General features: G+C 71.2%; 169 protein-coding genes, 4 tRNA genes and 4 pseudogenes. 129 read left to right on the plus strand and 48 right to left on the minus strand.

Going from position 1 to position 169,015, the window contains the following annotated elements; all coding sequences use genetic code 11:
• The 17 genes and pseudogenes from ACFV3E_RS08245 to ACFV3E_RS08325 all read left to right on the plus strand — a co-directional run.
• Positions 1 to 156 (plus strand): annotated as a pseudogene (locus ACFV3E_RS08245) (NADH-quinone oxidoreductase subunit B); the annotation flags it as partial.
• Positions 153 to 890, plus strand: coding sequence for an NADH-quinone oxidoreductase subunit C (locus ACFV3E_RS08250; RefSeq protein WP_500534025.1), 738 nt, complete (start codon positions 153 to 155; stop codon positions 888 to 890). The pseudogene ACFV3E_RS08245 and the gene ACFV3E_RS08250, both read left to right, overlap by 4 nt.
• Positions 887 to 2,221 (plus strand): NADH-quinone oxidoreductase subunit D, encoded by a 1,335-nt coding sequence (locus ACFV3E_RS08255; RefSeq protein WP_500367309.1) that lies wholly within the window; start codon positions 887 to 889, stop codon positions 2,219 to 2,221. The genes ACFV3E_RS08250 and ACFV3E_RS08255 overlap by 4 nt, the downstream gene beginning before the upstream one ends.
• A gap of 26 nt (positions 2,222 to 2,247) precedes the next feature.
• A complete protein-coding gene (nuoE, locus tag ACFV3E_RS08260; RefSeq protein ID WP_500534117.1) occupies positions 2,248 to 3,075 on the plus strand; it encodes an NADH-quinone oxidoreductase subunit NuoE in 828 nt (275 codons plus the stop codon).
• A 2-nt stretch (positions 3,076 to 3,077) separates the two neighbouring features.
• On the plus strand, positions 3,078 to 4,409 hold the full coding sequence (nuoF, locus tag ACFV3E_RS08265; RefSeq protein WP_500534118.1) for an NADH-quinone oxidoreductase subunit NuoF: 1,332 nt from the start codon (positions 3,078 to 3,080) through the stop codon (positions 4,407 to 4,409).
• Positions 4,406 to 6,907 carry an NADH-quinone oxidoreductase subunit G gene (locus ACFV3E_RS08270; RefSeq protein WP_500534026.1) on the plus strand — a complete coding sequence of 834 codons (2,502 nt, stop codon included), beginning with the start codon at positions 4,406 to 4,408 and terminating at the stop codon, positions 6,905 to 6,907. The genes nuoF and ACFV3E_RS08270 overlap by 4 nt, the downstream gene beginning before the upstream one ends.
• A gap of 35 nt (positions 6,908 to 6,942) precedes the next feature.
• Complete coding sequence (gene nuoH / locus ACFV3E_RS08275; RefSeq protein ID WP_499516911.1) at positions 6,943 to 8,241, plus strand: NADH-quinone oxidoreductase subunit NuoH; 1,299 nt, start codon at positions 6,943 to 6,945, stop codon at positions 8,239 to 8,241.
• Complete coding sequence (gene nuoI, locus ACFV3E_RS08280) at positions 8,234 to 8,890, plus strand: NADH-quinone oxidoreductase subunit NuoI (RefSeq protein ID WP_500534027.1); 657 nt, start codon at positions 8,234 to 8,236, stop codon at positions 8,888 to 8,890. Before nuoH (ACFV3E_RS08275) ends, nuoI begins: the two co-directional genes overlap by 8 nt.
• Positions 8,887 to 9,684: an NADH-quinone oxidoreductase subunit J gene (locus ACFV3E_RS08285; protein WP_500534028.1), complete on the plus strand. Its 798-nt coding sequence runs from the start codon at positions 8,887 to 8,889 to the stop codon at positions 9,682 to 9,684. The genes nuoI and ACFV3E_RS08285 overlap by 4 nt, the downstream gene beginning before the upstream one ends.
• Entirely contained in the window at positions 9,681 to 9,980 is a 300-nt protein-coding gene (gene nuoK, locus ACFV3E_RS08290; protein WP_499513341.1) for an NADH-quinone/ubiquinone oxidoreductase subunit 4L family protein, read from the plus strand. The genes ACFV3E_RS08285 and nuoK (ACFV3E_RS08290) overlap by 4 nt, the downstream gene beginning before the upstream one ends.
• 12 nt (positions 9,981 to 9,992) lie before the next feature.
• Positions 9,993 to 11,891: an NADH-quinone oxidoreductase subunit L gene (gene nuoL / locus ACFV3E_RS08295; protein WP_500329510.1), complete on the plus strand. Its 1,899-nt coding sequence runs from the start codon at positions 9,993 to 9,995 to the stop codon at positions 11,889 to 11,891.
• Entirely contained in the window at positions 11,891 to 13,486 is a 1,596-nt protein-coding gene (locus ACFV3E_RS08300; RefSeq protein WP_500534029.1) for an NADH-quinone oxidoreductase subunit M, read from the plus strand. The genes nuoL and ACFV3E_RS08300 overlap by 1 nt, the downstream gene beginning before the upstream one ends.
• Positions 13,483 to 15,135, plus strand: coding sequence for an NADH-quinone oxidoreductase subunit NuoN (nuoN, locus tag ACFV3E_RS08305; protein ID WP_500534030.1), 1,653 nt, complete (start codon positions 13,483 to 13,485; stop codon positions 15,133 to 15,135). Before ACFV3E_RS08300 ends, nuoN begins: the two co-directional genes overlap by 4 nt.
• Positions 15,136 to 15,444: 309 nt before the next feature.
• Positions 15,445 to 16,512, plus strand: coding sequence for a polyprenyl synthetase family protein (locus ACFV3E_RS08310; protein WP_500534031.1), 1,068 nt, complete (start codon positions 15,445 to 15,447; stop codon positions 16,510 to 16,512).
• A gap of 264 nt (positions 16,513 to 16,776) precedes the next feature.
• On the plus strand, positions 16,777 to 18,045 hold the full coding sequence (locus ACFV3E_RS08315) for a LolA family protein (protein WP_500534032.1): 1,269 nt from the start codon (positions 16,777 to 16,779) through the stop codon (positions 18,043 to 18,045).
• Between the two features lie 40 nt (positions 18,046 to 18,085).
• Positions 18,086 to 19,051, plus strand: coding sequence for an ABC transporter ATP-binding protein (locus tag ACFV3E_RS08320; protein ID WP_500534033.1), 966 nt, complete (start codon positions 18,086 to 18,088; stop codon positions 19,049 to 19,051).
• Positions 19,038 to 19,910 (plus strand): ABC transporter permease, encoded by an 873-nt coding sequence (locus ACFV3E_RS08325; protein ID WP_500534034.1) that lies wholly within the window; start codon positions 19,038 to 19,040, stop codon positions 19,908 to 19,910. Before ACFV3E_RS08320 ends, ACFV3E_RS08325 begins: the two co-directional genes overlap by 14 nt.
• 10 nt (positions 19,911 to 19,920) lie before the next feature.
• On the opposite strand, the gene ACFV3E_RS08330 is transcribed toward ACFV3E_RS08325, so the two are convergent.
• Together ACFV3E_RS08330 and ACFV3E_RS08335 are read right to left on the minus strand one after the other, a co-directional pair.
• Complete coding sequence (locus tag ACFV3E_RS08330; RefSeq protein WP_500367291.1) at positions 19,921 to 20,478, minus strand: flavodoxin family protein; 558 nt, start codon at positions 20,476 to 20,478, stop codon at positions 19,921 to 19,923.
• 105 nt (positions 20,479 to 20,583) lie between these two features.
• A complete protein-coding gene (locus ACFV3E_RS08335) occupies positions 20,584 to 21,033 on the minus strand; it encodes a VOC family protein (RefSeq protein WP_500534035.1) in 450 nt (149 codons plus the stop codon).
• Positions 21,034 to 21,098: 65 nt separating this feature from the next.
• Here ACFV3E_RS08335 and ACFV3E_RS08340 point away from each other — a divergent pair, with 65 nt between their 5' ends.
• Positions 21,099 to 21,707, plus strand: a complete 609-nt coding sequence (locus ACFV3E_RS08340; RefSeq protein WP_500534036.1) for a CGNR zinc finger domain-containing protein — start codon at positions 21,099 to 21,101, stop codon at positions 21,705 to 21,707.
• A gap of 61 nt (positions 21,708 to 21,768) precedes the next feature.
• Here the strand turns inward: ACFV3E_RS08340 and rarD are convergent, their stop codons facing one another.
• Both rarD and ACFV3E_RS08350 read right to left on the minus strand, forming a co-directional pair.
• The gene (gene rarD, locus ACFV3E_RS08345; protein WP_500534037.1) at positions 21,769 to 22,713 is read right to left on the minus strand and encodes an EamA family transporter RarD; all 945 of its coding nucleotides are present in this window, start codon (positions 22,711 to 22,713) and stop codon (positions 21,769 to 21,771) included.
• 196 nt (positions 22,714 to 22,909) lie between these two features.
• The gene (locus tag ACFV3E_RS08350) at positions 22,910 to 23,767 is read right to left on the minus strand and encodes an SDR family oxidoreductase (protein WP_500367283.1); all 858 of its coding nucleotides are present in this window, start codon (positions 23,765 to 23,767) and stop codon (positions 22,910 to 22,912) included.
• Positions 23,768 to 23,872: 105 nt separating this feature from the next.
• On the opposite strand from ACFV3E_RS08350, the gene ACFV3E_RS08355 reads away from it, so the two are divergent.
• Positions 23,873 to 24,268, plus strand: a complete 396-nt coding sequence (locus tag ACFV3E_RS08355; protein WP_500367281.1) for a winged helix-turn-helix transcriptional regulator — start codon at positions 23,873 to 23,875, stop codon at positions 24,266 to 24,268.
• 54 nt (positions 24,269 to 24,322) lie between these two features.
• Here ACFV3E_RS08355 and ACFV3E_RS08360 read toward each other — a convergent pair whose 3' ends face one another.
• The 5 genes from ACFV3E_RS08360 to ACFV3E_RS08380 form a co-directional block, all read right to left on the minus strand.
• On the minus strand, positions 24,323 to 25,408 hold the full coding sequence (locus ACFV3E_RS08360) for a 2-oxoacid:ferredoxin oxidoreductase subunit beta (RefSeq protein WP_500534038.1): 1,086 nt from the start codon (positions 25,406 to 25,408) through the stop codon (positions 24,323 to 24,325).
• Positions 25,401 to 27,326 (minus strand): 2-oxoacid:acceptor oxidoreductase subunit alpha, encoded by a 1,926-nt coding sequence (locus ACFV3E_RS08365; RefSeq protein WP_500534039.1) that lies wholly within the window; start codon positions 27,324 to 27,326, stop codon positions 25,401 to 25,403. The genes ACFV3E_RS08360 and ACFV3E_RS08365 overlap by 8 nt, the downstream gene beginning before the upstream one ends.
• Before the next feature lie 258 nt (positions 27,327 to 27,584).
• On the minus strand, positions 27,585 to 28,244 hold the full coding sequence (locus ACFV3E_RS08370) for a LuxR C-terminal-related transcriptional regulator (protein WP_500372683.1): 660 nt from the start codon (positions 28,242 to 28,244) through the stop codon (positions 27,585 to 27,587).
• Between the two features lie 252 nt (positions 28,245 to 28,496).
• Positions 28,497 to 29,810 (minus strand): sensor histidine kinase, encoded by a 1,314-nt coding sequence (locus ACFV3E_RS08375; RefSeq protein WP_500534119.1) that lies wholly within the window; start codon positions 29,808 to 29,810, stop codon positions 28,497 to 28,499.
• A gap of 152 nt (positions 29,811 to 29,962) precedes the next feature.
• On the minus strand, positions 29,963 to 30,694 hold the full coding sequence (locus tag ACFV3E_RS08380) for a TetR/AcrR family transcriptional regulator (protein ID WP_500534040.1): 732 nt from the start codon (positions 30,692 to 30,694) through the stop codon (positions 29,963 to 29,965).
• 157 nt (positions 30,695 to 30,851) lie between these two features.
• On the opposite strand from ACFV3E_RS08380, the gene ACFV3E_RS08385 reads away from it, so the two are divergent.
• Entirely contained in the window at positions 30,852 to 32,351 is a 1,500-nt protein-coding gene (locus ACFV3E_RS08385) for an MFS transporter (protein WP_500534041.1), read from the plus strand.
• 57 nt (positions 32,352 to 32,408) lie between these two features.
• On the opposite strand, the gene ACFV3E_RS08390 is transcribed toward ACFV3E_RS08385, so the two are convergent.
• Positions 32,409 to 33,572 (minus strand): sensor histidine kinase, encoded by a 1,164-nt coding sequence (locus ACFV3E_RS08390; protein ID WP_500367274.1) that lies wholly within the window; start codon positions 33,570 to 33,572, stop codon positions 32,409 to 32,411.
• Between the two features lie 202 nt (positions 33,573 to 33,774).
• Between ACFV3E_RS08390 and ACFV3E_RS08395 the strand changes: the two genes are divergently transcribed.
• The 12 genes from ACFV3E_RS08395 to ACFV3E_RS08450 all read left to right on the plus strand — a co-directional run bounded on the left by ACFV3E_RS08395 (position 33,775) and on the right by ACFV3E_RS08450 (position 44,919).
• A complete protein-coding gene (locus ACFV3E_RS08395) occupies positions 33,775 to 34,143 on the plus strand; it encodes an NADH-quinone oxidoreductase subunit A (protein ID WP_326572910.1) in 369 nt (122 codons plus the stop codon).
• Positions 34,134 to 34,751, plus strand: coding sequence for an NADH-quinone oxidoreductase subunit B (locus tag ACFV3E_RS08400; protein WP_499513360.1), 618 nt, complete (start codon positions 34,134 to 34,136; stop codon positions 34,749 to 34,751). Before ACFV3E_RS08395 ends, ACFV3E_RS08400 begins: the two co-directional genes overlap by 10 nt.
• Positions 34,748 to 35,878, plus strand: coding sequence for an NADH-quinone oxidoreductase subunit C (locus tag ACFV3E_RS08405; protein ID WP_500534042.1), 1,131 nt, complete (start codon positions 34,748 to 34,750; stop codon positions 35,876 to 35,878). The genes ACFV3E_RS08400 and ACFV3E_RS08405 overlap by 4 nt, the downstream gene beginning before the upstream one ends.
• Positions 35,875 to 36,837 (plus strand): NADH-quinone oxidoreductase subunit NuoH, encoded by a 963-nt coding sequence (nuoH, locus tag ACFV3E_RS08410; protein WP_500367271.1) that lies wholly within the window; start codon positions 35,875 to 35,877, stop codon positions 36,835 to 36,837. The genes ACFV3E_RS08405 and nuoH (ACFV3E_RS08410) overlap by 4 nt, the downstream gene beginning before the upstream one ends.
• The gene (locus ACFV3E_RS08415) at positions 36,837 to 37,409 is read left to right on the plus strand and encodes a NuoI/complex I 23 kDa subunit family protein (protein WP_500534043.1); all 573 of its coding nucleotides are present in this window, start codon (positions 36,837 to 36,839) and stop codon (positions 37,407 to 37,409) included. The genes nuoH (ACFV3E_RS08410) and ACFV3E_RS08415 overlap by 1 nt, the downstream gene beginning before the upstream one ends.
• Positions 37,406 to 37,963 (plus strand): NADH-quinone oxidoreductase subunit J family protein, encoded by a 558-nt coding sequence (locus ACFV3E_RS08420; protein WP_500534044.1) that lies wholly within the window; start codon positions 37,406 to 37,408, stop codon positions 37,961 to 37,963. The genes ACFV3E_RS08415 and ACFV3E_RS08420 overlap by 4 nt, the downstream gene beginning before the upstream one ends.
• On the plus strand, positions 37,963 to 38,340 hold the full coding sequence (gene nuoK, locus ACFV3E_RS08425; protein WP_499513365.1) for an NADH-quinone oxidoreductase subunit NuoK: 378 nt from the start codon (positions 37,963 to 37,965) through the stop codon (positions 38,338 to 38,340). Before ACFV3E_RS08420 ends, nuoK (ACFV3E_RS08425) begins: the two co-directional genes overlap by 1 nt.
• Positions 38,337 to 40,337, plus strand: a complete 2,001-nt coding sequence (locus ACFV3E_RS08430) for an NADH-quinone oxidoreductase subunit 5 family protein (RefSeq protein ID WP_500534045.1) — start codon at positions 38,337 to 38,339, stop codon at positions 40,335 to 40,337. The genes nuoK (ACFV3E_RS08425) and ACFV3E_RS08430 overlap by 4 nt, the downstream gene beginning before the upstream one ends.
• A 3-nt stretch (positions 40,338 to 40,340) precedes the next feature.
• Positions 40,341 to 41,912, plus strand: a complete 1,572-nt coding sequence (locus ACFV3E_RS08435) for a complex I subunit 4 family protein (protein WP_500534046.1) — start codon at positions 40,341 to 40,343, stop codon at positions 41,910 to 41,912.
• The gene (locus ACFV3E_RS08440; protein WP_500534047.1) at positions 41,912 to 43,420 is read left to right on the plus strand and encodes an NADH-quinone oxidoreductase subunit N; all 1,509 of its coding nucleotides are present in this window, start codon (positions 41,912 to 41,914) and stop codon (positions 43,418 to 43,420) included. The genes ACFV3E_RS08435 and ACFV3E_RS08440 overlap by 1 nt, the downstream gene beginning before the upstream one ends.
• A gap of 119 nt (positions 43,421 to 43,539) precedes the next feature.
• Positions 43,540 to 44,400: a zinc metalloprotease HtpX gene (gene htpX, locus ACFV3E_RS08445; protein ID WP_500534048.1), complete on the plus strand. Its 861-nt coding sequence runs from the start codon at positions 43,540 to 43,542 to the stop codon at positions 44,398 to 44,400.
• Between the two features lie 117 nt (positions 44,401 to 44,517).
• Positions 44,518 to 44,919 carry a YccF domain-containing protein gene (locus ACFV3E_RS08450; RefSeq protein ID WP_500338470.1) on the plus strand — a complete coding sequence of 134 codons (402 nt, stop codon included), beginning with the start codon at positions 44,518 to 44,520 and terminating at the stop codon, positions 44,917 to 44,919.
• Between the two features lie 20 nt (positions 44,920 to 44,939).
• On the opposite strand, the gene ACFV3E_RS08455 is transcribed toward ACFV3E_RS08450, so the two are convergent.
• The 4 genes from ACFV3E_RS08455 to ACFV3E_RS08470 form a co-directional block, all read right to left on the minus strand.
• Complete coding sequence (locus ACFV3E_RS08455) at positions 44,940 to 46,322, minus strand: FAD-binding oxidoreductase (RefSeq protein WP_500534049.1); 1,383 nt, start codon at positions 46,320 to 46,322, stop codon at positions 44,940 to 44,942.
• A 76-nt stretch (positions 46,323 to 46,398) separates the two neighbouring features.
• Positions 46,399 to 46,851 carry a flavodoxin family protein gene (locus ACFV3E_RS08460; RefSeq protein WP_499513371.1) on the minus strand — a complete coding sequence of 151 codons (453 nt, stop codon included), beginning with the start codon at positions 46,849 to 46,851 and terminating at the stop codon, positions 46,399 to 46,401.
• The gene (locus ACFV3E_RS08465) at positions 46,852 to 48,174 is read right to left on the minus strand and encodes a radical SAM protein (protein WP_499513372.1); all 1,323 of its coding nucleotides are present in this window, start codon (positions 48,172 to 48,174) and stop codon (positions 46,852 to 46,854) included.
• A 191-nt stretch (positions 48,175 to 48,365) separates the two neighbouring features.
• Positions 48,366 to 48,854 (minus strand): YajQ family cyclic di-GMP-binding protein, encoded by a 489-nt coding sequence (locus ACFV3E_RS08470; protein WP_018558836.1) that lies wholly within the window; start codon positions 48,852 to 48,854, stop codon positions 48,366 to 48,368.
• Positions 48,855 to 49,042: 188 nt separating this feature from the next.
• Between ACFV3E_RS08470 and ACFV3E_RS08475 the strand changes: the two genes are divergently transcribed.
• The 3 genes from ACFV3E_RS08475 to ACFV3E_RS08485 all read left to right on the plus strand — a co-directional run bounded on the left by ACFV3E_RS08475 (position 49,043) and on the right by ACFV3E_RS08485 (position 50,166).
• Positions 49,043 to 49,124, plus strand: a tRNA-Tyr gene (locus tag ACFV3E_RS08475).
• A gap of 228 nt (positions 49,125 to 49,352) precedes the next feature.
• Complete coding sequence (locus tag ACFV3E_RS08480; protein WP_500534050.1) at positions 49,353 to 49,760, plus strand: hypothetical protein; 408 nt, start codon at positions 49,353 to 49,355, stop codon at positions 49,758 to 49,760.
• Positions 49,761 to 49,896: 136 nt separating this feature from the next.
• Positions 49,897 to 50,166: a hypothetical protein gene (locus ACFV3E_RS08485; RefSeq protein ID WP_500534051.1), complete on the plus strand. Its 270-nt coding sequence runs from the start codon at positions 49,897 to 49,899 to the stop codon at positions 50,164 to 50,166.
• A 482-nt stretch (positions 50,167 to 50,648) separates the two neighbouring features.
• Here the strand turns inward: ACFV3E_RS08485 and ACFV3E_RS08490 are convergent, their stop codons facing one another.
• The 5 genes from ACFV3E_RS08490 to ACFV3E_RS08510 all read right to left on the minus strand — a co-directional run bounded on the left by ACFV3E_RS08490 (position 50,649) and on the right by ACFV3E_RS08510 (position 55,208).
• On the minus strand, positions 50,649 to 52,697 hold the full coding sequence (locus tag ACFV3E_RS08490; RefSeq protein WP_500534052.1) for a PA14 domain-containing protein: 2,049 nt from the start codon (positions 52,695 to 52,697) through the stop codon (positions 50,649 to 50,651).
• Positions 52,698 to 52,745: 48 nt separating this feature from the next.
• Entirely contained in the window at positions 52,746 to 53,087 is a 342-nt protein-coding gene (locus ACFV3E_RS08495) for a hypothetical protein (protein ID WP_500534053.1), read from the minus strand.
• Between the two features lie 61 nt (positions 53,088 to 53,148).
• Positions 53,149 to 53,937, minus strand: a complete 789-nt coding sequence (locus tag ACFV3E_RS08500; protein ID WP_500534054.1) for a hypothetical protein — start codon at positions 53,935 to 53,937, stop codon at positions 53,149 to 53,151.
• Positions 53,934 to 54,491, minus strand: a complete 558-nt coding sequence (locus ACFV3E_RS08505) for a SigE family RNA polymerase sigma factor (protein ID WP_500534055.1) — start codon at positions 54,489 to 54,491, stop codon at positions 53,934 to 53,936. Before ACFV3E_RS08505 ends, ACFV3E_RS08500 begins: the two co-directional genes overlap by 4 nt.
• 30 nt (positions 54,492 to 54,521) lie before the next feature.
• A complete protein-coding gene (locus ACFV3E_RS08510) occupies positions 54,522 to 55,208 on the minus strand; it encodes a hypothetical protein (protein ID WP_500534056.1) in 687 nt (228 codons plus the stop codon).
• 261 nt (positions 55,209 to 55,469) lie between these two features.
• Between ACFV3E_RS08510 and ACFV3E_RS08515 the strand changes: the two genes are divergently transcribed.
• The 3 genes from ACFV3E_RS08515 (at position 55,470) to ACFV3E_RS08525 (ending at position 57,220) form a co-directional block, all read left to right on the plus strand.
• Entirely contained in the window at positions 55,470 to 56,018 is a 549-nt protein-coding gene (locus tag ACFV3E_RS08515; RefSeq protein ID WP_500534057.1) for a hypothetical protein, read from the plus strand.
• A gap of 244 nt (positions 56,019 to 56,262) precedes the next feature.
• The gene (locus tag ACFV3E_RS08520; RefSeq protein ID WP_500534058.1) at positions 56,263 to 56,814 is read left to right on the plus strand and encodes a DoxX family protein; all 552 of its coding nucleotides are present in this window, start codon (positions 56,263 to 56,265) and stop codon (positions 56,812 to 56,814) included.
• A 160-nt stretch (positions 56,815 to 56,974) separates the two neighbouring features.
• Positions 56,975 to 57,220: a DUF8825 domain-containing protein gene (locus ACFV3E_RS08525; RefSeq protein WP_500534059.1), complete on the plus strand. Its 246-nt coding sequence runs from the start codon at positions 56,975 to 56,977 to the stop codon at positions 57,218 to 57,220.
• Here ACFV3E_RS08525 and ACFV3E_RS08530 read toward each other — a convergent pair.
• From ACFV3E_RS08530 to ACFV3E_RS08540, 3 genes are all read right to left on the minus strand, one after another.
• Positions 57,190 to 57,657, minus strand: a complete 468-nt coding sequence (locus ACFV3E_RS08530) for a nuclear transport factor 2 family protein (protein ID WP_500367204.1) — start codon at positions 57,655 to 57,657, stop codon at positions 57,190 to 57,192. The two genes, ACFV3E_RS08525 and ACFV3E_RS08530, sit on opposite strands and share 31 nt — an antisense overlap.
• A 235-nt stretch (positions 57,658 to 57,892) precedes the next feature.
• Positions 57,893 to 58,555, minus strand: coding sequence for an NAD(P)H-binding protein (locus tag ACFV3E_RS08535; RefSeq protein WP_500534060.1), 663 nt, complete (start codon positions 58,553 to 58,555; stop codon positions 57,893 to 57,895).
• A 28-nt stretch (positions 58,556 to 58,583) separates the two neighbouring features.
• Positions 58,584 to 59,828, minus strand: coding sequence for an amidohydrolase family protein (locus tag ACFV3E_RS08540; protein WP_500534061.1), 1,245 nt, complete (start codon positions 59,826 to 59,828; stop codon positions 58,584 to 58,586).
• A 213-nt stretch (positions 59,829 to 60,041) separates the two neighbouring features.
• Here ACFV3E_RS08540 and ACFV3E_RS08545 point away from each other — a divergent pair.
• The 7 genes from ACFV3E_RS08545 (at position 60,042) to ACFV3E_RS08575 (ending at position 63,641) form a co-directional block, all read left to right on the plus strand.
• A tRNA-Thr gene (locus tag ACFV3E_RS08545) sits at positions 60,042 to 60,114 on the plus strand.
• Between the two features lie 46 nt (positions 60,115 to 60,160).
• Positions 60,161 to 60,233 (plus strand) — tRNA-Met (locus ACFV3E_RS08550).
• Positions 60,234 to 60,321: 88 nt separating this feature from the next.
• The gene (gene rpmG / locus ACFV3E_RS08555; protein WP_004571794.1) at positions 60,322 to 60,486 is read left to right on the plus strand and encodes a 50S ribosomal protein L33; all 165 of its coding nucleotides are present in this window, start codon (positions 60,322 to 60,324) and stop codon (positions 60,484 to 60,486) included.
• A 99-nt stretch (positions 60,487 to 60,585) separates the two neighbouring features.
• Entirely contained in the window at positions 60,586 to 61,038 is a 453-nt protein-coding gene (locus ACFV3E_RS08560; RefSeq protein ID WP_500328171.1) for an FAS1-like dehydratase domain-containing protein, read from the plus strand.
• Between the two features lie 4 nt (positions 61,039 to 61,042).
• Positions 61,043 to 61,477, plus strand: a complete 435-nt coding sequence (locus ACFV3E_RS08565) for a MaoC family dehydratase (protein ID WP_500534062.1) — start codon at positions 61,043 to 61,045, stop codon at positions 61,475 to 61,477.
• 77 nt (positions 61,478 to 61,554) lie between these two features.
• Entirely contained in the window at positions 61,555 to 62,118 is a 564-nt protein-coding gene (locus ACFV3E_RS08570; RefSeq protein WP_500534063.1) for a TetR/AcrR family transcriptional regulator, read from the plus strand.
• Positions 62,119 to 62,198: 80 nt separating this feature from the next.
• Positions 62,199 to 63,641, plus strand: a complete 1,443-nt coding sequence (locus ACFV3E_RS08575; RefSeq protein WP_500534064.1) for a DHA2 family efflux MFS transporter permease subunit — start codon at positions 62,199 to 62,201, stop codon at positions 63,639 to 63,641.
• Between the two features lie 56 nt (positions 63,642 to 63,697).
• Here the strand turns inward: ACFV3E_RS08575 and ACFV3E_RS08580 are convergent, their stop codons facing one another.
• Positions 63,698 to 64,180: a winged helix-turn-helix transcriptional regulator gene (locus tag ACFV3E_RS08580; protein WP_500534065.1), complete on the minus strand. Its 483-nt coding sequence runs from the start codon at positions 64,178 to 64,180 to the stop codon at positions 63,698 to 63,700.
• Positions 64,181 to 64,298: 118 nt separating this feature from the next.
• On the opposite strand from ACFV3E_RS08580, the gene ACFV3E_RS08585 reads away from it, so the two are divergent.
• Positions 64,299 to 65,468: a thiolase family protein gene (locus ACFV3E_RS08585; RefSeq protein WP_500328166.1), complete on the plus strand. Its 1,170-nt coding sequence runs from the start codon at positions 64,299 to 64,301 to the stop codon at positions 65,466 to 65,468.
• A gap of 57 nt (positions 65,469 to 65,525) precedes the next feature.
• On the plus strand, positions 65,526 to 66,581 hold the full coding sequence (locus ACFV3E_RS08590; RefSeq protein WP_500534066.1) for a UDP-N-acetylmuramate dehydrogenase: 1,056 nt from the start codon (positions 65,526 to 65,528) through the stop codon (positions 66,579 to 66,581).
• A gap of 53 nt (positions 66,582 to 66,634) precedes the next feature.
• Here ACFV3E_RS08590 and ACFV3E_RS08595 read toward each other — a convergent pair whose 3' ends face one another.
• Complete coding sequence (locus ACFV3E_RS08595) at positions 66,635 to 67,267, minus strand: NAD(P)-dependent oxidoreductase (protein ID WP_500534067.1); 633 nt, start codon at positions 67,265 to 67,267, stop codon at positions 66,635 to 66,637.
• Between the two features lie 48 nt (positions 67,268 to 67,315).
• Between ACFV3E_RS08595 and ACFV3E_RS08600 the strand changes: the two genes are divergently transcribed.
• Positions 67,316 to 67,924 carry a TetR/AcrR family transcriptional regulator gene (locus tag ACFV3E_RS08600; RefSeq protein WP_500534068.1) on the plus strand — a complete coding sequence of 203 codons (609 nt, stop codon included), beginning with the start codon at positions 67,316 to 67,318 and terminating at the stop codon, positions 67,922 to 67,924.
• Here ACFV3E_RS08600 and ACFV3E_RS08605 read toward each other — a convergent pair.
• Both ACFV3E_RS08605 and ACFV3E_RS08610 read right to left on the minus strand, forming a co-directional pair.
• Positions 67,914 to 68,927, minus strand: a complete 1,014-nt coding sequence (locus ACFV3E_RS08605; protein WP_500534069.1) for an adenosine deaminase — start codon at positions 68,925 to 68,927, stop codon at positions 67,914 to 67,916. The genes ACFV3E_RS08600 and ACFV3E_RS08605 overlap by 11 nt on opposite strands.
• Before the next feature lie 129 nt (positions 68,928 to 69,056).
• Positions 69,057 to 70,274, minus strand: a complete 1,218-nt coding sequence (locus ACFV3E_RS08610) for a pyridoxal phosphate-dependent aminotransferase (protein ID WP_500534070.1) — start codon at positions 70,272 to 70,274, stop codon at positions 69,057 to 69,059.
• A gap of 214 nt (positions 70,275 to 70,488) precedes the next feature.
• Here ACFV3E_RS08610 and ACFV3E_RS08615 point away from each other — a divergent pair.
• The 15 genes from ACFV3E_RS08615 (at position 70,489) to tuf (ending at position 89,087) form a co-directional block, all read left to right on the plus strand.
• Positions 70,489 to 70,561 (plus strand) — tRNA-Trp (locus ACFV3E_RS08615).
• A 63-nt stretch (positions 70,562 to 70,624) separates the two neighbouring features.
• Positions 70,625 to 70,924, plus strand: a complete 300-nt coding sequence (gene secE, locus ACFV3E_RS08620) for a preprotein translocase subunit SecE (RefSeq protein ID WP_499513412.1) — start codon at positions 70,625 to 70,627, stop codon at positions 70,922 to 70,924.
• A gap of 69 nt (positions 70,925 to 70,993) precedes the next feature.
• Positions 70,994 to 71,818, plus strand: coding sequence for a transcription termination/antitermination protein NusG (nusG, locus tag ACFV3E_RS08625; RefSeq protein ID WP_500534071.1), 825 nt, complete (start codon positions 70,994 to 70,996; stop codon positions 71,816 to 71,818).
• Positions 71,819 to 72,109: 291 nt separating this feature from the next.
• Positions 72,110 to 72,544 (plus strand): 50S ribosomal protein L11, encoded by a 435-nt coding sequence (rplK, locus tag ACFV3E_RS08630; protein WP_319135229.1) that lies wholly within the window; start codon positions 72,110 to 72,112, stop codon positions 72,542 to 72,544.
• 74 nt (positions 72,545 to 72,618) lie between these two features.
• Positions 72,619 to 73,344, plus strand: coding sequence for a 50S ribosomal protein L1 (gene rplA / locus ACFV3E_RS08635; RefSeq protein ID WP_500367180.1), 726 nt, complete (start codon positions 72,619 to 72,621; stop codon positions 73,342 to 73,344).
• A 162-nt stretch (positions 73,345 to 73,506) separates the two neighbouring features.
• Positions 73,507 to 74,460 (plus strand): SCO4651 family lipoprotein, encoded by a 954-nt coding sequence (locus ACFV3E_RS08640; RefSeq protein WP_500534072.1) that lies wholly within the window; start codon positions 73,507 to 73,509, stop codon positions 74,458 to 74,460.
• Between the two features lie 271 nt (positions 74,461 to 74,731).
• On the plus strand, positions 74,732 to 75,286 hold the full coding sequence (gene rplJ, locus ACFV3E_RS08645; RefSeq protein ID WP_319135235.1) for a 50S ribosomal protein L10: 555 nt from the start codon (positions 74,732 to 74,734) through the stop codon (positions 75,284 to 75,286).
• Positions 75,287 to 75,367: 81 nt separating this feature from the next.
• Entirely contained in the window at positions 75,368 to 75,751 is a 384-nt protein-coding gene (rplL, locus tag ACFV3E_RS08650) for a 50S ribosomal protein L7/L12 (protein ID WP_499513416.1), read from the plus strand.
• Between the two features lie 566 nt (positions 75,752 to 76,317).
• Positions 76,318 to 79,806, plus strand: coding sequence for a DNA-directed RNA polymerase subunit beta (rpoB, locus tag ACFV3E_RS08655; protein WP_500534073.1), 3,489 nt, complete (start codon positions 76,318 to 76,320; stop codon positions 79,804 to 79,806).
• A gap of 97 nt (positions 79,807 to 79,903) precedes the next feature.
• Entirely contained in the window at positions 79,904 to 83,803 is a 3,900-nt protein-coding gene (locus ACFV3E_RS08660) for a DNA-directed RNA polymerase subunit beta' (protein WP_500367174.1), read from the plus strand.
• Positions 83,804 to 83,984: 181 nt separating this feature from the next.
• On the plus strand, positions 83,985 to 84,416 hold the full coding sequence (locus tag ACFV3E_RS08665; protein ID WP_500328153.1) for a DUF1707 and DUF4190 domain-containing protein: 432 nt from the start codon (positions 83,985 to 83,987) through the stop codon (positions 84,414 to 84,416).
• A 300-nt stretch (positions 84,417 to 84,716) separates the two neighbouring features.
• The gene (gene rpsL, locus ACFV3E_RS08670; protein ID WP_014144289.1) at positions 84,717 to 85,088 is read left to right on the plus strand and encodes a 30S ribosomal protein S12; all 372 of its coding nucleotides are present in this window, start codon (positions 84,717 to 84,719) and stop codon (positions 85,086 to 85,088) included.
• A gap of 2 nt (positions 85,089 to 85,090) precedes the next feature.
• A complete protein-coding gene (gene rpsG / locus ACFV3E_RS08675; RefSeq protein WP_018558864.1) occupies positions 85,091 to 85,561 on the plus strand; it encodes a 30S ribosomal protein S7 in 471 nt (156 codons plus the stop codon).
• Between the two features lie 42 nt (positions 85,562 to 85,603).
• Positions 85,604 to 87,733 carry an elongation factor G gene (fusA, locus tag ACFV3E_RS08680; protein ID WP_500534074.1) on the plus strand — a complete coding sequence of 710 codons (2,130 nt, stop codon included), beginning with the start codon at positions 85,604 to 85,606 and terminating at the stop codon, positions 87,731 to 87,733.
• A gap of 160 nt (positions 87,734 to 87,893) precedes the next feature.
• On the plus strand, positions 87,894 to 89,087 hold the full coding sequence (tuf, locus tag ACFV3E_RS08685) for an elongation factor Tu (RefSeq protein WP_089226439.1): 1,194 nt from the start codon (positions 87,894 to 87,896) through the stop codon (positions 89,085 to 89,087).
• Between the two features lie 116 nt (positions 89,088 to 89,203).
• Here the strand turns inward: tuf and ACFV3E_RS08690 are convergent, their stop codons facing one another.
• Complete coding sequence (locus tag ACFV3E_RS08690; protein WP_500534075.1) at positions 89,204 to 91,243, minus strand: PIG-L family deacetylase; 2,040 nt, start codon at positions 91,241 to 91,243, stop codon at positions 89,204 to 89,206.
• Positions 91,244 to 91,444: 201 nt separating this feature from the next.
• Between ACFV3E_RS08690 and ACFV3E_RS08695 the strand changes: the two genes are divergently transcribed.
• The 33 genes from ACFV3E_RS08695 to truA all read left to right on the plus strand — a co-directional run bounded on the left by ACFV3E_RS08695 (position 91,445) and on the right by truA (position 110,726).
• Complete coding sequence (locus ACFV3E_RS08695; protein ID WP_500534076.1) at positions 91,445 to 92,626, plus strand: S8 family peptidase; 1,182 nt, start codon at positions 91,445 to 91,447, stop codon at positions 92,624 to 92,626.
• Between the two features lie 391 nt (positions 92,627 to 93,017).
• Positions 93,018 to 93,326: a 30S ribosomal protein S10 gene (rpsJ, locus tag ACFV3E_RS08700; RefSeq protein ID WP_014144312.1), complete on the plus strand. Its 309-nt coding sequence runs from the start codon at positions 93,018 to 93,020 to the stop codon at positions 93,324 to 93,326.
• A 14-nt stretch (positions 93,327 to 93,340) separates the two neighbouring features.
• Complete coding sequence (gene rplC, locus ACFV3E_RS08705; RefSeq protein WP_431944486.1) at positions 93,341 to 93,985, plus strand: 50S ribosomal protein L3; 645 nt, start codon at positions 93,341 to 93,343, stop codon at positions 93,983 to 93,985.
• Positions 93,986 to 93,989: 4 nt separating this feature from the next.
• A complete protein-coding gene (gene rplD / locus ACFV3E_RS08710) occupies positions 93,990 to 94,640 on the plus strand; it encodes a 50S ribosomal protein L4 (protein ID WP_499513423.1) in 651 nt (216 codons plus the stop codon).
• A complete protein-coding gene (gene rplW, locus ACFV3E_RS08715) occupies positions 94,640 to 94,966 on the plus strand; it encodes an uL23 family ribosomal protein (protein ID WP_499513424.1) in 327 nt (108 codons plus the stop codon). Before rplD ends, rplW begins: the two co-directional genes overlap by 1 nt.
• A 47-nt stretch (positions 94,967 to 95,013) precedes the next feature.
• A complete protein-coding gene (rplB, locus tag ACFV3E_RS08720) occupies positions 95,014 to 95,850 on the plus strand; it encodes a large ribosomal subunit protein uL2 (RefSeq protein ID WP_499513425.1) in 837 nt (278 codons plus the stop codon).
• A 12-nt stretch (positions 95,851 to 95,862) separates the two neighbouring features.
• Positions 95,863 to 96,144, plus strand: a complete 282-nt coding sequence (gene rpsS, locus ACFV3E_RS08725; protein ID WP_018558873.1) for a 30S ribosomal protein S19 — start codon at positions 95,863 to 95,865, stop codon at positions 96,142 to 96,144.
• Positions 96,145 to 96,187: 43 nt separating this feature from the next.
• Positions 96,188 to 96,535: a 50S ribosomal protein L22 gene (rplV, locus tag ACFV3E_RS08730; protein WP_361800744.1), complete on the plus strand. Its 348-nt coding sequence runs from the start codon at positions 96,188 to 96,190 to the stop codon at positions 96,533 to 96,535.
• On the plus strand, positions 96,535 to 97,359 hold the full coding sequence (rpsC, locus tag ACFV3E_RS08735; RefSeq protein ID WP_361800646.1) for a 30S ribosomal protein S3: 825 nt from the start codon (positions 96,535 to 96,537) through the stop codon (positions 97,357 to 97,359). The genes rplV and rpsC overlap by 1 nt, the downstream gene beginning before the upstream one ends.
• A gap of 5 nt (positions 97,360 to 97,364) precedes the next feature.
• Positions 97,365 to 97,784 carry a 50S ribosomal protein L16 gene (gene rplP, locus ACFV3E_RS08740; protein WP_018558876.1) on the plus strand — a complete coding sequence of 140 codons (420 nt, stop codon included), beginning with the start codon at positions 97,365 to 97,367 and terminating at the stop codon, positions 97,782 to 97,784.
• Positions 97,784 to 98,008 (plus strand): 50S ribosomal protein L29, encoded by a 225-nt coding sequence (gene rpmC, locus ACFV3E_RS08745; RefSeq protein WP_319139014.1) that lies wholly within the window; start codon positions 97,784 to 97,786, stop codon positions 98,006 to 98,008. The genes rplP and rpmC overlap by 1 nt, the downstream gene beginning before the upstream one ends.
• Positions 98,008 to 98,292 carry a 30S ribosomal protein S17 gene (gene rpsQ / locus ACFV3E_RS08750; protein WP_018558878.1) on the plus strand — a complete coding sequence of 95 codons (285 nt, stop codon included), beginning with the start codon at positions 98,008 to 98,010 and terminating at the stop codon, positions 98,290 to 98,292. Before rpmC ends, rpsQ begins: the two co-directional genes overlap by 1 nt.
• A gap of 149 nt (positions 98,293 to 98,441) precedes the next feature.
• Entirely contained in the window at positions 98,442 to 98,810 is a 369-nt protein-coding gene (gene rplN / locus ACFV3E_RS08755) for a 50S ribosomal protein L14 (protein ID WP_055718836.1), read from the plus strand.
• Positions 98,811 to 98,813: 3 nt separating this feature from the next.
• On the plus strand, positions 98,814 to 99,137 hold the full coding sequence (rplX, locus tag ACFV3E_RS08760; RefSeq protein ID WP_431944472.1) for a 50S ribosomal protein L24: 324 nt from the start codon (positions 98,814 to 98,816) through the stop codon (positions 99,135 to 99,137).
• Entirely contained in the window at positions 99,137 to 99,694 is a 558-nt protein-coding gene (rplE, locus tag ACFV3E_RS08765; protein WP_018558880.1) for a 50S ribosomal protein L5, read from the plus strand. Before rplX ends, rplE begins: the two co-directional genes overlap by 1 nt.
• 3 nt (positions 99,695 to 99,697) lie before the next feature.
• The gene (locus ACFV3E_RS08770; protein ID WP_059127180.1) at positions 99,698 to 99,883 is read left to right on the plus strand and encodes a type Z 30S ribosomal protein S14; all 186 of its coding nucleotides are present in this window, start codon (positions 99,698 to 99,700) and stop codon (positions 99,881 to 99,883) included.
• Positions 99,884 to 100,079: 196 nt separating this feature from the next.
• On the plus strand, positions 100,080 to 100,478 hold the full coding sequence (gene rpsH, locus ACFV3E_RS08775; RefSeq protein ID WP_326572868.1) for a 30S ribosomal protein S8: 399 nt from the start codon (positions 100,080 to 100,082) through the stop codon (positions 100,476 to 100,478).
• Between the two features lie 21 nt (positions 100,479 to 100,499).
• The gene (gene rplF / locus ACFV3E_RS08780) at positions 100,500 to 101,039 is read left to right on the plus strand and encodes a 50S ribosomal protein L6 (protein WP_500367166.1); all 540 of its coding nucleotides are present in this window, start codon (positions 100,500 to 100,502) and stop codon (positions 101,037 to 101,039) included.
• Positions 101,040 to 101,042: 3 nt separating this feature from the next.
• Complete coding sequence (gene rplR / locus ACFV3E_RS08785; RefSeq protein ID WP_499513428.1) at positions 101,043 to 101,426, plus strand: 50S ribosomal protein L18; 384 nt, start codon at positions 101,043 to 101,045, stop codon at positions 101,424 to 101,426.
• Positions 101,427 to 101,466: 40 nt separating this feature from the next.
• On the plus strand, positions 101,467 to 102,072 hold the full coding sequence (gene rpsE, locus ACFV3E_RS08790) for a 30S ribosomal protein S5 (RefSeq protein ID WP_319658494.1): 606 nt from the start codon (positions 101,467 to 101,469) through the stop codon (positions 102,070 to 102,072).
• Entirely contained in the window at positions 102,072 to 102,254 is a 183-nt protein-coding gene (gene rpmD / locus ACFV3E_RS08795) for a 50S ribosomal protein L30 (RefSeq protein WP_087927574.1), read from the plus strand. The genes rpsE and rpmD overlap by 1 nt, the downstream gene beginning before the upstream one ends.
• 1 nt (position 102,255) lies before the next feature.
• A complete protein-coding gene (gene rplO / locus ACFV3E_RS08800; protein WP_499513429.1) occupies positions 102,256 to 102,720 on the plus strand; it encodes a large ribosomal subunit protein uL15 in 465 nt (154 codons plus the stop codon).
• 223 nt (positions 102,721 to 102,943) lie between these two features.
• The gene (secY, locus tag ACFV3E_RS08805; protein ID WP_499513430.1) at positions 102,944 to 104,257 is read left to right on the plus strand and encodes a preprotein translocase subunit SecY; all 1,314 of its coding nucleotides are present in this window, start codon (positions 102,944 to 102,946) and stop codon (positions 104,255 to 104,257) included.
• Complete coding sequence (locus tag ACFV3E_RS08810; RefSeq protein WP_500367164.1) at positions 104,257 to 104,931, plus strand: adenylate kinase; 675 nt, start codon at positions 104,257 to 104,259, stop codon at positions 104,929 to 104,931. The genes secY and ACFV3E_RS08810 overlap by 1 nt, the downstream gene beginning before the upstream one ends.
• A gap of 92 nt (positions 104,932 to 105,023) precedes the next feature.
• The gene (gene map / locus ACFV3E_RS08815; protein WP_500534077.1) at positions 105,024 to 105,860 is read left to right on the plus strand and encodes a type I methionyl aminopeptidase; all 837 of its coding nucleotides are present in this window, start codon (positions 105,024 to 105,026) and stop codon (positions 105,858 to 105,860) included.
• A 154-nt stretch (positions 105,861 to 106,014) separates the two neighbouring features.
• Positions 106,015 to 106,236, plus strand: a complete 222-nt coding sequence (gene infA / locus ACFV3E_RS08820) for a translation initiation factor IF-1 (RefSeq protein WP_003956442.1) — start codon at positions 106,015 to 106,017, stop codon at positions 106,234 to 106,236.
• 29 nt (positions 106,237 to 106,265) lie between these two features.
• The gene (gene rpmJ / locus ACFV3E_RS08825; RefSeq protein WP_003956441.1) at positions 106,266 to 106,379 is read left to right on the plus strand and encodes a 50S ribosomal protein L36; all 114 of its coding nucleotides are present in this window, start codon (positions 106,266 to 106,268) and stop codon (positions 106,377 to 106,379) included.
• A gap of 187 nt (positions 106,380 to 106,566) precedes the next feature.
• On the plus strand, positions 106,567 to 106,947 hold the full coding sequence (rpsM, locus tag ACFV3E_RS08830; RefSeq protein ID WP_500367162.1) for a 30S ribosomal protein S13: 381 nt from the start codon (positions 106,567 to 106,569) through the stop codon (positions 106,945 to 106,947).
• Positions 106,948 to 107,014: 67 nt separating this feature from the next.
• Complete coding sequence (rpsK, locus tag ACFV3E_RS08835) at positions 107,015 to 107,419, plus strand: 30S ribosomal protein S11 (RefSeq protein WP_018558890.1); 405 nt, start codon at positions 107,015 to 107,017, stop codon at positions 107,417 to 107,419.
• A gap of 36 nt (positions 107,420 to 107,455) precedes the next feature.
• Entirely contained in the window at positions 107,456 to 108,082 is a 627-nt protein-coding gene (rpsD, locus tag ACFV3E_RS08840; RefSeq protein WP_499513434.1) for a 30S ribosomal protein S4, read from the plus strand.
• Between the two features lie 106 nt (positions 108,083 to 108,188).
• Positions 108,189 to 109,211: a DNA-directed RNA polymerase subunit alpha gene (locus ACFV3E_RS08845; RefSeq protein ID WP_499513435.1), complete on the plus strand. Its 1,023-nt coding sequence runs from the start codon at positions 108,189 to 108,191 to the stop codon at positions 109,209 to 109,211.
• 81 nt (positions 109,212 to 109,292) lie between these two features.
• The gene (gene rplQ / locus ACFV3E_RS08850) at positions 109,293 to 109,796 is read left to right on the plus strand and encodes a bL17 family ribosomal protein (RefSeq protein ID WP_499513436.1); all 504 of its coding nucleotides are present in this window, start codon (positions 109,293 to 109,295) and stop codon (positions 109,794 to 109,796) included.
• Positions 109,797 to 109,877: 81 nt separating this feature from the next.
• A complete protein-coding gene (gene truA, locus ACFV3E_RS08855) occupies positions 109,878 to 110,726 on the plus strand; it encodes a tRNA pseudouridine(38-40) synthase TruA (RefSeq protein WP_500534078.1) in 849 nt (282 codons plus the stop codon).
• 43 nt (positions 110,727 to 110,769) lie between these two features.
• Here truA and ACFV3E_RS08860 read toward each other — a convergent pair whose 3' ends face one another.
• Positions 110,770 to 112,620 (minus strand): hypothetical protein, encoded by a 1,851-nt coding sequence (locus ACFV3E_RS08860; protein WP_500534079.1) that lies wholly within the window; start codon positions 112,618 to 112,620, stop codon positions 110,770 to 110,772.
• 8 nt (positions 112,621 to 112,628) lie between these two features.
• Positions 112,629 to 112,799 (minus strand): hypothetical protein, encoded by a 171-nt coding sequence (locus tag ACFV3E_RS08865; RefSeq protein ID WP_500534080.1) that lies wholly within the window; start codon positions 112,797 to 112,799, stop codon positions 112,629 to 112,631.
• Between the two features lie 66 nt (positions 112,800 to 112,865).
• Between ACFV3E_RS08865 and ACFV3E_RS08870 the strand changes: the two genes are divergently transcribed.
• From ACFV3E_RS08870 to glmM, 4 genes are all read left to right on the plus strand, one after another.
• Positions 112,866 to 114,488: an ATP-binding cassette domain-containing protein gene (locus ACFV3E_RS08870; protein WP_500367155.1), complete on the plus strand. Its 1,623-nt coding sequence runs from the start codon at positions 112,866 to 112,868 to the stop codon at positions 114,486 to 114,488.
• 302 nt (positions 114,489 to 114,790) lie between these two features.
• On the plus strand, positions 114,791 to 115,237 hold the full coding sequence (gene rplM / locus ACFV3E_RS08875; RefSeq protein ID WP_089229083.1) for a 50S ribosomal protein L13: 447 nt from the start codon (positions 114,791 to 114,793) through the stop codon (positions 115,235 to 115,237).
• A gap of 40 nt (positions 115,238 to 115,277) precedes the next feature.
• Positions 115,278 to 115,778, plus strand: a complete 501-nt coding sequence (gene rpsI, locus ACFV3E_RS08880) for a 30S ribosomal protein S9 (protein ID WP_319140461.1) — start codon at positions 115,278 to 115,280, stop codon at positions 115,776 to 115,778.
• 148 nt (positions 115,779 to 115,926) lie between these two features.
• Complete coding sequence (glmM, locus tag ACFV3E_RS08885) at positions 115,927 to 117,285, plus strand: phosphoglucosamine mutase (protein WP_500367152.1); 1,359 nt, start codon at positions 115,927 to 115,929, stop codon at positions 117,283 to 117,285.
• A 73-nt stretch (positions 117,286 to 117,358) separates the two neighbouring features.
• On the opposite strand, the gene coaA is transcribed toward glmM, so the two are convergent.
• Entirely contained in the window at positions 117,359 to 118,360 is a 1,002-nt protein-coding gene (coaA, locus tag ACFV3E_RS08890; RefSeq protein WP_500534081.1) for a type I pantothenate kinase, read from the minus strand.
• A 265-nt stretch (positions 118,361 to 118,625) separates the two neighbouring features.
• Positions 118,626 to 121,187 carry a YfhO family protein gene (locus tag ACFV3E_RS08895; protein WP_500534082.1) on the minus strand — a complete coding sequence of 854 codons (2,562 nt, stop codon included), beginning with the start codon at positions 121,185 to 121,187 and terminating at the stop codon, positions 118,626 to 118,628.
• Between the two features lie 370 nt (positions 121,188 to 121,557).
• Here ACFV3E_RS08895 and ACFV3E_RS08900 point away from each other — a divergent pair, with 370 nt between their 5' ends.
• The 10 genes from ACFV3E_RS08900 (at position 121,558) to ACFV3E_RS08945 (ending at position 131,891) form a co-directional block, all read left to right on the plus strand.
• Positions 121,558 to 122,532 carry a glycosyltransferase family 2 protein gene (locus tag ACFV3E_RS08900; protein WP_500534083.1) on the plus strand — a complete coding sequence of 325 codons (975 nt, stop codon included), beginning with the start codon at positions 121,558 to 121,560 and terminating at the stop codon, positions 122,530 to 122,532.
• On the plus strand, positions 122,532 to 122,924 hold the full coding sequence (locus tag ACFV3E_RS08905) for a GtrA family protein (protein ID WP_500534084.1): 393 nt from the start codon (positions 122,532 to 122,534) through the stop codon (positions 122,922 to 122,924). The genes ACFV3E_RS08900 and ACFV3E_RS08905 overlap by 1 nt, the downstream gene beginning before the upstream one ends.
• A 204-nt stretch (positions 122,925 to 123,128) precedes the next feature.
• Positions 123,129 to 124,976: a glutamine--fructose-6-phosphate transaminase (isomerizing) gene (gene glmS / locus ACFV3E_RS08910; RefSeq protein WP_500367142.1), complete on the plus strand. Its 1,848-nt coding sequence runs from the start codon at positions 123,129 to 123,131 to the stop codon at positions 124,974 to 124,976.
• 7 nt (positions 124,977 to 124,983) lie between these two features.
• Positions 124,984 to 125,352 carry a holo-ACP synthase gene (locus ACFV3E_RS08915; RefSeq protein WP_500328127.1) on the plus strand — a complete coding sequence of 123 codons (369 nt, stop codon included), beginning with the start codon at positions 124,984 to 124,986 and terminating at the stop codon, positions 125,350 to 125,352.
• Between the two features lie 648 nt (positions 125,353 to 126,000).
• Complete coding sequence (locus ACFV3E_RS08920) at positions 126,001 to 127,473, plus strand: NAD(P)H-hydrate dehydratase (protein ID WP_500534085.1); 1,473 nt, start codon at positions 126,001 to 126,003, stop codon at positions 127,471 to 127,473.
• An 84-nt stretch (positions 127,474 to 127,557) separates the two neighbouring features.
• Complete coding sequence (locus tag ACFV3E_RS08925) at positions 127,558 to 128,565, plus strand: L,D-transpeptidase (protein ID WP_500534086.1); 1,008 nt, start codon at positions 127,558 to 127,560, stop codon at positions 128,563 to 128,565.
• Positions 128,566 to 128,600: 35 nt separating this feature from the next.
• Positions 128,601 to 129,737 (plus strand): alanine racemase, encoded by a 1,137-nt coding sequence (alr, locus tag ACFV3E_RS08930; RefSeq protein ID WP_500534087.1) that lies wholly within the window; start codon positions 128,601 to 128,603, stop codon positions 129,735 to 129,737.
• Positions 129,738 to 129,769: 32 nt separating this feature from the next.
• Positions 129,770 to 131,053: an alpha/beta fold hydrolase gene (locus tag ACFV3E_RS08935; RefSeq protein ID WP_500367135.1), complete on the plus strand. Its 1,284-nt coding sequence runs from the start codon at positions 129,770 to 129,772 to the stop codon at positions 131,051 to 131,053.
• An 11-nt stretch (positions 131,054 to 131,064) separates the two neighbouring features.
• Positions 131,065 to 131,589 (plus strand): tRNA (adenosine(37)-N6)-threonylcarbamoyltransferase complex ATPase subunit type 1 TsaE, encoded by a 525-nt coding sequence (gene tsaE / locus ACFV3E_RS08940; protein WP_500534088.1) that lies wholly within the window; start codon positions 131,065 to 131,067, stop codon positions 131,587 to 131,589.
• Between the two features lie 125 nt (positions 131,590 to 131,714).
• Positions 131,715 to 131,891 carry a hypothetical protein gene (locus ACFV3E_RS08945; RefSeq protein WP_500534089.1) on the plus strand — a complete coding sequence of 59 codons (177 nt, stop codon included), beginning with the start codon at positions 131,715 to 131,717 and terminating at the stop codon, positions 131,889 to 131,891.
• 116 nt (positions 131,892 to 132,007) lie between these two features.
• Here the strand turns inward: ACFV3E_RS08945 and ACFV3E_RS08950 are convergent, their stop codons facing one another.
• Positions 132,008 to 132,550: a hypothetical protein gene (locus tag ACFV3E_RS08950; RefSeq protein WP_500534090.1), complete on the minus strand. Its 543-nt coding sequence runs from the start codon at positions 132,548 to 132,550 to the stop codon at positions 132,008 to 132,010.
• A gap of 164 nt (positions 132,551 to 132,714) precedes the next feature.
• On the opposite strand from ACFV3E_RS08950, the gene tsaB reads away from it, so the two are divergent.
• The 5 genes from tsaB (at position 132,715) to ACFV3E_RS08975 (ending at position 136,020) form a co-directional block, all read left to right on the plus strand.
• On the plus strand, positions 132,715 to 133,368 hold the full coding sequence (gene tsaB / locus ACFV3E_RS08955) for a tRNA (adenosine(37)-N6)-threonylcarbamoyltransferase complex dimerization subunit type 1 TsaB (RefSeq protein ID WP_500534091.1): 654 nt from the start codon (positions 132,715 to 132,717) through the stop codon (positions 133,366 to 133,368).
• Between the two features lie 8 nt (positions 133,369 to 133,376).
• Positions 133,377 to 133,880, plus strand: coding sequence for a ribosomal protein S18-alanine N-acetyltransferase (gene rimI, locus ACFV3E_RS08960; protein WP_500534120.1), 504 nt, complete (start codon positions 133,377 to 133,379; stop codon positions 133,878 to 133,880).
• A complete protein-coding gene (tsaD, locus tag ACFV3E_RS08965) occupies positions 133,873 to 134,970 on the plus strand; it encodes a tRNA (adenosine(37)-N6)-threonylcarbamoyltransferase complex transferase subunit TsaD (RefSeq protein WP_500534092.1) in 1,098 nt (365 codons plus the stop codon). Before rimI ends, tsaD begins: the two co-directional genes overlap by 8 nt.
• Complete coding sequence (locus ACFV3E_RS08970) at positions 134,967 to 135,227, plus strand: hypothetical protein (protein ID WP_500534093.1); 261 nt, start codon at positions 134,967 to 134,969, stop codon at positions 135,225 to 135,227. Before tsaD ends, ACFV3E_RS08970 begins: the two co-directional genes overlap by 4 nt.
• Positions 135,228 to 135,366: 139 nt before the next feature.
• Positions 135,367 to 136,020, plus strand: coding sequence for an HAD family hydrolase (locus ACFV3E_RS08975; RefSeq protein ID WP_500534094.1), 654 nt, complete (start codon positions 135,367 to 135,369; stop codon positions 136,018 to 136,020).
• 5 nt (positions 136,021 to 136,025) lie between these two features.
• On the opposite strand, the gene ACFV3E_RS08980 is transcribed toward ACFV3E_RS08975, so the two are convergent.
• Positions 136,026 to 137,204, minus strand: coding sequence for a THUMP-like domain-containing protein (locus ACFV3E_RS08980; protein ID WP_500534095.1), 1,179 nt, complete (start codon positions 137,202 to 137,204; stop codon positions 136,026 to 136,028).
• 59 nt (positions 137,205 to 137,263) lie between these two features.
• Between ACFV3E_RS08980 and ACFV3E_RS08985 the strand changes: the two genes are divergently transcribed.
• The 4 genes from ACFV3E_RS08985 (at position 137,264) to groL (ending at position 141,492) form a co-directional block, all read left to right on the plus strand.
• Positions 137,264 to 138,625: a hypothetical protein gene (locus tag ACFV3E_RS08985; protein ID WP_500534096.1), complete on the plus strand. Its 1,362-nt coding sequence runs from the start codon at positions 137,264 to 137,266 to the stop codon at positions 138,623 to 138,625.
• Entirely contained in the window at positions 138,625 to 139,179 is a 555-nt protein-coding gene (locus tag ACFV3E_RS08990) for an NUDIX hydrolase (RefSeq protein ID WP_500534097.1), read from the plus strand. The genes ACFV3E_RS08985 and ACFV3E_RS08990 overlap by 1 nt, the downstream gene beginning before the upstream one ends.
• A 257-nt stretch (positions 139,180 to 139,436) precedes the next feature.
• Positions 139,437 to 139,745 (plus strand): co-chaperone GroES, encoded by a 309-nt coding sequence (gene groES / locus ACFV3E_RS08995; protein WP_319158003.1) that lies wholly within the window; start codon positions 139,437 to 139,439, stop codon positions 139,743 to 139,745.
• A gap of 124 nt (positions 139,746 to 139,869) precedes the next feature.
• Complete coding sequence (gene groL / locus ACFV3E_RS09000; protein ID WP_500534098.1) at positions 139,870 to 141,492, plus strand: chaperonin GroEL; 1,623 nt, start codon at positions 139,870 to 139,872, stop codon at positions 141,490 to 141,492.
• A gap of 92 nt (positions 141,493 to 141,584) precedes the next feature.
• Here the strand turns inward: groL and ACFV3E_RS09005 are convergent, their stop codons facing one another.
• The 3 genes from ACFV3E_RS09005 to ACFV3E_RS09015 form a co-directional block, all read right to left on the minus strand.
• Positions 141,585 to 142,370 carry an SDR family NAD(P)-dependent oxidoreductase gene (locus ACFV3E_RS09005; RefSeq protein WP_500328107.1) on the minus strand — a complete coding sequence of 262 codons (786 nt, stop codon included), beginning with the start codon at positions 142,368 to 142,370 and terminating at the stop codon, positions 141,585 to 141,587.
• Positions 142,371 to 142,380: 10 nt separating this feature from the next.
• Positions 142,381 to 143,040 (minus strand): MOSC domain-containing protein, encoded by a 660-nt coding sequence (locus ACFV3E_RS09010; RefSeq protein ID WP_500534099.1) that lies wholly within the window; start codon positions 143,038 to 143,040, stop codon positions 142,381 to 142,383.
• Between the two features lie 71 nt (positions 143,041 to 143,111).
• Entirely contained in the window at positions 143,112 to 144,167 is a 1,056-nt protein-coding gene (locus tag ACFV3E_RS09015) for an aminotransferase class V-fold PLP-dependent enzyme (protein WP_500534100.1), read from the minus strand.
• On the opposite strand from ACFV3E_RS09015, the pseudogene ACFV3E_RS09020 reads away from it, so the two are divergent.
• Positions 144,166 to 144,309 (plus strand): annotated as a pseudogene (locus tag ACFV3E_RS09020) (hypothetical protein); the annotation flags it as partial. The gene ACFV3E_RS09015 and the pseudogene ACFV3E_RS09020 sit on opposite strands and share 2 nt — an antisense overlap.
• A 102-nt stretch (positions 144,310 to 144,411) precedes the next feature.
• On the opposite strand, the pseudogene ACFV3E_RS09025 reads toward ACFV3E_RS09020, so the two are convergent.
• Positions 144,412 to 144,504, minus strand: a pseudogene (locus ACFV3E_RS09025) (hypothetical protein); the annotation flags it as partial.
• Positions 144,505 to 144,535: 31 nt separating this feature from the next.
• Between ACFV3E_RS09025 and ACFV3E_RS09030 the strand changes: the two are divergent.
• A pseudogene (locus ACFV3E_RS09030) lies at positions 144,536 to 145,078 on the plus strand (LysR substrate-binding domain-containing protein); the annotation flags it as partial.
• A 159-nt stretch (positions 145,079 to 145,237) separates the two neighbouring features.
• On the opposite strand, the gene ACFV3E_RS09035 reads toward ACFV3E_RS09030, so the two are convergent.
• Positions 145,238 to 145,552 carry a WhiB family transcriptional regulator gene (locus ACFV3E_RS09035; protein ID WP_319138961.1) on the minus strand — a complete coding sequence of 105 codons (315 nt, stop codon included), beginning with the start codon at positions 145,550 to 145,552 and terminating at the stop codon, positions 145,238 to 145,240.
• A 470-nt stretch (positions 145,553 to 146,022) separates the two neighbouring features.
• Between ACFV3E_RS09035 and ACFV3E_RS09040 the strand changes: the two genes are divergently transcribed.
• The 6 genes from ACFV3E_RS09040 to ACFV3E_RS09065 all read left to right on the plus strand — a co-directional run bounded on the left by ACFV3E_RS09040 (position 146,023) and on the right by ACFV3E_RS09065 (position 152,911).
• On the plus strand, positions 146,023 to 146,634 hold the full coding sequence (locus ACFV3E_RS09040; RefSeq protein WP_003948568.1) for a response regulator transcription factor: 612 nt from the start codon (positions 146,023 to 146,025) through the stop codon (positions 146,632 to 146,634).
• A 262-nt stretch (positions 146,635 to 146,896) separates the two neighbouring features.
• Entirely contained in the window at positions 146,897 to 147,511 is a 615-nt protein-coding gene (locus tag ACFV3E_RS09045; RefSeq protein ID WP_499513466.1) for a sigma-70 family RNA polymerase sigma factor, read from the plus strand.
• Positions 147,512 to 147,611: 100 nt separating this feature from the next.
• Entirely contained in the window at positions 147,612 to 149,114 is a 1,503-nt protein-coding gene (gene guaB, locus ACFV3E_RS09050) for an IMP dehydrogenase (RefSeq protein WP_500328102.1), read from the plus strand.
• Between the two features lie 109 nt (positions 149,115 to 149,223).
• Positions 149,224 to 150,345: a GuaB3 family IMP dehydrogenase-related protein gene (locus tag ACFV3E_RS09055; RefSeq protein WP_326572831.1), complete on the plus strand. Its 1,122-nt coding sequence runs from the start codon at positions 149,224 to 149,226 to the stop codon at positions 150,343 to 150,345.
• 371 nt (positions 150,346 to 150,716) lie between these two features.
• Entirely contained in the window at positions 150,717 to 151,550 is an 834-nt protein-coding gene (locus ACFV3E_RS09060; RefSeq protein ID WP_500367115.1) for a glycosyltransferase family 2 protein, read from the plus strand.
• A gap of 146 nt (positions 151,551 to 151,696) precedes the next feature.
• Positions 151,697 to 152,911: a cellulase family glycosylhydrolase gene (locus ACFV3E_RS09065; protein ID WP_500534101.1), complete on the plus strand. Its 1,215-nt coding sequence runs from the start codon at positions 151,697 to 151,699 to the stop codon at positions 152,909 to 152,911.
• A gap of 25 nt (positions 152,912 to 152,936) precedes the next feature.
• Here ACFV3E_RS09065 and ACFV3E_RS09070 read toward each other — a convergent pair whose 3' ends face one another.
• The 10 genes from ACFV3E_RS09070 to ACFV3E_RS09115 form a co-directional block, all read right to left on the minus strand.
• Positions 152,937 to 154,073 carry a glycosyltransferase family 4 protein gene (locus ACFV3E_RS09070; protein ID WP_500534102.1) on the minus strand — a complete coding sequence of 379 codons (1,137 nt, stop codon included), beginning with the start codon at positions 154,071 to 154,073 and terminating at the stop codon, positions 152,937 to 152,939.
• Positions 154,070 to 155,341 carry a polysaccharide pyruvyl transferase family protein gene (locus tag ACFV3E_RS09075; protein ID WP_500534103.1) on the minus strand — a complete coding sequence of 424 codons (1,272 nt, stop codon included), beginning with the start codon at positions 155,339 to 155,341 and terminating at the stop codon, positions 154,070 to 154,072. The genes ACFV3E_RS09070 and ACFV3E_RS09075 overlap by 4 nt, the downstream gene beginning before the upstream one ends.
• Positions 155,338 to 156,507, minus strand: coding sequence for a glycosyltransferase family 4 protein (locus ACFV3E_RS09080; protein ID WP_500534104.1), 1,170 nt, complete (start codon positions 156,505 to 156,507; stop codon positions 155,338 to 155,340). Before ACFV3E_RS09080 ends, ACFV3E_RS09075 begins: the two co-directional genes overlap by 4 nt.
• Positions 156,504 to 157,826: a lipopolysaccharide biosynthesis protein gene (locus tag ACFV3E_RS09085; protein ID WP_500534105.1), complete on the minus strand. Its 1,323-nt coding sequence runs from the start codon at positions 157,824 to 157,826 to the stop codon at positions 156,504 to 156,506. Before ACFV3E_RS09085 ends, ACFV3E_RS09080 begins: the two co-directional genes overlap by 4 nt.
• Entirely contained in the window at positions 157,819 to 158,958 is a 1,140-nt protein-coding gene (locus ACFV3E_RS09090) for a glycosyltransferase family 4 protein (protein WP_500534106.1), read from the minus strand. Before ACFV3E_RS09090 ends, ACFV3E_RS09085 begins: the two co-directional genes overlap by 8 nt.
• Positions 158,955 to 161,306, minus strand: coding sequence for a hypothetical protein (locus ACFV3E_RS09095; protein WP_500534107.1), 2,352 nt, complete (start codon positions 161,304 to 161,306; stop codon positions 158,955 to 158,957). Before ACFV3E_RS09095 ends, ACFV3E_RS09090 begins: the two co-directional genes overlap by 4 nt.
• A gap of 149 nt (positions 161,307 to 161,455) precedes the next feature.
• Positions 161,456 to 162,565: a glycosyltransferase family 4 protein gene (locus ACFV3E_RS09100; RefSeq protein ID WP_500534108.1), complete on the minus strand. Its 1,110-nt coding sequence runs from the start codon at positions 162,563 to 162,565 to the stop codon at positions 161,456 to 161,458.
• A 6-nt stretch (positions 162,566 to 162,571) separates the two neighbouring features.
• Positions 162,572 to 163,171, minus strand: coding sequence for a hypothetical protein (locus ACFV3E_RS09105; RefSeq protein WP_500534109.1), 600 nt, complete (start codon positions 163,169 to 163,171; stop codon positions 162,572 to 162,574).
• 326 nt (positions 163,172 to 163,497) lie between these two features.
• Positions 163,498 to 164,571, minus strand: coding sequence for a LamG domain-containing protein (locus tag ACFV3E_RS09110; protein WP_500534110.1), 1,074 nt, complete (start codon positions 164,569 to 164,571; stop codon positions 163,498 to 163,500).
• A gap of 53 nt (positions 164,572 to 164,624) precedes the next feature.
• Positions 164,625 to 165,860, minus strand: coding sequence for a nucleotide sugar dehydrogenase (locus ACFV3E_RS09115; RefSeq protein ID WP_500534111.1), 1,236 nt, complete (start codon positions 165,858 to 165,860; stop codon positions 164,625 to 164,627).
• An 885-nt stretch (positions 165,861 to 166,745) separates the two neighbouring features.
• Between ACFV3E_RS09115 and ACFV3E_RS09120 the strand changes: the two genes are divergently transcribed.
• Together ACFV3E_RS09120 and ACFV3E_RS09125 are read left to right on the plus strand one after the other, a co-directional pair.
• On the plus strand, positions 166,746 to 168,452 hold the full coding sequence (locus ACFV3E_RS09120; RefSeq protein WP_500534112.1) for a glycerol-3-phosphate dehydrogenase/oxidase: 1,707 nt from the start codon (positions 166,746 to 166,748) through the stop codon (positions 168,450 to 168,452).
• A gap of 102 nt (positions 168,453 to 168,554) precedes the next feature.
• The coding region (locus tag ACFV3E_RS09125; protein ID WP_500534113.1) for a serine/threonine-protein kinase at positions 168,555 to 169,015 on the plus strand (461 nt) is incomplete at its 3' end.

The raw sequence follows: 169,015 nt of genomic DNA on the forward strand, positions 1-169,015 counted from the left end.
CCCCGTCCCGAAATGCTGATGGACGCGATTCTCAAGCTCCACCAGAAGATCCAGCACAGCAAGCTCGGCGTGAACCGCGAAGAGGCCGCGCGCGAGGCGGAGGAAGCGGCGCTGAAGGCGCTGCCGACGATTGAGATGAAGGGGCTCCTCCGATGACGGATTCCCCGGACACCCCGAACCCGGACAAGGACGTCAACGCGGCCGGGCTGCCCGGCCAGCGCGGCGACCACGGGGAGGCGATCCGCGTCCAGCGCGGCATGTTCGGTGCCCGCAACGGCGGCGACACCTCCGGGTACGGCGGCCTGGTGCGCACCGTGCGGCTGCCCGGGGCGGCGAGCAGGCCGTACGGCGGCTGGTTCGACGACGTCGCCGACGAACTCGAGGGTGCCCTCGAGGAGCAGGGCCTCGTCCCGGACAACGCGATCGAGAAGGTCGTCGTGGACCGCGACGAGATCACCTTCCACGTCGCGCGCGAGCACCTCCCGCTGGTGGCCAGGACCCTGCGCGACGACCCCGCGCTGCGCTTCGAGCTCTGTACGGGCGTGAGCGGCGTCCACTTCCCCGAGGACAAGGGCCGCGAGCTGCACGCCGTGTACCACCTGCGCTCGATCACCCACAACCGGCTGATCCGGGTGGAGGTGAGCGTCTCCGACGAGGACCGGCACCTCCCGTCGCTCGTCGAGGTCTACCCGACCAACGACTGGCACGAGCGCGAGACCTACGACTTCTTCGGGATCGTCTTCGACGGCCATCCCGCATTGATGCGGATCATGATGCCGGACGACTGGCAGGGCCACCCGCAGCGCAAGGACTACCCCCTCGGCGGCATCCCCGTCGAGTACAAGGGCGCCCAGATCCCTGCTCCGGACCAGCGGAGGTCGTACTCGTGAGCACTCACCACGCACCCCGGCAGGCATCGGAGCGGGAGACCACCGAGGGCCGGGTCTTCACGGTCACCGGCGGCGACTGGGACGAGCTGTCCGAGACCGTCGGCAAGGCCGACGACGAGCGCATCGTCGTCAACATGGGACCGCAGCACCCGTCGACCCACGGCGTGCTCCGGCTGATCCTCGAGATCGACGGCGAGACGGTCACCGAGGCCCGCTGCGGCATCGGCTACCTCCACACCGGCATCGAGAAGAACATGGAGTTCCGGACCTGGACCCAGGGGTCCACGTTCGTGACGCGCATGGACTACCTCACGCCGTTCTTCAACGAGACGGCGTACTGCCTGGCGGTGGAGAAGCTGCTCGGCATCACCGACGCGGTCCCGGACCGCGCCTCGGTCATCCGCGTGATGCTGATGGAGCTCAACCGCATCTCCTCGCACCTGGTGGCCATCGCCACCGGCGGCATGGAGCTCGGCGCCACCACGATCATGATCTACGGGTTCCGCGACCGCGAGATGATCCTGGACGTCTTCGAGCTGATCACCGGCCTGCGGATGAACCACGCGTTCATCCGCCCCGGCGGCCTCGCCCAGGACCTGCCGCCCGGCGCCGTGGACCAGGTCCGCGAGGTCGTGAAGAAGTTCCGCAAGAACCTCCCCGAGTACGACAAGCTCGCCACCGGCAACCCGATCTTCAAGGCCCGCATGCAGGACGTGGGTTACCTGGACCTGGCCGGCTGCATGGCGCTCGGCGCCACCGGCCCGATCCTGCGCTCCACGGGCCTGCCGCACGACCTGCGCAAGTCCCAGCCGTACTGCGGTTACGAGACCTACGAGTTCGAGGTCCCGACCGTCGACACCTGCGACTCCTACGGGCGGTTCCTGCTCCGCCTGGAGGAGATGCGGCAGTCGCTGGACATCGTCGAGCAGTGCCTGGACCGGCTGGAGCCCGGCCCGGTCATGGTCGCCGACAAGAAGATCGCCTGGCCCGCGCAGCTCGCGCTCGGCCCGGACGGGCTCGGCAACTCGCTCGACCACATCAAGAAGATCATGGGCACCTCCATGGAGGCCCTGATCCACCACTTCAAGCTGGTGACCGAGGGCTTCCGGGTCCCCGCCGGCCAGGCGTACGTCGCCGTCGAGTCGTCCAAGGGCGAACTCGGCGTCCACGTGGTCAGCGACGGGGGCACCCGCCCCTTCCGCGTCCACTTCCGCGACCCGTCCTTCACCAACCTGCAGACCATGGCGGCGATGTGCGAGGGCGGCCAGGTCGCCGACGTCATCGTCGCGGTGGCGTCCATCGACCCCGTGATGGGAGGCGTCGACCGGTGACTGAGGTATCACTCGGCATCCCCGCGATGCCCGCGCCGGACTACCCGGCCGACGTACGGCAACAACTGGACGCGGACGCGGCGAAGATCATCGCGCGCTACCCCGGCAGCCGCAGCGCCCTGCTGCCGCTGCTGCACCTGGTGCAGGCGGAGGAGGGCTACGTCTCCCGCACCGGGGTGCGCTTCTGCGCCGAGCAGCTGGGGCTGACCACGGCCGAGGTCACCGCGGTGGCCACCTTCTACTCGATGTACCGGCGGGGGCCCTCCGGCGAGTACCAGGTCGGGGTCTGCACCAACACCCTGTGCGCGGTCATGGGCGGCGACGCGATCTTCGACGAGCTCAAGCAGCACCTCGGCGTCGGGAACGGCGAGACCACCGACGACGGCAAGATCACGCTGGAGCACATCGAGTGCAACGCGGCGTGCGACTTCGCCCCCGTGGTGATGGTCAACTGGGAGTTCTTCGACAACCAGGACCCCGCGTCGGCCAGGCGGCTCGTCGACGACCTCCGCGCCGGCCGCACCGTCGAACCCACCCGCGGCGCTCCGCTGTGCACGTACAAGGAGACGTCCCGGATCCTCGCCGGGTTCCCCGACGAGCGCCCCGGCGCCGTCGAGGCGAGCGGCGGCGCCGGCCCCGCCTCGCTGGCGGGCCTGCGGCTCGCCCGCGGCGAATCGCTGCCGGGCACCGGGGCCGGCGTGCCCCGGCAGACCTCCGCCCCGCCGCAGGACGAGACGCCCCCGGCCCACCCCAGCTCCCACGACGCTCCGTTGGACTCCGCGGTCTCCGACCCGGAGCACCCGGCGGGACCGGTCACGCAGGAGCGTCCGACCGAAGGTGAGGAGGACCGGTGACCATGGTCGACTCGGCGGAGAAGGTGCTGTCACCCGTTCTCTCGGCCTTCTGGGACGATCCGCAGTCCTGGACCCTCAACACGTACCGCCGCCACGAGGGCTACGAGGGCCTGCGCAAGGCGCTGGCCCTGCCCCCGGACGACGTGATCGCCCTCGTCAAGGAGTCCGGTCTGCGCGGCCGTGGCGGCGCGGGCTTCCCCACCGGGATGAAGTGGCAGTTCATCCCGCAGGGCGACGGCAAGCCGCACTACCTCGTCGTCAACGCGGACGAGTCGGAGCCCGGCACCTGCAAGGACATCCCGCTGCTCTTCGCCAACCCGCACTCGCTCATCGAGGGCATGGTGATCGCCTGCCACGCGATCCGCTCGAACCACGCCTTCATCTACCTGCGCGGCGAGGTCGTCCCCGTGCTGCGGCGGCTGCACCACGCGGTGGCCGAGGCGTACGAGGCCGGACTCCTCGGCAAGGACATCCTCGGCAGCGGCTTCGACCTGGAGCTGACCGTGCACGCCGGTGCCGGCGCGTACATCTGCGGTGAGGAGACCGCGCTGCTGGACTCCCTGGAGGGACGCCGCGGCCAGCCCCGGCTGCGTCCGCCCTTCCCGGCGGTCGAGGGCCTGTACGCCTGCCCGACGGTGGTCAACAACGTCGAGTCCATCGCCTCGGTGCCGTCGATCCTGCTCAAGGGCAAGGACTGGTTCCGCTCGATGGGCAGCGAGAAGTCCCCGGGCTTCACGCTGTACTCGCTCAGCGGCCACGTCGCCAACCCCGGCCAGTACGAGGCCCCCCTCGGCGTCACACTGCGCCAGCTGCTCAGCCTGAGCGGCGGGATGCGTCCCGGCCACAAGCTGAAGTTCTGGACCCCGGGCGGCTCCTCGACGCCGATGTTCACCGACGAGCACCTCGACGTCCCGCTGGACTACGAGGGCGTCGGCGCCGCCGGCTCCATGCTCGGCACCAAGGCGCTGCAGTGCTTCGACGAGACGACCTGCGTGGTGCGGGCCGTCACGCGCTGGACCGAGTTCTACGCCCACGAGTCCTGCGGCAAGTGCACCCCCTGCCGCGAGGGCACCTACTGGCTCGTCCAGTTGCTGCGCGACATCGAGGCCGGCAAGGGGACCCTGGCGGACCTCGACAAGCTCGCCGACATCGCCGACAACATCAACGGCAAGTCCTTCTGCGCCCTCGGCGACGGAGCGGCCAGCCCGATCTTCTCCTCCCTTCAGTACTTCCGCGACGAGTACGTGGAGCACCTGGAGGGCCGCGGCTGCCCCTTCGACCCGTCCAAGTCCACGGTCTGGGCCGACAAGTCTCACCTGGAGGTGAACGCGTGACCGTCACGACCAACGCCGCCTCCGGTGAGGCGGCGGTGCCGCCCGAGGACCTGGTGTCCGTCAGCATCGACGGTGTCGAGATCTCCGTGCCGAAGGGCACCCTGGTGATCCGTGCCGCCGAACTGATCGGCATCGAGATCCCGCGCTTCTGCGACCACCCCCTCCTCGACCCCGCGGGCGCCTGCCGCCAGTGCATCGTCGAGGTCGAGGGCCAGCGCAAGCCGATGGCGTCCTGCACCATCACCTGCACCGACGGGATGGTCGTCAGGACCCAGCTCACCTCCGACGTCGCGGACAAGGCCCAGCGCGGGGTGATGGAGCTGCTGCTCATCAACCACCCGCTGGACTGCCCCGTCTGCGACAAGGGCGGCGAGTGCCCGCTGCAGAACCAGGCGATGTCCGCCGGGCAGGCCGACACCCGCTTCGAGGGCCGCAAGCGGACCTACGAGAAGCCGGTCCCGATCTCCACCCAGGTGCTGCTGGACCGCGAGCGCTGCGTGCTGTGCGCGCGCTGCACCCGCTTCTCGCAGCAGATCGCCGGAGACCCGATGATCGAGCTGGTGGAGCGCGGCGCGCTGCAGCAGGTCGGCATCGGTGAGGGCGACCCCTTCCAGTCGTACTTCTCCGGCAACACCATCCAGATCTGCCCGGTCGGCGCCCTGACCTCGGCGGCCTACCGCTTCCGGTCCCGGCCCTTCGACCTGGTCTCCTCGCCGAGCGTGTGCGAGCACTGCGCGGGCGGCTGCGCCACGCGCACCGACCACCGGCGCGGCAAGGTCATGCGCCGGCTCGCGCAGGACGACCCCGAGGTCAACGAGGAGTGGATCTGCGACAAGGGCCGCTTCGCGTTCCGCTACGCGCAGCGCCCTGAGCGGCTCACCACCCCGCTGGTCCGCAACGCCGACAGCGGTGAACTGGAGCCCGCGAGCTGGCCCGAGGCGCTGGAGGCCGCGGCCCGCGGACTCGCGGCGGCCCGCGGCCGCACCGGTGTGCTGACCGGTGGCCGGCTCACCGTCGAGGACGCGTACGCCTACGCCAAGTTCGCCCGTGTCGCCCTCGACACCAACGACGTCGACTTCCGGGCCCGCGCCCACTCCGCGGAGGAGGCCGACTTCCTGGCGGCCGTCGTGGCGGGCCGCGGCCGGGACCTGTCCGGCGACGGCGTCACCTACACCCTGCTGGAGAAGGCCCCCGCCGTCCTGCTGGCCGGACTGGAGGCCGAGGAGGAGGCGCCCGGCGTCTTCCTGCGGCTGCGCAAGGCCTGGCGGGGGCACAAGCAGCGCACCTTCGCGCTGGCGCCGTTCGCCACGCGCGGTCTGGAGAAGGCGGGCGGCACCCTGCTGCCCGCCGCGCCCGGCACCGAGACCGAGTGGCTGGACGCCCTGGCCAGCGGCGTCGGCCTGGACGGCAACGGCCTGACCGCCCACGAGGCGCTGCGCGCCGAGGGCGCGGTCGTCCTGGTCGGCGAGCGGCTGGCGGCCGTCCCCGGCGCGCTGACCGCGGTCGTGCGGTTCGCCCAGGCGTCCGGCGCCCGGCTGGCGTGGATCCCGCGCCGCGCGGGTGAGCGCGGTGCCGTCGAGGCGGGCGCCCTGCCCGGGCTGCTGCCCGGCGGCCGCCCGGTCACCGACCCGCGGGCCCGCGACGAGGTCGCCGAGGTCTGGGGCGTGACCACGCTCCCGTCCCGCCACGGCCGCGACACCGGCCGGATCCTGGAGGCGGCGGCGAGCGGCGAGCTCGGTGCGCTGCTGGTCGGCGGCGTCGAGCCGGCCGACCTGCCCGACCCGGCCCGGGCCCGCGCGGCCCTGGACGCGGCGGGCTTCGTGGTCAGCCTGGAGCAGCGACCCGGCGAGGTCACCGACCGCGCCGACGTCGTCCTGCCGGTCGCCGCGGTCGCCGAGAAGGCCGGCACCTTCCTCAACTGGGAAGGCCGGGTACGGCTCTTCGAGGCCGCGATCAAGCCGGCCCAGCAGGTCCAGCGGCACCAGTACCCGGACGCCCGGGTGCTGACCATGCTGGCCGACGCGATGGACGTCTCCCTGGGCCTCGCCGACGTCCGCTCGGCCCGCGCCGAGCTGTCCCGGCTCGCCCCGTACGAGGGCCCGCGCGCCGAGGCTCCGCAGGAGACCGGCCACCAGCTGCCGAAGCCCGGCAGCGGCGAGGCGGTCCTCGCGGGCCACCGGCTGCTGCTCGACCGGGGCCTGCTGCAACAGGGTGACGACGCCCTCGCCGGCACCCGCCACCCGGCGGTCGCGCGCCTGTCGGCGACGACCGCTCAGGAGATCGGCGTCGCCGAGGGCGAGCTGATGGAGGTGACCGGCCCGCTGGGCTCGGTCCGGCTGCCGCTGCAGGTGACGGCGATGGCCGACCGGGTCGTGTGGGTGCCCCTCAACTCGGCCGGCGGGGGTGTCGCCTCGGACACCGGCGCCCTGCCGGGCCAGGTCGTCCGGATCGCCCCGGCCGCCGTGGACGCCGCTGCCGCACCGGAGGTGACCCCGTGACGGGACTGACGACCCTCGCCGCCGAGGACCTGTCCATGTTCGGGCGGGACCCGTGGTGGCTGATCGCCATCAAGGCGGTCTTCTGCTTCGCGTTCCTGATGGTGACCGTGCTCTTCTCCATCGTGTGGGAGCGCAAGGTCGTCGCGTGGATGCAGCTGCGCATCGGCCCCAACCGGCACGGCCCCTGGGGCATGCTCCAGTCGCTCGCCGACGGCATCAAGCTGATGCTCAAGGAAGACCTCATCGTCAAGAAGGCCGACAAGGTCGTCTACGTGCTGGCCCCGATCGTGGCGGCCATCCCGGCCTTCATGGCGGTCGCGGTGATCCCCTTCGGCCCGGCGGGCAACGAGATCTCGATCTTCGGTCACCGTACGCCGATGCAGCTCACCGACCTGCCGATCGGCGTCCTCTACATCCTGGCCACCGCCTCCGTCGGCATCTACGGCATCGTGCTGGCCGGCTGGTCGTCCGGCTCGACGTACCCGCTGCTCGGGGGCTTGCGCTCCTGCGCGCAGATGATCTCGTACGAGATCGCGATGGGCGTCGCCTTCGCGTCGGTCTTCCTCTACTCCGGCTCGATGTCGACCTCGCAGATCGTCGCCCAGCAGGAGGACCGCTGGTACGTCCTGCTGCTGCCGGTCTCCTTCATCATCTACATCGGCACGATGGTCGGCGAGACCAACCGCGCCCCCTTCGACATGCCCGAGTCCGAGGGCGACCTGGTCGGCGGCTTCAACACCGAGTACTCGTCGATCAAGTTCGCGCTCTTCATGCTTGCCGAGTACGTGAACATGGTGACCGTCTCCGCGGTGGCGACCACCCTCTTCCTGGGCGGCTGGCGGGCCCCGTGGCCCATCAGCACCTTCTGGGAGGGCGCCAACCACGGCTGGTGGCCGCTGCTGTGGTTCGTGGTGAAGGTGCAGTTGCTGCTCTTCTTCTTCATCTGGCTGCGCGGCACGCTGCCCCGCGTCCGCTACGACCAGCTGATGAAGCTGGGCTGGAAGGTCCTGATCCCGGTCTCGATGGTGTGGCTGATGCTGGTCGCCACCGTCCGGGCGCTGCGCAACGAGAACTACGACTTCCAGTCGATCGTGCTCTACGTCGGCGGAGGAATCGTCCTCCTGCTCCTGGTCTCGCTGGTCTTCGACGTCTTCCGCGACCGCGGCGAGAAGGCGAAGGAGGCGGCCGAACAGGCCGGGCCGCAGGAGCCGTTCGATCCCATGGCGGGCGGGTACCCCGTGCCGCCGCTGCCCGGCCAGGAGCTGCCGCCCGTCCCGCGGCGGCCGTCCCGCGCGGAGCGTCAACTCGTAGGCAAGGAGGCCGACGATGCCTGAGTTCCTGGGCCCGGTCGCGGGCTTCGGCGTGACCTTCAAGGCCATGTTCAAGAAGCGCCTGACCGAGCAGTACCCCGAGGAGAAGAAGCCGACCGCGCCGCGGTTCCACGGCCGCCACCAGCTCAACCGTCACCCGGACGGGCTGGAGAAGTGCGTGGGCTGCGAGCTGTGCGCCTGGGCCTGCCCGGCGGACGCGATCTACGTCGAGGGCGCCGACAACACCGACGAGGAGCGCTACTCGCCGGGCGAGCGCTACGGCCGCGTCTACCAGATCAACTACGCCCGCTGCATCCTGTGCGGGCTGTGCATCGAGGCCTGCCCGACGCGCGCGCTGACCATGACCAACGAGTACGAGCTCGCCGACAGCAGCCGCGAGTCGCTGATCTTCACCAAGGAGCAGCTGCTCGCGGGCCTGGAGGAGGGCATGGTCGACAGCCCCCACGCGATCTTCCCCGGCATGGACGAGGGCGACTACTACCGCGGCGCGGTGACGCACGCGGCCCCCGGGACCGAGCGCCAGGTCGCGGTCTCCAAGGGCGAGAAGCCGGACGAGACGGTGGAGGGCGAGCGGGTCGGCGACGGCACGGCGGGCACCGAGGTCCCCGCGACGGGCGGCGCCGCTCCGGCCGGGACGGGAGGCGAGGCATGAACGGCGTGACCACGCTGGCCGCGTACACCACCTCCACCGGCGAGGCGGTCCAGTTCTGGGTGCTCGGCACCGTCGCGGTGCTCGGCGCGCTCTCGACCGTGCTGATGAAGAAGGCCGTGCACAGCGCACTGTCGCTCGCCGGGACGATGATCGTCCTGGCGGTCTTCTACCTGGCCCAGGGCGCGTACTTCCTCGGCGTCGTCCAGATCGTCGTCTACACCGGCGCGATCATGATGCTCTTCCTCTTCGTCGTCATGCTGGTCGGCATCACCGCCGCCGACTCGCTCAAGGAGACGCTGAAGGGGCAGCGCTGGCTGGCCGCCGGAGCCGGCATCGGCTTCGGCGTGCTGCTGATCGCCGGCATCGCCAACGCCTCGATCAAGAACTTCCAGGGGCTCGGCCAGGCCAACGCCGGCGGCAACGTCGAGGGACTCGCCTCACTGATCTTCACCAAGTACGTGTGGGCCTTCGAGATCACCGGCGCGCTGCTCATCACCGCCGCGATCGGCGCGATGGTCCTCACCCACCGCGAGCGCACCGAGGCCCGCGCCACCCAGCGCGAACTCGCCGAGCGGCGCGTGCGCGAGGGCAAGCAGATCACCCCGCTCCCCGCGCCCGGCGTCTACGCCCGCAACAACGCGGTCGACGTCCCCGGCCTGCTGCCGGACGGCACGGTCTCGGAGCTCAGCGTCAGCCCGACGCTGCGCGGCCGCGGCCAGTACCGGGACGTGTCCGCGGAGGCGGTCGCCAAGGTCGCCGAGCTGGAACAGCGCTCCGAGGAGGCGTCGAAGTGAATCCGGTCAACTACCTGTACCTGTCGGCGCTGCTGTTCACCATCGGCGCGGCCGGGGTGCTGATCCGGCGCAACGCGATCGTCGTCTTCATGTGCGTCGAGCTGATGCTGAACGCCGCCAACCTGGCGTTCGTCACCTTCTCCCGCATGCACGGCAACCTCGACGGCCAGATCATCGCCTTCTTCACGATGGTCGTCGCCGCCGCCGAGGTGGTCGTGGGCCTGGCGATCATCGTGACGATCTTCCGCTCCCGCCACTCGGCCTCGGTCGACGACGCCAGCCTGATGAAGCTCTAAGGGGTAGCGAAAGTGGACTACTTGATCGGATGGCTCGTCCTCCTGCCGCTGCTGGGCGCCGGCGTGCTGCTCACCGGCGGACGGAGGCTGGACCGCACGGGCCACTGGATCGGCACCACGCTCGCGGGGGCGTCCTTCGTCGGCGCGGCGGTGCTCTTCTTCGACATGCTGGGCCGCGGCGGCGAGGACCGCGCGCTGCACTCGACCGCCTTCACCTGGATCTCCGTCGGCGGCTTCCACGCGGACGTGGCCTTCCAGCTCGACCAGCTGTCGATGACCTTCGCCCTGCTGATCACCGGTGTGGGCACGCTCATCCACATCTACTCGATCGGCTACATGGAGCACGACGAGCGGCGCCGCCGCTTCTTCGGCTACCTCAACCTCTTCCTCGCGGCGATGCTCCTGCTGGTCCTCGCCGACAACTACCTGCTGCTGTACGTCGGCTGGGAGGGCGTGGGCCTGGCCTCGTACCTGCTGATCGGCTTCTGGCAGCACAAGCCCAGCGCGGCGACCGCGGCCAAGAAGGCCTTCATCGTCAACCGCGTCGGTGACGTCGGCCTGTCGATCGCGATCATGCTGCTGTTCACCACCTTCGGCACCTTCACCTTCGAGCCGCTCTTCGGCCAGGTGGACAAGGCGGGCGAGGGCGTCCTGACCGGCATCGGCCTGATGCTGCTGCTCGCCGCCTGCGGCAAGTCGGCCCAGGTCCCGCTGCAGTCCTGGCTCGGCGACGCGATGGAGGGCCCGACCCCGGTCTCGGCCCTGATCCACGCGGCGACGATGGTGACCGCCGGCGTCTACCTGATCACCCGCTCCGGCGTGATCTTCAACGCCGCGCCCACCGCGCAGGTGGCCGTGGTGACGGTCGGCGCGGTCACGCTGCTCTTCGGTGCGATCGTCGGTTGCGCCAAGGACGACATCAAGAAGGCGCTGGCCGGCTCGACGATGTCGCAGATCGGCTACATGGTGATGGCCGCGGGCCTCGGCCCGATCGGCTACGTCTTCGCGATCATGCACCTGGTCACCCACGGCTTCTTCAAGGCCGGGCTCTTCCTCGGCGCCGGATCGGTCATGCACGGCATGAACGACGAGGTGGACATGCGCAAGTACGGGGCCCTGCGGAAGTACATGCCGGTCACCTTCGTCACCTTCGGCCTCGGCTACCTGGCGATCATCGGCTTCCCCGGACTGTCCGGCTTCTTCTCCAAGGACAAGATCATCGAGGCCGCCTTCGCCAAGGGCGGCACCGAGGGCTGGATCCTCGGCGGCGCGGCCCTGCTGGGCGCGGCGATCACCGCGTTCTACATGACCCGCGTGATGCTGATGACCTTCTTCGGCGAGAAGCGCTGGCAGCCCGACGCGGACGGCCACGAGCCGCACCCGCACGAGTCGCCGAAGTCGATGACGATCCCCATGGTCGTCCTGGCCTTCGGCTCGGTCTTCGCGGGCTTCCTGTTCAGCTGGAACGAGGCCTTCGTGAAGTGGCTGGAGCCGGTCACCGGTCACGAGGAGGGCCACCCGCCGATCGGCGCGGCCGCCGTCACCGGCGCCACGATGGTGGTGATGGTGCTCGGCGTCGCCCTGGCCTGGGCCGTGTACGGACGCCGCCCGGTGCCGTCCGTCGCCCCGCGCGGCAGCTGGCTCACCCGCGCCGCCCGGCGCGACCTGCTCCAGGACGACTTCAACCACGTCGCCCTGGTGCTGCCCGGCGAGTACCTCACCCGCGGTCTGGTCTACGTGGACCACAAGGGTGTGGACGGCGTCGTCAACGGCACCGCGGCCGCCGTCGGCGGCCTCTCCGGCCGGATGCGCCGCCTCCAGAACGGTTATGTGCGCAGCTACGCCGTGTCGATGCTGGCGGGCACCGCGGTGCTGGTCGCCGCGACGCTGCTGATGAGGGGTGTTGCCTGATGTCCTTCCCCCTGCTCACCCTGACCGCCGGCCTGCCGGCGCTCGGCGCGATCGCCACCGCCGCCGTGCCGGCGGCGCGGCGCGAGGCCGCCAAGTGGCTGGCGCTGGCCGTCTCACTGGCGACGCTCGTGCTGGCCGCGATCGTGTTCGTCCGCTTCGACCCGGGCGGGGCCCGGTACCAGCTCAGCGAGTCCCACGCGTGGATCGCCGACTTCGGGGTCCGCTACGAACTCGGCGTGGACGGCATCGCCGTCGCGCTCATCGGGCTGACCGCGCTGCTCGTCCCGTTCGTCATCGCCGCGGGCTGGCACGACGCCGACCCTCTGGAGGAGAAGAACCCCAACCGCCGCTGGCGGCCCACCCAGGGCTTCTTCGCGTTGATCCTGCTGGTCGAGGCGATGGTGATCATCTCCTTCGAGGCCACGGACGTCTTCCTCTTCTACATCTTCTTCGAGGCCATGCTCATCCCGATGTACTTCCTCATCGGCGGCTTCGGGGACCGTGCCCACGAGCACGGCGAGGAGGAGGCGGCCCGTCAGCGCTCCTACGCGGCGGTGAAGTTCCTGCTCTACAACCTGGCCGGCGGGCTCATCATGCTGGCCGCGGTCATCGGGCTCTACGCCGTCACCGCCGACCAGCTCGGCCAGGGCACCTTCTCCCTCCAGGAGATCCTGCAGGCCCGGGCGGCCGGCAAGCTCGACATGTCCACCACCGCGGAACGCGCCCTGTTCCTCGGCTTCTTCTTCGCGTTCGCGGTCAAGGCCCCGCTGTTCCCGCTGCACACCTGGCTGCCCAACGCCATGGGCGAGGCCACGGCGCCGGTCGCGGTGCTCATCACCGCGGTCGTCGACAAGGTCGGCACCTTCGCGATGCTCCGCTTCTGCCTCCAGCTCTTCCCCGAGGCCAGCAAGTGGGCGACGCCGGTGATCCTGGTGCTGGCGCTGATCAGCATCGTCTACGGCGCCCTGGTCGCCGTCGGCCAGCGCGACATCAAACGGCTGGTCGCGTACGCGTCGATCTCCCACTTCGGCTTCATCATCCTGGGCATCTTCGCGATGACCTCCCAGGGCCAGGGCGGGGCGACGCTGTACATGGTCAACCACGGCATCTCCACCGCCGCGCTGATGCTGGTCGCGGGCTTCCTGATCTCCCGTCGCGGCTCCCGTCTCATCGCGTCCTACGGCGGGGTGCAGAAGGTGGCCCCGGTGCTGGCCGGCACCTTCCTGATCGGCGGTCTGGCCACCCTGTCGCTGCCGGGGCTCGCCCCCTTCGTCAGTGAGTTCCTCGTCCTCGTCGGGACGTTCAGCCGCTACCCGGCCGTCGGGATCGTCGCCACCACCGGCATCGTCCTCGCCGCGCTGTACGTCCTCGTCCTGTACCAGCGGACGATGACCGGCCCGGTGAAGGCCGAGGTGCAGGGGATGCCCGACCTGAAGGTCCGGGAACTCGCCGTCGTGGCGCCGCTGATCGCGCTGCTGATCGTGCTCGGCGTGTATCCGAAGCCGCTGACCGACGTCGTCAACCCGGCGGTGCAGCAGACGCTCTCCGACGTGCACAAGACCGACCCCAAGCCGGCGCTGGAGGCATCCAAGTGAGCAGCACAGTTGCTGTCCACAGCCTGTGGACAACGGCGGCACCGCTCGCCGCCGACAAGATCAACGCGCCGAAGATCGAGTACGCCCAGCTGGCTCCGGTCCTGATCGTCTTCGGTGTGGCCATCCTCGGCATCCTCATCGAGGCGTTCCTGCCGCGGCGCCTGCGCTACACCGGGCAGGTCGGCCTCGCGGTCGTCGGCATGGCCGCCGCCTTCGCCGCGGTCGTGGCGCTCGCGGCGGGCGGCTACGCCACGACGAAGGCCCACATCGCCGCCATGGGCGCGGTCGCCGTCGACGGCCCGGCCCTCTTCCTGCAGGGCACGATCCTGCTGGTGGGCCTGGTCGGGGTGTTCACCTTCGCCGAGCGCCGGCTCGACCCCAAGGCGCACGGCCGGCACGTCGACTCCTTCGCCGCACAGGGCTCCGCGGTGCCGGGCAGCGACCAGGAGAAGGACGCCGTCCGGGCCGGTTTCACCACCACCGAGGTCTTCCCGCTGCTGATGTTCGCCGTCGGCGGCATGCTGATCTTCCCGGCGGCCAACGACCTGCTGACGCTCTTCGTGGCCCTGGAGGTCTTCTCCCTCCCGCTCTACCTGCTCTGCGCCCTCGCCCGGCGGCGGCGTGTGATGTCGCAGGAGGCGGCGGTCAAGTACTTCCTGCTGGGCGCCTTCTCCTCCGCCTTCCTGCTGTTCGGCATCGCCCTGCTGTACGGCTACGCGGGCACCGTCTCCTACTCCGGCATCGCGTCGGTCGTGGACGGCACCGCCAAGCTCAACCCGGCGCTGGCCGACTCCGCGGGCAACGACGCGCTGCTGCTGATCGGTGCCGCGCTGGTCGGCATGGGCCTGCTGTTCAAGGTGGGCGCCGTGCCGTTCCACATGTGGACGCCGGACGTCTACGAGGGCGCTCCGACCCCGGTCACCGGCTTCATGGCCGCGGCCACCAAGGTCGCCGCCTTCGGCGCGCTGCTGCGACTGCTCTACGTGGTCCTGCCGGAGCTGCGCTGGGACTGGCGGCCGGTGCTGTGGGGCGTCGCGATCCTCACGATGCTGGTCGGCGCGATCGTCGCGGTCACCCAGACCGACGTGAAGCGCCTGCTCGCGTACTCCTCGATCGCGCACGCCGGCTTCATCCTGGCCGGTGTCATCGCTACCACGCCGGAGGGCATCTCCTCGGTGCTCTTCTACCTGGCGGCGTACTCCTTCGTGACGCTGGGCGCCTTCGCCGTCGTCACGCTGGTGCGCGACGCCGGCGGGGAGGCCACGCACCTGTCGCGCTGGGCGGGCCTGGGACGGCGCTCCCCGCTGGTGGCCGCGGTCTTCGCGGTCTTCCTGCTCGCCTTCGCCGGCATCCCGCTGACGTCCGGCTTCGCCGGGAAGTTCGCGGTCTTCAGCGCCGCCGCGCAGGGCGGGGCGGTGCCGCTGGTGATCGTGGGTGTGATCTCGTCCGCCATCGCGGCGTTCTTCTACATCCGGGTCATCGTGCTCATGTTCTTCAGCGAGCCCAAGGCCGACGGCCCCACGGTCGCCGTGCCCTCGCCGCTGACGTCCACGGCCATCGCAGTGGGCGTGGCGGTCACCCTCGTGCTGGGTGTCGCGCCCCAGTACTTCCTGGACCTCGCGAGCCAGGCGGGCGTCTTCGTCCGCTGACCCCACCACACGGCCCGGCCCGTGCGGCCATCAACGGCGCGGCTCCCCGCACTTGGCGGGGGCCGCGCCGTTCGGCATGGCGGGCGGCTCGCGGGGAAGGCGGGAGAGCGACGGAGGCCCCCTCGCGGAGCCCGCTCCGGGTGCCGTGCGGGGGGTGTGCGAGGCGGTGGTGAGGCCCCGCGGCCGGGCGTGTTACCGGAAAGGACCGGCCGTACACGCGGGCAAAACCGGGCGTAGTGGCCCGCGGGGGCCATGCCCTCGCAGTGATCGAGAGGCGACCGGTTACTCTGCCAGGTGTAGTGCAGCGCCATGCCGCAAGCCGCAGAAGTGATCTCAGCGACAGGAGAATCCCAGGTGACGACCGTCGTCGGGCCCTTCGGGCTGAGCGTAATGGACGAGGACCTCGAGTCCGCCGTCCGGGCCGGGCTGTCCGCCGTCGAGGCAGGCCTCCTGGAGGCCACCAAGAGCGATGTGCCGTTCATCACGGAGGCGGCCCGCCACCTCGTGCACGCGGGCGGGAAGCGGTTCCGTCCGCTGCTGTCGCTGCTGGCCGCCCAGTTCGGCGACCCGCACGCGCCCGGCATCGTGCCGTCGGCCGTGGTGGTGGAGCTGACGCACCTGGCGACGCTGTACCACGACGACGTCATGGACGAGGCCGCGGTGCGCCGCGGCGTGCCGAGCGCCAACGCCCGCTGGGACAACTCGGTCGCCGTGCTGACCGGCGACTTCCTGTTCTCCAAGGCCTCGCACATACTGGCCGACCTCGGGCCGGAGGCCGTACGCATCCAGGCCGAGGCCTTCGAGCGGCTGGTCACCGGTCAGATCCTGGAGACCGTCGGCCCGCGCGACGGACGCGACCCGATCGACCACTACCTCGAAGTGATCGCCGGCAAGACGAGTTCGCTGATCGCCGTCTCGTGCCGCTTCGGCGCCATGATGTCCGGCGCGGACGAGAGCGTCGTCGACATCCTCACCCAGTACGGGGAGCGCGTCGGCACGGCCTTCCAGCTCGCCGACGACGTGCTGGACATCGCCAGCGACTCGCACGAGTCCGGCAAGACCCCGGGCACGGACCTGCGCGAGGGCGTGCCGACCCTGCCGGTGCTGCACCTGCGTTCGGCCGTGGCCAAGGCCAACGGATTCGCCTCGGCGGACGACCTGCGGCTGTGCGAACTGCTGGACGGCGATCTGACGGACGACCGGCGGCACGCCGAGGCGCTGGAGCTGATGCGCGCCCATCCGGCGCTGGAGCAGGCCCGGCGCGACACCGTGCGCTACGCGGACGAGGCGCGGGCCCTGCTGGCACCGCTCCCCGGCTGTGCCGCCAAGCAGGCCCTGGAGGGGCTCTGCGAGGCCGTGGTGCACCGCGCGGGCTAGGCCGGCCCGGGAGGTGACCCGGACGGCCGTCCCCCGGCGCCCGAGCGGTCACCGGGGGCGAGGGGCGCCTTCCGCCCTGAGCCGTTGTCAGGGATCGTCATCCCACAGGTGTATGCCGAGTTGATCCCGGCGGGCGATGCGCCCGCGTGGCCGGATTGATGGGATAAGAGGCACCACCACACGGCGGATCGGGTGACAATGGCCCGAGGTGGACGAGTGCGACGATGACGGGAACCCGCCGTTGACAACGGAGGTAGGGACGTAATGGCACCCATCCAGCCCATGGACGACGACCGGGAGCCCCGGCGCCGGACCAAGGCGATACGTTACGCGGTCCCGGTGGCGGCGGCGGGAGTCGCCGCGGCGACCATCGGGCTCGTACCGGCGCTCGCGAACGCGGGCAGCCCGGATCTGCCCAAAATCACGGCCGAGGAGCTGATCGCGAAGGTCGCGGCCTCGGACACCCAGACGATCTCCGGCTCGGTCCGCATCAGCACGGACTTCGGCCTGCCGGCCCTGCTGACCGGCGCCACGGGCGCCGGCGGGCCGTTCGGCGGCGGCGGTGGCGGCCGCGGCGACTCCTCGGCCGACCCGAAGGAGCAGCTGACCCAGCTGCTGGCCGGCTCCCACACCCTGCGCGTCGCGGCCGACGGCCCGCAGAAGCAGAAGGTGTCGATCGTCCGGAACGCCGCGGAGTACAGCCTCATCCACAACGGTGACGAGGTCTGGGCCTACGACAGCGGCAGCAACCAGGCCTACCACCTCACCGGTCTCCCGCGGGAGGCGCAGGGTGAGGACCGGGCCAAGGGCGACCGAGAACTGCCCGAGGGCTGGCCGGCCACCCCGCAGGAAGCCGCGAAGAAGATCCTCGACGCGGCGGACGACAGCTCCACCGTCACGGTGGACGGCACCGCGCGCATCGCCGGGCGGGACGCCTACCAGCTGGTGGTCAGGCCCAAGGCCACCGACTCCACGGTCGGGTCGATCCGGATCGGCGTGGACGCCGGCACCGGTGTGCCGCTGAAGTTCACCCTCGCCCCGAGGGGTGGCGGCAAGGCCATCGTCGACGTCGCCTTCACCAAGGTCGACTTCTCCCGGCCCGCCGCCTCGGTCTTCGACTTCACCCCGCCGAAGGGCGCGAAGGTGACGACGGAGAAGGCCGGCGAGAAGGCGGACGGGGCGGCGGACGGGAAGGCCGGGCAGGACGCCCGCGGGGCGCACGAGGAGTTCGGCGGCCTGGACGGTCTGGAGGGCCTCGGCGTCCTCGGCAAGGGCTGGGACTCGATCGCCGAGCTGAAGCTGCCTGAGGAGGCGCTGAACGCCGGCCCGTCCGAGGGCGGGGACAAGGCCCCCGGCCTCGGCGGACAGGGGCTGCTCGGCACCTTCGGCAAGGAGGTCAAGGGCGAGTTCGGCACCGGCACGGTGGTCGGCACCCGTCTGGTGAACGCCCTGATCACCGACAGCGGCAAGGTCTACGTGGGCACCGTGACCCAGGACGCCCTGATCAAGGCCGCCGACGCGGCCGCCGAGTAGGGCCCGGAGCAAGGCACCGGCACGGAGCGAAGGAGCGCCGATGGGGGAGCCGTCCGCCGAGACCGGTGAGCACGCGATCTCCACGAGCGGACTCACCAAGAGGTACCGCGGCGGACAGCTCGCCGTCGACGGCCTCGACCTGGCCGTCCCCCGGGGCAGCGTCTTCGGCTTCCTGGGGCCCAACGGTTCCGGGAAGACGACGACGATCCGCATGCTCATGGGGCTCATTTCCCCGACCTCCGGCACGGCGCGGGTACTCGGCGAGCCCATGCCGCGCGCGGTGCGCAGCGTCCTGCCGCGCGTGGGCGCGCTGATCGAGGGCCCCGCCCTCTACGGCTTCCTCTCCGGCCGTGACAACCTGCTGCGCTTCGACGCGGCCGATCCGACCGCCGGTCCCCGCACCCGCGGGGACCGGGTCGACGCGGCCCTGGAGAGGGTCGGCCTGGCCGCCGCCGCGGGCAAGAAGGCGCGTGCCTACTCCCTCGGCATGAAGCAGCGGCTCGGCCTGGCCGCCGCCCTGCTGCGGCCCCGCGACCTGCTGGTGCTGGACGAGCCCACCAACGGCCTGGACCCGCAGGGCATGCGGGAGATCCGCTCGCTCGTCCGCGAGCTGGCGGCGGACGGCACCACGGTGTTCCTCTCCTCCCACCTCCTCGACGAGATCGAACAGGTCTGCACCCACGCCGCCGTGATGTCCCGCGGCCGGCTGATCACCCAGGGCCCGGTGGAGGCGCTCTCCTCCGCCGGACGCCTGGTGGTCACCACCCCCGACCCCGCCGAGGCGGTGCGGGTCCTGAAGGAGCAGGGGGTCACCGGCCTGGCCGCCGAGGGCGACCGGGTCACCGGGGAACTGCCGCAGGACCCCGCGGCACTCCCCGAACTGGCCGACCTCAACGCCGCACTGGTCGCCGCCGGGGTCCGCGTCCGCGGCTTCGGCGTCGAACGGGCTTCACTGGAGGACGCGTTCGTCGCGCTGACCGGAGAGGGCTTCGATGTCGCAGGCTGACACCCTGACCAGGTCGGTGTGGCCGATCCGCTCGCTCGGGCTGTTCCGCAGCGAACTGGTGACCGTGCTGCGCCGCTGGCGCACCCTGGCCCTGCTCGCCGTCCTGGCCGGGGTCCCGGTGCTCATCGGGATCGCGGTGCGGATCGAGACCGGTGACGGCGGCTCGACCGGCGGCGGGGGCGGCGACGGCCCGGCCTTCGTCGCGCTGATCACCAACAACGGCCTCTTCCTGGTCTTCGCCTCGCTCGCCGCGACGCTGCCCTTCTTCCTCCCCATGGCGATCGGTGTCGTGGCCGGAGACGCCGTCGCCGGCGAGGCCAACGCGGGCACCCTGCGCTATCTGCTGGTGGCCCCGGCCGGGCGCACCCGTCTGCTGGTCTCCAAATACGCCTCCGTCCTGGCCTTCTGCCTGATCGGCACCCTCGTCGTGGCCGTCTCGGCACTGGTGACCGGCGCCTTGCTCTTCCCGCTCGGCGACGTCACCCTGCTGTCGGGCACGACGGTCCCCTTCTCCGAGGGGCTGTTGCGCGCCCTGCTGGTAGCCCTGGTCGTGGCCGCCTCGCTCACCGGCATCGCCGCGCTGGGCCTGTTCATCTCCACGCTCACCGACAGCGGCATCGCCGCCATGGCCACCACCGTGGGCCTGCTGATCACCGTGCAGATCGTCGACACGATCCCCCAACTGCACGCCGTGCAGCCCTACCTCTTCCCCCACTACTGGCTGAGCTTCGCCGACCTGGTCCGCGACCCCGTCTACTGGGACGAGATGCGCAGCAACTTCCAGCTCCAGGCCCTCTACGTCGCCGTGTTCGGCTCCGCGGCCTGGGCCCGCTTCACCACCCGCGACATCACGGCCTGACCCCCGCCGGTCAGCTGAAGAAGGTCTTGGCCCGGCCCAGGGCCGCCGTGTCCCTCAGCACGTCACCCGGCCGGGTGCCGTAGCCCAGCAGCGCCCCGCCCCAGCGCATCCCGGCGTAGTCGGCCGTGTGGCGCAGCGTCCCCACCAGCGGGGCGGCCGTCGCCGGGTCCTGGCCGCCGTGCACGGTCACCGACCACAGGGTCTTGCCGCGCATCCGCTCCAGGAAGTCCAGCCCCGGCACCCGCATCCAGCCCGACCAGTGGTCCAGGTAGAGCTTGGTGCTGGTCGAGACGCTGTACCAGTACAGGGGGGAGACCACCACGATGTCGGTGGCCGCCAAAGTGGCCTCCAGGAGTGTCGCGGCGTGCCCCGACGGTGCGGGATAGCGGCCCTCGCCGTCGTGCCGGAGGTCCTCGAAGAGCGGCAGCGGCAGGTCCTTCAGCCGCAGCCAGCGCCGGTCCACCGCGGGCGGAAGCTGCTCGGCGGCGTGCCGCGCCAACATCTCCGTGTTGCCGTCGGCGCGGCTGCTTCCCACCAGGAACAGGAAGGTCCGCTCTGAGTCCGACACCCCGTCATCTCCTTGCGTATGCATTAGTTGCGTACGCATGGAGATGTTGTCACCGCGCCGCCCCCGCCGTCAAGGCGAGTGCCGCAGGCCCGCAGGGCCGGCGGGCTACTCGACGTCGAACTCGTTCCCCTCCGGGTCGGCCATGGTGACCCAGGTGCCGGAGGGCTCCGCTATCCGCCGCAGCACCGTCGCGCCGAGCCCTTCCAGCCGGGCCACCTCCGCCTCCAGCCGTCCGGTGCCCGGGTGGAGGTCGATGTGCAGCCGGTTCTTCACCGTCTTGGTCTCGGGCACCCGCTGGAAGAGGATGCGCCGCCCGAGGCCCGAGCCCTTCTCCTCGTCGTGGGGGTCGTCGGGGTGGCGCACGGCGGCCAGGTCCCGCCAGGCCTTGCGGCCGGCCGCCTCCGTCAGGACGTCCTCCGTCACGGCGCCGAACCCCAGCAACTTCCCGATCAGCACGCTGTGGTCCTCGAGCGTGTACTCCAGGGCCTCCGCCCAGAAAGCGGCCTGCCGGTGCGGATCCGCCGCGTCGATCACGAGCTTCCAGTGAACCGCCATGCCGAGCCCCCTCGTTCGCGTCTCCTCCGGCCCTCGGCCGGTGTGTAACCAGTTATATTGGTTACATGACGGAGCCCGCAATCGGTCTGGTCCTCCATTCATCCGAAGGAGTCGCCTACCGCTTCGATCCGGGCGCGCTCGGCCTGGAGCTGCTGCCCACGGGCGGCCCCGGCGCCTACGCGCGCCACGAGGTCCTCCACGAGCCCGGCGACCTGGTCCGCTGGGCGGTGGCGTCCCGGCTGCGCCCCGAGCCGGGCGGCCTCGCCGTCTCCCCGGAGGACGTCGCCGCGGCCCGCTACCTGCGCGACGCGCTCTGGCACATCGCCGTCGCCCGCGTGCACGGGGAACCCCTCCCCGCCCCGGACCTCGTCGTCCTCAACGAGGCCGCCGCCTGGCGTCCCCCCGCCCTGCGTCTCGCCCCCGACGGGGGCCGTACCTGGCGTACCCCGGTCACCGGCACCCAGGTGCTGGCGGCCGTCGCCCGGGACGCGGTGGAGCTCTTCTCCGGCCCCCACGCCGACCGCGTCCGCGAATGCTCCGCCCACGACTGCCGACTGGTCTTCGTGGACACCTCACGCCCCGGCCGGCGTCGCTGGTGCTCCATGGAGCACTGCGGCAACCGCCACAAGGTCCGTGCCCACCGCTCCCGCAGGGAGGCGTACGAGGCGCCGTAAGGCTAGTGCCCGTGTGCCCGTGTGCCCGTGTGCCCGTGCGCCCGTGCGTGAACGCCGCCGCTCAGCCCGTGACGGCCCCGCGCGGCGCCGCCTCGCCGGGCACCACCGCGGCGTCGCGCACCGCGACCCGGCCGCGCCGCGCGGCGCGCAGCGCGTCCCAGGTCAGCAGGGCCAGGGCGAGCCAGACGAGGGCGAAGCCGGCCCAGCGCTCGGCCGGCATCTCCTCGTGGAACCAGAGCAGTCCGAGCCCGAACTGGAAGACCGGCGCGAGGTACTGCAGCAGCCCCAGCATGCTCAGCGGGATGCGGATGGCCGCCGCGCCGAAGCAGATCAGCGGCACCGCGGTGACGACGCCGCACGCGGCGAGCAGGGCGGCGTGGCCGGCCCCGTGCGAGGCGAAGGTGGTGTCGCCGCGGGTGCCGAGGAAGGCCAGGTAGCCGAGCGCCGGCAGGAACTGGAGGGCCGTCTCGGCCGCCAGCGACTCCAGGCCGCCCATGCCGACCTTCTTCTTGATGAAGCCGTAGGTGGCGAAGGAGCAGGCCAGGGTCAGCGCGATCCAGGGCAGCCGCCCGTAGCCCAGGGTCAGCACCAGGACGGCGGCGGCGCCGACGCCCACGGCGGCCCACTGCGCGGGACGCAGCCGCTCGTGCAGGACGAGGACGCCGAGGCCGATGGTGACGAGGGGGTTGATGAAGTAGCCCAGTGAGGTCTCGACGACGTGGCCGCTGTTGACGCCCCAGATGTACAGGCCCCAGTTCACGGATATGACGGCCGCGGCCACGGCCAGCAGCGCCAGCCGCCGCGGCTGGCGCAGGAGTTCGGAGACCCACGCCCAGCGGCGCATCACCAGCAGTACGAGGGAGACGACGACCAGCGACCAGACCATGCGGTGGGCGAGGATCTCGCCGGCGCCGGAGGGTTCGAGGAGCGGCCAGTAGAGGGGGAAGAGCCCCCAGAGCCCGTAGGCGGCGAATCCGTACAGCAGACCGGCACGCTGCTCGTTCACTCGTTCCTCCCGGGGCGCTGGCCGACCGCTCGAAGGTAGCGTGCGGGGCCTTCTCCCGTCATCTGCGTATCGCATGACGGTCATGACACCCTCGTCGCGGGCCGGGAACGCACCGGGACCGGGCGGACACGGGGCGGGCCCCCGCGGCCGGAGGGGATCCGCCGCGGGGGCCCCGCCGTCCGGGCGGCGGCCGGGGTCAGCCCTTGAGCGCCGCCGCGATCGTGTCCGCGAGCGGGGTGGTGGGACGTCCGATCAGCCGGGCGAGGTCGCCGCTGCCGCCCTGGAGGAGGCCGCGGGAGACACCGGCGACGTCCACGTCGACGTAGATCCCGGCCACCGTCTCGGGCAGCCCGGCGCCGGTCAGGACCGCCAGGAAGGCGTCGGCGGGCAGGTCGGCGTAGGCGACCGGGCGGCCGGACTGCCGGGCCAGCTCGGCGGCGTACTCGGCCAGCGTCCAGGCCTCGTCCCCGCTGAGCTCGTACACCGCGTCCTCGTGCCCCTCGCCGGTCAGCACGGCGGCCGCGGCCGCCGCGTAGTCCTCGCGGGTGGCGGAGCCGATGCGGCCCTCGCCCGCGCTGCCCGCGACCCCGTGCTCCAGCTGGACGGCGATCTGCGCGGTGTAGTTCTCGGTGTACCAGCCGTTGCGCAGCAGCGTGTAGGTCAGCCCGGAGTCCAGCAGGGCCTGCTCGGTGGCCTGGTGCTCGGCGGCGAGCCGGAAGTCGGCGGCCGGCCCGCCGAGGACGCTGGTGTACGCGAGCCGGGCGACCCCCGCCTCCTTGGCGGCCTCGATCACGGCGGTGTGCTGCGCGACGCGCTGCCCGACCTCGCTGCCCGAGATCAGCAGCACCACGTCGCCCGCCCGGAAGGCGCCCTTGAGGGTCCCGGGCGCGTCGTAGTCGGCCACCCGGAGCTCCACGCCCCGCGCGGCGAGGTCCGCGGCCTTGTCCGCGTCGCGTACGACGGCCACGACCCGCTCGGCCGGGACGTCGGCCAGCAGCCGCTCCACGACCAGCCGGCCCAGCTGTCCGGTGGCTCCGGTGACGACGATGCTCATGACGGGTTCTCTCCAGTCCCTGGTGTCCTTGTGCGTGATGACGGGACTAACCCTAGGGCCGGTACTAACTTCCAGAAAGTACCCACTTCAAAGTAAGCTAGTGGTATGGACGTAAGGGACGAGCTCACCGCGGTGCTGCAGGCGCCCCCGGACGTGAACGCGCGCAACTGCCCCTCGCGGGTGATCCTCGAACACGTCACCAGCCGCTGGGGCGTGCTGGTGCTCGCCGCACTGACCGACGGCACCCTGCGCTTCAGCGAGCTGCGCCGCACGGTCGGCGGGGTCAGCGAGAAGATGCTCGCCCAGACCCTGCAGACCCTGGAGCGCGACGGCTTCGTGCATCGCGAGGCGCACCCCGTCATCCCGCCGCGCGTGGAGTACTCCCTCACCCCGCTCGGCAAGGAGGCCGCGGACCAGGTCTGGGCCCTGGCCCGCTGGACCGAGGGCCGCACGGAGCAGGTGATGGCGGCCCGCCGGGCATACGACGAGGCCCGGACCTGACCTCAGGTCCGGGCCCCGTACGACCGCTGCGGTCGATGTGAGGGACGCGGTGGGTCAGCCCACGACCGTCCACGTGTCGTTGCCGGCCAGCAGGGCGGCGATGTCGCCCTTGCCGTGCTGCTCGACGGCCTGCTCCAGCTGCTCGGACATCAGCACGTCGTAGACCGGCCGTTCGACGCTGCGGAACACGCCGATCGGTGTGTGGTGCAGCGTGTCGGGGTCGGCGAGTCTGGACAGGGCGAAGGCCGTCGTGGGCGACGCGGCGTGCGCGTCGTGCACCAGGACCTCGTCCTCGTTGGAGGCGTCGACGTCGACGACCTTCAGGTCGCCGGTGGCCCGGTCGCGTACGACCCCCTTGCCGTTGTCCGCGCCGAAGCGGATCTGCTCCCCGTGCTCCAGCCGGATCACCGCGTTCTCGGCGGTGGCCCGGTCCTTCAGCACCTCGAAGGCGTTGTCGTTGAAGATGTTGCAGTTCTGGTAGATCTCCACGAAGGCCGTGCCCGGGTGCGCGGCGGCCTCCCGCAGCACGCCCGTCAGGTGCTTGCGGTCGGAGTCGACGGTGCGCGCCACGAAGGAGGCCTCCGCGCCCAGCGCCAGCGAGACCGGGTTGAAGGGCGCGTCCAGCGAGCCCATCGGCGTCGACTTGGTGATCTTGCCGAGTTCGGAGGTCGGGCTGTACTGCCCCTTCGTCAGGCCGTAGATCCGGTTGTTGAAGAGCAGGATCTTGAGGTTCACGTTGCGCCGCAGCGCGTGGATCAGGTGGTTCCCGCCGATGGACAGCGCGTCGCCGTCACCCGTGACCACCCACACCGACAGGTCGCGCCGCGAGGCGGCGAGCCCGGTCGCGATGGCCGGGGCACGGCCGTGGATGGAGTGCATCCCGTAGGTGTTCATGTAGTACGGGAAGCGGGAGGAGCAGCCGATCCCGGAGACGAAGACGATGTTCTCCCGGGCCAGGCCCAGTTCGGGCATGAAGCCCTGCACCGCGGCGAGGATCGCGTAGTCACCGCAGCCGGGGCACCAGCGCACTTCCTGGTCCGACTTGAAGTCCTTCATGGACTGCTTGGCTTCGGCCTTGGGGACCAGGGACAGCGCCGGCAGCCCCGGCGTGCGGTGTTCGACGGCAGGCGCCTCAGACATCTGCGCTCTCCTCCTGGATGGCGGCAGCGAGTTGCTCGGCCTTGAAGGGCAGGCCGGTGACCTGGGTGTACGAGCGGGCGTCGACCAGGTACTTCGCCCTCAGCAGGTGGGCGAGCTGGCCGAGGTTCATCTCCGGGACCACTACCTTCTGGTAACGCCCGAGGACCTCCCCGAGATTCCTCGGGAAGGGGTTCAGATGGCGCAGATGGGCCTGCGCGACCGCGCCCCCTGCGCCCCTGATGCGCCGTACGGCCGCCGTGATCGGCCCGTACGTCGAGCCCCAGCCGATCACCAGCGTCCGTGCCCGGCCGTCCGGGTCGTCGACGACGACGTCGGGCACCTCGATGCCGTCGATCTTGGCCTGCCGGGTGCGCACCATCAGGTCGTGGTTGGCCGGGTCGTACGAGATGTGCCCCGTGCCGTCCTGCTTCTCGATGCCGCCGATCCGGTGCTCCAGACCGGGGGTGCCCGGCACCGCCCACGGGCGCGCCAGGGTCTCGGGGTCGCGCAGGTACGGCCAGAACTCCTCGGTGCCGTCCTCCGCGACGTGGTTGGGCGTCGTCGCGAACTGCACCCGCAGGTCGGGCAGCTCGTCCAGCTCGGGGACCCGCCACGGCTCGGAGCCGTTGGCCAGGTAGCCGTCGGAGAGCAGGAGGACCGGGGTGCGGTAGGTCAGCGCGATGCGGGCCGCCTCCAGCGCCGCGCCGAAGCAGTCGCCGGGGGTGCTCGGCGCCACGATCGGGACCGGCGCCTCGCCGTTGCGCCCGTACATCGCCTGCAGCAGATCGGCCTGCTCGGTCTTGGTCGGCAGGCCCGTCGAGGGCCCGCCACGCTGGATGTCGACGACCAGCAGCGGCAGCTCCAGCGAGACCGCGAGGCCGATGGTCTCCGACTTCAGCGCGACACCCGGGCCGGAGGTGGTCGTGACGGCCAGCGAGCCGCCGAAGGCCGCGCCGAGAGCGGCGCCGATGCCGGCGATCTCGTCCTCGGCCTGGAAGGTGCGCACGCCGAAGTTCTTGTGCTTGCTCAGCTCGTGCAGGATGTCCGAGGCCGGGGTGATCGGGTACGAGCCCAGGAAGAGCGGCAGGTCCGCCTGCCGGCTCGCGGTGACCAGTCCGTACGACAGCGCCAGGTTCCCCGAGATGTTGCGGTAGGTGCCCGCCGGGAAGGCCGCCTCGGCCGGGGCCACCTCGTAGCTGACCGCGAAGTCCTCGGTCGTCTCGCCGAAGTTCCAGCCCGCGCGGAAGGCCGCGACGTTCGCCTCGGCCAGCTCGGGCTTCTTCGCGAACTTCTTGCGCAGGAAGTCCTCGGTGCCCTCGGTGGGCCGGTGGTACATCCACGACAGCAGCCCGAGCGCGAACATGTTCTTGCTGCGCTCGGCCTCCTTGCGGGTCAGCGGGAAGTCCTTGAGAGCCTCGACCGTCAGGGTGGTCAGGGGCACCGGGTGCACCGCGTAGGCCGACAGCGAGCCGTCCTCCAGCGGCGAGGCCGCGTAGCCGACCTTGGCCATCGCGCGGGTGGTGAACTCGTCCGTGTTGACGATGACCTCCGCGCCGCGCGGCAGGTCCCCGATGTTCGCCTTCAGCGCCGCCGGGTTCATCGCGACCAGGACGTTCGGGGCGTCACCCGGGGTGAGGATGTCGTGGTCGGCGAAGTGCAGCTGGAAACTCGACACGCCCGGCAGGGTGCCTGCCGGAGCCCGGATCTCGGCCGGGAAGTTCGGCAGGGTGGACAGATCGTTGCCGAACGACGCCGTTTCCGAGGTGAACCGATCTCCCGTGAGCTGCATGCCGTCGCCGGAGTCCCCGGCGAAACGGATCACCACCCGATCGAGCTTCCTGGTCTCCTTGGCCGGTTTCCGCTGCTCTCCCAGAACGGGATGATCGGGGGTTGTCGGGCTGCTGACCTGGCTGGTCACTGAATCGGACCTCCTTCGAGGCGGCGGCTCACGACCGGGGCCGTGACCTTGTGTCCCACGCGCCATCGTACGTGGGTAAGGGTCGCCTTCCCGGGTCTTCCCGCATCGTGAACGCCGCGCTGGGCTCCCTTTGTGCCCTGATGGGTCACGGTCACCGCCCCCCGGAGCCCGTGCTGCCTGCTTCCTCCATATGGGACGCCTTCCGGCGCCGCTTCGGTTCTACGCCTCCGCGGGATCCTCTGACGATACGTCAGACGATCAGGAATTGAGGTACGTGAGCACGGCCAGGACGCGCCGGTGGTCGCCCTCGCTGGGGGCCAGCCCCAGTTTGAGGAAGATGTTGCTGACGTGCTTCTCCACCGCCCCGTCGCTCACCACCAGCTGCTTGGCGATCGCGGAGTTCGTCCGTCCCTCCGCCATCAGCCCCAGCACCTCGCGCTCCCGCGGGGTGAGGCCGGCCAGCACGTCCTGCTTGCGGCTGCGTCCCAGCAGCTGCGCGACCACCTCCGGGTCCAGGGCGGTACCGCCGCCGGCCACCCGTACGACCGCGTCGACGAACTCCCGCACATCGGCTACCCGGTCCTTGAGCAGATACCCGACCCCGCGGGAACTGGCGGCCAGCAGCTCGGTGGCGTACCGCTCCTCCACGTACTGCGACAGCACGAGCACGCCCAGCCGCGGGTGGTCGCGGCGCAGCCGCACCGCGGCGCGCACGCCCTCGTCGGTGTGGGTCGGCGGCATCCGCACGTCGGCCACGACCACGTCGGGCACCGCGTCCTCGGCGGCGAGCTCGCCGATCACCTTCAGCAGGGCCTCGGCGTCGCCGACCCCGGCGACGACCTCGTGCCCGCGGTCGGTCAGCAGGCGGGTCAGTCCCTCCCTCAGCAGCACCGAATCCTCGGCGATGACCACCCGCACCCTGTCCTCCACCGCTACCGGCTCCCCCGTGTCGACGTCGACGTGCTGTCCCTCCCCAGCATTCCAGCTTCCGGCGGCGGGCACACGGCCTTGCCGCCGGGGCGGAGTGCGGGGGAGGGACGGAGGGGGGCGCGGTCAGCGTCCTCTCGGTTCTTCCGGTCTTCCCGGTCCTACTTGGTCCTTGCGGTTCTTCTGGTTCTTCCCGCTCTTGCGGCTCCTGCGGCCGAGCTGCCCCGGCGGTCCCCCGCGGGGTCAGGTCCGCCAGGGCAGCTCGGCCGCGACGGTGGTCGGGCCGCCGGCGGGGGAGTCCACCGCGAGGACGCCGTCCACCGCCCCCAGCCGCTCGGCGAGCCCGGCCAGGCCGGAGCCGCGCCCCGTGGAGGCGCCGCCGCGCCCGTTGTCGACGACGTGGATCATCAGCCGGTCCCCGGAGCGCCACAGGTCGACCGTGGCGCGCGAGGCGCCGCTGTGCTTGCTGATGTTCTGCAGCAGCTCGGAGACGGTGAAGTACGCGATGCCCTCGATCGCCGGCACCGGCCGTCCCGGCAGGTCCACGCTCACCTGGACCGGCACGGTGCAGCGCGCCGCGAGGGAGGACAGGGCGGCGTCCAGGCCGCGGTCGGTGAGGACGGCCGGGTGGATGCCGCGGGCCAGGTCGCGCAGCTCCTGCAGCGCGAGCTTCACCTCGCCGTGCGCCTCCTCGACCATGGTGGCCGCCGCCTTCGGGTCCTCCTGCAGCTTCTCCTTGGCCAGGCCGAGGTCCATGGCGAGCGCCACGAGCCGGGCCTGGGCGCCGTCGTGCAGGTCGCGCTCGATGCGGCGCAGGTCGGCGGCGGCGGTGTCCACCACCGTGCCGCGGTCCGACTCCAGTTCCGTGACGCGGCTGGCCAGCCGCGAGGGCCCCAGCAGCCCGGCGACCAGGCCCCGGTCGACGTACGCCATGCCCCGGATCAGCCAGGGGGTGGCCAGGACCAGCAGCAGTCCCAGCACGGAGGTCATGGCCACCTCGAACGGCGAGTCCAGCCACCAGCCGTTGCCGTTGCCGTCCCCGTACAGCTGGAGCCCGGGCTGGTCGGTGTAGGCCGGGAACACCCACTGCCACAGCGGGTACGTGAGGAGCCCCCAGCCGTAGGTGAAGAAGGAGATGGCCACCGAGAAGGTGAACACGCCCCACGGGAAGTGCACGAAGAAGTACAGGATGTGCCGCCAGGAGGCGCCGCTGGTCAGCTGGCCGCCGAGCCACGACATGAAGCCCTGGCCCGGCCGCCGGCGCAGCGGTTCCGGCGCGGCCACGTCGATGCGCAGGCACTGGCGCGCCCGCTCGCGCTCCACGACGCCGAGCCCCCGGCACCCGGCCAGCATCACGGCGAGGACGGGCAGTCCGAGGAAGGTGACCAGCAGGCCCGCGCCCAGCGACAGCATCGTCACCGTGAAGACGAAGCCGATGACGCCCATCGGCAGGTTCAGCAGGAGATACAGGAACTCGCGCCAGGTGCGGGCCTCGATCGGCGCGCGCAGCGCCGCGGGCAGCCGGTGCTCGCGCGGCTCCGGGAAACCGTATGCCATGGTCACGTCCGTCCTCTTCGTCGTACCTCTGCGTCCGCTGGTGATGCCTCCAGCCTCGTCCTGCGGGGCCCTCGCGCCCATGGTGCGGATCGGCGTCTTGGACCTGGGGAAAACCCCACCCCCGCGGTGCGGCGGCCGGGACCGGGGCGGTGTCAGCGGGGGAGCCGCAGAGCCAGCCCGTCGAGGACGACGTCCAGGCCGTAGGCGAACTTGGCCTCGCGCAGCGCGACCGGGTCCTCGAGGGCGGCCGTGGGGTCGGCGTAGGAGCCGGACAGGTGGTCGTGGGGGGCCGCGGCGGCTTGGGCGGCGGGCATGAGACGGGCGATGAAGCCGGCCTCGGTCTCACCGGAGCGGGCGACCGTGGTGAGCCAGGCGGCCTCCGTGGTGCTCATGCCGATCACGTAGCTCAGGAGGGTGTCGATCGCCCGGCTCGGCTCGGGGAAGCCGGCGGCGGCGAACAGGGCGGCCAGCCGCTCGGAGTACGACATGAGGTTGGGGCCGAGGTAGGCGAGGCCCGCCTGGCCCAGGACAGAGGACAGCCACGGGTGGCGCAGCGCCGTCGCGCGGAAGGACCCGGCGGCCTCGGTGACCGCGGCGCGCCAGTCCGCGCCGCCGGGGGCGGGGACGGCGATCTCGGCGGCGACCTCGTCGACGGCCAGCTCCATCAGCTCGTCCTTGGTCGCGACGTGCCGGTAGAGGGAGGTCGCGCCGGCGTTCAGCCGGGCCCCCAGCTTGCGCATGCTGAGGGCCTCGACGCCCTCGGCGTCCAGCATGGCGATCGCCTCGCGGACGATCGCGCCGCGGCTGAGCGCGGGCTGGTCGGCCTCGCGCTGCTGCCGGGCCCACACGGACGGGATCGGGCTCGGCTTCGTCCTGGCGGCCATGGCGCTCCTTCGGGTACCGGCGTGCGGGCGGACTGCTGCGTACGGCGTTCGCATTCAGCGTACAGGAGCGAGTGTTGCGCACACCGTTCCGCTGTGCGTACAGTGTTCGCATTAAAGGAACGGTGTACGCACGAGCCGATGCCCGAAAGGACGCCCCATGGAGACCCGCAACCCCCGCCGCTGGTGGATCCTGATCGTGCTGTGCCTCAGCTCGCTGGTCCTGGTGGTCGACAGCATGGCGCTGACCGTGGCGGTGCCCGCGATGACCGCGGACATCGGTGCGAGCGCCCAGGACACGCAGTGGATCCTCGACTCCTACATCCTGGTCTTCGCCGGTCTGCTGCTGGCCTCGGGAAGCCTCGGGGACCGGTTCGGGCGCCGGAAGGTGATGCTCGCCGGCCTGCTGCTCTTCGGGGCGGCCTCCCTGGCGGCCACTTTCTGCACCAGCCCGGGTGAGGTCATCGCCGTACGGGTCGCGATGGGCGTCGGCGGCGCGCTGATCATGCCCTCGACGCTGTCGATCCTCATCACCGTCTTCGACGAGGCGGAGCGCGGCAGGGCCATGGCGGCGTGGAGCTCGGTGTCGATGCTCGGCCTGGTCGGCAGCCCGGTTCTCGGCGGCGTGCTGATCGACCACTTCTCCTGGCACGCGATCTTCCTGATCAACGTCCCGGTCGTCGCGCTTGCCGTCGCCGCCGGCCTCACCCTCATGCCGGAGTCCAAGGGCCCGTGGAGCAAGCCCGACCCGCTCGGCGCGGTGCTGTCCGCGGCCGGCATGACCGCCCTGGTCTGGTGGATCATCGAGCTCCCGCAGCACGGCGCCTTCGGCGGCCGCTCGGGGATCACCCTGGCCGTCGCCGTCGTCGCCCTGGGTGCCTTCGTGGTCTGGGAGAACGTCACCTCCGCACCGATGGTCCCGCTGGTCCTGTTCCGGCACCGCAACTTCAGCGGCGGCTCGCTCTCGCTGACCCTGGTCCAGATCGGCAACGGCGGCCTGCTGCTGGTGCTCACCCAGTACCTGCAGTTCGTGCTGGGCTACTCGCCGGTCAAGGCGGGTGTGGCCTTCGTGCCGCTGGCCGTCGCCGCGCTGGCCGGCAACGTCCTGGGCACCACGTTCGCCGCGCGGATCGGCAACCGCCTGCTGATCCTCGGCGGCATGCTCGTCATGGCCTCCTCCTTCGCGCTGCTGACCACCGTCTCGGCCGGCACCGGCTTCGCCGTCCCGGCGGCCGCCCTGGGCCTGCTCGGCCTCGGCGCGGGCCTGGCGATGCCGGCCGCCGTCGGCGCCCTCATGGCCACCATCCCCACGGAGAAGGCGGGTGTCGGTTCCGCCCTGAACGACACCATCCAGCAGGCCGGTACCGCGCTCGGCATCGCGATCCTCGGCTCGCTGCTGGCGAGCGGCTTCGCCCGCGAGATGCCCGCAGGCACCCCCGAGGAGGCGAGGCACTCCATCGCCGGCGCGCTGGCCGTCGCCCAGGGCGACAGCGGGATGGTCCGCGCGGCCCGGGAGGCGTTCACCGCCTCGATGTCGGCCACCTTCACCATCAGCGCCATCGGCGTCCTCGCCGCCGCCCTGCTGGCCGCCCTGGTCATGCGCGACAGCAGGCCCGAGCCCTCCGCCACCCCGGCGCAGGAGGCGGAACTCGCCGCCTGACGCGAGCACAGAAGGCCGGTGCCCTCGCTGGAGGGCACCGGCCTTCCCGTACGCGGCTCAGCCGCGGTCGCGCCAGGGCAGCTCGGCCGTCACCGTCGTCGGGCCGCCGGCCGGGGAGTCGATCACCAGCAGGCCGTCCACCGCGTCCAGCCGTTCGGCCAGCCCGCCCAGCCCGCTGCCGTCCGACGCGCTCGCCCCGCCCCGCCCGTCGTCACGGACCTGGATCATCAGCCGGCCGTCCGAGCGCCACAGCTCGACGACGGCCCGGCGCGCCCCGCTGTGCTTGCTGATGTTCTGCAGCAGCTCGGAGACGGTGAAGTACGCGATGCCCTCGATCGCCGCGGCCGGCCGGCCCGCCAGGTCCACCTGGACCTGCACCGGCACCGTGCACCGGGCGGCCACCGAGGACAGGGCGGCGTCCAGGCCGCGGTCGGTGAGGACGGCCGGGTGGATGCCGCGGGCCAGGTCGCGCAGCTCCTGGAGGGCCAGCTTCACCTCGCCGTGGGCGTCGCCGACCATCCTCGCCGCCGCCTCCGGGTCCTCCTGCAGCTTCTCCTTGGCAAGGCCCAGGTCCATGGCGAGCGCCACGAGCCGGGCCTGGGCGCCGTCGTGCAGGTCGCGCTCGATGCGGCGCAGGTCGGCGGCGGCGGTGTCCACCACCGTGCCGCGGTCCGACTCCAGTTCGGCGATCCGCCGCTCCAGCTCGTCGGAGGGCGACAGCAGGCCGCGGACCATCGCGCGGTCCGCGTTGGCCAGCCCCCGGGCGATGAACGGCAGCACGGGCCACGCCACGAAGAGCGAGGTCAAGGCGACGGTGAAGGTCGCGATCCCCCACGGCAGCCGGATGAAGAAGTACAGCGCGTGCCGCCACCCCACCGGGTCCTTCAGCGAGGTCCACAGCCAGGGGAAGAACCCCATCCGCCCGGGTCGCAGCGACCGGGGCTCGTCCACGGCCACCCCGAGCATGCCGCGCGCCCGTATCCGCTCCAGCCGTCCCAGCAGCCGGCACCCGGCCAGTCCCAGCGCCAGCAGCGGCAGGCCGACCACGGTCACCGACAGCCCGATGCCGAGGTAGAGCACGACGGCGACGTAGACGAAGCCCACGAGGTCCACGGGCAGGTTCGCCAGGAGATACGCGATCTCCTTCCACGTCACGGCGTCGAAGGCGAAGCGCGCCGGGGGCAGCGGGGCGGCTTCCCCGCGCTGGGAGTTGATGGTCATGACGCCAAGCCTGCCGGGGACCGGGCGGCCACCGCCATGGGGTGCGCCTGCCAGGACAAGGTGGGGTTATCCGTACCACCGGTCAGGACGGGTGGTTCCGCTCCGGGAGGCAGGGCCTAGACTCCGTTCGTACAGATCGTCTAAAGATCCACCGGGATCGCTGGACAACGCGCTTACGACGAGAAACGAGGGGCGGACGGACGTGGACTACTTCCACGGCTACTCGGTCGTCGGGCTGGTCGCGGTGCTCGGGGTGCTCTTCGTGACCGTGGCCTTCGGGGCCGGTCGCCTGCTGCGGCCCGTCGTGCCGACGCAGGAGAAGATGCTCACGTACGAGTGCGGCGTCGACCCCGTCGGCGAGGGCTGGGCGCACACCCAGATCCGCTACTACGTCTACTCCTTCCTGTACGTCGTCTTCGCGGTCGACGCGATCTTCCTCTTCCCCTGGGCGACGGTGTTCGCCGCCGAGGGGTACGGCGGCACCACGCTGGTCGAGATGTTCGTCTTCCTCGGCTTCCTCGCCGTCGGTCTGCTCTACGCCTGGAAGAAGGGCGTCCTGGAATGGACGTGACCGATGTGACCGATGTGAGCACTCCCGAGTACCTGCCGGAGCCGCGCCGCCTCGGTACGCTCGCGCGGCTGGCACCCGAGCCGATGAAGGTGGTCCTGAACTGGGGCCGCCGCTACAGCCTGTGGGTCTTCAACTTCGGGCTGGCCTGCTGCGCCATCGAGTTCATCGCCGCGTCCATGGCCCGGCACGACTTCATCCGGCTCGGCGTGATCCCCTTCGCGCCCGGCCCGCGCCAGGCCGACCTCATGATCGTCTCGGGCACCGTCACCGACAAGATGGCCCCGGCGGTGAAGCGCCTGTACGAGCAGATGCCCGAGCCGAAGTACGTCATCTCCTTCGGCGCCTGCTCCAACTGCGGCGGCCCCTACTGGGACTCGTACTCCGTGACCAAGGGCGTCGACCAGATCATCCCCGTCGACGTCTACGTGCCCGGCTGCCCGCCGCGGCCCGAGGCGCTGCTGCAGGGCATCCTCAAGCTCCAGGAGAAGATCGCCCGCGAGTCGCTCGGCGAGCGCTACGGCGACGGGGGCACCCCGCCCGCGTCCACCGCCGCGCTGCGCAGCGGCCTCGTCCAGGCCCCGCCGCCGCCCGGGGAGGCCGCGAAGTGACCACGCCCTTCGACCGGCTCCCCGAGCCGGACGCCGTCGCCGAGGTCTTCGGCGCCGAGGCCACGGCGGAGGAGGCGTACGGCCTGCTGACCGTCGACGTCCCCGCCGCCTCCTGGACCGACGCCCTGCGGGCCGCCCGGGACACCCTCGGCTGCACCTTCTTCGACTGGCTCAGCGCCGTCGACGAGGGCGGCACCGGGTTCCGGGTCTGCGCCCACGTGGTGGCCCCCGCGGTCGGCTCCGTGCGACGCCTGATGATCCGTACGACCGTCCCGCACGAGGCCCCGGCCCTGCCGACCGCCGTCGGCGTCTACGCGGGCGCCGCCTGGCACGAGCGCGAGACGCACGAGATGTTCGGCGTCGACTTCACCGGCCACCCGCACCTGGTGCCGCTGCTGCTGCCCGAGGGTTTCGAGGGGCACCCGCTGCGCAAGGACTTCGTGCTGGCGGCGCGTGTGGCGAAGGCGTGGCCGGGCGCCAAGGAGCCGGGGGAGTCCGAGCACGGCGGCCCCAAGCGCCGCCAGATGCTGCCGCCGGGCGTGCCCGACCCCAACGAGTGGGGCCCGCTGAAGGGGCAGTTGCCGCCCGCCCCGGCGAGGCCCGCCCGCACCCCGCGCGCGGCCGGAGCCGCCGGAGCCGCCGGTGCGGCGGGCGCCGCGGAGCGTCCCGCCCGGCGCACCCGCAGCGTCACCGAGGGCTCGGCGAGCCAGGCCGCCGCCGAGGCCCCCGCCGCCACCCCGCGCCGCACCCGCTCGGCGGGCGACGGCTCCGTCAGCCAGGCCGGGACCGCCGAGACCCCGGCGGCTCCCGGGACCCCCGCGGCTCCGGAGGAGCCCGCGACGCCCCGCAAGCGCACCCCGGACGCTCCCTGGGACGTCCCGCGCGACCCCGAACCGGCCGCCGCCCCGGCAGCGGAAGCGCAGCCCGACGCCAAGCCCGCGCCGGCCGCCCCGGCGCGCCCCGAAGGGCCCGCGCGGCCCGACGCGGCGAAACCCGCGACCGCACCGGACGAGGGCCGGGACGGCGAACCCGCGCGGCCCACCGCGGACGGCGACACCCCCGGCACCCCCGGCACCACCCCGGACACCCCCGGCAACGACGACGCAGAAGGAGGCAGCACACCGTGAGCGATGCCCTCGAAGTGATCCTCCGGCTGCTCGCCGTGCTCGTCGCCTTCCTCGTCCTGCCCCTCGTCGTCGGCCAGACCGAGCACAAGGTCATGGCCCACATGCAGGGCCGCCTCGGACCCATGTACGCCGGCGGCTTCCACGGCTGGGCCCAGCTCGTCGCCGACGGCGTGAAGTTCGCGCAGAAGGAGGACGTGGTCCCGGCCGACGCGGACCGGAAGATCTTCCAACTCGCGCCCGCCGTCGCGCTGCTGCCCTACCTCCTGGTCCTCATCGCGATCCCGGTCGGCCCCGACGGACTCGTCGGCCAGGACATCGACGCGGGCCTGTTCTTCGTGCTCGCCGTCATGGGCGTCGGTGTGCTCGGCTCCCTCATGGCCGGCTGGGCCTCCGCCAACAAGTTCTCCCTCCTCGGCGGTCTGCGCACCGCCGCGCAGCTGATGTCGTACGAGCTCCCGATGCTGCTCGCCGCCGCGTCCGTCGCCATGGCGGCCGGGACGCTCTCGCTGCCCGGCATCGTCGACGCGTACGCCTGGTGGTGGACGCCGTGGCAGCTGATCGGCGCCTTCGTGTTCTTCACCGCCGGCCTCGCCGAACTCCAGCGCCCGCCCTTCGACATGCCCGTCGCGGACTCGGAGATCATCTTCGGTGCCTACACCGAGTACACGGGCATGCGCTTCGCCCTGTTCCTGCTCGCCGAGTACGCCGGCATCGTCGTGCTGTGCGGCCTGACCACCGTCCTCTTCCTCGGCGGCTGGCACGGCCCCTGGTCCGGCAGCCTCGGCTGGCTGTGGACGCTGCTCAAGACCGCGGCCCTGGCCTTCGTCGTCATCTGGCTCCGGGTCACGTACCCCCGCCTGCGCGAGGACCAGCTGCAGAGGTTCGCCTGGACCGTCCTCATCCCGCTCGCCCTGGCCCAGATCGCGCTCACCGGCGTGGTGAAGGTGGTGATCTCCTGATGGGCATCCCCGGTTCCGGCCTGGCCAAGGGCCTCGCCGTCACCCTGCGCACGATGACCCGGCGCTCGCACACCGCGCAATACCCCGAGGTGCAGCCCGAACTGCCGCCCCGCAGCCGCGGCGTGATCGCGCTGTTCGAGGAGAACTGCACGGTCTGCATGCTGTGCGCCCGTGAGTGCCCCGACTGGTGCATCTACATCGACTCCCACAAGGAGACGGTGCCCGCCGTGACCCCCGGCGGTCGCGAGCGCAGCCGCAACGTGCTGGACCGCTTCGCCATCGACTTCTCGCTCTGCATGTACTGCGGCATCTGCATCGAGGTGTGCCCCTTCGACGCCCTGTTCTGGTCGCCGGAGTTCGAGTACGCGGAGACCGACATCCTCGACCTCACCCACGAGCGCGACAAGCTGCGCGAGTGGATGTGGACGGTGCCGGCCCCGCCGCCGCTCGACCCGGCCGCCGAGGAGCCCAAGGAGCTCGGTGCCGCCCGCAAGGCCGCGGAGAAGGCCGCCGCGGCCGCCGCCGAGGCTGAGCCCGAGCCCGAGGCCGAGCAGCCGGGGGGAGACGCGTGAACCTCTCCGCAGCCCACCCCGGTTTCCTGTCCCCGACCGGGGTCGAGATCGTCTTCGTCCTCGTCGGCGTCGCGACCCTCGCCGCCGCCGTCGTCAGCGTCACCACCAAGCAGCTGGTGCACGCCGCGCTGTGGCTGGTCGTCGCACTCGGCGGCGTCGCCGTCGAATACCTGCTGCTCACCGCCGAGTTCATCGCCTGGGTGCAGGTGCTGATCTACGTCGGGTCGGTCGTGGTGCTCGTCCTGTTCGGGCTGATGCTCACCAAGGCGCCCATCGGCCGCTCCCCGGACGCCGATTCGGGCAACCGGATCGCGGCGCTGGCCGTGGCCGTCGCCGCCGCGGGCACGCTGGTGTGGGTCGTGGTGGACGCCTTCCGGGCCACCTGGATCGACGTGGACGGCGCCGCGCAGGGCTCCACCAAGGTCACCGGCCAGATCCTCTTCCGGCACTGGGTGCTGCCGTTCGAGGCGCTGTCCGTGCTCCTGCTCGCCGCGCTCGTCGGTGCGATCGTCCTGTCCCGCAAGCAGTCCCGTCTGCAGCCGGGGGAGCGCTGATGCATCTCGCCTATCCCGCCGTCCTCGCCGTCCTCCTGTTCTCCGTCGGCCTGTACGGCGTCCTCGCCCGGCGCAACGCGATCCTCGTCCTGATGTCGGTCGAGCTGATGCTGAACGCGGTCAACCTCAACCTGGTCGCCTTCGACGTCTGGCTCCGCGACACCCTCCACGCCGGGCAGGCGCTGACGCTGTTCGTCATCGTCATCGCCGCCGCCGAGATCGGCATCGGCCTCGCCATCGTCCTGCTGGTGTACCGCAACCGGGGCAGCTCGGACGTCGACCGCCTCACCGACCTCGCCGAGCACGACCCGCACGACCCGCAGGGCGAAGGGGACGGGCCCTCCGCACCCGAAGAGAAGGCCGAGGCCGCAGCGTGACCCTGACGACCCTCGCCGTCCTCGTCCCCCTCCTCCCCTTCCTCGGCGCCGTCGGCGGGCTTCTGCTCGGCCGCACCGCCCCCGGCTTCGTCCGGCCGCTGGCCGTGCTGCCCACCGCGACCGCCTTCGTGCTGGCCGTCGTCGTCGCCGTACGTCAGGGCAGCGGCCCGGCCACCGACGCCGCGACCCGGCTCACGCCGACCGGCTCGGTGCCCGTCGACCTCGCCCTGCACCTCGACGGCTTCGCGGTCCTCATCGCCGTCCTCGTCGGCCTGGTCGCCACCTGCGTGCAGCTGTACTCCACGGCCTACCTGCGCCACGACCCGCGCTACGCCTCCTACTCGGCCCTGGTCTCCCTCTTCACCGCCGCCATGTTCCTGGTCGTCTACACCGGCGACCTGATGGTGCTGCTGGTCGGCTGGGAGGTCATGGGCATCTGCTCGTACTTCCTGGTCGGCCACTACTGGGAGACCGAGGTCGCCCGGGCCGCCTCGCTCAAGGCCTTCCTGGTCACCAAGCTCGGCGACGTCCCCTTCCTGATCGGCGTCTTCGCGCTCGCCGCCGACGCCGGGACGTTCCGGATCAACGGCATCCTCACCGCGGCCACCCACGGCGGGATCGCGCACCCGACCGTCGTCGGCCTGCTGCTGCTCGCCGGTGTCGCCGGCAAGTCGGCGCAGTTCCCGCTGCACACCTGGCTGCCCGACGCGATGGCCGGCCCCACCCCGGTGTCCGCGCTGATCCACGCCGCCACGATGGTCGCGGCCGGCATCTACCTCGTCGCCCGGCTGCTGCCGGTCTTCGAGGCCTCCACCGTCACCCTCGCGGTGCTCGGCGTGCTGGCCGCCGTCACCATGATCGGCTCCGGTCTGGCCGCGCTCGCCCAGGACGACATCAAACGCGTGCTCGCCTATTCGACGATCGGTCAGCTCGGCTACATGGCCGCCGCCCTCGCCGTCGGCGACCGCAGCGCCGCCGTGTTCCACCTGGTCTCGCACGGTGCCTTCAAGGCCCTCCTCTTCCTCGCCGCCGGCGTCGTCATCCACGCCGCCGGCACCAACTCGCTGGCCGCGATGTCCCGCATGGGCGACCTCGGCAAGCGCGTCCCCGACGCCATGTGGACCATGGGCATCGCGCTGGCCGCCCTGGCCGCGATCCCGCCCTTCTCCGGGTTCTTCTCCAAGGAGTCGGTGCTGCGGGCGGCCGAGCACGCCGCCTCCGGCCACGCCGAGGGCGTCCCCTCGGCCGTCGGCTGGCTCGTCCTGGTCGCCGCGCTGGTCACCGCCGTGCTCACCGCGGGCTACGCCACGCGCCTGTTCCTCCTCGCCTTCCGCGGCCAGGGCGCCGCGGCACCCCAGGCGCACGGCAAGGAACCGGCCGTCATGACCGCCGTGCTGTGGGTGCTGGCGATCCCCACGGTCGCCTTCGGTGCCGTCTCCCTCGTGCCGAAGTTCTTCGACCTCCCCGCCTGGCTCGACGGCAACGAGCTCGCCCCGACCCTGGTCACCTCGATCCTCGGTGTCGGCCTCGCCGTCGTCGGCATCCTGGCGACCTACGGCGCCTGGCAGGCCACCGCGACCCGCCGCGCTGCGCCCATGGGGGCTGTGGTCCCCGCGGCGGCCGACGAGGAGCCGGCGCTCACCGAGGCCGCAGCCTTGCAGACCCACGAACAGGTCTACGGTGACGTCGCCGCCGCCCGGGACCCAGGCGACCCCGGACGCCTGCTGCTCGGCCCGCTCTTCGAGCCCGCCTCGCACGGCTTCCGCCTCGACGCCCTGTACGCGGCGCTCTTCGTCCGCCCCGTGCTCGCCGCCTCCGGCCTCGTCCGCTTCCTCGACCGCGAGGTCGTCGAGACGTACGTCCGCGGCGCGGGCGGACTGCCCCGGCTGCTCGGCGCGCTCGTGCGCCGCACCCAGACGGGCAACGTGCAGACCTATATCAGCGTGCTGCTGGCCGGCTCCGTGATCCTCGCCGTCCTCGTCGCCGTCGGAGCGTGAGCCGTGAACGACACCGTCCTCCAGTACGTCCTCGCGGCCGCCGTCGTCCTGCCGCTGCTCGGCGCCGCGGCGGCCCTGCTGCCGCCCCCGCCCGGTCTGCGGGGGAAGGACCCCGACCAGGCCGTGCTGCGCCACGGCGTCACCGTCACCGGTCTCGTCCTCGCCCTGAGCATCGTCCTCGCCGTGGGCTTCGACCACGACCACCCCGCGACGATGCAGGCGAGCACCGACATCGGCTGGATCCCGGCCCTCGGCATCCGCATCCACCTCGGCATCGACGGCATCAGCCTCCCCCTCTTCGTCCTGAGCGCGCTGCTGACCTTCCTCTGCGCGCTCTACAGCTACTTCAAGATGCCCGCGGGCCCTTCCCCGAAGGCCTTCGTGGCGCTCCTGCTCCTCCTGGAGACGGGCACGCTCGCCACCTTCGCCGTGCTCGACCTGCTGCTCTTCTTCCTGGCCTTCGAGACGGTCCTCATCCCGATGTACTTCCTCATCGCCCGCTGGGGCGGCGAGAACCGGGAGAAGTCCGCCCTCCGTTTCATCCTCTACACACTGCTCGGCTCCGTGATCATGCTGCTCGGCCTGCTCCTCATCGGGCTGAAGGCGGGCACATTCGACATGGTGGCACTCGCCACTGACAGTGGCCCCGGAGCAGCTCTCAGTCACTCCACGCAACTGGTCGCCGTCCTCGCCATCGGCCTCGGTCTCGCCGTCAAGACCCCGATGTGGCCGCTGCACAGCTGGCTCCCCGACGCCCACACCGCCGCCCCCACGGTCGGCTCGGTGCTCCTGGCCGGCGTCCTGCTCAAGATGGGCACGTACGGCTTCGTGCGGATCCTGCTGCCGATCGCCCCCGAGGGCATGCAGACCTTCGCGCCCTACCTGGCCGCCTTCGGGGTCGTCGGCATCGTCTACGGGTCGCTGGCCTGCCTGGCCCTGGCCCGCCGCGGCGCCGGCGGCGACCTCAAGCGCCTCATCGCGTACAGCTCCGTCGGCCACATGGGCTTCGTGCTGCTCGGCATCGCCAGCCTGACCACCACCGGCGTCAACGGCGCGCTCTTCGCCAACATCGCCCACGGACTCATCACCGGCCTGCTCTTCTTCCTGGTCGGCGCCCTCAAGGACCGCTACGGCACCACCGACCTCGACGGCCTCGCCGGGCAGACCGGCGCCGCGCTGTACGGCAAGGCCCCCCGCATGGGCGGCCTGCTGGCCTTCGCGGCCGTCGCCTCCCTCGGCCTGCCGGGCCTGGCCGGCTTCTGGGGCGAGATGCTGGCGATGTTCGGCTCCTTCAAGCCCGCCCCGGGCCTGGACCGCGGCGCCTACCTCGTCTTCACCGCGGTCGCGGCCTTCGGCACCCTGCTCACCGCCGCGTACCTCCTCCTCGTCGTGCGCCGCGTCTGCATGGGCGAACGCGACACCGTCCACGCCGCGCCGGCCCTCGCCGACGTCCGGGGCTACGAGTTCGCGGCCTGGACCCCGCTGGTCGTCCTGACCGTCCTCGCGGGCCTCTGGCCCGCCGCCCTGCTCGGCCTCACCGACCCGGCCGTGCGCACCCTGCTCGGAGGCAGCTGATGAGCACCCTCGCCACCTCCGTCGTCCAGTCGGTCGACTGGGCCGCGATCGCCCCGCCCGGCATCGTGGCGGCGGCCGCGCTCATCGTGCTGGTCGCCGACCTCTTCCTGCCCGACGGCCGCAAGCAGCCGCTGGTGGGGATCACCCTCGCCGGCCTCGTGCTGGCCGGGCTGAGCCTGCTGCCGCTGCTCGACGGCGACCGCACCACCTTCTGCCTCGTCGGCAGCCCCGCCGACTGCTCCTACGTCGCCGACCACTTCACGCTCGTCGTGCAGCTGCTGGTCCTGGCCGGAGCGCTCGTCGCCGCCCTGCTGTCGGTGCACACCCTCGACGAGCTGCCGGCCGGCGAGTTCTGGTTCCTGCTGCTCTCCTCGGCCTCCGGCGCCGCGCTGCTGCCCGCCTCCCGCGACCTGGCGACCCTCGTGATCGCCCTGGAGGTGACCACACTCCCGTCGTTCGCCCTGGTCGGCCTGCGCCGCGGCGACCGGCTGTCGAGCGAGGCGGCCCTGAAGTTCTTCCTGTCCTCGGTCGCCGCGACCGCCGTCACCCTGCTGGGCGTCAGCTTCGTCTACGCCGCCACCGGCACGCTCCACCTGGAGGCCATGGCCAAGGGACTGCAGGGCGTCGACCCCCGCCTGGACACCCTCGCCGCGGCCGGCGCCGCCCTCACCGTCGTCGGCTTCGCCTTCAAGCTCGCCGTCGCACCCTTCCACTTCTGGGTGCCCGACACCTACACCGGCGCCCCGCTCCCGGTCGCCGGCTACCTGTCGGTCGTCGGCAAGGCCGCCGGGTTCGCCGGCCTCATCCTCATCACCGTCGTCGCCTTCCGGCCGTACGCGCACGTCTGGGGCCCCGCCGTCGCCGTCCTGGCCGCCCTCACCATGACCGTCGGCAACGTCGCCGCCCTGGTGCAGCGCCCCGACCGCCCGCGCAGCGCGGTCCGCCTGCTGGCCTGGTCGTCCATCGGCCAGGCGGGCTACCTGCTGGTCCCGATCGCCGCCGCGGCGTACACCGACCCCGACCGCCAGGTCGGCACCACCCTCGCGTACGCGCTGATGTACGGCGCGGTGAACCTCGGCGCCTTCGGCGTGGCCGCGCTCGTCGGCCGCACCGCGCCGCAGAACCGGCTCACCGACTACCGCGGCCTCCACAGCGGCCACCCGCTCGCCGCAATGGCCATGGCCTTCTTCCTGCTCTGCCTGGCCGGCCTGCCGCCCGGCGTCATCGGCCTGTTCGCCAAGGTCGCCGTCTTCTCCTCGGCCGTCGACGCGGACCTCGGCTGGCTGGCCGCCGTCATGGCCGTCAACGTCGTCATCGCACTCGTCTACTACCTTCGGTGGACGGTCCTGCTCTTCGCGAAGCCCGGGACGGAACCGGCCGCCACCGCCCGCCCGGCCGGCACGCCGCGCCCGCTCAGCGCGGCCATCGCGCTCACCGCCGTCGTCGGGATCGTCCTGTCCGGCGCACCCCAGCTCATCCTCCGCTTCGCCTCCGACACCCTGCTCTGAGCACCCGGAAGAAGGTGCACAAGGGAACTAACGCCCCTCCGGTGGCGTTGGCCCCTACGGGAGGTTCTCCTTGGACGAGGAGAGAAGGTCCTCCTGATGCACACCTTGGAGGGTGTACCGTGCACCGCCGGCACAACGGCCTGAAGACCGCCGCGCTCCTGGGCGGAATGTCGGCTCTCATCCTGGTCATCGGCAGTTTCTTCGGCCGTACGGGACTGATCGTCGCACTCGTCGTAGCCCTCGGGACCAACGCCTACGCCTACTGGAACAGCGACAAGATCGCACTGCGCTCCATGCGCGCCCGCCCCGTCAGCGAGTTCGAGGCGCCGGCGCTGTACCGCATGGTGCGCGAACTCTCCACCTCCGCCCGGCAGCCCATGCCGCGGCTCTACATCTCCCCGACCGAGGCCCCCAACGCCTTCGCCACCGGCCGCAACCCGCGCAACGCCGCCGTGTGCTGCACCGAGGGCATCCTGCGCCTCCTCGACGAGCGCGAGCTGCGCGGCGTCATCGGCCACGAGCTGAGCCACGTCTACAACCGCGACATCCTCATCTCGTCCGTCGCCGGTGCCCTGGCCTCCGTGGTGATGTTCCTCGTCAACTTCGCCTGGCTGATCCCCATCGGACGCTCCGACGACGACGAGGGCCCGGGCCTGTTCGGCCTGCTCCTGATGATGATCCTCGGTCCGGTCGCCGCCTCCCTCATCCAGCTCGCCGTCAGCCGCTCCCGCGAGTACGAGGCCGACGCCTCCGGCGCCCGCCTCACCGGCGACCCGCTCGCCCTCGCCTCGGCGTTGCGCAAGCTGGAGACGGGCACCAGGCGCGCCCCGCTGCCGCCCGAACCCCGGCTGGAGACCACCAGCCACCTCATGATCGCCAACCCGTTCCGCCCCGGCGACGTGTCCAAGCTCTTCTCGACCCACCCTCCGATGGGCGAGCGCATCGCCCGCCTCGAGGAGATGGCCGGCCACCGCCGCTGACGCCCACGTGCGGCCCGGCCCGCCCGCGGGTACGGGCCCTGTGGGGGACGGCTGACGGAGCGGCGGCTCCCGTCCTCCTGACGGGCGGGGCCCCCGGACGCATGGGAGGCTTGGGCAATGAAGGCGGTCAACATCGTCCTGAACGTCGTGTGGCTGATCATCTGGGGCCTGTGGATGGCCATCGGCTACGCCCTGCTGGGCCTGCTGATGTTCATCTTCATCATCACCATCCCCTGGGGGATCGCGTCCCTGAGGATCGCCAACTACGTGCTGTGGCCCTTCGGCCGCACCACGGTGGAACGCCGCGACGCGGGCGTCGGGTCGCTGCTCGGGAACATCATCTGGCTGATCTTCGCGGGGATCTGGCTCGCCATCGGGCACGTGCTCGCGGGCATCGGCTTCTGCCTGACGATCATCGGCATCCCGTTCGGCATCGCGAACTTCAAGATGGTGCCGATCTCCCTGGTGCCGCTCGGCCGCGAGATCGTCCCCGTCGACGCCCCGTACGCCACCCGCTGAGCCGCCGACCCCGGCCGGGGTCAGTCCGGCTCGATGTTGTGGTTGAGCCGGAAGACGTTCTGCGGGTCGTACTCCCTCTTCACCCGGGCCAGCCGCCCCAGGTTGTGCGCGCCGAACCCGGCGATCACGCGGCCCTCGCCCTCGTCGCCGATGAAGTTGAGGTAGACCGCCCCGGAGGACCACTGCCGCATGTCGGCGCGGATGCCGTGCGCCCACCGCCGGGCCCGCTCGTCGTCCGCCGGGTCCGCCCACAGGCCGAACGGGTGCACGACCCACGGCGCCCGGCGCCAGGGCAGCGGGTAGTCGGCGGAAGGGCGCGCCACGGCGCCGCCCACGGGGAACAGCACGTGCTGGGAGGGGGAGGGGACCACCATGTCCCGGGCCCGGGCGCAGAAGCGGTCCACGGCCTCGTCGGGGAAGTCGTCCAGGTACTCCGCCGACCAGTGGTTCCGGTAGCCCGGCGGGTCGTCGAACATGGACTGCAGGTCCGCGTACGGCAGCTCCGTCACCAGGCGGCCCTGGGGGCCGAGCGCGAGCAGCGGGTCCAGCACCTCGCGCGCCGCGTCCCCGGTGCCCGCGTACGTCACCAGGACGGCGCAGGTGAGCGCGCCCACCAGGTGCTCCGGCACGAACTCCTCCGCAGGCCCGGTCAGGAAGAGCAGACCCCCGCCCATCTCGTCCGGCGCCGACGCCAGCAGGGTGCGGTAGGCGCGCAGCACCTCGGGGCCGGCGTCCGGCGGCCACAGCAGCAGGGCCATGGTGACCGCGGGCAGCGGGTGCAGCCGCAGCGTGAGCGAGGTGGCGACGCCGAAGTTGCCGCCGCCCCCGTGCAGCGCCCAGAACAACTCCGGGTTCTCGTCCTCGGTGGCCCGCACCATGGTGCCGTCCGCCGTCATCAGCTCGACTTCCACCAGGTTGTCGCAGGCCAGCCCGAACGCGCGCTCCAGCCACCCCGATCCGCCCCCGAGGGTGAAGCCGCCCACGCCCGTGGTGGACACCCGCCCCCCGGTGGTGACCAGGTCGTACGGCTGCGTCGCCCGGTCCAGGTGGCTCATCGTGGCGCCCCCGCCGACCCGCGCCGTGCGCGCCTGCGGGTCGACGACGACCGCGTGCATGCGCCGCAGGTCGACGACGATGCCGCCGTCCGTCAGGGCATTCCCGGCGACACTGTGCCCGCCGCCCCGGACGGCGACCTCCAGCCCGCGCTCACGTCCGAAGCGGATCGCCGCGGCGACGTCCTCCACCGACTCGCACAGGGTGATCACGGACGGCCTGCGGTCGATCATGGCGTTGAAGAGCGTGCGGCTCTCGTCGTACGACGGGTCGCCCGGTGCGACGACCTCGCCCGCGAAGCCGGAGCGCAGGACGTCCAGGGTCGCGTCGTCCAGGACCCGGGGTGCCATCGGAGCTGCCCCCTCTCTCCACCTCCACGGTAGGACGGGGGCATGGGCCCGGCACGTCGGCGCCGGGCCCGCGCGGTCAGTCCGCCAACCCCGCGGCCAGGGTCGCGCCCAGCTCCCAGCAGGCCTGCAGATCGGCCTTGGAAGGCTCCCCGGTGACCGTCACCTCGGCCGCCGCCTGCTCCCAGCCCAGGCCCGTGGTGATCGACCGGATCCCCCGCACCGTCCCCGTCACGTCGTTGCCGCCGTGCACGTAGTAGCCGAACGGGCGGCCGCGCGTGCCGTCCAGGCACGGGTAGTAGACCTGGTCGAAGAAGTGCTTGAGCGCCCCCGACATGTAGCCGAGGTTCGCCGTCGTGCCCAGCAGGTAGCCGTCCGCCGCGAGCACGTCGGAGGCGGTCGCCGCGAGGGCGGCCCGCCGCACGACGTCCACGCCCTCGATCTCGTCGGTGGTCGCGCCGGCGACCACCGCCTCGAACATCGCCTGCAGGTTCGGCGACGGCGTGTGATGCACGATCAGCAGGGTCGGCACTCAGCTCACTCCGACGGGCGCCGACGCCGGCAGGCTGTCCATGAACGAGCTCACCGAGAACACCGCGTTGCCGGGGCCGGCCGGGCCGTACCCGGGCGGCGAGCTCAGCCCGTACTCCTCCAGCGTCGCGCGGTACACGTCCAGCAGGCGGATGTGGTACTCCAGCGGCGCGCCCTCCGGGTTCGCCTTGCCCAGCGGGGTCGTCGGCTCCGGGCACCAGGTGGTGAAGCGCGGTGTGATGCCGCGCGACATGAAGAAGCGCAGGCCCTCCGCCGTGGAGTCGATCGCCTCCCCGACGCTGCCGAAGCCGAACGGCTCGGCCATCTCCACGCCCGCCACGAAGTTGGGGATCACGTTGCGCGGGCCGAAGATCTCCGCCGAGTCCAGGATGCGGCGGTGCCACTCGTCCCGGCCGACGTAACGCTCCTTGCCGGGGCAGTACAGCTCGAACAGACGGCGGTCCCACACCTCGTAGTTGGGGTGGTAGATCTGCACGCCGTAGTCCTTGAAGCGCTGCACGTCCTCCTTGGGCAGCGCCTGCGCGACGACCTTGCCGATCCAGCGGCCGGGGAAGCGCTCCTCGATGGCCTTCGCGTAGTGGCCGTAGAAGTCCGCCTCGTCCCGCCCGGCGACCTTGGAGGTGATCGCCCCACCGGTGAGGGTGTACGCGGTGGAGGACTTCGTCTCGTCGTACTTGTCGATGATCTCCAGCGCCTCCAGCACCTCCTCGACCGGCTTCACACCCGTGTAGGGGCGCCCGGCCGCCTTGTGCTGGCGCCAGTTGTGGTTGATGTCGCAGTACTGGCACTCCTCCTTGGCGCCGAAGTACTGGCACACGCGGAAGACCGTCAGGTAGATCAGGTAGCCCCACTGGATCGTCGGCGCGACCTCCATCACCGACTTGCCGTTCTCCAGGGTGTGCCGGTAGTACGCCGGCATCGGCGGCAGTCCGACGTCCGCGATGCGCACCCCGTCGAGGTAGAGGCCGAGCACACCCCGCCCGCCCGCCCGCACGCGGTACGGCGAGGCCGGGTTCACCCGCACCGACACCACCGTGCGGCGCAGGTCGTACGGCCCGCCGGTGAGCACGATCTCCTCCGGCGGCCGCTTCAGCGCGGCGGCCCCCAGCTCGGGGAGGGTGCGGTGGTCGAAGGAGAAGATGAAGTACGACTTCGGCTTGACGTCGCCGTCCTCGTTGCCGCTGAGCGCGGATTCGTCGAACGCGATCCCGCCGCGCAGCAGGTCCTCCTTGATGACCGCCTCGCGGGGGACGTGCGGGAAGCGGCTCATCAGGTCCTCGACCAAAGCGGTGCGGCTTTGCATGCCCGGCTCCATCCTCGAGACGCTGCCCCAGGTCCGCCGTCGACGGGCGGGGCGGTCCCGGGGAGACCTAACAGGAAGACACTACGCACCTGCGGCGGCTTCCCGGGCGGCACCCTCCGAATGCGCCCCGTCGTGCGCGTGGCAAAGGCCCCGGCCGCCTGCTCCCGGCCGGGACCTCGGCAAGACCTCGCTCAGCGGTAGTTCACGAACTGCAGCGCGAAGTCGAGGTCCTTGCCCTTCAGCAGCGCGATGACGGCCTGCAGGTCGTCCCGGCTCTTGGAGGTGACGCGCAGCTCCTCGCCCTGGACCTGCGCCTTGATGCCCTTGGGCCCCTCATCACGGATGATCTTGGCGACCTTCTTGGCGTTCTCCTGCGAGATGCCTTCCTCGATGGTCGCGAAGATCTTGTACTCCTTGCCGGACAGCTGGGGCTCGCCCGCGTCCAGCGACTTCAGCGAGATCCCCCGCTTGACCAGCTTGGTCTCGAAGACGTCCAGGATGGCCTTGACCCGCTCCTCGGAGTTGGCCTGCATCAGGATCTTGTCCCCGGACCACGAGATCGACGCGCCGACGTTCTTGAAGTCGTAGCGCTGCGAGATCTCCTTGGCGGCCTGGTTGAGGGCGTTGTCGACCTCCTGCCGCTCGACCTTCGAGACGATGTCGAAACTGGAGTCGGCCATCTTCTGTTGGCTCCTTGGCTCTGATCCGTCAGGTCCGCGACCCGCCTGCGGGCCGCCCCCGCAAGCCTAGCCACCGGACCCGCCCGAAGCGCTGATCAATAGGGTGGCGAAGCACCCCCGCGCATCGGGTATTGTTTACGACGTCGCCACGGGGACCGCACACAAGCGGCCCGCGGAGACACTTCCCAGGCGGTGTGCCCGAGTGGCCAATGGGAGCGGACTGTAAATCCGTCGGCTTAGCCTACCCAGGTTCGAATCCTGGCGCCGCCACAGTGGAAACACAGCCCCTGAGCTGCGGAAACGCAGACCAGGGGCTGTTCTTTTTTACTTCGCCGATGGCGGGCCGCTGTCTCGCTCCGTCCCGTTCCTACACGCTCTCTACCAGCAGCTGTGGACGGGGCGTGGACGGGAATCCAGGCCCCGACCTGCGGGTGTGGGGCATCCATGGGACGGCGGGCGAAAGCACTGGGCAGCGCCGTGGGGGCTAGGCTCCGGCCAGTGGGCAGCCAACGACCTCAAGAGGGCCAGTTCCTGGGAGCGTTCCGTGAGCTCCAGCACGGCGCGGCGAACGGTGCTTCACTACACGATGCGGTGCGGGAACGGGGCGAGGAGTACGAGGACGATCTCGTGCGGTACCTCCGCAGTGGGGCGGTCCTGGCTGTCACCACGAGCGCTGTGTATGACGTTCTCAGTCCCGACCGCGCTTTCATCGACGGCCTGAGCCTGCTCACCGATGGGCAGCGGTTTTGGCATACGGACCTCGCCCACTACGTTGAGCGCTACCACGTTGCCCTGAGTGATGAGTTTGTCCGGCATGCGCGGCGCCTGCACTGGCGTCCGCCCCAGCTGACCGAAGAAGACTTGATCAGGATCGCGGATTCGTTCTTCGACGACGACGTCAGCTGACAGCGCGCTGGGCGGGTCTGACGGACACCGCGCGGGAGGCTGGGCTCCGGGGCTGCGTCAAGATGGGCGCGTGCTCCCCTCTCGATTGTTGTGGTGTGATCCTCGGCCGATTCCTCGGTTCAATCGACAGGAACCGGTGACCCAGGTAGTCCGTGATCCCGCCTTTTACGACCCCGCCGAGGAAGACGAGTGCTCACGCTTTCGGTACTTCTGCCAGGCTCACGACCAGGTCTACTGGCACGAGGCATGCGGGGAAGGTCCACACCTCATCGAACTGCGCTGCGAGCTGCACGGGGCTGAGAACATGTGGCCGCAGCCGCTCATGCTGATGTTCCCTGAGGGGTTCGTCCCTCTGCTGAGCGACGCCCAGTTGGCTTGGGTGCGCTCGGAAGACGACGCCGAGTAGGCGCGAATAGAGCCGCTTGGTCACGGGCAGCGCACGGGCAGCAGGGGCCGAGAGGCACCCGCCACCCGTGCGCATGGGCGGGCGTGCCCACACTTCACTGCCGAACCGGAACAGCCCGTGGCAAGGCCCCCCCGCCCCCGCTTCCCACTGCCGTGATGAGGGCGCGGTAAGAAGGAGGAAGGCTTGTCCCGTGCTCCCGCTCGAAGCGAGCCATTCGGGATGCCGTGACCGGCGGGTCGAGCAGGTAGCGGTGACGTGCCGCACCGAATCGCCGACGGCCGGGGCCGGCTTCGGCCGGCGCCTGGAGCCGCTCGTGCACCTCCGTGACGCTCCACATGCGCCGATCGTGGCACGAGATGAGCTCGCCGACGCCGGATTTTCGCAGCGCGGGCTCCCGTACCGGCGGACGACGACCCGGTGGAAGGGGACCGGAAACTCACTTCCGGCCCCCTTCCCGGCTGTCGCCGCCGGCGCGGGCGGGGTCAGTAGCTCAGGGCGGCGACCTCGGACGCGCCCGATTCCGTGCCGTCCGCGTAGAGGACCGTGACGCGGTAGTAGACCGTGGTGGCGGCCGGCTGGGTGCGGTCGGACCAGTGCCAGTCGGTCGAGTTGCCCTTGGGCTCCGTGGCGAGCACGTCGAAGCTCCCGCTCTGGCGGTTCCATCGGCTCACGGTGAAGGCCGTCACCGGGCTGCCGTTGGCGTTCCTGTCGTCGGTGAGGAACCAGTGGAGGGAGCCGGTCTCGTTGCTGTTCAAGTAGATCGGGGCGCCGGTCGCCGGTGGGGCGGTGGGGCGGAGGTCGAGTTCGGTGACCTCGGTGACGGTCGCGCCGGTGTCGGGGGTGAGCTGGTTGCCGTACTGGTCGACGGAGACGACCGCGTAGCGGATCCGTTGGCCGTCGGCCGCCGTCCGGTCGTGGAAGGTCGTCGCCTTGATCTCCCGCGGCCGCAGGGTCCAGGGGTCGATCAGCGGGGCGTACGTCCACCGCCCGTCGGCGAACGTGCCGCGCAGCACGCGGTAGTGGTCGAGGCCCGGTGCGGTGTCGGCGTCCCAGGAGAGGGTGACGCCGTTCTCCTTGGGGCCGGCGGTCAGGCCGGTGACCGGGGCCGGAGCCGTCGTGTTCCCGGAGACGGTGACGACGACCTCCTGGGACGGGGTACCCCCGTTGCCCGCGTGGTCGACCGCGACCACCCCGTAGTAGTAGGTGGCGCCGGGCGGCGGCGCCGGGTCCGTGAACGTGGTGCCCTCGACCCCCGTCCCGACCACCTCCCGCGGGCCCCCGGTACCGCGCGGATTGGCGTACCGGATGACGGTGTAGCCCGCGAAGTCGTCGCTGGTCCGCTCGGAGGGGTCCCAGGTCAGCGTGACGCCTGCCTCGTCCTCCCGGCCACGCGCGTTGAGTGCGGTGTCGACCGGACCCGTCAGGTCGCGGGTGTAGTACATCGCCGCCTTGGAGGCCGCCGACTCGTTGCCGTGCGTGTCGACGGCGGTGACCACGTAGTAGTGGATGTCGCCGGTCTGCGGCAGCGGCCCCGTGTAGCCGCCGTGCGACAAGGCGTCGCCGGTCACCCGGTTCTCCGGGGTGAGGGCGACCGGCAGGGACGTCGAGCGGTAGACGCGGTAGCCGGCCAGGTCGGGTTCGGAGTTGCTGTCCCAGTACAGGGTGATGGTGCTGGGGTAGCCCATGGCCCAGTTCTCCTCGACGCCCTTCGGGGCGGCGGGGGCGGCGCTGTCGACGGTCGTGATGCCGAGGTCGGCGGTGCCCGACGAGGTGTTCCCGACCTTGTCGTAGGCGCGGACCTCGTAGTAGTAGACGTTGCCGTCCTTCGGGACGGTCGTGTCGGTGTACGAGGTGGAGGTCGTCGTGGCGATCGGCTTCGAGGGGTAGGAGGCGCCCTTCAGACGGCGGTACACGCGGTACCCGGCGAGGTCCATCTCCTTGTTCCTGGCCCAGCCGACCTTCGTGGACGCGGTGTTCGCGCTGTAGGCGACGGTGGTCCCGGCCGGGACGAGGGGCTTGACCTTGTCGACCGTCGCCGACGTGCGGGGGGCGTAGCCGAACGTGACGTTGGCCGCGCCCGTCCAGTTGACGAAGTCGACGCGCAGGGTGTGCTTGCCGGAAGGGACGGTGACGTTGGCGGTCCTGCGCACGGTGGACGACACGTTCTTCCACAGGTCGACCTTGCGGACGCCGTCGAGGTACACGCGGATGCCGTCGCGGGAGGAAGCGGTGAATGTGAAGGGCCCACCGGAACCGAAGTCGCGCGTGGTGGACCAGCGGACGCCGAAGTTGTTGACCGGCAGCCCCTTGTAGGGCGCGCCGGTGCCCCAGTTCTGGTCGATCGCGGAGTCGCAGTCCGTGTGCCTGGGTGTCCCGGAAAATGTGGTGTTCGCGTAGAACGTCCGCTTGAAGACCGGCGACGTGCAGGTCACGGCGGCGGAAGCGGGCGTGGCCGCGGTGAGCAGGCCGCCCGCGGTGGCGAGCACGACGGTGGCGGCCGTGGCGACCGTCGCGCCTCTGGGTCGGTTCATGCGTTCCTTCGCTCCTGGTCCTCGGCGGCATGACGGCACCGCCGACGATCAGGACTGGTGAGGAACGCGCTTGGTTGTACGCCTCGGAGTTCGGTTTCCACGGTTTCTGCCGTGGCGTAGGAGCAGGAAGACGGCCTTGGCCAGGACGACGGCCACGAGGGCGCCGACGGCCCAGTGCTTCCAGGGTCCGGACGCCAGCAGCAGCCCGCCCAGGCCCAGGTGGGCGACGACGACCAGCACGACGACGGCTGCGACGCCGAGCTTCGTACGCCGACGTGCCAGGTGCCGGGCCGGGTGGTCGGTACGGAGGTGGCCTTCGGCCTGCTGCGACCGTTCGACGCCCATGATGAGGAACCCCCACCTTCCGTGGTCGGTGTGCTCTTCGTCCATGACGACAGGGCGGCGGGACGGTATGTGACACCGGCCGTGCGACGAGTCCCTCCTCCCGGGGTCAGCGCCAGTCGGTGTCGTGGGTGAGGCGGTGGTGGTGGGCGTCGTACTGGTCGACGGTGGCGACGGTCCTGCCGTCGGGGATCGCGACGGCCCAGGCGCGGTAGTCGGCGCCGGGGAGGGTGACGGTGGTGGCCTTGAGGTGGGTGCCGTCGGTGAGCTCGACGATGCCGTAGGCGACGGCGGCCTCGGGGTTGGAGACCATGAGGCGGGAGCCGGTGGTGCCCTTGTCGTGCAGGCCCCACAGGCCCATGCTGCCGCTGCCGGCGGGGTCGTGGGCGCCGGTGACGGGCTGGCAGTCGGACCAGGGGCCGCCCTGGTGGTCGATGCGGATGCCGCCGATGTACATGCGCTGGCACAGCAGCGCCGTGCCGGGGGCGGTGGTGCCGTCGGGGAGGGTGGGGAGGCGGTAGCCCCGCGGCAGCGTCCGGTGGAACTCCAGCGCCACCGACCAGGGGGCGCCGCCGGTCGTGCCGCCGGCCACCCGGACGGTGAGGGGGCCGGGCGTCGCGGTGGCGGTCGGGCTGGCCGCCGGGGAGGAACGGTCCGCGGGGCCGGCGGAGGGGCGGGCCCCCTGGATCGAGACCGCCACGGCGACGGCGAGGACGCAGGCGGCACCGGCCACGGCGCCGACGGCGACCGCCGCGCGGTGGCGCTTCCTGCGCGCCCGCGCGGTGGCCAGGATCCGGTCGACGGGGGCCTGGGAGGCGGGGTAGGCGTCGCGCGACCGGGCGAAGGCGTCGCGCAGCCAGTCCTCTTGGGCGGGGTGGCGGTCGTGGTCGGGAGTCATCGTGCCTCTGCGGGGCGGCTTGACGGGTGAAGACGGGCGAGGGTCGCCCGGTCGCGCAGTTTGTCCAGGGCCCGGGAGGCCTGGCTCTTCACGGTGCCGACCGAGCACCCGAGGACGTCCGCCACTTCCTCCGCGGACAGGTCCTCGCAGTAGCGCAGCACGACGACCGCCCGCTGCCGCTCGGGCAGTCCGGCGAGCAGGTGGGCCAGGGCGTCGTACCCGTCCACGCCGCCGACACCCGCCCCGTCCTCGGGGGCGGGGCGGGTGTCGGGCAGTGACGGGAGGAGGAGGTGGGCGATCCTGCGGCGGCGGTGCCGGCTGCGGTTGGTGTTGACCAGCGCCCGCCGCACGTAGTGCTCCGCGTGCTCGGGCCGCAACCGCCCCCAGTGCGGGTACACCTTGGCCAGCGTCGACTGCACCAGGTCTTCCGCTTCGTGGAAGTCCCCGGTGAGCAGGTACGCGGTGTGCGTCAGGGCGCGCCAGCGGGCGGCGACGAACCGGGTGAACTCCGCGTCCGGTTCGCTGCCCTCGGCTCGGTGGTCACGTGGCTGCACGGCAGGAGGTGCCCGTCCTTCTTCCCGGGATCAACGCCAGTAGGTGTCGTGGCTGAGGCGGTGGTGGTGGCTGTCGTACTGGTCGACGGCGGCGATGGTCCTGCCGTCGGGTATGGCGACGGCCCAGGCACGGTAGTCGGTGCCGGGGACGGTGACCGTGGCGGCCTTCAGACGGGTGCCGTCGGTGAGCTCGACGACGCCGTACGCGATGGCGGCCTCGGGGTTGGAGACCATGAGGCGGGAGCCGGTGGTGCCCTTGTCCTGGAAACCCCACAGGCCCATGCTGCCGCTGCCGGCGGGGTCGTGGGCGCCGGTCACGGGCTGGCAGTCGGACCAGGGGCCGCCCTGGTGGTCGATGCGGACCCCGTCGATGTACATGCGCTGGCACAGCAGCGCCGTGCCGGGGGCGGTGGTGCCGTCGGGGGACGTAGGAAGGTCGTAGCCCTCCGGCAGCGTCCGGTGGAACTCCAGCGCCACCGACCAGCGCTTGCCGTCCACCCGGCCCTTGCCGATCAGCTGCGTGACGACCTGGGGCGCCTGCTTCCCGGGCGCGGCGACCGCCTTCGCGGCCACGGCGGCGGGTGCGCCGGCGCGGTGCGCGGCCGGGGCGGACGGGGCCGACGGCGCCGCCATGGCGGAGGCGCCGAGCGACATCGCGCCGATCGCGACCGCCGCGGCGGCCGCCACGCCTGCCTTCCTGGCAAAACTGAGAGCCACGGAGCATTTCTCCTTCGAAGCCGCCACCCGGCACCGCGCCGGGCGGTCCTTGACGGCCGGCGCGTGGGCCCGCGCGCCGGCCTGCGGTGGCCACCGGATGCGGTGGCCGCCGCTTGGACGTCCATTCGTAGGTACTCCCGAATGCGCGCGGAGGGTTGCACGGCCGCGCAACTTCCCTCGGGAAGGGGCCGGTTGCGGTCGCACCGTACGGTGGCGTCCGGCAGGCCCCGTCGCGTGGGCCGCAGGTGAGAGGGGCCGGGAATGGCAGGCACGACCGCGTCCGAATGGTGGGAGATGCTGCCGGCCGGGGTCCGGGAACAGGTCGACGGGTATGTCCTGCAGGACAGCCTGCTCCGCGCGGTACGGGTCGTCTTCGAGGCCGGCCGGGCCCGTGGCCTCGGGCTCCGCGAGGCCCAGATCGTGGTGGGCGAACGCTACGACCACCACGGCGACCGGATCGCCCGCACCCCCGACAGCCCCCTCGACACGGAATCCCTCCACGCCCGCGCCGCCGGTCTCCCCGGCCGTGTCGTCGCGATCGAGGCGGTGTGGGACGGCGACACCGTGCACGACTGGTTCGTGGAGCTGCTGGCGATCACCGCGGATCCCGCCGGCGAGCACCATCTGGCCACGATCCATTGGGGCACCGCGGTGCGGTACCTGGGCGAGGAGAGGGACCCGGGTCGGCGCCACCCCTCGGCGGTCGCCGCCGACCGGGCAGGCCGGGCCCTGGCCTCCGTCCTCTCGGTCCGCTTCCACTTCGCGAGTCCGGACACCCCGGACGACGAGGCGCCGCGCCTGCGGCTCTGAGGGACGCGAGGCCACCGCCGGCCACTGGTGGGCATCGGTACCGCCCGGTACTTCCGGCATTTCGGGATGAGATGCGCGAAAGAGGGGAAAGTGGTTGAACGTGGCACAGAGCTGTCGCGTACCTCCTGCTGAGGGAGGAGGGATGGCTGTGTGATCCGCGGTGACTGCACCGACACGCTCTGCCGGAGTCCTACGGGCGGCCGACGCCGCCCGCCGGGGCCTCGGGGGCAGAAGAGGTTTGCCCATGAACTACATAGCCGAGCGATTGCGCGTTCAGCCGCAGGCAGAGGACGCCGTACCGGCGCACCCGCGGGTGAGCGCCGGTGACTGCGGCCTGCTGCTGATCCGGCTGACCTTCGGTGTCCTGATGGCGGGGCACGGGCTCCAGAAGCTCTTCGGATGGTTCGGCGGCCAGGGGCTCACCAGCACCGGCAAGGATTTCGAGATGATGGGCTACTCGCCGGGGAAGGTCTTCGCCGCCATCGGCGGTGCCTCGGAGTTCCTGGGCGGTGCGGGCCTGGCGCTGGGCCTGTTCACACCGCTCGCCGCGGCGGCGCTCATCGGCGTGATGATCAACGCCATGGTCACGGTGACCGGTGCCCGCGGGCTGTGGGACGAGCAGGGCGGCATCGAGTACAACCTGGCCATCACCGTCGTCGCCCTCGGGATCGCCGCCATCGGCCCCGGGCGGCTCGCGCTGGACCGGTACTTCCGCTGGGGGAGGGGCGGCTGGGCCGATGCCGCCGTCGCACTGGCCCTGGGCGGCGTGGGGGCCCTCGTCGTCCTGAACCTGTAGGCCGGGCCCCCGTACCGGGGGTGCACCTGCCCGGTGACCCCGGGGCGCAAGGGAGCCCCGGGGTCACCGGACGTCCGACGCGGGCGCCGCGGCAAGCTCACCCCTACGAGTGACGTGTGAGGCGTGCCGAGAAAATCGAACACATGATTGAATCCTGTGCATGGCCAACACCGTGTTCCCGCCCGATCTGGTGCAGGCGCAGCGCGAATGGCACCGCACCTACGCGCAACTCGCCGCGGAGCCCGCCCATGCGGCGATCCTGCGACGACGTCTGCTCTGGCTCTCCTGCCGGCTGTTCTGGCACCCGTACTGGCGCACTGGCCCCGGCCGGTCGCCCGCGGCCCGCGTGGAGCTGCGGCGGCAGGCGCGGGCCGCTCAGAATCCGAGGTCGGACAGACCGGGATGATCGTCGGGCCGCCGTCCGAGCGGCCAGTGGTACGCGCGCTCCGACTCGGCGATCGGGGTGTCGTTGATGCTGGCCAGCCGTACGCGCATCAGGCCCTCGTCGTCGAACTCCCAGTTCTCGTTGCCGTACGAGCGGTACCAGTTGCCGGAGTCGTCGTGGCACTCGTAGGCGAAGCGGACCGCGATGCGGTTGCCGTCGAAGGCCCAGAGCTCCTTGATGAGCCGGTACTCCTGCTCCCTGGTCCACTTGCGGGTGAGGAACGCGACGATCTCCTCCCGCCCGTGGACGAACTCGCCGCGGTTGCGCCACCGGCTGTCGGGTGTGTAGGCGAGGGACACCTTCTCGGGGTCGCGGCTGTTCCAGGCGTCCTCCGCGAGGCGGACCTTCTCGATCGCGGTCTCGCGGGTGAACGGGGGTGCCGGGGGCTTCATCGGCATGGTCTCTCCGTGACGTCAGGGGGATGGCGCTGGCCGTCCCGATGCGATCAAGTGCAGCCCAGAGCCGGACTGATCGCATCTCGGCCGTTCCCCCTCTACCCGTCCGCCCGCGCCCGCATCCCGCGCCCCGCGGAATCCGCCCGTCTCAGCCCGGAGGCGAACTCGGCGCCAGGGCCCACCAGGCCATGTCCTCCCGGACGTCCTCCACCGGCCTCCGCCCCGCCCGGGTTGCCGTTCAGTTGCCGGCGACGTCCTTCACCGCGACCGACACCGGGGTGTGACCCTCGATCAGTTCCAGGGTGAGCCCCGCCGTCGAGGGCGTGTCGAGCAACTCCGCCAGGACCGCCGCGACGTCGTCACGGGTCACGGAACCGCGCCCGGTGGAAGCGGCGAGCCGGACCCGCCCCGTGCCCGGGTCGTCGGTCAGCCGGCCGGGGCGGACGATCGTCCATTCCAGGGCGGTGCGGCGGCGCACCTCGGCGTCGGCGGCGCCCTTGGCGCGCAGGTAGGCGGTGAAGACCTCGTCGGTGCCTGGGCGGGACCCGGCGTCGGCCCCCATGGCGGAGACCATCAGGTAGCGGCGTACGCCCGCGCGTTCCGCCGCGTCGGCCAGCAGCACGGCGGCGTCCCGGTCGACGGTCTCCTTGCGGGCGGCGCCGCTGCCCGGCCCCGCGCCCGCCGCGAAGACGACCGCGCCGGCGCCGGCCAGCGCCTGGGCCACCTCGTCCACCGATGCCGACTCCAGGTCGAGCACGATCGGCTCGGCGCCGGCCTCGCGCAGGTCCTCGGCCTGTTCCGGCGCGCGGATGATGCCCGCCACCTCGTCCTCGCGCGCGGCGAGCAGCCGCTCCAGCCGCAGCGCGATCTGTCCATGTCCACCAGCGATCACAGTGCGCATGCCACCGACGCTACGCCCGGCGCGCCGTTCATGCCGGGTCACGGCGGCTCCTCGACTGACGCGGCAGGTCGAGCGCCAGGGTGTCGGTGTACTCGCGTACCGCGCTGGTCCGGGAGACGACCCGCCCCCGGTGGATGACGATCCGGCTGTACGCGAGCGAGAGCGCGCTCTCCAGCCGGTCGGCCCGTACCGCGAGCAACTCGGCGGGGAAGCCCGCCTCCACCCGCACCTCGGGCAGCCCCATGACGGCGCGGGCGTCCCGGCTCACCGTCTCGTAGGCCTCCCCGGGGGCGCACTCGCCGTGGGAGGCGAGCAGGAAGGCGGCCTCCAAGGGGTCGCCGCGGCCGACGGGGTTGGTCAGGTCGCGCAGCGCGCCGCTGCCCGCGGCGATCCGGACGCCGGCCGCCCGCAGGGTGCGCACCGGCGCGGTGCCGCCGCGGCGCAGCGACTCCAGGGCCCCGCAGCCGCCCTGCGGGAGGGCGGTCAGCGAGACCCCGGCGGCGGCGAGCTGCCCCGCCAGGCGGACGGTCGTGTCGTACGGGAGCCGGGTCAGGCCGCCGCAGGGGCCGAGGGCGACGCCGGGGCGCAGTCCTCCCGCCATCGCGGCGAGCCGGGAGAGCCGGGCCGGGTCGGCGGCGTCGGTGTGCAGGTCGACGGGGAGGCCGAACTCGGCGGCGACGGCGAGCACGGCCTCGGCGTACCCGCCCGGGTCGGGGTCGAGGTCGGGGCAGCCGCCCACCACGTCGGCGCCCATCTTGAGGGCGTCGCGGAGCACGGCGAGGCCGTCCGCGCCGGCGGGCCCGGTGAGCACCCGGGGCACGGCCACGGTCTGCACGTCGACCAGGCCGCGCAGGGCGCGCCGGGCCTGCAGCGCCGCCTCCAGGGCGCGCAGCCCCTGTACGTCGCCGATGCGGATGTGCGTGCGGACCGCGGTCGCGCCGTGGCCGAGCTGGTGGAGGGCGCCCTCGGTGACCCGCCGCTGCACGTCCTCGGCGTCGTACGAGGGCGGTCCGGCGGAGCCGGCGGTCAGGGCGGTGTCGAGGTGGGCGTGCGGTTCGGCGGGGGCGGGCAGCAGGAGGTAGCCACCGAGGTCGACACGGGTGCCCTCGTGGAGGCTGCCGGCGGTGCCGACGGCCTCGATGCGCGCTCCGGCCAGGCGCACGTCGACGGTGCGGCCGTCGGCGAGGCGGGCACCGCAGAGCAGGAGGGCGGGGGCTGGGGCGGTTTCGCCCAGCGGCGGGTCGGTGGGCTGCTGCGGCTGGCTGTCGGTCATCGCGCTCCTCGGGGCCGGAGGCAAGATCACGCGGTTCCGAGCCTAGGGCGCGGCGCCCGGTCCGTCCGGGAAGAGCGAATAGTCGTACTGGTGACGTCAAGTGACGTATGGGGCCGAGCGGCTGGGGCGGCGGAGGTGGGAGGTGGTCCGGCGACTGCCCGCAAGATACGGATTTCACCTTCGGCGGCGGACCGTGTAATGTCTTCCTCGCTCGCCCCAATAGCTCAGTCGGCAGAGCGTCTCCATGGTAAGGAGAAGGTCTACGGTTCGATTCCGTATTGGGGCTCTGGTGATCGGATGACCCGCCACCCGGCGGGTGATCTTTTCATCGAAGCGGCGTAGCTCAGTCGGTAGAGCAAGCGGCTCATAATCGCTGTGTCACCGGTTCAAGTCCGGTCGCCGCTACCCCGCGTAGCCGATTGTGGGATCGGTCCTTCAATCGGCTACTCTTTCCGTGTTCAAACCTTATTGCCGTTCGTCAAGGAGCACTCACGTGGCCGCCACCGACGTCCGCCCGAAGATCACGCTGGCCTGCGTGGAGTGCAAGGAGCGGAACTACATCACCAAGAAGAACCGGCGCAACGACCCGGACCGTCTTGAGATGAAGAAGCACTGCCCGCGCTGCAACGCGCACACCGCGCACCGCGAGACGCGCTGACCCAGGCCGTAAGACCAAAGAGGCCGCCCCTGCACCGGGGGCGGCCTCTTGGCGTTGGCGGACCCGCCGACGCGCAAACCACAGCTCCAGGAGGTGCCGATGGCGCTGGACCAGTCCTTCGTGGGGCGGACGTATCCGCCCACCGCTCCCTACGAGGTGGGCCGGGAGAAGATCCGCGAGTTCGCCGAGGCCGTCGGCGACCCGAACCCGGTCTACACCGACCCCGACGCGGCCAAGGCCCTGGGTCACCCGGACGTGATCGCGCCGCCGACCTTCCCGTTCGTGATCACGTACAAGGCCTCGGGGCAGGTCGTCCTCGACCCGGAGCTGGGACTGGACTACGGCCGGGTGGTGCACGGCGACCAGAGGTTCAGCTACACCCGCCCCGTGCGGGCCGGTGACCGCCTGTCGGTGACGGTCACCATCGAGGCCATCAAGTCGCTCGCGGGCAACGACGTCATCGACGTCCGCGGCGAGGTCCACGACGAGAGCGGCGAGCACGTGGTGACGGCGCTGATGAAACTGGTGGCGCGCGCGCCGGAGGGTGAGTGAACCGATGACGGCGAAGATCTCCTACGACGAGGTCGAGGTCGGCACCGAGCTGCCGGCGCGGTCCTTCCCCGTGAACCGCGCCACACTCGTGCAGTACGCGGGCGCCTCCGGTGACTTCAACCCGATCCACTGGAACGAGAGGTTCGCCACCGAGGTGGGCCTGCCGGACGTCATCGCGCACGGCATGTTCACCATGGCCTCGGCGATCCGCGTGGTGACGGACTGGGCGGGCGACCCGGGCGCGGTCGTGGAGTACGGGGTCCGCTTCACCAAGCCGGTCGTGGTGCCGAACGACGACACGGGCGCGCTGATCGAGGTCAGCGCCAAGGTCGCGGCCAAGCTGGACGACGACGAGCGCACGGTCCGGGTGGATGTGACGGCCCTCAGCGCCGGACAGAAGGTGCTGGGCATGTCGCGCGCGGTGGTCCGGCTGGCGTAGCCGTGAGGAGAGGGCGGCGGGGCGTCCCGCCGCCTTCCTCTTGCCCAGGCTTGTTATTGACTGATAACTTACTTGGCATGGCAGGTGACGGCATGCGGATGAGCGCGGAGGAGCGTCGCGAGGCGGCGATCCGCGCGGCGATGACGGAGTTCGGCACGGGTGGCTACAACGGCACCTCCACCAACGTCATCGCCAAGCGCATGGGTGTGTCGCAGCCGTACCTCTTCCGGCTCTTCCCGAACAAGAAGGCGCTGTTCATGGCCGTCGCGGCGAGGTGCGTCCAGACGATCGAGGCGCACTTCGAGAAGGCGGCCGAGGGGCTGGAGGGGGAGGAGGCGTTCGAGGCGATGTGCGGCTCGTACCAGGAGCTCATCGGGGACGGCGACGTCCTGCGGATGCAGTTGCAGATGTACGTGGCCGCCGTCGACGACGAGGAGATCCGCGAGGCCTGCCGGCGCGGCTGGCTGGGCCTGTGGGACTACGTCCGGGCACGCACGGGGGTGGGCGACCGCGATGCGGCGGAGTTCTTCGGCACGGGGATGCTCGTGAACGTACTGGTGGCGCTCGGTGTCCCACAGCACGAGCGCGGCTGGGCGGGGATCGAGGACCTCTACGCCGACCGCTTCCCGGGGAAGGGCTGACGGGTCGCGCCGGCCTGCCGTGGGGGCCCATCCATGTCCATGAAAGTTATTGATCAATTACTAATCAACTGGGGGAGTTCATGGCACAGCAACCGACGGAGGGCCGGCGCGGCAGCGTCGTGTGGGCACTCGTCATCACCAGCGTCGCCGGGTTCATGGCGGCGCTCGACAACCTGGTCGTCACCACGGCGCTGCCCTCCATCCGCGCGGACCTGGGCGGCGCCCTGGAGGACCTGGAGTGGACGGTGAGCGCCTACACGCTCACCTTCGCCGTCCTCCTGATGTTCGGCGCCGCCCTGGGCGACCGCTTCGGCCGCCGGCGCATGTTCCTGGTGGGCCTCGGCGTCTTCTCCGCGGCCTCCGCCGCCGCGGCCCTCGCCCCCGGCATGGGCGAACTCATCGCCGCCCGCGCCGTCCAGGGCGTCGGCGCCGCCATCCTCATGCCGCTGACCCTCACCCTGCTCTCGGCCACCGTGCCGCCCGAGCGACGCGGCATGGTGTTCGGCATCTGGGGCGCCGTGAACGGTCTCGCGGTCGCCGCCGGACCGCTCATCGGCGGCTCGCTCACCGAACACATCTCCTGGCAGTGGATCTTCTGGCTGAACGTCCCGATCGGCGTGCTCCTCCTGCCCCTCGCCCGGCTGCGGCTCGCCGAGAGCCGCGGCCCCGACCCCCGGCTCGACGTGACCGGCACGGTGCTCGCCAGCGCGGGTCTGTTCGGCATCGTCTACGCCCTCGTCCGCGGCAACGCCGACGGCTGGACCAGCGGTCCGGTCCTCGGCGGACTCGTCGGCGGCGGTGTGCTGATGGCCCTCTTCGTCCGGCACGGCATCCGCGCCCGCAACCCGATCCTGCCGATGCGGCTCTTCCGCAGCCGTGCCTTCGCCGCCGTCAACACGGCCAGCCTGCTGATGTTCCTCGGCATGTTCGGCTCGATCTTCCTGCTCAGCCAGTTCCTCCAGGGCGTCGCGGGCTACTCCCCGACCGAGGCGGGGCTGCGCATGCTGCCCTGGACGGGCATGCCGATGATCGTCGCGCCCATCGCGGGCTTCCTCTCCGACCGCATCGGCGGCCGCCCGGTCGTCGCCGCCGGACTCGCCCTGCAGGCGGTGGGCCTCGGCTGGTTCGCCGTGGTGATCGAGCCGGGCGTGTCGTACGCGGCACAGGTGCCGGCGCTGATCGTGAGCGGCATCGGGATGGCGATGTACTTCGCCCCGAGCGCCAACATCGTCATGGGCAGCGTCCTGCCGGAGGAGCAGGGCATCGCCTCGGGCGCCAACAACGCCCTCCGCGAGGTCGGCGGGGCCCTCGGCGTCGCGACCCTCGCGGCGGTCTTCTCCGCCCAGGGCGGCTACGAGTCGGCGACGCGGTTCGTCGACGGCCTCACCCCCGCCCTCTGGGTGGGCGCGGCCGCCGTCGCGGTCGGAGCGCTCGCGGCCCTGCTCATCCCGGGCCGACGCGCCGCGAAGGCCCCCGAGTCGGCCTCCGCCCCGCCCAAGTCCCTGGTCGACGCGACGCCCTGACGCCCCGTCCCGCGCGCGTCACCACCGGCCGGCCCGGTGGTGACGCGCGCTCCGCTCTACCCGGACCCCGTCCGCCCCGCGGGCGTCCACCCCTCGCTGCGGATGTCGAGCGCCAGGTCGCGGTCGTGGACCTCCTCGCCGCACGCGCGGCAGTACTCGACCGCGTCCACCGGATGGTCGTCCCGGTGCCGGAGCACGACCGGCGGCTCGTCCACCGCCCACTTGTCGCCCCACGCCACCAGGGCCCGGATGACCGGCGCGAGGTCACGCCCCGCCTCCGTCAGGTGGTACTCGTACCGCGGCGGCCGCTCGCTGTAGGCGCGCCGCTCCACGATGCCGGCCTCCTCCAGGGCGCGCAGCCGCGCGGTGAGGCGGTCGCGCGGTGCGCCGGTGTTGCGGGCGATGGCGTCGAAGCGCCGGTTGCCGTAGAGGATCTCGCGGACCGCGAGCAGCGCCCACTTCTCGCCGACGACGTACAACGCCGCGGCCGCCGAGCAGGGGCGCCCCGGGAGCGGGGGCACAGGTGTGGTCGGGCTCACCGGGCCAGTCTCACACGGAAGGTTGTGATGTCAAACCCTCTCGTCCTACCCTCGTCCTCACGCGATCGTTGGAAAATCAAACTAACTACGCACCGCACCCTCAGGAGGCGAGAACGTCATGCGCGACGCCGTCATCGTCGAAGCCGTCCGCACCCCCATCGGCAAGGGCAAGCCGGGCGGGGCGCTCGCCGGGACGCACCCGGTGGAACTGCTCGCCCACACCCTCAAGGAGCTCGTCGGCCGCAGCGGGATCGACCCGGCGCTGGTCGACGACGTCATCGGCGGCACCGTCGACCAGGTCGGCGAGCAGGCCATGAACACCACCCGCTGGGCCTGGCTGTCGGCGGGCTTCCCCGACTCCGTCCCGGCCACCACGGTCGACCGGCAGTGCGGCTCCTCCCAGCAGGCCGTGCACTTCGCCGCGCAGGGCGTCATCGCCGGCGCCTACGACGTCGTCGTGGCCTGCGGTGTGGAGTCGATGAGCCGGGTGCCCATGTGGTCCAACGTGCCGCCCGGCGCGGACCCGTTCGGCCCCGGCGTCGCCGAGCGCTTCCCGGGCGGACTCGTACCGCAGGGCGTCAGCGCGGAGCTGATCGCCGCCAAGTGGTCGCTGGGCCGGGAGGCGATGGACGCCTTCGCCGCCGAGTCGCACCGCAAGGCCGCCGCCGCCTGGTCGGCCGGCGCCTTCGACGCCGAGGTCGCGCCGCTCGCCGGGCTCACCACGGACGAGTCCGTCCGTCCCGCGACCACCCCGGAGATCCTCGCCGGGCTGCGCCCCGCCTTCGCCGACCCCGGCTACGCCGAGCGCTTCCCGCAGATCGACTGGTCGGTCACGGCCGGCAACAGCAGCCCGGTCAACGACGGGGCCTCCGCCGTGCTGATCACCAGCAGCGAGACCGCGGAGCGCCTGGGCCTGCGTCCGCTCGCCCGGCTGCACAGCTTCGCGGTCACCGGCTCCGACCCCCTGCTGATGCTGACCGGGGTCATCCCGGCCACCGAGCGGGTGCTGCGCCGCGCTGGGCTGGACCTGGCGGACGTCGACCTGTTCGAGGTCAACGAGGCCTTCGCCAGCGTCGTCCTCGCCTGGCTGCAGGAGACCGGCGCCGACCCGGCCAAGGTCAACGTCAACGGTGGCGCCATCGCGCTGGGCCACCCGCTCGGCGCCAGCGGCACCCGGCTGATGACCACCCTCGTCCACGCCATGCGGGCCCGTGGCGCGCGCTACGCGCTGCAGACCATGTGCGAGGCGGGCGGCCTCGCCAACGCGACGGTCCTCGAGGCGCTCTGATCCGTACGGGGCGGGCGGCATCCCTGGCGGGGCCGCCCGCCCCGTAACCTGAATGCCGTGCACGTACTCAACGACGCCCCGCTCGCACCCCTGACCACCTTCCGCCTCGGTGGCCCCGCCACCCGCCTGGTGACGGCGACCACGGACGCCGAGGTCGTCGAGGCCGTCCGGGAGGCGGACGCGGCCGGGACGCCGCTGCTGGTCATCGGCGGCGGCAGCAACCTGGTGATCGGCGACGAGGGCTTCGCGGGCACCGCGCTGCGCATCGCCACCAGCGGCTTCGAGCTCAGCGGCACCGAGCTGGAGCTCGCGGCGGGCGAGGTCTGGACGGACGCCGTCGCCCGCACCGTGGAGGCGGGCCTGGCGGGCGTCGAGTGCCTGGCCGGCATCCCGGGCTCCGCCGGGGCCACGCCCATCCAGAACGTGGGCGCGTACGGCCAGGAGGTCGCCAGCACGATCACCGAGGTGGTCGCGTACGACCGCACCACCGGCAAGACGGTCGTCCTCGACAACGCCGCGTGCGCCTTCTCCTACCGGCACAGCCGCTTCAAGGCGGACCCCGCGCGCCACGTCGTGCTGCGCGTGCGCTTCGCCCTGGAGGACGCCGGCGGCATGTCCGGCCCGCTGAAGTACGCGGAGACGGCCCGCGCCCTCGGCGTCGGGACGGGCGACCGGGTACCCCTGGCCACCGCCCGCGAGACGGTGCTGAAGCTGCGCTCGGGCAAGGGCATGGTGCTGGACCCGGAGGACCACGACACCTGGTCGGCGGGCTCCTTCTTCACCAACCCGGTCCTCACCGAGGCCGGTCACGCGGACTTCCTGGCCCGTGTCCACGACCGCCTCGGCCCGGACGTCACGCCCCCCGCCTACCCCGCGGGCGACGGCCGCATCAAGACCTCCGCCGCCTGGCTGATCGACAAGGCGGGCTTCGCCAAGGGCTACGGGACCGGCCCCGCGCGGATCTCCAGCAAGCACACCCTCGCCCTCACCAACCGGGGCGGGGCCACGACCGCCGACCTGCTCGCGCTGGCCCGCGAGGTCGTCGAGGGCGTCCGCGCGGCCTTCGGGATCACCCTGGTCAACGAGCCGGTGACGGTCGGCGTCAGCCTGTAGCCCGCCGCGGGGCGCCGTCCTCGTCGCACCGCTCCCGGTACGCCTCCCTCGTACTAGTACGCCACCCCGACCGCCTGCTTCAGCGTCGCCGCGTCGTCGACCACCGCGAGCATCGCGTGCGCCACGTCGGCGCGGCCGATGGTGAAGCCGCCGCGCAGATTGGCGTTGAGCGCGGTCCGGTAGACCCCGGTCAGCGGCTTGTCGCTGAGCTTCGGAGGGCGTACGGCGGTCCAGTCGGTGGCGCTGCGCCGCATCTCGTCCTCCATCGCCCGCAGGTCGTCGTAGACGGGCCGCAGCAGCCCCGAGACGACGGGTGCGGTGATCCGGCCGAGCAGCGTCTCGTCCTCCGGGACCGGGCCCAGCGGGGCCGCGCTGACCGCCACGAAGCGGCGCACGCCCTCCGCCTCCATGGCCCGCAGGACCGGACGGGTGACCTCGGTGGCGATCCCCGCGTCCTTGCGCCGGCGCGGCCCGAGACCGGAGAGCACCGCGTCCCGCCCGGCGACCGCCGCGCGCAGCGGCTCCGGGTCGGTCAGCGACGCCGTGACGACCTCCAGGCCGGATCCCGTCACGGGCAGCCGTGCCGGGTCGCGCACCACCGCGGTGACGCGGTGCCCCGCGGTCAGCGCCTGGCGCACGATCTGCCGGCCGATGCCCCCGGTCGCGCCGAACACCGTGATGTCCATCGTTCCCTCCCAGGTTGGTGAGTATTCACTCACCTTTAGGGTGAGTGCATGCTCACCCCCGAGTCAACACCCACCCGGACGCGGATCCTGGACGCCGCCGAGCGCCTGATGCGCACCATCGGCCTCGCCCGCACCACCACCAAGGAGATCGCGAAGGCGGCCGGCTGCTCGGAGGCCGCGCTCTACAAGCACTTCAGCAGCAAGGAGGAGCTGTTCGTCCAGGTGCTCAAGGAACGGGCGCCGCGGCTCGGGCCGCTCATGGCCGAGCTCACCGCCGACCCGGGCGACCGCAGCGTCGAGAGCTGCCTCACCGACATCGCGCGCACCGCGGTCCTCTTCTACGAGTCCAGCGTGCCGATCGCCGCCTCGCTCTTCGCGGAGCCCGCGCTGCTGGCACGGCACCGTGACGCACTGCGCCCCATGGGCTCCGGGCCGCACGTGCCGCTGCGGGAGCTCGCCCGCTACCTGCGCGCGGAGCGCGACAGCGGGCGCATCCGGGCCGACGCCGACCCCGAGGCGGCCGCCGCGCTGCTGCTCGGCGCGTGCTTCCAGCGCGGCTTCCTCAACTGCTACCTGGGCGAACCCGTCGACGACCGGCCGCTGGACGACTTCGCGCTCGCCGTGGCCCGCACGGTCCTGGCCGGGATCAGTCGCTGAGCCAGTCGTCGATCCCCGCCAGGAGCTTGGTCCGCACGCCCTCCGGCGCCGCGGAACCGCGTACCGACTGGCGGGCCAGTTCGGCCAGCTCCACGTCGGTGAAGCCGTGCGCGTCCCGGGCCAGTTCGTACTGCGCGGCGAGCCGGGAGCCGAACAGCAGCGGGTCGTCGGCGCCCAGCGCCATCGGCACCCCGGCGTCGAAGAGGGTGCGCAGCGGCACCTGCTCGGGCTGCTCGTAGACGCCCAGGGCGACGTTGGACGCGGGGCAGACCTCGCAGGTCACGCCGCGCTCGGCGAGCTTCGCCATCAGCCGCGGGTCCTCCGCCGCCCGCACGCCGTGCCCGATGCGGCTGGCGTGCAGGTCGTCCAGGCAGTCGCGGACGCTGCCCGCGCCCGCCAGCTCGCCGCCGTGCGGGGCCGCCAGCAGGCCGCCCTCCCGGGCGATGGCGAAGGCGCGGTCGAAGTCCCTGGCCAGACCCCGGCGCTCGTCGTTGGAGAGCCCGAAGCCGACCACCCCGCGGTCCGTGTAGCGCACGGCGAGCCGAGCCAGCGTACGGGCGTCCAGCGGGTGCTTGGTGCGGTTGGCGGCGACGAGGACGGCCATGCCCACGCCCGTGTCCCGGGAGGCGGTCTCCACCGCGTCCAGGATGATCTCCAGCGCCGGGATCAGCCCGCCCAGGCGCGGCGCGTACGAGGTGGGGTCGACCTGTATCTCCAGCCACCCCGATCCGTCGCGGGCGTCCTCCTCGGCGGCCTCGCGCACCAGACGGCGGATGTCGTCGGGGGAGCGGAGCACGGAACGCGCGATGTCGTACAGGCGCTGGAAGCGGAACCACCCGCGCTCGTCGGTCGCGCGCAGACTGGGCGGCTCGCCCGAGGTCAGTGCCTCGGGTAGGTGCACCCCGTACTTGTCGGCGAGCTCCAGCAGCGTCGCGGGCCGCATCGAGCCGGTGAAGTGCAGGTGGAGGTGCGCCTTGGGGAGGAGGGATACATCGCGTGCCATCCACAGATCCTGCCGCACCGGCGGGGGGTGCCGGTACCTCTTTCGGTCGCTTTCCCCGAACGAGCGCTTGCCCGCACACACACGCGGGCCCCCGGACCGGCCGGTCCGGGGGCCCGCGGGGCGGTCGGCTCAGGCCTTGGCCTCGCCCAGCAGCTTCTGCAGCCGGGAGACGCCCTCGACGAGGTCCTCGTCCCCGAGCGCGTACGACAGGCGCAGGTAGCCGGGGGTGCCGAAGGCCTCGCCCGGGACCACGGCGACCTCGGCCTCCTCCAGGATCAGCTCGGCCAGCTCCACCGAGCTCTGCGGCCGCTTGCCGCTGATCTCCTTGCCGAGCAGCGCCTTGACCGACGGGTACGCGTAGAACGCGCCCTCCGGCTCGGGGCAGACCACGCCGGGGATCTCGTTGAGCATCCGCACGATGGTCTGGCGGCGGCGGTCGAAGGCCTTCCGCATCTCGGCCACGGCCACCAGGTCACCGGAGACGGCGGCCAGGGCGGCGACCTGCGCGACGTTGCTCACGTTCGAGGTGGCGTGCGACTGCAGGTTGGTGGCGGCCTTGACGACGTCCTTGGGGCCGATGATCCACCCCACGCGCCAGCCGGTCATGGCGTAGGTCTTGGCCACGCCGTTGACGACCACGCACTTGTCGCGCAGCTCGGGGAAGAGCGCGGGCAGCGAGACCGCGGCGGCGCCCCCGTAGACCAGGTGCTCGTAGATCTCGTCGGTCAGCACCCACAGGCCGTGCTCGACGGCCCAGCGGCCGATCGCCTCGGTCTCGGCCTCGGTGTAGACGGCGCCGGTCGGGTTGGACGGCGACACGAAGAGCACGACCTTGGTCTTCTCCGTGCGGGCGGCCTCCAGCTGCGCGACGGAGACCCGGTAGCCGGTCGTCTCGTCGGCGACCACCTCCACCGGGACACCGCCGGCCAGCCGGATCGACTCGGGGTAGGTCGTCCAGTACGGCGCCGGGACGATGACCTCGTCACCCGGGTCGAGGATCGCGGCGAAGGCCTCGTAGATGGCCTGCTTGCCGCCGTTGGTGACCAGGATCTGGGAGGCGTCGACCTCGTAGCCGGAGTCGCGCAGCGTCTTGGCGGCGATCGCGGCCTTCAGCTCCGGCAGGCCGCCGGCCGGGGTGTAGCGGTGGTACTTCGGATTGCGGCACGCCTCCACGGCCGCCTCGACGATGTAGTCGGGCGTCGGGAAGTCGGGCTCGCCGGCTCCGAAGCCGATGACCGGTCGCCCGGCGGCCTTGAGGGCCTTGGCCTTCGCGTCCACGGCGAGCGTCGCGGACTCGGAGATCGACCCGATGCGGGCCGACACGCGTCGTTCAGTTGCAGCGGTCATGCCTGCATCGTCGCAGACCCGGGGGTACCGGAGCACACGAGTTCACGTTCCGGTCGGAACCGCGCGCAACCGCGCCGAACCGCGCCCGGACACGCGACGCATTCGACGCCCGGCCCGCGAACACGTACACTCATGCGTCGATGGCCCCCGCGATCTGATCTTGGCTGCACACATCGTGCAGCCGCTCGGATGCGGTACGTTGGGGGGCACTCAAAGGGTCGTAGCTCAATTGGTAGAGCACTGGTCTCCAAAACCAGCGGTTGGGGGTTCGAGTCCCTCCGGCCCTGCTACAAGCAGGCAGACGCTTTGAGGATTGTTTCGGCAAACGACCCGGATTCAGGTGAGGACGAGTGACGGAAGCCCTGGGCTCCACCGCGACGCCTGAAAGTGGTCGTCCCGACGGTGAATCCACGGACGCCGGCTCCAAGAAGCCCCGCCGCGGCGGCAAGCGCGGCAAGAAGGGGCCCCTCGCGCGCCTCGCGCTCTTCTACCGCCAGATCGTCGCGGAGCTCCGCAAGGTCGTCTGGCCCACGCGCAGCGAGCTCATCACCTACACCAGCGTGGTGATTGTCTTCGTTGTGGTCATCATCGCGCTCGTTACCGTGATTGACTGGGGATTCAACAAGGGCGTCTCGTACGTCTTCGGGTGATTCCTCCCGCGGAGGGCGCCCGCGGCGCCCGACCGCCTGTTCCACATCGTGAAGGAAGAAGCAGCGACCGTGTCTGACCCGAACCTGTACGACGCCGACGAGACCGTCGAGGGCGACGACACCGCGCTTGACATCGTCGAGGCAGCCGACGGCGACATCGACCAGGCGGAGGCTGCGGACGAGGCCGCCGGCGAGCCGGCCGAGCAGGCTGCCGTCCAGGTCGTCGACGAGGACGAGGACGAGGCCACGGAAGAGGAAGCCGCGGAGGAGCAGGCCCCGGCGGACCCGGTCGCCTCGTTCCGCGAGGAGCTGCGCGCCCTCCCCGGCGAGTGGTACGTCATCCACACCTACGCCGGCTACGAGAACCGCGTCAAGTCCAACCTGGAGCAGCGCGCCGTCTCGCTGAACGTCGAGGACTACATCTACCAGGCCGAGGTGCCCCAGGAAGAGGTCGTCCAGATCAAGAACGGCGACCGCCGCACCGTCCGCCAGAACAAGCTGCCCGGCTACGTGCTGGTGCGCATGGACCTGACGAACGAGTCCTGGGGCGTCGTCCGCAACACCCCCGGCGTCACCGGCTTCGTCGGCAACGCCTACGACCCGTACCCGCTGACGCTGGACGAGGTCACCAAGATGCTCGCCCCGGAGGTCGAGGAGCAGGCCGCCGCCGCCGAGGGCGGCGAGGGCGGTGCCGTCCCGAAGCGCAAGGTCGAGGTCCAGGTGCTGGACTTCGAGGTCGGCGACTCGGTCACGGTCACCGACGGCCCGTTCGCGACGCTGCAGGCCACGATCAACGAGATCAACCCGGACTCGAAGAAGGTCAAGGGCCTCGTCGAGATCTTCGGCCGCGAGACCCCGGTCGAGCTCAGCTTCGACCAGATCCAGAAGAACTAGCAGCCCGGAACACCGGAAGAGCCCCCGCCCGCGGTCACCCGCCGGGCGGGGGCTCTTCCGCGTACGTCGGGGACGGTCACCGCGGCGGCGGGCGAGCGTCCGGCCCGGCCACGAAGACCCCCTCGGCAGGCGGCGCGGACGGCCGCTCCAGGCGGTTTCCGGGGGTCCTCGGGTGTGCCGCCGGGTCGTCTCTGACCTGCTCGGTTTCAGAGCTCGGCACGATACCCGCTATCGTGGTGCGGTATGCCTGCTCGCAGGCAGGAAACTCTCACTAGGACCCGGAGAGAGCACATGCCTCCCAAGAAGAAGAAGGTCACGGGGCTTATCAAGCTCCAGATCAACGCTGGTGCGGCCAACCCGGCCCCGCCGGTGGGCCCGGCGCTGGGTCAGCACGGCGTCAACATCATGGAGTTCTGCAAGGCCTACAACGCGGCCACCGAGTCGCAGCGTGGCTGGGTGATCCCGGTGGAGATCACGGTCTACGAGGACCGTTCCTTCACCTTCATCACCAAGACCCCGCCGGCTTCCCGCATGATCCTCAAGGCCGCGGGTGTGGAGAAGGGCTCCGGCGAGCCGCACAAGACCAAGGTCGCGAAGCTTACGCGCGACCAGGTCCGCGAGATCGCCACGACCAAGCTGCCCGACCTCAACGCGAACGACCTGGACGCCGCCGAGAAGATCATCGCCGGCACCGCGCGTTCCATGGGCATCACGGTCGAGGGCTGACCACACCACCAGCAGTTCCGTGGCAGGGCCTGCTCGGCCCGCACCACGACTCCTCAGGACACACAGGAGCAGTAGTGAGCAAGCGCAGCAAGTCTCTCCGCGCTGCGGACGCCAAGATCGACCGGGAGCGTCTGTACGCGCCCCTCGAGGCCGTCCGTCTCGCCAAGGACACCTCCACCAGCAAGTACGACGGCACCGTCGAGGTGGCCTTCCGTCTGGGCGTCGACCCGCGCAAGGCCGACCAGATGGTCCGTGGCACCGTGAACCTTCCGCACGGCACCGGTAAGACCGCCCGGGTCCTGGTCTTCGCGACCGGTGACCGTGCCGAGGCCGCGCGTGCCGCGGGCGCCGACATCGTCGGCGCCGACGAGCTCATCGACGAGGTCGCCAAGGGCCGTCTGGACTTCGACGCCGTCGTCGCCACCCCGGACCTCATGGGCAAGGTCGGCCGCCTCGGCCGCGTCCTCGGTCCCCGTGGTCTGATGCCGAACCCGAAGACCGGCACCGTCACCCCCGACGTGGCCAAGGCCGTCACCGAGATCAAGGGCGGCAAGATCGAGTTCCGCGTCGACAAGCACTCGAACCTGCACTTCATCATCGGCAAGACCTCGTTCGGTGAGCAGCAGCTGGTCGAGAACTACGGCGCGGCCCTGGACGAGATCCTCCGTCTGAAGCCGTCCGCCGCCAAGGGTCGCTACATCAAGAAGGCCGCCATCAGCACCACGGTGGGCCCCGGCATCCCGGTCGACCCGAACCGCACCCGTAACCTCCTCGTCGAGGAGGACCCGGCCTCCGTCTGACCGGGTCGGGCCCCTGGGCCCGTGCAGTTGTGAACCGGCCCCGCGCCTCTCCGGAGGTGCGGGGCCGGTTTTTTTCGTACGACCGTGTCGGCGCGGTGCGTTACCGTGGCAAGCGGTTCCACGGGGACCCGGGGACGACGGACGGCATGGGGTGGGGATTTCATGAGCTTGTCGGCAGCGAAGCGTCTGGGCGTCGGTCTGGCGGCCGTGGCCGTCGTGGTCGGGCTCGCGGGCTGCGACGACGGCGACGGGGGCGGCAAGAAGCGCAAGAAGGCCGATGCGCCCCACGGGGCGGTCCAGGCGCAGGGCGAGGTCGCCAAGGCCATCCAGGCCGCCTTCGAGAAGACCTCGGAGGCGAAGTCCGCCAAGGTGCGCATGACGCTCACCCTGCCGGCCGGCGCACAGGGCGGCGGCACCCTGCGGATCGCCGGCGTGCAGGGGTGGGACCCGGCGGTCATGGACGTCACCATGGAGGGCTCCGCCTTCACCGCCACCGACCCGGACGCCCCCTCCCGGATCCGCATGATCATGCTGGACCAGGCCATGTACATGGACATGGGGGCGAAGCAGGCCGCCGAGATGGACGGCAAGCGCTGGATGAAGCTGGACCTGAAGGCCGCGGCCGAGGTGAGCGGCAGCGAAGAGCTGCAGAAGCAGATGACCGGCGGCCTGGACAACATGAACCAGGACCCGGCCGAGCAGCTCGCCCTGCTGCTCCAGTCGCCCAGCCTGAAGCACGTCGGCGCGGAGAAGGTCGGCGGCGTCCAGGCGGACCACTACAAGGGCACGCTGACCTTCGCGGAGATGGTGGACGCCAACAAGGCCACCGGCGTCCTGTCCGAGAAGGAGCGCAAGGCCCTGGTCGCCAACGCCGAGAAGGCGGGCATCAAGGGCTACGACACCGAGATCTGGGTCAACCAGGACCACTACCCGGTGAAGATGGCCGTGGGCGTGAAGACGCCGGAGGGCACGCTCCGCATGAACGCCTCCTACTCCGACTACGGCACCGCGGTGAGCGTCCAGGCGCCGCCGGCGAAGGACACCGTCGACCTCTTCGGGATGCTCGGGGACATGAAGGCGTCAGGCCTGACCGGGGGCTCCGGCCTCACGGGCTGACCTGCCCCGACACCGGATTTGCCTGGCGCGGATCCGTTCGCGTAGTCTTCAACGGAAGCCAAAGACCGCTGGTTGTTGGCGCGCCCGTGAGGGTGCGGCAGCCGAAGGATCCGCTGATGCGGACGGCCCGCGCAGGTGACTGTGGATGCACTCCCGGGAACGCTCATCGTGATTCCGGTCGAGTCACGCCCCGTGCGCCTGCGCCGGGGCGTTTGTTTTGCCCGGCCCCTTCCCGTGCGGTCCGAATCACCCGGAAGGAGGCCGAGGCTCTATGGCGAGGCCCGACAAGGCCGGTTCGGTTGCCGAGCTGACGGACAAGTTCCGCAGCTCCAACGCCGCCGTGCTGACCGAGTACCGCGGTCTCACCGTGGCGCAGCTCAAGACGCTGCGCCGTTCGCTCGGTGAGAACGCCCAGTACGCCGTGGTGAAGAACACGCTGACCAAGATCGCGGCCAACGAGGCCGGGATCACCGCTCTGGACGACCTGTTCGCGGGTCCGACGGCGGTCGCCTTCGTCACCGGTGACCCGGTGGAGTCGGCGAAGGGTCTCCGTGACTTCGCCAAGGAGAACCCGAACCTCATCATCAAGGGCGGTGTGCTTGACGGCAAGCCGCTGTCCGCCGATGAGATCAAGAAGCTCGCGGACCTCGAGTCCCGCGAGGTGCTGCTCGCCAAGCTGGCGGGTGCCATGAAGGCAAAGCAGGGCCAGGCCGCTGCTGTCTTCCAGGCCCTGCCTTCGAAGCTCGTCCGCACCGTGGAAGCGCTGCGCGAGAAGGTCGAGCAGGGCGGTGCCGGTACGCCGGCTCCCGCCGAGGACGCGGAGTAGTCACTCCCGTGCTCTAGCGGGCCCGTACGCCCGCCGACATGTACATCCGGCACCTGCCGAATTAGTGGAAGGACCGCCATCATGGCGAAGCTCAGCCAGGACGACCTGCTCGCGCAGTTCGAGGAGATGACCCTCATCGAGCTCTCCGAGTTCGTGAAGGCCTTCGAGGACAAGTTCGACGTCACCGCCGCCGCCCCGGTCGCCGCCGTGGCCGCCGGTGTCCCCGGTGCCCCCGCCGAGGCCGTCGAGGAGAAGGACGAGTTCGACGTCATCCTCACCGGCGCCGGCGAGAAGAAGATCCAGGTCATCAAGGTCGTGCGCGAGCTGACCTCCCTGGGTCTGAAGGAGGCCAAGGACCTCGTCGACGGCACCCCGAAGCCGGTCCTCGAGAAGGTCAACAAGGAGGCCGCCGAGAAGGCCGCCGAGTCCCTCAAGGCCGCGGGCGCGTCCGTCGAGGTCAAGTGATCCCTGCCCCTTCCGGGGGGCTGATCAGCCGCGGGGCGGCCACCCTTTCGGGTGGCCGCCCTCGGTCGTTTGCGTGGTGCGTCACCCGGTCCGGCGACCGACCCGGGTAGGGTGATCATCACTGTTCCGGGACCGTCGGCTTCCTCGAGCTGTGACGATCTCCGCGGGGCGGAGGCCTTGACGAACCGCACGCAGCGCGCGATTCTCAGGACGCGTCGTCACATCGGCCATGGACCGAGGCATGGAACGAAGGCGATGCGGGAATGCCTAGCGTGGCAAGCGTGAAAGAGGGCATGACGGCTCACAACAAGGGGCTCCAACCGACCCCTCCGGAGGACGAGATTGGTGCAGCACCGGTCTCCGAAACTCTGCACTGGACATCAGTGTGCCAAGTGGCTACACTGACCCTTTGCGCTGCCTGTTAGCTGCCGCCTGGCCCGTCACCAGGGGCAAGCCCAAGCCTGAGCACACGTGAGGAACCGTCCTGACCAGGGCCTCCTTGTCTGCGCCCGGGGGCGGAAGCCGGTACGCGCGTAGTGAGTCCGAGCCCTCGGAAGGACCCCCTCTTGGCCGCCTCGCGCAACGCCTCGACTGCCAATTCGAACAACGGCGCAAGCACCGCCCCGCTGCGCATCTCTTTCGCGAAGATCAAGGAGCCCCTCGAGGTCCCGAACCTCCTCGCGCTGCAGACCGAGAGCTTTGACTGGCTCCTCGGCAACGCCGCCTGGAAGGCTCGCGTCGAGGCGGCCCTGGACAGTGGCCAGGACGTCCCCACCAAGTCCGGTCTGGAGGAGATCTTCGAGGAGATCTCCCCGATCGAGGACTTCTCCGGGTCGATGTCGCTGACCTTCCGCGACCACCGTTTCGAGCCTCCGAAGAACTCGATCGACGAGTGCAAGGAGCGCGACTTCACGTACGCGGCCCCGCTCTTCGTCACGGCCGAGTTCACCAACAACGAGACCGGCGAGATCAAGTCCCAGACGGTCTTCATGGGCGACTTCCCGCTCATGACCAACAAGGGCACCTTCGTCATCAACGGCACCGAGCGTGTCGTGGTGTCCCAGCTGGTGCGCTCGCCGGGTGTCTACTTCGACAGCCAGATCGACAAGACGTCCGACAAGGACATCTACTCCGCCAAGGTCATCCCCTCCCGTGGTGCCTGGCTGGAGATGGAGATCGACAAGCGCGACATGGTCGGTGTCCGCATCGACCGCAAGCGCAAGCAGTCCGTGACCGTCCTCCTGAAGGCGCTCGGCTGGACCACCGAGCAGATCCTCGAGGAGTTCGGCGAGTACGAGTCCATGCGCGCCACCCTGGAGAAGGACCACACCCAGGGCCAGGACGACGCGCTGCTGGACATCTACCGCAAGCTGCGTCCGGGCGAGCCGCCGACCCGTGAGGCCGCGCAGACGCTGCTGGAGAACCTCTACTTCAACCCCAAGCGCTACGACCTGGCCAAGGTCGGCCGCTACAAGATCAACAAGAAGCTGGGTGCCGACGCGCCGCTCGACGCCGGCGTGCTGACCGTCGAGGACGTCATCTCGGCGATCAAGTACCTGGTCAAGCTGCACGCGGGCGAGACCGAGACCACCGGCGACAACGGTTCCTCCGTGGTCGTCGAGGTCGACGACATCGACCACTTCGGCAACCGTCGTCTGCGCAACGTCGGCGAGCTCATCCAGAACCAGGTCCGTACGGGTCTGGCCCGCATGGAGCGCGTCGTCCGCGAGCGGATGACCACCCAGGACGTCGAGGCGATCACGCCGCAGACCCTGATCAACATCCGGCCGGTCGTCGCCTCCATCAAGGAGTTCTTCGGCACCAGCCAGCTGTCCCAGTTCATGGACCAGACGAACCCGCTGTCGGGCCTGACCCACAAGCGCCGTCTGTCCGCGCTGGGCCCCGGTGGTCTGTCCCGTGAGCGGGCCGGCTTCGAGGTCCGTGACGTGCACCCGTCCCACTACGGACGCATGTGCCCGATCGAGACCCCCGAAGGCCCGAACATCGGTCTGATCGGCTCGCTGGCCTCCTACGGCCGGGTCAACGCGTTCGGTTTCGTGGAGACCCCGTACCGCAAGGTCGACGAGAACGGTGTCGTCACCGACGAGGTCAACTTCCTCACGGCCGACGAGGAGGACCGCTTCGTCATCGCCCAGGCGAACGCCCCGCTGACCGACGACAACCGCTTCGCGGAGTCGCGCGTCCTGGTGCGCCGCCGTGGTGGCGAGATCGACTACGTCCCCGGTGAGGACGTGGACTACATGGACGTCTCGCCGCGCCAGATGGTGTCGGTCGCGACCGCCATGATCCCCTTCCTCGAGCACGACGACGCCAACCGCGCGCTCATGGGATCGAACATGATGCGCCAGGCCGTGCCGCTGCTCAAGGCGCAGGCCCCGCTGGTCGGCACCGGCATGGAGTACCGCTGCGCGGTCGACGCCGGTGACGTCATCAAGGCCGACAAGGACGGTGTGGTCCAGGAGGTCTCCGCGGACTACGTCACCGTCGCCAACGACGACGGCACCTACAACACCTACCGGGTCGCCAAGTTCTCCCGCTCGAACCAGGGCACGTCCTTCAACCAGAAGGTCGTCGTGGACGAGGGCGCCCGCGTGATCGCCGGCCAGGTGCTCGCAGACGGCCCGTCCACCGAGCGCGGTGAGATGGCGCTGGGCAAGAACCTCCTGGTGGCGTTCATGCCGTGGGAGGGCCACAACTACGAGGACGCGATCATCCTCAGCCAGCGTCTGGTGCAGGACGACGTCCTCTCCTCGATCCACATCGAGGAGCACGAGGTCGACGCCCGTGACACCAAGCTCGGCCCCGAGGAGATCACCCGGGACATCCCGAACGTCTCCGAGGAGGTCCTGGCCGACCTCGACGAGCGCGGCATCATCCGCATCGGTGCCGAGGTCGTCGCCGGCGACATCCTGGTCGGCAAGGTCACCCCGAAGGGCGAGACCGAGCTGACCCCGGAGGAGCGCCTGCTGCGCGCGATCTTCGGCGAGAAGGCCCGTGAGGTCCGTGACACCTCGCTGAAGGTGCCGCACGGCGAGACCGGCAAGGTCATCGGCGTGCGCGTCTTCGACCGCGAGGAGGGCGACGAGCTGCCGCCCGGCGTGAACCAGCTGGTCCGCGTCTACGTGGCGCAGAAGCGCAAGATCACCGACGGTGACAAGCTCGCCGGGCGCCACGGCAACAAGGGCGTCATCTCCAAGATCCTGCCGATCGAGGACATGCCGTTCCTGGAGGACGGCACCGCGGTCGACATCATCCTCAACCCTCTGGGTGTCCCGTCCCGAATGAACCCGGGACAGGTCCTGGAGATCCACCTCGGCTGGCTCGCCGCCCAGGGCTGGGACGTCTCCGGCCTCGGCGAGGAGTGGGCGCAGCGCCTCACGGCGATCGGCGCCGACCAGGTGGAGGCCGGCACCAACGTCGCCACCCCGGTGTTCGACGGTGCCCGCGAGGACGAGATCGCCGGTCTCTTCGAGGCCACGATCCCGAACCGCGACGGCCAGCGCCTGGTGCTGCCCTCCGGTAAGGCCCGGCTCTTCGACGGCCGCTCCGGCGAGCCGTTCCCGGACCCGATCTCGGTCGGCTACATGTACATCCTCAAGCTGCACCACCTGGTGGACGACAAGCTGCACGCCCGTTCCACCGGTCCGTACTCGATGATCACCCAGCAGCCGCTGGGTGGTAAGGCGCAGTTCGGTGGTCAGCGCTTCGGTGAGATGGAGGTGTGGGCCCTTGAGGCGTACGGCGCGGCCTACGCGCTGCAGGAACTCCTCACCATCAAGTCCGACGACGTCCTGGGCCGCGTGAAGGTCTACGAGGCGATCGTCAAGGGCGAGAACATCCCCGAGCCGGGCATTCCCGAGTCCTTCAAGGTGCTCATCAAGGAAATGCAGTCGCTCTGCCTCAACGTGGAGGTGCTGTCCTCGGACGGCATGTCCATCGAGATGCGCGACACGGACGAGGACGTCTTCCGCGCGGCGGAGGAGCTCGGTATCGACCTGTCCCGGCGCGAGCCGAGCAGCGTCGAAGAGGTCTGACGGGCCGGCCGGGGAGCTGCCGTGAGCAGCTCCCCGCCTCCCCCGGACCGTTCAGACATGTTTGACTTTCGACCCCGAAAGAGGGATTGACGACAAAGTGCTCGACGTCAACTTCTTCGACGAGCTGCGGATCGGCCTTGCGACCGCGGACGACATCCGACAGTGGTCCCATGGCGAGGTCAAGAAGCCTGAGACCATCAACTACCGCACCCTGAAGCCCGAGAAGGACGGACTCTTCTGCGAGAAGATCTTCGGCCCCACCCGGGACTGGGAGTGCTACTGCGGCAAGTACAAGCGTGTCCGCTTCAAGGGCATCATCTGTGAGCGCTGCGGCGTCGAGGTCACTCGCGCCAAGGTGCGTCGTGAGCGGATGGGCCACATCGAGCTGGCCGCTCCCGTGACCCACATCTGGTACTTCAAGGGCGTTCCGTCGCGGCTGGGCTACCTGCTCGACCTCGCCCCGAAGGACCTCGAGAAGGTCATCTACTTCGCCGCCTACATGATCACGTGGGTGGACGACGAGCGTCGTACCCGCGACCTGCCCTCGCTGGAGGCCCAGGTCTCCGTGGAGCGTCAGCAGGTCGAGCAGCGGCGTGACTCCGACATCGAGTCCCGGCAGAAGAAGCTCGAGGCCGACCTCGGCGAGCTGGAGGCCGAGGGCGCCAAGTCCGACGTGCGCCGCAAGGTGCGCGAGGGCGCCGAGCGGGAGATGAAGCAGCTGCGCGACCGCGCCCAGCGCGAGCTGGACCGGCTCGACGAGGTGTGGTCCCGCTTCAAGAACCTCAAGGTCCAGGACCTGGAGGGTGACGAGCTGCTCTACCGCGAGCTGCGGGAGCGCTTCGGCACCTACTTCCAGGGTTCGATGGGTGCCGCGGCGCTGCAGAAGCGCCTGGAGTCCTTCGACCTCGACGAGGAGGCCGCCAAGCTCCGCGAGATCATCCGTACCGGCAAGGGCCAGAAGAAGACCCGTGCGCTCAAGCGCCTCAAGGTCGTCTCCGCCTTCCTGCAGACCACCAACAAGCCCCAGGGCATGGTGCTGGACTGCGTCCCGGTGATCCCGCCGGACCTGCGTCCGATGGTGCAGCTGGACGGTGGCCGCTTCGCGACCTCCGACCTGAACGACCTGTACCGCCGCGTCATCAACCGCAACAACCGCCTCAAGCGCCTCCTCGACCTCGGTGCCCCCGAGATCATCGTGAACAACGAGAAGCGCATGCTCCAGGAGGCCGTCGACGCGCTCTTCGACAACGGCCGTCGTGGTCGCCCGGTCACGGGCCCCGGCAACCGTCCGCTGAAGTCGCTGTCCGACATGCTCAAGGGCAAGCAGGGCCGGTTCCGTCAGAACCTGCTCGGCAAGCGCGTCGACTACTCGGCCCGTTCGGTCATCGTCGTCGGCCCGCAGCTCAAGCTGCACCAGTGCGGTCTGCCCAAGGCCATGGCGCTGGAGCTCTTCAAGCCGTTCGTGATGAAGCGCCTGGTGGACCTGAACCACGCGCAGAACATCAAGTCGGCCAAGCGCATGGTCGAGCGCGGCCGCACGGTCGTGTACGACGTGCTCGAAGAGGTCATCGCCGAGCACCCGGTGCTGCTGAACCGTGCGCCGACCCTGCACCGCCTCGGCATCCAGGCCTTCGAGCCGCAGCTGGTCGAGGGCAAGGCCATCCAGATCCACCCGCTCGTCTGCACCGCGTTCAACGCGGACTTCGACGGTGACCAGATGGCCGTGCACCTGCCGCTGTCCGCGGAGGCGCAGGCCGAGGCCCGCATCCTGATGCTGTCCTCGAACAACATCCTCAAGCCCGCTGACGGCCGTCCGGTGACGATGCCGACGCAGGACATGGTCCTGGGTCTGTTCTTCCTCACCACGGACGCGGAGGAGCGCGAGCTCCGGGGCGAGGGCCGGGCGTTCGGCTCGACCGCCGAGGCGATCATGGCCTTCGACGCGCGCGAGCTCTCGCTCCAGTCGCGGATCGACATCCGGTTCCCGATCGGCACCGTCCCGCCGCGTGGCTGGACCCCGCCGGCGGACGTCGAGGGCGAGGAGCCCTGGCAGCTGGGCGACTCCTTCCGGCTGAACACGACCCTGGGCCGTGCGCTCTTCAACGAGCTGCTGCCCGAGGACTACCCGTTCGTGGACTACCCGGTGGGCAAGAAGCAGCTCTCCGAGATCGTCAACGACCTCGCCGAGCGCTACCCGAAGGTCATCGTGGCGGCGACGCTCGACAACCTGAAGGCGTCCGGTTTCCACTGGGCGACCCGTTCCGGTGTCACCGTGGCCATCTCCGACGTCGTCGTGCCCGAGGCCAAGAAGGCCATCATCGCGGGCTACGAGGCACAGGACGAGAAGGTCCAGAAGCAGTACGAGCGCGGTCTGATCACCAAGGACGAGCGCACGCAGGAGCTCATCGCGATCTGGACCAAGGCGACCAACGAGGTCGCCGAGGCGATGAACGCGAACTTCCCGAAGACCAACCCGATCTTCATGATGGTCGACTCGGGTGCCCGCGGAAACATGATGCAGATGCGTCAGATCGCGGGTATGCGTGGCCTGGTGTCCAACGCGAAGAACGAGACCATCCCGCGGCCGATCAAGGCGTCGTTCCGCGAGGGTCTCACCGTGCTGGAGTACTTCATCTCCACCCACGGTGCCCGTAAGGGTCTCGCGGACACCGCTCTGCGTACCGCCGACTCCGGTTACCTGACGCGTCGTCTGGTCGACGTCTCCCAGGACGTCATCATCCGCGAGGAGGACTGCGGCACCGAGCGCGGCCTCAAGCTGGCGATCGCCGAGCGCTCCGAGGACGGTTCGCTGCGCAAGACGGACGACGTCGAGACCAGCGTGTACGCGCGCTGCCTCGCCGAGGACGTCGTGGTGGACGGCAAGGTGCTGGCCACCGCCGGCACCGACCTGGGCGACGTGCTCATCGAGCAGCTCATCCACAACGGCGTCGAGGAGGTCAAGACCCGCTCGGTCCTGACCTGCGAGTCCGCGGTGGGCACCTGCGCGATGTGCTACGGCCGTTCGCTCGCGACCGGCAAGCTGGTGGACATCGGTGAGGCGGTCGGCATCATCGCCGCCCAGTCCATCGGTGAGCCCGGCACCCAGCTGACGATGCGTACCTTCCACACCGGTGGTGTGGCCGGTGACGACATCACGCAGGGTCTGCCGCGTGTCGTCGAGCTCTTCGAGGCGCGTACCCCCAAGGGTGTTGCCCCGATCTCGGAGGCGGCGGGCCGCATCCGGATCGAGGAGACCGAGAAGACCAAGAAGATCGTCATCACCCCGGACGACGGTGCCGAGGAGATCGCCTACCCGATCTCCAAGCGTGCCCGGCTGCTGGTGGGCGAGGGCGACCACGTCGAGGTCGGCGAGAAGCTGACCGTGGGTGCCACCAACCCGCACGACGTGCTGCGCATCCTGGGTCAGCGGGCCGTCCAGGTCCACCTGGTCGGGGAAGTCCAGAAGGTCTACAACTCGCAGGGCGTGTCGATCCACGACAAGCACATCGAGATCATCATCCGGCAGATGCTCCGCCGGGTGACGATCATCGAGTCCGGCGACGCGGAGCTGCTGCCGGGCGAGCTGGTCGAGCGCGGCCGCTTCGAGACCGAGAACCGTCGGGTCGTGGCGGAGGGTGGCCACCCGGCCTCCGGCCGTCCGCAGCTGATGGGTATCACCAAGGCCTCGCTGGCCACCGAGTCCTGGCTGTCGGCCGCCTCCTTCCAGGAGACGACCCGAGTCCTCACCGACGCGGCGATCCACGCCAAGTCCGACTCGCTGCTGGGCCTCAAGGAGAACGTCATCATCGGCAAGCTCATCCCGGCCGGTACGGGTCTGTCCCGCTACCGCAACATCCGGGTCGAGCCGACCGAGGAGGCCAAGGCCGCGATGTACTCGGCCGTCGGCTACGACGACATCGACTACAGCCCGTTCGGCACCGGCTCCGGCCAGGCCGTCCCGCTGGAGGACTACGACTACGGCCCGTACAACGGCTGAGTCGTCCGCTCGAAGCCGCTGGGCGGCCATCCCTCGGGGTGGCCGCCCAGCGGCTTTGTGCCGCCCTGGACGGGCTTGTGGGGCCTTCCAGGGCGGTACGGCCGGGGGGCGGGGCGGCACGGACCGGCCGACCGTGTGACGGGGCGCCCTGGGAACGTGGTTTTCCGGGCATAATGGAGCGATGCGGGCTGCGAACGATGATCGCGAGCGTACGGTGGACGTGCTCAAGGCTGCGTTCACCGAAGGGCGGTTGACCCAGCCGGAGTTCGAGGACCGGGTCGGGCTGGCCTACCAGGCGGTGACGTACCAGGAGCTGTACGGACTCACCGCGGACATCCCGCGCCCACGCCGGCTCCCCGCGCCCCCGCCGCCGGTCAACGCCAAGGCGGTCGCCTCACTGGTCTGCGGGGCGGTGGGCATGTTCGGACTGGTGATCCCCGGGATACCGGCCGTGGTGCTGGGGCACATGGCGCGCCGGGAGATCCGGCGCACGGGCGAGCGGGGCGACGCGCTCGCGGTGTGCGGACTGGTGATGGGATACCTTCTGACCGCGTTCACGGTCGCGATCACGGCGATCGTCGTTATGGTGGTAGTGGCGGTCAGTCACGGCTGAGTGCGTTCTCGCGAGCCCCCCGCGGGGCCCGGCGGGAGGGTGCGGCATCGGCCGAGACCATATGTTTTGACCGAAGGCTGGGCGCTGGGTACGCTCTGACCTTGTGCCTGGGGTGTGCCCGGGTTCTCGTGCGTGCACTTGTCCGTACGGGACACCGAGGCCGATACACCGACAAATACGCAGTTTCGCTTCGACGGAAATCGTATGAGGTGCGCGACACACCCGACCGCGTGGGTCGGCGTGAGCCGCTGAAACCCCAGGTTAGAAGTATCGAGTCGGCACACAGAAACCGGAGAAACGGTGCCTACGATCCAGCAGCTGGTCCGAAAGGGCCGGCAGGACAAGGTCGAGAAGAACAAGACGCCCGCACTGAAGGGTTCCCCTCAGCGCCGCGGCGTCTGCACGCGCGTCTACACGACCACCCCGAAGAAGCCGAACTCTGCCCTGCGTAAGGTCGCGCGTGTGCGACTGACCAGCGGCATCGAGGTCACCGCTTACATCCCGGGTGAGGGTCACAACCTGCAGGAGCACTCCATCGTGCTCGTGCGTGGTGGCCGTGTGAAGGACCTGCCGGGTGTTCGCTACAAGATCATCCGCGGTTCGCTCGACACCCAGGGTGTCAAGAACCGCAAGCAGGCCCGCAGCCGCTACGGCGCCAAGAAGGAGAAGTAAGAATGCCTCGTAAGGGCCCCGCCCCGAAGCGCCCGGTCATCATCGACCCGGTCTACGGTTCTCCTCTGGTGACGTCGCTCGTCAACAAGATCCTGCTGCACGGCAAGCGCTCCACCGCCGAGCGCATCGTGTACGGCGCCCTCGAGGGCCTGCGCGAGAAGACCGGGCAGGACCCGGTCATCACGCTCAAGCGCGCCCTGGAGAACGTCAAGCCCTCCCTGGAGGTCAAGTCCCGCCGTGTCGGTGGCGCGACCTACCAGGTGCCGATCGAGGTCCGCCCCGGCCGTGCCAACACCCTGGCGCTGCGCTGGCTGGTGGGTTACTCCCGCGCCCGCCGCGAGAAGACCATGACCGAGCGTCTGATGAACGAGCTGATGGACGCCAGCAACGGTCTGGGCGCCGCGGTGAAGCGTCGCGAGGACACCCACAAGATGGCCGAGTCCAACAAGGCCTTCGCGCACTACCGCTGGTAGTCCGCGCCCCCATCGAGAGAACCGAGAGAAGACTGAAGCCTTATGGCTACCACTTCACTTGACCTGGCCAGGGTCCGCAACATCGGGATCATGGCCCACATCGACGCGGGCAAGACGACGACCACCGAGCGGATCCTGTTCTACACCGGTGTCTCGTACAAGATCGGCGAAGTCCACGACGGCGCTGCCACCATGGACTGGATGGAGCAGGAGCAGGAGCGCGGCATCACGATCACGTCGGCCGCGACGACCTGCCACTGGCCGCTGGAGAACGTCGACCACACCATCAACATCATCGACACCCCGGGTCACGTCGACTTCACCGTCGAGGTGGAGCGCTCGCTGCGCGTGCTCGACGGTGCCGTGACGGTGTTCGACGGTGTCGCCGGTGTCGAGCCGCAGTCCGAGACCGTCTGGCGTCAGGCGGACCGCTACGGTGTGCCGCGCATCTGCTTCGTCAACAAGCTCGACCGCACCGGTGCCGAGTTCCACCGCTGCGTCGACATGATCGTGGACCGCCTCGGTGCGGTTCCGCTGGTCATGCAGCTGCCGATCGGTGCCGAGGCCGACTTCAAGGGCGTGGTCGACCTCGTCCAGATGAAGGCCCTCGTGTGGTCCGCCGAGGCCACCAAGGGTGAGATGTACGACGTCGTCGACATCCCGGACACCCACACCGAGGCCGCCGACGAGTGGCGCGGCAAGCTGCTCGAGGCCGTCGCCGAGAACGACGAGGAGATGATGGAGCTGTACCTGGAGGGCACCGAGCCCACCCAGGAGCAGCTGATGGCGGCCATCCGCCGCATCACCCTCGCCTCCAAGGGCGGCGCGGGCTCCGTCACCGTCACCCCGGTGTTCTGCGGAACCGCGTTCAAGAACAAGGGCGTCCAGCCCCTGCTCGACGCGGTCGTGCGTTACCTGCCGTCGCCGCTGGACGTCGAGGCCATCGAGGGCCACGCCGTCGGCGACGCCGAGCAGATCATCAAGCGCAAGCCCTCGGACGACGAGCCCTTCTCCGGTCTCGCGTTCAAGATCATGAGCGACCCGCACCTCGGCAAGCTCACCTTCGTCCGGGTGTACTCGGGCCGCCTGGAGTCCGGCAGTTCCGTGCTGAACTCCGTCAAGGGCAAGAAGGAGCGCATCGGCAAGATCTACCGCATGCACGCGAACAAGCGTGAGGAGATCGACTCGGTGGGCGCCGGCGACATCGTCGCCGTCATGGGCCTGAAGCAGACCACCACCGGTGAGACGCTGTCCGACGACAAGAACCCGGTGATCCTGGAGTCCATGGACTTCCCGGCTCCGGTCATCCAGGTCGCGATCGAGCCCAAGTCCAAGGGTGACCAGGAGAAGCTGGGTGTCGCCATCCAGCGTCTCTCGGAGGAGGACCCCTCCTTCCAGGTCCACTCGGACGAGGAGACCGGCCAGACGATCATCGGCGGCATGGGCGAACTGCACCTCGAGGTGCTGGTCGACCGCATGAAGCGCGAGTTCAAGGTCGAGGCGAACGTGGGCAAGCCCCAGGTCGCCTACCGCGAGACCATCCGCAAGGCGGTCGAGCGGATCGACTACACGCACAAGAAGCAGACCGGCGGTACCGGCCAGTTCGCGAAGGTGCAGATCGCGCTGGAGCCGCTGGAGGGCGGAGACGCCTCCTACGAGTTCGTCAACAAGGTCACCGGTGGCCGCATCCCCCGCGAGTACATCCCGTCGGTGGACTCCGGTGCCCAGGAGGCCATGAAGTTCGGCATCCTGGCCGGCTACGAGATGGTCGGCGTCCGCGTCACCCTTCTCGACGGTGGCTACCACGAGGTCGACTCCTCCGAGCTGGCGTTCAAGATCGCCGGTTCGCAGGCCTTCAAGGAGGGCGCCCGCAAGGCGAGCCCCGTCCTCCTCGAGCCGATGATGGCCGTCGAGGTCACCACGCCCGAGGAGTCCATGGGCGACGTCATCGGCGACCTCAACTCCCGCCGTGGCCAGATCCAGGCCATGGAGGAGCGCAGTGGTGCCCGGGTCGTCAAGGGCCTGGTACCGCTGTCGGAGATGTTCGGCTACGTCGGCGACCTCCGCAGCAAGACGTCGGGTCGCGCGAGCTACTCGATGCAGTTCGACTCCTACGCCGAGGTTCCCAAGAACGTCGCCGAGGAGATCATCGCGAAGGCCAAGGGCGAGTAACCCAGCAGTTGTTCCCGCACTAGGCTTGACCGGGAGGCTTGGGGGCATTCCGCCGCGAACCGCGAGGGGAGCGTCGGATGCCCCGGCCGCCCGTAACCCAGCAAAGATCACCCTGGCGCCGATGAAGTAAGGCGTACAGCAACTCCACAGGAGGACCCCAGTGGCGAAGGCGAAGTTCGAGCGGACTAAGCCGCACGTCAACATCGGCACCATCGGTCACATCGACCACGGTAAGACCACTCTTACCGCTGCGATCACCAAGGTGCTGCACGACGCGTACCCGGACCTGAACCCCTTCACGCCGTTCGACCAGATCGACAAGGCGCCGGAGGAGCGGCAGCGCGGTATCACCATCTCCATCGCGCACGTCGAGTACCAGACGGACGCGCGTCACTACGCGCACGTCGACTGCCCGGGTCACGCGGACTACATCAAGAACATGATCACCGGTGCCGCGCAGATGGACGGCGCCATCCTCGTGGTCGCCGCCACCGACGGTCCGATGCCGCAGACCAAGGAGCACGTGCTCCTGGCCCGCCAGGTCGGCGTTCCCTACATCGTCGTCGCCCTGAACAAGGCCGACATGGTGGACGACGAGGAGATCCTGGAGCTCGTCGAGCTCGAGGTCCGTGAGCTGCTCTCCGAGTACGAGTTCCCGGGCGACGACCTGCCGGTCGTCCGCGTCTCCGCGCTGAAGGCGCTGGAGGGCGACAAGGAGTGGGGCGAGAAGCTCCTCGGCCTGATGAAGGCCGTGGACGAGGCCGTCCCCACCCCCGAGCGCGACGTCGACAAGCCGTTCCTGATGCCGATCGAGGACGTCTTCACGATCACCGGTCGTGGCACCGTCGTCACCGGTCGTATCGAGCGCGGCATCCTCAAGGTCAACGAGACCGTCGACATCATCGGCATCAAGACCGAGAAGACCACCACCACGGTCACCGGCATCGAGATGTTCCGCAAGCTGCTCGACGAGGGCCAGGCCGGTGAGAACGTCGGTCTGCTGCTCCGCGGCATCAAGCGCGAGGACGTCGAGCGCGGCCAGGTCATCATCAAGCCGGGTACGGTCACGCCGCACACCGACTTCGAGGCCCAGGCCTACATCCTGTCGAAGGACGAGGGTGGTCGTCACACCCCGTTCTTCAACAACTACCGCCCGCAGTTCTACTTCCGTACCACGGACGTGACCGGCGTCGTGACCCTCCCCGAGGGCACCGAGATGGTCATGCCGGGCGACAACACCGCCATGACGGTCGCGCTGATCCAGCCGATCGCCATGGAGGAGGGCCTGAAGTTCGCCATCCGCGAGGGTGGCCGGACCGTCGGCGCCGGCCAGGTCACCAAGATCCTGAAGTAAGGATCCCGGCGATCTGCCGCTTGCCGTAGGCGAGCTGTACGAGGGCCCCGGCCCACCGTTCACGCGGTGGGCCGGGGCCCTCGGCGTTTTCCGGGCCCGGGGCCCGAGGCCGGGGGCTAGACCGGGGTGCGCAGCTCCGGCCGCCAGATCCAGGGCGTGGCGTCCGTCCCGAACCCCACGACGGCCGGCCGGGCCCCGGGGCGGGTGTGCAGGGCCGGGAAGCCGTACCCGGGGGCGCCCCGGCGCAGCGCGCCGGCCGGGTGCACGAGGCCGGCGACGTGGACGGCACCGTCGGCGGCGCGTCCGGCGAGCAGCCCGTGGGCCTGGGAGAGGGGGCCGTAACCGTCGAAGAGCCGCGGCCGGTCCGGCCCGAGCGCCGCCCGGACCACGCCGAGCCGGTGGACGAGGAGTCCGTCGCTCGCGGGCAGGCGGTAGACCAGGGACAGGGAGCCGTCGGGCTCCGCCGCGGCCGCCGGGGGATCGGCGGGGACCGGCAGCGCGGTCAGCGCCCGGCAGAGGAGCGGCCGGCCCGGCGCGTCCTGGGACCAGTGGTGCACGGCGGTCCGCCCGGCGGCGAACACATGCACCCTCCCGTCGCGGTCCACGACCGCGCTCAGCCCGTCCTGCACCTCGCCGCCGCCCAGGTCCTGCCAGCCGGTCCACGTGCCGTCAGGCTCCCGTACGCGGGTGCTCAGGGCCTTGGCCGCGTTGCGCACGAACAGGTGCACCCGGCGGTCCGGCGCGGCCACCGCGACGGGTACGCCGATCCTGCGCCCCCGGTCCGGGTCGTCCTCGGGCGAGCCCAGCCCCTCCCAGTCACGGCCCTCCGCCAGCACCACGACGTCACGGGTGTTGGCCGCCCGGTCGCTCTCCAAGGCGGCGAACCGCAGCGCGAACAGCAGCGGCCCGCCGCCGGCCGGGTCGGTGACGACGCTCAGCGCGGGGGCGAGCGGTCCGCCGCCCAGGTCCCGCGGCGTGCCCCAGCGCCCGCTGCCGGGGGCGGTCTCCCGCCAGCGCACCGCGCGTGTGCCGAGCACGCCGTGGGCGACCAGCCGCCCCCGCGCGTCGGTCCCCGGTACCAGGCGGGCGCCGGGGTGGCGGTAGTGGGTGCTGCGCACCCAGCCCTTGCGGTTGGCGAGCGGCCTGCCCATGCCGACCTGGTAGTCGCCGCAGCCGGAGGGGTCGCCGCACGGCCAGTCGGGGGCGCCTCCGTACGGGGCGAGGTAGCCGGCCTTCCGGCGCAGCAACGCGGGCGGGAGGTTGTAGGGCCAGTGGTGGTTGTAGTAGCCGCGGTAGGCCGTCGTCAGGAAGGCGGGCGCGATGCCCTCGCCGCGGGCGACGCCCTCGGCGTAGCGGGCGATCGCCTTCCAGGCGAACAGCGCGGTCGCGGTGTGGTCCCAGTGGTCGCTGTAGCCGGGTTGCTCGACGTCCCGTCGCCGGGTGGCCGCGTTGGCCTCCACGTCAGGGTCGGGGTCGAGGGTGTGGACGAGGGTCGGCCGGTGGTGCCGCAGCAGTCCGGCGAGCACGTCCACCAGGACCTCGTGGGTGTACGTGTCCCTGGCGGCGTTCGGCGAGCCCGCCGAGGCGAAGGTCGGCAGCGTCATGCCGGGCAGCTGCCACAGCTGCGGCAGCCCGACCCTGTCGGTCGTGCCGTGCATGGCGAGGTTGAGGAAGACCAGCACCGCCTCCCGGTCGCCCACGCGCAGCGTGTCGACCTCGGCGGTCATGCCGTGAGCCAGCCGCGTGGTGCCGCGCCGCCAGGGCGTGAAGATGTCGGTGCCCAGCATCGCCGCGTACGCCTGCCGCAGGCCCTGGTGACGGGCGGCGGAGTAGGCGGCCTTGTCGGGGGCCGGACGCGGTTGTCCCGGTGGGCGGTTGACCCCGTGCGCCTCGCCCGCGGTGACGTACACCGACACCACGGGGACGCCCGCCTCCACGGCCTGCACGGTGTCGGGGTTCATGAAGTACAGCTCGTCGTCGGGGTGCGCCAGCACCTGGAACAGCCGCGCCCCGCCCGCCGGGGCGCGGAACACCAGGGGGGCGGGCGCCGGACCGGTGGCCGCGCCCCCGGACCGGGAGCAGCCGCCCAGGGCGACGGCCGCGGAGCCGGCGGCGAACGCGGCGAGGAAGCGCCGACGGGTGGGGACGATCTTCACGCCACGCTAGAGGGCCGTTCCGCCCGGGAGGTTGCCGGGCACCGCCGCGGCGTGCGCCACTCGGGCGACGCGTGTACGCCATCGGGGCGCCCGCTCACCCGCTCGCCCGATTGGCACACTGCGCGAGCAGCGTACGACCACTCGGTGTTACGACTTGTGACGTTCGGTGCACACCCGTACGAGTCCCCCGAGGAGCCCGCCATGCGGCTGTCCCAGCGCCGGGCAGTGGTCTTCGCCGCCGTCCTGACGGCCGTCCTGCCCGCCCTCGGCGGGGCCGCCGCGACGCCGGAGCCGCCCGGGGCCCCGCTGCGGATGGCGGCGCGCGGCGGCATCACCGGGCAGTACCTGGTGATGCTGCGGCCGGGTACGGACCCGGGCTCGGTGCTGCGCAGCGTCGAGGCGCAGCCGATGTTCACGTTCACCAGCGCGCTGGTGGGCTTCGCCGCCCGGCTGACCGACGGCCAGGTCTCCCGGCTGCGCGCGGTGCCCGGGGTGGAGGCCGTGGAGCAGGACGCCGAGGTCGCGGCACCGAAGCCGGCGACGCAGGTGGCCGCGGCCGCCGCCGAGACGTCCTGGGGCCTGGCCCGGATCGGCAACCGGGCCCACGACGGCGGCGCCTTCAGCGTGCGGGCGACGGGAGCCAAGGTCACCTCGTACGTCATCGACACCGGCATCGACTTCGGGCACGCCGAGTTCGGGGGACGGGCGGTGCCCGGCTTCGACGCGGTGGGGGACGGCCGGGACGGCACCGACTGCAACGGTCACGGCACGCACGTCGCCGGGACGGTCGGCGGTGCCACCACCGGGGTCGCCCGGGCGACGAAGCTGGTCTCGGTACGGGTGCTGGGGTGCGACGGCCGCGGCTCGGTGGCCACGGTGGTCGCCGGGATGAACTGGGTGGCCGCCCACGCGGTGAAGCCCGCGGTCGCCAACCTGTCGACCGGTGGCGCCCGCAGCGAGACGGCCGACCGCGCGGTGGAGGGCCTGGCGGCCGCGGGGGTCTTCCCGGTCGTCGCCGCCGGCAACTCCGACGGGGACGCCTGCCAGGTCTCCCCGGCCGCGGCGCCCGGCGCGTTCACCGTCGCCGCGATCGACGAGTCGGACCGCAAGGCGTCCTTCAGCAACTGGGGTGGTTGCGTGGACATCAGTGCCCCGGGGACGGGGATCACCTCCGCGGCCATGGGCGGCGGCCTGGTCCGCATGAGCGGCACCTCGATGGCCGCCCCGCACGTCACGGGGGTGGCGGCGCTCTACAAGGACACGTACGGGGACGTCTCCGCGTCCTTCCTCGCCTCCTGGCTGCTGGCCGGCGCCACCGCCGGCGTGCCCGTCGACGCCCCGGCCGGCACCCCGCGGCTGCTGGTGTACACATCCGGACTGTGACCCGGGTTTGGGGGAGCGGCGGCGGGGGGTAAGGTACTGCGCCCCGATTGGCGTCCGAGGCGTCCGGTATGGCAGACTAGCCGGGTTGCTCGGTCGAGTGCCGATGCTGCGCGCCTCCCGTCGGGAGGACCGGAAGCGAGTCCCACAGTACTCGTCGTCACTCTCCGCCCCAGGCGGGGTGGCGGACGTACGGGAATCTTCCGGGAAGCTCAGCGGGGTGCTCACCAGGTACTCGGTGGGTGTCTTCTCCCACGCATCCCCTCCCTGAGGGTCTCCGTCATGCGGTGATTTAAGGGAAGGGAAGCGACACGCCCGACCGCGTGGGTCGGAGAAGGCGGTCGAACCACCGAGTTCCAGAGCGCTGACTAGCAGACAGGACTACGAAGTAGCCATGGCGGGACAGAAGATCCGCATCCGGCTCAAGGCCTACGACCACGAGGTCATCGACTCCTCGGCGAAGAAGATCGTCGAGACGGTGACGCGTACTGGTGCGCAGGTCGCGGGCCCGGTGCCGCTGCCCACTGAGAAGAACGTGTACTGCGTCATCAAGTCGCCGCACAAGTACAAGGACTCGCGCGAGCACTTCGAGATGCGCACGCACAAGCGCCTGATCGACATCCTCGACCCGACGCCCAAGACCGTTGACTCGTTGATGCGCCTGGACCTTCCGGCCGGCGTCGACATCGAGATCAAGCTCTGAGAGGCGCGGAACAGATGGCTAAGCAGATCAAGGGCATCCTGGGCGAGAAGCTCGGCATGACCCAGGTCTGGGACGAGAACAACCGTGTCGTCCCGGTGACCGTGGTCAAGGCCGGCCCGAACGTCGTGACCCAGGTCCGTACGAACGACGTCGACGGTTACGAGTCTGTCCAGATCGCCTTCGGCGAGATCGACCCGCGCAAGGTGAACAAGCCCCTCAAGGGCCACTTCGCCAAGGCCGACGTGACCCCCCGCCGCCACCTGGTGGAGCTCCGTACCTCCGACGCCGCCGAGTACACCCTCGGCCAGGAGATCACCGCGGAGGTCTTCGAGGCGGGCGTGAAGGTGGACGTCACCGGCAAGAGCAAGGGCAAGGGCTTCGCCGGTGTCATGAAGCGTCACAACTTCAAGGGCCTCGGCGCCGGACACGGCACCCAGCGCAAGCACCGCTCTCCCGGCTCCATCGGTGGCTGCGCCACCCCGGGCCGTGTGTTCAAGGGTCTGCGCATGGCGGGCCGCATGGGCAACGAGCGGGTCACCACCCAGAACCTGACCGTCCACGCCGTTGACGCGGAGAAGGGCCTGCTGCTCATCAAGGGCGCGGTTCCCGGCCCGAACGGCGGCCTCGTCCTGGTCCGCACCGCGGCCAAGGGGGCCTGAGGATATGAGCACCATTGACATTCTGTCGCCCGCGGGCGACAAGGCCGGGACCGTTGAGCTCCCGGGCGAGATCTTCGACGCGAAGGTCAGCATCCCGCTGATCCACCAGGTCGTCGTGGCGCAGCTGGCCGCCGCCCGTCAGGGCACGCACAAGGTCAAGACGCGTGGCGAGGTCCGCGGTGGCGGCAAGAAGCCGTACCGCCAGAAGGGCACCGGCCGCGCCCGTCAGGGTTCGACCCGCGCCCCGCAGTTCGCCGGTGGTGGCGTCGTGCACGGTCCCGTGCCGCGTGACTACTCGCAGCGGACCCCGAAGAAGATGAAGGCCGCCGCCCTGCGCGGTGCCCTCACCGACCGGGCGCGTCACAACCGCATCCACGTCGTGACCGGCGTCATCGAGGGCGAGTCCCCGTCGACGAAGGCCGCCAAGACGCTGCTGGGCAAGATCAGCGACCGCAAGAACGTGCTGCTCGTCGCCGACCGCGCCGAAGAGGCCGCGTGGCTGTCCGCCCGCAACCTGCCCCAGGTGCACATCCTGGAGGCCGGCCAGCTGAACACGTACGACGTGCTCGTCTCCGACGACGTGGTCTTCACCAAGGCCGCCTTCGACCGCTTCATCGGTAACGGCGCCGCCGAGACCGAAGGGAGCGACGCCTGATGGCCGAGCAGACCGCGATCACCAGCCGGACCTTCACGGACCACCGTGACATCCTGGTCAAGCCGGTGGTCTCCGAGAAGAGCTACGCGCTGCTGGACGAGAACAAGTACACGTTCGTCGTCGACCCGCGTGCCAACAAGACCCAGATCAAGCAGGCCGTCGAGGCGGTCTTCCAGGTCAAGGTCACCGGGGTCAACACGATCAACCGTCAGGGCAAGCGCAAGCGCACCAAGACCGGTTTCGGCAAGCGCAAGGACACCAAGCGCGCCATCGTGACCCTCGCTGAGGGCGACCGCATCGACATCTTCGGCGGCCCGGTCTCCTAACGGGGACCGGAACGTTCAGAAGTCCGGAATCTTCCGAGGACTGAGAAATGGGTATCCGCAAGTACAAGCCGACGACCCCGGGCCGTCGTGGCTCCAGCGTCGCCGACTTCGTCGAGATCACGCGGTCCACGCCGGAGAAGTCGCTGGTCCGCCCCCTGCACAGCAAGGGCGGCCGTAACAACACCGGTCGTGTGACCGTTCGCCACCAGGGTGGTGGCCACAAGCGCGCCTACCGCGTGATCGACTTCCGTCGTCACGACAAGGACGGCGTGCCGGCCAAGGTCGCGCACATCGAGTACGACCCCAACCGCACCGCGCGCATCGCGCTCCTGCACTACGCGGACGGCGAGAAGCGCTACATCCTGGCCCCGGCCAAGCTGAACCAGGGTGACCGCATCGAGAACGGCGCCGGCGCCGACATCAAGCCCGGCAACAACCTCCCGCTGCGTCACATCCCGGTGGGTACGACCATCCACGCCATCGAGCTCCGGCCCGGCGGCGGCGCGAAGCTGGCGCGCAGCGCCGGTGCCTCCGTCCAGCTGCTGGCGAGGGAGGGCTCCATGGCCACCCTTCGCATGCCGTCCGGTGAAGTCCGCCTGGTCGACGCCCGCTGCCGCGCCACCATCGGCGAGGTCGGCAACGCCGAGCAGTCGAACATCAACTGGGGCAAGGCCGGCCGTATGCGCTGGAAGGGCGTCCGCCCGACCGTCCGCGGTGTGGCCATGAACCCCGTCGACCACCCGCACGGTGGTGGTGAGGGCAAGACCTCCGGTGGTCGCCACCCGGTCAGCCCGTGGGGTCAGAAGGAGGGTCGTACTCGCTCGCCGAAGAAGGCCAGCAGCAAGTACATCGTCCGCCGCCGCAAGACGAACAAGAAGCGCTAGGAGCGGGTTTAGATGCCGCGCAGTCTCAAGAAGGGGCCCTTCGTCGACGACCACCTGATCAAGAAGGTGGACGTTCAGAACGAGGCCGGTACCCACAACGTCATCAAGACCTGGTCCCGCCGCTCGATGATCATCCCGGCGATGCTGGGCCACACGATCGCGGTGCACGACGGCCGTAAGCACGTCCCGGTGTTTGTCACCGAGTCGATGGTCGGCCACAAGCTCGGCGAGTTCGCGCCGACCCGCACCTTCCGCGGCCACGAGAAGGACGACCGCAAGTCGCGTCGTCGCTGATCTGCGGAGAGCGAAGACCATGACAGACACCGAAGGGACAACCATGGAAGCCAGGGCCCAGGCGCGGTACATCCGCGTCACGCCCATGAAGGCCCGCCGCGTGGTGGACCTCATCCGTGGCATGAGCGCCACGGAGGCTCAGGCGGTCCTGCGTTTCGCCCCGCAGGCCGCGAGCGTGCCGGTGGGCAAGGTGCTCGACAGCGCCATTGCCAACGCCGCGCACAACTACGACCACACCGACGCCGAGTCGCTGTACATCAGCGAGGCGTACGTCGACGAGGGCCCGACCCTGAAGCGGTTCCGTCCGCGTGCCCAGGGTCGTGCCTACCGGATCCGCAAGCGGACCAGCCACATCACCGTGGTCGTCAGCAGCAAGGAAGGAACCCGGTAATGGGCCAGAAGGTTAACCCGCACGGGTTCCGGCTCGGCATCACCACGGACTTCAAGTCCCGGTGGTACGCCGACAAGCTGTACAAGGACTACGTCAAGGAAGACGTCGCCATCCGCCGGATGATGACGCAGGGCATGGAGCGGGCCGGCATCTCCAAGGTGGAGATCGAGCGGACCCGCGACCGCGTCCGCGTCGACATCCACACCGCCCGGCCGGGCATCGTCATCGGCCGTCGCGGCGCGGAGGCCGACCGCATCCGCGGCGACCTGGAGAAGCTGACCGGCAAGCAGGTCCAGCTGAACATCCTCGAGGTCAAGAACCCGGAGACGGACGCTCAGCTGGTGGCCCAGGCCGTCGCCGAGCAGCTGTCCTCCCGCGTCTCCTTCCGTCGTGCCATGCGCAAGAGCATGCAGAGCACGATGAAGGCCGGCGCCAAGGGCATCAAGATCCAGTGCGGTGGCCGTCTCGGCGGCGCCGAGATGTCCCGCTCGGAGTTCTACCGCGAGGGCCGCGTTCCGCTGCACACGCTGCGCGCCAACGTCGACTACGGCTTCTTCGAGGCCCGTACGACCTTCGGCCGCATCGGTGTGAAGGTGTGGATCTACAAGGGCGACGTCAAGAACATCGCCGAGGTCCGCGCAGAGAACGCCGCCGCCCGCGCCGGCAACCGCCCGGCCCGCGGCGGTGGCAACGACCGTCCGCAGCGCCGCGGTGGCGAGCGCGGCGGCCGTGGCCGTCGTCCCCAGGGTGACGCCCAGGCCCCCAAGGCCGAGGCGACCACCGCTGAGGCTCCGGCTGCGGAGACCACCGGAACGGAGGCCTGACCCCCATGCTGATCCCCCGTCGGGTCAAGCACCGTAAGCAGCACCACCCGAAGCGTGATGGCATGGCCAAGGGTGGCACCGAGCTGGCGTTCGGTGAGTACGGCATCCAGGCCGTCACCCCCGCGTACGTGACGAACCGGCAGATCGAGTCCGCTCGTATCGCCATCACCCGTCACATCCGCCGTGGTGGCAAGGTCTGGATCAACATCTACCCGGACCGTCCGCTCACGAAGAAGCCGGCCGAAACCCGCATGGGTTCCGGTAAGGGTTCCCCGGAGTGGTGGGTCGCGAACGTCAAGCCCGGTCGGGTGATGTTCGAGCTGTCCTTCCCGAACGAGAAGGTTGCGCGTGAGGCGCTCACCCGAGCCGCCCACAAGCTTCCGATGAAGTGCCGGATCGTCCGGCGCGAGGCAGGTGAGCTGTAATGGCGGCCGGTACCAAGGCGACCGAGCTGCGTCAGCTGGGCGACGAGGAGCTCGTCGGCAAGCTGCGTGAGGCCAAGGAGGAGCTGTTCAACCTCCGCTTCCAGGCGGCCACCGGACAGCTCGAGAACAACTCCCGGCTGAAGGTTGTCCGCAAGGACATCGCCCGGATCTACACCCTCATGCGTGAGCGTGAGCTCGGCATCGAGACGGTGGAGAACGCCTGATGAGCGAGAAGAATGTGACTGAGAGCAGCGAGCAGCGCGGTGACCGCAAGACCCGTGAGGGTCTCGTGGTCAGCGACAAGATGGACAAGACCGTCGTGGTCGCCGTCGAGGACCGTGTGAAGCACGCCCTGTACGGCAAGGTCATCCGCCGTACCAACAAGCTCAAGGCGCACGACGAGCAGAACGCCGCGGGCGTCGGCGACCGTGTCCTCCTCATGGAGACCCGGCCGCTGTCCGCGAGCAAGCGCTGGCGCGTCGTCGAGATCCTCGAGAAGGCCAAGTAAGACTGCTCGGCCGGCCGGGCCGCGCGACCCGTTCGCGCGGTCCGGCCCCGGCCGGCACGTAATTCCTGCGGGGGGTTCCCCGCAGGACGGTTCCGCCAGGCTCTCCGGGCCCGCCCCGGAGGGAACCGGCAGACGATCAGGAGATAGACGTGATCCAGCAGGAGTCGCGACTGCGTGTCGCCGACAACACGGGCGCGAAGGAGATCCTTTGCATCCGTGTCCTCGGTGGCTCCGGTCGCCGCTACGCAGGAATCGGTGACGTCATCGTCGCCACCGTCAAGGACGCGATCCCCGGTGGCAACGTGAAGAAGGGCGACGTCGTCAAGGCGGTCGTCGTGCGCACCGTCAAGGAGCGCCGCCGTCCCGACGGTTCGTACATCCGCTTCGACGAGAACGCGGCCGTCATCCTCAAGAACGACGGTGACCCCCGCGGCACCCGTATCTTCGGCCCCGTGGGCCGGGAGCTGCGCGAGAAGAAGTTCATGAAGATCATCTCGCTCGCGCCGGAGGTGCTGTAACCGATGAAGATCAAGAAGGGCGACCTGGTCCAGGTCATCACCGGTAAGGACAAGGGCAAGCAGGGCAAGGTCATCGCGGCCTACCCGGCTGAGGACCGTGTCCTGGTCGAGGGTGTCAACCGGGTCAAGAAGCACACCAAGGCCGGCCAGACCGCGCGTGGTTCGAAGACCGGCGGCATCATCACGACGGAGGCTCCCGTCCACGTCTCCAACGTCCAGCTGGTCGTGGAGAAGGACGGCAAGAAGGTCGTGACCCGCGTCGGCTACCGCTTCGACGACGAGGGCAACAAGATCCGCGTTGCCAAGCGGACGGGTGAGGACATCTGATGACTGCCACCACTTCGCCTCGTCTGAAGGCGCGCTACCGCGAGGAGATCGCGGGCAAGATGCGTGACGAGTTCCAGTACGAGAACGTCATGCAGATCCCCGGTCTCACCAAGATCGTGGTCAACATGGGTGTGGGCGACGCCGCCCGCGACTCCAAGCTGATCGAGGGCGCGATCCGCGACCTCACCACGATCACCGGCCAGAAGCCGGCCGTCACCAAGGCCCGGAAGTCCATCGCGCAGTTCAAGCTGCGTGAGGGTCAGCCCATCGGCGCCCACGTCACCCTCCGCGGTGACCGCATGTGGGAGTTCCTGGACCGTCTGCTGTCGCTCGCGCTCCCGCGCATCCGCGACTTCCGCGGTCTGTCGCCGAAGCAGTTCGACGGCCGAGGCAACTACACCTTCGGTCTCACGGAGCAGGTCATGTTCCACGAGATCGACCAGGACAAGATCGACCGCACCCGGGGTATGGACATCACCGTGGTGACCACGGCGACCAACGACGCTGAGGGCCGCGCGCTCCTCCGTCACCTCGGCTTCCCGTTCAAGGAGGCGTGAGCCGTGGCGAAGAAGGCTCTTATCGCGAAGGCCGCCCGCAAGCCCAAGTTCGGCGTGCGTTCCTACACGCGCTGCCAGCGTTGTGGCCGTCCGCACTCCGTGTACCGCAAGTTCGGCCTGTGCCGCGTGTGCCTTCGTGAGATGGCGCACCGCGGTGAGCTGCCGGGCGTGACCAAGAGCTCCTGGTAACCACCAGGGGCTCTCGGTAAGCAGATGAGTGGCGGGAGCCCAGCCCTGCATACCGTAAGGTAGAAGGGTTGGGCGCCCGCCGCCCATGACCGTCTTACTACGCCGTAGGTCCCCGCGCCGCACCCGTCCCCAGTCTGTTGGGGGAGAGGGATGGCGCATATAGGAAACCCCGGCGAGAGAGGCCTAAGGCCATCACATGACCATGACTGACCCGATCGCAGACATGCTGACGCGTCTGCGGAACGCGAACTCCGCGTACCACGACGAGGTCACCATGCCGTTCAGCAAGATCAAGTCGCACATCGCGGAGATCCTCCAGCAGGAGGGTTACATCACCGGCTGGAAGGTCGAGGACGCCGAGGTCGGCAAGAACCTCGTTCTCGAGCTGAAGTTCGGTCCGAACCGCGAGCGCTCGATCGCCGGCATCAAGCGCATCAGCAAGCCCGGTCTGCGGGTCTACGCAAAGTCCACCAACCTGCCGAAGGTGCTCGGCGGCCTGGGCGTGGCGATCATCTCCACCTCCCACGGGCTCCTCACCGACAAGCAGGCAAACAAGAAGGGCGTGGGTGGGGAAGTCCTCGCCTACGTCTGGTAGTCGGGAAACGGAGGTATAGCCATGTCGCGTATTGGACGGCTGCCCATCCCGGTTCCCGCCGGCGTGGACGTCACCATCGATGGCCGGACGGTCTCGGTGAAGGGCCCCAAGGGTTCCCTGACCCACACCGTTGCCGCGCCGATCGAGATCGTCAAGGGCGAGGACGGCACCCTGCAGGTGTCGCGTCCGAACGACGAGCGTCTGAACAAGGCCCTGCACGGCCTGTCGCGCACGCTGGTGGCGAACATGATCACCGGCGTGACCGTGGGCTACGTGAAGAAGCTCGAGATCAGCGGTGTCGGCTACCGCGTCCAGGCGAAGGGCTCCAACCTGGAGTTCGCCCTGGGCTACAGCCACCCGATCGTCGTCGAGGCCCCCGAGGGCATCTCCTTCAAGGTCGAGAACCCCACCAAGTTCTCGGTCGAGGGCATCGACAAGCAGAAGGTCGGCGAGGTCGCCGCGAACATCCGCAAGCTGCGGAAGCCCGACCCGTACAAGGCCAAGGGCGTCAAGTACGAGGGCGAAGTCATCCGCCGCAAGGTCGGAAAGGCTGGTAAGTAAGCCATGGCATACGGTGTGAAGATCGCCAAGGGCGATGCTTACAAGGGCGCCGCCAAGAAGCGCCGCCACATCCGCGTCCGCAAGCGGATCTCGGGCACCGAGGCGCGCCCGCGCCTGGTCGTGACCCGCTCCAACCGCGGTATCACGGCGCAGGTCATCGACGACCTCAAGGGCCACACCGTGGCCTCGGCGTCGCACCTGGACACCTCCATCCGAGGCGTCGAGGGTGACAAGACCGAGCAGGCCAAGAAGGTCGGCCAGCTGGTCGCCGAGCGCGCCAAGGCGGCCGGTGTCGAGACCGTCGTGTTCGACCGTGGTGGCAACCGGTACGCCGGGCGCATCGCCGCCCTTGCCGACGCCGCCCGCGAAGCCGGGCTCGGTTTCTGAGCCGGTTCCGTAGCTAGCGGAAACAGAGAGAGGTAATCCAATGGCTGGACCCCAGCGCCGCGGTGGCGGTGCCGGTGGCGGCGAGCGGCGGGACCGGAAGGGCCGTGACGGCGGCGCAGCTGCCGCCGAGAAGACCGCGTACGTTGAGCGCGTTGTCGCGATCAACCGCGTCGCCAAGGTTGTGAAGGGTGGTCGTCGCTTCAGCTTCACCGCGCTGGTCGTGGTGGGCGACGGTGACGGCACCGTGGGTGTCGGTTACGGCAAGGCCAAGGAGGTGCCGGCCGCCATCGCCAAGGGTGTTGAGGAGGCCAAGAAGCACTTCTTCAAGGTCCCCCGTATCCAGGGCACCATCCCCCACCCCATCCAGGGCGAGAAGGCCGCGGGCGTCGTCCTGCTCAAGCCTGCTTCCCCCGGTACGGGTGTGATCGCCGGTGGTCCGGTGCGCGCCGTTCTGGAGTGCGCCGGCATCCACGACGTGCTGTCGAAGTCGCTCGGCTCCGACAACGCGATCAACATCGTGCACGCCACGGTGGCCGCTCTCCAGGGCCTGCAGCGCCCCGAGGAGATCGCCGCCCGTCGTGGCCTGCCCCTCGAGGACGTGGCTCCCGCGGCTCTGCTCCGGGCGCGTGCTGGGGTGGGTGCGTAATGGCTCGCCTCAAGGTCACGCAGGTCAAGTCGTACATCGGCAGCAAGCAGAACCACCGTGACACCCTGCGTTCGCTCGGCCTGAAGCGGCTGAACGACGTTGTGGTCAAGGAGGACCGCCCGGAGATCCGTGGCATGGTCCAGACCGTCCGCCACCTCGTCACGGTCGAGGAGGTTGACTGACATGGGCACCGACAACACGTCGAACCCGCTGAAGGTCCACAACCTCCGTCCGGCCCCCGGTGCCAAGACCGCCAAGACCCGTGTGGGTCGTGGTGAGGCGTCCAAGGGCAAGACGGCCGGTCGTGGTACCAAGGGCACCAAGGCCCGCTACCAGGTTCCGGCACGCTTCGAGGGTGGGCAGATGCCCCTCCACATGCGTCTGCCGAAGCTCAAGGGCTTCAAGAACCCGTTCCGCACCGAGTTCCAGGTCGTGAACCTGGACAAGCTGACCGCGCTCTACCCCGAGGGTGGCGAGGTCACGGTGGCCGACCTGGTCGCCAAGGGTGCCGTGCGGAAGAACCAGCTCGTCAAGGTGCTGGGCACCGGCGAGATCTCCGTGGCGCTGCAGGTGACCGTCGACGCGGTCTCCGGCTCCGCCAAGGAGAAGATCACCGCCGCGGGCGGCTCGGTCACCGAGCTCGTCTGAGAGTGATGCCACATCCAGCCGGGGATGTTCCGCACTTTCGTGCGGGGCATCCCCGGTTGGTCATTCCGGGGACGGACGCTCGCCGGTAAGGTGGGCCGGGCTAGTCTTGCGGAGCCTGTGCGCTGACGCGGGTCAGGCAACCCCCATCGTTTTGCAGTTCGACCATTCGTAGCTTTCAACACCGTCACCTCCCGCCGAAGAGGCGGGGGGCGCAGGAGGCACCGTGCTCACCGCGTTCGCCCGGGCGTTCAGGACGCCCGACCTGCGCAAGAAGCTGCTGTTCACGCTGGGCATCATGATGCTGTTCCGGCTGGGAGCGCACATCCCGATCCCTGGGGTCGACTACCAGGTGGTCAACTCCTGCATCAAGGCGGTCGGCGGGAACCAGGGCCTCTTCGGCCTGGTGAACCTCTTCAGCGGCGGCGCGCTTCTGCAACTCACGATCTTCGCGCTCGGCATCATGCCGTACATCACCGCGAGCATCATCCTGCAGCTGCTCACCGTGGTCATCCCGCGCCTGGAAGCCCTCAAGAAGGAGGGCCAGGCCGGTCAGACCAAGATCACGCAGTACACGCGCTACCTCACCGTGGCGCTGGCGATCCTGCAGGGCACCGGCCTGGTGGCCACCGCCCGCTCCGGCAGCCTCTTCCAGCAGTGCCCCGACCGCTTCAACATCGTCCCCGACCAGTCGATCTTCACCACGATCACGATGGTCATCACGATGACCGCGGGTACCGCCCTCATCATGTGGCTGGGCGAGCTCATCACCGACCGCGGCATCGGCAACGGCATGTCGATCCTGATGTTCCTGTCGATCGCGGCCGGCTTCCCCGGCGCCCTCTGGGCGATCAAGAAGTCCGGGAAGATCGCGGACGGCTGGGTCGAGTTCGGCGCGGTCATCATGGTGGGTCTGGCGATGGTCGCCCTCGTCGTCTTCGTCGAGCAGGCGCAGCGCCGCATCCCCGTGCAGTACGCGAAGCGCATGATCGGCCGTCGTTCGTACGGAGGAACGTCCACCTACATCCCGCTGAAGGTGAACCAGGCGGGTGTGATTCCCGTCATCTTCGCGTCATCGCTCCTGTACATCCCGTCACTGGTCGTCCAGTTCAGTGGATCCACGTCTACCTGGGCAAACTGGGTCAGGGACAACCTGGTCAAGGGTGATCACCCGATCTACATCACCGCGTACTTCCTGCTGATTGTCTTCTTTGCCTTCTTCTACGTGGCCATCTCGTTCAACCCCGAAGAAGTCGCGGACAACATGAAGAAGTATGGTGGGTTCATCCCGGGCATCCGGGCTGGTCGTCCCACCGCGGAGTACCTCAGCTACGTGCTCAACCGCATCACGTGGCCGGGCGCGATGTACCTGGGGCTGATCGCCTTGGTGCCCACCGTGGCGCTGGTGCTGTTCAACGCGAACCAGAACTTCCCGTTCGGCGGGACGAGCATCCTGATCATCGTGGGTGTCGGCCTGGAGACCGTGAAGCAGATCGAGAGCCAGCTTCAGCAGCGTAACTACGAAGGGTTCCTCCGCTGATGCGCATCGTCCTCGTCGGGCCCCCCGGGGCCGGCAAGGGTACGCAGGCTGCGTACCTTGCCAGGAACCTGTCGATCCCGCACATCTCCACGGGCGACCTCTTCCGGGCGAACATCAGCCAGGGCACGGAGCTGGGCCGCAAGGCCCAGGAGTACATGGACGCCGGCCGGCTGGTACCCGACGAGATCACCATCGGGATGGCCAAGGACCGCATGCTGCAGCCGGACGCCGGGAACGGCTTCCTGCTGGACGGCTTCCCGCGGAACGTGGGCCAGGCGCAGGCGCTCGACAAGATCCTCGCCGAGGCCGGGATAGCGCTGGACGCGGTGCTGGACCTCGAGGTCCCCGAGGAGGAGGTCGTCAAGCGGATCGCCGGTCGCCGGCTGTGCCGCAAGAACGGCAGCCACGTCTTCCACGTGGTGTACAACCCTCCGGCCGGTGACGGCGTCTGCGACGAGTGCGGCGGCGAGCTGTACCAGCGGTCGGACGACACCGAGGAGAAGGTGCGGGTCCGGCTGGAGGAGTACCACAGCAAGACCGAGCCGATCATCGACTACTACAAGCAGCAGGGCCTGGTGCGCACCATCTCGGCCCTGGGCAAGGTCGCCGAGGTGACCAAGCGGGCGATGGACGCGCTGCACGACAAGAAGGACTCGGGCGACAGCGCCGCCTGAGCACATGCGTGACCGGTACGGCCGCGGTGTCCCCCAGGACCCCGCGGCCGTACCGTTGAGGTATCCGGTGGGACGAAGGAAGGCCAGGACCGATGGTGGAGATCAAGAGCCCCGAGCAGATCGCGAAGATGCGCGCGGCCGGCCTGGTCGTCGCCGCGATCCACGAGGCCACCCGTGAGGCGGCCGTCCCCGGAGCCACCACCAAGGACCTGGACGACGTCGCCCGCAAGGTCCTCGCCGACCACGGGGCCAAGCCGAACTTCCTGGGGTACGGCGGTTTCCCCGCCACCATCTGCACCTCCGTGAACGACGTCGTCGTCCACGGCATCCCGGACACCGCGACGGTCCTGAAGGACGGCGACGTCATCTCGATCGACTGCGGCGCGATCGTCGACGGCTGGCACGGCGACGCCGCCTACACGGCGTTCGTGGGCAGCGGCCACGCTCCGGAACTGGTGGAGCTCAGCCGGGTGACCGAGGAGTCCATGTGGGCCGGCATCGCCGCCTTCCGCAAGGGCGACCGGCTGGTCGACATCTCCCGTGCCATCGAGACGTACATCCGCCGGCAGCCGAAGCCCGGCGGCGGCAAGTACGGGATCATCGAGGAGTACGGCGGCCACGGCATCGGTTCGCAGATGCACATGGACCCCCACCTGCTGAACTACGTGTCCCGCAAGCGCGGCAAGGGCCCCCGCCTGGTGCCCGGGATATGCCTGGCCATCGAGCCGATGGTCAGCCTCGGCACCCCGCTCACCCACGTCCTCGAGGACGAGTGGACGGTCAAGACCGACGACGGCACCTGGTCCTCGCACTGGGAGCACTCCGTCGCGCTCACCGAGGAGGGCCCGCTGGTCCTGACCGCCCGCGACGGCGGCAAGGCCAAGCTGGCGGAGTACGGGATCACGGCCGCGCCGGACCCGCTCGCCTGAGCGCCCCGGTCCGCCGCGCTTACCGATCATCTTTCGCGGGCATACACCCCGGATTCGTCTTTCCAGATCGGCTGACGTAGACTGTCACGTCGGCCCGCGTATGCCTTCAGGCATGCCAAAAGCCGACCAAGGTAGCCGATCCCGAAAGCAGGACATGGCCAAGAAGCAAGGCGCCATCGAAATCGAGGGCACCGTGATCGAGTCTCTGCCGAACGCTATGTTCAAGGTGGAGCTGCAGAACGGTCACAAGGTCCTCGCGCACATCAGTGGCAAGATGCGCATGCACTACATCCGCATCCTTCCCGATGACAGGGTCGTTGTGGAGTTGTCCCCCTACGACCTCACGCGCGGACGGATCGTCTACCGCTACAAGTAGATCTCAAGACCCGGAGAACCTGACATCCCATGAAGGTCAAGCCGAGCGTCAAGAAGATCTGCGACAAGTGCAAGGTGATCCGCCGTCACGGCCGGGTCATGGTCATCTGCGACAACCTGCGCCACAAGCAGCGCCAGGGCTGACGCACGCCGACCTGCACCTCGCAGTTCTTCGCGCGACGCGAAACACATGTACATACGCAGCGCCCGTCCGGCCGGAACGCTCCGGCTGACGGCACCTCCGGCGGGGGCCGGAGACCTGATCCGTACCTGGTACGGCGGTCAGGAACGGCGCTGTGGAAGACCCCCGGACACCAACAGGAGCCATTGAATGGCACGCGTTTCAGGTGTCGACATCCCGCGCGAGAAGCGTGTGGAGGTCGCCCTCACCTACGTCTTCGGCATCGGCCGCACCCTGGCCAAGGAGACCCTCGCCGCCACCGGCGTGAACCCGGACGCCCGGGTCCGCGACCTGGACGAAGAGGACCTGGTCAAGATCCGCGAGTACGTGGACGCCAACATCAAGACCGAGGGTGACCTCCGTCGCGAGATCCAGGCGGACATCCGTCGCAAGGTCGAGATCGGCTGCTACCAGGGCCTGCGCCACCGTCGCGGCCTGCCGGTCCACGGCCAGCGGACCCACACCAACGCCCGCACCCGCAAGGGCCCGCGTCGCGCCATCGCCGGCAAGAAGAAGCCGGGCAAGAAGTAGTCCTCAGCGGACGCTCGTCAGCGGTCTTCGCTGTAGGACCGACCACCTCCACCGGGAGTAACCACATATGCCTCCGAAGGGCCGTCAGGCCGGCGCCAAGAAAGTGCGCCGCAAGGAGAAGAAGAACGTCGCTCATGGGCACGCCCACATCAAGAGCACGTTCAACAACACCATCGTTTCGATCACGGACCCGTCCGGCAACGTGATCTCCTGGGCCTCTGCCGGCCACGTCGGCTTCAAGGGCTCGCGCAAGTCGACCCCGTTCGCCGCGCAGATGGCCGCCGAGTCGGCCGCGCGCCGCGCGCAGGAGCACGGCATGCGCAAGGTCGATGTGTTCGTCAAGGGCCCCGGCTCCGGCCGTGAGACCGCGATCCGCTCCCTCCAGGCCACCGGCCTCGAGGTCGGCTCGATCCAGGACGTCACTCCGACCCCGCACAACGGATGCCGCCCGCCGAAGCGCCGGCGCGTCTGATCAGCAATCCGCTGAGCAGGTAGGAGACAAACAGGAATGGCGCGTTACACCGGGGCCGACTGCAAGCGTTGCCGTCGGGAGAAGCAGAAGCTCTTCCTCAAGGGGAGCAAGTGCGAGAGCGCGAAGTGCCCGATCGAGATCCGTCCTTACCCCCCGGGTGAGCATGGACGCGGGCGCACCAAGGACAGCGAGTACCTGTTGCAGATGCGCGAGAAGCAGAAGTGCGCGCGCATCTACGGTGTCCTTGAGAAGCAGTTCCGCGGGTACTACGTGGAGGCGAACCGCAGGTCCGGCAAGACCGGTGAGAACCTGCTCCGCATCCTCGAGTCCCGGCTGGACAACGTGGTCTACCGGGCGGGCTTCGCCAAGTCGCGTGATCATGCGCGGCAGCTGGTCCGTCACGGCCACTTCCTCGTGAACGGCGTCAAGACCGACATCCCGTCGGCCCGTGTCGTCGCGAACGACATCGTCGAGGTCCGCGAGTCCTCCCGTAACCTGACGCCCTTCGCGGTGGCCCAGGGGGAGGCCGGCGAGAGGACCGTCCCGGCCTGGCTGGAGGCGATCCCCTCGCGTCTGCGGATCCTCGTGCACAACCTGCCCGAGCGCCCGGTGATCGACACCCAGGTGCAGGAGCAGTTGATCGTCGAGCTCTACTCGAAGTAGCAGCGCTCACGGTCCCGGGCGGTGCGGTGCTCCTGGCGCCGCGCCGCCCGTACCCTTGAAGCCTCGGCATCAAATAGTGGGTGCCGAAGACTGGAGGCATTACCCCATGCTGATCGCTCAGCGCCCTTCGTTGGCCGAAGAGGTCGTCGACGAGTTCCGTTCCCGGTTCGTGATCGAGCCGCTGGAGCCGGGCTTCGGCTACACCCTCGGCAACTCGCTCCGCCGCACGCTCCTCTCCTCGATCCCGGGTGCCGCCGTCACCTCGATCCGGGTCGACGGCGTCCTGCACGAGTTCACCACCGTGCCGGGTGTCAAGGAGGACGTCACCGACCTCATCCTCAACATCAAGCAGCTCGTCGTCTCCTCGGAGCACGACGAGCCCGTCGTGATGTACCTGCGCAAGCAGGGCCCGGGTGTGGTCACCGCCGCCGACATCGCGCCCCCGGCCGGTGTCGAGGTGCACAACCCCGACCTCGTCCTGGCCAGCCTGAACGGCAAGGGCAAGCTGGAGATGGAGCTGACCGTCGAGCGCGGTCGCGGCTACGTCTCGGCCGTCCAGAACAAGCAGCAGGGCCAGGAGATCGGCCGCATCCCGGTCGACTCCATCTACAGCCCGGTGCTCAAGGTCACCTACAAGGTCGAGGCGACCCGTGTCGAGCAGCGCACCGACTTCGACAAGCTGATCGTCGACGTCGAGACCAAGCAGGCCATGCGTCCCCGCGACGCGATGGCCTCGGCCGGCAAGACCCTGGTCGAGCTGTTCGGGCTCGCCCGCGAGCTCAATGTCGACGCCGAGGGCATCGACATGGGCCCGTCCCCCACGGACGCCGCCCTGGCGGCGGACCTCGCGCTCCCGATCGAGGAGCTCGAGCTCACCGTCCGTTCCTACAACTGCCTCAAGCGCGAGGGCATCCACTCGGTGGGTGAGCTCGTGGCGCGCTCCGAGGCCGACCTGCTCGACATCCGCAACTTCGGTGCGAAGTCGATCGACGAGGTCAAGGCGAAGCTGGCCGGCATGGGCCTGGCCCTCAAGGACAGCCCGCCCGGATTCGACCCGACCTCCGCCGCCGACACCTTCGGTGCGGACGACGACGTCGACGCCGGCTTCGTGGAGACCGAGCAGTACTGATCTGACTGCCCCCAGGCGTCCGCCTGGGGGGCCTGACACCGGTACCTGACACGGCCGGTGCAGAGATTGAGGAGAAACACCATGCCGAAGCCCGCCAAGGGTGCCCGTCTGGGCGGCAGCGCCGCGCACGAGCGTCTGCTTCTCGCGAACCTCGCGAAGTCGCTGTTCGAGCACGGTCGCATCACCACCACCGAGGCCAAGGCGCGCCGTCTGCGTCCGGTCGCGGAGCGCCTGATCACCAAGGCGAAGAAGGGCGACATCCACAACCGTCGCCTGGTACTGCAGACGATCACGGACAAGGGCATCGTCCACACGCTCTTCACCGAGATCGCCCCGCGGTACGAGAACCGCCCGGGTGGTTACACCCGCATCACCAAGATCGGTAACCGTCGCGGCGACAACGCGCCGATGGCCGTCATCGAGCTGGTGGAGGCGCTGACCGTGGCCCAGCAGGCCACGGGTGAGGCGGAGGCCGCGACCAAGCGCGCGGTCAAGGAGGCCGAGGCCAAGACCGAGGCTCCGGCCGAGGTCGAGGACAAGGCCGAGGCCACCGAGGCTCCGGCCGAGGAGTCCAAGGACGCCTGACGTCCTGACCGGACGGGCCCGCACCCAGATCTCTGGGGGCGGGCCCGTCCGCGCGTTTGAGAGGATCTGCGGGTGAGTGTGGTGAGCGATGAGGTGGAGCCCGGGTACGTCCGGGTGCGGCTGGACCTGGCGTACGACGGGGCCGACTTCTCCGGCTGGGCGAAGCAGCGCAACCGGCGGACCGTGCAGGGGGAGCTGGAGTCGGCCCTGCGGACGGTGCTGCGGCTGCCCGAGCCGGTCGAGCTGACCGTCGCCGGGCGTACGGACGCGGGTGTGCACGCGCGCGGGCAGGTCGCGCACGTCGACCTGCCGGAGGACGTCTGGGCGGCGGAGGGCGGCAAGCTGCTGCGCCGGCTGGCCGGACGGCTGCCCTGGGACGTACGGGTGTGGAAGGTCTCGCAGGCCCCGGCCGGCTTCAACGCGCGCTTCTCCGCGATCTGGCGCCGCTACGCCTACCGGGTCGGCGACCACCAGGGCGGGGTCGACCCCCTGCTGCGGGGGCACGTGCTGTGGCACGACCGGCCGGTGGACGTCGACCTGATGAACGAGGCGGCGCGCAAGCTCCTCGGCGAGCAGGATTTCGCGGCCTACTGCAAGAAGCGGGAGGGCGCGACGACCATCCGCACCCTCCTGGAGCTGCACTGGGAGCGGGACGCCTCCGGGCTGGCGGTGGCGACCGTACGGGCGGACGCCTTCTGCCACAACATGGTGCGCGCCCTGGTCGGCTCGATGCTGCTGGTCGGCGACGGCCACCGGCCGGCCGGTTTCCCCGGGGAGGTCCTGGCGGGACGGGTCCGGCACTCGGCGGTCAACGTGGTGCGGCCGCACGGGCTGACCCTGGAGGAGGTCGGCTACCCGGCGGACGAGCTGCTGGCCGCGCGCAACCGCGAGGCCCGCAACATGCGTACCCTGCCGCTGCCGCGCGCCTGAGGGGCGGCGGCGCCGCGCACCGGGCCGCCGCGGGCCCGTGCGTTCATCTGCGGCGCCGCAGTGCCGTGACCACCTGGGTGAGGACGTAGCCCGAGCCCAGGGACGTCACCACCAGCGGGACCGGGCGGAGGCGGTCGTGGAAGGCGCCCCACCAGGAGAAGCAGGCGGCCGGGACGAACAGCAGCAGGTAGAGCGCGCGCATCGCCCACCAGCGGGCGGGGAGGCGCACCGGGGTGCCCCGCGGGGGGAGCGGCATCGCGCCCGTCTCCGTGGTGAGGGTGTCCCTGACCCCGGAGAGGAAGCCGCGCGGGGCGAGCACCCGGGCCCCGGGCACCCCGTCGAGCGCGGCCGGACGCTCCCCGAAGCCCTCCGGCAGCACCGGCAGGCCCAGTGCCGCCACCGTGTCCGCGAGCCGCCGCCCCGGGTCGTCCATGCCGCGCAGCAGCGCCGTGAGGGGCCGTGCGTCGTGGACGCCGTAGGCCGCGGCGAGGGCGGCGGCCGTGGCGCCGGCGGCGTCCAGGGAGGGTACGGGCGCCCCCGGTGCCCACTCGTGCGCGGCGACCTTCCTGCCCTTGGCGTACAGCGTGATCCCGTATCGGTCGCCCGAGCGCTGCAGGACGACCGCGGGCCACTTCTCGCCCGCCGTGAACAGGTCGACCGCCCCTGCCAGACTGCCTTCCCCGGTCAGCTCGACATGGGTGAATCCCGCTCCCGCCGGGGCCAGCCGCAGCCCGGTCCGGCACAGCAGCGCCGCCTGCGCGACGGCGGTGAGCGGTGCGGAGGCCACCGCCAGGGCGCGCGGCGCCCAGTCGGGGGCGCCGGCCGGCACGGGGACCGGGGGTGGGGCGGAGAAGAACGGTGTGCGGGTGGCGACCTGCATCCGCACCCCGGTGCGGAAGTCCAGGAACTCCTGGCGGGGGTCCGCGCCCAGGTGGGCCCAGGGGAGGCTGGTGGCGTGCACGCCGATGTCGCGGAAGACGCGCAGCGCCTCCTCCCAGCGGCCCGCGCGCATCAGCATCAGCGCCAGGTGGTTGCGGAACCCCGACGCCTCCGGGTCGCCGGGGTCGTACCAGCCGGACAGCTCCAGGGCGCGGTCCACGGCGGCGGCGATGCGGGCGGGCTCGACGGCGTCCGCGCCGGACGCGTCGTCGGCGGCGGGCCCGCCCGCGACGATCTCGTACTCGACGGCGGCGAGCAGCGGCAGTGAGTTGATCTTCGAGCCGGGCAGTGCCTCCTCGGCGGCCTGCTCGGCGAAGTCGAACATCTCGCGGTGCGTGCCGTACCACTTGGCGCACAGGTACTGCAGGGCGGAGGCGTGGCAGCCGTAGTGGTGCGGGGCTCGCTCGACGGCCTCGGTCCAGTACGCGTCGAAGATCTCCCGCGAGGACTGCATGCCCCTCGCGTGGGTGAGCGCGACGCGCCACGGCACGGGGTCGGCGGGGTTGAGCTCGGCGGCGGCGCCGATCACCGGCACCGCGTCCTTGAGCAGCGCGAAGAAGGCCTTGAACTGCTCCGGCGAGACCTCAAAGGCGCGGGCGCCGCTGCGTATCTCCCAGGCCTGGAGGACGCACAGGTCGGCCTTGACCAGCGCCGCGTCCGGGTCCTCGGGCGCGGCGGCGAGCCAGGCGTCCAGCCACCCGGGGTTGTGGAGCGCGAACTGCGCCAGCTCGCAGACGTAGGTGTCGCGCAGTTCCCACTGGCAGCCCAGCCGGGTCGCGGACAGCAGCTCCCGGGCGGGCCCGTGGTCGCCGGTGCCCGCCGCGGCGAGCGCGCCGCGCAGCGGGACGCCGGGGACGTCCAGGAGGACGGTCTCGTCCGGTGGCAGGCCGGCCCCGACGGCGGCGCCGTGGCGGAGCATGCGGGGCAGGGTCAGCAGCGTGCGCAGGGAGGGCATGGGTGGGGTCAGCCGGCCGGCGTGCCGGCCTCGGTGGGGCAGGTGCCGGAGCCGCCGGAGCCGACCCGTCCGAGGGGCACGTGGCGCCGCTCCCGGGGGACGCCCGGGACGCCCTGCCGTCCCGGCGGTGCGGTCCATCCCTCGTCCGGGTGGTACGGCTGCAGCGGCCCGTCAGTCATGGCGCGGATTCTATAGAGGAGAAAACCAGTTTGGCGGCGGGCGACCGTGCTACGAGAATCCACGGCATGGGACATGTGGACGTTGCGCATCTGGAGTACTACCTGCCGGACGGCCGGGTGTTGCTGGGCGACGTCTCGTTCCGGGTGGGCGAGGGCGCCGCGGTGGCCCTCGTCGGGGCGAACGGCGCCGGCAAGACGACCCTCCTGCGGCTGATCTCCGGTGAGTTGAAGCCGCACGGCGGCACGGTCACGGTGAGCGGCGGGCTGGGGGTCATGCCGCAGTTCGTCGGCTCGGTGCGGGACGACCGCACCGTGCGGGACCTGCTGGTGTCCGTGGCGACGCCGCGGATCCGCGAGGCCGCCGCCGCCGTCGACGCCGCCGAGCTGGAGATCATGGCGCAGGACGACGAGGCCGCCCAGCTGGCCTACGCGCAGGCGCTCAGCGACTGGGCCGAGGCCCGCGGCTACGAGGCCGAGACGGTCTGGGACATGTGCACCACGGCCGCGCTGGGCGTCCCGTACGAGCGGGCCCAGTGGCGCGAGGTGCGGACGCTGTCGGGCGGCGAGCAGAAGCGGCTGGTGCTGGAGGCGCTGCTGCGCGGCACCGACGAGGTGCTGCTGCTGGACGAGCCGGACAACTACCTCGACGTCCCCGGGAAGCGCTGGCTGGAGGAGCAGCTGCGGCAGACCAGGAAGACGGTGCTGTTCGTCTCCCACGACCGGGAGCTGCTGGCCCGCTCCGCCGAGAAGATCGTCAGCGTGGAGCCGGGACCGGCCGGTTCGGACGTGTGGGTGCACGGCAGCGGCTTCGCCACGTACCACGAGGCGCGGCGCGAACGCTTCGCCCGCTTCGAGGAGCTGCGGCGGCGCTGGGAGGAGGAGCACGCCCGGCTGAAGAAGCTCGTGCTGACCCTCCGCCAGCAGGCGGCGATCAGCCCCGACATGGCCTCCCGCTACCGGGCCGCGCAGACCCGGCTGCGGAAGTTCGAGGAGGCGGGGCCGCCGCAGGAGCCGCCGCGCGAGCAGGACATCCGCATGCGGCTGTCCGGCGGGCGCACCGGCCTGCGCGCCGTCACCTGCGGGCGGCTGGAGCTGACCGGGCTGATGAAGCCGTTCGACCTGGAGGTCTTCTACGGGGAGCGGGTGGCCGTCCTCGGTTCGAACGGCTCGGGCAAGTCGCACTTCCTGCGGCTGCTGGCCGGTGACCCCGGCGTGCGGCACACGGGGGAGTGGAAGCTGGGCGCGCGGGTCGTACCGGGGCACTTCGCGCAGACGCACGCGCACCCGGAGCTGGCGGGGCGCACCCTGGTCGACATCCTGTGGACCGAGCACGCGCGCGACCGCGGCAAGGCGATGTCCGCCCTGCGGCGCTACGAGCTCGACCGGCAGGGCGACCAGCGCTTCGACCAGCTGTCGGGCGGGCAGCAGGCGCGCTTCCAGATCCTGCTGCTGGAGCTGGCCGGGGCGACGGCACTGCTGCTGGACGAGCCGACCGACAACCTGGACCTGGAGTCGGCGGAGGCGCTGCAGGAGGGGCTGGAGGCGTTCGACGGGACCGTGCTCGCGGTGACGCACGACCGCTGGTTCGCCCGCAGCTTCGACCGGTACCTGGTCTTCGGTGCGGACGGGGTCGTCCGGGAGGCGCCGGAGCCGGTGTGGGACGAGACACGGGTCGCGCGGGAGCGGTGACCGGGGGCCCGGATCGGGGGCCCGGGGCCGCGCCCCGGAGGCGGGCGTGCGGGCGGGGGCGGCCGGTGCGGGCACGCCCCCGCACCGGCTGTTTTGACCCGAACGGGCAGCCGCGGGTATTCTGCAGGTTCGTTATGCGTATTGGCTTGCTCGTTCTCACGTGAGAGGCCGCTACGCCGGTCCACCGGGCCGATGACCAGCGTTCACCTCGCGGTATGCGTCGCCGCAGGGTGACAGGGCTGTCGTGATCGTCCGGGTGGCCTTGTCAGTACCCACTCACTGAAGAAGCGAAGGCTACGACCGTGCGTACGTTCAGCCCCAAGCCCGGCGATGTCCAGCGCCAGTGGCACGTCATTGACGCGCAGGACGTCGTCCTGGGCCGTCTGGCGTCCCAGACCGCGTCCCTCCTGAGGGGCAAGCACAAGCCGATTTATGCGCCTCACGTCGACACCGGTGACTTCGTCATCATCATCAACGCCGACAAGGTGCACCTCTCCGGTAACAAGAAGCAGCAGAAGCTGGCCTACCGCCACTCGGGCTTCCCGGGCGGTCTGCGTTCCGTCCGCTACGACGAGCTGCTCGACAAGAACCCCGAGAAGGCCATCGAGAAGGCCGTCAAGGGCATGCTGCCCAAGAACAGCCTGGGCCGCCAGATGCTCTCCAAGCTGAAGGTGTACGCGGGTGCCGAGCACCCGCACGGCGCCCAGCAGCCGGTTCCGTTCGAGATCAGCCAGGTCGCGCAGGGCTAGTCCCGGCCACCACCGATACAGAAAGCATCTGAGGAGCATCGTGGCCGAGACCACCCCTGAGACCCCTCTCGTCGAGGACGGCGAGATCGTGGAGACCATCGAGATCCCGGAGGAGTACACCTCCGAGTCCCTCGCCTCCCGCTTCGGCGAGCCCCAGCCGGCCGCCGGCACGGGCCGCCGCAAGGAGTCCGTCGCCCGCGTCCGGATCATCCCGGGCTCCGGCAAGTGGACGATCAACGGTCGCACCCTTGAGGAGTACTTCCCCAACAAGGTGCACCAGCAGGAAGTCAACGAGCCGTTCAAGATCCTTGAGCTCGACGGCCGTTACGACGTCATCGCCCGCATCAACGGCGGCGGCATCTCCGGCCAGGCCGGCGCGCTGCGCCTGGGCGTCGCCCGTGCGCTGAACGAGGCGGACGTCGACAACAACCGCGGCCCGCTCAAGAAGGCCGGCTTCCTGACCCGCGACGCTCGCGAGATCGAGCGCAAGAAGGCCGGTCTGAAGAAGGCCCGCAAGGCGCCGCAGTACAGCAAGCGCTAAGCATCACGCGCGCGCTGCACTGCACGTACGCCCCGGAGGCACTTTGTGCGTCTCCGGGGCGTACGCATTCCGGGGGGTATAGACGTATAACCGGATGAACGCCCGGTGAGTACGGGGCGGAGCACGGCAACATCTCGGAGGTAAAGACGTGGGACGACTCTTCGGTACGGACGGTGTGCGCGGTGTCGCGAACGCGGATCTGACGGCTGAGCTCGCGCTCGGACTGTCGGTCGCGGCGGCGCACGTGCTCGCCGAGGCGGGCACGTTCGAGGGCCACAAGCCGGTGGCCGTGGTGGGACGGGATCCGCGCGCGTCCGGAGAGTTCCTGGAGGCCGCGGTGGTGGCCGGGCTCGCCAGCGCCGGCGTCGACGTGCTGCGGGTGGGCGTGCTGCCGACCCCGGCCGTGGCCTACCTCACCGGCGCGCTCGGCGCGGACCTGGGCGTGATGCTCTCCGCGAGCCACAACCCGATGCCCGACAACGGCGTCAAGTTCTTCGCCCGGGGCGGCCACAAGCTCGCGGACGACCTCGAGGACCGCATCGAGTCCGTCTACGAGGAGCACCGCACCGGCGCCCCCTGGGACCGCCCCACCGGCGCCGGCGTGGGCCGTGTGCGCGACTACGACCAGGGCTTCGACCAGTACGTCGCCCACCTGATCGGCGTCCTGCCGAACCGCCTGGACGGCCTGAAGATCGTCCTGGACGAGGCCCACGGCGCGGCCGCCCGCGTCTCCCCCGAGGCCTTCGCCCGGGCCGGCGCCGAGGTGGTCACCCTCGGTGCCCAGCCGGACGGCCTCAACATCAACGACGGCTGCGGTTCCACCCACCTGGACCTGATCAAGGCCGCCGTCATCGAACACGGCGCGGACCTCGGCATCGCCCACGACGGCGACGCCGACCGCTGCCTGGCCGTGGACCACCAGGGCAACGAGGTCGACGGCGACCAGATCCTGGCCGTCCTGGCCGTCGCCATGCGCGAGGCGGACCGGCTGCGGAAGAACACCGTCGTCGGCACGGTCATGTCCAACCTGGGCTTCAAACTCGCCATGGAGCGCGAGGGCATCGAACTGATCCAGACCGCCGTCGGCGACCGCTACGTGCTGGAGTCGATGAAGGAGCACGGCTACGCGCTCGGCGGCGAGCAGTCCGGCCACGTGATCATCCTCGACCACGCCACCACCGGCGACGGCACCCTCACCGGCCTCATGCTGGCCGCCCGGGTCGTCTCCACCGGCCGTTCGCTGGCCGAGCTGGCCACCGTCATGGAGCGGCTGCCGCAGGTCCTGGTCAACGTCCGGGACGTCGACAGGAGCCGAGTCGGGTCCTCCACCGAGCTGTCCGCCGCCGTGGCCGAGGCGGAGGCCGAACTCGGCACCACCGGCCGCGTGCTGCTGCGCCCCTCCGGCACCGAGCCGGTGGTCCGCGTCATGGTCGAGGCCGCCGACATCGACCACGCCCGCTCGGTGGCCGGCCGGCTCGCCGACGTCGTGAAGTCCGCACTCGGCTAGACCCCCCCGCGCCGACGCCGCCGCCCGCCCGGACTTCCGGGCGGGCGGCGTCGTACGTCCGGGGGTGAGGCGCTCAGAGCTTGCGCAGGGAGAGCTTCTGCACCTTGTGGTCGGGGCCCTTGCGCAGGACCAGGGTGGCCCGGCCGCGGGTCGGGAGCACGTTCTCGAGCAGGTTGGGCTGGTTGATGGCGCGCCAGGTGTGGCGGCCGTACTCCATGGCCTCCACCTCGGAGACCTCGGTGTAGCGGTGGAAGTACGACAGGGGGTTCTGGAAGGCGGTCTCGCGCAGCTTGCGGAAGCGCGCCAGATACCACTGCTCGATGTCCTCGGTGCGCGCGTCCACGTACACGCTGAAGTCGAAGTAGTCGGCGAGCGCGACCCGGGTGCGGCCGTCCTTGCCCGGCAGGGCGGGCTGCAGGACGTTCAGGCCCTCGACGATGAGGATGTCCGGCCGCCGGACCAACAACTCCTCGTCCGGCACGATGTCGTAGATCAGGTGCGAGTAGACGGGTGCGCGCACCTCGTCCTTGCCGGCCTTCACGTCGGCCACGAAACGGGTCAGGGCGCGCCGGTCGTACGACTCGGGGAAGCCCTTGCGGGACATCAGCCCGCGGCGCTGCAGCTCGGCCTTGGGCAGCAGGAATCCGTCGGTGGTGACCAGTTCCACCCGCGGGTGCTCCGGCCAGCGGGCGAGCAGCGCCTGCAGGATGCGCGCGGTGGTCGACTTGCCGACCGCGACGCTGCCGGCGACGCCGATGACGAAGGGCGTACCGGTCTGCGAGCCGTGGCCCTCGCCGGTGTCGTCGAGGAAGGTGTTGACCGCGCCGCGCAGGCCGTGGGTGGCGCCGACGTAGAGGTTGAGCAGCCGTGACAGCGGCAGGTAGACGTCGATCACCTCGTCCAGGTCGATGACGTCGCCGAGGCCGCGCAGCCGCTCGACCTCCTCGGCGGTGAGCGGCAGCGGCGTGCGGTCGCGCAGCGCGCTCCACTCGGCCCGCGTCAGGTCGACGTAGGGAGTCGCCTCCGACCTGGGCCGGTGGGCGCTTTGGGGCATCGAGGAGACCGGTGAGATCACAGTCCATTGTTAACGGAGTTTGAACGGGACGGTGGAGTGGGGTGCGTCACGCCGCGGCCACCAGGGCAGGAGTCGGGCATCCGACCGACTGGTTCTGCTTTCCGGTGAGGACGTCGGCACCGGGCAGCGGAGGGCCGTCCGGCCGAAGAAGGCGGCGAAGGCGCAGGCGACGGTACGGGCCGGTGTCGTCAGGAGGCGCGAGTCGCTGTCGGGGGGGGGGGGGGGGGGGGGCGCCCCCCCCCCCCCCCCCCGGCGGCATACGGCCTTATGCCGAAACTGCGCTCTGCGCGGGCCTGGCGACCGGCGTGTCGAACGGCTCGTCCGGGGCCGACTGCCCTCGCCGGCTCCTGAGCCGACGCAGCACCACCGGCCAGGCCAGGCCCAGCAGCGACACCCCGGCGACCGCCGAGCCCAGCCGTAGCCCCGGCGGGCGGAAGTCGCAGCTGATCCGGGTGGCGTCGCCGTCCAGTGGCACCGAGATCAGGCCGAGGTAACTGCCGGCGGGCTTCGCTGCACCCTCACCGGCGGCGCACTGCCAGCCGGCCGTCCGCGGCACGGCGATCACGGCCGTGCCCGTGCTCCCGGCGGGCAGTTCGGCCTCCAGACCGTTGCCGCTGACCTGGACGCCGGTGGCCGCGGTGGCCTTGAGCCGCTGTACGGCGGCGGCGAGGCGGGTCGGGTCCAGGCAGCCCACCGGCTGCTCGGGCAGCACGCCTGACCCGGCGGCACGCAGTTCGACGGTGAGCGGGGTCGTCCCCGTGGCCGTGCCGAGCCGTCGCATCTCGGCTCCCAACTGCGGCGGGCTGCCCCGGAACTTCGCGGCCGGTCCGCCGGAGAGCTGCGCGGTCCCGGTGTACCCGGGGGCCCACAGGTACACCTCGCTTCCGGACGGGCAGGAGAAGGTGAGCCGGTCCGTGGCCCCTGCGCCGGCCGCGCCGTCCCGGGAGAGCCGGTAGCCGTGGTCGCGGGTGCGGGCGGGGGCCTGGCCGTCGGCCGGGCTGACCGAGATGGCGGGCAGGGTGTAGACCTGCGCCCCGAGCAGCTGTTCCTGGTTGCGGAAGGCCGACGGGCCGAAGGCAGGGGGGTGCTCGGACGGCCGCACGGTGACCAGCGGCGGCACATCCCTGCGGGTGACCGTCATGGTGTCGGGGTGCACCCGGGCGCCGATCGAGAAGATGGTGTCGGTGACCGGGTTGTCCAGGTCCTGCGGCGACCGGCCGAGCGCGGACCAGCCTGAGCCCAGGGAGAACAGGGTCCGGCTGAGAGCGACCGAGGTGAGGCTGCTGTAGTACTGCGCCCCCTGTCCGCCGACGACCAGCGGATCGTTGCCGACGCCCTGGGGGAGGCCCGGGTCCGTACGGTACCGCGGCCAGCCGTCCGCCTCGGCCACCAGCTGACTCTGGCGCTCCTGGTACTCCCCCCACACCGGGTGGCTGGGGAACTTGTGCTGCCGCGCCCGGGCCGCGTAGTCCGCACTGATGGTGGCCTGTCCGAGCTGCGACCCCAGGAGCAGTACGGCCGCGAACGCCACCAGGAACCGGCGGTGGCGGCGGGCGGCCAAGCCCAGCAGCACCACGGCGCCTGCCGCGGCCGCGGTGCCCGCGACCAGGGTGGGCACCGTCCAGTCGCTGATGAGCTCGCTCCGCATGGCGCCCGCGGTGATCAGCACCAGCGTCCCCAGACCGGCGAGCAGCGGCCGGAAGCCCGGTACACCGTGCGCGAAGGCCTGCCAGGCGGCGATCACCAGCAGCCCGCTGAAGATGAACGCCTGCCGGTAGGCGCTGCCGTTGGGCGTGGAGAAGGCATGCCAGGCCAGATGGGTGGGCCCCCACTGCATGGACCCCACCATTCCCACCACCAGCAGGGTCCACACCAGACGCACGCGTGCGGGTACCGCGCCGTTGAACGGCAGGCACAAGGCGAGGAGCAGTACCGCGGTACCCACGTAGACGGCGGGATCCAGCGAGCTGTAGGTGGCGGGGAGCATCCGGGCGAGTACGTCCGTCCAGTCCCGGGGGGAGAACTGCCTGACCGATCCGGGATAGGCGTGCCGGGTGCCCAGCGCGATGGTGAACAGCAGCGGCGCGGACAGGCCGATGCCGAGCGCCGTGGTGAGCGCGGCGCGCAGTACGGCCGCGCAGCGCTCTCTCAGTGTGGTGTCGCTGATCAGCAGCTGGGCGATCAGCACCAGGCCGGCGCCGATGGTGGCCATGTACGCCGTGTAGAAGTTGGCGATCCAGACCACCGCGACCAGTGCCGTGCCGAGCAGCCGGCGACGGCCGTGCCGCGCCCACTCCCCGACCAGGCACAGCACCGGGAATCCGATCAGTCCGTCAAGCCACATGGGGTTGATCGCGCCCTGGAAGAGCGACCAGCCGCACAGCGCGTACCCGGAGCCCAGGACCGCCGCCACCCAGCCGCGGCCGCGCCTCAAGGAGAGCAGCAGCCATGTCATCGCGGCTGCGGCGACGGCCAGTTTCAGCACGGTGATCGCATAGAGCGCCAGGTCGATCCGGTCCCTCGGGAAGAGCACGACCAGCAACGCGAAGGGGCTGCTCAGATAGGTGCCCACGTCGGGCAGGGAGCTGGAGCCGTAGCCGGACTGCCAGTTGACCGGCAGGCCGCCGTCCGCGCGGCCGTGCAGGAGGTCCCACAGCCAGGTGTGGAAGGGGACGAACTGGTTGGCGAGGTCGATCACACTGCGGGAGCGGGGTCCGAAGGGGAAGCTCCGGGCCAGCGCGTCACCGGCGCAGACGGCCACGGCGGTGAGCAGCGCGGCAAGTCCCGCGGCACGCAGGCGGTCCCTGCCCGGCGTCCGGATTGGCATCTGGCCCCTTTCCCTCCCGGCGGTCTCGCGGAATAACGCACGCCGCTAATGCGAGCGCGCACGTGCGAAGACCGGACCGATCGCCCGAAAATCGGACTGATCCCGGGGATGCTAGCAGCACGGGTAAACCGCCGAGCTCGCTCCACATCGCACTGTGGCAGGGTGACGACGTGTGGATGCCGGGCCGGCAGAAGGGTGTCGGCGTCCTTGTTCAACGAGTGGACTTTCTTTCGTTACCCGCCGCACATCCTCGGCGGGTAGAAAAGGCGACCTGTCGGTCCGTCGGGCCGCTTTCGCCGCCGCCCCCCTAAATGGACTCGTGTTACGGTCGCTGCGCACTTGGCCCGGTAGCACGCTTGGAGCGAGAAGCATGCTCATATCCGTCGTGGTTCCCTGCTTCAACGAAGAGGACGTCATAGCGCGCTTCCATGATCACCTGGTCATGGAACTTGCGATGATCGGCCATGACTTCGAAATCGTCTACGTGGACGACGGAAGCCGGGATCGGACCCTCTCCATCCTGGAGCAGCTGGGAAACCGGGACGGCCATGTGCGATTCGTCTCCTTCAGCCGCAACTTCGGCAAGGAGGCGGCCATGCTGGCGGGACTGCAGCACGCCTCGGGCGATGCCGTCGTGATCATGGATGCGGATCTGCAGCACCCTCCCGAGCTCATACGGCGCATGGTCGACCTGCATGCCGACGGTTACGACCAGGTGATCGCCAAGCGAACCAGGGAGGGCGACCGGGTTACCCGGACCATCGCCGCCCGCGCCTACTACCGGCTCATCAACCGCCTGGTCGACGTGGAACTGGTCGACGGGGTCGGTGACTTCCGGATGCTCTCCCGCCGCGCGACGGACGCGGTACTCGCGCTCACCGAGTACAACCGCTTCTCCAAGGGCCTCTTCGCCTGGGTGGGATTCTCGACCGCCACTTTCGAGTATCAGAACGCCGTGCGCGAACAGGGCCGCAGCAAGTGGACGTTCGGCAAGCTGCTCAACTACGGACTCGACGGCCTGCTGTCCTTCAACAACAAGCCGCTGCGCATCGCGCTGTATCTCGGCATGCTGCTGCTTTCCGTCGCTTTTGCGTATGCCGCATGGATTGTCGGTGGCGCGCTGGTTAACGGAGTGAGAACTCCTGGATATGTCACGCTCGTGGTGGTCATCACGGCGCTGTCGGGTGTACAGATGGTCATGCTGGGAGTGGCCGGTGAATATGTCGGCCGAATTTACTACGAGGTCAAGCGGCGTCCGCACTATCTGGTGAAGGCGACCAATATCGCCTCCGGCCGGACCGGGAGCCGGAACGCGTCGGAGGTGCAGAAGGAACTGGTCGGCTGATGCTCGGCCAGCTCATTCGGTTCGGGATGGTGGGAGTCGCCAACACCGGCGTCTACTACGGCCTGTACCTGTTGTTTCTGCTGCGGCTGCCCTATGTGGCGGCGCACATCCTGGCCTTTGTGCTCAGCATGATCGTTTCGTACTTCCTGACGACCTGGTTCACCTACCGGACCCGGCCGAGCTGGCGCACTTTCCTGCTCTTCCCGCTCACCAACGCGGCCAACTTCGTGATCACCACCGGAGGTCTCTACCTGCTGGTCGACGTGCTGCGTCTGGGGAGCTGGTTCGCGCCGCTGATCGCCTCGGGAGCGGCCGTGCCGATCACCTTCATGGTCTCCCGCATGATCATGGTCCGGCCCGGGGCCGAAGCGGTCGGTGGCCAGGCGGTGTGACGCACGGCGCCGCCGTCCCGGAGGATCCTCCCCGAACCCCGCGTGTGGATCTCGGGGCGGGCCCGTCGAGATCGAGCGCGACCACCGCCCGGTGACATCGCGGCGCAACGGCCCGGCGCACCAGGGGTTCGTGACCGTGGGAAATTCCGATTCCGGGCAGGCTCCGGCAGGTCCGGGCGCCAGTCGGACCGTAGGCTACGGCACATGTGCGGAATCGTTGGATACGTGGGCGGTCAGTCCGCCCTCGACGTCGTCATCGCGGGTCTGAAGCGGCTCGAGTACCGGGGGTACGACTCGGCGGGCGTCGCCGTCCTCGCCGACGGCGGGCTCGCCGCGGCCAAGAAGGCCGGCAAGCTCGCCAACCTCGAGAAGCTGCTGGACGAGCGTCCGCTGCCGAGCGGCCCCGCCGGGATCGGGCACACCCGCTGGGCCACCCACGGCGGCCCCACGGACGCCAACGCGCACCCGCACCTTGACAACGCGGGCCGGGTCGCCGTCGTCCACAACGGCATCATCGAGAACTTCGCCGCCCTGCGCGCCGAACTCGCCGAGCGCGGCCACGACCTGCTCTCCGAGACCGACACCGAGGTCGTCTCCCACCTCCTCGCCGAGGCCTACTCCTCCACCGGGGACCTCGCCGAGGCCATGCGCCAGGTCTGCGGCCGCCTCGACGGCGCCTTCACCCTGGTGGCCGTCCACGCCGACGCGCCGGACGTCGTGGTCGGCGCCCGCCGCAACTCCCCGCTCGTCGTGGGCGTCGGCGACGGCGAGAACTTCCTCGCCTCCGACGTCGCGGCCTTCATCGCGTACACCCGCGAGGCCATCGAGCTCGGCCAGGACCAAGTCGTGGAGCTGCGCCGCGAGGGCGTCACCGTCACCGACTTCGAGGGCAAGCCCGCCGACGTCCGGCCGTACCACATCGACTGGGACGCCTCCGCCGCCGAGAAGGGCGGCTACGACTACTTCATGCTCAAGGAGATCGCCGAGCAGCCCAAGGCCGTCGCCGACACACTGCTGGGCCGGATCGACGCGAGCGGCCTGCTGACCCTCGACGAGGTACGGATCCCGGCCTCCGTGCTGCGCGAGGTCGACAAGATCGTCATCGTCGCCTGCGGCACCGCCTTCCACGCCGGAATGATCGCCAAGTACGCGATCGAGCACTGGACCCGCATCCCCTGCGAGGTGGAGCTCGCCAGCGAGTTCCGCTACCGCGACCCGATCCTGGCCCCGCGCAGCCTGGTGGTCGCCATCAGCCAGTCCGGCGAGACCATGGACACCCTCATGGCCCTGCGGCACGCCCGCGAACAGGGTTCCAAGGTGCTGGCCATCTGCAACACCAACGGCTCCACCATCCCGCGCGAGTCCGACGCCGTGCTCTACACGCACGCCGGCCCCGAGGTCGCCGTCGCCTCCACGAAGGCGTTCCTCACCCAGGTCGTCGCCTGCTACCTCGTCGCCCTCTACCTGGGCCAGGTGCGCGGCACGAAGTGGGGCGACGAGATCCTCGCCGTCATCCGCGAGCTCTCCCAGATCTCCCGTCAGGTCGAGCAGGTCCTGGAGACCATGGAGCCGGTCCGTGAACTGGCCCGGTCCCTCAAGGACAAGAACACCGTCCTCTTCCTCGGCCGCCACGTGGGCTACCCCGTCGCCCTGGAGGGCGCGCTCAAGCTCAAGGAGCTCGCCTACATGCACGCCGAGGGCTTCGCCGCCGGCGAGCTCAAGCACGGCCCCATCGCGCTGATCGAGGAGGACCTCCCCGTCGTCGTGGTCGTGCCGTCGCCGCGCGGGCGCTCGGTGCTGCACGACAAGATCGTCTCCAACATCCAGGAGATCCGGGCCCGCGGGGCACGCACCATCGTCATCGCGGAGGAGGGCGACGAGTCCGTCGTCCCCTACGCCGACCACCTGGTGCGGGTGCCGCAGACCCCGACGCTGCTGCAGCCGCTGGTCGCGACCGTGCCGCTGCAGGTCTTCGCGTGCGAACTGGCCACGGCCCGCGGCAACGAGGTCGACCAGCCGCGGAACCTCGCGAAGTCCGTCACGGTCGAGTGAGCACGCCGTGATCATCGGGGTGGGCATCGACGTCGCCGAGATCGACCGCTTCGAGCAGTCCCTGGAGCGCACGCCCGGCCTGGCCGAGCGGCTCTTCCTCCCCGGCGAGCTCCACCTCCCCAGTGGGGCCCGCCGGGGCGGCGCCTCCCTCGCGGCGCGGTTCGCCGCGAAGGAGGCGGTCGCGAAGGCGCTGGGGGCGCCCGGGGGGCTGCACTGGTCGGACGCGGAGGTCGTCACGGAGGATTCGGGGCAGCCGCGGCTCATCGTCCGGGGGACGGTGGCGGCGCGGGCCGAGCAGTTGGGGGTGCGGACGTTCCACGTCTCGCTCAGCCACGACGCGGGGGTCGCGTCCGCGGTGGTCATCGCCGAGGGCTGACCCCCTCCGGGGTACGTTCTGTGGGGCCCGGTTGTCGTGTGCGGCTTGTTTGCGCCTGCGGCGGGCGGTTTCCCCGCCGCCCGCCCGATTGCCCGGCGCGGTCAGTGCGGGTCTCGCACCGTGTGCCTGGGTCGGGGCCGCGCCGGCGCACGTCCTCAGCGCTCGCGGTTTATCCCTACATCGTTCGGCGCCGGGTCCGCCGCTTGTCTCCCCCAGCCTTCGGCCGGGGGGACCCCCATGGGCGCACCCCGCCACACCCCCTCCCGTTGTGTGGGCGCATGACGGCCGGTGGGGGGTGAGTAAGGCACCTGCGGCGGCCCCGTACCGCCTTCTCAGCCACCCTCCGGCCGTTGGTCGCCTGACGATAGGGAGAGGGCGGGGTCGTAGGGGTGGGCGTTCTGGACGCTGACGTGTATTTGTTGTGCGGCACAGACGGCACGATCTGGACCGCCCGTCATGCACATAAATATGCGGTCCAGAATGCCCAGCCCCGGAGGCCCCGACCCCGGCCCACCACGAACCGCGCGAGGCCCGCACCAACCGCGCCGGGCAATCGGGAGGGCGGGCGGGGGATGCCCGCCGCAGGCGCAAGCAACCCGCGCACACGGACGGCGCGCAACCACGGCCCCGCGGTGGGAACATGGCCGCATGCGGGTGGCGTACAGCGTGGAGACCGTACGGGCGGCGGAGCGGGCGCTCATGGCGCGTGTCCCGGAGGGGGCCCTGATGCAGCGGGCGGCGGCCGGACTGGCGGCCGCGTGCGCGAACGCGCTCGGCACCGGGGGCGGGGTCTACGCGGCCCGCGTCGTCGTGCTGGCCGGGAGCGGGGACAACGGCGGCGACGCGCTGTACGCGGGGGCGCGCCTGGCGCGGCGCGGGGCGGGGGTGACCGCCGTCCTGGTGGCGCCGCGGAAGGCGCACCGCGGCGGCCTGGCGGCCCTGCGTGCCGCGGGCGGCCGTGCGGTCGCCCCGGACGACGTGGACGCGGTGGCCCTGATCCACCGCGCCGACCTCGTGCTGGACGGCATCGTGGGCATCGGGGGCAAGGGCGGGCTGCGCCCCGAGGCGGTGCCGCTGGCGGAGGCCGCGCACGCGTCCCGGGCGGTCGTGGTCGCCGTGGACCTCCCCAGCGGGGTGGACGCCGACAGCGGCGAGGTCCGGGGCGCGGCGGTGCGGGCCGACATGACGGTGACGTTCGGGACGTACAAGCCGGGCCTGCTCGTGGACCCGGCCGCCGGGCACGCCGGCGCCCTGCGCCTGGTCGACATCGGCCTCGGCCCCTTCCTGGACGGCACCGCGCCCGACCTGGAGGCGCTGCAGCACGCCGACGTCGCCGCCCTCCTGCCGGGCCCGGACGCCGAGAGCGACAAGTACCGGCGTGGCGTGATCGGCGTCGTCGCGGGCTCGGAGCGCTACCCCGGGGCCGCCGTGCTCGCGGTGGCGGGGGCGTTGCGGGCGGGCGCGGGGGCCGTGCGGTACGTGGGCCCGGGGGCGCGGGCCGTGCTGGCCCGCTTCCCGGAGACGCTGGTGTCGGCCGGGCCGCCGCACAAGGCCGGACGGGTGCAGGCCTGGGTGGTGGGTCCGGGGCTGGGCGACGGGCCGGAGGCGCGGCGCTCGGTGGACGACGTGCTCGCGTCGGACGTGCCCGTGCTCGTCGACGCGGACGGCCTGCGGCTGCTGGACCGGGCCGTGGTGCGCTCCCGCGCCGCGGGCACCGTGCTGACCCCGCACGCGGGGGAGGCGGCGGCGCTGCTCGGTGTGGCCCGCGAGGAGGTGGAGGCGGCGCGGCTGGACCATGTACGGAGGCTGGCCGACGCGTTCGGCGCGACGGCGCTGCTGAAGGGCTCCACGACGCTCGTCGCGTCCCCGGAGCCGGGGGTGCCCGTCCGGGTCAACCCCACGGGGACGTCCTGGCTGGCCACGGCCGGCAGCGGTGACGTGCTCTCCGGTATCACCGGGTCCCTGCTGGCCGCCGGGCTCGCCCCGCGCGACGCGGCCTCCGTCGGCGCCTACCTGCACGGTCTGTCGGCGCGGGTCGCCGCGGGCCCGGTGGGTGCGCCGATCGCCGCGCACGACGTGGCCGCCGCCCTTCCCGACGCCTGGCGCGACATCAGGTCCTGACCCGCCGTCAATCAACTGGGCGAAACGGGTGGAGTCCGCCTACGTGGCGTTCCGCCGGGCGGCCGCACGTCAATTTGTGTGTTCATGGGAACGTATGCCAGAAGCGGGGCCCGGCTGCTCACCGCGGCAGTGGTCGCCCTTGCCGCACTCGGGGTGCACACGACGGCCGCCGCGGACGACGACTGGCCGGTGCCGGTCGACCGGCTCGTCCCCGGGGTCCCCTTCGGCCCGGCCGCCTCCCGGCAGGTCGACACCCCCGACCAGGGCGCCCTGCCCCGCACGATCGGCGTGTCGCCGGCCGGGCCCACACGCAGCGCCGTGCCCTCCGAGGACGAGGGCGAGGACTGGGTGGATCCGCAGCTGGTGGAGTTCGTGCCGGCCGAGGACGTCGAGCGGGCCCGCACGTTCGAGAAGGAACGGGCCGCCGAGGAGGAGGACGAGGACCCGTACTACGACGAGGACGAGGATGACGGGGTGAACCCGCGGCCCGCCGAGTACTGCACGTCCTTCACCGGCCCCTACCAGCGCGAGGTCGAGAAGCGGCTGCGGCTGCGCGTGAACGGCAGGCAGTCCGCGGCCGACTGCTCGGAGATCCGCCGCTACCAGAAGTCCAGGGGCATCGTCCCCGCCACCGGCTTCGCGGGCCCCACAACCTGGGGCTACCTCCGCCTCGACGAGGCCACCAGGAAGGGCCCGAACGCCTCCCGCCGGTGCCCGGCCCCGGCCCGGGGAAAGCGCATCGTCTGCATCGACCTCAACCGCCAGCTGTTGTGGGTGCAGAGCAGCAGCACCAAGGTCGTCTTCGGCCCGGTCGCCATCCGCAGCGGCCGTACCGGTTACCTCACCCGCACCGGCCGCTTCTCCGTCTTCTGGCGCCACAAGGACCATGTCTCCGACATCTACGACGCGCCGATGCCCTACAGCCAGTTCTTCAGCGGTGGCCAGGCGATGCACGCCACTCCCGGGAGCGTCTACAAGGCGCCCGGATCGCACGGCTGCATCAACCTGTCCAACCGCAACGCGCGCCTGCTGTGGAACGTCCTGAAGCTCCAGGAGGCGGTGTACGTGTGGGGCAGGAAACCCGCCACGTGACGGGGGCACAGGGCCGGCCTGAGACACTGGGCGCGATGGATGAGACGAATCTGCGCGCCCAGGCCACGATCGACCTCGCCGCCCTGCGGTCCAACGTCGCGGCGCTGCGCGCCCGCGCGCCCCGCTCCGGGCTGATGGCCGTGGTCAAGGCGGACGCCTACGGCCACGGGATGGTGCCGTGTGCCCGGGCCGCCCTCGAGGCGGGCGCGGGCTGGCTCGGCACGGCGACGCCCGACGAGGCGCTGGCCCTGCGCGCAGCCGGGATCACGGCCCCCCTGCTGTGCTGGCTGTGGACGCCGGGAGGGCCCTGGCAGGCCGCCGTGGAGGCGGACGTCGACGTGACGGTCAGCGCGCTGTGGGCGCTGCGCGAGGTCTCGGAGGCCGCCGCGGCCGCGGGCCGGACCGCGCGCGTCCAGCTGAAGGCCGACACGGGCCTGGGCCGCAACGGCGCCCAGCCCGCGGAGTGGCCCGACCTCGTCGCCGCCGCCCGCGCCGCCGAGACCGAGGGCCTGGTCAAGGTCACCGGGCTGTGGTCGCACTTCGCGTGCGCCGACGAGCCCGGCCACCCCTCCATCGCGGCGCAGCTCGCCGTCTTCCACAGTGCCCTGGAGACCGCGGAGCGCGCCGGGTTGCGCCCCGAGGTCCGGCACATGGCGAACTCCCCGGCCACGCTGACCCTGCCCGAGGCGCACTTCGACCTGGTCAGGACCGGGGTGGCGATGTACGGGATCTCGCCGGTCCCGCAGGTCGGCGGCCCGGCCGACTTCGGGCTGCGCCCGGTGATGACGCTGTCGGCGCGGCTGGCCTCGGCCAAGCGCGTCCCCGGCGGCCACGGGGTCTCGTACGGGCACCACTACACGACGCCCGGCGAGACGACCCTCGCCCTGGTGCCCGTCGGGTACGCCGACGGCATCCCGCGGCACGCCTCGGGCACCGGCCCGGTGCTGGTGGCGGGCAAGTGGCGGACGGTCGCCGGGCGGGTGGCGATGGATCAGTTCGTGGTCGACCTCGGGGGCGACGGCGCCGACGCGGGTGACGAGGCAGTACTGTTCGGCCCTGGTGACCGCGGTGAGCCGACCGCCGAGGACTGGGCACGGGCGGCGGGCACCATCGCATACGAGATCGTCACTCGGATCGGGACCCGGGTGCCGCGCGTCTACGTGGGTACGTAAACGCGTAGCCAAGGGGAAGCAGCGATACGACCATGACCGAGAGCGGTAAGGCAACGGGGACGGCGATCGAGGCGGTGGCCGAAGCGGCCGCCGCTTCCGGTCGCTGGCAGCGCGCCGGGATCGTCGGCGCGGCCGTGGGCGTCGTCGCGGCGGGTGCCGCCGCGGGCGTGGCGCTGGAGCGGGCCACGGTGGGCCGGGGCATGCGCAAACGCGCCCGGCTCGCCCTCGACCTGGCCGGGCCGTACGGCTCGCTGCGCGGGATGCCGGGCAGGGCCGCCGCGGAGGACGGCACCGAGATCTACTACGAGGTCGAGGAGGCGGACCCGGCGGCGGTCGACGCCGCCGCGCCGACGCGACGCTGGCAGTTCTTCCGCCGCAGCGGCCAGGCGCCGCCGCTGACCGTGGTCTTCTGCCACGGGTACTGCCTCAACCAGGACTCCTGGCACTTCCAGCGCGCCGCGCTGCGCGGGGCGATACGCGCCGTCTACTGGGACCAGCGCAGCCACGGCCGCTCCGGACGGGGCAAGGACCAGGCGGACGGCGAGCCCGCCACGATCGACCAGCTCGGCCGCGACCTGAAGGCGGTGATCGACGCCGCCGCGCCGGAGGGCCCGTTGGTGCTCGTCGGGCACTCCATGGGGGGCATGACGGTCATGGCGTTCGCCGACCAGTTCCCCGAGGTGGTGGCCGAGCGCGTGGCCGGCTTCGCCTTCGTCGGCACGTCCTCCGGCAAGCTGGCCAGCGTGACGCTGGGCCTGCCGGCGGCCGGCGCGCGGGCGCTGCGGGCGCTGGCGCCGGGGGTGCTGCGGATCCTGGGCACCCAGGTCGACCTGGTGGAACGGGGGCGCCGGGCGACGGCCGACCTCTTCGCCGGGATCATCAAGCGTTACTCCTTCGGCTCCGAGGTGGACCCGGGCGTCGCGCGCTTCGCCGAGCGGATGATCGAGTCGACCCCGATCGACGTCGTCGCCGAGTTCTACCCGGCCTTCACCGAGCACGAGAAGAGCGAGGCCCTGGACGTGCTGGACGGCCTGCCGGGGCTCGTACTGGCCGGGGACAAGGACCTGCTGACGCCCAGTGAGCACAGCCGGGCCATCGCCGAGCGGCTGCCGGACACCGAGCTGGTGGTGGTGCCCGGGGCCGGGCACCTGGTGATGCTGGAACACCCCGAGCTGGTCAACACGCACCTGGCGGCGCTGCTCGCCGAGGCGGCCGACGCCTCGCGCGCAGCGGTCCCGCAGGCGCTGCGCGAACTGGCGGTGCCGCCGCCCGCCGGGCCGGGCAGGGCGGACCGCGTGGTCTCCGGCGGCGCGTAGCATTCGGGCACATGGGCATGGAAGCCATCGGCATGGAAGCGATCCGGGTCACCGTCAAGACCCCCGACCAGATGCGCGAGCTGGGGCGCCGTCTCGCGCCGCTGCTGCGCGCCGGCGACCTCGTCGTCCTCAGCGGTGACCTGGGAGCGGGCAAGACCACGCTGACCCGTGGCCTCGGCGAGGGCCTGGGCGTCCGGGGCGCGGTGACGTCGCCGACCTTCGTGATCGCGCGGGTGCACCCCTCGCTGGGCGGCGGCCCCGCCCTGGTGCACGTGGACGCGTACCGGCTGACCGGCGGCCTCGACGAGATGGAGGACCTGGACCTCGACGTCTCGCTGCCGGAGTCGGTGGTCGTGGTCGAGTGGGGCGAGGGCAAGGTCGAGGAGCTCTCCGACGACCGGCTGCAGCTCGTGATCCACCGCGCGGTGGGCGAGGTCGCCGGGAACGGGCAGGAGGACCACGACGTGCGCGAGGTCGTCGTCACCGGGGTCGGCGGGCGCTGGGCCGGTGAGGATCTGGCGGGGCTCGGCGTCTGAGCGCGTAACCGTTCCGACAAGGTGTCGGGAAGATGTTGCGTACGGCACGTCCCCCGTGTTCTGCTGGAGTCCAGGAGTTGGTTAGGGCTGCCTAACCCGACCCCCGTCGGACCCAGGAGGCATCCATGTCGGCCCACACGGCCCCGGAGCCGGAGCCGGGTTACTCGATGCAGGCGCTGCTTGCGGCGGCCGCGGCGGCGAACGCGGTGTGCACCCCGCCGGGGGAGCCCGAGGAGCCGGAACCGGACACGGACACGGCGCAGGACGGACCCGCGCGGCGCCCCGAGGCGGACGCGGCCTAGTTAGTCGGACGCTGCCCGGGCGGAGGCTGCCCGGACCGGCCCGGCCGGGCAGCGGGACACGAGGTGCCCGCCGCCCGCCGGCTCAAGCCGGTGGGCGTTCACTCGTCCGGGGGAAATCAGCGCACGACGACGATCTTGGTGTTCACGGTCGCGAACTTCCACAGCGCCGTCCCGTCCTTCCGCTTCTCGCGGATGCCGCCGGTCTGCTGACCCGGGGGCGGGGCGTCGGGCAGGGAGCCGTCCTTCGCCGCGCTGAAGCCGATCACCACGCTGTCGACGGTCGTGAACCGCACCACGTTCTCGACGGCCACGCCGTCGCCGCCGACGCTGGCGGCGCTGCGGGAGGTCACGGAGTAGGTGCCGGGGGCGGGGTCCACGGTGCCGGGGACGACCTTGTACGTGGTGCGCACCTTCCCGTTGTCGCCGACCAGCCACACGCGGTCCGCGCGCAGCGAGTACACGACCCTGCTGCCGCTGCCGGAGGCCGCGGGGAGCTCGTCCGTCCGCTCCGGCGAGGGCGAGGGGGAGGCCGCCACGGAGGTGTCGCGGCCGCCGGTGTCCGTGGGACGGACGCCCTTGGTCATCTCACTGGCGGAGCTGGAGGCCTGGACGGCGAGCACGCCGACGGCGGCCAGTGCGGCTGCGGTCAGTCCGGTCACGATCGTCCCTGAACCGATCCTTGCCACGGCTTTCCTCCGGAGGTGGGCGTCACGCTGGGTTGACGTTAGCAGCCGGGCCGCACGCCGACGGGAGCGCCGTCCCGGGCCGCGGTGGTGCCCCCGTCCTGGCAGGGCCACCCCGGTGAACGCCGTAGGCTGAACGCGTGCTGCTGCTTGCCTTCGATACCGCAACCCCCGCCGTGACGGTCGCCCTGCACGACGGCCGGCGCGTGCTCGCCGAGTCGACGGAGATCGACGCGAGACGGCACGGGGAGCTGCTGATGCCCGCCGTGGACCGTGTGCTGCGGGAGGCGGGGACCGGACTGGGCGACGTGACCGGGATCGTGGTCGGCGTCGGCCCCGGCCCGTACACGGGGCTGCGCGTCGGGCTGGTGACCGCGGTCTCCTTCTCCGACGTGCTCGGCGTCCCCGTCCACGGGATCTGCACCCTCGACGGGCTGGCCTACGCCGCCGGGATCGAGGGGCCGTTCGTCGTGGCGACGGACGCCCGCCGCAAGGAGGTCTACTGGGCCCGGTACGAGGGCCCGCGGGCCCGGGTGACCGACCCGGCCGTGGACCGGCCCGGCGACATCGCCGGCCAGGTCGCCGGGGTGCCCGCGGTCGGCGCGGGCGCCGCCCTCTACCCCGAGGCCTTCACCGACGTCCGCCCGCCCGCCGACCAGTCCGCCGCCGCGCTGGCCGCGCTCGCCGCCGTGAAGCTGGCGGACGGCGAGGACTTCCTCCCCGCGCTGCCGCTCTACCTGCGCCGCCCGGACGCCCAGGTGCCGGCCGGCTACAAGGCGGTCCTGCCGAAGTGACCGCGCTGATGCGCGAGATGCGCTGGTGGGACCTGGACCCGGTGATGGAGCTGGAGCACCGGCTCTTCCCGGACGACGCGTGGTCGCGCGGCATGTTCTGGTCCGAACTGGCCGACGCGCGGCACCCGTCGGCGACCCGGTACTACGTCGTGGCCGAGGACGAGGCCGGGCGGATCATCGGCTACGGGGGCCTGGCCGCAGTCGGCGGCACCGGGGACGTGCAGACCATCGGCGTCGCCCCCGAGCAGTGGGGCACCGGCCTCGGCGCGCTGCTGCTCGGGGAACTGCTGCGCCGGGCCACCGCCTTCGAGTGCCACGAGGTGCTGCTGGAGGTGCGGGTCGACAACGTCCGCGCCCAGCGGCTGTACGCGCGCTTCGGCTTCGAGCCGATCGGCTTCCGCCGCGGCTACTACCAGCCGGGCAACGTCGACGCGCTCGTGATGAGGCTCGGCGAGCTGCCGGCATCCCCTGACGTACCGGGACTACAAGGAACAGAGACCACCCATGGCTGACGAGCCCCTTGTCCTCGGCATCGAGACGTCCTGCGACGAGACCGGTGTCGGCATCGTGCGCGGGCACACCCTGCTGGCCGACGCGATCGCGTCCAGCGTGGACGAGCACGCCCGTTTCGGCGGCGTCGTCCCCGAGGTCGCCAGCCGCGCGCACCTGGAGGCGATGGTCCCCACGATCCAGCGCGCGCTGAAGGAGGCCGGCGTCGCCGCCTCCGACCTCGACGGGATCGCCGTCACCGCCGGCCCCGGGCTCGCGGGCGCGCTGCTGGTCGGCGTGTCCGCGGCCAAGGCGTACGCCTACGCGCTCGGCAAGCCGCTGTACGGGGTCAACCACCTGGCCTCCCACATCTGCGTCGACCAGCTGGAGCACGGGCCGCTGCCCGAGCCGACGATGGCGCTGCTGGTGTCGGGCGGCCACTCGTCGCTGCTGCTGGCCCCCGACATCACCGGCGACGTGCGCCCGCTGGGCTCCACCATCGACGACGCGGCGGGCGAGGCCTTCGACAAGGTCGCCCGCGTGCTGGGCCTCGGCTTCCCCGGCGGCCCGGCCATCGACCGCGCGGCCCGCGAGGGCGACCCGGGCGCGATCCGCTTCCCCCGCGGCCTGACCGGCTCCCGCGACCCGCTGTACGACTTCTCCTTCTCCGGCCTGAAGACGGCCGTGGCCCGGTGGATCGAGTCCAAGCGCCGGGAGGGCGTGGAGGTGCCGGTCGCGGACGTGTCCGCGTCCTTCCAGGAGGCCGTCGTCGACGTCCTCACCCGCAAGGCGATCCGGGCCTGCAAGGACAACGGCGTCGACCACCTGATGATCGGCGGCGGCGTCGCGGCCAACAGCCGGCTGCGCTCGCTGGCGCAGGAGCGCTGCGAGGACGCGGGCATCGTCCTGCGCGTGCCGCGCCCCAAGCTGTGCACCGACAACGGCGCCATGGTCGCGGCCCTCGGCGCGGAGATGGTGGCCCGCGGCCGGCCGTCCTCCACGTGGGACCTGCCGGCGGACTCCTCGCTGCAGGTGACGGACGTGTCCGTGCCCGGCCACACGCACGACCACGACCATCTCCACGAGCTCAGCAAGGACAACCTCTACTCGTGACCGTCGCCCTGATGTGGGAGGCCCGCGCCGTCGAGGGGCGCGGGCCCGAGCTGCTGGCGTGGGCCCGCGGGCGGACGCTGTCCCCGGCCCCGCTGCGCCGGGAGACCTTCTCCGCCCCTCAGGACCGGGTCCTGGTCATCACCTGGTGGGACGCCCCGTACGACGCGGAGCTGCCCGAGCTGCCCGAGCCCGGCGACGGCCTGGCCCGGCGGGCCGTCCACCGCTGGCGCTTCGAGTCGGTGGGGGACACGGCCTAACCCCGGGGCGCGGGAGGGCCGGTCGTATGATGAGTCCGGCGTCGATCGCAACCGGGCTTCTGCTCGGCGCCGCCCCCGAGCAGGCGTCCTGCCGGACGACCGGTGTCCGGGAGGCGTTCTCGCGGGTGGCGAAGTACGCGTGACCGATTCCGGCTGTGCCGTCCTCTTCGATCTCGACGGCGTCCTCCTCGACAGCCGGCGGGCGATGCGGCAGGCGATCCTCGACGTCGCCTGCGCCGCCCTGGGCGAGCCCGTCGACGAGAGCCGTCTGCCGGCCGGACTCGACCACCTTCCCCATCACGAACTCCTGGCGCGTCTCGGCGTGACCGACGAGGAGACCGTGTTCGGAGCCTCCTGGGAGGACGCGCTCGCCCTCGCCACATGGGGTGCGTCCCCGTTCCCGGGCGCCGCAGGCGTGCTGCGCGACCTCGCGGCCTCCGGTACGGCGATCGGGGTGGTGACCATGCAGCCCGCGCGCCGGGTGGCGCGGCTCGTCCCCGCGGAGCTTTCCGCGCACTTCGGCGTGGTGGTCGGATGGGGCGACGCGGCGCCCAAGCCCTCCGGGGAGGGGATCCTGCTCGCGCTCGGCCGTCTCGGGGTGCCGCCCGGCCGCGCCTGCTTCGTGGGCGACAGCCCCTCCGACGTCGCCGCCGCGGCGGCCGCCGGGATCCCGTCGATCGGCGCGGTCTGGGGGTACACCGGCCCCGCGCTGGGCAGCTGCGACCCCACCGTCCTCGCCGGTGCCCTCACCGACGTGCCGGGCGCCGCGCGGCGCCTGCTGCGGCGGACGTAGCCGCCTCAGCCGCGGGCCGGGCCGCCCAGCAGCATGCTCGGGGCGCCCGCGACACGGGTGAGGAAGACCGTGGCCGCGTGGGGGCCCTGCGGCTTGACGCGGCGGCGCACCTCCTCCGGCTCGACGGCCGAGCCGCGCTTCTTGACGGTCAGCACGCCGACCTCGCGTTCGCGCAGCAGGGCCTTGAGCCGCTTGAGGTTGAAGGGCAGCACGTCGGTGATCTCGTAGGCGGTCGCGTACGGCGTCGTGTGCGGCTCGTCCGAGGTGACGTACGCGATGGTCCCGTCGATCAGCCCGCCGCCGACCTGCGCCGCCACGTCGGCCACCATGTGGGCCCGGATGACCGCGCCGTCCGGCTCGTACAGCCAGCTCCCCACGGGGCGCACCTGGGGGTCGGGCAGCCCGGCGGCGGGCAGCGTGGCACCCGACGGCAGGAGGGTCGCGCGGCGGGCGCCCGGCGCGGTGCCGAACCACAGCACGGCCTCCTTCACGTCGCCGTGGTCGGAGACCCATTCCGCCTCGGCGTCCTCCGGCACGGCCTCGTGCGGGATCCCCGGCGCCACCTTCACGGCGGCCAGCGGCGCGCTCCGTGCCGCCGCCACCGCCCACGACAGCGGCGGGGAGTACGCCTCGGGGTCGAAGATCCTGCCCCGTCCGCCGCGCCGGGCCGGGTCGGCGAACACCGCGTCGAAGCCGTCCGTGGCGGTCTCCGTCACATCGGCGCAGCGCACCTCGATCAGGTCGGCCAGCCCCAGCGCCTCGGCGTTCGCCCGCACCACCGCGCAGGTCAGCGGGGAGCGGTCGACCGCCAGCACCTCCACCCCGGCGCGGGCCAGCGGGACGGCGTCCCCGCCGATCCCGCAGCACAGGTCCGCCAGCCGCCGCACCCCGAGCGCGGCGAACCGCTCCGCCCGGTGCCGGGCGACGGAGGCGCGCGTCGACTGCTCGACCCCGTCGGGCGTGAAGTACATCCGGTACGCGTCCTCCCCGAACTTCGCCGCCGCCCGCTGCCGCAGCCGGGCCTGCGTCAGCGCCGCCGCCACCAGCCCGGCGTCGTGCTGCCGCCGCAGCCGTGTCGCGGTCGCCAGTTCGGCGGCGGGGTCGTAGTCCCGCAGGGAGGTCAGCAGCGACTGCCCCTCGTCGGTCAGGAGAGCCGAGAACGCGTCAAGATCCACGCCGTCCATTGTCCCGCGGCGCCGGTGCGTGCTGGACTGGCCCGGTACGTGTGGACGAGGGGGGACGGATGACGGCCGTGCTCAGCACGGAATGGGACTCCTTGCGGCAGCGGGCCACGCTCAGTGCCGGCGCACCCGGCCGCGCCGCCCCGGTGGAGCGCGTGGACGCGCGGACCCGGGCGGAACTGCTCGGGCGGCTGCGCTGGGAGGTCCTCCAGGGCGGCAGCCTCTTCCTGGCCTACTCCCAGCTGCTCGACGGCGCCGCCTTCGCCGTGCTGCGGCCCGCCGAACTCCTCGACGAGCTCGCGCTGCGCGCCGTCGGCGGCGGGGCGATGATGCCGATCCGGGTCAACGCCCGCGACGCGGACCTTGCGGGGCAGCTCGTCGCACTCCTCTCGCGCGGCTTCCTCTTCTCCTCCCTGCCGCTCTCCGACGACCGGTGCCTGCGCCTGCAGCGCGAGCTCGCCGCCCGCGCCGACCCCGCCGCGGCCGCCGCGACGCTCGCGGCGGAGGGTCCGGCCGCCACGGCGGACCGGCTGCTCGCGGCGACCGGGGTCCTCGGCACCCCGTTGCGGCGGCGCATGGTCACCCGCTGGGACGACTGGCTGCAGGCGGCCGGACGCGGCCGGCTGGAGGTCAGCCCGCTGCGGCCGGCCGACTACGGGGCCGCGTACGCCGTGCAGCCCCCGCCCCCGCCCGGGGCGCTCGCCGGTGACGCGGGGCGGGCCGTGCTGGCCGCGTGGACCGGCGGGGAGTTCGACGTGGGCGGCATGCCCCAGCGCAGCCGCGTGCACGAGCGGCTGGACGCCTTGCTGCACGACCCGGACCCGGACGTACGGGCCGACGGGCGGACGCTGCGCGACGCCTTCGACGAGACGTACTACCGGGCGATCGCCGCCGGTGAGGGGTGCGCGCTCGGGGTGAGCGCCACCCGGCACGGCGTACCGCGGGCGGAGGCCGAGGCGCTGGGGGAGCGGACCCGGGTGGTGGCCTGGCCGACCCGCTTCGAGCTGCGCCTCGGGCTGCTGACCGCGGCGCAGTGGCAGCGCTTCACCGACGACGCCGCGGACGCCCTCGCGGCGTGGTGGGAGCGGCAGGACCTCGCCGCGCTCCAGGAGGTCGGCGACCTGCTCGGCGGACGGACCAAGGAGCCCCCGGTAGGCCGCGGGGACGAGGTGCCGGTGACCCGCGTCCGGCGCGTCGCGCGGGCGGTCCGCGGGCTGGGCACCGAGACCCTGGCGGCGGGCGGGCTGAGCGTCGCCGCGGGGGTGCTCGGCCAGGGGGCGCTCGGTTCGTTCGCGGCCGGCGCGGCCGGGGCCCTGACGCCCGTGCTCGTCGCCGCCGTGACCGCGGGGCTGCCGCGCCTGCGGGACTACCGGGGCCGGTACGACGTGATGGAGTTCCCGGCGACCCCTCGGGGGGCGGTCTGATGGAGGGCGAGGCGGCCCGTACCGGGAGCCGCAAGGCGTACGTCGACGCCGAGGGCGGGCGGTGGTGCGAGGTCCACCTCGACACCTACCGGCTGCCGTCCGGGGCGGAGGTCGAGCTGCACCGGGTCCGGGTCGGCGGCGGTCGCACAGGTGTCGTGGTCCTCGCCCGGCGGGGTGAGGACGTGCTGATGGTCCGTCAGTGGCGGCCCACGGTGGGACGCTGGGCCTGGGAGCTGCCGCGCGGCTTCGGCGAGGCCGGCCCCGTCGCCGACGCGCTGCGCGAACTCGCCGAGGAGACCGGGCTGGTGGGCTCGGCGGCGACGGTGGTGGCGGTCCTGGACGTCGACTCCGGGCTGCTGGAGAGCCAGGTGGCCGTCGTCGAGGTGGCCGTCGCCGGGGACGCCGTGGCAGGGCCCGGTGCCGCCGGGGACGGCGAGGTTGCCGAGGCGCGCTGGTGGGGCCCGGACGACATCGCCGAGGCGGTCCGCTCGGGCGAGCTGCGCGACGGGTTCACCCTTGCCGCGCTCGGCGCGTGGAGCGCCGTCCGCCGGTGAGCGGCGCGGGCGCGCCGGGCCCGGAACCGCGCGTCCGGGCACCCCGTTCCCCCGGGGGGAGCGCGGATCGTGCGGCGCGGCGTTGGCACTCCGCTTGACCGAGTGCTAAGCGCGTCCTAGTCTCGGACCTGGCACTCAGCCATGCCGAGTGCCAGCACAAACGCGACGGGCAGGTCCGGCACCCGCGACGACGGGCCTACCAGGTCGCCACCCCAGACAGACACTCCCGTGAGCCCTTTGAAGGGGGAGGTCGGATCGTGACGACCACCAGCACCAAGGTTGCCATCAAGCCGCTCGAGGACCGCATCGTGGTCCAGCCGCTGGATGCCGAGCAGACCACCGCCTCCGGCCTGGTCATCCCGGACACCGCCAAGGAGAAGCCCCAGGAGGGCGTCGTCCTGGCCGTCGGCCCGGGTCGCTTCGAGGACGGCAACCGCATCCCGCTCGACGTCAAGGTCGGCGACATCGTGCTGTACAGCAAGTACGGCGGCACCGAGGTCAAGTACAGCGGCGAGGAGTACCTCGTCCTCTCGGCTCGCGACGTCCTCGCGATCGTCGAGAAGTAAATCCGGCGCCGCTCGTAACCGAGAAATGCCGTGACCACGCCCCGGGCACACCGAGTCCTCGCACGGACCGGGGACCCGGGGCGCGGTCTTTGACGAGAACCCAAAGACGAGGAATTCCGCCGGTATGGCCAAGATCCTGAAGTTCGACGAGGACGCCCGTCGCGCCCTCGAGCGTGGCGTCAACAAGCTCGCCGACACCGTGAAGGTGACGATCGGCCCCAAGGGCCGCAACGTCGTCATCGACAAGAAGTTCGGCGCCCCGACCATCACCAACGACGGCGTGACCATCGCCCGCGAGGTCGAGCTCGACGACCCGTACGAGAACCTCGGCGCGCAGCTGGTGAAGGAGGTGGCGACCAAGACCAACGACATCGCGGGTGACGGCACCACCACCGCCACCGTGCTCGCCCAGGCGCTCGTCCGCGAGGGTCTGCGCAACGTCGCCGCCGGCGCCTCCCCGGCCGCCCTGAAGAAGGGCATCGACGCCGCCGTCAAGGCCGTCTCGGACGAGCTGCTCGCGACCGCCCGCCCCATCGAGGGCAAGGACGACGTCGCCGCCGTCGCCGCGCTGTCCGCCCAGGACAAGCAGGTCGGTGAGCTGATCGCCGAGGCGATCGACAAGGTCGGCAAGGACGGTGTCATCACCGTCGAGGAGTCCAACACCTTCGGCCTGGAGCTGGACTTCACCGAGGGCATGGCCTTCGACAAGGGCTACCTGTCGCCGTACTTCGTGACGGACCAGGAGCGCCAGGAGGCCGTCCTGGAGGACCCGTACATCCTCATCACCCAGGGCAAGATCTCCTCCATCCAGGACCTGCTCCCGCTGCTGGAGAAGATCCTGCAGGCCGGTGCCTCCAAGCCGCTGCTGATCATCGCCGAGGACGTCGAGGGCGAGGCCCTGTCGACCCTGGTGGTCAACAAGATCCGCGGCACCTTCAACGCGGTCGCGGTCAAGGCCCCCGGCTTCGGCGACCGCCGCAAGGCCATGCTCGGCGACCTCGCCACCCTCACCGGCGGCACCGTCGTCGCCGAGGAGGTCGGCCTCAAGCTCGACCAGGTCGGCCTGGACGTGCTCGGCACCGCCCGCCGCGTGACCGTCACCAAGGACGACACCACCGTCGTCGACGGTGCCGGCGAGTCCTCGGAGATCACCGGCCGGATCAACCAGATCAAGGCCGAGATCGCCTCGACCGACTCCGACTGGGACCGCGAGAAGCTCCAGGAGCGCCTCGCCAAGCTGGCCGGCGGCGTGTGCGTCATCCGCGTCGGCGCGGCCACCGAGGTCGAGCTCAAGGAGAAGAAGCACCGTCTGGAGGACGCCATCTCCGCGACCCGCGCCGCGGTCGAGGAGGGCATCGTCTCCGGTGGTGGCTCCGCGCTCGTCCACGCCGTCAAGGTGCTGGAGGACGGCCTCGGCAAGACCGGCGACGAGGCCACCGGTGTCGCGGTCGTCCGCCGCGCCGCGGTCGAGCCGCTGCGCTGGATCGCCGAGAACGCCGGCCTGGAGGGCTACGTCATCACCTCCAAGGTTTCCGAGCTGGAGAAGGGCCACGGCTTCAACGCCGCGACCGGCGAGTACGGCGACCTGGTGAAGTCCGGCGTCATCGACCCGGTCAAGGTCACCCGCTCCGCCCTGGAGAACGCCGCCTCCATCGCCTCCCTGCTCCTCACCACCGAGACCCTCGTGGTGGAGAAGAAGGAGGAGGAGCCCGCCGAGGCCGGTCACGGTCACGGCCACTCCCACTGAGCTGGACCGCGAAGGCCCCCGTTCCCGGCCGGGAACGGGGGCCTTCGGGCTGTCCCGGCCGGGGACGGCCCGTGCTGCCCGGACGGCCGGTCTCAGTCGCGGGGGTAAGCCGGCCCGAAGCGCCTCCCCGCCTTCGACGAGACGCGGCCGAGCGCCCCGCTCGGCGCCAGCCTGGCCGCCGCCACCGCGACCTTGTAGCGGGGGTCGGGGACGCTGAGGGAGCGGCCGCGGGCCAGGTCGCGCAGGGCCGCGGCGACCACCTTGTCGGCGTCCAGCCACGCCCAGGAGGGGATGCCGCCGGTGTCCATCCCGGCCCGCTGGTGGAACTCGGTACGGACGAAGCCCGGGCACAGCGCCAGCAGCCGTACCCCGGTGCCCGCCAGGTCGCGGGCCACGCCCTGGGTGAAGCTGACGACCCACGCCTTGCTGGCCCCGTACGTGCCGCGCGGCACGAAGGCCGCCACCGAGGCCACGTTGATCACGAAGCCGCGCCCGCGCTCCCGCATTGCGCCGGTCGCGGCGCCGGTCAGCCGCAGCACCGCCTCGCAGTGCACCTTGAGCATGGTCAGCTCGTCGGCCATCGGCACGTCGCCGAAGCCGCCCCGGTTGCCGAAGCCCGCGTTGTTGACCAGCACGTCGACCGGGCGCTCGCGGTCGCGGAGCCGTGCCTCGACCGTCTCGATGCCCTTGTCCGCCGACAGGTCGGCGGGCAGCACCTCGACGGTCACCCCGTACGCGCGCCGCAGGTCCTGCGCGCACTCCTCCAGCCGCTGCTCGTCGCGGGCGACCAGGACGAGGGCGTGACCGTCCCCCGCCAGCCGGCGCGCGAACGCCGCGCCGATCCCCGCGGTGGCTCCCGTGATCAGTGAAGTCGTCATGCCCCGCAGGCTAGTGAGCCCCCGTGCGTCCGCGGGCCGCGGCGCGCACGTCCTGCGGGAGCGCGTCCGCCGCCGGCAACCGGGGGAGCAGCGCGGGCTCCAGGGTGACCGCGCGGAAGGTCAGCGCGACGGTGACCTCGTGGTCCGGGCGGTGGACGACCTCGACCCGGTCGCCCGCCCGGACCTCCCCGGGTTCGGCGACCCGGAGGTAGGCACCGGGCAGCGCGGCACGGGTGAACGTCCTGATCCAGCCGCCCTGTTCCAGCCAGCCCTGGAACGTGGCGCAGGGGATCCGGGGGCAGGACACCTCCAGGACGGCGCCGCCCGGCCCGCCGATCCGCCAGCGTTCGCCGATCAGGGCCTGGTTGACGTCCAGCCCCGAGGTGGTCAGGTTCTCCCCGAACATCCCGTTGCGCAGCGGCAGGTCGAGTTCGCGTTCCCAGGTGTCGAGGTCCTCGCGTGCGTAGGCGTAGACCGCCTGGTCGGCACCGCCGTGGTGCGCCACGTCGTACACCCGGTCGCCGGCGAGGCCGACCGCGCCGGTGCCCTTGGGGCCCGGTGCGGTCACCGCCACCGGGCCCGGCACCGGGAGCTTGTCGATGCCGGTCGTCCCGCTGGTCTTCCACGGGTTCGGACGGGGCCGGCCCACGTTCACCGAGAGCAGCTTCATCCCGCGACCGTACGGCTCCCGCCCGGCGCCCGGCGAGGTCTTTTCCGGCGACCTGGACCGCCCGGCGGTGCCTAGCCCGCGAGCACCCGGAGCAGCCGGTCCACGTCCGCCTCGGTGTTGTACAGGTGGAAGGCCGCCCGCAGGTTCCCCGCGCGGGCCGAGACGCGGATGCCGGCGGCGGCCAGCCGTTCCGCCGCGTCGCCCAGGCCCGGGACGGCCACGATCGCCGAGGCCTGCGCGCCGGAGGGCACCGCCTTGTGGCCGAGCCGCAGCAGGCCCGCCCGGAAGCGCTCGGCCAGCGCGACGTCGTGGGCGCCGATGGCCTCGACGCCCAGCTCCTCGACGAGCCCCAGCGAGGCCGCCCCGGCCAGGTACGGCAGCAGCGGCGGCATCACGTCGAACCGCCGGGCGGAACGCGCGAGGTGCGCGACCGGCCCGTAGCAGTCGCCCCAGGGGTCCTCGGCCGCGTACCAGCCGGCGAAGTGCGGCGACAGCCCGTCCTCGGCGCCCTCCCGCACGGTCAGGAAGGACACCCCGCGCGGGGCGAGCAGCCACTTGTAGCCGCCGCACACGACGTAGTCGAGGCCGTCCGTGCGCAGCGGGAGCCAGCCGACCGCCTGGGTGGCGTCGACGAGCACGCGCGCCCCGTGCCGCGACGCGGCCTCGCGGACCGCCGCGAGGTCGGCGACCCGGCCGTCCGCGGACTGCACCGCGCTGACCGCGACGAGGTCGGTGGTGGGACGTACGGCGTCGGCGACGCCCTCCAGGGGCACGGTGCGTGTCACGACGTCGGCGCGGGAGGCGAAGGGGTTGACCAGCGAACTGAAGTCGCCGTCGGCCAGCACGACTTCGGCCTCGGCGGGGAGGGCCGCGGCGATCATGCCGACGTGCGTGGTGACGGAGGAGCCGACCGCGACGCGGTCGGCGGCGACCCCGGTGAGGCGGGCGTAGGCGGCGCGGGCGGCGCCCAGGACGCGCTCGTCGCGCACCCAGTCGTCGGTGCCGTCGGACCAGGCGGCCACGGCGGTGCGCAGCGCCTCGACGGAGCGGAGCGGGCCGATGCCCGAGGAGGCGGTGTTGAGGTAGGTGATCCCGGCGTCCAGCGCGAATTCCCCGGCGATGTCCATGGTTCCTCAGCCTGCGCCCCGGGCTGCCCAAAGTCCATCATCGATCACTGAACGCCACCCCCCAAGGAACGCTTGTGCTCGGGGCGTGTTCGAGGCCCGCCACCTCCGTGTGCTGCGCGCCGTGGCCCGTACCGGCTCGCTGTCGGGCGCCGCGCGGGAACTGGGCTGCACCCAGCCCGCTCGCGTGCCGGGCCAGCGCCTCGCCCGCCCCGGTCAGCCGGGTGGTCCGCCCGCCGCGGACCAGCAGCGGGGTACCCGCGGCGAGCTCCAGCGCCTTCATCTGCTGGCTGACCATCCTGGCGGGGCTGGCCGCCGCGGAGGAGGAGGTCGCGGCCATCGGGGGCCTGCGCGCCGGGCGGGTGCGGCTGGTGTCGTTCCCGAGCGCGGGCCCGTCCCTGGTCCCCACCGCGCTGGCCGCGATGCGCGCCGCGCACCCGGACGTACGGATCACGCTGGCCGAGGCGCAGCCGCCGCGGGCGGTGGAGATGCTGCGCGCCGGTGAGTGCGAACTGGCGCTGGCCTACCGCTACGAGGACGAGGGCGGCGGCGAGCAGGCGGCCGCGTGGGAGGGGCTGCTGGTGCGCCCCCTGCTCTCCGACCGGCTCTTCGCGGTGCTTCCCGCCGGGCACCGGCTGGCGCGCAGGGGTCGTCCGGTGCGGTTGTCCGACCTCGCGGACGAACCGTGGATCGCGGGCTGCCCGCACTGCCGCCGGCACCTGGTCGAGCTGTGCCGGCGGGAGGGTTTCGAGCCGCGCATCGACTTCGCCACGGACGACTACCCGGCGGCCGTCGGCCTGGTGGCCTCGGGCATGGGCGTCTCGGCGCAGCCCGGCCTCGCGCTGGAGGCGGTACGGCTGCGCGCAGTGGCCGTCCGCGAACTCCGGCCGGCCGTACGCCGTGAGGTGGCCGCGGTGACGCTGCCCGACCTGGCCCAGGTGCCGGCCGTCGACATGATGCTCAGGCGGCTGCGTCTCGCGGCTCTGCGCGACCGCCCTTCGGTCCGAGTCCGCGCGGAGGCGGACGTCCGTCGTTGTGGTGAAACGTTTCCTCTGTGGCTGTTGTCCGGTGAGTCAGTGACTGCCGGTGGCGTGCGAGCTCATGACCCGGTTGCGGGACCGGCCCATCATCTCCTCGCGCTCGTCCTCGGTGAGTCCGCCCCAGACCCCGTAGGGTTCGCGGACCGTCAGAGCGTGCGTCGCGCACTCGGCGCGGACGGGGCAGCGCATGCACACCTCCTTCGCCGCCGCCTCACGCGCGCTCCGGGCGGCGCCGCGCTCTCCCTCGGGGTGGAAGAAAAGGGAGCTGTCGACACCGCGGCAGGCGGCGACGAGCTGCCAGTCCCAGAGGTCGGCGTTCGGGCCCGGGAGGCGGGAGAAGTCTGCCATTGCTCATCTCCTCGAGAGGTGGGCTGCAGGGACACCGTCCAGGCGCGAAGCTCTGGGAGGGTGCTGTCGACGTTACATCTACTGTCGAAGTAGATGTAAATATGATTCATCACAAAATCGCCAACGAACTCCCGCCATGCGGGTAAAAAGCCTCCAAACAGGCAAAATCTGACATTGCCCCCCGGTCGGCGGCTGATGTGTGCTGCAAGCGGGCGCCCGTTGTGCGGGTTTTTGGGGCCCGGCGAACGGCCGCGACCTGCGACGTTGCTGATCCGTGTCGGTCCGCGCACGGAGAGTGCGGGAGTCGGCCGCCAAACTCCGTAACTCTTTCGAGTGAGGGTCGTTGAAGGTGCGGAAGTGGTTGGCGGTCGAACTAATCGGGCAGACGCCCGAGGCCGTCATCCCCACCGGTGAACGATTCGTACAGCCTGGAGGCTCAACGTGACGCGGATCAGCTGCGGAGGACGGTCATGACTTCCGTTCTCGTCTGCGACGACTCCCCGCTTGCCCGAGAGGCCCTGCGCCGCGCGGTAGCGACCGTGCCCGGCGTGGAGCGTGTGACGACCGCGGCCAACGGCGAGGAAGTCCTCCGCCGCTGGGGCGCCGACCGCTCGGACCTCATTCTCATGGACGTCCGGATGCCCGGCCTCGGCGGCGTCGAGACCGTACGGCGGCTGCTGTCCGCCGACCCCGGCGCCCGCATCATCATGCTCACGGTCGCCGAGGACCTGGACGGGGTGGCCCTCGCGGTCGCCGCCGGTGCCCGCGGATACCTGCACAAGGACGCCTCGCGCGCCGAGTTGCGGGCCACGGTCACCCAGGCGCTGGCCGACCCGACCTGGCGGCTCGCCCCGCGCCGGCTGCGCTCGGCCGAGATGGGCGCCGCCCCGACCCTGACCGCCCGCGAGATCCAGGTGCTGGAGGGCATGAGCCACGGCCGCTCCAACGCCGAGATCGGCCGCGAGCTCTTCCTCTCCGAGGACACCGTCAAGACGCACGCACGACGCCTGTTCAAGAAGCTCGGCGCCTCGGACCGGGCCCATGCGGTGGCGCTCGGCTTCCGCTGGGGCCTGGTGCGCTGAGGCAGCGGCTTCGAGGGCTGGAGGGGCCGATGAGCTGTGGGGCAGCTGTGCGGCTGCCCCGCTCGTACCGGTTTCCGCGCCGAGGGCGCATGCTTGAGGTATGGACTCTCGGGGACACGGTCGGGCGGGGCGGCGGGTGCATGACATGACTACGGCCGGTGCGGTCCCTCGGAACGCTCCGCACGGCGCGCCGCATAACGCTTCGGAGCACAACCATGGGTGTGAGCCCACGGAGCGGCCCGCGGCGATGCACTATGGACGGATGCGCGACGAGGCCACCGGCAATGAGACAGCCATAGGGGCACTCGTACGTCGAGCCGTGGACGGCGACGAGCAGGCGACGCACGATCTGCTCGCCCATGTGCACCCGCTCGCCGAGCGCTACTGCCGTACGAGGCTGTCGCGGCTGCCGGGCGGCGCGCGCCATTTCGTGGACGACCTCGCGCAAGAGGTCTGCCTCGCGGTGCTGTGCGCACTGCCCCGCTACCGGGACCAGGGCCGGCCCTTCGAGGCCTTCGTCTTCGGCATCGCCGCGCACAAGGTCGCCGACCTCCAGCGGGCCGCCATGCGCGGTCCGGGCTCGACGGCCGTGCCCTCCGACGAGATGCCCGAGCAGCCGGACGACTCGCTCGGGCCCGAGGAGCGGGCGCTGCTCAGCAGCGACGCGGAGTGGGCGAAGAAGCTGCTCGCCAACCTCCCGGAGCACCAGCGGGAGCTGGTGCTGCTCCGCGTCGCCGTGGGCCTCACGGCGGAGGAGACCGGTCAGGTGCTCGGCATGTCGCCGGGCGCCGTCCGGGTGGCGCAGCACCGCGCGCTGTCCCGGCTGCGGGCGCTGGCGGAGGAAGCCGCCGCGGGTGCTCCCGGGCTGAGCGCCTAGCGCACGCCGCCCCCGGCCCCCACAGCAGGGGCGGAATTGGTTTCGCGCGGGAGCCATTAGCATTGAACATCTCGCCGGGCAAGACCATGGGGAAGGTGTCATGACGCTGAACGCCGACGGAGTAGCCGAGAAGTTCGGGCTGCTCGGACTCACCTACGACGATGTGCTGCTGCTCCCAGGTGCGTCGGACGTCGTGCCGAACCAGGTCGACACCCGCTCGAAGGTCTCCCGGAACGTCAGCGTGAACATCCCGCTGCTGTCGGCGGCGATGGACAAGGTCACCGAGGCGCGGATGGCCATCGCGATGGCCCGCCAGGGCGGTGTGGGCGTGCTCCACCGCAACCTGTCCATCGAGGACCAGGTGAACCAGGTCGACCTGGTGAAGCGGTCCGAGTCCGGCATGGTGACCGACCCGATCACCGTCCACCCCGACGCCACCCTCGCCGAGGCCGACGCGCTGTGCGGCAAGTTCCGCATCAGCGGCGTCCCCGTCACCGACGCCTCCGGCAAGCTGCTGGGCATCGTGACCAACCGCGACATGGCCTTCGAGAGCGACCGCTCCCGGCAGGTCCGCGAGGTCATGACGCCGATGCCGCTGGTCACCGGCAAGGTCGGCATCTCCGGCGTCGAGGCGATGGACCTGCTGCGCAAGCACAAGATCGAGAAGCTGCCGCTCGTCGACGACGAGGGCCGTCTCAAGGGCCTGATCACGGTCAAGGACTTCGTGAAGGCCGAGAAGTACCCCAACGCCGCCAAGGACGCCGAGGGCCGCCTGCTGGTCGGCGCCGCGGTGGGCGTCGGCGACGAGGCCTTCCTCCGCGCCCAGCGGCTGGTCGAGGCCGGTGCCGACTTCCTGGTCATCGACAGTGCGCACGGCCACAGCCGCGGCATCCTCGACATGGTCGCCAAGGTCAAGGCCAACATCAAGATCGACGTGGTGGCCGGCAACGTCGCCACCCGCGACGGCGCCCAGGCGCTGATCGACGCGGGCGCCGACGGCATCAAGGTCGGTGTCGGCCCCGGCTCGATCTGCACCACCCGGGTGGTCGCCGGTGTCGGCGCGCCCCAGGTGACGGCGATCTACGAGGCCTCCCTCGCGGCCGGCCCGGCCGGTGTCCCGCTGATCGGCGACGGCGGCCTGCAGTACTCCGGCGACATCGCCAAGGCCATCGCGGCCGGCGCGGACACCGTCATGCTGGGCAGCCTCCTCGCGGGCTGCGAGGAGTCGCCGGGCGAGCTGCTCTTCATCAACGGCAAGCAGTTCAAGTCCTACCGCGGCATGGGCTCGCTCGGCGCGATGCAGTCGCGCGGGCAGGCCAAGTCGTACTCCAAGGACCGCTACTTCCAGGACAACATCCTCTCCGAGGACAAGCTCGTCCCCGAGGGCATCGAGGGCCAGGTGCCCTACCGCGGCCCGCTCTCCGCCGTGGCCCACCAGCTCATCGGCGGCCTGCGCTCCTCCATGGGCTACGTCGGCTCCCACACCATCCCCGAGCTCAAGGAGAAGGGCCGCTTCGTGCGGATCACCGCGGCCGGGCTCAAGGAGAGCCACCCGCACGACATCCAGATGACCACCGAGGCGCCGAACTACCACACCCGCTGACCGGTACCAGCGGATCACCCGGAGCCCGCGGCGCCGCACGGCCGCGGGCTTCCGGCTGCCCTGCCTGGGATACTGGACGGGCAGGCCACGAAGGAAAGGCATAGCGACAGTGACTGAGATCGAGATCGGGCGGGGCAAGCGCGGCCGCAGGGCATACGCATTCGACGACATCGCCGTCGTCCCGAGCCGCCGTACGCGGGACCCCAAGGAGGTCTCGATCGCGTGGCAGATCGACGCCTACCGCTTCGAGCTGCCCTTCCTGGCGGCCCCGATGGACTCCGTGGTCTCCCCGGAGACCGCGATCCGCATCGGCAACCTCGGCGGCCTGGGCGTGCTCAACCTCGAGGGTCTGTGGACCCGCTACGAGGACCCCGAGCCGCTGCTCGCCGAGATCGCCGAGCTGGACGACGCCTCCGTCACCCGGCGCCTGCAGGAGCTCTACGCGGCGCCGATCAAGGAGGAGCTGATCGGCCAGCGCATCAAGGAGGTGCGCGACGCCGGTGTGGTCACGGCGGCCGCGCTCTCGCCGCAGCGCACCGCGCAGTTCTCCAAGGCCGTGGTCGACGCGGGCGTGGACATCTTCGTCATCCGCGGCACGACGGTCTCCGCCGAGCACGTGTCGGGCTCCCACGAGCCGCTCAACCTGAAGCAGTTCATCTACGAGCTCGACGTCCCCGTCATCGTCGGCGGCTGCGCCACCTACACCGCGGCGCTGCACCTGATGCGCACCGGTGCCGCGGGCGTCCTCGTGGGCTTCGGCGGCGGCGCCGCCCACACCACCCGCAACGTCCTCGGCATCCAGGTGCCGATGGCGACCGCGGTCGCCGACGTGGCCGCGGCCCGTCGCGACTACATGGACGAGTCCGGCGGCCGCTACGTGCACGTCATCGCCGACGGGGGCTTCGGCTCCAGCGGCGACCTGCCCAAGGCGATCGCCTGCGGCGCCGACTCGGTGATGATGGGCTCCCCGCTGGCCCGCGCCACCGACGCACCCGGCCGCGGCTTCCACTGGGGCATGGAGGCCACGCACGAGGAACTGCCGCGTGGCAAGCGCATGAACCTGGGCACCGCCGGCACGACCGAGCAGATCCTGCTCGGCCCCTCGCACGCGCCCGACGGCTCGATGAACTTCTTCGGCGCGCTGCGCCGCGCGATGGCCACGACCGGCTACTCCGAACTGAAGGAGTTCCAGCGGGTCGAGGTCACCGTGTCGCCGACGCACCACCGCTGACCGCCGTTCCGGACTTCTGGGGCCCGTACCGCCGCCCGGCGGTACGGGCCCCGGCGCGTTCCGTGGGTGATGAACGGATGCCGCACGGAGCCGGGCTTAATCGGCGAGTCCGGTTCCGGTTGGGTCGCTAAGGGACCGTCAATTACGGGCACTCGGGGCGGTCTTTCGGTGAAGCAAAGACATCCGGAAGGTTAAGCACCATGGATGAGCATGTGATTTTCGATTACGATCGTGTATCCGTGGTTCTGCTGTGCTAATTGTCGTCTACAGTGATCGATGCCATCGGACGGGTCCGGCTGGGGGGTGTGAGAGCACAGACGCCGGGTCTCGACTTGGTCTCTGCGTACACCACCAGCTGGGGGGAACCTGCTGTGTCCACTCTGTCCATCGTCATTCCGGCCTTGAACGAGGCCGAGAACCTGCCGCACGTCTTCGGGACGATCCCGCTCGAAGAGCTCACCGCGGAGGGTTGGGGCGTCGAGGTGGTCATAGCCGACAACGGTTCCACGGACGGCACCGCCGAGATCGCCGCGTCCTACGGGGCCCGGGTGGTGCACCAGCCGTTGCGCGGCTACGGCAACGCCTACAAGGCCGGGATCGCCGCGGCGTACGGTGACGTGATCGCCACCGGCGACGCCGACTGCACCTACCCGTTCGACGACCTGCCCCGGCTGCTGAGGATCGTCGACGAGCACCAGGTCGAGTTCCTCAACACCAACCGGCTCGGCCGCGAGAACCGCGCGGCGATGAAGCCCTCCCACACCGTCGCGAACCACGCGCTCAGCCTCGTCAGCCGCGTGCTCTTCAAGAGCGAGATACGTGACTCCCAGAGCGGGATGTGGGTGTTCCGCCGCTACATCTGGGAGACCCTCAAGGTCACTTCGGACGGCATGGGCTTCTCCCAGGAGATCAAGAACGCCGCCGTGCGGGAAGGTTTCCGCTGCATGGAGGTGCCCATCGAGTACCGGCCCCGCGGCGGTGAGGTGAAGCTCAACGCGGTGTCGGACGGCGTGGCCAACCTGTCCCAGCTGTTCCGTCACCGGCTCCGGGACAACGCGCTGCGCACCGACACCCGCGCCCAGTGGTACGACCGCTCCACGCGGCCCGAACCGACGCCGTTGATGCCCCAGCAGCGGCAGGCGGAGTCGTTCGAGGTGGGCGACGCGGAGTGGGGACGAGTGCCGAGCGAGCACTACACCATCTGACGGGCACGGCAGATGAGCGGTGTCGTGCCGGCTGAGGCGGCGCCAGGGAGACCGGGAGGACGTCCGGTGCGCCCAGGGAGTCCCGGACCGGGCGGCCCGTCCGGGGGGCGGGAACACGCCGTGAGGGATTGGCCTACGCTGTGCGCATGGTGAAGGATTCCAGTAGACGGCATCGCCTCCTCGTGGCGCTCGTGGCGTTCGTGGTCTCGGCGGTCGCGACCGTCGTCGCCGCGTCCATGCCGTCCACATCCCCCCCTGCCCCGCAGGCCGGTGGTGCGAAGAGCCCCACGCCGTCCCCCTCGGAGAAGGCCGGCGTGCGCGATGTGAAGATGGGCATCTCGTACGGTGACACCCTCACCTGGAAGTCGGACGCGGACCTCGCGCGGGGCCTCAACGACGCGGTCGCGGTCGGTGCCAAGTGGGTCCGGATGGACCTGTCGTGGAACAACATCCAGCCGGACTCGCCCTACGCCTACGAGTGGCAGCGCTTCGACAGGGTCGCCGAGGCGGCCAGGTCCCGTGGTCTGAACGTGCTCCCGGTGCTCGGCTACACCCCGAAGTGGGCGCGCCCGGCGAGCTGTACGTCCACCCAGAACTGCGGGCCCGCCAACCCCGACGTCTTCGCCGCCTTCGCCAAGCTGGCCGCCGAGCGGTACGCCCCGAAGGGGATCCACACCTGGGAGGTGTGGAACGAGGAGAACATCGGCTTCTGGCGGCCCGTTCCCGACCCGGCCGCCTACACCGCGTTGCTGCGGGCGACGAGCAAGGCGCTGCGCGCCGGTGACCCCAAGGCCTACGTGGTCATGGGCGGCCTCGCGGTGTCCAAGACCGAACCGGAGCGCCACAGGATGTCCCAGACGGACTTCCTGGCCGCCGTCTGCAAGCTGGGCGGCAACAAGTACGTGGACGCCGTGGGCTACCACCCGTTCAACTATCCGACCCTGCCCAGTGCCACACCGGGCACCGGTACCGCCTTCGAGCGGATCAGCAGCTTCCGGGACAACCTGGTGGGGATCCTGGACAAGTACGGCACGCCCGACATCCCCATCTGGCTGACCGAGACGGGAGCACCGACCAGTGGGCCCGGTGCGGCGTCGGACGGCAAGGTGAGCCCCCCGAACACGACGCACGTCACCGAGGCCCGCCAGACCGAGATCGCCACCGACACGATCCCGGCGGCCGTGGCCAACCCGCACGTGGACGCGATGTTCTGGTACACCGACCAGGACCAGGCCCGTCCCGAGGAGAAGAAGGAACGGGCCCTGTACTACGGGATGCGCCGCTACGACGGCACGAAGAAGCCGTCCTTCGAAGCGCTCAAGGCGGCGATAGCCGCCTACGAGCGCAGCAAGAAGAAGTAGCGGCCGGCCCGCGGGCCGGCCGCCGCTACAGCGCCTGGAACAGCCTGATGTAGTGCTCCATCAGGCCGTTCCAGGCGAAACGTCGTTCCGCCTCCTGCCGGCCCCGCGCGCCCAGCCGGTCGGCGAGTGCGGCGTCGGTCAGCACTTTGCGGCAGGCGGCGGCCAGCGCACCGGGATCGCCGGGCGGGACCAGGAGCCCGGTCTCGCCGTCCGTCACGACGTGCGGGATGCCCCCCACGGCGGAGCCCACCACCGGGGTGCCACAGGCCATCGCCTCGACCAGCACCATGCCGAAGGACTCCGCCTCGGTGCGCGACGGCAGTACCGCGAGGGCGGCCGTCCGCACCACGTCGACCAGGGCGTCCCCGGTCAGCTCGCCGACCGCCTCCACCCGCTCCGCGATGCCGAGTTCCGCCGCGAGCCGCAGATGGTCCGGCACCGCGTCGCCGCCGCCGACCAGGCGCAGCCGCGCATCGGGCACCTCGGCCGCCAGCTCGGCGAACGCCCTCACCAGGACGTCGACGCCCTTCCAGGCCGACGAGCGGTCCATGCGGCCGACGTATACGACCGTCCGCGGACGTTCCGAGGCGGGCCGCCCGGGGGTGAACCGCTCGACGTCGACGCCGGGGGTGATCTCGACCGCGTGCGGGTGCCCGGCGGCCAGTGAGACCGGCGACACCGCCACCAGCGTCCGCGCCCGCCGGAACACCCGCGGCAGCACGCGGCGTTCGTACAGGCCGATGAGCCGGTCCGCCGCACCACTGCCGGGCTCGCCCTTGTGCATCGAGCCCGCGTGGTAGGTGAGGACGGCCGGCCGCTTCCCGGAGACCGCGACCGCCAGGTCGGCCAGCCCGGGGACCGGGGCGTGGGCGTTGACCACCTCGGCCCCGGTACGGCGCAGCCAGCGGCGCAGTTGCAGCGGCCACAGAGGGCTGAGCGGGGTGTTGGACAGCCTCAGCCAGGCGCCGAGCCGGATGACCTGCACGCCCTCTTCGACGTCCACGGTGGTGCGGAGCCCGGAAAGCCGTGTGGTGATGACGACCGGCCGCAGCCCGGGTGCGTCGGCGACCGCGCGGGCGATCCGGGCGGCGTAGTTCTCCACGCCGCCGACCTTGGGAGGGTAGTAGGGGGCGACGACCGCGACGGTGCGTTCGGTGGTCATCCCCGGGTCACCTCGGGTACGTCGGTGCGCAGGAGGCCGACGAACTCCTCCGCGCGGGCGGAGTAGGCGGGGATCGCGGTCTGGAGGTGCTGACGGTAGGAGTCCGCGTCGGCCAGCAGCTTGTCGACCAGGCTGATCAGCGAGTCCGGCGTCGCTTCCGACATCCGGACGACCCAGTGCTCCAGACCGAGGTCCCGCATGATCCCGCGGGTCTTGTGGTCGTACTCGATCGCGGCGCAGGGCACCTTGGAGACCAGTCCGAAGATCACCGAGTGGAAGCGCGTGCCGAGGATGAAGTCCGCGGCGCCGTAGAGGGCGAAGATCTCGTGGTGGTCGATGCCATCGTCTTCGAGGACGTGCAGCCGGGGGCTGTCGAGCGTGGCGGCGATCCGGCGGTTGACGATGCGGTCGTCGTCCGCCTGGAAGACGCAGGTGACCTGGGGGACGATCACCACGTGGCAGTCCTGGTCGAGCAGGTGCCGGACGACGGCGGTCATCGCGTCCTCGTACACGGACTGCGCCGCGGCGTCGAGGAACTGGCGGGCGGTGACCAGCACTAGGGGCGCTTCCTGGGGAATCCCGAGCTCTTGCCGCCAGGGCCGCTGGGACATGCCCTGGAAGGCGAAGGCGCTGTCCACGCCGTGGATCACCATCCGGTCGGGGACGCCGGCCTCCGCGAGCCTGGTGAGGCTGATCCCCTCACGCGCCACGATGCGGCGGCTCCTGCCCAGCACCCGCCTCATCACCAGGCGCTGCCACCGGGTGGGGAACGGGCCGTACGACTGGGGGCCCAGCACGACGGGCACCTTGAAGCGGTGGGCGAACCACATCGGCAGCAGCAGGAAGGTGATGCTGAGGTCCGAGGCGAAGTCCGCCTTGCCGTTGAGGTGGCCGCCGCCGACGCAGAGCACCAGATCGGCCTCCGCGAGGGCGCGCACTTCCGTCCGCATCTCCCTGGGGAGGAGCCGGGCCAGCGCCTTGACCAGTCGCCCGCCGCCGGGGAGCGCGGCGAGTGCGGCGAGACCCATGGCCGTTGCCTTGCGGGCGGGCCGGGCGAGCCGGCCGGCCTTCTCGTCACCCACGTACCTGCGGATCGAACCGAGGTTGGGGATGCCGTCGAACTCGGGCCAGACCTCCGGCTCCTCGAAGCCCGCGATCACGATCTGCGCCGACGGGTAGGCCCGCTGCAACTGCTGGATGGCCACGCTCAGCAGGGCGGCGTCGCCGCGGTTCCCGCGTTCGAAGGCATTGACGACAACGATCTTCACTCTGCAACGACCTCTTTGTAGTGATGTTCGAGGGCGTCGAGGAACTCCTCGACGCCATATCGCTCGGCGCGCGCGGCCGAGGCCTCCCCCATGCGCTCCAACACCTGCCGATCGCCGATGAGCCGGCCCAGCGCCGCGGCGAGCCCGGCGACGTCCCCCGCGGTGACCAGCGCACCGTTGTCCTCGCCCACCAGCTCCGGAAGTCCACCGACCCTGGAGGCGACCAGCGGGCGGCCCATCTGCAGGGCCTCCAGCCCGACGGTGGGGAAGTTCTCCGGCCACAGCGACGGCAGCACCACCACGGAGGCGGCCCTCAGGCAGTCGGCGACGCCGTCGGGGGAGAGCCAGCCCCGGAAGGTCACCCGGCCTGCCCCGACGAGCCCGGCGGCGGAGTCCTCCAGGCGCTTGCGGTCCGTCCCGTCGCCCACGATGGTGAGCCGCGCGTCCGGATGGGACGCGAGCAGCTCGCGGAACGCCTCCAGCAGCACATGGACACCCTTGACCGGCTCCAGCCGGCCGACGAACACCAGGTGCCCGGTCTCCTTGACCGGTTCCGGGAAGGTGCTGCGCTCGATCCCGTTGGGCGTGACGAAGACCGGGACGGCGCCGGCGTCCGCGCGTACGGCGTCGGCGTAGTACCGGCTGGGGGCGATCACCCGGTTCACCCGCCGCAGCCGCGGCAGGTACGCGGGCCGCTGGAAGTACCGCAGGTAGAGGTAGCGGGCGGCGTCGCTGGCCGAGAGCCGGCCGCCGGAGGCCGCGCTGGCCAGGTTCCACCGCAGCAGCGACCGGGTCCAGTCCTCGGGCCCGTGCACGGTCAGCACCCGCGGGCGGCCCTTGGTGGCCGCCAGTACGGCGGGGCTGAACTCACCGATGGTGTGGAGGTGGACGACATCGGGCCGGAAGTCCCGCACGACCTGACCGACCCGGCGGTACGCCTGGCGGTGCCAGAAGTAGCCGAGGAGCCGCTTGGCCGGGTTGCCGGTGACGGCGGGGACCAGGTCGTGGGCGAAGACCTGCTGGTCGGCGGCCCCGGTCAGCAGGAGGTCGGTGGAGAGCACCCGCACCTCGTGCCCCCGGCGGCCGAGGCCGTCCATGATCAGCCGGACGCTCTTCTCCGCTCCTCCGGCTTCGAAGCCGATGTTGACGATCTGCAGGATCCTCATGCCTGTGCCTCCACGGTCCGGGGCCGGTCCAGTTCCAGTTGGTGCTTCTGCGCCCGTACGGCCGCCAGGCTGCGGCGCCGGTGCCCGAGCACGGCGACCAGGGCGACCACCCCGGACGCGAGGTTGCCCGCACCCCAGGCGACGCCGACCCAGACCAGACCCCGGGACGCCCAGAGCAGGGTGAGGGAGACGGACACGGTCACGTACACGACGTTGTTCACGACCAGCTGCCGCATCTGGCCGGTCAGCTTGAGCGCGAAGTTCGCCCAGGTGGTGAGTGCGACGGCCAGGCCCCCGGCGGCGAACGCGATCAGCAGGGGCTTGGCCTCGGCGGCGTAGCTGCCGCCGAACAGCTTGAGGATCAGCCCGCTGCCCAACGCCACCACGGCGGAGGCGGGGATCATCAGCCCGGCGATGATCGCGGCGGTCTTCCGGAGGAGGACGCCGATCCGGGAGGGGTCGTTGGAGCCCTCCGCGAACAGGGCCTCGCCGACGGAGAAGGCCACCGAGTTGAGCAGGCTGGCGATCTGGAAGGCGACGTAGTAGTAGCCGGCCGCGGCCGCGCCGAGCTGGTGCAGCACGATGAGCGGGACGACCAGCTGCGGCAGCAGGTTGAGCAGGCTGGTGACGTAGCTCGCGACGGAGAACCGCAGCTGTTCGCGGAGCCTGGTGCCCCGGGCGCGGAAGTCGAAGCGGAAGCCGAGCTGGCGGTGCATCAGGAACAGCGCGACCAGCGCGGTCGCCACGAAGCCGCCACCGGTGGAGCCGAGGATGCCGGCCGAGCCGTAGCCGACCAGGGCGACCGGCAGGGCCAGTTTGACCAGCCCCTGGAGCAGGCCGTAGACCAGCGCGTTCTGGTGGGCCATGCGGGCGCTGACGAAGACCGAGAAGGTCAGCTGGCTCACCGCCGCGCAAATGCAGAACACCACGAACGCGGCGGCCGCCGTCGCATGGTCGCGGATGAAGACCAGTTTCGGCGCGTACAGCGGCAGGCCGAGCAGGTAGAGCGCGGCGATCAGGAACGAGACCGTCCCGACCAGCGCGATCGACTGGGTGAGCTGTCCGTTGCGGGCGGGGCCCGCCGCCGGGAAGCGGATCAGCGTGCTGTTGAGCCCGAACAGGCTCAGGTAGGAGATCAGCGAGGTCGCCGAGATCAGCGACGTGGCCAGACCGACCTGTTCCGGGGTGTAGAAGCGCGCCACCACGACCCAGAAGACGAAGCCGAGGGCGGCCGTGGTCGCCGTCGACGCCATCAGGAAGAACGAACTGCGGTACACCTGGTCCGAGGGACGGGCGTGCCTGCCCCTGTTCCTAGCCATCGGTGGCCGGTTTCGCAGCGTCCCGGTAGTACTGGGTCAGCGCGCTCACGTGCTCCTCCCAGGCGAAGGCCGTGGTCGCGAGCTCGCGCGAGTACAGGCCCATGTGCTCGCGCCGCTGCTCGTCCCCGGCGAGTGCGGACAGCGCGGAGCGGATCTCCCCGGCGTCCCGGTCCAGCAGTGTGACGTGCGAGCGGTCGAGACGGTAGGGCGCGTAGCCCGGGTCGTCGGTGGTGACGACGGGCAGCCCGGAGGCCATGGCCTCCTGGACGGTGAGGGGGAAGCCCTCGGCGGTCGACGGCAGCGCGAAGACGTCGCAGGCCCGGTACGCCTCGGCCAGTTCCTGCGGGGGCAGCCCACCCAGGTGGTGCACGCCGGGCCGGCCGGTCAGGGCGGTGGAGTCGCCGTCCCCGGCGAACACCAGGTCGTAGCCGGCGGAGGGGTCGTAGCCGGACAGCAGCAGGTCGTAGCCCTTCTTCGGCACCAGGCGTCCCGCGAAGAGCACCAGCGGCCGGTCCTGCGGCAGGCCGAAGTGCTTGCGGGCCAGCGCTCGCTCCTCGCCCGAGGCGGCGGGCCGGAAGAGGGCGGTGTCCACGCCGTTCGCGAGGTGGCGGGCCCGGGCGGGACGGGCGCCGTAGTGGCGTACGAAGTCCGCGACCGAGGCGTTGAGCGTGATGACGGTGCGGGCCCGCCGCAGCAGGCCGCGGCCGGCGACCGCGTACACGGCCCGCTGCACCCCGCGCACCAGCGCGGACGGGTGCTGCACCAGGGCGACGTGCTGGGTGACCAGGTGCGGGGTGCGGGTGAGCGCGGAGACGAGTCCGGCCGCCCACGAGGTCAGGTAGAGGCAGTCGTGCACATGGACCACGTCGGCCCGGCGGACCCAGCGGAATGCGGCCGTCAGCAGCCGCGGCGACAGCACGGGGAAGGGCACGCCGGCCCGCTCCGCGCCGTTCCACGCCGCGACACGGACGACGCGTACGCCGTCCTCCTGGCTGATGGCGGTGCGCTCGCCGCTGGTGAGCACCGTGACGTCGACACCGCGCGCGGCGAGGTGCACGGCCTCCATGCGGACGACGTTCTCGATGCCGCCGAGGTGCGGCGGGTAGTAGTGGCTGACCAGGAGGACCCTCATCGGTAGATCCTTGCTCCCTCGCTGCTGTAGATCTCGTTCTTGGTCTTGTCGAGGAGCCCGACGGGGTAGCGGAAGGTGATGAGGTCGCCCCGGTAGGAGAAGGTCACCTGCCCGGTGCGCACGGTCGAGGTACCCAGCAGGAGGTAGGAGTCGCTGCGCAGCTTGGTGGGGAAGATGTTGCCCAGGACCGGGCCGGTGAGGACCGTCTGCTGCCGGTTGAAGGTGAGGCCGTCGGTCTGCACCAGGGACGGCTTGCCCTCGGCCGCGAAGCGCTGCGTCAGCCAGTAGGCGGCCATCCGCTCCTCGGTGCTCGGGTAGTAGATGTCGTAGTACTGTCCGGCGTTGCTGAGCTGCAACTGCGGCGGGTAACCGCCGAGCAGCTTGGGCACCACGCCGGTGAGGTCCAGGAAGAGCGCCACCACCAGTGCGTACACGGTGACGATGCGGCGCCGCCCGGTCCAGCGCAGGACGGACAGCATGCCCGCCGCGATGAAGGGCGCGAAGAAGAACAGCCCTTGCTGGAAGGCGCGGAGCACGCCGTAGTCGACCGAGAGCTGGGGGACGACCGTGAGCATGCCGAGCAGGGCGACGGCGCCGATGGTCAGGGTGGTCTGGTCGCGCACCGGCCGGAAGGCCCCGCGTTGCCCGATGTCGATCACGATGACGCCGATGATCAACAGGATCTGCAGCAGGCCCGCGGCGAACTGGCGCAGCAGGGAGTTGACCGTGACCGCCTTCAGTCCGACGGCGTCGAGCACGTGCCCGGCGGTGGTGAGGGCCATGTTCCGCTGGGCCATGACGGGGGTCGGGTAGGCGTCCACCGTCTTGAGAGGCAGATACGACCCCTTCGCGCGGTCGGCGGCCGTCTCCTTGATGGTCTCGGCGCGGTACTCGCTCAGCCGCTGCTGCGGCGTCAGCGAGGGCCCGCCGCCGAAGAGGCTGTACGAGGTGTCGGACGAGCCGCCCTGCGCGTGCCCCGGGTTGGTGATCTCCCGTACGACGCCGCTCAGCGTGCTCTGCAGCTGCCCGCTGGTGTGCGTGACCGGGCCCGCCCACACCAGTGCCATGGCCGCGGCCCCCGCCACGATCCACCAGGTCAGGAAGGAGGCGGCTTCGGTCGGACGGAATTTGCGCTTGCGCGCGCGCTTGGACTTGAACCGCTCCACCCAGCGCCAGACCAGGTCGCTGGCGACGGCGACTCCGAGGACGACGATCACCACGTAGATCGTCGAGTAGTGCGAGAGCGTGATGCCGGCGAGGAGCACGACGAACGCGATCCGCCGCACGCGCAGCGGCCGCCCGGGGTCGGTGAGCACCATGATCGCGCAGCCGAGCAGCACGAACGCGACCTCCTGGCGGCCCAGGAAGGTCATGTCGGACAGGAAGGTGGGGAAGAGCATGAAGAAGACGGCCGACAGGAGGGACACCAGCTGCGGGGCGACATTGCGCACCGCGCGGTGGACCAGCACCGGGGTGAGCGCGAACAGCACCGGCAGCACGATCTTGAAGACGTAGATGTCGGGGATCGCGGTGAGCCGGAACACGCTCACGGGCAGCAGGGTGATGCTCAGGCAGGCGTTGTACGCGTCGGGATAGGTGGAGATGTCCCAGAGCGATCCGCCGAGCGTCAGCCGGAAGTACTCGTACTCGCGCTGGATGTCGTGTCCCGTGATGGACCAGCCGCGCAGTGAGTTCAGCAGGAGCAGCGCGGCCGCGCCGAGGAACAGGCCGGTTTCGAGGACGGCGACCGGGTAGCGCCAGCGCCGGACCATGAGCAGCACCAGCAGCACGGCGACGGCGATCAGCGCGGCCATGCTGACCCCACCGCCGTAGCCGTTGTTCAGCCGGATCGCCCCGGCCACCGACAGCACCAGGGCGACGCCGCCGAGCGATGCCACGGGGACCGCGCCCCGCGGCAGTCCGTCGCGGAGCCAGGACCTCCTGGGCTCCGCCCGTTCCTCCTCCGGTACGAAGGCGCCGATCACGATGAGCGTGAGCGCCATTGCCCCGGCCAGCGACACCCGGGTCAGCGGGCGCTCCACCCCGGCCAGCGGCAGCACCGTGTTCACGGCGAGCGCGATCACGAGATCCGTGATGATCGTCATCCCGACGGCGAGCAGGAGGCTGCCGTCCCTGGTGGACACCACACGGGAGGCGACGCCGCGCCACACCGCGACGGGCGCCCCGAACAGCAGCCACAGACCCGCCACCGTCAGCAACACCCCGGGCACGCCGGGCAGCATCTCCACGACACAGGCCAGCGCGATGCCGAGCAGCACCGCGAGACGGCCGCGCAGGAGGTCGGTGGCCCGCAGGCCCGCGGCCGGGGCATCCCCGGACGACGCCACCTCGCGGTTCTGACCCCGGCGTCCGCGCCGGGACCCACCGCCCGGAGCGTCGTCCCCGGCCGGGTACGGCAACGGATCCGCATCCGCCTCGGTGGCCCACGACGGGGACCTGGTGGCGCGGCTGCCGCTGGTTCCCGTGCCATGGGCCGTCATACGCCGGCCTCGGGGTAGACGCGGGCGTAGACCTGCTCGACCTGGGCCGCCACGGCCTCCCAGGAGTAGTCGGGGGCCTTCGCCGCGCTCTGCCGGGCGAGCCGCAGGCGCAGCCCGGGGTCGGCGGCCACCGAGTCGATGGCGGCGGCCAGCGCCGCCGGTTCGGGAGCGGCCAGCAGTCCGACCCCCCTGAGCAGTTCTGCGGTGCCGGGGACGTCGGTCGCGATGACCGGCAGGGCGGCGGCCATCGCCTCCAGGACGACCAGCGGCATGCCCTCCCGGTCCGAGGGAAGCACGAAGGCGTCGGCGTCCGCGTACGCCCGCACCAGGTCCTCGCCGAGGAGCCCGCCGGAGAACTCGACGTTCCGCAGCCCCAGCTCGGCGGCGTGCGCCTCCAGCTTCTCCCGCAGCTCGCCGTCGCCGACGATGCGCAGCTGCACCGGCTCCCGCAGCAGGGCCGTCGCCTCCAGCAGCCGGGCCACGTTCTTCTGCGCGCTCAGGCGGCCGACGAACAGCAGCCGCAAGGGGCGCTGCGCCGTCTCCCGCACCGGCATGAAGTAGCCGGCCCCCACGCCGTTGGGGACGACGAACACCCGGTCCGCCCGCACGCCGTAGGTGTCGCGGACGAAGGCGCCCTGTTCCTCGGTGAGCACGATCACCCCGGCGGCGGCGCGCATCGACCGCCCGAAGACGTGCTTCTTGTAGGCGGGGAGCAGCCCGCCGAAGCGCCCGGAAGCGTCCACGTCGAGGTGGAAGTGGAGGATGAAGCGCTGCCCGCGCATGCGGGCGATGACGGCCACGAGCTCGGGCATCAACGCGTGCGCGCAGTGCAGGTGCAGCACGGCGTCGCGCGGCGTGCGCACCGCCAGCGAGACCGGCAGGCCCGGCGCGAACGCGGTGTGCGCCACCTCGACCGCGCGGTGCCGCCGCACGGTGACCCGGCCGGCACCGTAGCGGCGCGGTCCGCCGTCGGCACCGAGGGCGGTGGTGATGACCCGCACGTCGTGGCGCTGCCCGAGCTGGTTGGCAAGGTGCTCCACGACGCGTTCGAGCCCGCCCAGGTGGGGCGGATAGTACGGGGTGATCTGCAGAATGGTGCGTCGCATCAGGCTTCAGTCTCGTACGTCGGAGGGGGTCGCACTCGGGGACCGGGTCGGGGTCTTCGGGGTCTTCGGCGTCACGAAGTTGTAGTGCAACGACTGCGCGTGGCCGACGAGGCTCACCCTCAGGAGCGCTGTCTTGGTGGCCTTCGTGAACCGTGCGACGACGGGGACCGCCGTGCCGTCCTTGGGCTTCAGCGCGACCGTCCTGGAGGCCACGGGCTTGCCGTCGGCCGATTCCAGCGTCACCTTCAGCCGCAGCGGCGCGGGACCCGTCCCGTGGGCGTTCACGGCGACGGGGACGATCAGCGTGCCGCCGTCGAAGCGGGGCGCATCCGTGAAGTAGAGCTCGGTGAACGGGGCCGGCTGCCGGGTGAAGGACTGCAGCAGCACCGTGCGCACCGACGGCACGGACCACAGGCCCGCGGACAGTGCGACGGCGACGACCACGGCCACCGCCGCACCCGCGATCCGCCGTCCCGGCGGGACCGGGGAGCGGCGCTTCCTGCGGTTGCCCCGGGCTGCCCCCGCCCGGCCGGGCGAGGCCGGTTCCGGACGGGGCGCCGGGGCGTGACCGTCGGACTGGTCGGACTCGTCAGGCGGGTGGTTCATGCCGTTTCACACCGCTTTGCGGCCATGACGTCCGCAAGGTTGCACGCTTCGCCGTACGCAGGGATGGCTACGGACAGGCTTCTCATGCGTCATGCCCCCCCGGGCGCTCGGACGGGGCGGCAAGCCCTCGTGAGTTTCTCCGCAAGACATCTCTGCGCAGGGGAAATGCCACCAGCGGCCGATGGCGGCGGTGGGAACTCCGGCAAACGAAGCGCGCTCGCCTGTCAGAACAATGAAGTGCGGAACAGATGCGACTGTAGTCCAACATTTTGAAGTACTGTTGATGGTGTGACCAACTTGTGATGACTAACGAGTAAAAGTGATCGTCAGCCGATCAGCCAGGAGGCGATCGGCTTGGCATCGCCGCCGGCTTGGCCCTTGTTGAGGCCCGCCACCTGGTCCGTCGTCAGCGCCCGGTCCCACACCATGACGTGCCCGAGCACGCCGGCCCAGTAGTCACCCCAGATCCCGTGCGTGCGGGCGCGGCCGAGCTGCAGCGGGCCCTTTCCGGCCCAGATGCCGGGGACCTTCTTGGCGCCGGCGGGCTCCCCGTTCACGTAGAGCGTGATCGCCTTCGCCCCGGCGTCGTACGTACCGGTGAGCAGCACCCACTCGTTGACCGTGTTGACGGATTTGGCGGCCTCGGCCTGCAGGGTCGTGCTGTCCGCCCCGCCGGCGGCGGTCTGCACCTTGAAGACCCACTTGCGGTCGGCGCCCGAGGCGTCCCGGCCCAGGCTGAAGGAGGAGGAGACGCCGTCGCCCTGGCTGATCGCGGAGCGGGAGACGTTCGGCGCCTCGTTGTAGACCCACGCCGAGATGCTGAAGCTCTTGGTGACGTCGATCAGTTGCGCCGTCGACTGGGCGTAGGAATTCCCGTTGCTCCGGAACCTGACGGCGTAGCCGTTGGTCACCTGGCTCACCCCGGCATCCGGCCCCAGGGCCAGATTGTTCTGCCCGGATTTGTCCGCCAGGACCTTGTCATCTCCGGGGACCGTGGGCGAGTCGGCCTTCGCGGAGGCGGATACCGAGGGGGAAGCGCTGGGGGCGGACGGGGTGGCCGTGTCCTTCGTGTCCTTCGTGTAATGGAGCGCGACGACGCCGGCTCCCACCCCGAGCACGCAGGCCACCAGGACGATCACACCCGTCCTGAGTCTGTGGCGGCGACGCTGTCTGGCCTCGTTGGCGTCGGCCAGCGCCTGCCAGTCCGGCTGAGGGGAGTAGGAGGGCTGCTGGTAGCCGGTGGCCGGCCCGAAGCCGGGTTGCTGCCCGTACGGTATGTGTTGCTGTGGGTACCCGTAACCGCCCGGCGCCGCGGACGGCTCGGGAGCGGACGGGGTGTTCCAGGGGCTCTGCCCAGGAGCGGCAGCCGCGTCTTCCGGGTTTTCCACGGGGTCAGTCACACCACGGATGCTAGAGCAGCACCGTGGTGTCCCGTAAAGCCACTTGGCGTCGGCTACAGCCGTGCGGCCGCTCCGGCCGGGGTGGCCCCGCGGGTGTCCAGCATCAGCTGGGCCTTCACCGCCAGGCCCTGCATGTCGTAGGTGCGGTGGTGCTGGAGCAGGACCGTCAGGTCGGCGTGCGCCGCGGCCTCCCACAGGGAGTCGGCGCGGGGGACCGGGCGGTCCAGCACCCGCCACTGCGGGGCGTACGGGTCGTGGTAGCTCAGTTGCGCCCCCAGCTCGACGAGCCGGGCGCCGATCTCGCGGGCCGGCGAGCGCTCCTGGTCCGGCAGGTCCGGCTTGTACGTCACGCCCAGCAGCAGCACGCGCGCCCCGCGCAGCGACTTGCCGTGCTCGTTCAGCAGGGCCGCGGCGCGCTGCACCACGTAACGCGGCATGCGGGCGTTGACCTCCTGCGCGTACTCGACCAGGCGCAGCGGATGACCGCCCACCCGGCCCTGGTAAGGCCGGTGACCGGGGTTCAGCGGCATGGTGTGGCCGCCGACCCCGGGGCCGGGGCGGAAGGCCTGGAAGCCGTGGGGGCGGGTCTCGGCGCAGCGGATCACGTCCCAGACGTCCACGCCGATGTCGTGGCAGAAAACGGCCATCTCGTTCGCCAGGGCGATGTTGACGTGCCGGTAGTTGGTCTCCAGCAGCTGCACGGTCTCCGCCTCGCGCACGCCCCGGGCCCGGACGATCCGCTCGGTGAACCGGCCGTAGAAGACGGCCGCCGCCTCCGTGCACGCAGGGGTGAGCCCGCCGATCACCTTCGGTGTGCCGGGATGCCGCGCGGGGGCGTACGCCAGGTGGAAGCCGTGGCCGGCCCGCAGGCCGGAGCCCTCCTCCAGCAGCGGACGCAGGAAGTCCTCCGTCGTCCCCGGGTACACCGGCGACTCCAGGACGACCGTGCTGTGCGGCCGCAGCTGTCCGGCCAGCGCGCGGGCGGCCTCCGCCAGCGCCGTCAGGTCCGGCTCCCCGCCTTCCCCGAGCGGGGTCGGCGCGCACAGCACGGCCGCCCGCACCCGGCCCAGGGCGGCCGTGTCCGCGGTCGCACGGAAGCCGCCCGCGAGCATCCGCCGCACGTCGGCGGCGGCCAGCGCCCCGCACGGCACCCGGTTGCCGGCGTTGATCGCCTCCACGACGTGCTCGTCCGGGTCGTACCCGATCACCCCCAGCCCGGCGGCGCTGGCCGCCTGCGCGAGGGGCAGCCCGGCGTGGCCGAGTCCGATGACTGCGAGGTCTGCGGGCATGGGGGTCCTCTCCGGCGGCGGGGTGCGCCCTGGTACGTCCTGGTACCCAAATGGCGCGAAATCAGGCTAACCAGACAGGTAGCTGATATGACTGCACGCCACGCGGTCCGGCCCCCGCCTGTGGAGCCCGTGCCGCGTGCGGGCGGCTGCGCCGGGCTGCCCGGGTGTTTGTGTGCGGGTGCGTCCCGCCTGCGGCGGGCGTCCACCCGCCCTCCCGCCCGATTGCCCGGCACGGTCAGTGCGGGCCCGCGCTCTGCTTGGTTGGGGTCGGTGCCGCGCCGGCGCACGTCTCCCCCAGCCTTCGGCCGGGGGGACCCCCACAGCGCTCGCGGTTTACCCCCACATCGTTCGGCGCCGGGTGCTCCGCTCGTCTCCCCCAACCTTCGGCCGGGGGGACCCCCATGGGCGCACCCCGGCGCACCCCCTCCCGCGAGTTGGGGCGACTGACGGCCGGTGGGGGTTCAGTGGGGCACTTGCGGCGGCCCCGTACCGCCTTCTCAGCCACCCTCCGGCCGTTGGTCGCGCGCGATAGGGAGGGGGCGGGGTCGTAGGGGTGGGCGTTCTGGACGCTGACGTGTATTTGTTGTGCGGCACAGACGGCACCGATCTGGACCGCCCGTCATGCACATAAATATGCGGTCCAGAATGCCCAGCCCCGGAGGCCCCGACCCCGGCCCACCACGAACCGCGCGAGGCCCGCACCAACCGCGCCGGGCAATCGGGCGGGAGGGCGGGGGAGAAACCGCAACAGCAACAAACGCGGCGCCGCACGGACGAACCGGGGACCGGCGGAGCCCGAAGTAGCCGGGGGCCACGACACGGGTAACGATCGTGGGGACGGGGAATGCGCTGAGGCGCGACCCCGCGTCACGACGGGAGGCCAGGATGCTGACGGCGACACTGGGACCGGCGGAGCGTGCCTCCGCGCTCGCCCGGATGGCGGAGCAGGAACTCGACGTACTCGTGGTGGGCGCGGGCGTCGTGGGCGCCGGGACGGCGCTGGACGCCGCGACGCGCGGGCTGGCGACCGGCATCGTGGAGGCCCGCGACTGGGCGTCCGGGACGTCGAGCCGGTCGAGCAAGCTGATCCACGGCGGGCTGCGCTACCTGGAGATGCTGGACTTCGCCCTGGTCCGGGAGGCCCTCAAGGAGCGCGGCCTGCTGCTCCAGCGCCTGGCGCCGCACCTGGTGAAGCCGGTGCCGTTCCTGTATCCGCTGCAGCACCGCGTCTGGGAGCGCTTCTACGCGGGCGCCGGTGTGACGCTGTACGACACGATGGCGTTGTCCTCCGGGCACGGCCGCGGCCTGCCGCACCACCGCCACCTGAGCCGGAAGAACGCGCTGCGGGTGGCGCCGTGCCTGCGGAAGGAGGCCCTGGTCGGGGCGCTGCAGTACTACGACGCGCAGATGGACGACGCCCGGTACACGATGACGCTGGTCAGGACGGCCTCCGCGTACGGCGCGCTGGCCGCGAACAGGGCCCGGGTGATCGGGTTCCTGCGCGAGGGCGAGCGCGTGGTGGGCGCCCGTGTCGAGGACGTGGAGGCCGGGGGCGTCTACGAGGTGCGCGCCCGGCAGATCGTGAACGCCACCGGGGTGTGGACGGACGACACGCAGGCGCTGATCGGGGAGCGCGGCCAGTTCCACGTGCGGGCGTCCAAGGGGATACACCTGGTCGTGCCGAAGGACCGGATCCACTCCTCGACGGGGCTGATCCTGCGGACCGAGAAGAGCGTGCTCTTCGTGATCCCGTGGGGCCGCCACTGGATCGTCGGGACGACGGACACCGACTGGAGCCTGGACAAGTCGCACCCGGCCGCGTCCAGCGCGGACATCGACTACCTGCTGGAACACGTCAACTCCGTGCTCGCCGTGCCGCTGACGCGGGACGACGTGGAGGGTGTGTACGCGGGCCTGCGGCCGCTGCTGGCCGGGGAGTCGGAGGCCACCAGCCAGTTGTCGCGCGAGCACACCGTGGCGCACCCGGTGCCGGGCCTGGTGGTGGTCGCGGGCGGCAAGTACACGACGTACCGGGTGATGGCCAAGGACGCGGTGGACGCGGCCGTGCACGGCCTGGCGCACCGGGTCGCCGAGTGCGTCACCGAGGAGGTCCCGCTGGCCGGCGCGGAGGGCTACCACGCCCTGTGGAACGCGCGGGCCCGGATCGCGGCGCGCACCGGCCTGCACGTGGCGCGGATCGAGCACCTGCTCAACCGCTACGGCTCGCTCTGCGAGGAACTGCTGCAGCTGATCGAGGACGACCCGTCGCTGGGCCGCCCGCTGGGCGCGGCCGACGACTACCTGCGTGCCGAGGTCGTCTACGCCGCCTCGCACGAGGGGGCGCGGCACCTGGACGACGTGCTCACCCGGCGCACCCGCATCTCCATCGAGACCTTCGACCGCGGCACGCTCAGCGCCCGTGAGGCCGCCGAGCTGATGGCCCCCGTCCTGGGCTGGGACAAGGAGCAGGTGGCGAAGGAGGTCGAGCACTACGAGAAGCGGGTCGAGGCCGAGCGGGAGTCCCAGCGCCAGCCCGACGACCAGACCGCGGACGCGGCCCGGCTGGGCGCCCCGGACATCGTCCCGCTGTAGCCGCCGCCGGTACGCCGCGTGAGGCGTGGGCCACGGCTTCGGCGGTTCCCGTGGCCCGGCCGGATATCGTTCCTTCTCGTAGGTTCCAGGAAGGGGCGCGCGATGTCCGAGCTCGGACGCCTGGTGGCCGGGAGATACCGGCTGGTGGAGCGGATAGGCCGTGGCGGCATGGGCACGGTCTGGCGGGCCGAGGACGAGCTGCTGGGTCGTGCGGTGGCGGTCAAGCGTTTGCACCCGCCCCAGCCGCACCTGCAGGACGACGAGCTGGAGACGTTGTTCGAGCGGACCCGGCGGGAGGCGCGCAGTGCGGCGCGGATCAGTCATCCCAATGTCGTGGTGGTGCACGACGTGGTGGACGACGAGGGTCTGCCGACGATCGTGATGGAGTACGTGCCGTCGACGACCTTGGGTGATCTGCTCAAGGAGCGGGGTCCGGTGGGGCCGGGGGAGGCGGCGCGGATCGGCCGCGGGATGGTGGCGGCGTTGCGTGCGGCGCATGCGGCGGGGGTGCTGCACCGGGATGTGAAGCCGGGCAATGTGCTGTTGTCGGAGTCGGGGCGGGT

It is taken from the genome of Streptomyces sp. NPDC059718, from assembly GCF_042733315.1.
GTDB lineage: Bacteria > Actinomycetota > Actinomycetes > Streptomycetales > Streptomycetaceae > Actinacidiphila.

Bases quoted from the DNA above. Each gene is read 5' to 3' on its own strand.
- ACFV3E_RS08945 (WP_500534089.1), top strand. From the start codon at position 131,715: ATGTCGGCCCACACGGCCCCGGAGCCGGAGCCGGGTTACTCGATGCAG.
- ACFV3E_RS08575 (WP_500534064.1), top strand. From the start codon at position 62,199: ATGGCACAGCAACCGACGGAGGGCCGGCGCGGCAGCGTCGTGTGGGCA.
- glmS (WP_500367142.1), top strand. From the start codon at position 123,129: ATGTGCGGAATCGTTGGATACGTGGGCGGTCAGTCCGCCCTCGACGTC.
- ACFV3E_RS08860 (WP_500534079.1), bottom strand. From the start codon at position 112,620: ATGCCCTCCCTGCGCACGCTGCTGACCCTGCCCCGCATGCTCCGCCAC.
- ACFV3E_RS09040 (WP_003948568.1), top strand. From the start codon at position 146,023: ATGACTTCCGTTCTCGTCTGCGACGACTCCCCGCTTGCCCGAGAGGCC.
- ACFV3E_RS09010 (WP_500534099.1), bottom strand. From the start codon at position 143,040: ATGAAGCTGCTCTCGGTGAACGTGGGCCGGCCCCGTCCGAACCCGTGG.
- ACFV3E_RS08500 (WP_500534054.1), bottom strand. From the start codon at position 53,937: ATGACTCCCGACCACGACCGCCACCCCGCCCAAGAGGACTGGCTGCGC.
- ACFV3E_RS08845 (WP_499513435.1), top strand. From the start codon at position 108,189: ATGCTGATCGCTCAGCGCCCTTCGTTGGCCGAAGAGGTCGTCGACGAG.
- ACFV3E_RS08870 (WP_500367155.1), top strand. From the start codon at position 112,866: ATGGGACATGTGGACGTTGCGCATCTGGAGTACTACCTGCCGGACGGC.
- ACFV3E_RS09115 (WP_500534111.1), bottom strand. From the start codon at position 165,860: ATGCCCGCAGACCTCGCAGTCATCGGACTCGGCCACGCCGGGCTGCCC.
- rpsQ (WP_018558878.1), top strand. From the start codon at position 98,008: ATGAGCGAGAAGAATGTGACTGAGAGCAGCGAGCAGCGCGGTGACCGC.
- ACFV3E_RS08900 (WP_500534083.1), top strand. From the start codon at position 121,558: ATGCTCATATCCGTCGTGGTTCCCTGCTTCAACGAAGAGGACGTCATA.
- ACFV3E_RS08525 (WP_500534059.1), top strand. From the start codon at position 56,975: ATGGCCAACACCGTGTTCCCGCCCGATCTGGTGCAGGCGCAGCGCGAA.
- rplO (WP_499513429.1), top strand. From the start codon at position 102,256: ATGGGCACCGACAACACGTCGAACCCGCTGAAGGTCCACAACCTCCGT.
- ACFV3E_RS08385 (WP_500534041.1), top strand. From the start codon at position 30,852: ATGGAGACCCGCAACCCCCGCCGCTGGTGGATCCTGATCGTGCTGTGC.
- rplE (WP_018558880.1), top strand. From the start codon at position 99,137: ATGACTGCCACCACTTCGCCTCGTCTGAAGGCGCGCTACCGCGAGGAG.
- ACFV3E_RS09120 (WP_500534112.1), top strand. From the start codon at position 166,746: ATGCTGACGGCGACACTGGGACCGGCGGAGCGTGCCTCCGCGCTCGCC.
- rplR (WP_499513428.1), top strand. From the start codon at position 101,043: ATGGCATACGGTGTGAAGATCGCCAAGGGCGATGCTTACAAGGGCGCC.
- nuoF (WP_500534118.1), top strand. From the start codon at position 3,078: ATGGTCGACTCGGCGGAGAAGGTGCTGTCACCCGTTCTCTCGGCCTTC.
- ACFV3E_RS08400 (WP_499513360.1), top strand. From the start codon at position 34,134: ATGGACGTGACCGATGTGACCGATGTGAGCACTCCCGAGTACCTGCCG.
- ACFV3E_RS08520 (WP_500534058.1), top strand. From the start codon at position 56,263: ATGAACTACATAGCCGAGCGATTGCGCGTTCAGCCGCAGGCAGAGGAC.
- ACFV3E_RS09090 (WP_500534106.1), bottom strand. From the start codon at position 158,958: ATGAGGGTCCTCCTGGTCAGCCACTACTACCCGCCGCACCTCGGCGGC.
- ACFV3E_RS08985 (WP_500534096.1), top strand. From the start codon at position 137,264: ATGACGGCCGTGCTCAGCACGGAATGGGACTCCTTGCGGCAGCGGGCC.
- rpmJ (WP_003956441.1), top strand. From the start codon at position 106,266: ATGAAGGTCAAGCCGAGCGTCAAGAAGATCTGCGACAAGTGCAAGGTG.
- nuoH (WP_499516911.1), top strand. From the start codon at position 6,943: ATGTTCGGGCGGGACCCGTGGTGGCTGATCGCCATCAAGGCGGTCTTC.
- infA (WP_003956442.1), top strand. From the start codon at position 106,015: ATGGCCAAGAAGCAAGGCGCCATCGAAATCGAGGGCACCGTGATCGAG.
- ACFV3E_RS09065 (WP_500534101.1), top strand. From the start codon at position 151,697: ATGGTGAAGGATTCCAGTAGACGGCATCGCCTCCTCGTGGCGCTCGTG.
- ACFV3E_RS08535 (WP_500534060.1), bottom strand. From the start codon at position 58,555: ATGCGCACTGTGATCGCTGGTGGACATGGACAGATCGCGCTGCGGCTG.
- rplK (WP_319135229.1), top strand. From the start codon at position 72,110: ATGCCTCCCAAGAAGAAGAAGGTCACGGGGCTTATCAAGCTCCAGATC.
- ACFV3E_RS08335 (WP_500534035.1), bottom strand. From the start codon at position 21,033: ATGGCGGTTCACTGGAAGCTCGTGATCGACGCGGCGGATCCGCACCGG.
- ACFV3E_RS09035 (WP_319138961.1), bottom strand. From the start codon at position 145,552: ATGGCAGACTTCTCCCGCCTCCCGGGCCCGAACGCCGACCTCTGGGAC.
- ACFV3E_RS08925 (WP_500534086.1), top strand. From the start codon at position 127,558: ATGGGAACGTATGCCAGAAGCGGGGCCCGGCTGCTCACCGCGGCAGTG.
- ACFV3E_RS08390 (WP_500367274.1), bottom strand. From the start codon at position 33,572: ATGACCATCAACTCCCAGCGCGGGGAAGCCGCCCCGCTGCCCCCGGCG.
- rplC (WP_431944486.1), top strand. From the start codon at position 93,341: ATGGCTAAGCAGATCAAGGGCATCCTGGGCGAGAAGCTCGGCATGACC.
- ACFV3E_RS08465 (WP_499513372.1), bottom strand. From the start codon at position 48,174: ATGCAAAGCCGCACCGCTTTGGTCGAGGACCTGATGAGCCGCTTCCCG.
- ACFV3E_RS08360 (WP_500534038.1), bottom strand. From the start codon at position 25,408: ATGTCTGAGGCGCCTGCCGTCGAACACCGCACGCCGGGGCTGCCGGCG.
- ACFV3E_RS08920 (WP_500534085.1), top strand. From the start codon at position 126,001: ATGCGGGTGGCGTACAGCGTGGAGACCGTACGGGCGGCGGAGCGGGCG.
- ACFV3E_RS09015 (WP_500534100.1), bottom strand. From the start codon at position 144,167: ATGGACATCGCCGGGGAATTCGCGCTGGACGCCGGGATCACCTACCTC.
- fusA (WP_500534074.1), top strand. From the start codon at position 85,604: ATGGCTACCACTTCACTTGACCTGGCCAGGGTCCGCAACATCGGGATC.
- ACFV3E_RS08300 (WP_500534029.1), top strand. From the start codon at position 11,891: ATGTCCTTCCCCCTGCTCACCCTGACCGCCGGCCTGCCGGCGCTCGGC.
- ACFV3E_RS08605 (WP_500534069.1), bottom strand. From the start codon at position 68,927: ATGGCACGCGATGTATCCCTCCTCCCCAAGGCGCACCTCCACCTGCAC.
- ACFV3E_RS08320 (WP_500534033.1), top strand. From the start codon at position 18,086: ATGGGGGAGCCGTCCGCCGAGACCGGTGAGCACGCGATCTCCACGAGC.
- ACFV3E_RS08585 (WP_500328166.1), top strand. From the start codon at position 64,299: ATGCGCGACGCCGTCATCGTCGAAGCCGTCCGCACCCCCATCGGCAAG.
- ACFV3E_RS08515 (WP_500534057.1), top strand. From the start codon at position 55,470: ATGGCAGGCACGACCGCGTCCGAATGGTGGGAGATGCTGCCGGCCGGG.
- rpsS (WP_018558873.1), top strand. From the start codon at position 95,863: ATGCCGCGCAGTCTCAAGAAGGGGCCCTTCGTCGACGACCACCTGATC.
- rplD (WP_499513423.1), top strand. From the start codon at position 93,990: ATGAGCACCATTGACATTCTGTCGCCCGCGGGCGACAAGGCCGGGACC.
- ACFV3E_RS08530 (WP_500367204.1), bottom strand. From the start codon at position 57,657: ATGCCGATGAAGCCCCCGGCACCCCCGTTCACCCGCGAGACCGCGATC.
- ACFV3E_RS08570 (WP_500534063.1), top strand. From the start codon at position 61,555: ATGGCAGGTGACGGCATGCGGATGAGCGCGGAGGAGCGTCGCGAGGCG.
- ACFV3E_RS08415 (WP_500534043.1), top strand. From the start codon at position 36,837: ATGGGCATCCCCGGTTCCGGCCTGGCCAAGGGCCTCGCCGTCACCCTG.
- rplF (WP_500367166.1), top strand. From the start codon at position 100,500: ATGTCGCGTATTGGACGGCTGCCCATCCCGGTTCCCGCCGGCGTGGAC.
- ACFV3E_RS08935 (WP_500367135.1), top strand. From the start codon at position 129,770: ATGACCGAGAGCGGTAAGGCAACGGGGACGGCGATCGAGGCGGTGGCC.
- map (WP_500534077.1), top strand. From the start codon at position 105,024: ATGGTGGAGATCAAGAGCCCCGAGCAGATCGCGAAGATGCGCGCGGCC.
- rpsG (WP_018558864.1), top strand. From the start codon at position 85,091: ATGCCTCGTAAGGGCCCCGCCCCGAAGCGCCCGGTCATCATCGACCCG.
- ACFV3E_RS08595 (WP_500534067.1), bottom strand. From the start codon at position 67,267: ATGGACATCACGGTGTTCGGCGCGACCGGGGGCATCGGCCGGCAGATC.
- nuoK (WP_499513365.1), top strand. From the start codon at position 37,963: ATGCATCTCGCCTATCCCGCCGTCCTCGCCGTCCTCCTGTTCTCCGTC.
- rpsJ (WP_014144312.1), top strand. From the start codon at position 93,018: ATGGCGGGACAGAAGATCCGCATCCGGCTCAAGGCCTACGACCACGAG.
- ACFV3E_RS08310 (WP_500534031.1), top strand. From the start codon at position 15,445: ATGCCGCAAGCCGCAGAAGTGATCTCAGCGACAGGAGAATCCCAGGTG.
- ACFV3E_RS08495 (WP_500534053.1), bottom strand. From the start codon at position 53,087: ATGGACGAAGAGCACACCGACCACGGAAGGTGGGGGTTCCTCATCATG.
- ACFV3E_RS09045 (WP_499513466.1), top strand. From the start codon at position 146,897: ATGCGCGACGAGGCCACCGGCAATGAGACAGCCATAGGGGCACTCGTA.
- rplQ (WP_499513436.1), top strand. From the start codon at position 109,293: ATGCCGAAGCCCGCCAAGGGTGCCCGTCTGGGCGGCAGCGCCGCGCAC.
- ACFV3E_RS08470 (WP_018558836.1), bottom strand. From the start codon at position 48,854: ATGGCCGACTCCAGTTTCGACATCGTCTCGAAGGTCGAGCGGCAGGAG.
- rpmD (WP_087927574.1), top strand. From the start codon at position 102,072: ATGGCTCGCCTCAAGGTCACGCAGGTCAAGTCGTACATCGGCAGCAAG.
- ACFV3E_RS08490 (WP_500534052.1), bottom strand. From the start codon at position 52,697: ATGAACCGACCCAGAGGCGCGACGGTCGCCACGGCCGCCACCGTCGTG.
- rplL (WP_499513416.1), top strand. From the start codon at position 75,368: ATGGCGAAGCTCAGCCAGGACGACCTGCTCGCGCAGTTCGAGGAGATG.
- rplX (WP_431944472.1), top strand. From the start codon at position 98,814: ATGAAGATCAAGAAGGGCGACCTGGTCCAGGTCATCACCGGTAAGGAC.
- ACFV3E_RS09105 (WP_500534109.1), bottom strand. From the start codon at position 163,171: ATGAACCACCCGCCTGACGAGTCCGACCAGTCCGACGGTCACGCCCCG.
- ACFV3E_RS08640 (WP_500534072.1), top strand. From the start codon at position 73,507: ATGAGCTTGTCGGCAGCGAAGCGTCTGGGCGTCGGTCTGGCGGCCGTG.
- rpsE (WP_319658494.1), top strand. From the start codon at position 101,467: ATGGCTGGACCCCAGCGCCGCGGTGGCGGTGCCGGTGGCGGCGAGCGG.
- ACFV3E_RS09085 (WP_500534105.1), bottom strand. From the start codon at position 157,826: ATGGCTAGGAACAGGGGCAGGCACGCCCGTCCCTCGGACCAGGTGTAC.
- ACFV3E_RS08865 (WP_500534080.1), bottom strand. From the start codon at position 112,799: ATGACTGACGGGCCGCTGCAGCCGTACCACCCGGACGAGGGATGGACC.
- ACFV3E_RS08325 (WP_500534034.1), top strand. From the start codon at position 19,038: ATGTCGCAGGCTGACACCCTGACCAGGTCGGTGTGGCCGATCCGCTCG.
- ACFV3E_RS08285 (WP_500534028.1), top strand. From the start codon at position 8,887: ATGAACGGCGTGACCACGCTGGCCGCGTACACCACCTCCACCGGCGAG.
- alr (WP_500534087.1), top strand. From the start codon at position 128,601: ATGGATGAGACGAATCTGCGCGCCCAGGCCACGATCGACCTCGCCGCC.
- ACFV3E_RS08990 (WP_500534097.1), top strand. From the start codon at position 138,625: ATGGAGGGCGAGGCGGCCCGTACCGGGAGCCGCAAGGCGTACGTCGAC.
- ACFV3E_RS09070 (WP_500534102.1), bottom strand. From the start codon at position 154,073: ATGACCACCGAACGCACCGTCGCGGTCGTCGCCCCCTACTACCCTCCC.
- ACFV3E_RS08380 (WP_500534040.1), bottom strand. From the start codon at position 30,694: ATGGCCGCCAGGACGAAGCCGAGCCCGATCCCGTCCGTGTGGGCCCGG.
- tsaE (WP_500534088.1), top strand. From the start codon at position 131,065: ATGGGCATGGAAGCCATCGGCATGGAAGCGATCCGGGTCACCGTCAAG.
- ACFV3E_RS08695 (WP_500534076.1), top strand. From the start codon at position 91,445: ATGCGGCTGTCCCAGCGCCGGGCAGTGGTCTTCGCCGCCGTCCTGACG.
- ACFV3E_RS08980 (WP_500534095.1), bottom strand. From the start codon at position 137,204: ATGGACGGCGTGGATCTTGACGCGTTCTCGGCTCTCCTGACCGACGAG.
- ACFV3E_RS09100 (WP_500534108.1), bottom strand. From the start codon at position 162,565: ATGCGACGCACCATTCTGCAGATCACCCCGTACTATCCGCCCCACCTG.
- rpmC (WP_319139014.1), top strand. From the start codon at position 97,784: ATGGCGGCCGGTACCAAGGCGACCGAGCTGCGTCAGCTGGGCGACGAG.
- ACFV3E_RS08810 (WP_500367164.1), top strand. From the start codon at position 104,257: ATGCGCATCGTCCTCGTCGGGCCCCCCGGGGCCGGCAAGGGTACGCAG.
- ACFV3E_RS08440 (WP_500534047.1), top strand. From the start codon at position 41,912: ATGAGCACCCTCGCCACCTCCGTCGTCCAGTCGGTCGACTGGGCCGCG.
- ACFV3E_RS08560 (WP_500328171.1), top strand. From the start codon at position 60,586: ATGGCGCTGGACCAGTCCTTCGTGGGGCGGACGTATCCGCCCACCGCT.
- ACFV3E_RS08355 (WP_500367281.1), top strand. From the start codon at position 23,873: ATGGACGTAAGGGACGAGCTCACCGCGGTGCTGCAGGCGCCCCCGGAC.
- rpsD (WP_499513434.1), top strand. From the start codon at position 107,456: ATGGCGCGTTACACCGGGGCCGACTGCAAGCGTTGCCGTCGGGAGAAG.
- ACFV3E_RS08450 (WP_500338470.1), top strand. From the start codon at position 44,518: ATGAAGGCGGTCAACATCGTCCTGAACGTCGTGTGGCTGATCATCTGG.
- ACFV3E_RS08315 (WP_500534032.1), top strand. From the start codon at position 16,777: ATGGCACCCATCCAGCCCATGGACGACGACCGGGAGCCCCGGCGCCGG.
- rimI (WP_500534120.1), top strand. From the start codon at position 133,377: ATGCGCGAGATGCGCTGGTGGGACCTGGACCCGGTGATGGAGCTGGAG.
- rplP (WP_018558876.1), top strand. From the start codon at position 97,365: ATGCTGATCCCCCGTCGGGTCAAGCACCGTAAGCAGCACCACCCGAAG.
- rpsC (WP_361800646.1), top strand. From the start codon at position 96,535: ATGGGCCAGAAGGTTAACCCGCACGGGTTCCGGCTCGGCATCACCACG.
- ACFV3E_RS08610 (WP_500534070.1), bottom strand. From the start codon at position 70,274: ATGACCGCTGCAACTGAACGACGCGTGTCGGCCCGCATCGGGTCGATC.
- ACFV3E_RS08540 (WP_500534061.1), bottom strand. From the start codon at position 59,828: ATGACCGACAGCCAGCCGCAGCAGCCCACCGACCCGCCGCTGGGCGAA.
- rplJ (WP_319135235.1), top strand. From the start codon at position 74,732: ATGGCGAGGCCCGACAAGGCCGGTTCGGTTGCCGAGCTGACGGACAAG.
- ACFV3E_RS08350 (WP_500367283.1), bottom strand. From the start codon at position 23,767: ATGAGCATCGTCGTCACCGGAGCCACCGGACAGCTGGGCCGGCTGGTC.
- ACFV3E_RS08600 (WP_500534068.1), top strand. From the start codon at position 67,316: ATGCTCACCCCCGAGTCAACACCCACCCGGACGCGGATCCTGGACGCC.
- rpsH (WP_326572868.1), top strand. From the start codon at position 100,080: ATGACCATGACTGACCCGATCGCAGACATGCTGACGCGTCTGCGGAAC.
- ACFV3E_RS08250 (WP_500534025.1), top strand. From the start codon at position 153: ATGACGGATTCCCCGGACACCCCGAACCCGGACAAGGACGTCAACGCG.
- rplW (WP_499513424.1), top strand. From the start codon at position 94,640: ATGGCCGAGCAGACCGCGATCACCAGCCGGACCTTCACGGACCACCGT.
- rpsK (WP_018558890.1), top strand. From the start codon at position 107,015: ATGCCTCCGAAGGGCCGTCAGGCCGGCGCCAAGAAAGTGCGCCGCAAG.
- ACFV3E_RS08455 (WP_500534049.1), bottom strand. From the start codon at position 46,322: ATGGCACCCCGGGTCCTGGACGACGCGACCCTGGACGTCCTGCGCTCC.
- rpsM (WP_500367162.1), top strand. From the start codon at position 106,567: ATGGCACGCGTTTCAGGTGTCGACATCCCGCGCGAGAAGCGTGTGGAG.
- ACFV3E_RS09005 (WP_500328107.1), bottom strand. From the start codon at position 142,370: ATGACGACTTCACTGATCACGGGAGCCACCGCGGGGATCGGCGCGGCG.
- rplV (WP_361800744.1), top strand. From the start codon at position 96,188: ATGGAAGCCAGGGCCCAGGCGCGGTACATCCGCGTCACGCCCATGAAG.
- ACFV3E_RS09080 (WP_500534104.1), bottom strand. From the start codon at position 156,507: ATGAGGATCCTGCAGATCGTCAACATCGGCTTCGAAGCCGGAGGAGCG.
- groL (WP_500534098.1), top strand. From the start codon at position 139,870: ATGGCCAAGATCCTGAAGTTCGACGAGGACGCCCGTCGCGCCCTCGAG.
- guaB (WP_500328102.1), top strand. From the start codon at position 147,612: ATGACGCTGAACGCCGACGGAGTAGCCGAGAAGTTCGGGCTGCTCGGA.
- ACFV3E_RS08340 (WP_500534036.1), top strand. From the start codon at position 21,099: ATGACGGAGCCCGCAATCGGTCTGGTCCTCCATTCATCCGAAGGAGTC.
- ACFV3E_RS08895 (WP_500534082.1), bottom strand. From the start codon at position 121,187: ATGCCAATCCGGACGCCGGGCAGGGACCGCCTGCGTGCCGCGGGACTT.
- ACFV3E_RS08905 (WP_500534084.1), top strand. From the start codon at position 122,532: ATGCTCGGCCAGCTCATTCGGTTCGGGATGGTGGGAGTCGCCAACACC.
- nuoE (WP_500534117.1), top strand. From the start codon at position 2,248: ATGCCCGCGCCGGACTACCCGGCCGACGTACGGCAACAACTGGACGCG.
- nuoI (WP_500534027.1), top strand. From the start codon at position 8,234: ATGCCTGAGTTCCTGGGCCCGGTCGCGGGCTTCGGCGTGACCTTCAAG.
- ACFV3E_RS08665 (WP_500328153.1), top strand. From the start codon at position 83,985: ATGCGGGCTGCGAACGATGATCGCGAGCGTACGGTGGACGTGCTCAAG.
- rplB (WP_499513425.1), top strand. From the start codon at position 95,014: ATGGGTATCCGCAAGTACAAGCCGACGACCCCGGGCCGTCGTGGCTCC.
- ACFV3E_RS08565 (WP_500534062.1), top strand. From the start codon at position 61,043: ATGACGGCGAAGATCTCCTACGACGAGGTCGAGGTCGGCACCGAGCTG.
- ACFV3E_RS08375 (WP_500534119.1), bottom strand. From the start codon at position 29,810: ATGGCATACGGTTTCCCGGAGCCGCGCGAGCACCGGCTGCCCGCGGCG.
- tsaD (WP_500534092.1), top strand. From the start codon at position 133,873: ATGGCTGACGAGCCCCTTGTCCTCGGCATCGAGACGTCCTGCGACGAG.